Source organism: Hanstruepera ponticola (assembly GCF_002940745.1).
GTDB classification, from domain to species: Bacteria; Bacteroidota; Bacteroidia; order Flavobacteriales; family Flavobacteriaceae; genus Hanstruepera; species Hanstruepera ponticola.
Window position 1 is genome coordinate 2,076,172 of sequence record NZ_POTB01000001.1, and the last position, 230,686, is coordinate 2,306,857.

General features: G+C 33.5%; 216 protein-coding genes and 3 tRNA genes (2 of these 219 running past the window's edge). 132 read left to right on the forward strand and 87 right to left on the reverse strand.

Annotated elements, in window-relative coordinates; genetic code table 11:
* The 3 genes in view from C1S72_RS09355 to C1S72_RS09365 are tightly spaced (at most 20 nt apart) and all read left to right on the forward strand, a layout consistent with a single transcriptional unit that may run on beyond the window.
* A protein-coding gene (locus C1S72_RS09355) for a T9SS type B sorting domain-containing protein (RefSeq protein ID WP_104735340.1) crosses the window boundary here: on the forward strand, nucleotides 1–2,345 show its final stretch. The gene continues 3,817 nt to the left of window position 1, outside the view; only the last 2,345 of its 6,162 coding nucleotides appear in the window; its start codon lies beyond the left edge, outside the window; the stop codon is at nucleotides 2,343–2,345.
* A gap of 20 nt (nucleotides 2,346–2,365) precedes the next feature.
* Nucleotides 2,366–3,283, forward strand: a complete 918-nt coding sequence (locus C1S72_RS09360; protein WP_317045760.1) for a PorP/SprF family type IX secretion system membrane protein — start codon at nucleotides 2,366–2,368, stop codon at nucleotides 3,281–3,283.
* Nucleotides 3,284–3,301: 18 nt separating this feature from the next.
* Nucleotides 3,302–5,200, forward strand: a complete 1,899-nt coding sequence (locus C1S72_RS09365) for an OmpA family protein (RefSeq protein WP_104735342.1) — start codon at nucleotides 3,302–3,304, stop codon at nucleotides 5,198–5,200.
* A gap of 51 nt (nucleotides 5,201–5,251) precedes the next feature.
* Here C1S72_RS09365 and C1S72_RS09370 read toward each other — a convergent pair whose 3' ends face one another.
* Nucleotides 5,252–6,796, reverse strand: a complete 1,545-nt coding sequence (locus C1S72_RS09370) for an Rne/Rng family ribonuclease (RefSeq protein ID WP_104735343.1) — start codon at nucleotides 6,794–6,796, stop codon at nucleotides 5,252–5,254.
* A gap of 306 nt (nucleotides 6,797–7,102) precedes the next feature.
* Nucleotides 7,103–7,393, reverse strand: coding sequence for an HU family DNA-binding protein (locus C1S72_RS09375; RefSeq protein ID WP_044626974.1), 291 nt, complete (start codon nucleotides 7,391–7,393; stop codon nucleotides 7,103–7,105).
* Nucleotides 7,394–7,527: 134 nt separating this feature from the next.
* Between C1S72_RS09375 and mutY the strand changes: the two genes are divergently transcribed.
* The 4 genes from mutY (at nucleotide 7,528) to gldD (ending at nucleotide 11,006) form a co-directional block, all read left to right on the forward strand.
* The gene (gene mutY, locus C1S72_RS09380; RefSeq protein ID WP_104735344.1) at nucleotides 7,528–8,550 is read left to right on the forward strand and encodes an A/G-specific adenine glycosylase; all 1,023 of its coding nucleotides are present in this window, start codon (nucleotides 7,528–7,530) and stop codon (nucleotides 8,548–8,550) included.
* A gap of 89 nt (nucleotides 8,551–8,639) precedes the next feature.
* Nucleotides 8,640–9,092: a single-stranded DNA-binding protein gene (locus C1S72_RS09385; RefSeq protein ID WP_104735345.1), complete on the forward strand. Its 453-nt coding sequence runs from the start codon at nucleotides 8,640–8,642 to the stop codon at nucleotides 9,090–9,092.
* Nucleotides 9,093–9,116: 24 nt separating this feature from the next.
* On the forward strand, nucleotides 9,117–10,421 hold the full coding sequence (locus C1S72_RS09390) for a gliding motility-associated protein GldE (protein WP_104735346.1): 1,305 nt from the start codon (nucleotides 9,117–9,119) through the stop codon (nucleotides 10,419–10,421).
* Nucleotides 10,422–10,424: 3 nt separating this feature from the next.
* On the forward strand, nucleotides 10,425–11,006 hold the full coding sequence (gene gldD, locus C1S72_RS09395) for a gliding motility lipoprotein GldD (protein ID WP_104735347.1): 582 nt from the start codon (nucleotides 10,425–10,427) through the stop codon (nucleotides 11,004–11,006).
* Nucleotides 11,007–11,056: 50 nt separating this feature from the next.
* Here gldD and C1S72_RS09400 read toward each other — a convergent pair whose 3' ends face one another.
* Complete coding sequence (locus tag C1S72_RS09400; RefSeq protein ID WP_104735348.1) at nucleotides 11,057–11,575, reverse strand: heavy-metal-associated domain-containing protein; 519 nt, start codon at nucleotides 11,573–11,575, stop codon at nucleotides 11,057–11,059.
* A gap of 88 nt (nucleotides 11,576–11,663) precedes the next feature.
* Here C1S72_RS09400 and C1S72_RS09405 point away from each other — a divergent pair, with 88 nt between their 5' ends.
* Nucleotides 11,664–12,542, forward strand: a complete 879-nt coding sequence (locus C1S72_RS09405) for a DMT family transporter (RefSeq protein ID WP_104735349.1) — start codon at nucleotides 11,664–11,666, stop codon at nucleotides 12,540–12,542.
* 51 nt (nucleotides 12,543–12,593) lie between these two features.
* On the opposite strand, the gene C1S72_RS09410 is transcribed toward C1S72_RS09405, so the two are convergent.
* On the reverse strand, nucleotides 12,594–14,645 hold the full coding sequence (locus tag C1S72_RS09410; RefSeq protein ID WP_104735851.1) for a M16 family metallopeptidase: 2,052 nt from the start codon (nucleotides 14,643–14,645) through the stop codon (nucleotides 12,594–12,596).
* Nucleotides 14,646–14,662: 17 nt separating this feature from the next.
* Nucleotides 14,663–15,982 carry a M16 family metallopeptidase gene (locus tag C1S72_RS09415; RefSeq protein WP_104735350.1) on the reverse strand — a complete coding sequence of 440 codons (1,320 nt, stop codon included), beginning with the start codon at nucleotides 15,980–15,982 and terminating at the stop codon, nucleotides 14,663–14,665.
* Nucleotides 15,983–16,156: 174 nt separating this feature from the next.
* Between C1S72_RS09415 and C1S72_RS09420 the strand changes: the two genes are divergently transcribed.
* The 3 genes from C1S72_RS09420 to rpmA all read left to right on the forward strand — a co-directional run bounded on the left by C1S72_RS09420 (nucleotide 16,157) and on the right by rpmA (nucleotide 17,533).
* On the forward strand, nucleotides 16,157–16,600 hold the full coding sequence (locus C1S72_RS09420) for a DUF4199 domain-containing protein (RefSeq protein ID WP_104735351.1): 444 nt from the start codon (nucleotides 16,157–16,159) through the stop codon (nucleotides 16,598–16,600).
* A gap of 86 nt (nucleotides 16,601–16,686) precedes the next feature.
* Complete coding sequence (gene rplU / locus C1S72_RS09425; protein ID WP_104735352.1) at nucleotides 16,687–17,247, forward strand: 50S ribosomal protein L21; 561 nt, start codon at nucleotides 16,687–16,689, stop codon at nucleotides 17,245–17,247.
* A gap of 25 nt (nucleotides 17,248–17,272) precedes the next feature.
* Nucleotides 17,273–17,533 (forward strand): 50S ribosomal protein L27, encoded by a 261-nt coding sequence (rpmA, locus tag C1S72_RS09430; RefSeq protein ID WP_007646798.1) that lies wholly within the window; start codon nucleotides 17,273–17,275, stop codon nucleotides 17,531–17,533.
* A 53-nt stretch (nucleotides 17,534–17,586) separates the two neighbouring features.
* Here rpmA and C1S72_RS09435 read toward each other — a convergent pair whose 3' ends face one another.
* Entirely contained in the window at nucleotides 17,587–18,057 is a 471-nt protein-coding gene (locus C1S72_RS09435; RefSeq protein WP_104735353.1) for a DUF1569 domain-containing protein, read from the reverse strand.
* Between the two features lie 117 nt (nucleotides 18,058–18,174).
* Nucleotides 18,175–19,491, reverse strand: a complete 1,317-nt coding sequence (ahcY, locus tag C1S72_RS09440; protein WP_104735852.1) for an adenosylhomocysteinase — start codon at nucleotides 19,489–19,491, stop codon at nucleotides 18,175–18,177.
* A gap of 68 nt (nucleotides 19,492–19,559) precedes the next feature.
* Between ahcY and C1S72_RS09445 the strand changes: the two genes are divergently transcribed.
* The 8 genes from C1S72_RS09445 to C1S72_RS09480 all read left to right on the forward strand — a co-directional run bounded on the left by C1S72_RS09445 (nucleotide 19,560) and on the right by C1S72_RS09480 (nucleotide 26,717).
* Nucleotides 19,560–20,189, forward strand: coding sequence for a 4'-phosphopantetheinyl transferase family protein (locus C1S72_RS09445; protein WP_104735354.1), 630 nt, complete (start codon nucleotides 19,560–19,562; stop codon nucleotides 20,187–20,189).
* Entirely contained in the window at nucleotides 20,190–20,921 is a 732-nt protein-coding gene (locus tag C1S72_RS09450) for a geranylgeranylglyceryl/heptaprenylglyceryl phosphate synthase (protein WP_104735355.1), read from the forward strand.
* Nucleotides 20,918–21,178 carry a thiamine-binding protein gene (locus C1S72_RS09455; RefSeq protein ID WP_104735356.1) on the forward strand — a complete coding sequence of 87 codons (261 nt, stop codon included), beginning with the start codon at nucleotides 20,918–20,920 and terminating at the stop codon, nucleotides 21,176–21,178. The genes C1S72_RS09450 and C1S72_RS09455 overlap by 4 nt, the downstream gene beginning before the upstream one ends.
* Entirely contained in the window at nucleotides 21,162–21,794 is a 633-nt protein-coding gene (pnuC, locus tag C1S72_RS09460) for a nicotinamide riboside transporter PnuC (RefSeq protein WP_104735357.1), read from the forward strand. The genes C1S72_RS09455 and pnuC overlap by 17 nt, the downstream gene beginning before the upstream one ends.
* A complete protein-coding gene (locus tag C1S72_RS09465) occupies nucleotides 21,755–22,324 on the forward strand; it encodes an AAA family ATPase (RefSeq protein ID WP_104735358.1) in 570 nt (189 codons plus the stop codon). The genes pnuC and C1S72_RS09465 overlap by 40 nt, the downstream gene beginning before the upstream one ends.
* Nucleotides 22,325–23,875, forward strand: coding sequence for a DUF4301 family protein (locus tag C1S72_RS09470; RefSeq protein WP_104735359.1), 1,551 nt, complete (start codon nucleotides 22,325–22,327; stop codon nucleotides 23,873–23,875).
* Nucleotide 23,876: 1 nt separating this feature from the next.
* A complete protein-coding gene (gene arfB / locus C1S72_RS09475; RefSeq protein WP_104735360.1) occupies nucleotides 23,877–24,284 on the forward strand; it encodes an alternative ribosome rescue aminoacyl-tRNA hydrolase ArfB in 408 nt (135 codons plus the stop codon).
* Between the two features lie 219 nt (nucleotides 24,285–24,503).
* Nucleotides 24,504–26,717, forward strand: a complete 2,214-nt coding sequence (locus C1S72_RS09480) for a TonB-dependent receptor (protein WP_104735361.1) — start codon at nucleotides 24,504–24,506, stop codon at nucleotides 26,715–26,717.
* 30 nt (nucleotides 26,718–26,747) lie between these two features.
* Here C1S72_RS09480 and C1S72_RS09485 read toward each other — a convergent pair whose 3' ends face one another.
* Nucleotides 26,748–27,200, reverse strand: coding sequence for a hypothetical protein (locus C1S72_RS09485; protein ID WP_162919950.1), 453 nt, complete (start codon nucleotides 27,198–27,200; stop codon nucleotides 26,748–26,750).
* A gap of 145 nt (nucleotides 27,201–27,345) precedes the next feature.
* Here C1S72_RS09485 and greA point away from each other — a divergent pair, with 145 nt between their 5' ends.
* Both greA and C1S72_RS09495 read left to right on the forward strand, forming a co-directional pair.
* A complete protein-coding gene (greA, locus tag C1S72_RS09490; protein ID WP_104735362.1) occupies nucleotides 27,346–27,819 on the forward strand; it encodes a transcription elongation factor GreA in 474 nt (157 codons plus the stop codon).
* A 72-nt stretch (nucleotides 27,820–27,891) separates the two neighbouring features.
* Nucleotides 27,892–28,281 (forward strand): HIT family protein, encoded by a 390-nt coding sequence (locus C1S72_RS09495; protein WP_104735363.1) that lies wholly within the window; start codon nucleotides 27,892–27,894, stop codon nucleotides 28,279–28,281.
* On the opposite strand, the gene C1S72_RS09500 is transcribed toward C1S72_RS09495, so the two are convergent.
* Both C1S72_RS09500 and C1S72_RS09505 read right to left on the reverse strand, forming a co-directional pair.
* Nucleotides 28,276–28,629 (reverse strand): hypothetical protein, encoded by a 354-nt coding sequence (locus C1S72_RS09500; protein ID WP_104735364.1) that lies wholly within the window; start codon nucleotides 28,627–28,629, stop codon nucleotides 28,276–28,278. The genes C1S72_RS09495 and C1S72_RS09500 overlap by 6 nt on opposite strands.
* A 1-nt stretch (nucleotide 28,630) precedes the next feature.
* Nucleotides 28,631–29,845 (reverse strand): sensor histidine kinase, encoded by a 1,215-nt coding sequence (locus C1S72_RS09505; protein ID WP_104735365.1) that lies wholly within the window; start codon nucleotides 29,843–29,845, stop codon nucleotides 28,631–28,633.
* Between the two features lie 120 nt (nucleotides 29,846–29,965).
* Between C1S72_RS09505 and C1S72_RS09510 the strand changes: the two genes are divergently transcribed.
* From C1S72_RS09510 to aat, 3 genes are all read left to right on the forward strand, one after another.
* Nucleotides 29,966–30,835: a flavin reductase family protein gene (locus tag C1S72_RS09510; RefSeq protein ID WP_104735366.1), complete on the forward strand. Its 870-nt coding sequence runs from the start codon at nucleotides 29,966–29,968 to the stop codon at nucleotides 30,833–30,835.
* Nucleotides 30,836–30,856: 21 nt separating this feature from the next.
* Complete coding sequence (locus C1S72_RS09515) at nucleotides 30,857–31,234, forward strand: DUF3127 domain-containing protein (RefSeq protein ID WP_104735367.1); 378 nt, start codon at nucleotides 30,857–30,859, stop codon at nucleotides 31,232–31,234.
* Nucleotides 31,235–31,549: 315 nt separating this feature from the next.
* Nucleotides 31,550–32,173, forward strand: coding sequence for a leucyl/phenylalanyl-tRNA--protein transferase (gene aat / locus C1S72_RS09520; protein ID WP_104735854.1), 624 nt, complete (start codon nucleotides 31,550–31,552; stop codon nucleotides 32,171–32,173).
* On the opposite strand, the gene C1S72_RS09525 is transcribed toward aat, so the two are convergent.
* A complete protein-coding gene (locus C1S72_RS09525; RefSeq protein ID WP_104735368.1) occupies nucleotides 32,174–32,737 on the reverse strand; it encodes a DNA-3-methyladenine glycosylase I in 564 nt (187 codons plus the stop codon).
* 153 nt (nucleotides 32,738–32,890) lie between these two features.
* On the opposite strand from C1S72_RS09525, the gene C1S72_RS09530 reads away from it, so the two are divergent.
* The gene (locus C1S72_RS09530) at nucleotides 32,891–33,508 is read left to right on the forward strand and encodes a thioredoxin family protein (RefSeq protein ID WP_104735369.1); all 618 of its coding nucleotides are present in this window, start codon (nucleotides 32,891–32,893) and stop codon (nucleotides 33,506–33,508) included.
* Here C1S72_RS09530 and C1S72_RS09535 read toward each other — a convergent pair.
* The 7 genes from C1S72_RS09535 to C1S72_RS09565 form a co-directional block, all read right to left on the reverse strand.
* Entirely contained in the window at nucleotides 33,505–34,221 is a 717-nt protein-coding gene (locus C1S72_RS09535) for a hypothetical protein (RefSeq protein WP_230401610.1), read from the reverse strand. The two genes, C1S72_RS09530 and C1S72_RS09535, sit on opposite strands and share 4 nt — an antisense overlap.
* A 63-nt stretch (nucleotides 34,222–34,284) precedes the next feature.
* Entirely contained in the window at nucleotides 34,285–34,980 is a 696-nt protein-coding gene (truB, locus tag C1S72_RS09540) for a tRNA pseudouridine(55) synthase TruB (protein WP_104735371.1), read from the reverse strand.
* 1 nt (nucleotide 34,981) lies between these two features.
* Nucleotides 34,982–35,776: an undecaprenyl-diphosphate phosphatase gene (locus C1S72_RS09545; RefSeq protein ID WP_104735372.1), complete on the reverse strand. Its 795-nt coding sequence runs from the start codon at nucleotides 35,774–35,776 to the stop codon at nucleotides 34,982–34,984.
* A gap of 56 nt (nucleotides 35,777–35,832) precedes the next feature.
* Nucleotides 35,833–36,087, reverse strand: coding sequence for a DUF3098 domain-containing protein (locus tag C1S72_RS09550; protein ID WP_104735373.1), 255 nt, complete (start codon nucleotides 36,085–36,087; stop codon nucleotides 35,833–35,835).
* Nucleotides 36,088–36,089: 2 nt separating this feature from the next.
* Nucleotides 36,090–36,443, reverse strand: coding sequence for a hypothetical protein (locus C1S72_RS09555; protein ID WP_104735374.1), 354 nt, complete (start codon nucleotides 36,441–36,443; stop codon nucleotides 36,090–36,092).
* Nucleotides 36,444–36,497: 54 nt separating this feature from the next.
* Nucleotides 36,498–37,010 carry a hypothetical protein gene (locus C1S72_RS09560; protein ID WP_104735375.1) on the reverse strand — a complete coding sequence of 171 codons (513 nt, stop codon included), beginning with the start codon at nucleotides 37,008–37,010 and terminating at the stop codon, nucleotides 36,498–36,500.
* Between the two features lie 10 nt (nucleotides 37,011–37,020).
* Nucleotides 37,021–37,899: a cell division protein FtsX gene (locus C1S72_RS09565; protein WP_104735376.1), complete on the reverse strand. Its 879-nt coding sequence runs from the start codon at nucleotides 37,897–37,899 to the stop codon at nucleotides 37,021–37,023.
* A 186-nt stretch (nucleotides 37,900–38,085) separates the two neighbouring features.
* Between C1S72_RS09565 and C1S72_RS09570 the strand changes: the two genes are divergently transcribed.
* From C1S72_RS09570 to C1S72_RS09590, 5 genes are all read left to right on the forward strand, one after another.
* Complete coding sequence (locus C1S72_RS09570; protein WP_162919951.1) at nucleotides 38,086–38,955, forward strand: UbiA family prenyltransferase; 870 nt, start codon at nucleotides 38,086–38,088, stop codon at nucleotides 38,953–38,955.
* Between the two features lie 68 nt (nucleotides 38,956–39,023).
* On the forward strand, nucleotides 39,024–42,104 hold the full coding sequence (locus C1S72_RS09575; RefSeq protein ID WP_104735378.1) for a leucine--tRNA ligase: 3,081 nt from the start codon (nucleotides 39,024–39,026) through the stop codon (nucleotides 42,102–42,104).
* Between the two features lie 238 nt (nucleotides 42,105–42,342).
* Nucleotides 42,343–42,870, forward strand: coding sequence for a hypothetical protein (locus C1S72_RS09580; RefSeq protein ID WP_104735379.1), 528 nt, complete (start codon nucleotides 42,343–42,345; stop codon nucleotides 42,868–42,870).
* 138 nt (nucleotides 42,871–43,008) lie between these two features.
* Nucleotides 43,009–43,704, forward strand: coding sequence for a zinc metallopeptidase (locus C1S72_RS09585; protein ID WP_104735380.1), 696 nt, complete (start codon nucleotides 43,009–43,011; stop codon nucleotides 43,702–43,704).
* 93 nt (nucleotides 43,705–43,797) lie between these two features.
* A complete protein-coding gene (locus tag C1S72_RS09590; protein WP_104735381.1) occupies nucleotides 43,798–44,502 on the forward strand; it encodes a Bax inhibitor-1/YccA family protein in 705 nt (234 codons plus the stop codon).
* A gap of 52 nt (nucleotides 44,503–44,554) precedes the next feature.
* Here the strand turns inward: C1S72_RS09590 and C1S72_RS09595 are convergent, their stop codons facing one another.
* Complete coding sequence (locus tag C1S72_RS09595; protein ID WP_104735382.1) at nucleotides 44,555–45,025, reverse strand: Lrp/AsnC ligand binding domain-containing protein; 471 nt, start codon at nucleotides 45,023–45,025, stop codon at nucleotides 44,555–44,557.
* A complete protein-coding gene (locus tag C1S72_RS09600) occupies nucleotides 45,026–46,390 on the reverse strand; it encodes a saccharopine dehydrogenase family protein (protein ID WP_104735383.1) in 1,365 nt (454 codons plus the stop codon). It abuts the gene before it with no gap.
* 79 nt (nucleotides 46,391–46,469) lie between these two features.
* Here C1S72_RS09600 and C1S72_RS09605 point away from each other — a divergent pair, with 79 nt between their 5' ends.
* The 3 genes from C1S72_RS09605 (at nucleotide 46,470) to C1S72_RS09615 (ending at nucleotide 49,592) form a co-directional block, all read left to right on the forward strand.
* Nucleotides 46,470–46,865 carry a DUF423 domain-containing protein gene (locus tag C1S72_RS09605; protein WP_104735384.1) on the forward strand — a complete coding sequence of 132 codons (396 nt, stop codon included), beginning with the start codon at nucleotides 46,470–46,472 and terminating at the stop codon, nucleotides 46,863–46,865.
* A gap of 59 nt (nucleotides 46,866–46,924) precedes the next feature.
* A complete protein-coding gene (pckA, locus tag C1S72_RS09610) occupies nucleotides 46,925–48,538 on the forward strand; it encodes a phosphoenolpyruvate carboxykinase (ATP) (protein ID WP_104735385.1) in 1,614 nt (537 codons plus the stop codon).
* Between the two features lie 103 nt (nucleotides 48,539–48,641).
* Nucleotides 48,642–49,592 (forward strand): T9SS type A sorting domain-containing protein, encoded by a 951-nt coding sequence (locus C1S72_RS09615; protein ID WP_104735386.1) that lies wholly within the window; start codon nucleotides 48,642–48,644, stop codon nucleotides 49,590–49,592.
* A 76-nt stretch (nucleotides 49,593–49,668) separates the two neighbouring features.
* On the opposite strand, the gene C1S72_RS09620 is transcribed toward C1S72_RS09615, so the two are convergent.
* Both C1S72_RS09620 and C1S72_RS09625 read right to left on the reverse strand, forming a co-directional pair.
* Entirely contained in the window at nucleotides 49,669–50,418 is a 750-nt protein-coding gene (locus tag C1S72_RS09620; RefSeq protein WP_104735387.1) for a uroporphyrinogen-III synthase, read from the reverse strand.
* Nucleotides 50,419–50,441: 23 nt separating this feature from the next.
* The gene (locus C1S72_RS09625; RefSeq protein WP_104735388.1) at nucleotides 50,442–51,089 is read right to left on the reverse strand and encodes a DUF4271 domain-containing protein; all 648 of its coding nucleotides are present in this window, start codon (nucleotides 51,087–51,089) and stop codon (nucleotides 50,442–50,444) included.
* A 107-nt stretch (nucleotides 51,090–51,196) separates the two neighbouring features.
* Here C1S72_RS09625 and C1S72_RS09630 point away from each other — a divergent pair, with 107 nt between their 5' ends.
* From C1S72_RS09630 to C1S72_RS09640, 3 genes are read left to right on the forward strand one after another with little or no spacing between them, the layout of a single operon-like run.
* Nucleotides 51,197–51,922, forward strand: coding sequence for a polyprenol monophosphomannose synthase (locus C1S72_RS09630; RefSeq protein WP_104735389.1), 726 nt, complete (start codon nucleotides 51,197–51,199; stop codon nucleotides 51,920–51,922).
* Nucleotides 51,923–51,926: 4 nt separating this feature from the next.
* Nucleotides 51,927–53,267, forward strand: coding sequence for a dihydroorotase (locus C1S72_RS09635; RefSeq protein WP_104735390.1), 1,341 nt, complete (start codon nucleotides 51,927–51,929; stop codon nucleotides 53,265–53,267).
* Nucleotides 53,264–53,734, forward strand: coding sequence for a DUF4296 domain-containing protein (locus tag C1S72_RS09640; protein ID WP_104735391.1), 471 nt, complete (start codon nucleotides 53,264–53,266; stop codon nucleotides 53,732–53,734). Before C1S72_RS09635 ends, C1S72_RS09640 begins: the two co-directional genes overlap by 4 nt.
* Here the strand turns inward: C1S72_RS09640 and C1S72_RS09645 are convergent.
* Entirely contained in the window at nucleotides 53,731–54,819 is a 1,089-nt protein-coding gene (locus C1S72_RS09645; protein ID WP_317045761.1) for an NAD-dependent epimerase/dehydratase family protein, read from the reverse strand. The two genes, C1S72_RS09640 and C1S72_RS09645, sit on opposite strands and share 4 nt — an antisense overlap.
* A gap of 9 nt (nucleotides 54,820–54,828) precedes the next feature.
* Between C1S72_RS09645 and tyrS the strand changes: the two genes are divergently transcribed.
* Nucleotides 54,829–56,139, forward strand: coding sequence for a tyrosine--tRNA ligase (tyrS, locus tag C1S72_RS09650; protein ID WP_104735392.1), 1,311 nt, complete (start codon nucleotides 54,829–54,831; stop codon nucleotides 56,137–56,139).
* Between the two features lie 100 nt (nucleotides 56,140–56,239).
* On the opposite strand, the gene C1S72_RS09655 is transcribed toward tyrS, so the two are convergent.
* The 3 genes from C1S72_RS09655 to C1S72_RS09665 form a co-directional block, all read right to left on the reverse strand.
* Nucleotides 56,240–57,220 (reverse strand): long-chain-fatty-acid--protein ligase, encoded by a 981-nt coding sequence (locus tag C1S72_RS09655; protein ID WP_104735393.1) that lies wholly within the window; start codon nucleotides 57,218–57,220, stop codon nucleotides 56,240–56,242.
* Nucleotides 57,221–57,291: 71 nt separating this feature from the next.
* Nucleotides 57,292–59,019, reverse strand: coding sequence for a T9SS type A sorting domain-containing protein (locus C1S72_RS09660; protein ID WP_104735394.1), 1,728 nt, complete (start codon nucleotides 59,017–59,019; stop codon nucleotides 57,292–57,294).
* Nucleotides 59,020–59,117: 98 nt separating this feature from the next.
* Nucleotides 59,118–59,456 carry a T9SS type A sorting domain-containing protein gene (locus C1S72_RS09665; RefSeq protein ID WP_104735395.1) on the reverse strand — a complete coding sequence of 113 codons (339 nt, stop codon included), beginning with the start codon at nucleotides 59,454–59,456 and terminating at the stop codon, nucleotides 59,118–59,120.
* 190 nt (nucleotides 59,457–59,646) lie between these two features.
* Between C1S72_RS09665 and C1S72_RS09670 the strand changes: the two genes are divergently transcribed.
* On the forward strand, nucleotides 59,647–60,330 hold the full coding sequence (locus tag C1S72_RS09670) for a response regulator transcription factor (protein ID WP_104735396.1): 684 nt from the start codon (nucleotides 59,647–59,649) through the stop codon (nucleotides 60,328–60,330).
* Nucleotides 60,330–61,367, forward strand: a complete 1,038-nt coding sequence (locus C1S72_RS09675) for a sensor histidine kinase (RefSeq protein WP_104735397.1) — start codon at nucleotides 60,330–60,332, stop codon at nucleotides 61,365–61,367. Before C1S72_RS09670 ends, C1S72_RS09675 begins: the two co-directional genes overlap by 1 nt.
* Here the strand turns inward: C1S72_RS09675 and C1S72_RS09680 are convergent.
* The gene (locus C1S72_RS09680) at nucleotides 61,341–62,402 is read right to left on the reverse strand and encodes a glycosyltransferase family protein (RefSeq protein WP_104735398.1); all 1,062 of its coding nucleotides are present in this window, start codon (nucleotides 62,400–62,402) and stop codon (nucleotides 61,341–61,343) included. The two genes, C1S72_RS09675 and C1S72_RS09680, sit on opposite strands and share 27 nt — an antisense overlap.
* Before the next feature lie 81 nt (nucleotides 62,403–62,483).
* On the opposite strand from C1S72_RS09680, the gene trmB reads away from it, so the two are divergent.
* The 3 genes from trmB to C1S72_RS09695 are packed head-to-tail and all read left to right on the forward strand — an operon-like array spanning nucleotide 62,484 to nucleotide 64,122.
* Complete coding sequence (gene trmB, locus C1S72_RS09685) at nucleotides 62,484–63,164, forward strand: tRNA (guanosine(46)-N7)-methyltransferase TrmB (protein ID WP_104735399.1); 681 nt, start codon at nucleotides 62,484–62,486, stop codon at nucleotides 63,162–63,164.
* Nucleotides 63,161–63,790, forward strand: a complete 630-nt coding sequence (locus C1S72_RS09690) for a LysE family transporter (protein WP_104735400.1) — start codon at nucleotides 63,161–63,163, stop codon at nucleotides 63,788–63,790. Before trmB ends, C1S72_RS09690 begins: the two co-directional genes overlap by 4 nt.
* Nucleotides 63,790–64,122, forward strand: a complete 333-nt coding sequence (locus tag C1S72_RS09695) for an MGMT family protein (RefSeq protein ID WP_104735401.1) — start codon at nucleotides 63,790–63,792, stop codon at nucleotides 64,120–64,122. The genes C1S72_RS09690 and C1S72_RS09695 overlap by 1 nt, the downstream gene beginning before the upstream one ends.
* Here C1S72_RS09695 and C1S72_RS09700 read toward each other — a convergent pair.
* A complete protein-coding gene (locus C1S72_RS09700; RefSeq protein WP_104735402.1) occupies nucleotides 64,119–66,500 on the reverse strand; it encodes a T9SS type A sorting domain-containing protein in 2,382 nt (793 codons plus the stop codon). The two genes, C1S72_RS09695 and C1S72_RS09700, sit on opposite strands and share 4 nt — an antisense overlap.
* A 12-nt stretch (nucleotides 66,501–66,512) precedes the next feature.
* The gene (locus C1S72_RS09705; RefSeq protein ID WP_162919952.1) at nucleotides 66,513–69,350 is read right to left on the reverse strand and encodes a T9SS type A sorting domain-containing protein; all 2,838 of its coding nucleotides are present in this window, start codon (nucleotides 69,348–69,350) and stop codon (nucleotides 66,513–66,515) included.
* 232 nt (nucleotides 69,351–69,582) lie between these two features.
* Between C1S72_RS09705 and C1S72_RS09710 the strand changes: the two genes are divergently transcribed.
* The 4 genes from C1S72_RS09710 (at nucleotide 69,583) to C1S72_RS09725 (ending at nucleotide 72,435) form a co-directional block, all read left to right on the forward strand.
* On the forward strand, nucleotides 69,583–70,719 hold the full coding sequence (locus tag C1S72_RS09710; protein WP_104735404.1) for an Mrp/NBP35 family ATP-binding protein: 1,137 nt from the start codon (nucleotides 69,583–69,585) through the stop codon (nucleotides 70,717–70,719).
* Between the two features lie 3 nt (nucleotides 70,720–70,722).
* On the forward strand, nucleotides 70,723–70,965 hold the full coding sequence (locus C1S72_RS09715; protein WP_104735405.1) for a NifU family protein: 243 nt from the start codon (nucleotides 70,723–70,725) through the stop codon (nucleotides 70,963–70,965).
* Between the two features lie 76 nt (nucleotides 70,966–71,041).
* Complete coding sequence (locus tag C1S72_RS09720; protein WP_104735406.1) at nucleotides 71,042–72,103, forward strand: NAD(P)/FAD-dependent oxidoreductase; 1,062 nt, start codon at nucleotides 71,042–71,044, stop codon at nucleotides 72,101–72,103.
* Nucleotides 72,103–72,435, forward strand: coding sequence for a 2Fe-2S iron-sulfur cluster-binding family protein (locus C1S72_RS09725; protein WP_104735407.1), 333 nt, complete (start codon nucleotides 72,103–72,105; stop codon nucleotides 72,433–72,435). The genes C1S72_RS09720 and C1S72_RS09725 overlap by 1 nt, the downstream gene beginning before the upstream one ends.
* On the opposite strand, the gene C1S72_RS09730 is transcribed toward C1S72_RS09725, so the two are convergent.
* Together C1S72_RS09730 and C1S72_RS09735 are read right to left on the reverse strand one after the other, a co-directional pair.
* Complete coding sequence (locus C1S72_RS09730; protein ID WP_104735408.1) at nucleotides 72,432–73,331, reverse strand: metallophosphoesterase family protein; 900 nt, start codon at nucleotides 73,329–73,331, stop codon at nucleotides 72,432–72,434. The genes C1S72_RS09725 and C1S72_RS09730 overlap by 4 nt on opposite strands.
* A 77-nt stretch (nucleotides 73,332–73,408) precedes the next feature.
* The gene (locus C1S72_RS09735) at nucleotides 73,409–74,587 is read right to left on the reverse strand and encodes an acyl-CoA dehydrogenase family protein (protein WP_104735409.1); all 1,179 of its coding nucleotides are present in this window, start codon (nucleotides 74,585–74,587) and stop codon (nucleotides 73,409–73,411) included.
* Nucleotides 74,588–74,727: 140 nt separating this feature from the next.
* Here C1S72_RS09735 and C1S72_RS09740 point away from each other — a divergent pair, with 140 nt between their 5' ends.
* Nucleotides 74,728–76,035 carry an amino acid permease gene (locus C1S72_RS09740; RefSeq protein WP_104735410.1) on the forward strand — a complete coding sequence of 436 codons (1,308 nt, stop codon included), beginning with the start codon at nucleotides 74,728–74,730 and terminating at the stop codon, nucleotides 76,033–76,035.
* 1 nt (nucleotide 76,036) lies between these two features.
* Here the strand turns inward: C1S72_RS09740 and C1S72_RS09745 are convergent, their stop codons facing one another.
* The 3 genes from C1S72_RS09745 to C1S72_RS09755 are packed head-to-tail and all read right to left on the reverse strand — an operon-like array spanning nucleotide 76,037 to nucleotide 77,862.
* A complete protein-coding gene (locus tag C1S72_RS09745; protein ID WP_394338528.1) occupies nucleotides 76,037–76,750 on the reverse strand; it encodes a tRNA1(Val) (adenine(37)-N6)-methyltransferase in 714 nt (237 codons plus the stop codon).
* A gap of 2 nt (nucleotides 76,751–76,752) precedes the next feature.
* Nucleotides 76,753–77,277, reverse strand: a complete 525-nt coding sequence (gene rimM / locus C1S72_RS09750) for a ribosome maturation factor RimM (RefSeq protein WP_104735412.1) — start codon at nucleotides 77,275–77,277, stop codon at nucleotides 76,753–76,755.
* Nucleotides 77,278–77,337: 60 nt separating this feature from the next.
* Nucleotides 77,338–77,862 carry a 30S ribosomal protein S16 gene (locus C1S72_RS09755; protein ID WP_104735413.1) on the reverse strand — a complete coding sequence of 175 codons (525 nt, stop codon included), beginning with the start codon at nucleotides 77,860–77,862 and terminating at the stop codon, nucleotides 77,338–77,340.
* Nucleotides 77,863–78,005: 143 nt separating this feature from the next.
* Here C1S72_RS09755 and C1S72_RS09760 point away from each other — a divergent pair, with 143 nt between their 5' ends.
* The 9 genes from C1S72_RS09760 (at nucleotide 78,006) to C1S72_RS09800 (ending at nucleotide 89,059) form a co-directional block, all read left to right on the forward strand.
* Nucleotides 78,006–78,683 (forward strand): DUF6252 family protein, encoded by a 678-nt coding sequence (locus tag C1S72_RS09760; protein WP_104735414.1) that lies wholly within the window; start codon nucleotides 78,006–78,008, stop codon nucleotides 78,681–78,683.
* A gap of 190 nt (nucleotides 78,684–78,873) precedes the next feature.
* Entirely contained in the window at nucleotides 78,874–79,323 is a 450-nt protein-coding gene (locus C1S72_RS09765) for a ferritin-like domain-containing protein (RefSeq protein WP_104735415.1), read from the forward strand.
* Between the two features lie 156 nt (nucleotides 79,324–79,479).
* Entirely contained in the window at nucleotides 79,480–83,865 is a 4,386-nt protein-coding gene (gene dnaE, locus C1S72_RS09770) for a DNA polymerase III subunit alpha (RefSeq protein WP_104735416.1), read from the forward strand.
* 139 nt (nucleotides 83,866–84,004) lie between these two features.
* Nucleotides 84,005–84,322: a thioredoxin gene (gene trxA / locus C1S72_RS09775; RefSeq protein ID WP_103050957.1), complete on the forward strand. Its 318-nt coding sequence runs from the start codon at nucleotides 84,005–84,007 to the stop codon at nucleotides 84,320–84,322.
* Nucleotides 84,323–84,388: 66 nt separating this feature from the next.
* Nucleotides 84,389–85,318: a DUF58 domain-containing protein gene (locus C1S72_RS09780; RefSeq protein ID WP_104735417.1), complete on the forward strand. Its 930-nt coding sequence runs from the start codon at nucleotides 84,389–84,391 to the stop codon at nucleotides 85,316–85,318.
* 77 nt (nucleotides 85,319–85,395) lie between these two features.
* Nucleotides 85,396–85,469: transfer RNA gene (locus tag C1S72_RS09785), tRNA-Asp, on the forward strand.
* 532 nt (nucleotides 85,470–86,001) lie between these two features.
* Nucleotides 86,002–86,193: a hypothetical protein gene (locus C1S72_RS09790; RefSeq protein WP_104735418.1), complete on the forward strand. Its 192-nt coding sequence runs from the start codon at nucleotides 86,002–86,004 to the stop codon at nucleotides 86,191–86,193.
* 130 nt (nucleotides 86,194–86,323) lie between these two features.
* Nucleotides 86,324–88,363, forward strand: a complete 2,040-nt coding sequence (locus C1S72_RS09795; protein WP_104735419.1) for a tetratricopeptide repeat-containing sensor histidine kinase — start codon at nucleotides 86,324–86,326, stop codon at nucleotides 88,361–88,363.
* Nucleotides 88,364–88,384: 21 nt separating this feature from the next.
* Entirely contained in the window at nucleotides 88,385–89,059 is a 675-nt protein-coding gene (locus C1S72_RS09800) for a response regulator (RefSeq protein ID WP_104735420.1), read from the forward strand.
* A gap of 251 nt (nucleotides 89,060–89,310) precedes the next feature.
* Here C1S72_RS09800 and C1S72_RS09805 read toward each other — a convergent pair whose 3' ends face one another.
* Nucleotides 89,311–89,820, reverse strand: a complete 510-nt coding sequence (locus C1S72_RS09805) for a DUF456 domain-containing protein (RefSeq protein ID WP_104735421.1) — start codon at nucleotides 89,818–89,820, stop codon at nucleotides 89,311–89,313.
* Between the two features lie 143 nt (nucleotides 89,821–89,963).
* On the opposite strand from C1S72_RS09805, the gene C1S72_RS09810 reads away from it, so the two are divergent.
* From C1S72_RS09810 to C1S72_RS09820, 3 genes are all read left to right on the forward strand, one after another.
* Nucleotides 89,964–90,329 (forward strand): BlaI/MecI/CopY family transcriptional regulator, encoded by a 366-nt coding sequence (locus tag C1S72_RS09810; RefSeq protein ID WP_104735422.1) that lies wholly within the window; start codon nucleotides 89,964–89,966, stop codon nucleotides 90,327–90,329.
* Nucleotides 90,326–91,777 (forward strand): M56 family metallopeptidase, encoded by a 1,452-nt coding sequence (locus C1S72_RS09815; RefSeq protein ID WP_104735423.1) that lies wholly within the window; start codon nucleotides 90,326–90,328, stop codon nucleotides 91,775–91,777. The genes C1S72_RS09810 and C1S72_RS09815 overlap by 4 nt, the downstream gene beginning before the upstream one ends.
* Nucleotides 91,778–91,893: 116 nt before the next feature.
* Nucleotides 91,894–92,370 carry a hypothetical protein gene (locus C1S72_RS09820; RefSeq protein ID WP_104735424.1) on the forward strand — a complete coding sequence of 159 codons (477 nt, stop codon included), beginning with the start codon at nucleotides 91,894–91,896 and terminating at the stop codon, nucleotides 92,368–92,370.
* Here C1S72_RS09820 and C1S72_RS09825 read toward each other — a convergent pair.
* The 4 genes from C1S72_RS09825 to C1S72_RS09840 form a co-directional block, all read right to left on the reverse strand.
* Entirely contained in the window at nucleotides 92,367–93,098 is a 732-nt protein-coding gene (locus C1S72_RS09825; protein ID WP_230401611.1) for a Bax inhibitor-1/YccA family protein, read from the reverse strand. The genes C1S72_RS09820 and C1S72_RS09825 overlap by 4 nt on opposite strands.
* A complete protein-coding gene (locus C1S72_RS09830) occupies nucleotides 93,098–93,973 on the reverse strand; it encodes a hypothetical protein (protein ID WP_104735426.1) in 876 nt (291 codons plus the stop codon). The genes C1S72_RS09825 and C1S72_RS09830 overlap by 1 nt, the downstream gene beginning before the upstream one ends.
* 67 nt (nucleotides 93,974–94,040) lie before the next feature.
* Nucleotides 94,041–95,165, reverse strand: coding sequence for a glycosyltransferase family 2 protein (locus C1S72_RS09835; protein WP_104735427.1), 1,125 nt, complete (start codon nucleotides 95,163–95,165; stop codon nucleotides 94,041–94,043).
* Nucleotides 95,156–96,076, reverse strand: a complete 921-nt coding sequence (locus tag C1S72_RS09840; protein WP_230401612.1) for a lysylphosphatidylglycerol synthase domain-containing protein — start codon at nucleotides 96,074–96,076, stop codon at nucleotides 95,156–95,158. The genes C1S72_RS09835 and C1S72_RS09840 overlap by 10 nt, the downstream gene beginning before the upstream one ends.
* 104 nt (nucleotides 96,077–96,180) lie before the next feature.
* Here C1S72_RS09840 and C1S72_RS09845 point away from each other — a divergent pair, with 104 nt between their 5' ends.
* From C1S72_RS09845 to C1S72_RS09880, 8 genes are read left to right on the forward strand one after another with little or no spacing between them, the layout of a single operon-like run.
* Nucleotides 96,181–96,819 carry a cell envelope biogenesis protein OmpA gene (locus C1S72_RS09845; protein WP_104735429.1) on the forward strand — a complete coding sequence of 213 codons (639 nt, stop codon included), beginning with the start codon at nucleotides 96,181–96,183 and terminating at the stop codon, nucleotides 96,817–96,819.
* Nucleotides 96,819–97,373, forward strand: coding sequence for a crossover junction endodeoxyribonuclease RuvC (ruvC, locus tag C1S72_RS09850; protein WP_104735430.1), 555 nt, complete (start codon nucleotides 96,819–96,821; stop codon nucleotides 97,371–97,373). Before C1S72_RS09845 ends, ruvC begins: the two co-directional genes overlap by 1 nt.
* Before the next feature lie 3 nt (nucleotides 97,374–97,376).
* Nucleotides 97,377–98,117: a DUF3667 domain-containing protein gene (locus C1S72_RS09855; protein ID WP_104735431.1), complete on the forward strand. Its 741-nt coding sequence runs from the start codon at nucleotides 97,377–97,379 to the stop codon at nucleotides 98,115–98,117.
* Nucleotides 98,117–99,247, forward strand: a complete 1,131-nt coding sequence (hemW, locus tag C1S72_RS09860) for a radical SAM family heme chaperone HemW (protein WP_104735432.1) — start codon at nucleotides 98,117–98,119, stop codon at nucleotides 99,245–99,247. The genes C1S72_RS09855 and hemW overlap by 1 nt, the downstream gene beginning before the upstream one ends.
* Entirely contained in the window at nucleotides 99,247–99,996 is a 750-nt protein-coding gene (locus C1S72_RS09865) for a cyclase family protein (RefSeq protein WP_104735433.1), read from the forward strand. The genes hemW and C1S72_RS09865 overlap by 1 nt, the downstream gene beginning before the upstream one ends.
* 1 nt (nucleotide 99,997) lies before the next feature.
* A complete protein-coding gene (locus C1S72_RS09870; RefSeq protein ID WP_104735434.1) occupies nucleotides 99,998–100,354 on the forward strand; it encodes a DUF4260 domain-containing protein in 357 nt (118 codons plus the stop codon).
* Between the two features lie 24 nt (nucleotides 100,355–100,378).
* Nucleotides 100,379–100,741 (forward strand): MmcQ/YjbR family DNA-binding protein, encoded by a 363-nt coding sequence (locus tag C1S72_RS09875; RefSeq protein WP_104735435.1) that lies wholly within the window; start codon nucleotides 100,379–100,381, stop codon nucleotides 100,739–100,741.
* A 30-nt stretch (nucleotides 100,742–100,771) separates the two neighbouring features.
* Entirely contained in the window at nucleotides 100,772–101,353 is a 582-nt protein-coding gene (locus tag C1S72_RS09880; RefSeq protein WP_104735436.1) for a PhnA domain-containing protein, read from the forward strand.
* Between the two features lie 2 nt (nucleotides 101,354–101,355).
* Here C1S72_RS09880 and C1S72_RS14450 read toward each other — a convergent pair whose 3' ends face one another.
* Both C1S72_RS14450 and C1S72_RS09885 read right to left on the reverse strand, forming a co-directional pair.
* A complete protein-coding gene (locus C1S72_RS14450; RefSeq protein WP_162919953.1) occupies nucleotides 101,356–101,505 on the reverse strand; it encodes a hypothetical protein in 150 nt (49 codons plus the stop codon).
* Nucleotides 101,505–102,347 carry an AraC family transcriptional regulator gene (locus tag C1S72_RS09885; RefSeq protein WP_104735437.1) on the reverse strand — a complete coding sequence of 281 codons (843 nt, stop codon included), beginning with the start codon at nucleotides 102,345–102,347 and terminating at the stop codon, nucleotides 101,505–101,507. The genes C1S72_RS14450 and C1S72_RS09885 overlap by 1 nt, the downstream gene beginning before the upstream one ends.
* A gap of 131 nt (nucleotides 102,348–102,478) precedes the next feature.
* Here C1S72_RS09885 and C1S72_RS09890 point away from each other — a divergent pair, with 131 nt between their 5' ends.
* The 6 genes from C1S72_RS09890 to C1S72_RS09915 all read left to right on the forward strand — a co-directional run bounded on the left by C1S72_RS09890 (nucleotide 102,479) and on the right by C1S72_RS09915 (nucleotide 108,006).
* Nucleotides 102,479–103,393, forward strand: coding sequence for a dihydrodipicolinate synthase family protein (locus C1S72_RS09890; protein ID WP_104735438.1), 915 nt, complete (start codon nucleotides 102,479–102,481; stop codon nucleotides 103,391–103,393).
* A gap of 46 nt (nucleotides 103,394–103,439) precedes the next feature.
* On the forward strand, nucleotides 103,440–103,706 hold the full coding sequence (locus tag C1S72_RS09895; RefSeq protein ID WP_104735439.1) for a DUF1272 domain-containing protein: 267 nt from the start codon (nucleotides 103,440–103,442) through the stop codon (nucleotides 103,704–103,706).
* A complete protein-coding gene (locus C1S72_RS09900; RefSeq protein WP_104735440.1) occupies nucleotides 103,703–105,286 on the forward strand; it encodes an aldehyde dehydrogenase (NADP(+)) in 1,584 nt (527 codons plus the stop codon). The genes C1S72_RS09895 and C1S72_RS09900 overlap by 4 nt, the downstream gene beginning before the upstream one ends.
* A gap of 3 nt (nucleotides 105,287–105,289) precedes the next feature.
* On the forward strand, nucleotides 105,290–106,300 hold the full coding sequence (locus C1S72_RS09905; RefSeq protein WP_104735441.1) for a 4-hydroxyproline epimerase: 1,011 nt from the start codon (nucleotides 105,290–105,292) through the stop codon (nucleotides 106,298–106,300).
* A gap of 2 nt (nucleotides 106,301–106,302) precedes the next feature.
* Nucleotides 106,303–107,550: an NAD(P)/FAD-dependent oxidoreductase gene (locus tag C1S72_RS09910; protein ID WP_104735442.1), complete on the forward strand. Its 1,248-nt coding sequence runs from the start codon at nucleotides 106,303–106,305 to the stop codon at nucleotides 107,548–107,550.
* A 177-nt stretch (nucleotides 107,551–107,727) separates the two neighbouring features.
* Nucleotides 107,728–108,006: an STAS domain-containing protein gene (locus C1S72_RS09915; protein WP_104735443.1), complete on the forward strand. Its 279-nt coding sequence runs from the start codon at nucleotides 107,728–107,730 to the stop codon at nucleotides 108,004–108,006.
* On the opposite strand, the gene C1S72_RS09920 is transcribed toward C1S72_RS09915, so the two are convergent.
* The 6 genes from C1S72_RS09920 to C1S72_RS09945 form a co-directional block, all read right to left on the reverse strand.
* Nucleotides 108,007–108,429, reverse strand: coding sequence for a YybH family protein (locus C1S72_RS09920; RefSeq protein WP_104735444.1), 423 nt, complete (start codon nucleotides 108,427–108,429; stop codon nucleotides 108,007–108,009).
* 44 nt (nucleotides 108,430–108,473) lie between these two features.
* Nucleotides 108,474–109,574 (reverse strand): DUF4407 domain-containing protein, encoded by a 1,101-nt coding sequence (locus tag C1S72_RS09925; protein ID WP_104735445.1) that lies wholly within the window; start codon nucleotides 109,572–109,574, stop codon nucleotides 108,474–108,476.
* A gap of 134 nt (nucleotides 109,575–109,708) precedes the next feature.
* Nucleotides 109,709–112,162 (reverse strand): M56 family metallopeptidase, encoded by a 2,454-nt coding sequence (locus C1S72_RS09930; protein WP_104735446.1) that lies wholly within the window; start codon nucleotides 112,160–112,162, stop codon nucleotides 109,709–109,711.
* A 2-nt stretch (nucleotides 112,163–112,164) separates the two neighbouring features.
* Nucleotides 112,165–112,530, reverse strand: a complete 366-nt coding sequence (locus C1S72_RS09935; protein WP_104735447.1) for a BlaI/MecI/CopY family transcriptional regulator — start codon at nucleotides 112,528–112,530, stop codon at nucleotides 112,165–112,167.
* Between the two features lie 73 nt (nucleotides 112,531–112,603).
* Nucleotides 112,604–113,854 carry a DoxX family protein gene (locus tag C1S72_RS09940; protein WP_104735448.1) on the reverse strand — a complete coding sequence of 417 codons (1,251 nt, stop codon included), beginning with the start codon at nucleotides 113,852–113,854 and terminating at the stop codon, nucleotides 112,604–112,606.
* Nucleotides 113,855–113,901: 47 nt separating this feature from the next.
* A complete protein-coding gene (locus C1S72_RS09945) occupies nucleotides 113,902–115,290 on the reverse strand; it encodes a dipeptidase (RefSeq protein ID WP_104735449.1) in 1,389 nt (462 codons plus the stop codon).
* A gap of 102 nt (nucleotides 115,291–115,392) precedes the next feature.
* On the opposite strand from C1S72_RS09945, the gene C1S72_RS09950 reads away from it, so the two are divergent.
* Nucleotides 115,393–115,474, forward strand: a tRNA-Leu gene (locus C1S72_RS09950).
* Between the two features lie 312 nt (nucleotides 115,475–115,786).
* On the opposite strand, the gene C1S72_RS09960 is transcribed toward C1S72_RS09950, so the two are convergent.
* From C1S72_RS09960 to C1S72_RS09985, 6 genes are read right to left on the reverse strand one after another with little or no spacing between them, the layout of a single operon-like run.
* A complete protein-coding gene (locus tag C1S72_RS09960) occupies nucleotides 115,787–116,716 on the reverse strand; it encodes a T9SS type A sorting domain-containing protein (RefSeq protein WP_104735451.1) in 930 nt (309 codons plus the stop codon).
* A gap of 12 nt (nucleotides 116,717–116,728) precedes the next feature.
* On the reverse strand, nucleotides 116,729–119,593 hold the full coding sequence (locus C1S72_RS09965; RefSeq protein WP_104735452.1) for an alpha-amylase family glycosyl hydrolase: 2,865 nt from the start codon (nucleotides 119,591–119,593) through the stop codon (nucleotides 116,729–116,731).
* Between the two features lie 53 nt (nucleotides 119,594–119,646).
* Nucleotides 119,647–121,476 carry a SusE domain-containing protein gene (locus tag C1S72_RS09970; RefSeq protein WP_104735453.1) on the reverse strand — a complete coding sequence of 610 codons (1,830 nt, stop codon included), beginning with the start codon at nucleotides 121,474–121,476 and terminating at the stop codon, nucleotides 119,647–119,649.
* 7 nt (nucleotides 121,477–121,483) lie between these two features.
* Nucleotides 121,484–122,551 carry a SusE domain-containing protein gene (locus C1S72_RS09975; RefSeq protein WP_104735454.1) on the reverse strand — a complete coding sequence of 356 codons (1,068 nt, stop codon included), beginning with the start codon at nucleotides 122,549–122,551 and terminating at the stop codon, nucleotides 121,484–121,486.
* A 17-nt stretch (nucleotides 122,552–122,568) separates the two neighbouring features.
* On the reverse strand, nucleotides 122,569–124,110 hold the full coding sequence (locus C1S72_RS09980) for a RagB/SusD family nutrient uptake outer membrane protein (RefSeq protein WP_104735455.1): 1,542 nt from the start codon (nucleotides 124,108–124,110) through the stop codon (nucleotides 122,569–122,571).
* A 10-nt stretch (nucleotides 124,111–124,120) separates the two neighbouring features.
* Complete coding sequence (locus C1S72_RS09985) at nucleotides 124,121–127,225, reverse strand: SusC/RagA family TonB-linked outer membrane protein (protein ID WP_104735456.1); 3,105 nt, start codon at nucleotides 127,223–127,225, stop codon at nucleotides 124,121–124,123.
* 213 nt (nucleotides 127,226–127,438) lie between these two features.
* Here C1S72_RS09985 and C1S72_RS09990 point away from each other — a divergent pair, with 213 nt between their 5' ends.
* The 8 genes from C1S72_RS09990 to C1S72_RS10025 all read left to right on the forward strand — a co-directional run bounded on the left by C1S72_RS09990 (nucleotide 127,439) and on the right by C1S72_RS10025 (nucleotide 142,349).
* Nucleotides 127,439–128,479 (forward strand): LacI family DNA-binding transcriptional regulator, encoded by a 1,041-nt coding sequence (locus tag C1S72_RS09990; RefSeq protein ID WP_104735457.1) that lies wholly within the window; start codon nucleotides 127,439–127,441, stop codon nucleotides 128,477–128,479.
* A 129-nt stretch (nucleotides 128,480–128,608) separates the two neighbouring features.
* Complete coding sequence (locus C1S72_RS09995) at nucleotides 128,609–129,982, forward strand: MFS transporter (protein ID WP_104735458.1); 1,374 nt, start codon at nucleotides 128,609–128,611, stop codon at nucleotides 129,980–129,982.
* Nucleotides 129,983–129,984: 2 nt separating this feature from the next.
* Nucleotides 129,985–130,644: a beta-phosphoglucomutase gene (gene pgmB, locus C1S72_RS10000; RefSeq protein WP_104735459.1), complete on the forward strand. Its 660-nt coding sequence runs from the start codon at nucleotides 129,985–129,987 to the stop codon at nucleotides 130,642–130,644.
* Between the two features lie 56 nt (nucleotides 130,645–130,700).
* A complete protein-coding gene (locus C1S72_RS10005) occupies nucleotides 130,701–133,007 on the forward strand; it encodes a glycoside hydrolase family 65 protein (protein WP_104735460.1) in 2,307 nt (768 codons plus the stop codon).
* A 10-nt stretch (nucleotides 133,008–133,017) separates the two neighbouring features.
* Nucleotides 133,018–134,964 (forward strand): glycoside hydrolase family 13 protein, encoded by a 1,947-nt coding sequence (locus C1S72_RS10010; protein WP_104735461.1) that lies wholly within the window; start codon nucleotides 133,018–133,020, stop codon nucleotides 134,962–134,964.
* On the forward strand, nucleotides 134,961–138,440 hold the full coding sequence (locus tag C1S72_RS10015) for a TIM-barrel domain-containing protein (RefSeq protein ID WP_104735462.1): 3,480 nt from the start codon (nucleotides 134,961–134,963) through the stop codon (nucleotides 138,438–138,440). The genes C1S72_RS10010 and C1S72_RS10015 overlap by 4 nt, the downstream gene beginning before the upstream one ends.
* A 5-nt stretch (nucleotides 138,441–138,445) precedes the next feature.
* Nucleotides 138,446–139,885 carry an alpha-amylase family glycosyl hydrolase gene (locus C1S72_RS10020; RefSeq protein ID WP_104735463.1) on the forward strand — a complete coding sequence of 480 codons (1,440 nt, stop codon included), beginning with the start codon at nucleotides 138,446–138,448 and terminating at the stop codon, nucleotides 139,883–139,885.
* A gap of 91 nt (nucleotides 139,886–139,976) precedes the next feature.
* Nucleotides 139,977–142,349, forward strand: a complete 2,373-nt coding sequence (locus C1S72_RS10025; protein ID WP_104735464.1) for a GAF domain-containing protein — start codon at nucleotides 139,977–139,979, stop codon at nucleotides 142,347–142,349.
* An 18-nt stretch (nucleotides 142,350–142,367) separates the two neighbouring features.
* Here the strand turns inward: C1S72_RS10025 and C1S72_RS10030 are convergent, their stop codons facing one another.
* Nucleotides 142,368–143,648, reverse strand: coding sequence for a Pycsar system effector family protein (locus C1S72_RS10030; RefSeq protein WP_104735465.1), 1,281 nt, complete (start codon nucleotides 143,646–143,648; stop codon nucleotides 142,368–142,370).
* A gap of 154 nt (nucleotides 143,649–143,802) precedes the next feature.
* On the opposite strand from C1S72_RS10030, the gene msrB reads away from it, so the two are divergent.
* From msrB to C1S72_RS10065, 7 genes are all read left to right on the forward strand, one after another.
* On the forward strand, nucleotides 143,803–144,264 hold the full coding sequence (gene msrB, locus C1S72_RS10035) for a peptide-methionine (R)-S-oxide reductase MsrB (protein WP_104735466.1): 462 nt from the start codon (nucleotides 143,803–143,805) through the stop codon (nucleotides 144,262–144,264).
* Entirely contained in the window at nucleotides 144,254–144,796 is a 543-nt protein-coding gene (msrA, locus tag C1S72_RS10040) for a peptide-methionine (S)-S-oxide reductase MsrA (protein WP_104735467.1), read from the forward strand. The genes msrB and msrA overlap by 11 nt, the downstream gene beginning before the upstream one ends.
* Nucleotides 144,793–145,041 (forward strand): glutaredoxin family protein, encoded by a 249-nt coding sequence (locus C1S72_RS10045; protein ID WP_104735468.1) that lies wholly within the window; start codon nucleotides 144,793–144,795, stop codon nucleotides 145,039–145,041. The genes msrA and C1S72_RS10045 overlap by 4 nt, the downstream gene beginning before the upstream one ends.
* Nucleotides 145,031–146,593, forward strand: coding sequence for a protein adenylyltransferase SelO (locus C1S72_RS10050; protein ID WP_104735469.1), 1,563 nt, complete (start codon nucleotides 145,031–145,033; stop codon nucleotides 146,591–146,593). Before C1S72_RS10045 ends, C1S72_RS10050 begins: the two co-directional genes overlap by 11 nt.
* Before the next feature lie 24 nt (nucleotides 146,594–146,617).
* Nucleotides 146,618–147,487, forward strand: a complete 870-nt coding sequence (locus tag C1S72_RS10055; protein ID WP_104735470.1) for an acyl-CoA thioesterase — start codon at nucleotides 146,618–146,620, stop codon at nucleotides 147,485–147,487.
* On the forward strand, nucleotides 147,484–148,173 hold the full coding sequence (locus C1S72_RS10060; protein WP_104735471.1) for a glycerophosphodiester phosphodiesterase: 690 nt from the start codon (nucleotides 147,484–147,486) through the stop codon (nucleotides 148,171–148,173). The genes C1S72_RS10055 and C1S72_RS10060 overlap by 4 nt, the downstream gene beginning before the upstream one ends.
* Nucleotides 148,174–148,284: 111 nt before the next feature.
* On the forward strand, nucleotides 148,285–151,983 hold the full coding sequence (locus tag C1S72_RS10065; RefSeq protein ID WP_104735472.1) for a metallophosphoesterase: 3,699 nt from the start codon (nucleotides 148,285–148,287) through the stop codon (nucleotides 151,981–151,983).
* Here the strand turns inward: C1S72_RS10065 and C1S72_RS10070 are convergent.
* Nucleotides 151,980–152,786 (reverse strand): hypothetical protein, encoded by an 807-nt coding sequence (locus C1S72_RS10070; protein WP_104735856.1) that lies wholly within the window; start codon nucleotides 152,784–152,786, stop codon nucleotides 151,980–151,982. The two genes, C1S72_RS10065 and C1S72_RS10070, sit on opposite strands and share 4 nt — an antisense overlap.
* A gap of 132 nt (nucleotides 152,787–152,918) precedes the next feature.
* Between C1S72_RS10070 and C1S72_RS10075 the strand changes: the two genes are divergently transcribed.
* The 8 genes from C1S72_RS10075 to C1S72_RS10110 all read left to right on the forward strand — a co-directional run bounded on the left by C1S72_RS10075 (nucleotide 152,919) and on the right by C1S72_RS10110 (nucleotide 162,732).
* Nucleotides 152,919–156,626, forward strand: coding sequence for a metallophosphoesterase (locus C1S72_RS10075; RefSeq protein WP_162919954.1), 3,708 nt, complete (start codon nucleotides 152,919–152,921; stop codon nucleotides 156,624–156,626).
* 112 nt (nucleotides 156,627–156,738) lie between these two features.
* Nucleotides 156,739–157,890, forward strand: coding sequence for a BaiN/RdsA family NAD(P)/FAD-dependent oxidoreductase (locus C1S72_RS10080; RefSeq protein WP_230401637.1), 1,152 nt, complete (start codon nucleotides 156,739–156,741; stop codon nucleotides 157,888–157,890).
* The gene (locus C1S72_RS10085) at nucleotides 157,887–158,420 is read left to right on the forward strand and encodes a DUF1697 domain-containing protein (RefSeq protein ID WP_104735474.1); all 534 of its coding nucleotides are present in this window, start codon (nucleotides 157,887–157,889) and stop codon (nucleotides 158,418–158,420) included. Before C1S72_RS10080 ends, C1S72_RS10085 begins: the two co-directional genes overlap by 4 nt.
* 7 nt (nucleotides 158,421–158,427) lie before the next feature.
* The gene (gene mvaD / locus C1S72_RS10090; protein ID WP_104735475.1) at nucleotides 158,428–159,513 is read left to right on the forward strand and encodes a diphosphomevalonate decarboxylase; all 1,086 of its coding nucleotides are present in this window, start codon (nucleotides 158,428–158,430) and stop codon (nucleotides 159,511–159,513) included.
* A gap of 62 nt (nucleotides 159,514–159,575) precedes the next feature.
* Nucleotides 159,576–159,923: a four helix bundle protein gene (locus tag C1S72_RS10095; RefSeq protein ID WP_104735476.1), complete on the forward strand. Its 348-nt coding sequence runs from the start codon at nucleotides 159,576–159,578 to the stop codon at nucleotides 159,921–159,923.
* A 36-nt stretch (nucleotides 159,924–159,959) separates the two neighbouring features.
* Nucleotides 159,960–160,889: a mevalonate kinase family protein gene (locus C1S72_RS10100; protein WP_104735477.1), complete on the forward strand. Its 930-nt coding sequence runs from the start codon at nucleotides 159,960–159,962 to the stop codon at nucleotides 160,887–160,889.
* Nucleotides 160,890–160,900: 11 nt separating this feature from the next.
* Nucleotides 160,901–161,815, forward strand: coding sequence for a geranylgeranylglycerol-phosphate geranylgeranyltransferase (locus C1S72_RS10105; protein WP_104735478.1), 915 nt, complete (start codon nucleotides 160,901–160,903; stop codon nucleotides 161,813–161,815).
* 41 nt (nucleotides 161,816–161,856) lie between these two features.
* Nucleotides 161,857–162,732 (forward strand): pseudouridine synthase, encoded by an 876-nt coding sequence (locus tag C1S72_RS10110; RefSeq protein ID WP_104735479.1) that lies wholly within the window; start codon nucleotides 161,857–161,859, stop codon nucleotides 162,730–162,732.
* 112 nt (nucleotides 162,733–162,844) lie between these two features.
* On the opposite strand, the gene C1S72_RS10115 is transcribed toward C1S72_RS10110, so the two are convergent.
* Together C1S72_RS10115 and C1S72_RS10120 are read right to left on the reverse strand one after the other, a co-directional pair.
* Complete coding sequence (locus C1S72_RS10115; protein ID WP_104735480.1) at nucleotides 162,845–163,855, reverse strand: transglutaminase domain-containing protein; 1,011 nt, start codon at nucleotides 163,853–163,855, stop codon at nucleotides 162,845–162,847.
* A 20-nt stretch (nucleotides 163,856–163,875) separates the two neighbouring features.
* A complete protein-coding gene (locus C1S72_RS10120) occupies nucleotides 163,876–164,349 on the reverse strand; it encodes a carboxypeptidase-like regulatory domain-containing protein (protein WP_162919955.1) in 474 nt (157 codons plus the stop codon).
* Nucleotides 164,350–164,842: 493 nt separating this feature from the next.
* Between C1S72_RS10120 and C1S72_RS10125 the strand changes: the two genes are divergently transcribed.
* The 7 genes from C1S72_RS10125 to C1S72_RS10155 are packed head-to-tail and all read left to right on the forward strand — an operon-like array spanning nucleotide 164,843 to nucleotide 169,929.
* Complete coding sequence (locus tag C1S72_RS10125) at nucleotides 164,843–166,240, forward strand: arginine decarboxylase (protein WP_104735482.1); 1,398 nt, start codon at nucleotides 164,843–164,845, stop codon at nucleotides 166,238–166,240.
* Nucleotides 166,233–167,174: an agmatinase gene (gene speB, locus C1S72_RS10130; RefSeq protein ID WP_104735483.1), complete on the forward strand. Its 942-nt coding sequence runs from the start codon at nucleotides 166,233–166,235 to the stop codon at nucleotides 167,172–167,174. The genes C1S72_RS10125 and speB overlap by 8 nt, the downstream gene beginning before the upstream one ends.
* Nucleotides 167,164–168,138: a deoxyhypusine synthase family protein gene (locus C1S72_RS10135; RefSeq protein WP_104735484.1), complete on the forward strand. Its 975-nt coding sequence runs from the start codon at nucleotides 167,164–167,166 to the stop codon at nucleotides 168,136–168,138. The genes speB and C1S72_RS10135 overlap by 11 nt, the downstream gene beginning before the upstream one ends.
* 2 nt (nucleotides 168,139–168,140) lie before the next feature.
* A complete protein-coding gene (locus C1S72_RS10140; RefSeq protein WP_104735485.1) occupies nucleotides 168,141–168,473 on the forward strand; it encodes a hypothetical protein in 333 nt (110 codons plus the stop codon).
* A gap of 14 nt (nucleotides 168,474–168,487) precedes the next feature.
* Nucleotides 168,488–168,718: a hypothetical protein gene (locus C1S72_RS10145; RefSeq protein WP_104735486.1), complete on the forward strand. Its 231-nt coding sequence runs from the start codon at nucleotides 168,488–168,490 to the stop codon at nucleotides 168,716–168,718.
* An 11-nt stretch (nucleotides 168,719–168,729) separates the two neighbouring features.
* Nucleotides 168,730–169,146: a VOC family protein gene (locus C1S72_RS10150; protein WP_104735487.1), complete on the forward strand. Its 417-nt coding sequence runs from the start codon at nucleotides 168,730–168,732 to the stop codon at nucleotides 169,144–169,146.
* Between the two features lie 3 nt (nucleotides 169,147–169,149).
* Entirely contained in the window at nucleotides 169,150–169,929 is a 780-nt protein-coding gene (locus C1S72_RS10155) for an RMD1 family protein (protein ID WP_104735488.1), read from the forward strand.
* On the opposite strand, the gene C1S72_RS10160 is transcribed toward C1S72_RS10155, so the two are convergent.
* The 7 genes from C1S72_RS10160 to C1S72_RS10190 form a co-directional block, all read right to left on the reverse strand.
* On the reverse strand, nucleotides 169,930–170,754 hold the full coding sequence (locus tag C1S72_RS10160) for an alpha/beta hydrolase (protein WP_104735489.1): 825 nt from the start codon (nucleotides 170,752–170,754) through the stop codon (nucleotides 169,930–169,932).
* Nucleotides 170,744–172,207 carry a mannosyltransferase gene (locus C1S72_RS10165; protein ID WP_104735490.1) on the reverse strand — a complete coding sequence of 488 codons (1,464 nt, stop codon included), beginning with the start codon at nucleotides 172,205–172,207 and terminating at the stop codon, nucleotides 170,744–170,746. Before C1S72_RS10165 ends, C1S72_RS10160 begins: the two co-directional genes overlap by 11 nt.
* A gap of 34 nt (nucleotides 172,208–172,241) precedes the next feature.
* The gene (locus tag C1S72_RS10170; protein WP_104735491.1) at nucleotides 172,242–173,726 is read right to left on the reverse strand and encodes a cellulose synthase family protein; all 1,485 of its coding nucleotides are present in this window, start codon (nucleotides 173,724–173,726) and stop codon (nucleotides 172,242–172,244) included.
* Entirely contained in the window at nucleotides 173,723–174,415 is a 693-nt protein-coding gene (locus C1S72_RS10175; RefSeq protein ID WP_104735492.1) for a glycosyltransferase family 2 protein, read from the reverse strand. Before C1S72_RS10175 ends, C1S72_RS10170 begins: the two co-directional genes overlap by 4 nt.
* Nucleotides 174,416–174,544: 129 nt before the next feature.
* Nucleotides 174,545–174,880, reverse strand: coding sequence for a GIY-YIG nuclease family protein (locus tag C1S72_RS10180; protein ID WP_104735493.1), 336 nt, complete (start codon nucleotides 174,878–174,880; stop codon nucleotides 174,545–174,547).
* A 114-nt stretch (nucleotides 174,881–174,994) separates the two neighbouring features.
* A complete protein-coding gene (locus C1S72_RS10185) occupies nucleotides 174,995–176,587 on the reverse strand; it encodes a 4Fe-4S binding protein (RefSeq protein WP_104735494.1) in 1,593 nt (530 codons plus the stop codon).
* A 2-nt stretch (nucleotides 176,588–176,589) separates the two neighbouring features.
* Nucleotides 176,590–177,894, reverse strand: coding sequence for an NAD(P)/FAD-dependent oxidoreductase (locus C1S72_RS10190; protein WP_104735495.1), 1,305 nt, complete (start codon nucleotides 177,892–177,894; stop codon nucleotides 176,590–176,592).
* Nucleotides 177,895–177,990: 96 nt separating this feature from the next.
* Between C1S72_RS10190 and C1S72_RS10195 the strand changes: the two genes are divergently transcribed.
* The gene (locus C1S72_RS10195) at nucleotides 177,991–178,998 is read left to right on the forward strand and encodes a glycoside hydrolase family 113 (RefSeq protein ID WP_162919956.1); all 1,008 of its coding nucleotides are present in this window, start codon (nucleotides 177,991–177,993) and stop codon (nucleotides 178,996–178,998) included.
* Here C1S72_RS10195 and C1S72_RS10200 read toward each other — a convergent pair.
* The 9 genes from C1S72_RS10200 to C1S72_RS10240 all read right to left on the reverse strand — a co-directional run bounded on the left by C1S72_RS10200 (nucleotide 178,995) and on the right by C1S72_RS10240 (nucleotide 186,354).
* Nucleotides 178,995–180,521, reverse strand: coding sequence for a carboxypeptidase-like regulatory domain-containing protein (locus tag C1S72_RS10200; protein WP_104735858.1), 1,527 nt, complete (start codon nucleotides 180,519–180,521; stop codon nucleotides 178,995–178,997). The genes C1S72_RS10195 and C1S72_RS10200 overlap by 4 nt on opposite strands.
* Nucleotides 180,522–180,635: 114 nt before the next feature.
* Nucleotides 180,636–181,361, reverse strand: coding sequence for a TIGR04283 family arsenosugar biosynthesis glycosyltransferase (locus C1S72_RS10205; protein ID WP_104735497.1), 726 nt, complete (start codon nucleotides 181,359–181,361; stop codon nucleotides 180,636–180,638).
* Nucleotides 181,354–182,058, reverse strand: coding sequence for a DUF547 domain-containing protein (locus tag C1S72_RS10210; RefSeq protein ID WP_230401613.1), 705 nt, complete (start codon nucleotides 182,056–182,058; stop codon nucleotides 181,354–181,356). The genes C1S72_RS10205 and C1S72_RS10210 overlap by 8 nt, the downstream gene beginning before the upstream one ends.
* Before the next feature lie 37 nt (nucleotides 182,059–182,095).
* On the reverse strand, nucleotides 182,096–183,067 hold the full coding sequence (gene arsM / locus C1S72_RS10215) for an arsenosugar biosynthesis arsenite methyltransferase ArsM (protein ID WP_104735499.1): 972 nt from the start codon (nucleotides 183,065–183,067) through the stop codon (nucleotides 182,096–182,098).
* Between the two features lie 4 nt (nucleotides 183,068–183,071).
* Nucleotides 183,072–183,884, reverse strand: coding sequence for a purine-nucleoside phosphorylase (locus C1S72_RS10220; protein ID WP_104735500.1), 813 nt, complete (start codon nucleotides 183,882–183,884; stop codon nucleotides 183,072–183,074).
* Nucleotides 183,865–184,479, reverse strand: coding sequence for a TIGR04282 family arsenosugar biosynthesis glycosyltransferase (locus C1S72_RS10225; RefSeq protein WP_104735501.1), 615 nt, complete (start codon nucleotides 184,477–184,479; stop codon nucleotides 183,865–183,867). Before C1S72_RS10225 ends, C1S72_RS10220 begins: the two co-directional genes overlap by 20 nt.
* Nucleotides 184,472–184,966 carry a rhodanese-like domain-containing protein gene (locus tag C1S72_RS10230; RefSeq protein ID WP_104735502.1) on the reverse strand — a complete coding sequence of 165 codons (495 nt, stop codon included), beginning with the start codon at nucleotides 184,964–184,966 and terminating at the stop codon, nucleotides 184,472–184,474. The genes C1S72_RS10225 and C1S72_RS10230 overlap by 8 nt, the downstream gene beginning before the upstream one ends.
* Complete coding sequence (arsS, locus tag C1S72_RS10235) at nucleotides 184,966–186,018, reverse strand: arsenosugar biosynthesis radical SAM (seleno)protein ArsS (RefSeq protein ID WP_104735503.1); 1,053 nt, start codon at nucleotides 186,016–186,018, stop codon at nucleotides 184,966–184,968. The genes C1S72_RS10230 and arsS overlap by 1 nt, the downstream gene beginning before the upstream one ends.
* Complete coding sequence (locus C1S72_RS10240; RefSeq protein WP_104735504.1) at nucleotides 186,019–186,354, reverse strand: arsenosugar biosynthesis-associated peroxidase-like protein; 336 nt, start codon at nucleotides 186,352–186,354, stop codon at nucleotides 186,019–186,021.
* Nucleotides 186,355–186,506: 152 nt separating this feature from the next.
* Between C1S72_RS10240 and C1S72_RS10245 the strand changes: the two genes are divergently transcribed.
* From C1S72_RS10245 to C1S72_RS10280, 8 genes are all read left to right on the forward strand, one after another.
* Nucleotides 186,507–187,763, forward strand: a complete 1,257-nt coding sequence (locus tag C1S72_RS10245) for a cation:proton antiporter (protein WP_104735505.1) — start codon at nucleotides 186,507–186,509, stop codon at nucleotides 187,761–187,763.
* Entirely contained in the window at nucleotides 187,760–188,386 is a 627-nt protein-coding gene (locus C1S72_RS10250) for a Crp/Fnr family transcriptional regulator (protein WP_104735506.1), read from the forward strand. Before C1S72_RS10245 ends, C1S72_RS10250 begins: the two co-directional genes overlap by 4 nt.
* Nucleotides 188,387–188,462: 76 nt before the next feature.
* Nucleotides 188,463–189,266 carry a sulfite exporter TauE/SafE family protein gene (locus C1S72_RS10255; protein ID WP_104735507.1) on the forward strand — a complete coding sequence of 268 codons (804 nt, stop codon included), beginning with the start codon at nucleotides 188,463–188,465 and terminating at the stop codon, nucleotides 189,264–189,266.
* Nucleotides 189,267–189,336: 70 nt separating this feature from the next.
* The gene (locus tag C1S72_RS10260) at nucleotides 189,337–190,749 is read left to right on the forward strand and encodes an MBL fold metallo-hydrolase (RefSeq protein WP_104735508.1); all 1,413 of its coding nucleotides are present in this window, start codon (nucleotides 189,337–189,339) and stop codon (nucleotides 190,747–190,749) included.
* A 115-nt stretch (nucleotides 190,750–190,864) separates the two neighbouring features.
* The gene (locus tag C1S72_RS10265; protein ID WP_104735859.1) at nucleotides 190,865–191,143 is read left to right on the forward strand and encodes a heavy-metal-associated domain-containing protein; all 279 of its coding nucleotides are present in this window, start codon (nucleotides 190,865–190,867) and stop codon (nucleotides 191,141–191,143) included.
* Nucleotides 191,133–192,140 carry a Tll0287-like domain-containing protein gene (locus C1S72_RS10270; RefSeq protein WP_104735509.1) on the forward strand — a complete coding sequence of 336 codons (1,008 nt, stop codon included), beginning with the start codon at nucleotides 191,133–191,135 and terminating at the stop codon, nucleotides 192,138–192,140. The genes C1S72_RS10265 and C1S72_RS10270 overlap by 11 nt, the downstream gene beginning before the upstream one ends.
* 2 nt (nucleotides 192,141–192,142) lie before the next feature.
* The gene (gene trxA / locus C1S72_RS10275; protein ID WP_104735510.1) at nucleotides 192,143–192,439 is read left to right on the forward strand and encodes a thioredoxin; all 297 of its coding nucleotides are present in this window, start codon (nucleotides 192,143–192,145) and stop codon (nucleotides 192,437–192,439) included.
* Nucleotides 192,432–193,025, forward strand: coding sequence for a methyltransferase domain-containing protein (locus tag C1S72_RS10280; protein WP_230401614.1), 594 nt, complete (start codon nucleotides 192,432–192,434; stop codon nucleotides 193,023–193,025). Before trxA (C1S72_RS10275) ends, C1S72_RS10280 begins: the two co-directional genes overlap by 8 nt.
* A gap of 3 nt (nucleotides 193,026–193,028) precedes the next feature.
* Here C1S72_RS10280 and C1S72_RS10285 read toward each other — a convergent pair whose 3' ends face one another.
* A complete protein-coding gene (locus C1S72_RS10285; protein WP_104735511.1) occupies nucleotides 193,029–193,907 on the reverse strand; it encodes a sterol desaturase family protein in 879 nt (292 codons plus the stop codon).
* A 139-nt stretch (nucleotides 193,908–194,046) separates the two neighbouring features.
* Between C1S72_RS10285 and C1S72_RS10290 the strand changes: the two genes are divergently transcribed.
* The 3 genes from C1S72_RS10290 to C1S72_RS10300 are packed head-to-tail and all read left to right on the forward strand — an operon-like array spanning nucleotide 194,047 to nucleotide 195,670.
* Nucleotides 194,047–194,604 carry a YeeE/YedE family protein gene (locus tag C1S72_RS10290; RefSeq protein ID WP_104735512.1) on the forward strand — a complete coding sequence of 186 codons (558 nt, stop codon included), beginning with the start codon at nucleotides 194,047–194,049 and terminating at the stop codon, nucleotides 194,602–194,604.
* A 3-nt stretch (nucleotides 194,605–194,607) separates the two neighbouring features.
* Nucleotides 194,608–195,021 carry a DUF6691 family protein gene (locus tag C1S72_RS10295; RefSeq protein WP_104735513.1) on the forward strand — a complete coding sequence of 138 codons (414 nt, stop codon included), beginning with the start codon at nucleotides 194,608–194,610 and terminating at the stop codon, nucleotides 195,019–195,021.
* A gap of 49 nt (nucleotides 195,022–195,070) precedes the next feature.
* Nucleotides 195,071–195,670 carry a peroxiredoxin-like family protein gene (locus C1S72_RS10300; RefSeq protein ID WP_104735514.1) on the forward strand — a complete coding sequence of 200 codons (600 nt, stop codon included), beginning with the start codon at nucleotides 195,071–195,073 and terminating at the stop codon, nucleotides 195,668–195,670.
* Here the strand turns inward: C1S72_RS10300 and C1S72_RS10305 are convergent.
* The 4 genes from C1S72_RS10305 to C1S72_RS10320 all read right to left on the reverse strand — a co-directional run bounded on the left by C1S72_RS10305 (nucleotide 195,667) and on the right by C1S72_RS10320 (nucleotide 199,616).
* Nucleotides 195,667–196,398, reverse strand: a complete 732-nt coding sequence (locus tag C1S72_RS10305) for a porin family protein (protein ID WP_104735515.1) — start codon at nucleotides 196,396–196,398, stop codon at nucleotides 195,667–195,669. The genes C1S72_RS10300 and C1S72_RS10305 overlap by 4 nt on opposite strands.
* A gap of 33 nt (nucleotides 196,399–196,431) precedes the next feature.
* Nucleotides 196,432–197,532: a hypothetical protein gene (locus C1S72_RS10310; protein WP_205527088.1), complete on the reverse strand. Its 1,101-nt coding sequence runs from the start codon at nucleotides 197,530–197,532 to the stop codon at nucleotides 196,432–196,434.
* Nucleotides 197,533–197,766: 234 nt separating this feature from the next.
* Nucleotides 197,767–198,849, reverse strand: a complete 1,083-nt coding sequence (locus C1S72_RS10315) for a sensor histidine kinase (RefSeq protein WP_104735516.1) — start codon at nucleotides 198,847–198,849, stop codon at nucleotides 197,767–197,769.
* Nucleotides 198,846–199,616: a LytR/AlgR family response regulator transcription factor gene (locus tag C1S72_RS10320; RefSeq protein WP_223115305.1), complete on the reverse strand. Its 771-nt coding sequence runs from the start codon at nucleotides 199,614–199,616 to the stop codon at nucleotides 198,846–198,848. The genes C1S72_RS10315 and C1S72_RS10320 overlap by 4 nt, the downstream gene beginning before the upstream one ends.
* A gap of 392 nt (nucleotides 199,617–200,008) precedes the next feature.
* Between C1S72_RS10320 and C1S72_RS10325 the strand changes: the two genes are divergently transcribed.
* The 4 genes from C1S72_RS10325 to C1S72_RS10340 are packed head-to-tail and all read left to right on the forward strand — an operon-like array spanning nucleotide 200,009 to nucleotide 206,393.
* Nucleotides 200,009–203,104 (forward strand): SusC/RagA family TonB-linked outer membrane protein, encoded by a 3,096-nt coding sequence (locus C1S72_RS10325; RefSeq protein WP_104735517.1) that lies wholly within the window; start codon nucleotides 200,009–200,011, stop codon nucleotides 203,102–203,104.
* A 10-nt stretch (nucleotides 203,105–203,114) separates the two neighbouring features.
* Complete coding sequence (locus tag C1S72_RS10330; protein ID WP_162919957.1) at nucleotides 203,115–204,608, forward strand: SusD/RagB family nutrient-binding outer membrane lipoprotein; 1,494 nt, start codon at nucleotides 203,115–203,117, stop codon at nucleotides 204,606–204,608.
* A 23-nt stretch (nucleotides 204,609–204,631) separates the two neighbouring features.
* Nucleotides 204,632–205,480, forward strand: a complete 849-nt coding sequence (locus C1S72_RS10335) for a hypothetical protein (protein WP_162919958.1) — start codon at nucleotides 204,632–204,634, stop codon at nucleotides 205,478–205,480.
* 10 nt (nucleotides 205,481–205,490) lie between these two features.
* Nucleotides 205,491–206,393 (forward strand): hypothetical protein, encoded by a 903-nt coding sequence (locus C1S72_RS10340; protein WP_162919959.1) that lies wholly within the window; start codon nucleotides 205,491–205,493, stop codon nucleotides 206,391–206,393.
* A gap of 357 nt (nucleotides 206,394–206,750) precedes the next feature.
* Here the strand turns inward: C1S72_RS10340 and C1S72_RS10345 are convergent.
* A tRNA-Phe gene (locus tag C1S72_RS10345) sits at nucleotides 206,751–206,826 on the reverse strand.
* 101 nt (nucleotides 206,827–206,927) lie between these two features.
* Between C1S72_RS10345 and C1S72_RS10350 the strand changes: the two genes are divergently transcribed.
* The 6 genes from C1S72_RS10350 to C1S72_RS10380 all read left to right on the forward strand — a co-directional run bounded on the left by C1S72_RS10350 (nucleotide 206,928) and on the right by C1S72_RS10380 (nucleotide 214,706).
* The gene (locus tag C1S72_RS10350; RefSeq protein ID WP_104735521.1) at nucleotides 206,928–207,659 is read left to right on the forward strand and encodes a type III pantothenate kinase; all 732 of its coding nucleotides are present in this window, start codon (nucleotides 206,928–206,930) and stop codon (nucleotides 207,657–207,659) included.
* Nucleotides 207,656–208,972 (forward strand): hypothetical protein, encoded by a 1,317-nt coding sequence (locus C1S72_RS10355; RefSeq protein ID WP_104735522.1) that lies wholly within the window; start codon nucleotides 207,656–207,658, stop codon nucleotides 208,970–208,972. Before C1S72_RS10350 ends, C1S72_RS10355 begins: the two co-directional genes overlap by 4 nt.
* Nucleotides 208,973–208,991: 19 nt before the next feature.
* A complete protein-coding gene (locus tag C1S72_RS10360) occupies nucleotides 208,992–210,377 on the forward strand; it encodes a hypothetical protein (RefSeq protein ID WP_104735863.1) in 1,386 nt (461 codons plus the stop codon).
* Nucleotides 210,377–210,931, forward strand: coding sequence for an LPS export ABC transporter periplasmic protein LptC (gene lptC / locus C1S72_RS10365; protein WP_162919960.1), 555 nt, complete (start codon nucleotides 210,377–210,379; stop codon nucleotides 210,929–210,931). Before C1S72_RS10360 ends, lptC begins: the two co-directional genes overlap by 1 nt.
* 262 nt (nucleotides 210,932–211,193) lie before the next feature.
* Nucleotides 211,194–212,483: a hemolysin family protein gene (locus tag C1S72_RS10375; RefSeq protein WP_104735523.1), complete on the forward strand. Its 1,290-nt coding sequence runs from the start codon at nucleotides 211,194–211,196 to the stop codon at nucleotides 212,481–212,483.
* Nucleotides 212,484–212,582: 99 nt separating this feature from the next.
* Nucleotides 212,583–214,706: a peptidylprolyl isomerase gene (locus C1S72_RS10380; RefSeq protein ID WP_104735524.1), complete on the forward strand. Its 2,124-nt coding sequence runs from the start codon at nucleotides 212,583–212,585 to the stop codon at nucleotides 214,704–214,706.
* Nucleotides 214,707–214,758: 52 nt separating this feature from the next.
* Here C1S72_RS10380 and C1S72_RS10385 read toward each other — a convergent pair whose 3' ends face one another.
* Together C1S72_RS10385 and C1S72_RS10390 are read right to left on the reverse strand one after the other, a co-directional pair.
* Nucleotides 214,759–215,661 (reverse strand): GYDIA family GHMP kinase, encoded by a 903-nt coding sequence (locus tag C1S72_RS10385; RefSeq protein WP_104735525.1) that lies wholly within the window; start codon nucleotides 215,659–215,661, stop codon nucleotides 214,759–214,761.
* Nucleotides 215,648–216,973, reverse strand: coding sequence for a hydroxymethylglutaryl-CoA reductase, degradative (locus C1S72_RS10390; RefSeq protein WP_104735526.1), 1,326 nt, complete (start codon nucleotides 216,971–216,973; stop codon nucleotides 215,648–215,650). The genes C1S72_RS10385 and C1S72_RS10390 overlap by 14 nt, the downstream gene beginning before the upstream one ends.
* Before the next feature lie 215 nt (nucleotides 216,974–217,188).
* Here C1S72_RS10390 and C1S72_RS10395 point away from each other — a divergent pair, with 215 nt between their 5' ends.
* The 3 genes from C1S72_RS10395 to C1S72_RS10405 all read left to right on the forward strand — a co-directional run bounded on the left by C1S72_RS10395 (nucleotide 217,189) and on the right by C1S72_RS10405 (nucleotide 221,177).
* Nucleotides 217,189–218,706, forward strand: a complete 1,518-nt coding sequence (locus C1S72_RS10395; protein WP_104735527.1) for a peptide MFS transporter — start codon at nucleotides 217,189–217,191, stop codon at nucleotides 218,704–218,706.
* 26 nt (nucleotides 218,707–218,732) lie between these two features.
* Nucleotides 218,733–220,514 carry a peptide MFS transporter gene (locus C1S72_RS10400; protein WP_104735528.1) on the forward strand — a complete coding sequence of 594 codons (1,782 nt, stop codon included), beginning with the start codon at nucleotides 218,733–218,735 and terminating at the stop codon, nucleotides 220,512–220,514.
* A gap of 117 nt (nucleotides 220,515–220,631) precedes the next feature.
* Nucleotides 220,632–221,177 carry a thioredoxin family protein gene (locus tag C1S72_RS10405; RefSeq protein WP_104735529.1) on the forward strand — a complete coding sequence of 182 codons (546 nt, stop codon included), beginning with the start codon at nucleotides 220,632–220,634 and terminating at the stop codon, nucleotides 221,175–221,177.
* Between the two features lies 1 nt (nucleotide 221,178).
* Here the strand turns inward: C1S72_RS10405 and C1S72_RS10410 are convergent, their stop codons facing one another.
* Nucleotides 221,179–223,224 (reverse strand): ComEC/Rec2 family competence protein, encoded by a 2,046-nt coding sequence (locus C1S72_RS10410; RefSeq protein ID WP_104735530.1) that lies wholly within the window; start codon nucleotides 223,222–223,224, stop codon nucleotides 221,179–221,181.
* 21 nt (nucleotides 223,225–223,245) lie between these two features.
* Nucleotides 223,246–223,770, reverse strand: a complete 525-nt coding sequence (locus C1S72_RS10415) for a C40 family peptidase (protein WP_104735866.1) — start codon at nucleotides 223,768–223,770, stop codon at nucleotides 223,246–223,248.
* Nucleotides 223,771–223,876: 106 nt separating this feature from the next.
* Here C1S72_RS10415 and C1S72_RS10420 point away from each other — a divergent pair, with 106 nt between their 5' ends.
* Nucleotides 223,877–225,043 (forward strand): DNA cytosine methyltransferase, encoded by a 1,167-nt coding sequence (locus C1S72_RS10420; RefSeq protein WP_104735531.1) that lies wholly within the window; start codon nucleotides 223,877–223,879, stop codon nucleotides 225,041–225,043.
* On the opposite strand, the gene lpxB is transcribed toward C1S72_RS10420, so the two are convergent.
* From lpxB to surE, 3 genes are read right to left on the reverse strand one after another with little or no spacing between them, the layout of a single operon-like run.
* Nucleotides 225,036–226,151: a lipid-A-disaccharide synthase gene (gene lpxB, locus C1S72_RS10425; RefSeq protein ID WP_104735532.1), complete on the reverse strand. Its 1,116-nt coding sequence runs from the start codon at nucleotides 226,149–226,151 to the stop codon at nucleotides 225,036–225,038. The genes C1S72_RS10420 and lpxB overlap by 8 nt on opposite strands.
* 2 nt (nucleotides 226,152–226,153) lie before the next feature.
* Nucleotides 226,154–226,438 carry a hypothetical protein gene (locus C1S72_RS10430; RefSeq protein WP_104735533.1) on the reverse strand — a complete coding sequence of 95 codons (285 nt, stop codon included), beginning with the start codon at nucleotides 226,436–226,438 and terminating at the stop codon, nucleotides 226,154–226,156.
* Nucleotides 226,431–227,207: a 5'/3'-nucleotidase SurE gene (gene surE, locus C1S72_RS10435; RefSeq protein WP_104735534.1), complete on the reverse strand. Its 777-nt coding sequence runs from the start codon at nucleotides 227,205–227,207 to the stop codon at nucleotides 226,431–226,433. Before surE ends, C1S72_RS10430 begins: the two co-directional genes overlap by 8 nt.
* A gap of 153 nt (nucleotides 227,208–227,360) precedes the next feature.
* On the opposite strand from surE, the gene C1S72_RS10440 reads away from it, so the two are divergent.
* The gene (locus C1S72_RS10440) at nucleotides 227,361–229,490 is read left to right on the forward strand and encodes a carboxy terminal-processing peptidase (protein WP_104735535.1); all 2,130 of its coding nucleotides are present in this window, start codon (nucleotides 227,361–227,363) and stop codon (nucleotides 229,488–229,490) included.
* Between the two features lie 5 nt (nucleotides 229,491–229,495).
* Nucleotides 229,496–230,587, forward strand: coding sequence for an ABC transporter permease (locus C1S72_RS10445; protein WP_104735536.1), 1,092 nt, complete (start codon nucleotides 229,496–229,498; stop codon nucleotides 230,585–230,587).
* Here C1S72_RS10445 and C1S72_RS10450 read toward each other — a convergent pair.
* Nucleotides 230,584–230,686, reverse strand: the end of a protein-coding gene (locus tag C1S72_RS10450; RefSeq protein WP_104735537.1) for a hypothetical protein. 569 nt of this gene lie beyond the right edge of the window; 103 of the gene's 672 nt are visible here — the last part of the coding sequence; the start codon falls outside the window, past its right edge; it ends in the stop codon at nucleotides 230,584–230,586. The genes C1S72_RS10445 and C1S72_RS10450 overlap by 4 nt on opposite strands.

Here is a 230,686-nt window from a genome sequence, read left to right on the forward strand (position 1 = left end):
ATGGAACTACCTCATTGGGGAATACTGAAACAGTTACAGTTTCCCCTACAGTTACAACTACCTATACTGCATCAGTAACATATGAATTGTGTACAGGAGGAACTGCTACTATAACTGATGATGTAACTGTAGAGGTTATCACTGATAGTAATGATGATCCATCATTTACGATGGAAGCAACCTGTGATGGAGCTATTGCTACAATTACGGGTACTGAAGGAGGTATGTTTCAGTTTAGCCCTGAACCAGGAGATGGTGCTGTTATTGATCCAGATACTGGTGAAGTAACTAATGGGGTTTCAGGCGAAACATATACTATTCAATATATAGTCTTAACAGCAGGAACAGGTAACTGTCCAGCATCAAGTACACAAGATGTAACCATATTATCAGCTGATGATGCCTCATTTATAGTCTCACCTGCTTGTGATGGTGGAACAGCTACGGTTACTGGCGTTGTTGGCGGAACATTCGCTTTTAATCCTCAACCAGGAGATGGAGCCATGATTGACCCTGATACTGGAACGGTTACGGGAGGTATGCCTGAAACTGATTATACAATAGAATACACAACAAATGGTGATTGCCCTAGTTCTTCTACTCAAGTATTGACAACGTTGACTTTAGGTGGTGGGTTCATGGAAGATTTTGGCACAAGCCCTGATAGAGAGTCTACTCCATATACCAATTATACATTTAATGAATTTACTCAAGTTGAAGATGGAGAATATGCTTTGAATAATAACGCAACCGACCTTAATACTGGTTGGCATGATATGGAAGATCATACATCAGGAGATACTGATGGATTGATGTTTGTTGTTAATGCTTCCAATGCTGCAGGAGAGTTTTATAGACGATCTATTTTTGTAAGTTCTAACACCGAGTACAATTTTAGTGCGTGGATTACAACAGTTTATGATACTGACACAGGAATTTGTCCTGGAACAGGCGTTCCTTCTAATGTAACTTTTAGAATCGAAGACCAATCAGGAAACTTAATTACTGAAGTGAATACAGGTGATATTCAAAATGAATCCAACCCTAATTGGCAAGAATATCAACTAAACTTTAATACTTTGAGTAATTCACAAATTCAATTAGTATTATTGAATCAAGGAGTTGGAGGATGTGGAAATGATTTGGCGATTGATGATATAAGTTTAACTGCTGTTCAACCTGTTCTTTCATTTACTCCTGATTGTGAAGGAGGAACCGTCACAGTAACGGGTACTTCGGGTGGCACATTTGTATTTAACCCTGAACCAACAGATGGTGCTGTAATTGATGAAATGACAGGAGTTATTTCTGGAGGAACTCCAGGAGCAACGTATTCAGTAGAATATATCGTACCTGGAGGATGTGCTTCAAATATCATAAACACAACGTTACTGCCAGGAGAAGATGCTTCATTTACAGTATTACCAACATGTGATGGTGGGTTAATTACTATAACTGGAGATGTGGGAGGTTCATTTGCTTTTAATCCTGTGCCTACAGATGGTGCTGCCATTGACCCAATTACTGGTAATGTTACGAATGGTGTGGCAGGAACAGCATATACAGTTGAATACACAACTACAGGTACTTGTCCAGCGATAAATTCTCAAACATTTACGGTTTTACCTGAAGACGATGCTTCATTTACTATGTCAGCAACCTGTGATGGTGGAACAGCTACCGTAACAGGTTTATCAGGAGGGACGTTTGTTTTAAATCCTGATCCTCAAGATGGAACAACAATAGATCCTGCAACAGGAACTGTTTCTGGAGGGGTAATTGGAGAAACTTATATGATTGAGTATATAACCAATGGGCAATGTCCATCATCGAGTTTTGAAGCTGTTACTCCTTTATCAGCTGAAGATGCTACGTTTGCCGTTACAGCAGTGTGTGGAGGTGCTGAAGTTGAAATAATTGGTGACACGGGCGGAACATTTGCTTTTAATCCTGATCCTGGAGATGGTGCTACAATTAACGTGGATACTGGATTGGTTGAAGGTGCTACGGGAGATACTGAATATTCTATTGAATATACTACATCTGGTCCTTGTCCTACAAGTACAATAGAATCTTTTATTGCATTGCAATGTATTATTCCACAGGTTATTACGCCAAATGATGATGGTTTTAATGACTCTTTTGATTTAAGTGGTTATAATGTTAGTAGTCTAGAAGTTTTTAACCGAAATGGGGTGAAAGTTTATAGTAAAACTAATGGTTATACAAACGAATTTAATGGTGTTGCTGATAATGGAGATGAGTTACCAGTTGGAACCTATTTCTATGTAATGAAATACCAAGGAGGTAAAGAACGAACTTCATGGGTATATATCAATAAATAATAGAACACAACGAAAATTTAATGATGAAAAAACTATATATAATTTTAGTATTTGTATTGTCTGTTTCTTTTACACAGGCTCAACAGGATCCTCAATATACACAGTATATGTATAACATGAATGTTGTTAACCCAGCTTACGCTGGTTCTTATGATGGCATTGCAGTTGGAGCGCTTTACAGAAGTCAATGGGTTGGTTTAGATGGGGCTCCAAATACCGGAACGCTCGCTGTACATGCTCCAGTTGGCAGAAGGGTAGGATTAGGTTTCTCTTTTATTAACGATGAAATAGGCCCAGTTAGAGAAAATAATGCTTATGCAGATTTTTCATATACTCTTCCTATAGGCAATGACAATAAATTGGCTTTTGGTGTAAAGGCAGGTGCTACGTTTCATAAAATAGGATTAATTGGGTTGGATGTAATTGATGCTAACGATCCTTTTTTACAAGAAAATGTCGATGCTGTCACACCCAACGTTGGTGCTGGTGTTTATTTTTATAAACCTAATGAGTATTATATTTCTGTTTCTATGCCAAACATGCTGAATTCAGTTCATTTGGACGCTACAAACGGAACTAAAGTGGGTTCTGAAACACAGCACTTGTTTGCAGCAGCTGGTTATGTTTTCAATCTGTCAGATAACTTTGCTTTAAAGCCACATGGATTATTAAAAGTGGCTTTTGATGCTCCTGTAAGTTTTGACTTAAACGCAAACCTATTTATGTACAATATTGTAGAAGTAGGTGTAGGATATAGGCTAGAAGATTCTTTTAGTGGTATGATTAACTTTATGGTAGCTCCAAATTTAAGAATTGGTTATGCTTATGACAGCATTCGTTCTGATTTGAATATAGCAACCACATCATCACATGAGATATTTATAAACTTTGATTTCAGTTTTACAAAGAAAGTTTCACGTTCTCCACGTTATTTCTAACCACTTAAGCTAAACATTATGAAAAAAATTAAAATACTTATAACGCTAGTAATATTGAGTGGTTTAACAGTGACTGCTCAAAATAAAGATACTCAAACTGCTGATAAATTATTTAATAGACTTGAATTTGTTGATGCTATTGAAGCGTACAATAAATTAGTTGAGAATGGGAAAGCAAATGAATACGTTTACAAACAATTAGGAGATGCCAATTATAAAATATTTGCTACTGAAGAAGCAGAAAAATGGTATGCAAAAGCTTTAGAAACGTCGCAAGATTCTGAAACAATCTATAATTATTCTCAAATGCTTAAAGCAAATGGGAAATATGATGAGTCCAGTAAATGGATGCAGAAATTTGCTGATATGAATCCCAAAGATGATCGAGCAAAGGCTTTTAAAAATAACCCGGATTTTATTCCTGGAATATTGGAAGGCGAGAAGAAATATGAATTAAAAACTTTAGGATTTAATTCCGAAGGATCTGATTTTGGAGGTACAGTCAATAATGAAATTCTATATTTTGCATCGGCTAGAAATAATGCAAGACGTAATTATGGATGGAATGAGGAGCCTTATTTAGATGTATATCAAGTGTCATTAACATTAAATGATGAAGACCAAGAAGCTGATTTAGTAGAAGGAAACATTAATACAAAACACCACGAAGGAACAGTAGCATTTAGCCCTGATGGAAATACCATGTATTTTTCTCGCGAGAGCTATTTTGAAGGAGATTACGAAAAAGATAAAGATTCAAAATCAAAATTCAGTGTCTTATATTTATACAAGGCAACTAAAGATGGTGATAAGTGGAGTAATGTTGAACCACTTCATATAAATAATAATAATTATAATATAAGCGCTCCAACTATGAGTGCTGATGGTAAAACACTATATTTTCATTCCAATATGCCAGGAGGTTTTGGATTAGAGGATATATACAAGGTTTCAGTTAATAGTGATGGAACGGTTGGTGAACCAGAAAATTTAGGAGATAAAATCAATACTGAAGGATCTGAAAAATATGCATTTATCAGTTCAGAAAATACCTTATATTTTTCTTCCAATGGCCATTTAGGATTAGGAGGTTTAGATGTGTTTTTTGTATCTGAATCAGGAACTATAGAAAACGTGGGTGTACCCATTAATAGCAATTCTGATGATTTTGCCTTTACCATTAATGAAGAAACCAAAGAAGGCTTTGTATCATCCAATAGACCTGGAGGAAAAGGTGGTGATGACATCTATGGTGTAAAGCGTTTGGAACCTTGTAACGTGATGTTAACAACTTCTGTAATTGATAGTGAAACAGGAGAGCCACTTTCTGGAGCTACAGTAGTTATAAAAGATTCTAATGACCATATTGTATTATCCGAAACTTCGGATGATAAAGGGCAAGTTTCTTACGAGGTTACATGTGAAAAGTCATTGGAAATTTCAGGTACACTGCCAGATTATGAAGGTAATACGTTGAGTTTTGCTGGTAGTCAAGATGAAGAGGTTAACTTACAATTAGAGTTAAAACCAATTGATAAAATAATAGTTGAAGATCGAGTGGTATTAAACCCAATTTTGTTTGATTTTGATAAGTCTAACATTACATCACAAGGCGCTTTTGAATTAGATAAATTAGTTGCAGTGATGAATAAATATCCTGACATGGTGATTTTGGCCGAATCTCATACAGATAGCAGAGGTTCAGCTAATTACAATGAAAAACTATCTGATAGAAGAGCGAAATCTACTGTTCAATATGTGATTTCAAAGGGCATTGATGCCAACAGAATATCGGGTATTGGTAAGGGAGAAAATGAACTAAAGGTTGATTGTGGATCTAAATGTACTGAAGAAGAACATCAAATGAATAGACGTTCAGAATTTATTATTGTTAGTGGCGGTCCTAACCAAAATTAATTAAACTATACTCATAAAAAAAGCCTTACTCAATTGAGTAAGGCTTTTGTATTATTTAATTTGATTACCATCTTTATCAAAAAAGTGGTATTCTAAATATGTGTAAGCATCTCTTGGTAAAATTTTCACCCATTTTTTATGTTCAAAAAACCATTTTGAACGAATTGATGGAAAACCTTTAGTTAAAAAGGCTGCTATAAAAGGATGTGTGTTTAAAGTCAGCTTTTTATAGTCTTTTTTAATAAGTTGTTCAAGATCATGTGTGATTTTTGGCACTATACTAATAGGAGCCTCTATCTCTTTGCCATTAATGGCATTTGGATTTTCTTCACGCGTTTTAATGTTCATTTCAGGACGAACACGTTGTCTTGTAATCTGTACCAAGCCAAATTTACTTGGCGGTAAAATTTTATGTTTCGCTCTATCATCCTTCATTTCATCACGAAGGAAATTATAAAGCTTTTTTCTGTTTTCAGCTTTTGTCATATCAATAAAGTCAATAACTATGATGCCACCCATATCACGAAGACGTAATTGTCTTGCGATTTCAGCAGCAGCAATCATATTTACTTCCAATGCCGTATCTTCTTGAGTTTTAGCTTTGTTTGAACGGTTTCCACTGTTTACATCTACTACATGTAATGCTTCAGTGTGCTCAATAACCAAATAGGCACCTTTTGCCATAGAAACGGTTTTTCCGAAAGAAGTTTTTATTTGTCTTTCTATCCCGAATTTTTCAAAAATAGGAACATTGGATTGATACAACTTAACTATTGATTCTTTGTTTGGTGCAATTTCATGCACGTAATCTTTAATTTGAATGTAGAGCTCTTCATCATCAACATGAATGCTAGTAAAGGAATCATTAAAAATGTCTCGTAAAATTGACGAGGCTTTATTGAGTTCTCCTAATACTTTACTTGGATGATGGGCTCTGTCTAGTTTTTTACACATTGCGGTCCAACGACCTAACAAGTTTTGTAAATCTCTGTCTAGTTCTGCTACTTTTTTGCCTTCTGCTACGGTACGAACAATAACGCCAAAACCTTGAGGTGTAATACTTCTTACAAGGCGTTTTAAGCGATCTTTTTCTTCACGATCCTCTATCTTCTGTGAAATAGAAATTCTATCAGAAAAAGGCACTAAAACAATATATCTACCTGCTATTGAAAGCTCGGAACTAATTCTAGGTCCCTTGGTGGATATAGGTTCTTTTACTATTTGTACTAAAGTAGATTGATTTGATTTTAAGACGTCATTAATTTTACCGTCTTTATCAATATCTTTTTCAAATGGGAAATTTTTTAAAGAATAATCTTTTAGTTTACCTGTGCTTACACGTTTTGTGAATTTTAAAAGTGAAGGTAGTTTAGGTCCTAAATCATGATAATGTAAAAAGGCATCTTTTTCATAGCCCACATTTACAAAAGCAGCATTTAAGCCTGGAACAGCTTTTCTTATTTTGGCTATAAACACATCACCAACAGAAAAGTTATTACCACCTTTGTCTTTTTGAAATTCAACTAGTCTTCCATCTTTTAATAAGGCAAAATCAACATTTTCTGAACCAGAACGAATAATCAATTCTTTATCCATTTAGTTAATTTTTATCCATCACACATAATGTGCGACAGATGGATTAATACTATATTCTTCACAGGATTTTAATCCGTGGAGTAACTCATTACGCAAGGTAACACGATAGAGTAACTCAATATCAAAGAACGTTTTGATTTTAAAACCAAAAAAGTAGTTGAACAACTACTTTTTCAGTTTATTTTTTCTTTTTGTGACGATTTGCGCGTCTTCTTTTTTTACGCTTATGCGTCGCTACCTTGTGTCTTTTTCTTTTTTTACCACTTGGCATAAATTTCTTCTTTTAAGGTTATTAATTTAATATTGTTATTTAACGTCTACATTTGTTTTTACACCTTCAACAAATACTTTTGCAGGCTTAAATGCAGGTATATTGTGAGCTGGTATTTTGATAGTTGTATTTTTTGAAATATTTCTACCAGTTTTTTCTGCTCTTGTTTTAATTATAAAACTACCAAAACCTCTTAAATAAACGTTATCACCGCTTTCTAATGAAGTTTTTACTTCGTCCATGAATGTTTCTACAGTTGCCTGTACATCGCCTTTTTCAATTCCTAATTTTTCAGAAATTTTTGCTACTAAATCAGCCTTCGTCATTTTAAATATTTTTTTGTTACTATTAATCTTTTAAAGGGTTGCAAATATAGGAATTTAATATTCAATATTTCAAACCTAATTCATTAAAATTTAAGAATATAAACGATTATTTTTGCAATTAGTATATACGTCAAATGCATATTACGAAAATTTTAACATCTTGGTATTCAGACAACAAGCGTGAATTACCATGGCGAAGAACCAAAAACCCATATTATATATGGTTATCTGAAATTATTTTACAGCAAACTCAAGTTAAGCAAGGATTACCTTATTATGAAGCCTTTGTAAGTGAATATCCAAATGTGTTCGATTTGGCAAAAGCAGATGAAGAGCATGTTTTGAAATTATGGCAAGGTCTAGGTTATTATTCACGAGCTAGGAACTTACATGCGTCAGCGAAGTTTATAGCCTCTGAATTAGATGGTGAATTCCCGAATAATTATAAGGGTCTTTTAAAACTAAAAGGAGTTGGTGATTACACGGCTAGTGCTATAGCATCTATTTGTTTTGGTGAAGTAGCAGCTGTAGTTGATGGCAATGTTTACAGAGTTTTGTCACGTTATTATGGGATTCATACACCAATAAATAGCACGCAAGGGAAAAAAGAATTTAAGGCTCTCGCACAAGAAATTATAGATAGAAAAAATCCAGCAGATTTTAATCAGGCCATCATGGAGTTTGGTGCCATGCAATGCAAACCGAATAATCCAGACTGTTTGATTTGTCCGTTGAACAAATCTTGTCAAGCTTTTTTGGAACAGAAAGTATCATTGCTTCCAATAAAAATTAAAGCCTCTAAACCAACTAAAAAGCATTTTAATTATTTAGTTTACATTAATAATGACCATGAGACTATTTTAGAGAAAAGAGAGGATAAAGGTATTTGGCAAAACTTATATCAGTTTCCGTTAATTGAATCTAATAAATCATTGACCTACGAAGAACTAAAGACTATGATTGAATTTAAAGTAAATGATATTAGTTTATTCAATGAAGAAAGTATAGTTCATAAGTTATCCCATCAACATTTACATACTAAATTTTGGATTATCACTACGGATAGATTGCCTGATAAAGGCATTTCAGTGAAAGATATACATGATTATCCTACGCCAATTTTAATTAAAAATTTTATAGACACCTTTAAATTTTAATTTGAAATTAAGGGCAATCATATTTTTTTCTTAATTTTAAGTTTATGAATGGCAATTGATTAATTTTGCCAGATAAATACATACATACTATGTCAGGAACATTAAACAAGGTTATGCTTATTGGGCATTTAGGAGATGAAGTAAAAATGCATTATTTTGAAGGAGGTGGTTGTATTGGTCGTTTTCCTTTAGCAACTAATGAAACATATACCAACAAGCAAACTAACGAACGCGTAACTAATACAGAATGGCATAATGTTGTTGTGAGAAACAAAGCTGCTGAAATTTTTGAAAAATACGTAAGCAAGGGCGATAAGGTGTATATTGAAGGCAGAATAAAAACCAGAAAATGGCAAGATGAAAGTGGTAATGATCGCTATTCTACCGAAATACAATGTACAGAATTCACATTTTTAACTACCAAAAACGAAAGTGTTAATACAGCTTCTAATCAGCAAAGTAATTCTAGTTCACAGCCAAAGCAAGATCCAATTACTCCAAAACCAGAAGTTGATTTACCAGAAGACGATCTACCGTTCTAAACTTTTTAATTAAAACCCAAACGATTGGACCCAGAACCCACGCGATTTTTAGCACTTTTAATCTCTATTGAATATTCAGTAATATTTGGTTTTATACTACTTTTTGTTTTATTGCTTTGTTCCGCTTTAATTTCTGGGGCTGAAGTTGCTTTATTTTCTCTAACTCAATCTGATATTGAAGAAAATTTAGATGAAAAGCATGCTGCTATTTCTATAATTTCTAAATTATTAGAGCGTCCAAAAAAATTACTTGCCACCATATTGGTTGCCAATAATTTTATAAATATTGGTATCGTCATATTATTTGCTTATCTGGGAAATTTTATTTTTCAGAATATAGAAAATTACATTCTAAAGTTTCTTTTAGAGGTTGTTGTCATTACGTTTTTAATATTATTGTTTGGTGAAATTTTACCTAAAATTTATGCTAGTAGAAACAAAGTAAAGTTTTCTGTTTTTATGGCCTATCCTCTACGTGTTTTGGATGTGTTGTTTTCTCCTTTAAGCCTTCCTATGCGAGGTATTACAATTGCTATTCACAGTAAATTAGGAAAACAAAAATCAAATTTGAGCGTTGATCAATTATCTCAAGCATTAGAACTTACAAGTGAGGAGGATACAACTAAAGAGGAACAGAAAATTTTACAAGGCATTGTGTCATTTGGTAATACAGATACTAAACAGGTTATGAGGCCAAGAATTGATATTTTTGCTCTGAATATCACCCAAAAATATCTAGATATTATACCAGAAATAGTTGCCAATGGCTATTCAAGAATTCCGGTATATGAAGATAATATTGATACCATAAAAGGTATTTTATACGTAAAAGATTTATTGCCATATATAGATAGAAAACAATTTGATTGGACCACCTTATTACGCGATCCTTTTTTTGTTCCAGAAAACAAAAAACTGGATGATTTGATGGCAGAATTTCAAGAGAAAAAGGTTCATTTAGCTGTTGTAGTCGACGAATATGGTGGTACATCTGGCTTAATTTCTTTAGAAGATATCATTGAAGAAATTGTAGGTGATATTAGCGATGAATTTGATGATGAAGACTTGGTTTATTCAAAATTAGATAATCATAATTATGTTTTTGAGGGTAAAACGGCATTGAAGGATTTTTATAAAATAATAAAGCTAGAAGACGAAAGTGTTTTTGAGAATAACAAAGGTGAAGCCGAAACATTAGCAGGCTTTATTTTAGAGATTTCCAAAAGTTTTCCAAAACAAGGAAGTAAAATAAATTTCGAAAATTACGTTTTCACTATAGAAGCATTAGATAACAAACGGATTAAACGCCTAAAAATAACATTACCTTAAAGCATGAGGAATATTGGACTAGTAAGTATTATACTATTGATTTGTTTTTCTTGTGGGAATGACACATTACCTAAACCAAATGCTTATTTAAGATTAGATTACCCTGAAGCAGATTACAAAACTTTCAACCCTGGATTTCCTTTTACGTTTGAAAAAAATGAATTGGCATCTGACGTGCGAGCGAGGATATTAACAGCAGATTCGGCAAGTTTAGGTGTTGATTTAATTTACCCTTCATTGAAAGGAACAATCTATTTAACCTATAAAAAAATTAATAACAGCCCTGAACAGTTACGGAATTTATTGCGTGATGCGCAAGGTTTTACGCAAGAGCATACTCAAAAAGCTGATGAAATTGCCGAGCAACTTTATGAAAGCAAGGAGCATGATGTTTATGGTATGTTTTATGAAGTTGGTGGTAACGCTGCATCGCAATCACAGTTTTATGTAACAGACAGTATTAATCACTTTTTGACAGGTTCGTTGTATTTTTATGCCAAACCTAATTATGACTCAATTCTGCCTGCTGCAAATTATCTGCAGAAAGACATTCAGCATATTATGGAAACATTGCGATGGAAATAAAAAAACCACTCATTATGAGTGGTTTTTTTATTTAATTTATTGAGCTTGTTTTAAGCTTTAGCTTTATCTGCGCAACAAGCCATTTTACAGTCTTTGGCACAAGCCATTTTTTCTGCTTCTGTTTTATTAGCACAACAGGCTTTTTGACAATCTTTGTCACAAGCTTTTTTTTCAGCACTAAAACTATCAACAGTTTTCATGTCTTTTACTGAATAAACATCACCAGCTTTTTTAACAACCTCTTCAAGTGTAGTAGGCGTCACTTTAGCTTCATCATATTCAACCATAGCTATTCTTGAATCAAAATCTACTTTTGCAGATTTTACACCTTCTAATTTTGCCATTTTCTTTTCAATAGTTTTGGCACAACCCATGGCGCAAGTCATTCCTTCAATGGTGAATTCTGCTTTTGCATAATTGGCATTAGGGTCTAATTCTTTTATCTGATCAGTTGTCATTTCAGTAGATTCATTTTCAACCGTTACAACTTCAGGAGCCGTTTCATTCTTACAAGCAGAAAAAACAACTGCCAACAATAAAACAACTATAATGTTTTTAAATATATTCATTTGTATTACGTATTAAGTTCATCACAAAATTACTAAATAATGCTGTTTATTGCATTAAAATTAACAATTTTGTCATTTCATTTGCCTTATGAAACAAATTAACGTTAAATGGTTGTATTTAATTGTGCTCTCTTTAATTTGGGGAACCTCTTTTATACTGATTAAAAAGGCATTATTAGGTTTAAACGCTTACGAGCTAGGTGCTTTAAGAACCATTATTACAGGTGTTTTTTTGTTACTTGCAGGCTATTCTTCATTAAAAACGATTGAAAAGAGCCAATGGAAATGGATTGCACTTTCGGGGTTTTTAGGTTCTTTTTTTCCAGCTTTTTTCTTTGCGATTGCCGAAACAGAAATAGATAGTGCCGTGGCATCTATTTTGAATTCGCTCGTGCCATTAAATACTATATTATTGGGCTTCGCTGTGTTTAAAATAGCATCGACTAAGCGACAGGTAGTTGGCGTTATAATTGGGTTTATCGGTACAGCTATTTTAATATTAAAGGGAGCAGAACTAAATCCAGAACAGAATTATTTGTATGCAGGTTTTGTTATCGCATCAACTATTATGTATGCAGCTAATGTAAATATTATAAAACGTTATTTACAGAACGTTAAACCACTTGCTATAGCTGCTGGGAATTATGCAGTAATCATCATTCCAGCTGTGATTGTTTTATTGATGAGTGGCTTTTTTAAGGAAGGACATTTAAGTAATCCCAATTTAAAACTATCTATTTGGTACGTAGTTATTCTATCGTTTTTTGGGACCGCCTTGGCAAAAGTTTTATTTAATAAACTAGTCCAAATTTCCTCACCGGTATTTGCATCTTCAGTTACTTACGTTATGCCAATTGTAGCACTTACTTGGGGTGTTTTGGATGGGGAAGGGTTCAGTCTTTTGCAAGGTTTTGCAACATTCATCATTTTAGTAGGTGTATACTTATCACATAGGCCAAAAAAATAAAAACTCGCTGTTTTCAGCGAGTTTTTATTTTATGTTTTTAAAGGATTGTTATTAATCAAAATCAGCATCTTCTACACCTTCATTAACTTTAATTTCTTTAACAATAAAGTCAAACTTACGTGGACCTGCTGTTTGAGAAATTTTGAATGGGAACATTATTCCAGCTACTTCTTTGTAGTCTGTATAAAATATAGATGAGGTTCCCATTTCAGAGTTTCTGTCTTCTTTTACTTTTAAACCAGTAGAAACGCTGTAATAAGCAGTAAGCTCATCTGAAACTTTAACTTTATAAGCTTTTTCACCATCAACATCTTCAATTTTATCCAATGTCACGCCCTGATTTAAATAATTTATTTCAGGAAATGGTGACGATTGTTTTTGAGCTTTTACAATTTCATCTTCCGTCATATCAGAACGCTGCCCTTGAACAACTTTATAACCAGCATTACCATCTAATACTTGTTTTTGAACAGAAGTTCCCATAGCTGTAATTTCCTGCATCAGCTGATTTTTTGATGTTTTTTTCATTTCTAGATTCATCATCATACCCGGTTGCAATTCAGCTTCAGCTTGTATAACAACAGCATTGACATTATCAAGTTTCTCCCGACCACCAATAGCGTCAATATAAGCTTGCAGCACTTTATTTGGTGTGATATCTGAAGGCATTTCAATATCGTAGTTTGGCTTTTCGGTTGCATTGGCATATTTGTCAAAATACTTTATTGGAATTTTTGTTTTTTCAAGATTTTCAATGACATCACTACCGTTTCCAATAATAACTATTCTGGCATTGTCAGGTTTCATATACTTTTGAGCAACACGATTTACATCTTCAACAGTCACATCATTAATTTTTTGAAGATAGTTAGTATAGAAATCTTCTGGTAAATCATTGAGCTTTATATTTAAAGCATAGTTAGCAATAGTTTGAGGTCGCTCAAGTGCCATTACAAAGTTTCCAGTGTATTTGGCTTTTACATCACGTAATGTTTCAGGAGAAACGGGTTCATTATTAATACGCTTTATTTCCTTTAATGCCTCAACCACAGCGCTATCTGTAACTGCATTTCTTACTTTTGCACTTGCAGTAAATCTGGAAATTCCAAATCTGTTGGCTCCTAAATCAGAATAAGCACCGTAGGTATAACCATGTTCTTCACGAAGGTTTCTGAATAAATAACCTTCTCCACCACCACCAAGTATTTCGTTGGCAATTAAAGCTGCATGATAATCCTCATCATTCATTTTCAAATCTACATTGTTAGTAATAGAAATATTAGATTGTGTTGCACCAGGAACATCAACAAAGTTAATTTGTGTGTATGAAACATTTGGATTTGGAGGTGTTATAGGCGCATCAACAGTAACATCACGCGTCCAATCGCTAAAGTGCTTTTTAACTTGTTTTTCAATAGCTTTAAAATCTACATCACCTACTACTACTAAATATGCATTTGATGGGTTGATGTACATTGAGCGATAAGTTTTAATGTCGCTAAATTTTATGTTGTTAATGGTTTCTTCAGTAGTAAATTCCCCATATGCATTTTGCTTGCCATAAGATAATGCACTTCCTACACGGCCAGCAATGACATCTGGGTTTTTTTCGTTGTTTTTAATGTTTTCAATGAGTTTTACTTTTTCTTTTTCAAACTCTTCTTCAGTTAACAACGGATTAATAACAGCATCTGCCATTAATTCTAAAATGCGTTCAGAATATTTTGACAAACAGCTAGCAAAACCACCGTTAAAACCTAAATTAAAATTAGCACCTAAATAATCTATTTCTTCGTTAAATTCATCTTTAGGAATGCTAGTTGTTCCATTACCTAACATGGCGCCAAGTACACTTGTGACACCTGCTATATTTCCTTCAACAATGGGTTTGTTATCTATTCTTAAAGAATAAGATACTCTGGGAAGTTTATGATTCTCTACAACCAACACTTTGAGTCCGTTTTTCAATTCAAACTCGCCTGGTTCTTCAAGTGTAATTTCAGGTGCTGGACCAGATTTAGGCGGTTTAGATCGATCTATTTGGGCATTTACACCCACAGACAATAAAAATATTAGAATCAAAGAAGCTATTTTAGTTTTCATTTTATAAGTGTTCATAATTATTGGTCATCTGTTTTTGGTAAATATTCTATTTCAACACGTTGATTTGTGTTTAAGTATTTTTTTGCAACGGCTTGAATTTCCTCTCTAGTGATAGAACGGTAAATATCAATCTCCGTATTGATTAAGTTTACATCATCATAAAGCAGGTAATAGGTAGCCAAAGAACTCGCAATACCAGCGATACTTGAATTGGAATTGACAAACTGATTCTCAAACTGGTTAAGCAGTTTTGTGTGATCACGTTCTGAAATAAGTTCAGTTTGCATCTTCACTATTTCTTCATCCATTTCAGATAATAAAGTATCTAATGGCGTTTCGCCCAGAGGAATTGCAAACAAGGCAAAAATATTATAATCTACTTGTCCTAAATTTACTGCCTGTACAGTTAGTGCTTGCTTTTGTTCATCTACCAATTTTTTATAAAGCACAGAACTTTTTCCGCCACTTAAATAAGTTGAAATCATATCCAGAACACGTGCGTCTCTAGTAGCAAACCCTGGCATTCTGTAAGCTGCAATTATGGCTGGAGTTTGAATGTTTTTATCGTAAGCTTTTACTTTTTTTGTTTCAGTAATAGGTCTTTCTTCAGGAAAATTTCTAACTACTTCAGGTCCTTTTTTTACAGCACTAAAGTAATCTTTAACTAGCTTTTTGGTCTTGTCTATGTCAATATCACCTGCAACTACTAAAACTGCGTTATTAGGCACATAATATTTTTCGAAGTAAGCCATAAATTCTTCAAGCGTTGCAGCATCCAAATGTTCCATCTCACCAATATTGGTGTCTTTATATGGGTGAACCTCAAATAAATTTTCGCCAAGCACTTTCAATATCTGACCATAAGGTCTGTTGTCATAACTTTGACGCTTTTCTTCCTTTACAACTTCATTTTGTGTGTCAACACCAACTTGGTCAATAACTGGATGCAGCATGCGCTCTGACTCTAACCATAGTCCAAGTTCTAATTTGTTGGAAGGAAAAATCTCATAATAGTAAGTTCTATCTTGAGAGGTGTTTGCATTAAACGTACCACCATTGGCAGGTATGATTTTCATGAATTCCCCACGTTTTATATTTTCAGAACCTTCAAATAGTAAATGTTCAAAAAAGTGAGCAAATCCTGTACGATTTCTATCACCATCTTTTCCGCCAACATCATACATAACAGAAGTGGCTACAACAGGAGCTGTATTATCTTGATGTAGAATAACGTGTAGACCGTTTTCAAGGTCAAATTCTTCAAAATTGACTTCTTGCGCATTTGTAGCTGTTAAAGCCAAAACAAATACAGCAAAAGTGAATAAGTATTTTTTCATTGTGGGTTTAATTTATGTGGTTAAATATTGAACTGTAAGTAGTTTAAAGAGTAAAAATGTTACAGAATTTCAAAAATAATAAATCATCTCGGTTTTATATGGTATTTAAAGAAATTTCATAGGAAATTATTATTTCTAACAATTTTTCACGAAATTTAGTAAAAACAAAAAATCATGAAAAAAGTTAGTCTTCCTATACGATTTGGATTGATAATGAGTGTTATTCTTATTGCTTATTTTCTAATTCTGTCATTGTTCAATATTCATACAAATCCGGTGTATAGTTTTTTAAATGCCTTTATTACAGTTTTCGGAATTTATGAAACGGTTAGATATTATAAATTGGAGCAAGGAGATGATTTTAGCTATTCAAAAGGAATAATTGCAGGTTTGATTTCTGGTTTTATAGCAACTGTAGTTTTTTCGATTTTTTTCTTGTTTTATATTACAGAAATTAATTCAGACTTTATACCTGGATTACTGGAAACTACCAATTATGGCTCTGATGTAAGTGTTGGGGTTGTCACCTTTACGGTTATTGTAATGGGCTTTGCAACCACAGTTATTTCTGCACTAACTGTTATGCAATATTTCAAAAAAAGCTGGAATGCCGCTTAAATTAAATAAATCGTTTGTAGTTTAATTATTTAGCAGTATATTTGCACTCATTTTTGAATAAATTAATTTAATAAAAACGTTACGCTATGTACGCAATTGTAGAGATAGCAGGGCATCAATTTAAAGTTGAAAAAGACCAAAAAGTTTTTGTTAACCGTTTAGCAACAGAAGAAGGTAAGAAAGTTTCTTTCGATAATGTTCTTTTAATTGGTGATGGTGACAATGTAACTGTAGGCGCCCCAGCTATAGGCGGAGCTCAAGTAGGAGCAAAAGTCTTAAAGCACCTTAAAGGTGATAAAGTGATAGTTTTCAAAAAGAAAAGACGTAAAGGTTACCGTGTAAAAAATGGTCACAGACAAGCCTTAACTGAAATTCAAATTGAAAGTATTGTAGCTTCGGGAGCCAAAAAGGCTGCCAAAGTTGAAAACGAAGGAGCAAAGCCAGCTAAAGCTGAAAAAGCTGCTCCAAAAACAGCTGAACCAAAAGCTGCTGCTCCAAAAGCAGAAGCAAAACCAGCTAAAAAAGAAGAATCAACTCAAGATTTAAGCAAATTAACTGTTGCTGAATTAAGGGAGATGGCTAAAGCAAAAGAAATTACAGGATACTCTTCTATGAAGAAAGCCGAATTAATTGCTGCTTTAAGTTAATTTAACAATATAAAATCGAAATAAAATGGCACATAAAAAAGGAGTCGGAAGTTCGAAAAACGGTAGAGAATCAGAATCGAAACGATTAGGTGTTAAGATTTTTGGTGGTCAAGCTGCCGTTGCAGGAAACATCATTGTAAGACAAAGAGGTACTGCACATAATCCAGGTGAAAATGTTTACGCTGGAAAAGATCATACATTACATGCTAAAGTTGATGGTATTGTAAAGTTTACAAAGAAAAAAGATAACAAGTCATACGTTTCTATTGAGCCTTTTGAAGCTTAAGAAACTATTTTGTTAAGATAATGAAACCCTTTCTGGAAACAGAAAGGGTTTTTTTATTTCAAAATATCTCGAATTATTTTTAAATGATGATTGGTATGTAATTGTAAAAACTGAATGGTTTTAGTTTTATTAAGCTGCCCAAAAACAAAGTGAGTGAAATAGGCATTTTCATTTAATGGTTTTAAGTTCTCTACATTTTTATAAGCCAGACTAACTTGTTTATTTAAATCATCGGTTAATATAACTTCTGGTGGTCTAACAATTTTAGGAGCTTTGGCTTTTCCTCTTGGGATGTAATTAAGAGTGAATAAGAGCAGTCTCCATTTATTAAAACACCATTTATATTGATCTGGATTTGAGCTAGCTAAAGCTTCTGTAACAAGATTAATAACTTTTAAAGAGTGATCTATTTGCCAAGCAACATCAGAGTTTGATATTGTATTATTCCTTTCATCCTTAAACTGGATGTAACTCTCTAATTTTTTAAGAAGCGGAATTAGACTTTCAGGGTTTAGTTTTTGCATGTTCTAAACTACTAAAAAACCCTCACATATTTTCTCAATTTGATTGAGGTTCATGTAAGGGTTTCTCTATTATCTAAAATCGAAGCGATCAAGAATCTAGATGCGCTTGCTGTCTTTTTAGTATCTGTAGTATTCTGGCTTATAAGGGCCTTCCACTTTTACACCAATATACTTGGCTTGGTCTTCTTTTAACTCGGTTAACTCAACACCAATTTTTTCAAGGTGCAATTTTGCTACTTTTTCATCTAAATGTTTTGGTAACATATATACTTTGTTCTCGTAAGCATCCTTGTTATTCCAAAGTTCAATTTGAGCTAATGTTTGGTTTGTAAACGAGTTACTCATTACAAAACTTGGGTGACCAGTTGCACAACCTAAATTCACTAAACGTCCTTGGGCTAAAATAATAACATCTTTTCCGTTTATGGTGTATTTATCAACTTGAGGCTTAATAACATTCTTTGTGTTTCCATAGTTATTGTTTAACCAAGCCATATCAATTTCGTTATCAAAGTGACCAATGTTACACACTATGGTTTTATCTTTCATAGCTTCAAAATGCTCACCACGAACAATATCTTTATTCCCAGTAGTTGTAATAACGATATCAGCGTTACCAACAACAGTTTCTAATTTCTTCACTTCAAAACCGTCCATTGCTGCTTGTAAAGCACAAATTGGATCAATTTCTGTTACTGTTACAATACTTCCAGCACCTTTAAAAGAAGCAGCTGTACCTTTACCAACGTCGCCATAACCACAAACCACCACACGTTTTCCAGCTAACATCACATCAGTGGCACGACGAATAGCATCAACAGCACTTTCACGACAACCATATTTGTTATCAAACTTTGATTTAGTAACTGAATCATTCACATTAATCGCTGGCATTGGCAATGTGCCATTTTCCATACGCTCATACAAACGGTGAACACCAGTTGTAGTTTCTTCAGATAATCCATTAATTCCAGAAACCAATTCAGGATATTTATCCAATACCATATTGGTTAAATCGCCTCCATCATCAAGAATCATATTTAATGGTTTTCTATCTTCTCCAAAAAACAAGGTTTGCTCTATACACCAGTCAAACTCTTCTTCTGTCATATCTTTCCAAGCATATACAGCAGTTCCTTCCGCAGCAATAGCAGCAGCGGCCTGATCTTGAGTGGAAAATATATTACAAGAACTCCAAGTTACTTCAGCACCTAAAGCCTGTAGTGTTTCAATTAGAACAGCTGTTTGAATAGTCATGTGTAAGCATCCTGCTATACGTGCACCTTTTAAAGGTTGAGAATCTTTATACTCTTCACGTAAACTCATTAATCCTGGCATTTCAGCTTCAGCCAATTCAATCTCTTTTCTTCCCCAAGCCGCTAGCGACATATCTTTTACCTTATTAGGTACGTAGGCAACTGTTTTTGTGTTCATATTGTTATATTTGTGTTTCAATAATTATTTGCGACTGCAAAGATAACTAATAACTTTCAGAATATTAAATGCCTCTATATAAAACCCTTACTCCAAATTCGGATACAACTGTTAAAATTTGGAAGATAACTGAAACCTATGATGATTTGATGAAGCCTATCACCTTAAAGCCAGGGAATATGGAGCGTGTTTTAGGCATGAAAAGTGAACTGCATCAACGTGGGTTTTTAAGTGTTAGACATTTATTGGCCGAATTTGGTTATACAGATTCAGATTTATTTTATGATGAAAACGGAAAACCACATTTAAAAGATGGTAAGCATATTTCTATAACGCATTCTTTTACGTTTTCGGGTGTTGTAGTTAGTGATACAGAAGTTGGAATAGATATTGAAAAACAGCGTGAAAAAATTGGACGTATTGCTCATAAATTCATGGATTATGAATCACAGTATTTAGATTCAAATGACCATGAATACGTAAGAAAACTAACTGTTATCTGGTGTGTAAAAGAATCTCTTTATAAATTGTTTGCTACGCCAGGATTAAGTTTTCTGCAACACACATTAGTTATTCCGTTTATGATACAAGATGAAGAAACAGTAGCTTGGATTGATTATGAAAGTAAGAAGTATCGTTATAATACCACGTTTCTCGAATTCGAGGGATTCACTTGTGCCTTTGCATTGCCATCGTAAATGAAAAATATCTATAATAATATATTACAGTCGATTTCCAATGATGAAAAATTATTGGCTGTACTTATTGATCCTGATAAATTCTCAATTAGTACAGCAGAAGGTTTTCTAAATAGAGTTAATAAGTCTGTTGCTACACATATTTTTGTTGGTGGAAGTGAGGTTGAAGGACAACAAACAGGAATTTTAGTAAAAGCTTTAAGGCGTTTTACGCAATTACCAATTATATTATTTCCAGGAGATGTAACACAAGTAACTAATGAAGCCGATGGCATTTTATTTTTGTCATTAATTTCTGGAAGAAATTCGGAATATTTAATCGGGAAACATGTCAAGTCAGTTTCAAGATTGAGTGAAACAGAACTTGAAATCATTCCAACGGGTTATATGTTAATTGAAAATGGTAAGGAAACCGCGGTTGAACGTGTAACAGGTACAAAACCATTGTCCAGAGTAAATATACAGCTAATAGAAGACACTGCTAAAGCGGGTGAATTTTTAGGAATGAAGCTTATGTATTTAGAAGCGGGAAGTGGTGCAACGCATCCTGTAACTGCAGAAATTATCTCAAAAGTGAAAAAGAATATCCAAATCCCATTGATAGTTGGAGGGGGCATACGAACAAAGCAACAATTGGATGAGGCCTACAATTTTGGAGCAGATTTAGTGGTGATTGGGACTGCATTTGAGGAAAATGAATCGTTTTTTGATAGCCTAAAAAAGAAAATATGAAAATATCAGTAGAACTAACGTTAACACCTTTGCAGAATGATTTTGAACCTGCAATTATACACTTCATCAAAAAGCTACGTGCTTCAAATCTAAAGGTTCTTGAAAATCCTTTAAGCACGCAAGTTTATGGTGATTATGATGAGGTGATGTCTTTATTACAAAGTGAGATTAAAGAAGTTTTTGAACTCATTGAAAATGGTTTACTTTACATGAAAATTGTAAAAACTGACAGGCACGATTATGAACCACATTTTTGATTTTTTCTTTTCACAGTATCAAGATTATGAAACGCTTGATATTGTATTGGAAATTGTTGCGGTTATTTTTGGATTTTTATCCGTCTGGTTTTCTAAACAGAATAAAATTTGGGTGTTTCCTACAGGTATGATAAGTACTGTCATATTTGTTTATTTATTGTATAAATGGGAATTGTTAGGCGATATGATGATTAATGCTTATTATTTTATAATGAGTGTTTATGGCTGGTATGTCTGGACTCGAAAAGTAGATGCAACACATGTAACGCCCATTTCTACAACTACAAAAAAAGAAAATATCATAAGTGCTGGCATATTTTTGGCAACATTGTTATTTGTTTTTGTAGTTTATCAAATCTTTGATAAATGGACTGGTTGGGTAGCTTATGTTGATACATTTACAACAGCTATTTTCTTTGTAGGCATGTGGTTAATGGCACGACGTAAAATTGAAAACTGGATTTTCTGGATAATAGGAGATATCATATCTGTTCCACTTTATTTTTATAAAGGATTTACATTCACTAGTCTGCAATATTTAGGATTTACCATTATTGCAATATTTGGATATTTAGCATGGAAGAAGAGCTTAAACAAAAGAATAACAACTGTATAAAAGTAGTTTTGTTTGGTCCTGAATCAACAGGAAAAACAACCTTGTCCAAACAATTGGCGAGGCATTATAATTCTGTTTGGGTACCTGAATATGCTAGAGAGTATTTACAAAACAAATGGAATAACGAGAGAAAGACCTGTGAACCTAATGACTTACTACCAATTGCTGTAGGTCAAATGAAACTTGAAAACGAGCTAGCTCAAAAAACAAATACAGTGCTTGTATGTGACACTGATTTGTTGGAAACCAAGGTCTATTCTGAAACCTATTATTCTGGAACTTGCGATCCTATTCTCGAAAAATACGCATTACGTAATACTTACGATTTGTATTTTTTGACCTATATTGATACGCCATGGGAAGCTGATGATTTAAGGGATAAACCAACTGAACGTCTGGAGATGTTTAAAGCGTTTGAGCAAGCCTTAATTAAATACAACAAACCTTTTGTGTTATTAAAAGGCAATAAGGAAGAGCGCTTAAAATTAGCAGTTTCTTATATTGACAAACTATTAAATGAAAAACGTTAAATGCTTTTAGAAAAGGATAACATACAAATAGAAAATAAAGGTCTTACCGTTGGTAAGGTAAAAGACCAGATCCAGCTGTTTGAAGACGGTTTGCCGTTTGTAAATTTAGAATCTGCAGCAACCAGTGATAATGGCATTTTAAAACTATCAAATGATGAAAAACAACATTTAATCGAATTGTTTGATGTAAGAAGAAACGAAAATTCAATTCTAAAATTTGTTCCAGCTTCAGGTGCAGCAACTCGTATGTTCAAGTCGCTTTTCAAATTCATTGAAACGTTTAATCCTGAAAAGGAAACTTTAAATGCCTACATCAATAGAGAAAAAGAATCTAATCTGTCATTGTTTTTTGTGGGTTTAGAAAAGTTTCCATTCTATGGTATTGTAAAACAAGAAATGAAAAGGTATTATGCAGATTCTGAATCGTTTTCAACAGATGAACAACGTTTATATTTCGTAAAAACCATGTTGGATTCAGATAAGCTTAATTATGGTTTTTTTCCAAAAGGATTGTTGCCATTTCATACGTATAAAGGGCATATTGCAACAGCATTTGAAGAGCATTTATTTGAAGCAGCATTATATGCCTCTAGTAATAATAAAGCACATTTACATTTTACAATTTCGGAACGCTATAAAAACATCTTTGATGATGAATTTAAGCGTATTCAAGATATCGTAGAGCGTAAAACAAACACAAAATTCTACATATCTTTTTCGTATCAAAAGGAATCGACCGATACTATAGCTGTGACACCAGAAAACAAACCTTTCCGTTTAGAAGACGGCAGTTTATTGTTCAGGCCTTCTGGTCATGGTGCCTTATTACAGAATTTAAATGAGCAGGATGCTGACATCATTTTCATAAAAAATATTGATAATGTCGTCGTGTTTAAATACGAGCGAGAAGTTGCCAATTACAAAAAGGCACTTGCAGGCTTATTGGTTTCACTTCAAAAAAAGGCATTTGATTATTTAAGGCAGTTAGAAAACGAATCAATTACTGAAAACAGTTTAATTATAATTGCTGAATTTTTGAGTAATAAGCTTAACACAAAAATATCAAGCGAATTTGAGAAGTACTCTAAAAAATATCAAGTAGAATATTTAAGAACAAAATTAAACAGACCTATTCGTGTATGTGGTATGGTTAAGAATGAAGGAGAGCCGGGAGGTGGTCCTTTTTGGGTAAAGGATGAAAGCGGCCAGGTTTCATTGCAAATTGTCGAGTCTGCTCAAATAAACAAAAAAGATAAGAGGCAGAAAGACATCCTTAAAAATGCAACACATTTTAATCCTGTAGATTTAGTTTGCGGTATCAAGGATTATAGAGGAAATAGATTTGATCTTGAACAATTTGTAGATCCTAAAACGGCTTTTATAACCATGAAAACCAAGACAGGAAAAGAACTAAAAGCACTAGAGTTACCTGGACTTTGGAATGGTAGTATGGCTAATTGGAATACCATTTTTGTTGAGGTTCCACTAATTACCTTTAATCCTGTAAAAACGGTTACTGATTTGTTAAAACCAACTCATCAAATCAAATAACATGTTTGATGAAGAACTTTTAATATCTGAATTACAATTTAAAGCTGTAAGAAGTTCTGGAGCAGGAGGACAACATGTAAATAAGGTGTCTTCAAAAGTCGTTTTAAATTTCGATTTAAATAATTCTCAAGTATTTTCAGAAGAACAAAAAGTCTTGCTATTTAAAAATTTGGCAACCCGATTAACTTCTGAAGGTGTGTTAATTCTTCAAAGTGATGAAAGTCGCAGTCAGCATAAAAACAAAGAATTTGTCATTAAACGATTTTTAGAATTGATAAAACAAGGATTAATCGTTCCAAAAAAGCGTAAGCCAACAAAAACTCCCAAGTCGGTTAAACTTAAAAGGCTTACAAATAAAAAGCAACAGTCTGAAAAAAAAGCAAATAGAAAGCCTCCAAAGTTAGAGTAAATATTAATCATTCTTCATTGTTAATTCTTCATTGTTAATTATCTTTGCAGCGTTCTCAAAAAAGGGGTGCCTATTATCGGCTGAGATCATACCCATTGAACCTAGAACAGGTAATGCTGTTTAGGAATTTTTAATTGTTATGCTGAGCTTGTCGAAGCATCTAATATTTTATTAACCAAAGAATAATGACCTCTTTTTATTCGATTTTAATTAATCGTAATGAAAAATTTATTCACAACCATTGGTTTTTTTGTTTTTACCATGAGTCTTTTTGCTCAAGAAAAACCTAATGAACAACAAAACGACTCTACGAATCTTGAAGTTTTAAATGAAGTTATGGTGAGTGCTGTACGTGTTAAAGCGACATCACCAATAACGCATTCAAATATATCCAAAGAAGAGATTCAAGAACGTAATTTAGGACAGGACATTCCAATTTTGTTAAACTACTTGCCTTCAGTTGTTACAACTTCAGATGCTGGAGCAGGCGTTGGTTATACAGGTATACGTGTTCGTGGTATAAATGCACAATCAACCAATGTAACTATTAATGGTATTCCATATAACGATGCAGAATCGTTAGGAACATTTTGGGTGAATTTAGGCGATTTTGCCTCTTCTGTTGAAAGTTTACAATTACAACGTGGTGTTGGAACATCAACAAATGGATCTGGAGCTTTTGGAGCGAGCATTAATGTATTGACCGATGCCATTTCTGAAAATGCTTTTGCAGAATTTGCTAATTCTTTTGGAAGTTTCAATACGCATAAGCATACTTTAAAGTTTAGTACAGGTTTACTAAACGATCATTTTGAAGTTGCGGGTCGTTTATCAACTATTCAGTCTGATGGTTACATTGATCGCGCGACTTCTGATTTAAAATCCTATTTCCTACAAGGTTCTTATGTAGATGATAATCGCTTAATAAAGCTGATAACATTTGCTGGTAAAGAACGAACCTATCAATCGTGGAATGGACTTGAAGATTTAGAAAAGCTTGAAAACGATAGAACCTATAATACGGCTGGCGAATATACCGACGAAAACGGGAATATTCAGTTTTATGAAAACGAAGTTGACAATTACCAACAGGATCATTATCAAATACACTGGAACGAACGCTACAATAACTATTGGTCAACAAATTTAGCCTTAAACTACACGTATGGTCGTGGCTATTTTGAACAATATAAAGAAGATGAACCTTTCGCTGATTACGGATTAAATGATGTTGTAATAGGTAGTGAAACAGTAACTGAAACTGATTTAGTAAGAAGACGCTGGTTAGATAATGATTTCTACGTTGTAAATGCCAATGCAAATTATAAAAAAGATGGTTTAGATGCCATTTTTGGAGGCTCTTATAGTTATTACGATGGGGACCATTTTGGAGAAATTATTTGGGCGCAATTTGCAAGTAATAGTATGAATACTGACAGATATTACGAAGGAAATGGAACAAAAACAGACTTAAGTTTCTTTGGTAAAGCAAATTACAGATTAAATGACAAGATTAGCTTGTTTGCAGATTTACAGTTGCGTTTAGTGGATTATAAAACAACTGGGTTAACATCAGATAGAGTGCCTTTACTAGTTGATGAAAATTATAGTTTTTTTAATCCAAAAGCAGGTATCACCTATACCATAAATGGTGCTAATAGCTTGTATTTTTCGTATGCAAGAGCAAACAGAGAACCAAATAGAGATGATTTTGAAAATAACGATACCGTTAAGCCAGAACAGCTAAATGATTTTGAGTTAGGTTGGCGTTACAATACAGATAAGTTTAGAATATATGCTAATGCTTATTATATGCTATACAATGAACAACTGGTCTTAACAGGACAACTTGATAATGTAGGAAATCCAGTTCGTACCAATAGTGGTGAAAGTTATCGTTTAGGTTTAGAAATAGAAGCAGCTATTCAATTAGGAAAAAAGTTTGCTATTCAGCCAAACCTAACCTTAAGCTCCAATAAAAACAAAGAGACTATTACATCTTTTAACGGTGAATTGGTGAATTTAGGAAAAACAGATATTTCATATGCTCCAAATATAATTGTTGGTAATGCATTCGTTTTTCAACCTATCTCAAATTTGCAAATGTCGTTATTAAGTAAATATGTTGGAGACCAATTTATGAGCAATACCGAAGCCGAAGCCTCAAAATTAGATAGCTACTTTGTAAACGATTTTAATATTAATTATGAGTTATCGTTTAAAAGAGACGAGGAGACTCAACCGTTTCTAAAATCCATTGTTTTTACAGGATTGGTAAATAACCTCTTTAATGTGAAGTACGAATCTAACGGTTATTATTATACCTATGATGATACGTGGTCAAACCCACCACAAGTCACAACTATTGAAGGAACTGGTTTTTACCCACAAGCAACCATAAATTTTTTATTAGGAGCTACTTTGAAGTTTTAACATAATAGTGCGACCATCAGGTCGCGCTATTTAATTATTCCAAACTCTTATAATATCACCAGTTTTTTCAACAAAATAGCGTTTTAAGCCATAAGAGCCAGTTGTGCCTTCTTGAGGTTGTCCTGTTAGAATATCATAGGTTTTTGAATCGTCACAATCACAAGTAGCTAATACGCCTTCAACGGTCAAAGTAGAGCATGTGCGCAAGGCATGATTAGGATCACTCAATTCAAAAGCATTATAGTTATTACCTCCTGCATAATAAACAACTACTCCATTAATACCATAATTGGAGTTTAATATCACGTAATTATTTGGGAATAGCAAATCAGTATACGGTATCAAAGTAGTGTTTATTAGATCACCTGTATTAAACGAATAATTTGGCAGGTACTGGTTATTGTTGTTATTATTGTCATCATCATTATTCTTACATGACCATATTAAACAACAACATATTAAAAGGATTAGGACGTTTTTCATAACACGCAATTTTGGTTGCAATTTACAACAAAAAGTAAAGAGAGTTGAATTTTTTGTATATTTGCATAGTAATCTCGTGAAAGCGGGATTTTTTCGTTAGTCCCGAACATGATTCGGGTCTTTTTAATATATAAACGATGAAGTTATGAGTAAAGTATCCTATTACACAGCAGAAGGGTTAAAAAAATTAAGAGACGAGTTAAGACAATTAAAAGATATTGAACGCCCTCGTGCTTCCCAAGCTATTGCAGAGGCAAGAGATAAAGGTGATTTAAGTGAAAATGCTGAATACGATGCTGCTAAAGAAGCACAAGGTATGTTAGAAATGAAAATTTCTAAATTAGAAGAAACCTTGGCTGGTGCACGTTTAATTGATGAATCGCAATTAGATAATTCTAAAGTATTAGTGCTATCAAAGGTGAAGATTAAAAACCAAACTAATGGTATGGAAATGACCTACACGTTGGTGGCTGATGGTGAAGCTGATTTGGCTTCTGGTAAAATATCTGTTAATTCACCTATAGGGAAAGGTTTATTAGGAAAATCAGTTGGTGAAGTTGCGGATATTCAGGTACCTAATGGTGTTATGAAATTTGATATTTTGGAGATTTCTAGATAATATTAAACTAAATAATAATTAAAAGATTCCTGTCCTGCAGGAATCTTTTTATATTTACATAAACCTGAAATTATGGCATCAATCTTCACAAAAATCATTAATGGTGAAATACCTTGTTATAAAATTGCTGAAACCGACAAGTTTTTTGCTTTTTTGGATATAAATCCTAATGCTAAAGGGCATACTTTATGTATTCCAAAACAAGAAGTTGATAAATTATTCGATTTAGATGATGACATCTACTTGGAACTCATGGCTTTTTCAAAATCAGTCGCGCATGCTATAAAAAAAGCGGTTCCGTGTAAACGTATAGGTATGACGGTTATAGGATTGGAAGTACCACATGCTCACGTACATCTAATTCCATTAAACACGATGGAAGATGCACGTTTTTTAAGCAAAGAAAAACTCACTGATGAACAGTTCAAAGAAATTGCTTCTGCTATAAAAGCACATTTATAAACTGTCTTTTAGAAAAAACAAAGTCACTCCTGCTATTAGAAGCGCTACAGTGATTCCAATAAGTAACCAAGCTTTCTTTTTTAATTTGAAAGTATCTTTTTTTGGAACAAACGCACGTTGGTGATAGTTTACTACACGTTCAATATCTTCTGTCCAGCTTACAGGATATATTGTTGTATTACAAGTTTTACAATTTAAAATATGCTTGGTTTCTTGGGTAATGGACTTATAAAAATTTGATTCTTTAAACTTTTGTTTAAAAGTTAAATGTAAACCATCATTACTATAACATTCAGGGCAGTTGTTTTTTAGAGCAACTTCTTTTATGGTAATAAATTTTTCAGCCATATTATAATGATTTTAATTCAATTTGCATGGTTGTTCCCTTGCTGGGTTCAGAGTGTAGAACCTTTATTTTTCCTCCATGGAATTCTTCAATAATCCGTTTTGCTAATGATAATCCCAATCCCCAACCGCGTTTTTTAGTAGTATAACCAGGTTCAAAAATAGTTCTAAATTGTTTCTTTGAAAGTCCTTTTCCGGTGTCACTAATTTGGATTTTTACATTTTGTTCCAATTGGACAATTTCAATAATCAATTGCCCTTTGCCTTTCATGGCATCAATGGCGTTTTTAACCAAATTTTCAATCGTCCAGCTATAAAGTTGTCTGTTTAGTTGCACATAAATAGCTTCATCTGGAGCTTTTAATTCAAACTCAATTAAATCAGATGAGCGTGCTTTTAAATAATCATAAGAATCAATAGTTTCTTTAACTATATCAGATTTTTCTAATGTGGGTAAAGATCCAATTTTACTGAAACGTTCAGTTATGGTTTGTAAACGACTAATGTCTTTTTCAATTTCAACAATGTATTCTGGGTTTACATGTTCAGTTTTTAGTATTTCAGTCCACCCAATTAGCGATGATAAGGGTGTCCCAATTTGATGTGCCGTCTCTTTTGCCATACCAGACCATAATTTATTTTGTGTGGCGATTTTTGAACTACGGTAAAAGAAATATACCACAGCTGCAAATAAAATAATAATCAATAATAGTGCTAATGGATAGTATTTAAGTTTGTTTAGTAGCGGTGAGTTCCCATAGTACAGTACATAGTTTTGATTCTCAATCTCAATAGGATCGTTTTCGCTTTCAAACTGTCTTATTAAGGGTCTCACATTGTTGTAAACATAAGTTGAATCCTCAACTTGACTAATATAAATGGAGTCTTTATATTTATTTTGACCAATGTTGCTGTATGTTAGAATGTTGTATTCATCATCAACAATTATCATAGGAGTTGTAGTATTACTACCAAGTATTTTCCACATCAAGTCTAAATTCACATCAATATTGGAATTGATGTTTTCATTTATGGGCGCATCATAAATAATTTTCAAATATTCAGTTTGTGCCGCAGACCAAATTTCCATTTTGGTTCGTTCTTCAGCTTTAAACTTTTGAAAAAACACATAAGTATTCCATAGAATTAGTGAAATAATTCCGAAGGAAGCAATAACAATTATCCAACGAGTAAGGTTGCGATGTTTAGAAAAAATCATAGCGTAATTTACAATCTGTAATATAATGTAAATCTGTTAATAATATTGTGCGATAAGTCAATCAAATCATTTTTAGTTCATTATCATATTAATTACATTTGTGCAAATTAATAAAGATTCATGACATCTTACGATCCTAAAGCATTATCAACAGGTAAACTGCATAGTTATTTATTAAGTGCTGTGGCACCAAGGCCTATTGCCTTTGCCAGTACTATGGATAAAAACGGTAAGCCTAATTTGTCACCATTTAGCTTTTTTAATGTCTTTAGTGCTAATCCACCTATCTTAATTTTTTCACCTGCAAGACGCGTGAGAAACAATACAACAAAACATACGTTAGAAAATGTATTGGAAACTAAAGAAGTGGTAATTAATGTTGTTAATTACGACTTGGTACACCAAGCTTCTTTGAGTAGTACTGAATATGCTGAAGGAATCAATGAATTTGAAAAAGCAGGTTTGCATATGTTGGAGTCTGATTTAGTAAAGCCCTTTCGTGTTGCTGAATCACCTATTCAGTTTGAATGTAAAGTAAATGATGTTATTTCTTTGGGAGAAGAAGGAGGTGCTGGAAATCTGGTCATATGTGAAGTCGTTAAGTTACACATTGATGATGAGGTTCTGGATGCTAATGGGCATATTGACCAAGTAAAGTTAGATTTAGTAGCTAGGGCTGGAGGTAGTTTTTACAGCCGTGCTAAAAGTGGTTTTTTTGAAATCCCTAAACCACTATCAACTTTAGGTATAGGTGTTGATGGTCTTCCTGAACATGTAAGAAATAGCATGATTTTAACAGGTAATGATTTGGGTATGTTAGGTAATGTTGAAGAATTGCCTAGCGAAGAATCGGTTAAGGAGTTTGTAGCATCAATTAGTGAGCGTTACCCAAATATTTCGGCTGCATCACATAGAGAAAAACATAAATTGGCACACAACTATTTAAGCTTTGGCGATATAGTAAGTGCCTTAAAAATATTATTATCATAACACAGAAAATTAGAACTTAAAATGGAAGTACAAGGTAGAATTAAGGTTATTGGAGAAACGCAAACCTTCGGATCAAACGGATTTAGAAAAAGAGAGGTGGTGGTTACAACTGAAGAACAATACCCACAGCATATTATGGTAGAATTTGTTCAGGATAAAACCGATTTATTGAACAATTACCAAGTGGGGCAACAGGTTAAAATAAACATTAATTTACGTGGTAGAGAATGGGTGAATCCACAAGGAGAGACCAAATATTTTAACTCCATTCAAGGATGGCGTATTGAAGCTTTACAAGCAGATAGTTCAAACCCAGAAATGCCACCTGTGCCACCAGCAGAGGCTTTTGAGCCTGCTAGCAACATAAATGAAGACGATCACGACGATTTACCTTTTTAAATCGTGTTCCTTTATTTCGAGTGTGCCATCTGTTGTTGGTATACATTGAGAAGTATTGTAATGAGTCTTTAATTTAAACTCAAAACCCAGCTCAAAAGGTTGGGTTTTTCTATGAAAAAAGCCTTGTGAAAACAAGGCTTTAGTTTTGTGGTTTTAGATTTGACCTTTATAAACAAACTCAAAAAAAGCAATGATGAACAAAATTTATTGCACAAAGGTCTCCGTAAAGATGCTAAAAAAAGTTGTATTTTCAAAGTCAAATATTGGTTTCACTGTCATGTTTTGGCAGCTAAACAACATGTTTTCAATAGGTTTATGTATTATATAGGGCGTGATATAAAATTTTCTAATCCAAGAGAGGCAAGTAAAGATGGCCTGATTGGTGTTGGAGGTGATTTATCGGTTGAGCGTTTGCTTTTAGCTTATAGAAAAGGTATTTTTCCTTGGTTTGAAAAAGAGCAGCCTATTTTATGGTGGTCTCCAGATCCTAGGTTTGTATTGTTTCCAGAAAAACTAAAAGTGTCTAAGAGTATGAAGCAAGTTCTACGTAATTCAGATTTTGAAGTAACCGTAAATAAAGATTTTAATAAAGTAATTAAGGAATGCTCACAAGCCAATAGAAATGGCCAATCAGGGACTTGGATAACTCATGACATGATTGAGGCTTATATTCAATTTCACAAATTAGGTTATGCCAAATCTGTTGAGGTTTGGTTAAATTCTGAATTGGTCGGAGGGCTTTATGGCGTTGACTTGGGTAATGGTATTTTTTGTGGTGAAAGCATGTTTACAAAGGTGAGTAATGCTAGTAAAGTAGGCTTTATAACCTTTTTTAAAAACTCTGATTACAAGCTGATAGATTGCCAAGTTTATACCAATCATTTGGCGAGTTTAGGTGCTGAAGATATTTCTAGAAATGAGTTTTTAAAACAGTTATAGTCACACTTCGTTATATCTAAAACAATTTATCTCGTGGTCATTAACCATGCCAGTTGCTTGCATATGGGCATAGATAACGGTACTACCCACAAACTTAAAACCACGTTTTTTTAAATCTTTACTTAAAGCATCCGAAATTGCAGTTGTGGCAGGAGCATCTTTATAATTTTTGATTTTATTCTTAATGGGTTTATGGTCAACAAAAGCCCAAATGTATTTGGAGAAAGAGCCAAATTCATCCTGAATTTTTATAAAGGCTTGGGCGTTGGAAACAGTTGCATGTATTTTGAGTTTATTTCTGATAATACCAGCATCTTGTAACAAGCTATCAATTTTAGGCTGCTTGTAATTGGCAATTTTTTTATAGTTGAAATTATCAAATGCTTTTTTGAAATTTTCGCGTTTTCTTAAAACTGTAATCCAACTTAATCCAGCCTGAAAAGTTTCTAAAATTAAAAATTCAAAGATAGTTGCGTCATCATAAATGGGAACACCCCATTCTTGATCATGATAGGCTTCATAAAGCGCATCACCAATACACCAACCACATCTATGTTTTGTCATATTTTGTAAGATTTTGATATAAAGTTAGACATACATATGATATAAATCATATTTGCAGCCTAAAATTCAGATTACTTTTGCTGTCTAAATGTAACAAGAGTTACTAAAATAGTGAGTTATTGGCGGTAATTTTGTAAAAGAAAAATTAAATATATGGAAGTCATTCAAACAACATCAATGGATATTATTGTTTCAGCTTTATCGAATAGTATAACCTACCAAGACTATAGAGAAAAGGTTAAGACGCTAGTCGAAAATAATTCTACAACTGGTGATGACAAATCTGAAGCTATGGTAAATTATACCATGCTAAATGATAGACGTATGAAGCGTTGGGACAAAACAGTAAAGGTGTCAGATGAGGTTAAGAACCGATTATCAAATTTTTCAGGAGATGTTACCTGGTTGGTTATTACAGAGAGTTGGTGTGGCGATGCGGCTCACGTAATTCCGGTAATAAATAAAATAGCCGAGTTGCACGATGGTATTGATTTAAAATTAGTTTTAAGAGACGAAAACGATGCTTTAATGAATCAGTTTTTAACTAATGGCGGAAAAGCTATTCCCAAATTGATTATGATTGATAATGCTACTGGACAAGTGATAGATACTTTTGGACCACGACCCAGCGAAGCAACCAAAATGGTAAATGATTATAAAGCAACTTTTGGCAAATTAACACCAGAATTTAAAGAAGATTTACAACGTTGGTACAATCAAGATAAAGGGCAAACTGCTATAGAAGATTTACTGCAATTGCTCTGTCTTTAGTGCTTTCCTTCAAAATAAAAAGTAATAGACCCTAATTGTGATTTTTTAGAAGCATCTGAACTAAAACGGGCATTATTGGCATATTCAATGGCATGATCTTTTAGGCATTGATTATCAATTGAAGCAACTTCGTTTATTGAACTATTGGTGACTTTTCCAAGAGAGTTCACGGTAATATTGACAACTATTTTACCACCTGATTCACAAAGGTAAACAGGAGTAGGTAAATACCTATGTGTTCTGTTAACCAAAGAATAATGCATAGAACTTTCCTTATTCACTGACTGCTGACTTATATTACTCTGCTGTTTTTTTAATAAGGAGTTTACATCATTAAAGGATGACAAAACATCATCATCAATTTCAGGTTGTGATGTGCTAGTTTCATTTAGGCCATCATTATTTACTTCTTGATTTTCAGAAGGTGTATATTTATAGTCTTTTGGAGGTGCAATAGGCTGATAAGCTTCAGCAAAACGCTTATAGTTTTCAGTCTCATTAAAGGCTTTATTAGTTTCAGCCGTGGCTTGTTCTTCAGCCTGAGCTTTTTCTAGTTCTTCTTGTATTAGCTCTTCTTCTGTTTTGGGTTCTACTAGATAATAACTTTCGGTTAAATAAGGGTTTTGTTGTTTTAAATGAAAGCTAAATAAACCCATAACCAAAGATCCAGCAAGCAGTCCGGTTAAGAGTAAAGATTTATGTTTATCAGTCAAATTCAAAAACTAAAATATTGGGCTAAACACCAGGTGTTGTAATGTAATATACGGAAAAAAGTATTATTTGGTTGTTAAGCCTTTTATAAAGGATTCTGGAGTTAGCGCATTTTTAACAGAGAAATCACCAATTTTGGTACGCCTTAAAACCGATAAATGCGCTCCTGAATTTAGTGCTTTTCCAAAATCATGGGCCAAAGAACGAATGTAGGTTCCTTTACTGCAAACCACTCTAAAATCAATAGTATTAACATCAATATTGGTGATTTCAAATTCTGAAATAGTAACGGTTCTTGGTTTTATCTCAACTTCTTCGCCAGCTCTTGCAAACTCGTATAAGCGTTTACCATCTTTTTTTATTGCTGAAAATACAGGAGGATATTGTTCGATATCACCAATAAATTGTTGCGTGGTATCGTGAATCAATTTTTCAGATATGTGATTAGTTGGGAAAGTTTTATCAATTTCAGTTTCTAAATCATACGAAGGCGTGGTGCTACCTAAAACGAAAGTGCCTGTATATTCCTTTTCCTGACCTTGAAAGATGTTGATTTGCTTGGTCATTTTACCCGTACAAATAACCAGTAAACCAGTTGCCAATGGGTCTAAAGTTCCGGCATGACCAACTTTTATTTTCTTGATGTTAAGGGCATGACGAATTTCCCATCGCAATTTATTGACCACTTGAAAGGACGTCCAATTCAAAGGCTTGTCAATCAATAAAACTTGACCAGATAGAAAGTCGTCGGCTGTTTTCATACTAATTAACTAAAGTATAGATAATGGCTCCCAAACCAACAATTAGACAGTAAATAGCAAAATAAGATAATTTACTTTTTTTAACCAACGATATCATCCAAGTGCAAGCAAACAAACCAGCAATAAAAGCTGCTATAAACCCAACGCTTAATGATGTAAAGTTTGATGCTTCATAGGTTAAATCACCACTAAAAATATCTTTAGCAATTTTCCCAAAAATTAAGGGTACTACCATTAAAAATGAGAAGCGTGCTGCTCGTGTTTTATCATTTCCCAATAAAACGGATGTTGAAATGGTTGCTCCAGATCTTGAAATACCAGGAAGCATGGCTATTGCTTGCGAAATACCAATAACAAAAGCATTTGCAAATGTAACTTTTTTGTAAGTGTCTTTTGCTTTGTCAGCAAGTAAAAGCAAAATAGCAGTAACCAATAACATAAAGCCTACCAACATAATATTGCCGCTAAATAACTGTTCTAATTCGTCCTCAAAAAACAAACCAATAATAACAGCAGGAATCATGGATAAGGCAATTTTTGAAACAAATTGCAAATCTTCATTCCACTCCAATTTCATAACACCTTTGAGTATCAACCAAATGTCTTTTCTAAATACAACCATAGTACTTAAAGCTGTTGCAAAATGAAGAACAACAGTAAATAATAAACTTTCTTTAGGAATGGAATGGTCGCCAAGAATGGCTTTACCAATTTCTAAATGTCCACTAGACGATACTGGTAGGAATTCAGTAAGGCCTTGAATGATGCCTAAAATTATCGAATCAATGATATCCATGAGGCAAAAATATCAAAATACACTTACCAAAGGATAAAGTTGAAAGAAAATAAGTGTTATTTCTTATTCGGATTTAAAAGAATAGCATAAACCTCAATACCAAAACCTAATAAAACCAATCCTGGAGCCAATCGGATACGTCTCCAGTTAAAAATTTCTGGGTTAAAAACGTTTGGATCGTCACTGCCACCGCCAGACATCAAAATAAAGCCCAGTGCAATAACTCCTAAACCAATAAGCATGAATTTATAATTCTTTTTCCCGAATATAAATTCAGTCTTTGCAGCTTCTTTACGTTTTTGTTCTCCCATAATTAATCGAATTCAGTATAAATAATGTCATCACCTACAGCGAGTTGGGCAATATGCTCTGAAGTACCCAACCACAATTTAGCTAAATGCAAAGTAACAGTTTTATTTAAAACTTTTGCGTTAAGAGAATCTAAATTTAATCCGCGTTCCAATCCACGATTTATATAATAATTGTCACCACCACTGTCTTTAAACACAATATCATTTGAAGCAATTCCTGAAATACCGACAATTGTTTTGGTTTCAACGACACATTTTTCAGGTTTTGGGTCTTTAATCAGTGAAGTTATAGCGACAAGCCCAAAAAAACCGACACAAAAGGCAAGAATCATGTAAATAATAGTGCTTTTTTTCATGATAAAGAATGTTGATTAGTCAATACTTGAACGATAAATATCCCTAATTATTTTTCAACTAAAGTCAGGACAATATATTTCATTGGTCAAATTTAAGTTTTCAATTAAAAAATCGATTACTTTTTCTGCATTTTCCTTTTTTTTGAATCCAATCACTTCAGTTTTTTCAGTATGAGATTGATTGAGTAGGTATATATAAAACTTATAGAAACTATGAACACCTTGAGGGGAGGCTAATCCAAATGCTGGCATTCCATGAGCTCTTTTTAGTCTTAAGATAGAAACTATAGGTTGGTTGTTAATATTAACCTTTTGTTTATATATCAACAAACCCAATAGAAAGTATCCTTTATAGATAGTATTATCAATAATAAGAAGGCCTGATTTTAAAAATATGATTGATAATATTAAGATGGAAATTATTGGTGTAAGAAAGTAAAGGAGATACTTATATGAAAAATCTTTATTTATTAATAAAAGAGAAACCCCAAGTATAACCAATAAAATAAACGATAAATGTAATTTTTGAATGAGATCTAATTTATACTCAACGATTCTTTTTTGCATATTCTAATCACTAATAATACAACTGATCTGTTTTCAAATTTAAGAAACGTTGTGTAGCAATAAAGGTACTTATCCAGGTAATAATAATACCCAGCATAAATACACCTACAAACAATACAACCAATAAAACCGTATTGTTCATTAAATTTAATTCTGGAAATGTTTGGTTTACATAATATAAAACCACAGCCATTCCAATAAGTGCTAAAATGGCCCCAATCATACCTAAACGAACACTTTTCCATACAAAAGGACGTCTAATAAATTGTTTAGTAGCGCCAACCATCTGCATGGTTTTTATTGTGAAACGTTTCGAGTAAACAGACAAACGTATGGAACTATTTATTAATAGAACAGCGATTACTGTAAACAACCCACTGATTACTAAAATCCAAAAACTTATTTTCTTGACGTTGTTGTTCATTAAGGTAACCAAATCATTATCATAGCGTACTTCATCCACAAAGCTTTTCGTTAAGGCTTCTTCCGAAATGACTTGTAAGCGTTCTTCAGTCACAAAATCGGCCTTAACATGTACATCTATAGAATTTTGCAACGGATTATAACCTAGGAACTCCATAAAATCTTCACCATTTTCAGCTTTAATAGATTCTGCCGCTTGCTCTTTGGAGACAAACTCCGTAGATTTTACATATTCCGAAAGTGCTAAACTTTTTTCTAGCTGCTTAATTTCGACATCTTTAGCCGAATCTTTCAAATAAATGGTCAACACCACTTGTTCTTTGAAATGGTCAGATACTTTTTTAGCATTTATTACCAACATACCTAATAAACCTAATAAAAATAATACCAAGCCAATACTCAATACAACTGAAAAATATGATGAAATTAGTCTGCGTTTTTGATACTTATCAAAAGATGAACTCATATAAACGTTTGTTAATGATGTAAAAATATAAAACAATTTGAAACAAAACTTCAAAAGACAAAAGTCTTTTGATATCAGTAAAATTGTCATTCTCACGAAAGTGAGAACCATTTGTTAATCTTTAAACGTTTAAACTTTCAACATTGTTATAATAAGCTTAAATTTGAGTTATAAAAGATCCCCAATTTGAAATTTTCACTTCAAGATTTAAAAATTTCTAGACCAGGTTTATGGTTTCCAACAATTTGGATTTATTTAGTTCCTTTCAATCTTCAAGATGAGTTTTGGATGTCCTTAAACTTTTGGATTGGATTATTATTTGTTACGTTTCCACTAAACTATTTAGTCTACGGGTTTAACGATTATAATGACACCTATGCCGATAAGGTCAATAACAGAAAAGGCAACTTTTTGTTTGGTGCTAAATCTACTAAAACGCAATTAAAAGGGGTTCCTCTTAAAATAGCCTATATCATTGTACCATTTATAGCTTACTTTTCCATAATTAGTGGTTGGGAAATGTTCGGGTTATTGGTTTTTATGATTTTAATTAATTGGGTGTATAATTTCAAACCATTTAGAATAAAAGAGCGGCCACCTTTTGAAATAATAATACAAATAGGCTATGTGTTTACAGCATTTTTTAGTGTATTATTAAATGAGTTAGAGATGCTGCCTTGGCAAACTATTTTATACTTAACATTGTTTGCATTTCAAGCGCATATTGCAGGAGAAATAATGGATATTGAACCGGATTTAAAATCAGGAAAACGAACGACTGCCACAATAATAGGTAGAAAAAACACCAAGCTTATAATGCTGTCAATACTATTGATTGAAGTTTTTATTTTATCTGTTTGGTTTCAAGATTTTGTGCTTGCTGGATTCTTGGCCGTTTTTTCATTATGGCTGATACTAGATACATTCATTTTTTTTAAATCGAAACCCTATACGGTTAAACAAATGAAACTCTTTGGAATAGCTATGAATGTCTCTGCTATATTATCTATGATTTGGATTTTATATTCTGGGAAACTTATGCATCCTGTTTTTTGATTACACTTCCTTTTACAGTCTTATAATAAAGCGTAAATTTGCCGTTTTACAAGCGGAAAAACAGTACGATGAAATACCATTTCAACGAGATAGAAGCCAAATGGCAAAAATATTGGGCAGAGCACCAAACCTTTAAAGCTGAAAACCATTCAGATAAACCAAAATATTACGTATTGGATATGTTTCCGTATCCAAGTGGCGCAGGTTTACATGTTGGGCATCCGTTAGGGTATATCGCTTCAGATATTTATGCGCGTTATAAGCGTCATAAAGGATTTAATGTGTTGCATCCACAAGGTTATGATAGCTTTGGATTGCCAGCCGAACAATATGCTATTCAAACGGGTCAGCATCCTGCAGTAACGACCGAAGCCAATATTAAAACCTATCGTCGTCAGTTAGATCAGATTGGCTTTTCCTTCGATTGGTCGCGAGAAGTACGCACAAGTGATCCCAATTATTACAAATGGACACAGTGGATTTTTATTCAACTGTTCAACTCGTGGTACAACAAGGAAAATGATAAAGCTGAGAATATTAGTGAGTTAATAAAGGTATTTGAAACCGAAGGTAATGCTCACGTTAATGCAGCATGCGATGAGGATGTTGTTTATTTTACGGCAGAAGAATGGAAAGCGTTTTCGTCTGAACAACAACAAGATATTTTATTACAATACCGACTAACCTATTTAGCAGAAACCGAAGTCAATTGGTGTCCAGAATTAGGGACTGTTTTAGCCAATGATGAAATAGTAAATGGTGTTTCTGAACGCGGCGGACATCCTGTAGTTAGAAAAAAAATGACTCAATGGTCTATGCGTATTTCAGCTTATGCCGAACGTTTATTGCAAGGTTTAGAAACTATAGATTGGACAGATTCATTAAAGGAAAGTCAACGCAATTGGATTGGAAAATCGGTTGGTGCATCAGTCACGTTTAATGTAAAGGAACATGATGCCACTATTGAAGTCTTCACAACCCGACCCGATACTATTTTTGGAGTCAGTTTTATGACATTAGCGCCAGAACACGACTTGGTTTCTCAAATCACAACAGATGAACAGCGTGCTGAAGTTGAAGCTTATGTTGAAGCGACGGCAAAACGTAGTGAACGTGATAGAATGGCTGATGTAAAAACCATTTCAGGAGTGTTTACAGGTGCTTATGCAGAACATCCATTTACCAAAGAACCGATTCCAATTTGGATTGGCGATTATGTATTGGCGAGCTATGGAACAGGAGCCGTAATGGCTGTGCCTTGTGGCGACCAGCGTGATTATGATTTCGCCAAGCATTTTAATATACCGATTCCTAATATATTTGAAGGCGTAGATATTTCAGAAGAAGCCTTTGCTGATAAAGAAAATACCAAAATTTCGAATAGTGATTTCCTTAATGGCATGAACTATAAAAAAGCAACCAAACGTGCTATTTTCGAATTAGAACAAATAGGTCAAGGTGAAGGCAAAACCAATTACCGTTTGCGTGATGCCGTGTTTTCTCGCCAACGTTATTGGGGCGAACCTTTTCCTGTGTATTATGTGAATGGTATGCCGCAAATGATAGATGCGCAACATTTACCAATTACCTTACCAGAAGTTGAAAAATATTTACCAACCGAAACAGGTGAACCGCCGTTAGGCAATGCGACGGTTTGGGCTTGGGATACTACAAAAAATGAAGTGGTTTCTAACGACCTTTGTCATGCTGAGCCTGTCGAAGCATCTCTCAACGGCGTATATCCACTAGAACTCAACACCATGCCAGGTTGGGCAGGCAGTAGCCAGTATTTTAATCGTTATATGGATCCACATAATGAGGATGAAATTTTCTCACAAGAGGCGGTTAATTACTGGCAGCAAGTGGATCTATATATTGGAGGAAGCGAGCATGCTACAGGTCACTTGTTATATGCACGTTTCTGGCAAAAATTTATGTACGATTTAGGTTTGGTACCAGTTGATGAGTTTGCTAAAAAACTGATTAACCAAGGGATGATTTTGGGCACGAGTGCTTTTGTTAAAAGAATTGGTTTTAAAGTTTCAGATTTGAACGGACAAATATTAAATGGAAGTCCGGAGGATAAAGGCAACTTTAAGAAGTTACAAGATGAATTAGAGATTGTAGATAATATTTATATATCAGAAGATTTAATCAAATTTTTAAAAATTGCCTACAATTCTAGTAATGAGAAATTTGGCGAGGATGAAAAAAGACATAATCAAAAGAGGAATGAAATTTTAAGTCATTTTGATAAATGTATTCTTGAAAAAGTCCAAAAGTATAATTTAGAAGGTAAAGTAGGTGTCTTTTTAGGTGAATTTTATAAAACACATGTGAAAGTTCAATATGTTAATTCATCTGATGAATTAGATATTAATGGCTTAAAAAGCGATAGTGAGTTTGGTGAAGACTATAATGAAGCTATTTTTATAGGAGAACCTTTTACAGTTTCTCGAGACGTCGAAAAAATGTCCAAATCCAAATACAATGTGGTTAATCCTGATAGTATTTGTGAAGACTACGGTGCCGACAGTTTACGCTTATACGAAATGTTTTTAGGGCCTCTTGAGCAATACAAGCCCTGGAATACAGCAGGTATTACAGGAGTGCATGGTTTTCTTAAAAAACTGTGGAAGTTGTATGTAGATGATAATGGCTTTAAAGTTACAGATGCAGAACCAACAAAGGAGAGTTTAAAAACCTTACATAAAACCATTAAAAAAGTAGAAGAGGATATTGAGAGTTTTTCGTTTAATACCTCTGTATCTACCTTTATGATTGCGGTAAATGAGTTAACCGCTCAAAAATGCACCAGTCGTGACATTTTAGAACCATTAATTGTGTTGATTTCACCTTATGCACCGCATATTGCGGAAGAATTATGGAGTCAGTTAGGTCATGAAGAATCCATATCAACGGCACCTTTTCCAAAGTATGAAGAAAAGCATTTAGTAGAAAGCAGTAAGAATTACCCTATTTCCTTTAATGGTAAAATGCGTTTTACGTTAGAGCTGCCATTAGATATGAGCAAAGAAGATATAGAAAAAACAGTTTTAGCTCACGAAAAAACCCAAGACCAATTACAAGGCAGAACACCTAAAAAAGTGATTGTGGTGCCTGGTAAAATTGTAAACATAGTCGGCTAAATTCCTGTAAAAACAGGAATCGTTTTTTGTCATCCTGAACTTGATTCAGGATCTCATACGATTTGTGTTTAATTTTTACTACAAAACTTCTCGATACAATTTGTTCGTAACTCACAAATCACTCGAAGTGACGATAAATCATTCTCTCGTCAGTTCGAGTGTTTATTTTTGAAGTGGCAACGAAAAAAATAAATGTATCGAGAACTTGATTATCTTTATAATTTCAATTAAAATAATCATGAAACAAATTCTTACCACAATATTGGTTTTAGTTTCTCTTTTCACATTTTCCCAATCCGACTCCTTGCAATTCCCACAAGACTTCTACGGTATCTACAAAGGCGATTTACACATCACCAATGCCAGAGGAAAGCAAACCATACAAATGGAATTTCATTTAAACTCAACTGATACTGTTGGAAAATATCAATATATGTTGGTATATATTATGGATGGAAACAGACAGGAACGCCACTACAATTTATTAGAAAAAAATGTTGAAAATGGCGAGTATATGGTAGATGAAAATAATGGCATTGTATTAGATGCCAAATTAATTGATAATACCATATTTTCCATGTTTGAAGTGCAAGGGAGTATCTTAACAACTACCGAAAGGTTTTATAAAGATAGCATGGATTTCGAGATTACTTTTGCCAATAAATCACAACAAACAAAATCTGGAACAGAAGGCGAAGATGCCACGGAAGTGATTTCCTACCCTATTTCAGTGCTTCAAAAAGCACACTTAATCAAGCAAGAATAATCTACGTCAGTTCGAGTGAAATGTTTGTAAAACATTTTGTATCGAGAACTTAAAACCTGACAAAATTTCTTAACTAATATTTGGCTTATTTTTTGATAAATAACTACTAAATTTATATTTCAATATAAGAATAAAACGATGATTGAATATTATATATTAATCGGAGCGATTGCGCTAGTTAGTTGGTTAGTGAGTAATCAATTAAAACAAAAATTTAAAAAGTACTCAAAAGTCCATTTACGAAATGGCATGAGTGGAAAGGAGATAGCAGAGAAAATGTTATCTGACAATGGTATTTATGATGTTGAGGTTATTTCAACACCAGGACAGCTTACAGATCACTACAACCCTAAAAACAAAACGGTTAATTTAAGTGAGTCTGTTTACAGTCAGCGTAATGCTGCTGCTGCAGCTGTTGCTGCCCACGAATGTGGTCATGCTGTGCAACATGCACAGGCTTATAGCGCATTACAAATGCGATCGGCATTGGTGCCAGTAGTTTCAGTCACTTCAGGCATGTCGCAATGGTTGGTTTTTGGTGGATTGGTTTTAGGTGCTGCTGCTGGTGTGGGTATGGGCTTTTGGATTGCGGTTCTAGGATTAATTTTTATGGGAGCCGCAACCTTGTTTAGTTTTATCACCTTGCCAGTAGAATATGACGCTAGTAATCGTGCTTTGGCATGGTTAAAAAATAAAAACATGTTATCACAACAAGAATATGCAGGCGCTGAAGATGCCTTAAAATGGGCTGCTAGAACCTATTTGGTAGCCGCAATAGGTGCATTAGCCTCTTTATTATATTGGGCTTTGCAGATTTTTGGTGGTCGTGATTAATAAATCAAAGAATATAAATTATAAAGTCAGATACGCGTATCTGACTTTTTTTTTCTTAAATTTCAGCTATTAATTATAACTAACCAATCATTTATGGAAAATCAAATTCAAGAACCTTTATTGTTAAGTCAAGTTTCAGATGCAGAACGTATTGCATTTTACAAAAAGACCTATGCACATGTGGCAGGAGGTGTTTTAATTTTTATTCTATTTGAATATCTATTGTTGCAAAGTGAAACCATTGTCAATTTTATGTTGTCAATGACAGAGGGTTACAGGTGGTTAATTATGTTAGGTGGTTTTATGTTCGTTACCAATTATGCTGAACGTATGACTATGAAAACGACAAATACAAACACGCAATATTTAGCTTATTGTCTGTATATTTTCGCTCAAGCTTTAATTTTTGTGCCACTAATTTATATCGCCATAGTTTATACAAATTCTGGAATGGAATTACTAAATCAGGCAGCCATTGTTACTTTGGCATTATTTACAGGATTGTCAGCTGTTGTTTTTGTAACTAAAAAAGATTTCTCGTTTATTAAAACAGGTTTAACTATTGGATTCTTTATTGCTATTGGTTTAATAATAGCAGGTACGTTATTTGGTTTTAATTTGGGATTATGGTTTTCAGTTGGGATGTGTTTATTAGCTGGAGGATCAATATTATATCAAACATCTAATTTGGTTAATAAATACTCAACAGAAGATTATATTCCAGCTTCATTAGGCTTATTTGCGTCCCTAATGTTATTATTCTGGTATGTTTTATCTATCTTTTTATCTAGAGATTAATTTATAAGTAAAATAATTCAATAAAAAAGCTCCTGAAATTTAGGAGCTTTTTTTATAATTCTATTTGTCTATCTATCTGTTGTGCCAGCGATATAAAAGTTTCAGTTCTTGAAACGCCTGGTATAGATTGAATGTCTTTATTTAGCAAGTGCATTAAATGTTCATTATCCCTGCATAATATTTTAATAAAGATGCTCCAGTTTCCTGTCGTGTAATGGCATTCTAAAACTTCAGGAATTTTCTCGAGTTGTTTTACGGCTTTCGGATTGCTCATGGCTTTATCGAGATATATACCAATAAAGGCCATAGTTGTATAACCTAAAACTTTGGGGTTAATTACAAATTTAGAACCAGATATAATGCCAGAGGCTTCCAATTTTCGCAAACGCTGATGAATAGCAGCGCCAGAAACACCTACTTCTTTAGCGATAGCTAAAATAGGTGTTCTGGCATCTCGCATCAATGCACGCAAAATAGTTTTGTCTATACCATCAATCTCAATATTTTGATTAACCACTTTCATTTATAAGTTCAATTGGTTGTAACCCAAATAAGGCACTTCTGCTTCCTTAAATGTGATGTCATATTCTTCCAATTCCTTTAAAATAGGCTCGTAAACTTCTTTTGTAATTGGCATTTGAACACCTGGTGTTGTGATTTTTTCGTTTAGTATAGCTAATGTAGCGATAGCAACAGGTAAACCTACTGTTTTTGCCATAGCTGTATAAGTTTGATCTTCACCCAATGTAACCATAGTAGAATCTATCTGGTGCTTTTCACCATTAAGTTCATATCCAAATTTATGGTACATCACAATCATATCTTTATCATCCTCGGCTAGAGTCCAGCTATCCATCAATATTTTTTGTAGTATTTGCGCTGGAGTCGCTTTTTTAAGCTCTACCATCTTTTTATTACTGAATATATCCAATTCCATAAGTTTGTCCCAAACAATGTCGTCTTGGTCTATTTTTAGTGCATGTCTGAATTTTAATTCTACAGAATCTGTTGGGCTATATGGTAAAAAGGCATTTACAAAATCACGATACGACATGTTTTCGCTGTCATCTATCGTATATTCATCATCCGTCATTCCCAACTGCACAAACATGTTCCAGGCACGACTAAAACCTACACGACGCATGGTGCCTCGATATAAGGTTTTAGCATAATCTAGGCCGTATGCCGATTGGTATTTTAAAGAATCACGATTAGCATAAGCTTCAAATCGCCCATAACCTTCAACATCTAAAAATTCAGTACGCCTAAATAATCTGTTGTATGGAATATACTTATAGGTGCCTTCTTGTAAGAATTTTGCAGCACCTCCTTGACCAGCTACTACTACATTTCTCGGATTCCAGGTAAATTTATAATGCCATAAATTATTATCACTTTCAGGAGCTACCAAGCCACCAGTGAATGATTCAAATAAAATAATATTTCCGCCTTTTTCACGAATACGATCAATAACCTGCATTGCACTCATATGGTCAATACCAGGATCAACACCAATTTCATTCATAAAAATAAGTCCTTTTTCTGTAGCCGCTTTATCAAGCTTTTGCATCTCTTCACTTATATATGAAGCAGTAACCATATTCTTATTAAATGCAATACAGTCGCGAGCTACTTCTATATGGAACCTTGCAGGTAACATGGAAATAACAATATCACAATTTTGTATAGCCGACTGTCTGGAAGACTTGTCAAACACATCAAGCATTATGGCTTGAGCGTTTTCATGATTATTTATAAGTTTTTTAGCATGTGAAAAATTAACATCGCCAACTATAATTAAAAGGTCTTCTTTTTCAGATTTATCAAGTAAGTATTTTATAAGATATGATGCCGATTTGCCTGCACCTATCACTAATATCTTTCGCATAATGGAATTTGTTGAGTATTTTTGTGTACACGAAAGTAGTAAATACAAATTGTTATAAAAACTCAATTCATAATTTAATATGAACAAAAAACTATTAGTATTAGGGGCAATTCTTGGAGGGCTAGCTGTGGTATTAGGCGCATTTGGTGCTCATGGATTAAAGGATTTGATTTCTACTGAATCAATTGATGTATATGAAACAGGTGTACGTTACCAAATGTATCATGCTTTCTTTTTATTGTTTGTTGGATTGGCACATTTTCTTGATACCAAAACCAAGAAAATATTGTTCTATTTAATACTATTTGGAGTGTTGCTATTTTCTGGCTCTATATACGGATTGGCGACCAATTCATTGTCGTCATTCGATTTTAAAACCATTGGATTTATAACGCCTATTGGTGGTTTATTGTTAATTGTTGCTTGGCTTTTATTGTTAATAAAGTTTTTGAAAAACCAAGTTGATATTTCATAAAATTAGATGGCTACTTTAAAATAATGTTTAATTTTGCATCATAAACAACACAAAATATTATGGTCGATCATACCCAAGCTTCGAAAACGATTTCGTTAGAAAACTACGGAATAAAGAATGCTAAAGTTCAGTATCAATTATCTTCAGAACAATTACACAATATCACAATAGAAAAAGGTCAAGGCGTTGAGGCATCCTCTGGTGCTTTAGCAGTTAATACAGGTGAGTTTACAGGACGTTCGCCAAAAGACCGTTTTATTGTTAAGGATGACATTACAAAAGATCGCGTTTGGTGGGGAAACATCAACATTCCTTTTGATTCTGATGACTTTGCTAAGCTGTATGATAAAGTGACAAATTATTTATCTGAAAAAGAGGTTTTTGTCAGAGATTGTTATGCTTGTGCTGATGATAATTACAGATTAAATATTCGTGTTATTAATGAATATCCTTGGAGCAATATGTTTGCCTACAACATGTTCTTAAGGCCTGAGGCTTCAGAATTTGATGATTTTACACCAGAATGGACAATTGTTAATGCGCCAGGTTTTATGGCTAATCCAGAAGTTGATGGAACACGTCAACATAATTTTGCCATTTTGGATTTCACAAGAAAAATAGCCTTAATTGGTGGGACAGGTTATACAGGAGAAATTAAGAAAGGAATTTTTTCTGCATTGAATTTTATATTACCAGTGTTCAAGAATACCTTACCTATGCACTGTAGTGCTAATGTTGGTGAAGATGGTGATACAGCTATCTTTTTTGGTTTATCCGGAACAGGTAAGACTACATTGTCTGCAGATCCTAAAAGAAAACTAATTGGTGATGATGAACACGGATGGACAAATGAAAACACGGTTTTTAACTTTGAAGGTGGTTGTTATGCTAAAGCCATTAACTTAACAGAAGATAATGAGCCAGATATATATAGAGCTATAAAGAAAGGTGCGATTTTAGAAAATGTTGTCATGAACGACAATGGTGATGTAGATTTTACGGATACTTCCATAACTCAAAACACACGTGTGAGTTACCCAATACATCACATTGATAATATTCAAGTGCCATCAATTGGAAAGAACCCTAAAAACATTTTCTTTTTAACAGCAGATGCCTTTGGAGTGTTGCCTCCTATTTCAAAATTAACACCTGGACAAGCTGCATATCATTTTATTTCTGGTTATACGGCTAAAGTAGCAGGTACAGAAGCAGGTATCGATGAGCCATTACCAAGTTTTTCTGCATGTTTTGGAGCGCCTTTTATGCCGCTGCATCCCACAAAATATGCTGAAATGTTAAGTGCCAAAATGAAAGAAGCAGGTGTTAATGTTTGGTTGATTAATACGGGTTGGACAGGTGGTCCCTACGGTGTTGGAAGTAGAATAAAATTAAAATATACACGAGCCATGATAACGGCTGCGCTTAATGGTGATCTCGATGAGGTGAACTATGAAACGTACCACACGCATTCCGTTTTTGGTTTATTGCAACCAAGACATTGTCCCGGAGTTCCTTCAGAAGTGTTGAGCTCTCGAAGAACATGGGATAATGACGAAGGATATTACAAAGCTGCTTACAAATTATCGGAATCTTTTAGAGAGAATTTTAAGAAGTTTGAATCGTACGCTAACGACGAAATTCTTGCTGGAGCGCCCAATTTAAAGCCTTAAATAGGGTGTTTCGGTAATATTTTAGACGTAATGCACGTTTTTAGCTTGTTTGTGTACTGCAAAAGTGGTAATTTTATAGGTTGAATATATAATTATATAACCCATGAAAAAAACTACTTATTTACTTGCAATACTTATTGCATTTCAAACTTTAACCTTTGCGCAATATACTGCTATTCCTGATAGCAATTTTGAGCAAGCCCTGATTACTTTTGGCTATGATTCCGAAGGTACATTAGATGGCCAAATACTAACTGCTGATGCTGTAGGAGCAACAGGATCATTAGCCTTTGCTGGTCAAAATATTTCAGACATTACAGGTATTGAGGCTTTTACTAATATTGATGGCCTTAATATGTCTTACAACCCGATCAATGTAGCGGTTGATTTAACATCAAATTCGTTGCTAACATCTGTTAACTTTGAAGAGTGTAATAGCTTACCGGGTTTAACAATTACAAATTTGACAGATCTACAAGTGCTTAATGTATTTGGAACAGCCATGACTACTCTTGATGTTTCAACTAATACAGCTCTTACTGATTTTACAGCGAGAAATGGGAGTTTAACAAGTTTAGATTTGTCAGCTAATACGAGTATTGTTTCTGTTAATGTAAGAAACTGTGCCTTGACAAGTCTAGATATGCGTAATGGAAATAACGCAAACGTAACAAGTTTTAATGCTGATTTCAATGGTAATTTAACATGTATTTTTGTTGATGATACTACAGAACCGAATTTAACTACATGGTCCGTTGACGCAGGAAGTACATTTGTTGAAAATGAGGCTGAATGCGCTACGTTAAGTGTTAAATCTGTCAAAGCTTTAGTTTTTGATTTATATCCTAATCCTGCAACTGATAGAATTAATATTGCCTCTAAAACACAGTCTGCTTCTGTTGAAATTTATAATATCACCGGAAAAAGGGTTTTCTCTAGAGACTTAAATTTAGGAGATAATGTTATTAATATCGGGTCATTAAAATCAGGTGTATATCTTGCACGATTGATTTCTGATTCTAATGTTGAAACTAAAAAACTAATAATTAATTAGAGCATTTTTAAATATTATAAACACAAAAAAAGCACAACTTCAAGTTGTGCTTTTTTTGTGTTCTATATAGATAGAATTATTTTTTCTTATTATTTTCCTTAATATATTTTTCCAAAGCCATAGTCATAGATGGTGTTTCAGGCGTTGGTGCAGCTATATCTACGCGTAATCCATGTGCTTCAACTGCTTTGATAGTTGTGTTTCCAAAAACAGCAATGCGCGTTTCATTTTGCTTAAAATCAGGAAAGTTATGGAATAAAGATTCAATTCCTGATGGGCTAAAAAAGACTAATATATCATAATACACATTAGCTAAATCAGACAAATCACTAATGACTGTTTTATAAAACACAGCCTCTTTCCAATTTACATTTAAGGCATTCAAAGTTTCTGGAACTTCAGGTTTTAATTTATCAGTTGTAGGCAGTAAGAATGTTTCGCCTTTATATTTTTTTATTAGCGGTGATAAGTCGGCAAAATTACGTTTACCAACATAAATTTTACGCTTTCTGTAAACAACATACTTTTGTAGATAGTAGGCTACTGCTTCAGACTGACAGAAGTACTTCATAGTATCGGGTACTTTGAAACGCATCTCTTCTGCTACTCTAAAAAAGTGGTCAACGGCATTTCTGCTAGTTAGAATAATGGCAGTGTATTTATTTAAATCAACTTTTTGTTGTCTAATTTCTTTTACATCTACTCCTTCAACATGTATAAACGGCCTAAAGTCGATTTTTACTTTTTGCTTTTCCTGAAGATCAAAATAAGGCGAATTTTCTATTTTAGGTTCTGGTTGAGATACTAAAATTGTTTTCACTTTCATAAATAAATGTCATTTTTCTAACCTTAAAAATCAATTATAATACTGAATATAATGACGTAAGGTGCGATTTCAAGTGCGCAAAGATACAAAATAAAATAGAATAAATTTTGTTTAATTAGATTTTGATAAACCTTTAATGTAGTCAATAAACCGATAAAAAAAACAAGTAAAATTATGGCCACTATACAATAGATAATTATTGGGCTACCTTGGAAACTGTAAATAAGCAATGCGTTTAGAGGTAATAGTAAAATACCAACGAAATTTTTATAGCTAATTTTTTGAAACAGGTAATTATCAATCAGGAAATCAATATCAAAAACACTACCAATTAACCGTTCAACCAATATTTTCATGATTATAAAAATGGCAACAGCTAAAAATAATTTAAGCATTAATATCAAAGATATTTCAACTGAACTATAGAGTTCAGTAAAAGAGAGAATACCAAAAATAGTAATTGAGAATACAAAATTTCCAAAAAGCATCGCATCAAAAAAATCAAAAAACTTCTGATCCTTTGAATAAATTTTAAGGTATTTAGAATTACCTAAAACAAAAACAAAATCGTTAAAACGCTTGGCGAATAATACTTTTGTGATTGCTATTAGAATTAAACCAATAACAAAACAAATTGTAAATAAATCATTTGATATTACAGGGCGTAGCATATTGTAAAATTATTATAAATTATTCTATCAGGCAGTAATATTTTAAGGAATATTTAAAAAAAAGTATCTCTCAAAAGTTTACATTTGTTAAAAATTAAGAGCTTTTAATGCAGGATGCTATTGTTATAATCCCAACTTACAATGAGATTGAGAATATTGAAGCCATTGTCCGAGCCGTTTTTTCTCAAGAAAAACAGTTTCATATTTTAGTGGTTGATGACAACTCTCCTGATCTTACAGCATTAAAAGTAAAAGAATTACAAAAAGACTTTCCGCAAAGATTACATCTTTTGCAAAGAGAGGAAAAAACAGGTCTTGGTACAGCTTATATTGCTGGTTTTAAATGGTGTCTAGAGCGAAAATATGATTATGTTTTTGAAATGGATGCTGATTTTTCTCATAATCCAAATGATTTGATAAAACTTTACAATGCTTGTCAAATTGAGAACGCTGATATGTCCGTTGGATCACGCTATGTAAAAGGTATAAACGTGGTTAATTGGCCAATGAGCAGAATTCTTTTGTCTTATTTTGCATCGAAATACGTAAGGCTTATAACACAAATGAAAATTCACGATACAACAGCAGGATTTGTATGTTATAAAAGAAAAGTACTTGAGACAATTGATTTGGACGCTATAAAATTTGTTGGCTATGCTTTTCAAATTGAAATGAAATTTAAGACCTATTTAGAAGATTTTAAAATTGTTGAAGTTCCTGTGATTTTTACTGATCGTGTTAGAGGAAAGTCTAAAATGAGTGGCAGTATCATTTCGGAAGCTATATTTGGTGTAATAAGTATGAAATTAAATAGTTTGTTTAATAAAGGTTAATAGTATGAATAACTTGCTTATAAAAAATGCAAAAATTGTTAATGAAGGTATTATCAAAGAATGTGATATCTACATTGAGGGTGAAACGATTAAACAAATTGGAAATTCGATAAATGTTAATTTAGAAAAGACAAAAGTTATTGATGCATTAGGTAACTATGTGATTCCAGGAGTCATTGATGATCAAGTGCATTTTAGGGAGCCTGGATTAACACATAAAGCCGATATTGAAAGTGAGTCAAGAGCTGCTATTGCAGGTGGTATTACATCATATATTGAAATGCCAAATACAAATCCGCAAACAACGACAATTGAAAAATTGAAAGAAAAGTTTGAGATAGCCTCTAAAAAATCATTTGCAAACTATTCGTTTATGTTTGGAGGCACCAATGATAATCTTGAAGAAATATTAAAAGTAAACACCAAAGAGGTAGCAGGTTTAAAACTGTTTTTAGGGTCTTCGACAGGAAATATGTTGGTTGATAATCCCGAAATTTTAGAAAAGATTTTTTCAAGTACAGATATGATTATTTCTGTTCATTGTGAAGATGAGGAAACCATAAGAAAGAATACCGAAATTTATGTAGATAAATATGGTGATGATATTCCTATTAAATATCACCCGATTATTAGAAGTGAAGAGGCTTGTTATTTGTCATCTTCAAAAGCTATTGAATTGGCTAAAAAAACGGGTGCAAGATTACATGTTTTTCATTTGTCAACAGGAAAGGAAACCCATTTATTTTCAAATGATATACCGCTGAAGGACAAAAAGATTACTGCTGAAGTATGCATACATCATTTGTGGTTTTCAGATGCTGATTATGAAGAAAAAGGCACTAGAATAAAATGGAATCCTGCTGTAAAAACGGCAAGTGACAGAGACGAATTATGGAAAGCGTTATTGGATGATAGAATTGATGTTATTGCCACAGATCATGCGCCACATACTGTTGATGAGAAAAATAACCCTTATGCCAAAGCACCTTCTGGTGGACCATTGGTTCAACATGCATTAGTTGCAATGTTTGAGGCCTATCATCAAGGAAAAATTTCAATTGAAAAATTGGTTGAAAAAATGTGTCATAATCCAGCTATTTTGTTTCAAGTAGAAAAGCGAGGGTTTATTAAGGAAGGTTATTTTGCAGATATGGTTATTGTAGATATAAATAATCCATGGACTGTGCAGCCAGATAATATACTATATAAATGTGGTTGGTCACCATTTGAAGGCGCAACTTTCAAATCCAAAATAACACAAACTGTACTTAATGGTAAAGTCGTTTATAATAACAATAAAGTAAGTGACATAAAATCGGCAAAAAGATTAACTTTTAATAGATGAACAGAGTAGTAACAATATTACTTATTAGTATAATTACTTTTTGTAGTTGTAAGAATGACAATTTGCCTGAAAAACCAGAAAACTTGATCTCTGAAGACAAGATGGTTCACATCCTTATTGATTTATCAATACTGTCCTCGGCAAAAGGACTCAATAAAAAAATATTAGAGAATAATGGTATTACACCTGATGAATATGTGTATCAAAAGCATAATATTGACAGCGTGCAATTTTCAGAAAGTAATACCTTCTATTCTTACTTTATGGATGACTATTCTAATATTTACTCACGTGTCAAGGATAGTTTGGAAAAGTTAAAGCTTAAATACTCAAAATTGGAACAAGCTGAAAGCGAAAAGAAGAAGGCTGATAAAGCAAATAAACAAAGAGATTTAACAAAAGACTCAGTTCGTATCCCAAAAAAGGATAAATTATTAACACCCCCTCCAATAGAAGACGAGTATTAATTATAGGTCTTTAAAAACTGGTTTGCTACAGTTTGAATACTTTTCTCAATTGGCATGAAATTATAATCTAAAGTTTGTTTGATTTTTGTATTATCATAATCTACTTGATTAAATAACGAAGCCACCATTTGTTTCACTAGCAAACGACGTTTACCTGTTAGTTTGTGTTTTAACCAATCTAAACGCCAGGCAATTGCAAGTAGCCAAGGTTTAGCTTCTTTTATTGGAGGCTCTACCTCTAAATGTTTGGCAATAGTATTTATAAAATATTGATAAGAAATATTATCAGCTACAAGTATGAATCTCTCATTAGCAATGTCACTTTTTAAGAGGTTGGTCATAATGTTTACAACATCAGTAACTGCAATAGCTCCAACACGTCCGTTAGTGTAAAAAGGCAACTTATTGTAAACCTTTTTTATAATGTTACCACTTCCATGAGACCAAATCCCACCGCCAATAATGATTCCGGGATTCACAATTACAGCAGGCAAACCTTCTTGTGTTCCACGCCATACTTCCAGTTCGGCACCATATTTAGTAATGGCATAAACACTGTTGTCTGCTTCTGCGTTCCATGCTGTTTCTTCATTTATAACATTGCTTTTAGATGATTCTCCTAATGCCGCAATAGAACTTACATAGCATAACTTTTTGACGTTATTAGAAATAGATAAATTGACAATATTTGCAGTGCCTTCAATATTAGTCCTTCGCAATAAATGGTATTTATCAGGTTCAAATGAAACAAAGGCAGCACAGTGATAGACATATGTCACACCAATAAAGGCGTCGGATAACTTGGGAATATCCAATAAGTCACTTTCAACCCAATCAATTTTATTATATAGATCTATGGGATTGTCAGTATAATATGAAAAGACTTTTTTGACAATTTCTAGCTTTTTAGGCCTTCTGTAAATAGCCCTAACCGTCTCATTTTTACTAACCAAGTGGTAAAGTAAATGAGAGCCAACAAGACCTGTTCCTCCAGTAACCAATATCATACAACCAAAATAAAGAATTATTAATAAAGACACAGTAATTATGCATTGATTTTTATCTTTGCCAAGATTTAATTTCATTTTTGGATTATGACAAATGCATTTGTAGAAGAACTACGTTGGAGAGGTATGGTACATGATATTATGCCAGGAACTGAAGAGCAACTCAATAAAGAAATGACAACGGCATATATTGGGTTTGATCCAACCTCTGATTCGTTGCACATTGGTAGTTTGGTACCTATTATTTTATTAGTGCATTTAGAGAAAGCAGGACATAAACCCATTGCTTTGGTTGGAGGTGCAACAGGAATGATTGGTGATCCTTCAGGGAAAAGCGATGAACGTAATTTACTGGATGAAAGCACATTAAATCAGAATGTTGCCGGAATAAAAAATGTGTTATCTAGATTCTTGAATTTTGATTCAGAAGCGAAGAACGCGCCAGTTTTAGTGAATAACTATGATTGGATGAAAGATTTCACGTTTATAGATTTTGCTCGTGATGTAGGAAAGCGAATTACTGTAAATTATATGATGGCAAAGGATTCTGTAAAGAAGCGTTTGTCTGGGGAAGATGGCAGTGTTGGTATGTCATTTACAGAGTTCACATATCAGCTTATTCAAGGGTACGATTTTTACCATTTACATAAAACACATAATTGTATGTTGCAAATGGGAGGAAGTGATCAATGGGGAAATATTACAACAGGGACTGAATTGGTAAGGCGTATGAATGTTGGTGAAGAGGCTAAAGCTTACGCAATGACCTGTCCTTTAATCACCAAGGCCGACGGCTCTAAATTTGGTAAAAGTGAAGGTGGTAATATTTGGTTAGATGCTGATAAGACTTCAGTATACAAATTTTACCAATTCTGGTTAAATACGTCTGACGAGGATGCAGAAAAGTACATCAAGATTTTTACATTTTTAGATAAAGCAACGATTAACAGTCTAATTTCAGAACATCAAGAGCAACCTCATTTGCGTTTACTTCAAAAAAGACTAGCAGAAGAGATAACTACTTTCGTTCACTCTAAAGAAGAATGTGATAATGCCGAAAAAGCATCAAACATATTATTTAGCAAATCCTTTAATGAAGATATTAGAACCTTGAACGAAAAAACCTTTTTGGATGTTTTTGAAGGTGTTCCTCAAGCTGAAATTTCACGATCAGATTTTGATGAAGGTTTAGATATGATTGGAGCACTTTCAGCTAAAACAAATTTTCTAGCTTCAAACGGTGAAGCACGAAGAGCTCTGAAAGAGAATTCGGTTTCAATCAACAAAGATAAAGTAAACGAAAGCTATATCATTAGCAAGACTGATTTGATAAATGACACCTATGTTATTATCAATAAAGGAAAGAAAAACACCTATATTATAAAAGTTGTTGAATAAGAAAACGCCTGATAATCCAGGCGTTTTCTATTAACCAACCAGCTAAAAAAATAAGTTTTCTTTTTCTAGCAAGTCTTTTGTCGTTAATTAGGCTTTTAACTTACAAAGCCATTAGATTACATCCTCTGATATCAGAATTATCAAATCTACCAATAATTTCAAAAGAGCCATCAGTATGAACACGACCAAGATCTTGGGTCGCGATAAACGAACAAGAATTAATATTGGCTAAATCAATTATATTGATTCCTCCCGTTTTGTTGTTTTTTTGAATTGATAAAGCGTCTTCTGGGTCTCGTGTTAAAACTTTCATCCAATTTGGACACTTAAAAGTTCCATTTCCATTAGAATATGCTTGGCTTAATAATTCTGTCATACCGTATTCACTATGAATGGTATTAACTCCAAAGCCATTTTTTAGAATAGTATGCAGCTCATCTCTAATGATTTCTTTGCGCCTACCCTTCATACCACCAGTTTCCATAACAATCGTGTTTTTTAATTTAAACTGATGTTTTTCTACCAAGTCTAGAAGAGCAAAGGAGACACCTATCAACATAACTTTCTTTGAACTTTCATCAAGCTTCTCTAGCTTTGTTATTAATTTGTCAAGATTGTTTAAATAAAAACCACTATCGGGATTCGTGGATTTTTTTAAAAGCTTATCTACCATATAAACTAATGAAGATCCATCACGTTCTAAATAGGATGGAAGCAATGCTAAAAAGGTATAGTCTTTAATACTTCCATAAAAGTGATAGAACCCATTTAAAAAACTATTTTCATACAAATTTAAATCGGTTATAAAATGTTTACTGGCTATTGAACCTGTTGTTCCAGAACTTGTAAATGTTTTAATGACAGGGCTTTGAGAACTTAATACAGGTTTTGATTTGAAGAACTCAATAGGTAAAAAAGGAATATCATATATTGATTGTACTTCACTTGGATGCTTGTAAAGTAAATCACAAAATGAACGATAAACAATATTATTTTCAAATTGAAACCGAAAAATAGTTAAAGCTAATTCTTCAAAACTAGCATCAGATTTAATGTTGAAAATAGCTTTACTGTCTATCATACTGTAAAAATATGCAAAAATAAAAAGCGCTGCCAAATAGGCAGCGCTTATATATCATAAAAGCAGTTAGTTTATTTAACCACTAATTTTTTAGTAATTGATTTTCCGTTTTGAGATATCTGTAAAATATAAATACCTGTATTTAAACTAGAAACATTAACTCGATTGTTAATGACATTTGTATTTACAACACGTTTACCTAAAACATCATAAATAGCTACAGACATATCATTGCTATTTGAAGATGTAATGTTAACATAACCACTAGTAACAGGATTAGGGTAAACATTAAATTCACTGGTTTCAAAATTATCAACTGTTAAAGTAAGCTCGTTTAAAGAACGTGCTGTTACTTGAGGAGTAGCGCCAAATTCAGAAACAATAACAATCATGTTGTTATTTCCTGCAGGTATGGTTTCGCCAATATAATCCACTTCAGTAGCGTCAAAAGCTGTTCTGAATGTCATTGAAGAGCCACCTTGCAAAGAAGACGTATCATTAATCAAATAATCTTGATCTTCAACAAATGTGCTTCCTGCATCTGTAAAAAAAGCATCGTTAATTTGAACGATTTGTGATTCATAAGGCTCCCAATCATTCAACAGCGTAGCAATAGTGACAACTTGTGGTGTAATTGTTGATCCAGCAACAACCGCTGGGTTAACTGTAGGTACAAATTGAAGTACTCCTCCAAAAGAAGAAGATTGCCCTACAAGACCACTCATGCCATCACCAATAGAAAATGAGTTAGTGATTGTACCAGCACTATCATCAATTAATATGGCTGCACTATCATCTTGAATGTATTTTTGATTTCTATTGCTGGCATCTCTTACAAATGTTACTGTTGGTGTATTCTGTAATTCGTAATAACCACCTGTTCCATTAGTTTCAATCTCTGTTCTTAGAGCAGCAATATTTGCTACAGGAGTTGGTGCTAATACATCGAAAATAACAGTGGTTGATACACCAATAGGTTGATGACTGTTGTCAACCAAATTCATGGTAATAAAATAAGAACCACCATTTGTTACAGCTATTATTTCATCATCTGTATCATACTTCATTGGTTGTGCCACATCACCAGAACCACTATCTATAGTCCAGTGAATATGACCATCACCAGTACCACCATTTCCAGGTAACTCATCAACAACAAAATTTTGAACGTTAATTGATAATGTTACCATTGTTGTTCCCGGAGGAAAGAATGCACCATCTGTTGGAGACGTAATTGAAATACTTGGTGTATTGGCTGCCGTAAAAGTTTGACCAGTGTTAACAGCTCCATATGTGTTGGCTTGAGCTGGTGCCCAAGTAAACTCTTCATAGGTATCACCTGTGCCAGTTAATTGAAGCGAGTGACCTATTGGAGTTGAACTTGTTTCAGCAACACCAATATCAGTAGAAGTCATACCATTTGCAGTTCCATCGGTTGCAGTAAGTTCACCTTCATAGCTTAAAAATTGAATAACTGTTCCGCCATCATCAACAAGAGCGATTGCATCTGGAGAACCATTCTGTAAACTAGCAGTTAAGAAATTCAAGGTGCCATAACCGGCTTGTTGGTCAGCAATAGTACCACTTAAATTAAAGGTATCATAAAGTGCTCCATTACTACCGTTATAAGCTTCAATAGTCCATCCAGTTAAATCGGTTCCTGCTGGACCTGCTATTTCAACAGCTTCGTCAACATCACCACCAGCATTATCATAATGTAGTTCATTGATAAATACAGTAGTTTGACTAAACGCTGCGAATGAGATTAAAGTAAAAAGTAAAAAGTAAAGTTTTTTCATAATTAAAAAATATAAAATTAGGTAAACAAATATATGTAGAATTTAGGGTTTTTTCTAATTAAAAAAACCTCAATATGCTTTTTTACAATATGATAACACTACTTAACAATTAGTTTACGCGTTGCACTAAAACCATTTTCAGTAACTTTAATAACATAAACACCAGGCTTCAACTTGGAAATATTAAGTTCTTTACCATAAAGTGTAACAGATAATATTTCTTTTCCTAATACATTGAAAATAGCAACTTGTTTTGTGAAGTCATTTTTTGAAACAATGAATAATTTGCCGTTGCTTGTAGGGTTTGGGTATATTGATAAATCTTCAATAGATGACACGGTCTTATTGTTTTTATCTAAAGTGGATTGCGCATTACTAGTATGCAGAAAAGCACTGGCAACAAATAATAATATAAAAAAAGTAATTTTTTTAACCATATAGATAAGATTAATACTTACAAGTTAGGAATTATGTTCAATTTGTATGCCAAATTAAATGTTAAAATAGAATTTCATACGTTTAAATTTACAAAATTGTAATCTTAAAGTTACTTAAACGTTATTTGTGTTATTTTATAGTTTTAATCTTTGTTATTAATTTTATCTTTACTGTTCAGATTAATACAATATGAAGAAAAAAGACATTACAATATTATTGGTAGATGATGAACCAGATATTTTAGAAATAGTTGGTTACAATTTATCTGCTGAAGGTTATCAAATAATTACGGCTTCAAACGGAATAGAAGCTGTTAAAAAAGCCAAAAAAGAAAAGCCTCAACTTATTGTAATGGATGTTATGATGCCAGAAATGGATGGTATAGAAGCTTGCGAGCAAATAAGAAAGGTACCAGAGTTAAGTGATACTATCATTACATTCTTGACAGCGCGAGGAGAAGATTATTCTCAAGTTGCTGGTTTTGATGCAGGTGCTGATGACTATATAACCAAACCTATTAAGCCTAAAGTTTTAGTCAGTAAAGTGAAAGCATTATTAAGAAGACTAAAAGATGAAGAAGCTTCTGATTCTATCCTGAAATTGGGCCCTTTAGTTATTAATCGTGATGAATATAAAATCACTTTAAAGGGTGAAGAGATTATTTTGCCTAGAAAAGAATTTGAATTATTATCTTTATTGGCATCAAAACCAGGCAAAGTATTTAAACGAGAAGATATTCTAGATAAGGTTTGGGGTAATGAAGTTGTTGTTGGTGGTCGGACCATTGATGTTCATATTAGGAAACTCAGGGAAAAGATAGGAGACAAATCGTTTAAAACTGTGAAAGGCGTTGGTTATAAGTTTGTTGACTAATGCAAAAAATCAAAAAAACGTATAAGTTTGCGATTAAGACATCGCTCTATTTATCTATAATCTTAACACTCCTATTGAGTGTTTTTTTATATTTCACCAATACCTTAAGTTGGATAGTTATACCACTGTTACTGGTGTTTTGGTTACTTTCATTTATTACAATTCAGTATCGAGTTGAACGCTTTATCTACAGAAGAGTAAAAAAAATCTATGACGATTTAACACTTCTTGAAGCCACAACATTGAGGAATCAACCCATCACGACTGATATGGCAACGCTTACAAGAGAAATTGATAAGTATGCTAAAGATAAAAAGCTAGAGATAGAAACTTTAAAGGTTAGAGAAGAGTACCGAAAGGAATTTTTAGGAAATGTATCGCACGAATTAAAAACACCATTATTTACTGTGCAAGGTTACTTACTTACTTTAATAGATGGTGCTATTGAAGACAAAAAAATCCGAACTAAATATTTAAATAGAGCCAATAAAGGTGTTGAACGACTCATTTATATTGTAAAGGACTTGGATATGATTACCAAGTTGGAAGTTGGTGATTTAAGTTTGAATAAAGAATCATTTGACATTGTTGAGCTTATTCAAAGTGTTTTTGATTTACTGGAAATGAAAGCTGCCAAAAAGAAGATTTCCTTAACCTTTGACATGGATTATTCCAAACCTATTATGGTTTTTGCTGATAAAGAACGTATGCAGCAAGTATTGACCAATCTAATAGTTAATTCCATTAAATATGGCCGAGAAAAAGGTACCACAGAAGTAAGTATTGAAAATCTCATCAAAAATAAAGTTATAGTAAGAGTGACTGATAATGGTGAAGGTATAGCCAATGAACACTTAAAAAGAATTTTTGAACGCTTTTATCGTGTTGATAAAAGTGGGTCAAGAAAAGAAGGAGGCTCTGGTCTTGGGCTTTCAATTGTAAAGCACATTATTGAAGCACACAACGAACGTATTTATATTGAAAGTGAAGTTGACGTAGGCAGTGAATTTTCATTCAGTTTGGAAAAGGCTGAATAATTCCTTGTAATTTATTTCATAATCAAAAGTTTTAAGATCATTAAATTCAGTTATATCATCAAGCTTTTGAATTGAAAACTCGTCTTGATTACAACTAGGTACAAGTTTGTTTTTACTTAAGAGTTCTGCTAAATATTCTTGTTCAAATTGTCCAGGTGTAGGAATAAAAAAGGCTTTCTTCCCCAACTTTGCAAAATCCATAATAGTGGTATAACCAGATCGTGAGATTACCAGTTCACATCTGTTCAAAGAATCTTCAAGTAAATTACTGGTCATGTAATTGTAGAAAGTAATATTGCCTTTACGCTCTTTTTTAATCTCTCTTTCAACTAGCCCTTTTACAAATAATATTGCTCCTGAATATTGTTGTAATTCAATTGTGAGTTTTTGCTCTAAAATACTGCGTTGTGGTTCTGGACCGGATAACAAAACCATAATATCATATGTAATTGGTAAAGCAGCTTTTTTAAACCGACTTACAGGTCCAATGTATTTTAACTTCATGTCTGATGCGTTAATATGACCTAATTTACCACTTAAGCTGGGTTCTTCTCTATAATCAGGAACCCAGCATTCATCAAATTTCCGAATAATTTTTTCATGCATTTTAGTGCTCAACCATGTGGTACTACCACTCAATACTTGCAATTGATGGGTAATAAATACTGATGGTACTTTTTTAGAGTAAACACCAAATCTATTGTCAGATATAATTCCTGAAATGTTATAGTTTTCAACAATTTGTGAAGTAGCTTTTTTTTCAGCCTGTATGTTTTTTAGAATTCTAGGCGAGTCTTTTAATAGTTTGTATTTAAATAGCTTGCCTTTTTTGGAATAGGTGATATTGTATGACGGTAGAGATAAGCATATTAAATTAGGATATTCTTTTTTTAATAATTCCAAGGCTGCTCCATCGCTAGCTATAATGGGGTCAAAGTCATGATTAATAAGCGCATTAATAATAGGAATACATCTTGTTGCATGCCCTAATCCCCAATTTAGAGGTGCTATTAAAATACGTTTTTTGTGAGCCATTAAAAACAAAGGTAAGCATATATCTGCTTCAACATATTTCCGTAATTTTACCCAAACTTTTATAAATTATTAAATAATTCAGTGGGAAGTAAAAATAAACTCAAACGCTTTAAGGAAAACGAGACTTTTGATAATGTGGTACAGCCAACAAGAGATCAATTAGTTAATAGTGGATTCGATTTAAAAGGTAACTGGAATAGCGATTTTTTTAAAAATGAAAATCCAATTGTATTGGAACTTGGTTGTGGTAAAGGTGAGTATTCTGTTTCGTTGGCAAAAAAATATCCTAACAAAAATTTTATTGGTATTGATATAAAAGGGGCTCGTTTTTGGCGAGGAGCAAAAACAGCTGTTGAAGAAAAGATAGAAAATGTTGGGTTTTTGAGAACTCAAATTGAACTGATAGACTATGCTTTTGCAGCCAACGAAGTAGATGAAATTTGGATTACCTTTCCAGACCCGCAAATAAAGTACAAGCGCACAAAACATCGCATGACCAATTCAGAGTTTTTAAAACGTTACAAAACCATATTAAAACCGGATGGCATAGTAAACCTTAAAACGGATAGTGAGTTCATGCATGGTTATACTTTAGGGTTATTGCATGGCGAAGGCCATGAAGTTTTGTACGCCAACCATAATGTATATAAACAGGAAGGTAGTCCAGAAGAAGTGACCAGTATTCAAACCTTTTACGAGAGTCAATATTTAGAACAAAACAAACCAATTACGTATATTAGGTTTAAAATCAAAGGCTCTTGAATATAACAGTTGTATTTTTATCAGGATTTGTTGCAACATTTTTGGCCACATTGCCACCAGGTTTATTAAATATGACAGCTGCCAAAATTAGCTTAAAGGATGGGCATGCTCGTGGTATCACTTTTTCATTGGGAGCTTGTTTTGTTATTATTTTTCAAGCATTAATAGCCACGGTTTTTGCTAGATATTTAAATAAACACCCTGATGTTATTGATGTCCTGCAACGAGTTGCTTTTGTTATTTTTGTTCTTATTTGCATTTATTTTTTATTCATTGCAAAAAAGACAGATAAAAATGACGAAAGTGTTGATGTAAAAAGTAAATCCAGTCGTTTTTTTCAAGGAGTATTTTTGTCAAGCATCAACGTATTTCCCATTCCTTTTCAAGCTTATATAGCTATTACCATAGCTTCATTTGGCTGGTTAGATTTTGATAATACCGGAATTACCGCCTACGTGGCTGGCGCTAGTTCAGGAGCTTTTGTAGCCTTATATATTTATATGTTCTTTTTTGAGAAAATAAAAGGCACTAAAATGACTTCTCAAAAGAGCATGAATCTTTTAATAGGAATCATTACTGCAGCCATAGCTATTATTACTTTGATTAATATTATTAAAGAACTCTAATGAAACCCGAAACATTAAATTTCTTTGAAAAAGTATATGAAGTAGCTCGTCAAATTCCTTATGGTCGTGTAACGAGTTATGGTGCTATTGCAAAATTTCTTGGAGCTGCCAAAAGTGCTAGAATGGTGGGCTATGCCATGAATGGGTCTGGAGGTAAAGATGTGCCTGCTCATCGAGTTGTAAACAGGCATGGTTTGCTGACTGGCAAGCACCATTTTGATGGTACCAATCTTATGCAACAATTGTTAGAAAGTGAAGATGTTTTGGTTATAGATAATCAAATACAAGATTTTGAAACCCTGTTTTGGGACCCTCAAAAGGAACTGCGTTAATCTTTCATAACTTTTCTAACTGTTTCACCATTTCCTGTTTTAATCTTCACAAAATAGGTTCCAGTTGTGAGGTTTTCAGTTGATATGGTCATTTGGTGTTTTGTGCCTAAAACAGCAATTTCCTGAATCACTCTTCCAGAAATGTCAAAAATGGTGACATGTTCGATAGGCTGTTTAGATTCCAGATTCAGAATGTTGGTCGTCGGATTCGGATATAATACCATACCATTATCAGCGAATCCAAACTCATCAATACTTAAGGCAGCTACAGTTGTTGTAGCCTCGTTGGTTATGATGGGGAAGTTGTAATCAAAGTAAATTTCGGCATTGTTATCAAAAGAGTCTCCCAAAACAAGTGTATCGAGCGTTTTGATTTTAAAAGCGACATAGCCATCGTTGTTAGCATCGTCAAAAGGAAGATTGATATCCTCAAAGATAAACTCAATGTAATGGTCATTGCCTTGATCTTTTATACGAGCAAAGAAGTCATGACTAGAATGCAAAGGCACCAGTGTAGATAGGTCATATTTAGTAATATCAATATCATCTTTCACCACAATATTGATGGCACTAGCCGTTCCTGTATTTTCAAACCGAATCAGATAGTTCACATACTTACCAACTTCTTCAGGTGTAATATAATCACCTTCCAGGCAGGTTTTGTCATTGGGGTCAAAAGAGTTAACAACGGTTTGATTAAAGACTGCTGTATTGTCATCAGGAGTCTCATCAGTTTCAGAATGGTTAACCGATGCTTCATAAACCAAAATATCATCGCCATTAACGGGAGGTGTATCGGTTGGCGCATTAAGACCCATTGTGAATGTAATTTCACGAACTTCAAAAGGTGCTAAATCTGTAAAATTCCAACTTAACATACCACCAGTTTGCGCATCTTGAGAAGGAGTAGCAGAAACAAAGTCCATAATATCATCCTGAAAGGTTAAATCTACACCACCAGAAAGTGTGGTTGTACCCTTGTTTTTATATACTATTTTATAGTCTGTATCAAAACCAGGACGCGCACCTTCCAAAGGCAACACAGCAACTTCCAAGTCGTTATAAGTACCATTGGCTGTCACACAAAAATCCTGAACAAAAGGACTGGTGTCAGAAGGAAAATTGACGGTAAGACTACTTGGAGAAGCCGAATAATATTCTGGGTTTTCAAAATTGGGTGCAATGGTATGAGAACCGGAATCTATATACAATGTAAACGTTCCATCGGTGTTTGATATAAAATTATCATTTATGGAGTTACTGGTAATATTGTAATTAACATTTTGCATGGCAATATCACTAACATCACAGCCATCATTGTTAGAATCAAAAGTAGTTTCGCCTTGTACAATGAAGAATTCACCATTTGGCTCAAAAGAGCAATAAGAAGAAATAGCAACATCTGTGTAACCAAATTCAGTTAATTTGTTCTGTACCTCATCGAAATTATCTTCGATGGTGCAAATCACCGAAAGATTAGGATTGCCATCAAAAAAAACATCACCACCCCAAGCTAGACTTTCCGCATTCCCCAAATTTAAGGAGATAAATTCATTATTACTGGCGTATAAGTTTAATAGCAAATTGTTATTACTGATGTCTAATGAGGTGAGTAAATTATTTGCACAAAAAATACCCTCAAGATTAGGACTATTGCTGATATCTATTTCAGTTAGATAATTATTGTTAACACTTAAAGTTTCCCATGTTATGGGACAAAGGTTAATTGAAGTCAGTTCATTATTATCAACAAATAAATCATCAATGGCTTGTAAATTTGATACGTCTAACGTAGTTAGGTTATTATTACTCAAATCTATTAGCCAGAAACCGTGTTGATCTGTAAAACTTGTAAAGTCTATAGACGTTAATAAATTATTACTACAATTTAAGTATTCAAGCGATGCCTGTAAGGTTAAATCTATTTCAGTTAAAAGATTGTTATTACATTCTAACCATACCAAATCTGCCGAAGAAATGTCTAAATTTGATAGAAGATTATTGCTGCAGATTAAATCGTTCAATTGGGTCACGACTCCAAAATTTATAGAAGTCAATTGATTATTGCTGCAGTTTAAGGATCCAAGCAAAGTTAATGCACTTAAATCAATTTCTGTGAGGAGATTATCACTACAATTCAAATAAACAATATTGATAAAATATTCGATACCACTTAAAGACGATATAGAATAACCGGAAACATTTAAACTACCATTTTGAGCTTCAGCTTCACTAATCTGTATTTCACCATCATTGTTGGTGTCAACACCAAGTTCAATAAGAGCAGCTTTGAAATTAGCATCAGGTATATCAATTATTTGCGCTTGTAGGGAAAAAGAAAATAATAGGGCTGCGGTAAAAATGTAAAGTTTTTTCATTGAGTATGGAGTTTATTCCTTAATTACTTTTTTGATGGTTTCACCATCAGCGGTCTGTAACTTCACAAAATAAGTTCCCGTTGTAAGGTTTTCAGTGGATAGGGTCATTTGGTGTTTTGTGCCTAAAACAGCAATTTCCTGAATCACTCTTCCAGAAATGTCAAAAATGGTGACATGTTCGATAGGCTGTTTAGATTCCAGATTCAGAATGTTGGTCGTCGGATTCGGATATAATACCATACCATTATCAGCGAATCCAAACTCATCAATACTTAAGGCAGCTACAGTTGTTGTAGCCTCGTTGGTTATGATGGGGAAGTTGTAATCAAAGTAAATTTCGGCATTGTTATCAAAAGAGTCTCCCAAAACAAGTGTATCGAGCGTTTTGATTTTAAAAGCGACATAGCCATCGTTATTAGCATCGTCAAAAGGAAGATTGATATCCTCAAAGATAAACTCAATGTAATGGTCATTGCCTTGATCTTTTATTCGAGCAAAGAAGTCATGACTAGCATGCAAAGGCACCAGTGTAGATAAGTCATATTTAGTAATATCAATATCATCTTTCACCACAATATTGATGGCACTAGCCGTTCCTGTATTTTCAAACCGAATCAGGTAGTTCACATACTTACCAACTTCTTCAGGTGAAATATAATCACCTTCCAGGCAGGTTTTGTCATTGGGGTCAAAAGAGTTAACAACGGTTTGATTAAAGACTGCTGTATTGTCATCAGGTGTCTCATCAGTTTCAGAATGGTTAACCGATGCTTCATAAACCAAAATATCATCGCCATTAACGGGAGGTGTATCGGTTGGCGCATTAAGACCCATTGTGAATGTAATTTCACAAATTTCAAAAGGTGCTAAATCTGTAAAATTCCAACTTAACATACCACCAGTTTGCGCATCTTGAGAAGGAGTAGCAGAAACAAAGTCCATAATATCATCCTGAAAGGTTAAATCTACACTGCCAGAAAGGTTGGTTGTACCCTTGTTTTTATAAACCAGTTTATAATCAGTATCAAAACCGGGTCTGGCAGCTTCAGTTGGTAATACGGCAATTTCCAAATCGTTGAAGGTGCCATTAGCCGTTACACAAAAATCCTGGACATAAGGACTGGTGTCAGACGGAAAATTGACGGTAAGACTACTTGGCGAAACTGAAAAATATTCTGGGTTTTCAAAGTTTGGTGAAATGGTATGAGAACCAGAATCAATATACAATGTAAACGCTCCATTGGTGTTAGCTATAAAACTATCATTTATGGAATTGCTGGTAATGTTATAAACAACATTTTGCATGCCAATATCACTAACATCACAGCCATTATTATTAGAATCAAAAGTAGTTTCGCCTTGGACAATATAGTATTCTCCATTTGGCTCAAAGGAACAATAAGAAGAAATAGCAACATCCGTATACCCAAACTCAGTTAATTTGTTTTGTACCTGATCAAAATTTTCTTCTATGGTGCACACTATCGAAAGATTTGGATTTCCATCAAAAAAAACATCATATTCCCAAGCTAGACTTTCTGCATTACCAAAATTTAAGGAGGTGAATTCATTATCACTGGCGTATAAGTTTATTAGTGAACTGTTATTACTGATGTCCAAAGAGGTGAGTAAATTATTTTCACAAAAAATACCCTCAAGATTTGGACTATTGCTGATATCTATTTCAGTTAGAAAATTATTTCTAACACTTAAAGTTTCCCATGTTATGGGACAAAGGTTAATTGAAGTCAGTTCATTATTATCAACAATTAAATCTTCAATGGATTGCAAATTTGATACGTCTAACGTGGTTAGGTTATTATTGCTGCAATCTAATGTCCCAAATGAAGATTGATTTGAAAAATCTAAAGAAGTCAATAAATTATTACCACAATATAAGTAATGAAGATTAGGCGCATTGTTAATGTTTAACACAGTTAATTGATTGTTACTACAACTCAAATTATAAAGTGTTGTAGAATTTACAGTTAATTCAGTTAACAGATTGTTTCCACACACTATCTGGTTAATATTTAAATTTCCTAAAATTAAAGAAGATAACAGATTGTTATAACAGATTAAGCTATTTAAAGTTGTCATTGTAGAAACATCTAAAGAAGTTAATTGATTATCATTGCAGGTTAAGCTATTTAAACTTTCCATAGAGGAAAGATTTAAAGATGTTAATAAGTTGTTGCTGCAATCCAAACTAGAAAAATCCGGAGCATTTATTTGTAAGGATGTTAGTTGATTATTATTACAATTAACGTTCAAAAGTTCAATTGAATTAGGAATAGTTAAATTTTCCAGTAAATTATCTTGGCAGTATAAACGTTTTAAATTAGTAAAATCAGCAATATTTAAAACCGATAGTTGATTATTACGACAATTCAATTCTTCGATATTGACCAATCCACCTAATTCTAAACTTGTTAATTGATTATCACGGCAATTCAAATTTATCATATTTTCCAAACCGCTTAAATCCAAAGAATTCAGGACATTATTTTCGCAATACAAATAACTTAAGTTTATTAAATTACTTAAGTCTAAACTAGTTATTTGGTTATCGTTACAACGTAAGCTTTCTAAATTCGTAAATGACTCAATGCCCAATAATGATGTTATAGATTCATTATCAACATTCATAGAAACAATTTGTAAGGCTTCACTTGTTTGAATTTCCCCGTCATTATTAAAATCTGCATCAGTCCATGCGCCAACACCAGTATTACAACAAATTGTACTGGTCAAAGCATTCTTAAAATTAGCGTCAGGTATATTAATTATCTGCGCTTGTAGGCAAAAAGAAAATAACAGGGCAGCGGTAAAAAGGTATTGTTTTTTCATGTGGTTGATTAATAAGTAATTAAATATACAAATTAAAATAGCAACACTATAAATGACTTGAATTGTTGTATAAATCATTTCAATAAAAGCGTTTCAAAATCTAAACAATTCACTGTATATTTGCACTTTAGAATGATTCTTAATTAAAACAGAAATAAGAATAGAGAAAAAGGAATTTACGCTATAAACACATGTCTTTGCTCTTTTGTCTTTGTTCTTTTGTCTCAAGAAAATGAAATTAAACAAACAAGATATATTTAAGGCGCTTGAAACTATAACGGCTCCTGGTGAAGGACGAAGCATGGTAGAAAGTGGTGCCGTTAAAAATGTGGTGACATTTGGTGATGAAGTCATTGTAGATATTACCATCGCCAACCCTAGTTTGCAAGCCAAAAAGAAAACAGAGGTAGATATCATGAAAACCATTCATGATAAGGTGTATGAGAAAGCAAAAATAACGGTTAATGTGAAGGTAGATGCGCCTGCAAAGCAAACAAATAATGTCATTAAAGGGAAAGAAATTCCTGGTATTCAAAATATTATAGCTGTAGCTTCAGGAAAAGGTGGAGTTGGTAAATCTACGGTAACGGCTAATTTGGCTGTCACCTTGGCTAAAATGGGCTTTAAAGTCGGTATTTTGGATGCTGACATTTACGGACCTTCAGTACCAATTATGTTTGATGTTGAAAATGAAAGACCTTTAGCAGTCAATGTTGACGGAAAGTCTAAAATGAAACCTATTGAAAATTATGGTGTAAAGGTTTTATCTATAGGGTTCTTTACGCAACCAAACCAAGCTGTTGTTTGGAGAGGACCTATGGCTGCCAAAGCTTTAAACCAAATGATTTTTGATGCTCATTGGGGAGAGTTAGACTTTATGCTTATTGATTTACCTCCTGGAACGGGTGATATTCACTTAAGTATCATGCAATCATTACCAATAACTGGCGCTGTTGTTGTTAGTACGCCTCAAAATGTTGCTTTGGCTGACGCAAAAAAGGGCGTTGCCATGTTTCAGCAGGAAAGTATTAATGTGCCTGTTTTAGGCATCATTGAAAATATGGCTTACTTTACACCTGAAGAGTTACCAGATAATAAATATTATATCTTTGGAAAAGAAGGTGCCAAAAATTTAGCTGAAGATTTACAAGTGCCATTTTTAGGGCAATTACCTTTGGTGCAGAGTATTCGTGAGGCAGGTGATATAGGACGACCAGCAGCTTTACAGACAGCTACTGTTTTAGAACAAGCGTTTGAGACTTTAACGCAGAATGTTGTTCAAGAGCTGGTTAGAAGAAATGATAACTTGCCACCAACTGAAGCAATAAAAATTACGACCATGGCTGGATGTTCAGCTGTTAAAAAATAAAACATGAATACAGAAGAACTAAAATTAAATATAGAAAAAGCATTGGATGAGATTCGTCCGTTTCTACAGAGTGATGGTGGTGATATTTCATTGCTTTCTATTGAAAATGATAAATTGGTCAAAGTCCAACTTCAAGGTGCATGTGTGGGTTGTAGTGTTAATCAAATGACACTAAAATCTGGTGTAGAAATGACCATAAAAAAGTATGCGCCACAAATAGAACAAGTTATTAATGTTGAAGCTTAATTTTTTTACGAATGTGACTTATGTCACATTTAATAATTAAAGTAAATAATAACTTTGTTTTCGAAACTTACAATTCATGATTAAAACAGATATACTTATAATTGGAGCTGGTCCAACAGGTTTATTTACTGTATTTGAGGCAGGGCTTTTAAAACTTAAATGTCATCTTATTGATGCATTACCACAACCAGGAGGACAATGTTCAGAAATATATCCTAAAAAGCCCATTTATGATATTCCAGCTTATCCAGAAATTTTAGCAGGTGATTTAACAGATAAATTGTTGGAACAATGCAAACAATTTGAACCAGGATTTACACTTGGAGAGCGCGCAGAAACAATAGATAAACAAAAAGATGGTACCTTTATAGTAACAACCAATAAAGGAACAAAACATCATGCACCTGTAGTTGCTATTGCTGGTGGTTTGGGGAGTTTTGAGCCGCGTAAACCTTTAATTCATAACATAACTGATTTTGAAGATAAAGGTGTTGAATATATGATAAAAGAGCCTGAAATGTATCGCAATAAAAAGGTGGTAATAGCAGGTGGTGGCGATTCGGCATTAGACTGGAGTATTTTTTTGAGTGATGTGGCAAGCGAGGTAACGCTCATTCACAGACGAAACGAATTTAGAGGACATTTAGATTCTGTTGAAAAAGTTCAGGAATTAAAAAATTTAGGGAAGATAAATTTAATAACACCTGCTGAAGTTACAGGCATTGTAGGGCATCACCACGTGAAAGCAGTTGTTGTTTCTCAAGCAGAGCATATTGAAAAAGAATTTGAGATTGAGTGTGATCATTTTATTCCACTGTTTGGTTTATCTCCTAAATTGGGACCTATTGCAAATTGGGGTCTAGAGATTGAAAAAAATGCTATAAAAGTAAATAACGCATTAGATTATCAAACCAATATACCTGGGATTTTTGCCATAGGTGATGTGAACACGTATCCAGGAAAGCTTAAGTTGATTCTTTGTGGGTTTCACGAGGCTACTTTAATGTGTCAAGCTGCTTATCAAATTATTAATCCTGGAAAACGGTATGTTTTAAAATACACAACAGTTAGTGGTGTTGACGGTTTTGATGGGACTAGAAAAGAAGCACCAAAGGCTGTTGTAAAAGCTATAGAGTAATGGAACAAGACATTAACATAAAAATAATTGATAGAGATGGTGTAAAACATGAGGTTATGGCACCAACAGATATGGCTATGAATTTGATGGAAGTTGTTAGGTCTTATGAATTAGCTCCTGAAGGCACCATTGGTATTTGTGGCGGAATGGCTATGTGCTCATCGTGCCAATGCTATGTGTTGTCTGATCATGAATTACCTGAAATGCAAGATGATGAAGAAGCTATGTTGTCAGAAGCATTTAATGTAAAGGATAATAGTAGGTTAGGTTGCCAATTGCAAATTAATCCTGATATGGAAGGTCTGGAGGTTGAGCTCGCTCCAGAAATTTAATCCGTTTTATAGTCTATTAATTTTTGAGGTCCTTCCAAAAGAACTCTTACTATTTTGAGTGTGCCATCATCGGTTGTGGCAATTTGCCATTTAATTAAGGATATTTCACCATTTTCAATTTCTATTCCAGTTATACTTCTAGGATGAACACAGCTACCATCATTAAAAAAGGCGATGTCACCTGGTTCAGGGAAACGTGGTCTGTGAGTGTGCCCAACAATTGTAATGAGATTACTGTTATTAATAATCCATTTTTTAATGCGTCGTTCAACTTTAATAAGCTCCTTATAATTTTTAGCAGGACTCGTTGGATCAGCAATGCCCATGACATTCAATGGTTTCCAGAGTACTCGAACCATAAATCGGCTCCATTTCCAAAATGTATAATTCCACCAGTCAGCTTGATGACCATGGGTTAAAAAAAGCCGTTGTTGTGTTTTTTTGTGTTTTAAAACTAACCCTTCATGATATGTTAGGTTTTTAAAAAGTTCTTCATCTTTTCCTGTTATTGGTTCAAAATAAGTAGATAAATGTTTCTCAACATATTTTTGATCCTTGTAAACCATATCATGATTCCCATATAGTAAATGCAAACGTTTATTTTGATGGAAAGCCTTTAATAGTAAAAAAACATTTTTATGAGCTTCGAATATAGATTTAAAGGTTAGATTCTCCCAAAGCTCGTCGCCATCGCCCAATTCACAGTATGTAAAACCTTCAGCATAATAATGCTTTAAAGCATGAAAGTAAATATTACGGTTGTTGGCAAAATCATCAGCAAAGCTATTGTCACCCCTATGACAGTCACTAAAGAGAACAAACTTGCTCGAATCATCAAATTCAACAATAGGAGATTCTTTGTAGGCTTTATTTAATCGTTTTTTACTGGAAAACATATAGTAAATGTAAACAAAAGTCCATAAAAAAAGCGAACCACAATGATTCGCTTTATAATGTTTTTAGAATTTACTATTTATTTAAAAGCATTCAAACCAGTAATATCCAAACCAGTAATTAATAGGTGGATATCGTGGGTACCTTCATAAGTAATCACACTTTCCAAGTTCATGGAGTGGCGCATAATACTGTATTCACCGGTAATACCCATACCACCTAACATTTGTCTGGCTTCACGAGCAATGTTTATAGCCATATCCACATTATTGCGTTTCGCCATGGATATTTGAGCTGATGTAGCTTTACCTTCATTACGTAACACACCAAGCCTCCATGTTAATAATTGAGCTTTGGTAATTTCGGTAATCATTTCTGCTAATTTCTTTTGTTGTAATTGGAACTGACCTATTGGCTTGCCAAACTGCATACGTTCTTTACTATATCGTAAAGCGGTATCATAGCAATCCATTGCTGCTCCAATGGCTCCCCAAGCAATACCATAGCGTGCAGAATCTAAACACCCTAGTGGAGCACCGAGTCCTGATTTGTTAGGTAATAAGTTTTCTTTTGGTACTTTGACGTTATCAAAAATAAGCTCTCCAGTTGCCGAAGCTCTTAAAGACCATTTATTATGGGTTTCGGGCGTTGTAAAACCTTCCATGCCGCGTTCAACAATTAGTCCATGAATTCGGCCGCTTTCATCTTTTGCCCAAACAACAGCTACTTGTGCAAAAGGTGCGTTACTAATCCACATTTTGGCACCATTCAATAAGTAATGATCGCCCATATCCTTGAAATTGGTAACCATACCTCCAGGGTTAGATCCATGATCAGGCTCTGTTAACCCGAAACAACCCATCCACTCACCGCTGGCTAATTTTGGTAAATATTTTTGACGTTGTTCTTCATCGCCATATTTCCAAATTGGGTACATCACCAACGATGATTGCACCGAAGCCGTACTGCGAACACCTGAATCACCACGTTCAATTTCCTGCATAATTAATCCATAAGAAATTTGATCTAGTCCTGCACCACCATATTCTACTGGAATATATGGTCCAAAGGCACCTATTTCGGCAAGACCTCCAATAATTTGTTCTGGGAATTCTGCTTTTTGTGCGTATTCTTCAATAATAGGAGATACATCACGTTTTACCCATTCTCTGGCTGCATCACGAACCAACTTATGTTCATCAGTTAACAGTTCGTCTAAATTATAATAATCAGGTGCTTCAAATAAGTCTGGCTTCATTTTTAATCGAATTTTTAAGTCTGGCCAAATTTAACCAAATACATATAAAAAGGTGAAAGATTTCATTAGAAATATTTTAATTGTACATTTAACCTGCCTCATTTTTATTAATTAGTCAGAAATCGTTATTCAGATAAAAAATGAGCAAAATTCCCCCTAAAATAGGTTTGGTTACCGCAACCTGCATTGTCATTGGAAATATGATAGGTGTAGGGATTTTTATCTTGCCAGCTGCCTTGTCTAAATACGGCAGTATAAGTTTGCTAGGTTGGGTTTTTACAACAATTGGCGCTTTGATTCTGGCGAAAATCTTCAGTAATTTTAGTAAGATCATCAAAAAAGGAGGAGGTCCTTATGCTTATCCCAAAGCTGCTTTTGGTGATTTTATGGGGTTTTTAATTGCTTGGGGCTATTGGCTGTCTTGTTGGATTGGTAATGCGGCTTTGACTGTTGCCATCATCGGGGCATTGAGTTTCTTTTTTCCTGTTTTGGAAACCAATACGCTTTATAAAGTTGTTATTGGATTGGGATTGATTTGGACTTTTACTTGGATAAATACACGAGGAATCAAGGAGTCGGGAAGGGTGCAGGTTGTTACAACCGTACTCAAACTGTTACCATTGGTTTTTGTAATTGTTGTTGGCGCTTTCTTTTTTAGTATTGATAACTTCCCGGAATTTAATTTAACGTCCGAAAGTGATTTTGCCACATTCCCAATGGTTGCAGCACTAACACTATATGCTTTTCTCGGTCTTGAATGTGCTACCATCCCTTCGCAAAGTATTAGGAATCCAGAAAAGACTATTCCAAAAGCGACTATGATGGGAACTATAATAACTGCAAGTGTTTATATTTTAGGAACTGTGGTGCTTTTTGGTATTTTACCAATTGATAGGTTGCAAACATCAGCAGCGCCTTTTGCCGAAGCAGCCCGAATAATTGCGGGTGATTTTGGCGGTTATTTTGTGGCCATAGGTGTCATAATATCTGGATTGGGCGTTTTAAATGGTTGGATTATGGTTACTGGACAAGTTCCTTTGGCAACTGCAAAGGATGGATTGTTTCCCAAGGTATTCAGGAAGGAAAATGAAAAAGGAGCGCCAGCTATGGGTTTGATAATAGGTAGTTTATTGACAACAGGTGTACTGCTTATGAATTTATCAGAAGGCCTTGTTGATCAATTTAAGTTTATTGTAGATATCGTCGTGTTTGTGGCTTTGGTGCCTTATCTCTTTACTGCGGCAGCTTACGTTCTGATCCTGATTGAGAAAAAAGTTCATCTGCAAAGTTGGGTAAAAACTTTTGTCTTAGGTGGTTTAGGCTTTTCGTATTCACTATGGGCAATTTTTGGTTCTGGACAGGAAACGGTTTTCTACGGATTTATTCTATTGGTATTAGGCATACCTTTTTATGTATTGATGAAGTGGAACAAACGCCACCAAAATTGATTTACATATTTAAATAAAAGTCGTTGGTCAGGTTTATATATTCTTGGGTGTATCGGTGACGACTAGTTTCTATGATAAGTGTTTCTGTGACTAATGGTTTTTTTGTGAATGAAAATTCCATTAAACTCCTTTTAATATCGGAATTGGTATTTCCTTTAACATGAAGTGTTCTATTCTGGAAAAGTTTGTGCTTCAATGCTAAATCAACAAAACCTGCTTCTTCTTTAAAAGGGATAATTACAGAAAACACACCTTTTTCTGATAATAATTTTGAAACGCATGCAACTAAATGTTCAAAAGGCATAGCATCTTGAAAACGTGCTAAATCACGTTGCTTGTTATCGGACTTATAATCTTCCGAATAAAAAGGGGGATTGCAGATTATAAGATCATACGTATCTTCAATTTCGTCAGCAAATTCCAATAAAGAGGCGTGATAGCAGAACAACCTATCGGACCAAGGAGCTTGTTCAAAATTGTCGACGCATTGTTCGTAGGCATTATCATCAATTTCAATGGCATCAATCATTCCAGCCTGACTGCGTTGGGCCATCATAAGAGATAAAACACCCGTTCCAGCACCAATGTCCAAAATTGAAAATGGATGGTGGTCTAGCCTTGTCCAACTACCCAATAAAATGCCATCGGTGCCAATTTTCATGGCACAGTTATCTTGATTTATGGTAAATTTTTTGAATTTGAATTCGGACATGATTATTATAGGTAAAGGTCTATCAATCCTTCGGGTGTGTTTACCAAAATTTCCTTTTTGTTTTTGTCAACATTAGTGATAAACTCATCATTCATTGGAATTAAAATTTCAATACCATCTTTATCTATTTCAAATAATGCTTGTGCTGTTGAATCGTTAACCGATTTTATTGTCCCAATATTACCATGGATTTTATCAATAACCTGAAAACCGATTATCTCATGAAAATAAAATTTATCATCATCGAGCTTTGGTAAAAATTTCAAAGGCAAATAAATGTCACTTTTTATTAAAGCATCAGCATCAGATTCGGTGTCTACATCTTCAAATTTTACACGTAATAAATCAGATTTATGAAGTTGGGAGGACTCAATAAAAAAAGGCACTAAATTATTTCTTAAATCAATAAACAACGCGTCTAGGCTTTCATATAAATCAGGTTCGTCAGTGTCTAGTTTAATTAGTAATTCCCCTTTAAAGCTGTATTTTTTTACAATTTTACCTAAGTAAAAACAATCTTCTTTTTTCATATTTTAAAATAAAAAACCCAGACTAAAAAGTCTGGGTTCAAAGGTATGAAATAAAATATTTTACTCCTCTTCGTTTGAAGCTTCAGCTTCAACTTCTGGTGTATCTTCACTTGCTTCTTCAGCAACTTCCTCAACAACAGGAGTGTTGGCTGCAATACGCGCTTCGTTAGCTGCTTTTTCTGCTTCAAAAGCTTTGGCTTTAGCTTCCGCTTCAGCTTTTGCTAAATCTTCAGTTTTTGCTTCAACTTTTCCAGTTTTCTCTTCTTGCCAAGCTTTGAATTTTTCTTCAGCTTGTTCTTCTGTTAAAGCACCTTTACTAACGCCACCTGCTAAATGATTTTTAAGCAAAGCACCTTTATAAGATAAAATTGCTCTAGCCGTATCGGTTGGCTGTGCGCCATCCTGTAACCATTTTACAGCACCATCGACATCTAATTCAATAGTTGCCGGGTTTGTGTTTGGATTGTAAGCACCAATTTTCTCAAGGTATTTACCATCTCTTTTTGCTCTTGCATCTGCTGCAACAATCCAGTAATAAGGTTTTCCTTTTTTACCGTGTCTTTGTAATCTAATTTTAACTGACATAAAAATTAATTAGTGAGGTTCTCGACCTCGATTATTAATAAGTGCGCAAAGATACTATATTTTTTTTGATTTTTAAATAGTTAAGTAAAATTCTAACTTATTACGTTTTTTATATTATTTTTGAGTTCCTAAATATATGTACTATGAAGAGAATAAGTGTTTTAATGCTGGTTTTGGTGACAATTTTAAGTTGTAGTGATGAAATAAAATTTAACACGCCAGCTGTACAGGGGAAAAAGGATGGTAATTTATGGCGAGCAACTTCTTATGAGGTTCGTTATAATAATGCTGGCAGAATTGTTATTGTTGGTAAAAACGGCAATGATGGGTTATATTTTACTGTCCCTAATCTAGAATTAGGAGCTAAATATCTCGGAAGAGGAAGTTCTAGTAAAGCAGAATATTTAATTTTTGATCAAATTAGTTATTCAACGAATTTTGTGCCCGACCCAGAATTTTCATTATATCCACCAGATGGAGAAATTGAAATCACTCAAGTAACAGCTACTTCAGTTTCAGGCCGTTTTTGGTTTAATGCGTTCTCACAAGACGGATTGAAAACGGTTAATTTTAGTCAAGGTGTATTTTTTGATGTTCCACTATATAATTTGGGAGGTGGTTTAGATTCTTGTGACGATGTTGTTGCTGAAGCTCAAGCTGCAGAAGAACTTTACAATAATACAGACCCCAGTAGTCCACAATATACTGAAGTATGTTTGGCTTATAAAGCAGCCTTACAGCAGCAAATTGTTACTTGCGGTGGTGGTGGTGTCAATAGTCCTATTCAGATTATCATTAATGGTCTTGGAGACTGTCAGTAATAATTTAAATCTTAAAATATTTAACAAACGCGACCAATTGGTCGCGTTTGTTGTTAAATACTATTAAAGTTTATCAATAAAGTGATATAATACTTGACTTGAGGACGTATTTCTGTTATACTGTTATAGAAGATGTGAAACAATACGCATCTATAAAGAATTTATTGAAATTTAAATGAAAAGTAAGATTATGAAGTATTCAGAAGAAATTTCAAACAAGTTAAACGAATTATTAATTAAAAATTATGATGCTGAAAAAGGCTATTTAAATGCTATGGAGAATGTAGATTCTCCAGAATTAAAAATGTTCTTCAAGCGTCGCGCAACTGAACGAAGCCAATTTGCTAAAGAATTGCGAACTGAAATTCTGCGTTATGGAGAAATACCTGAAGATTCAGGAAGTTTCAAAGGTACGATGCATAGAAATTGGATGAGCCTAAAATCATTATTTACATCAAATGATGAAGAAGCTATTTTAGAAGAAGCTATACGTGGAGAGGAAGCTAGTCTCGAAGAATATAAAGAAATTCTTAACGACAGAACGTTGCCGCCAAGTATTGATTCGTTGTTGACTAAGCAAAAAAATGCTATTCAAGCAGCTATTAATACTGAAAAAGTTCATGAAGAATTAGTGTCATAATTATATTTTAAAGTAGAAAGTTAAACGCAACCTTATGGTTGCGTTTTTTTGTTTACAACTGTTTATAACTTCACTTTAATAAAGCAGTATTTCTATGTATTTTTATAAGCTCGTTTATAATCTTTTGTGATACCTTTTAATTGATAGATTTTTAGCATGTATTTAATTTTTGATACCGAAACTACGGGATTGCCAAAACGTTGGGATGCACCAATAACTGATACTGATAACTGGCCAAGATGTATTCAGATAGCATGGCAATTACATGATGACATGGGTAATTGTATTGATCATCAGGATTATTTGATTAAACCCGAAGGATTCAATATTCCTTTTGATGCTGAAAAAATACATGGTATTTCTACAGAATTAGCACAAGAACATGGTGTGCCATTGACAGAGGTTCTAGATAAGTTCAACAAAGCTTTAAATCAAACAAAATTTGTTGTAGGACAAAATGTTGGGTTCGATCTCAATATTATGGGAGCTGAATTTGTGCGAGAAGATGTGGCCAACCATTTACAAGAACTTCCCGTATTAGATACGTGTACAGAGCATACAGCTCAATTATGTAAAATCCCAGGAGGTAGAGGTGGTAAGTTTAAGCTGCCAACGCTTACAGAATTACATGAGTTTTTATTCAATGAGCCCTTTGCCGAAGCGCATAATGCTACTGCCGATGTAGAAGCAACAACACGTTGCTTTTTGGAGTTGGTTAGACGTGAAGAATATACCAAAGAACAACTTGATGTTCAACCGGATTATTTTATACGTTTTTCTGAAGCTAACCCTAAAGAAATTCAGTTAATAGGCTTAAAGCATATTAATTTAAAAAAAGCTAGCGCAAAAATACACGAACGATTACAACAAGCTCAAACCAATGATATTTCTGACCAAGAAATTAAAGAAAATATCTCCGAGCTTAAAGAGGTTGACTTTGTTCATTTGCATAATCATTCGCAATTTTCTATTCTACAATCAACCATCAGCATTCCAAATTTAGTTGCAGCAGCAGCTAAACATGGTATGCCTGCTGTAGCATTAACTGATCATGCTAATATGATGGGTGCATTTCATTTTGTGAAGCAGATAAATAATCACAACAAATCTGTAGAAGAAAAAAATAAAGCGACTAAAGATAAAGGCGAAACACAAATAGCTAAAACTATAAAGCCCATAATTGGCTGCGAGTTTTTTGTTTGCGAAAATCACCAAGACAAATCCAGAAAAGATAACGGTTATCAAGTAGTCTTAATAGCGAAAACAAAAAAAGGCTATCACAATTTAGCGAAATTATCGTCTATAGCCTATACCGAAGGTTTTTACTACGTGCCTAGAATAGATAAGGAGCTCATAAAACAATACAAAGAAGATTTATTAGTACTTACTGGAAACTTGTATGGTGAAGTGCCAAGTAAGGTTTTAAATGTTGGTGAAAATCAGGCTGAAGAAGCTTTGCTCTGGTGGAAACAGGAGTTTAGTGACGATTTATACATCGAGATTATGCGTCATAATCAAGAGGATGAAAATCGCGTGAATCAAGTTTTAATCGAATTTTCTAAAAAGCATAATATTAAATTAGTAGCTACCAACAACACATATTATGTAGATAAAGAAGATGCTAATGCGCATGATATTCTACTTTGTGTTAAGGATGGTGAAAAGCAGGCAACACCAATTGGCCGTGGTCGAGGCTATCGTTATGGATTGCCTAACCAAGAATATTATTTCAAGTCTTCTGAAGGCATGAAGGAACTCTTTAAAGATATTCCTGAAGCTATTAGCAATATTCAAGACGTTGTAGATAAAATAGAGCCATACCAACTAGCAAGAGAGGTCTTGCTTCCAAAGTTTGATATTCCAGATGAGTTTAAGGATTCAAATGATGAAAAAGATGGCGGTAAGCGTGGTGAGAATGCCTTTTTAAGACATTTAACATATGAAGGTGCTAAAAAACGCTATGGAGAACTAACCGATGAGATTAAAGAGCGTTTAGATTTTGAGCTTGATGTTATAGAAAAAACAGGATATCCAGGCTACTTTTTGATAGTTGAAGATTTTATTCGTGAAGCTAGAAATATGGACGTGTCTGTTGGTCCAGGTCGTGGTTCAGCTGCTGGTTCAGTTGTGGCTTATTGCCTTTGGATTACTAATATTGATCCTATTAAATACGATTTACTTTTTGAGCGGTTTTTAAATCCAGATCGTGTAAGTATGCCAGATATCGATATCGATTTTGATGATGAAGGTCGTGGTCGCGTTATGGATTATGTTATTAATAAATATGGAAGTAATCAAGTAGCTCAAATTATCACTTACGGAACCATGGCTGCCAAATCTTCCATACGTGACACCGCTCGTGTTTTAGATTTGCCATTGTTTGATGCTGATAGAATTGCCAAGTTAATCCCAACCATGTCTAAACTTGGGAAGATTTTTGGCATGGAAGAAAAGGAATTAAGTAAAAAATTCCGTGCAGAAGATTTAGAAAAAGTTAATCAGTTACTTAATATTTCAGATGGTGAAGATTTAGAAGCAGAAACTGTAAACCAAGCACGAATTTTGGAAGGTTCGGTTAGAAATACTGGTATTCACGCTTGTGGTGTTATTATCACTCCAGATGATATTACCAATTTTGTTCCTGTTGCAACTGCCAAAGATTCCGACCTATATGTTACTCAATTTGATAACTCGGTAGTGGAAGATGCTGGATTGTTAAAAATGGATTTTTTAGGGTTAAAAACTTTGACTTTAATTAAAGATACCGTTAAGATTGTTAAAGCGAAACATGGTATTACACTAGATCCTGACAACTTCCCCTTGGATGATGAAGTAACTTATGAGCTCTTCCAAAGAGGTGAAACTGTAGGTATTTTTCAATACGAATCTCCTGGCATGCAAAAACATATGAAGGACTTGAAGCCTACTGTGTTTGATGATTTAATTGCTATGAATGCGCTGTACCGTCCTGGACCAATGGAATACATTCCTAGTTTTATCGCTCGTAAACATGGTCGTGAGGATATCGTTTACGATTTGCCGGCGATGGAGGAGTATTTAAAAGAAACCTATGGTATTACGGTATATCAAGAGCAGGTGATGTTATTGTCACAAAAGTTAGCCAGTTTCACTAAAGGTGAAGCCGATGTACTGCGAAAGGCCATGGGTAAAAAGATATTCGCCTTACTTGAAAAATTAAAACCGAAATTTTTAAATGGTGGTGAATCCAATGGACATCCAAGGGATGTTTTAGAAAAAATTTGGAAAGATTGGGAGGCTTTTGCGAGTTATGCCTTTAATAAATCGCACTCAACCTGTTACGCTTGGATTGCTTATCAAACGGCTTATTTAAAAGCACATTATCCAGCAGAATATATGGCGGCTGTGCTTTCTAATAACATGAATGACATTAAGCAGGTTACTTTCTTTATGGAAGAGTGTAAGCGCATGCGATTGGATGTTTTGGGCCCAGATATTAATGAGAGTTACTATAAATTTTCTGTTAACCAAGACAATGCTGTTCGGTTTGGAATGGGAGCTATCAAGGGTGTGGGTCATGGTGCTGTAATGACCATTGTTGAAAACCGTAAAAAAGATGGTCATTATAATTCAATTTTCGATTTTGCAAAGCGTATTGATTTACGTGCAGCCAATAAAAAAGCATTTGAAAATTTAGCATTAGCTGGAGGCTTTGATTGCTTTGAGAATACGCATCGTGCACAGTATTTTCATGATGATGGTGATGGTATTACCTTTTTGGAAAAAGCTATTAAATATGGAGCAAAACATCAAGAGAATGAAAATTCTGCACAAGTAAGTTTATTTGGAGAAGCAAGTGATGTACAAATTGCAGAACCAGAGGTGCCGCCTTGCGAAGAATGGGGAACTATGGAAAAATTAGCACGAGAAAAAGAAGTCGTGGGAATTTATATTTCTGGTCACCCATTAGATGATTTTAGAATTGAAATGAAAACTTTTTGTAATGCCAATATTGCGTTGTTTAATAATTTGGAGCAATATGTAAATCGTGAAATGACCTTTGGTGGCGTTGTTACTGATGTTCAGCATCGTGTGAGTAAACAAGGCAAAGGTTGGGCTCTGTTCACGATAGAAGATTATACAGATAGTTTTGAATTTAGAATTTTTGGTGAAGAATATTTAAAGTTTAGACATTTTCTTCTAAAAAATTCGTTTGTATATGTTAAGGTTTTTATTCGGGAAGGCTGGGTGAATCGGGATACAGGGAAGAAAAGTGATCCAAGGTTACAGTTTAATAGTTTTCAGTTGTTGCATGATGTTATGGATACCTATGCAAAGAAACTTTCGGTACAGCTAAATATTGCGGATCTTCAGGAAAAACGTATTCAAAGTCTTAAAGAGTTGTTTAATCTTCATCAAGGTGATAATTCACTTAATTTTGTGATTTATGATAATGAAGAGCAGATAAAATTAAACATGCCGAGCAGAAGGCAGAAAATAAAAATATCTCAAGAATTATTAGATGAATTAGAAAAACAGGATGTGTTTTATAAATTAAATTAATGCATTATTACTCGTTAAGAATAAATAACCTGAAACAATACATGCATAAGGAAAACAAATTGTCAGGTTGTAAGCTTTGGCATTTTTTTTGACTAATATTGCATAACAAATAGAAGTAGAACATATTAAATTATAGATTATGGCATTAGAAATAACAGATGCAACATTTGAAGAAACAGTATTAAAAAGTGATAAACCTGTAATGGTTGATTTTTGGGCAGCTTGGTGTGGACCTTGCCGTATGGTAGGACCAATCATTGATGAAATTAGTAATGAATATGAAGGGAAAGCTGTAGTTGGTAAGGTAGATGTAGATGCTAATCAAGAATTTGCTGCAAAATATGGTGTAAGAAACATACCAACAGTATTAGTATTCCAAAACGGAGAAGTTGTAGGACGCCAAGTAGGTGTTGCGCAAAAAAGTGCTTACACTGAAGCGATTGATTCGCTTTTATAAAATACTTTCTAAAAGAAATGATAAAAGGTTTGTCCATGCGACAAACCTTTTTTAGTTTAGTCTCGTATGGATTTGCAATTAGAACTTAATAAAGCAGGTGGATTTAAAAATCTGGAACTTTTGGCCAAACAAGTGGTTGAGGGTTTTATTGCTGGTATGCATAAAAGTCCATTTCATGGGTTTTCATCAGAATTTGCAGAGCATAAAATTTATAATCAAGGTGAAAGTACCAAACATATAGATTGGAAGTTGTTTGCAAAAACCGACCGGTTATATACAAAACGGTATGATGAAGAAACCAATTTACGTTGTCACCTAATTGTTGATAATAGTAGTTCAATGCATTATCCTCAACTAGCTGACTTCGGCATTGATAGTTTAAACAAAATAGCATTTTCTGCATTAGCCTCGGCAGCATTAATGCAGATTTTAAAAAAGCAACGTGATGCTGTTGGTTTGAGTATTTATAGTGATAAGTATGATTACTATTCGCCAGAAAAAGGTAGTGAACGACATCATCAAATGTTATTGCATCAGTTGCGCGAAATGGCTATTTCAAAGCCTAAAAATAAGACAACAGATACATATACATACTTACATCAAATTGCTGAAAAGATAAAACGACGTTCGTTGATTTTCTTTTTTACTGACATGTTTCAAACAACTTCAGATGATGAAAAATTATTTGAAGCTTTACGCCATTTAAAATATAATAAGCACGAGGTAGTTTTGTTTCATGTTTTTGACAAGCAGCATGAACTGGAATTTAATTTTAGTAACACACCAAAGCGATTTGTTGATGTTGAAACAGGTGATCACATTAATCTATATGCTGAAAATATAAAAGAGAATTATGAAAAAGCTGTTGCTGATTATTTTTCAGAAATAAAACTTAAATGTATTCAGTATAGAATTAAATATGTAGAAGCAGATATTAATAAAGACTTTAATAATATCTTAATGACCTATATGATAGAGCGTCAAAAGTTTTTGTAAATAAAGATTAAAATATTTTAAAAAAAGGTTTGACTTATAAAAAAAGCCGTGTATATTTGCATCCGCAATAGAGCAACGGTCTGGTAGTTCAGTTGGTTAGAATGTCGCCCTGTCACGGCGAAGGTCGCGGGTTCGAGTCCCGTCCAGACCGCTAAATTGCTAAAGCTCCTAAATTTGGAGCTTTTTTTAGCAATAAAATTTAGTTGTGTTGTTTTATCTCAATAGAAATGTTGAGGTAAATGTAGGAGATATCCAATTGTGTTGGGTATTCCAATGGAAAGCTTTCCTTTTTTCTTTTTAAGAAGATTGGGATGCTTTTTTGTTTTGTAATAGATTACAATTACATATACTTGTAAGAAAATTCTAATTATTAAGCATTTAATCGATATAAAATGCATTTAATCGACTATTTAGTGTAATCATAGCCCTTGAATCTATATTTACAGTCCTTCAAATAAGTCCCTAAATCGAATTATTCAGCTTATTTAAGGTTTATTAATCCATTTAAGACAAATTTTTGTCTATTCCCTCATGTTATAAAATAATTATTTGAAGCCTTTTTGGCATCTAAATATTTAAGGTTAATTATCCATTCTTCCCTCAACAGCGATTTTTAGTTTAAAAATCAATTTTTATAGTAAATAATTAATAGCAAACTGTTGTTTAACCCTAAATGAACTAACATGAAAACCTTAAAAATTACCTTATTAGCTGCCGTTTTTTGTACAACCCTAACTGGATTAAGTATTAAGAGCGATGTGACTACTACAGAGCCGAAGCAAGAAAAAGTAACAAATCAAGAAGATTTTACGTATGCTTTTGCTGTTAAAAGACATATTAAAAAGAAAGAAGGAACGGTTCCTTCAAACGGATAATATTTCCTGCCATTTTATTTAGCTTTTGGACCTCTAATATTTAGAGGTTCATTTGTTGTTTATTTAATTTTATATTCAGTATCATATTTGCTACAAAATTTGATACATTTGAGGGACATAGAAATCCATTATGTTCCTTAAGAAAGCTGTTTTTTATTTACTCTTCTTTATATTCTTTACTCTTAATGCGCAAGAGTCCAATAAAACTTCCGTATTTGATAGTCTGGAATTTTATCAATCTTTGGCTGAAGATCAATCTTTAGATTTAGACTATCGTATTAAAAATATTAAAAAGGCTATCTATTTTGCTAATATTTCCAAGCAGGATACTACGATTTTAAAAACAAAGCGTTTGTTGGCTACGCTTTATTTAAATAAGATTGCTAGAAATGAAATGTCTTCAGATTCCATTTATGATTTAAACCATCAAAACTTAAAACTTGCTAAAAAGATTAAAGATACTTTAGCACTTGCATACATAAATAATGTTTTAGGATGGTACCATAATTCAAATTATAGATCGGATAGTGCTTATTACTATTATTATAATACACTTAAGTATTTTTCCACTTTAAAAATGGTGAAAGATGAAGCCAGAACCCTAAATGAAATGGCTACTATTCAGTTTGAAGAGCGTGATTATGTCGGTTGTGAAAATACTGCTGCAAGGGCTATTAAGCTTTACGAAAACATGCCTGAAACGGAATTCACATTAGATAATTTATGGGCTTTATATAATTTGATTGCCATATCTGCTGATGAATTAAAATTATATGACCAAGCTGTTGAATACCATAATAAAGCGCTTTTCTATAGCAATAAATTAAAGGACAACAACCTCTATACACTGTATTCAAATAGTAATATTGCATTGATTTATAAAGAATTGGGGCAATATGATAAAGCTTTAAAGATTTATCAAGACTTATTTGATAATAAGTCGATTTTAAAGGAAGAGCTATATAATTATGCGTTGATATTAGGCGATTATGCACATTTAAAATATTTAATTGGAAACTATCCCGATTCTGAAATAAAAAATATGCTATATGAGGCGTACAAAATTAGTGATAGTATTCAAGAAGAGGCTAGCATGATGTCAGTAGCTCTTAATGCATCCGAATATTATTTGGGTGAGAAAGAACTAGATTCAGCCTCGTTTTTTTCAAACATAGCTTATAATTTAGGTAAGAAATCTTCAACCAATGATGTAATATTAAGTGCATTGATGCTAAAATCTAAAATTGATACAACAGATAGGTCAGAAGTTTATTTGAATGAATACATCAAGCTAAATGATAGTTTAGTCAATAAAGAACGAGCTATTAGGAATAAGTTTGCACGCATTGAACTGGAAACTGATCAGCTTGAGTTGAAAAATCAGCAGATAACCCGTGAGCGTATGTGGTTACTAATATTATCAGGAGGCTTACTAGTAACTTTAATTTTACTTTATATCATCATATCGCAAAGAGCCAAAAACAAAGAATTGAAACTTGTACAACAACAACAAGAGGCTAATGAAGAAATTTATAATCTAATGCTATCACAACAGGATAAAATTGATGAAGCGAGATCTATTGAGAAAAAACGCATTTCAGAAGAACTTCATGATGGTATTTTAGGTCGTTTGTTTGGTACACGCTTGAGTTTGGATAGTTTGAATTTAAGCACAACTGACGAAGCCATAAAAACTAGAGAAGGTTATATTGTTGAGTTAAAGAATATTGAACAGGAAATCAGGAAAGTGTCCCATGAATTAAATACTGATTTTGTTTCAGGCTCTGGTTATGAAGACATTATTAGTACATTAGTTGAAACGCAGTCCAAAGCTTACGGCTTTAATAATGATATTAGTATTGAAGGAGATATTGTCTGGGAGGATATTCCAAACAAAACAAAGATACATATCTACAGAATTATTCAAGAATCCCTTCAAAACATTTACAAACATGCCAATGCTACTCACGTTGAGATTAGCTTTAAATTAAAAAATAATGTAATTTGCTTGTTCATTACCGACAACGGATCTGGCTTTGATGTTAATAAAGCCAAAAAAGGAATAGGTATTAAAAACATGCATTCAAGAGTAAAGGAAATACATGGTGAACTTGAAATGACTTCTGAAAAAGATGTCGGTACCAGTATTTTAATTAAAATCCCAATCTAACCTATTAATTTTTAAAACCTAATGGAAAAAATAATTCGTATTCTAATGACAGATGATCACCCAATAATCATTGAGGGTTATCAAAATACGTTACTGGCAACTAAAAAAGACAATCAAAAATTACTGATAGATATTGCCAACAATTGTGACGAATCTGTAAAGTTTATGAACCGTGCAGTAGAAACTGAAAAACCTTATGATGTCTTGTTTATGGATATTAGTTTGCCACCTTCAACCGATGGTAAATTCAATTCAGGAGAAGATTTAGCAAAATATGCCAGAAAAGTCATGCCAGAGGCCAAAATTGTTATGCTTACCATGTTTAATGAGAATTATCGAGTACATAATTTAATTAAAAATATTGATCCTGAAGGCTTTTTAATAAAAAGCGATTTAACTTCTAGTGAATTAGCGAGTGCTTTTCAAGCTGTTCTTAACAATCCGCCTTTTTATAGTGGAACCGTCAATTCCATAGTAAGAAAGTCAATAACCAACGACATTGATTTAGATGACATTGATCGAAAAATTTTATATCTACTCTCTCAAGGTATTCGTACTAAAAACCTGGTTGATCACATAGATATTTCTTTAAGTGCTATTGAAAAGCGCAAAAAGCAATTAAAGTTATTGTTTGATGTTCAAGATGGTAACGATGAAACACTTTTAGATGAAGCGAGAGTTAAGGGCTTTATATAAAAATTCTTTCAAAAACTGTTAAAATTCAACATTTTATCATTTTTGAAAAGTTCTTGAAACGCGCTGTATGATAGAATAGTACGGTTTTACCACAACAAGTTTACGGTTTTACCGCAGCAAAAAGTTTATTTAAATACATACATTTGAAATATCAACGACAGATTTGATGAATCCCTCAAAAAATTTGTTGATAATAGCATTTACACAAACCCTGTGGTTTTCATACTAACCGAAAATCATAGGGTTTCTTCTTAAAAAGAAAAAAGACTACTCTTGTGTTCCCATACAGTCGATATAAAGAAACCAAGGTAGATTACAGCAACCAAAAATTTTATAAAAGTTCCTGTTAAAAATCCTAGAAGTGAACCAAAAGCAGCTCTCATAGCTGTTTTAGAATCTGATTTATTTAGTAATTCACCAACTAATGCACCTATAAAAGGCCATATAATTATACCTAAAGGTCCCAAAATAGGAAAAATAATTGCAACCAATAGTCCTGTGGTTGTGCCAATCATACCATATTTACTACCTCCAAATTTTTTTGTACCCATGGCAGGTATGATATAGTCTAGTGCGAATACAAGTAAAGCAATTAGTAAAGTAATACCTAGAAACACCCAATTGGTATCAACGGTATTTGTTAAGTGAAGCAATAACAGGCCAACCCAACTTAATGGTGGGCCAGGTAAAACAGGTAAAAAACTACCTATGATGCCTACTAGCATAAAAACAAATCCAATGAGCGTCAGTAAAATATCCATATAAATTTTATTGGTATGACGAAGATAAACAAAGAATGTTACAAAGTTTAAACTAAAAAATTAGTTTGAACTAATTTTTTAGTTATATTTGTATTCAACTAATTGTTTAGTTGACAAGTTTTATTGAACCATAAAGTTAGATGATGAAACAACTTACTAAAGCAGAAGAGGAGATCATGCACATACTTTGGCAGCTAGAGAAAGCCAATGTCAAACAAATAATTGAAGAACTCCCTAAACCCAAACCAGCATACAATACTGTATCTACCATTGTAAGGATACTGGAATCCAAAGGCTTTGTTGATTATGAAAAACAAGGCAAAGGTCATGTTTATTTTCCGGTTGTAAAGAAACCCGATTATAGTAACCAATCCATCAATACGTTGGTGGAAAATTATTTTCAAGGTTCTTTTAAAAGTATGGTATCATTTTTTATGAAGAAGAATGACATCAGTTTAAATGAATTGGAATCGGTTTTAAAAGAAATTAATAAAGACAATAAATCATGATACACTACGTCATACAAATTGTTGCATTTCAGTTACTATTCTTAATAGTTTACGATGTGTTTTTAAAAAGGGAAACCTTTTTTAACTGGAACAGGGCATATTTGTTAGGAACAGCAGTTTTGTCCATCTTACTTCCGCTTATCAAGATTGAAAGTTTTAGAAATGTTGTACCTCAAGTATATACATTTTCTTTTCCAAAATTTGCTTTTGAAACTCAAAACCCAATTGTTCTAAATGAAGTGGTACTAAAAGGAACAAGTACATCAAATAGTATCTTATCACATGTCCCTAACATTTTGTTACTTGGTTGTATTTTAGCATTGTTATACTTTTTATTCAGAATTTTTCAGATTTTAAAACTTGCTTATACCAATCCTAAAGTTAAAGAAAAGGATTTTTCAATAATACAAGTTTCCAACAGTACATTGGCTTTTTCATTTTTTCATTATGTTTTTATTGGAGAAAAAATTAAAACCCAAGAACGTGAGTCCATATTGAAACATGAGTTAGTTCATATTGAACAAAAACATACATGGGATTTGCTTTTTTTTGAAATACTTCGCGTAGTATTTTGGTTTAATCCATTGGTATATATGTACCAGAATAGAATATCAGATTTGCACGAGTTTATTGCAGATTCAAAAGCAATCAAGCAAAATAAAAAGCAATATTATGAAAACCTGCTGTCACAGGTTTTTGATATCAAATCAGTATCGTTTATCAACCCATTTTTTAAACAATCATTAATCAAAAAACGAATTATTATGTTACAAAAATCGAAATCAAGAAAAATTCAATTACTTAAGTATACATTGTTAATCCCTGTAGTTTTTGGAATGCTTTTATATTCTTCTTGCTCACAAGACAGACCTACAAAAGATGTAGCTAAACAAGAGTATAGAGTTAGCAATGAATCTCAAGAGAAAGCTTCTAGTGAAGTTTTGCAAAGCATTGCTGATTTAAAAGAATCTATTGCCGCAAAAGGGAGTATGACTGATGAAGAAAAAAATGCTTTAAAAACATTAATGATGTTAGTTTCTCCTGACGGTCTTAAAGAACCATACTTTAAAGATGTAGTAAAATATGCTGAAATTCCTTATGGTGTCATTGAACAAGTACCTGCGTTTCCTGGTTGTGAAAAAGTTGAAACTAGAGAAGAAAGTATAAACTGTATGAGTAAAGAACTCAATTCTTTTATACTTAAAAACTTTAACACTAATTTATCTAATGATTTAGGACTTACCGGCGAGCAGAAAATTTCAGTTTTTTTCAAAATTGATGCTAATGGCCAAATAATTGACATTAAGGCTAGAGCCAATCATCCTGATTTAGAGAATGAAGCTATTAGAGTAGTCAGCATATTACCAACCATGATTCCTGGCGAACAAGACGGTGTAAAAGTAACCGTGCCTTATTATTTGCCAATCAAATTTCAAATTAAGGAATAAACTAAATTGTCAAACTGTTAAAAACCGAAAACAACGTTTTCGGTTTTTTTATCTATAATTATCAATTTACTTAAAATTAATACAAAAAATTGTACTTTTCGGTATCATAACAAATTATGAAACAAGGGTATTTTATTTTAGCTTTTTTGGTTTTAACCTCCTGCAATTACTTTGACGTAAAAAAAACATCATCTGAAGCTATATTGAATGAAGAGCTAAAAACATTTACGTGGAATGAGGTTGATGAATATCCTTCATTTACAATATGTGATAATGAAATTTCAAAAGAAGGAAAAAAAAGATGCTTTCAGAATACGCTTATAGAGGCAATTTCAAAAAATATACAAGCAGATACTATTGTTGTATCTCAAAACATCAAAGACACCCTATTAATCAAATTTCAAATTTCTGAAAAGGGTAAGCTAACGGTTATGGAATTTGATGTTGACTCATTAACATTGCACGAAATCCCGAATATCAAAAACCTTATAAATAATAGTTTGGATTCACTGCCAGAAATTTATCCTGCTGTAAAACGTGGTCAGCAAGTAAAAACAGCATTTACATTGCCTATTATTATTCAAGCTTATTAAAAACGAATGGCAAGTTTGCGCATGAGTCTTAATATTTCGGCGTACAACCAAACCAATGTAACCAGTAAACCCCAAGTAGCCAACCATTCTTTTTCTTTAGGGGCTTTACCTTTAAAACGTTCTATATAGTCAAAGTCCAATAATAATGATAATGAAGCAAAGATAGCTGCAACTACATTAAAAGCAATTGCCCACCAAGATGTACCCCAAATAAAAACCTTAATTCCAAAGAAACCTAAAATCCATGAAATAATATAGGTTACAAAAATACTGGCACAAGTAGTAATTATAATACTTCTCAACTTTTTTGTAACAACAATTATTCGTGTTTGATATAATATCAACATCACAAAAAATGTAATGATGGTAACTCCAATTGCTTGATAAGGCATGTTAGGGAATTTAGCCTGAATAAAACTGCTTATTCCACCTAAAAAACAGCCTTTGGCAATAGCATATAATGGTACTAGAAATTTTGCCCAATGCTTTCGTACCGAAATAATAATACTGATAATGATAGCGGCAAGCATCCCTCCAGTGGTAAACCACTTAACGTTGTAACCGTTATCATATAACTTCCATATTCCAGCCGTTATCAATGCAATAATCAGTATAGAAACGAGAGATTTTATTATAATTCCAGAAACCGACATGGTTTGAGAATGGTGATTGTCATCATTCCAAAAATAATCTGAAAAAGCAGGGTTTGATGTTTTGTCTAAACGCACTATAAATTAATCTTATAGCCTAAAGCAAAATCTATTGGGAAATTATCACTGTTATCAATAAAAATTGCATAAATATCATGATAGGCTAATGTGATGAAGCTATTTTTTGTAATCCTTATGTCTGCACCTAAACCAAGTGTAAAAGGTACTTGAATGCCAGAAGCTGATTCTTCGTAAATCCCAATTTCCGGATTACTAGACACATAAGTAGCATTTGAAGCCGTATAAGTAACCATTTTTAAATTTCCATAGAAATTAAAGGCCTCTTTGTTTATTATTCGATATCTGTAACCAATGGATAGTTGTGTAGAAGAATATTCAAAATCGTCAGCTTCTAGAGCATGTCTAAAATGAAAAAACAAAGCATGTCTAGGTAATCTGCTTTCTTCGAAAATTTCAAATTCTAATCCAAAAAACGGCACCGATTTATTATTTGGATTGGCGACAAATGGTTGATTGGTTAAACCACCAAAAGCCCCAAGTCTAGATTGTACTTTAGCGCGCTCTTTATAATTGTAACCAACATCAGATGTCGCATTGTATTTATTGATGTATTCTTTTAAACTGAAAAGTGTCAGATTTACTTTTTCAGCTGTTAGCCCGTAGTCTTTTGTTAGATTATTTAAAACTGTCTTATATTCTTCTTGATATTTACGTGTTCCTTCATTTTTAGTATTTACCAATTCTTGGATGTTACCATTATTACTTCTTACAAAATAGCGGTATTTACCATCAAAAATATTCCATAACAAGTCCAAATTACCTTCTACTTCAGTTTTTAATTCCAGTGTTTCATTATTGACGTTATAGGTTTCTTGGGTAAATCCAGAAAAGCCAAAAGCAATGAAACAGAATAAAAATAGTAGCTTTTTCATTTTACAAATGTTTAGGTTACTTGTAAAACTATAAAAATTAAACGACATCATGATATACTTTTACGGGTTATTTATTAAACGTACGTCCTTTCCAATCGTAATTTTTAAAAGTTGATATGGTCACTATGTATGTAGTAAAAAACGGATATAAAATACTGGAAATCAAAAATCTTATAAATGGAATTTGATGACCTAAAAAGCCACTAGTTTTATTGATAAGAATAAAATCTAAAAATGATTTGAATACAAAAAGGGATAGAAACGTAAAAAAATTGGTCAGGCCAGTTATTGATGAAAGCAATAAGATGACGCATAGGATATTCATGAAAAACACTGTAAATGCTGTAAATATTGAAAAAGCACTTTTATAATAGATTGATTTGGATGCCCACCGAACGCGTTGATAAACCAACTGTTGCCATGTTGGTTGTGGGTTAGTTAAAACGATGGCTCCTTCTGCTTTCAAATAGCCCACTTGTTCTGAATTATACCTTACTGCTTTTTGAAGTAGAAAAACATCATCGCCACTTGCTATGTTTGAATCATCTTCAAATCCGTTTAATTGATGAAACAGAGCTTTCTTGTAGGCCAAATTCGCACCATTAGCCATAAAAGGTTTTTTTAGCCCAAAACTGCCAATGGTTGAGCCCATCAAACTTATAAAATCTAAATTTTGAAAATGATCAAGAAATGATTTAGGCTTTTTATATGCTACAGGACCAGCTATTAATGAATATGCACTGTTTTGAACAACAGTGTCATAAATATTAAGCCATTCTTCTGGCAATATGCAATCAGCATCCGTGGTAATAATCCAATCATATTTGGATTCTGATATACCGATTTTCAAGGCATCTTTCTTTGGGGAACTTGTATTAGGGTTATTCTTTAAAATCGTCCAATCATAAAGGGTGTCTTTTAAGTGTGATTTTATAATTAAAACTGAATCATCTGTAGAAGCATCATCTATCAATAGTATTTCATAAAGTTCTTTGGGATATTCCAATTGCAAGATAGAATCCAACAAGCGTGGTAAATTGTCTGATTCATTTCTAAAGGGAATAACAATTGAAAATTTTGTTTTTGGTACTAGTAGTTTTTCTTTAAAATTATTGACATTATCAAAACCAATAATAAATCCGCCAATCAAAAGCAGGTACAGAAATGATATGGCCAAAATTATTATAAGCATACTGTTTTTTGAGGTAATTTAAATTTCAGCACAAATACGGCTCCTGTTAAGCTAGGCAAAGCCACATTAAAAAACCACATAAGCAATATGGTGCTCAAAATAATTATGTTGCCTACACCAGTTATAGAAAACAAAAAGATGGCAACACTACCTTTTAAAACCACATCAAAAATTGAAATAACTGGAATTATGGATGCTAGAAAATACATACTTGTTATGATAACCATGGAATCAAAATAACTCAATTTCACACCAAATAATGTGAGTAAAAAATAAAATTGAAATGAAAAAACCATGTAACGAATAAGTGAGAATAAAAATCCCTTTACATATAACGCTTTTGGGATTTTGGAATAAAATGCTCTGGCAGTTTGAAAGGAAATTCCTTTTATAGAAAATTTGGTTTTTGCCAAACCTATTATTGGAAATAAGATGATAATTAATAAAACAACACCAAATTTAAACACCTTGTAATAAGATATGTCAAGCGGATATCTCAATACAAAAAGACTCAATCCAGCAACGCCCAAGAGTGTTGTAACTGCCATCTGCAAGCTATTGTTCAATAAATTCATCGCAACTATCTTCTTGCTTTCTGATAATTTAAAATACATGGCTTTTACACCGTACTCACCCACACGGTTAGGGGTAAATAATGATGCTGTTAAAGAACCAAGACTTTGTTCTAAAGAATTACTAAATGATATTTTATGAATATAGGATACTAAATGCTGCCATTTTATAATTTCAAAAAACCAGTTTAAAATGCTTAAAAGCATCAAAAAAATCACATTCTTTATTGAAAACGCATTGTTTTTTGATAAAAAATCCCAGAAAACTTTAAAATCCATTTCTTGGTTAGAAGTGAGTTTATTATAAATAAAATAAAAAGCACCAACTACTATACTCATTTTAATAAGTACAAAAAAGAATTGTTTAGTTTTGTAAGGAACGGCTCCAAACATACAATTGAGTCGTAGATTATATTTTGTACAAAATAAAACAATAAAGTCATATGAGGATAGCTTTTGTAAATTATAGATTCAGTAGCTTGTTTTTACTATTGTTTTTTACAACAATCATTGTTTGTGGGCAAAGCGAGGCTAGTAAATGGAAGGCTCAAGTTGCATTTGGTCTTAATAGTCCTAGTTCAAGTGGATTTGTGCCAGGGTTTGAAGCGAAACCTGTAAATTTTCCAACTATTCATTTAGGAGTTCAGCGCATGTTTAAACCGCAATATGGTGTCAAATTAGATTATGGTTTTAATCGTATAGCCAATAACAGCGACTCACCTTATTTTAAAATAAATTATTCAAGAGTTAATGCTCAATTTGTTTATGATGCCACGACACTAATGACTTTCTTGCCAACGCATATAGGTATAGTGGGACACGCTGGACCAGGAATATCTTTCGTTAAGCCTTTAAGTGGTTATGCCGATAACAACCTTACCTATTTCAATGCCATGGCTGGCATCGAGTTCCAATATTCAGTTTCAAGAACCTTTTCGGTGTTTTTAGACACATCCTATATTTTTGGTTTTGCAAAAGAATTTGATCCTATATTTGATGGCTTTGGGTCATTCAATGGAAACCTCCTAACGGTAACAGTTGGTGTTTCGGTGTCTTTAAGTGGCTGTTATTTTTGTGATTAATGAGTAAAGAAAAAATTATTTTAGGGATTGATCCTGGTACAACCATAATGGGTTTTGGACTCATTAAGGTTGTGGGAAAAACAATGTCATTCATGCAACTCAATGAATTAGACTTGAAAAAGTATGATGATCACTATCTAAAACTCAAACTCATTTTTGAACGTACAATTGAACTCATTGAAACCCATCATCCTGATGAGATAGCCATAGAAGCACCTTTTTTTGGAAAAAATGTGCAAAGTATGTTGAAATTAGGTCGTGCTCAAGGTGTAGCTATGGCTGCAGGTTTATCCAGAGAAATACCTATAACGGAATACTCTCCTAAAAAAATAAAAATGGCTATAACCGGCAATGGTAATGCTAGTAAAGAGCAAGTAGCGAAAATGTTGCAAAGTACTTTAGGCTTAAAAACCTTACCAAAAAATCTAGATGCAACGGATGGTTTAGCAGCTGCAGTATGTCACTTTTACAATCAGGGTCGTGTTACTGTTGGTAAAAGTTATTCTGGTTGGGCTAGTTTTGTTAAGCAAAATGAAGGTAGAGTTAAGAAGTAGATTATGACTGAAACTACTATTTGCAAAAATTGTAATATTGAAACAGCTAGTGAATATTGCCCTAACTGCGGACAACGCACATCAATCCATAAAGTCACGTTTTCTGAAACATTTCAAGATGTCATAAATGGTATGTTTTCTTTAGATGCACCATTATGGATGACACTAAAAACGTTGGTCGTAAATCCAGGAAAGCTTTTCAGAGATTTTTTATCTGGTAAACGAAAAACGTACTATAAACCCGTTTCATTTTTTATTTTAACAACTATTGTTTTTGTGCTAACTAAATCGCTATTGAATTATGACCCTATGCAAAATATTGCACAAGTACAACATGATTCAGTTAATGCGAAATTATTAAATAGTGCAGGTGTTTATATGGCTAAAAACATTAACAATATTATCTTTTCATTTGTATTTGCTTTTGCACTCATGCTAAAAGTATTCTTTTATAAGTCCTATTCATTAGCCGAATATTTAGCTGTTTCATTTTATGTGGTTGGATTTTACACTTTAATTACTACCATATATATGATTGGTTTAAAATTTGCAAATCCAGAATACAAATCCCTACCTTTTTTATTAATGTTCGTATATGTAGTTTACGCCTTAATTTCATTTTTTCAGAAGCGAAACTTAACTGCCATTTTAAAAATGATATTGGTTTATATATTCGCAATGGTATTATATATCATAATCGGTTACGGAATTTCATTTCTAATAGTATGGCTTAAATCTGTATAATGGCAGGCATCTACATCCATATTCCATTTTGTAAGCAAGCCTGTCATTACTGTGATTTTCATTTTTCAACTTCCTTAAAAAAGAAGGGAGACATGGTTTTTGCGTTGCAAAACGAACTCTTATTAAGGAAAGGGGAACTAAAAAATCAAGTTGTAGAAACTATTTATTTTGGAGGAGGCACGCCAAGCTTGTTGACCAATGACGAAATTCAAGAAATTATCAACTCGGTATACAGTAACTACAAAGTTGTTGAGAATCCTGAAATTACATTAGAGGCCAATCCGGACGATTTAACTAATAAATGCATTAATGAATTGATTGATTCTCCAATAAACCGTTTGAGTATTGGTATTCAGTCCTTTTTCGAAGACGATTTAAAACTAATGAATCGCGCGCACAATGCTAATGAAGCCAAGAGCTGTTTGGAGGAAGTTACCAAACATTTTGATAATATTTCAATAGATTTAATTTACGGTATTCCCAACGCAACCAACGCGCAATGGCTCGAGAATATTGAAACAGCCTTGTCATATGGCGTTCCACATATTTCATGTTATGCTTTAACTGTTGAACCCAAAACAGCTTTACATAGTTTTATTAAAAAAGGGATTATAGAAGATGTCGATGATGAAGCCGCTCTAGAACAATTTCATATATTGTTAGATATCCTAGAATCGAATAATTTTGTTCATTATGAATTGTCAAACTTTGGTAAAACAGGATATTTCAGTAAAAACAACACAGCCTATTGGCAAGGAAAACCATATTTGGGCATTGGGCCATCATCACATTCTTTTAATGGTAAACAACGGGGTTGGAATGTTAGGAATAACAACAAGTATATCAAATCTTTACAAGACAATCAACTTCCTATAGAATGGGAAGTCTTAACTAAAACAGACCGCTACAATGAATATATTATGACTGGTTTACGAACCATTTGGGGTGTGTCTTTATCAAAAATTGAAGCAGAATTTGGAATTTCATATAAAAAGTATTTATTACAACAAGCCGATAAATTCATCAATCAACATTTGTTGTATATTGACAACAACCAACTTTTAGCAACTAAAAAAGGAAAATTTTTAAGCGATGGCATCGCTTCAGATTTATTTAAACTAAATTTATAATGCTAGCAACTATAGAAACCAATTCAAGAAAATATAAAATAGATTTATCTAAACCTTTAGATATTTCAATACCATTAAAAGCGTCAAAATCTAACGTCAACGCCTGGTATATTGATGAGCCCAAAATAGAACCTGTTCAAGATGGTGAGTGGATTGCAAGTGTTGAAAAAGGAGCCAGTGTTAATTTTAACAATATACAGTTTAATCCGCATGCGCATGGTACACATACCGAATGCGTTGGTCATATTACTAATGAATTTCATTCAGTGAACAAAAACTTAAAACAGTTTTTCTTCCTTGCTGAACTAGTAACTGTAGCACCTGAATTAATTGACGAGGATTTTGTTATTTCAAAAAAGCAATTACAATTTGCATTTGGTAATAAAAAGCGAGATGCCATTATTATTAGGACAATCCCTAACACCAAGGAAAAAAAATCAAGGCAGTATTCAAATACCAATTGGGTATATTTTCAAGATGAAGCGATAAAATTTCTGGTAAAAATGGGAATTAAACACCTACTGATTGATTTACCAAGCGTTGATAAAGAGAAAGATAATGGTGAGCTAAAAGGGCATAAGGCTTTTTGGAATTTTGATGGTAAATTACGAAAAGACTGTACAATCACAGAATTTATTTATGTCTCTAATAAAATAGAAGATGGTACGTATTTTCTGAACTTACAAATAGCACCTTTTGAGAATGATGCTTCACCAAGTAAACCTATCCTATATCAACTTTTAGAATAACATGAAAAATTTACTGAAATTAGAAGAACTCGCTATGTTTGGTTTGGGGATTCTCGCTTTTAATCAATTACATTATGCTTGGTGGTGGTTTATTGTGCTGTTGCTAACGCCAGATATTGGAATGCTAGGTTATCTAGTCAATTCAAAATTTGGAGCAGTGACGTACAATTTATTTCACCATAAAGGATTAGCTGTTGTGATTTACATTATAGGAATTGTATGTAACGATACCGTGTTACAATTAATAGGAATAATAGTATTTTCACATGCTTGCATGGATAGAATTTTTGGTTATGGTTTAAAATATAAGTCTTCTTTTAAAGACACACATCTAGGGAAAATAGGTGTTAAAGAATAAAATTTTAAAACTAAATAATGACATATGAATATCGACGACATTAGAGATTATTGTTTAGCAAAACAGCAAGTAACCGAACATTTTCCTTTTGATGACAATGTTTTAGTATTTAAAGTTGCGAATAAAATGTTTCTACTTACCGGTTTAGATACATGGGAAAAGGGTGAAGCTGCAATAAATTTGAAATGCGATCCTGAGTATGCATTAGAATTACGTGAGCAATATGAAAGTGTCGAGCCAGGTTACCACATGAGTAAAAAACACTGGAATACTATTAGATTATTCAAAGGCGAATTAGATTGGAACTTTACCAAGCAACTAATTGACCAATCATACGATTTAATTGTAAAGTCTTTGCCCAAAAAAGTGCGTGATACGTTTCAGTAAAGTAGTATGTTTGCAGAATAAATTGAATTTATGAGCGTCTTAAAAATACTTCAAGAAAGAAGCAAGAATACGTGCGAATTATGTTCTTCAACCGAAGGCCTACGGCAATACACTATTCCACCATCATTAAATGAAAATGTGGCTAACGACATTTTGGTTTGTGAAACGTGTTGTAATCAAATTGAAGGTAACGTAGAAGTAGACCCTAATCATTGGCGTTGCTTAAATGATAGTATGTGGAGCGAACATGTAGCAGTACAAATTATGGCTTGGCGCATGTTACAACGACTTCGTAATGAAGGCTGGCCGAAAGATTTATTGGACATGATGTATTTAGATGAAGAAGCATTAGCATTAGCACGTGCAACAGGAGAGCATGAAGATGAATCTGCTAAAATTATTCATCGCGATATAAATGGCGTAATTCTTGAGAATGGCGACTCAGTTGTGTTAGTTAAAGACTTAAAAGTAAAAGGCTCCAGTATGGTTGCTAAACAGGGTACAGCTGTAAGAAATATTCGTTTAGATCATGAAAATGCAGAATACATTGAAGGTAAAGTCGATGGACAACAAATTGTAATAATAACAAAATACGTTAAAAAGACTTCTTAAAATTATTCTTCGGGTATATCATTTTTCTTTCTTAAAAATGAAAACCCAAACGGAATCATAAAAAGTAAAAATAAAAACTTGCCAGTTATCAAACCATATATTGTGATAATTGCTGCTAGTATCATTAATGTATATTGAGTTTTTGTAGACATTAGTTTTGAAGTTTTTTGACTTTTGAAGGGCTCATGTTTTTTATAGATTTAAACTGTCGGTTAAAATTTGATATATTATTGAAACCAGAAAGTTCAGCAATTTCGGCAATGGACAAATCACTGTTGGTCTGTAGTAACTTAGTAGCCTGTTCAATTCTAATGTCGTTTAAAAACTGAATGTAGGTTTTGTTGGTTCGTTTTTTAAAATATTTACAAAAGGCATTTTTGGTCATATTGGCCACTTCAGAAATAGTATTTAAATCAATAGAAGTTTTATAATACTTTAAGGTGTACTCAATAACATTTCGCATGCGTTCACCTTCGTTGTCTGAATAGTCTCTGTTATATACAAACGAAGACAAACTGGAATACTTACAACTTGAGGCCAATTTTAAAATTTCCATCAAGCCTATAAACTGATTGAGTTTAGATTCATGCTCTATATTTAAAAATACTTTTCTAATGGCTTTCTGTTTACTTGTCACCTTGAAACCATGTTTACAACGCTTAAAAAATGATTTTAAATCATGCATTTCGGGTAGATGAAAAAATGATGACCCAAAGGCATCTTTTGTAAAAAAAAGGGATAGCATATGTGATTCTTTTTCATGATAGTCACTTTTAAATACATGAGGTAAGTTGCCGTCAATAATCATTATGTCTCCACTTTGATAGTGGTTTATGGTGTCACCAATTATTAAAGACCCTTCACCAGAAACAATATAGCTAATTTGAATCTCTACATGTTGGTGTAGTTTATCGTAAAAGGCCATTTCCTTATCAACTTGATAAACAAAAGCTTCGTTTTGAGGTTTAGTTATTTTAAAAGGAAGCACCTTCATATTGATAAAATAATATTCAAAAAAATAAAGATATGTAAATACATGGATAATATAGTATCTAAATCGGATAAATGCCTATTAATTGCATTTGGGAATCTAAAGTAATTTTACAGATGTAAATAAATTAGATTATGAGTATTCAATGGAAAGGCGTTATGCCAGCAGTAACTACTAAATTCACAGATAATGATGAATTGGATTTTGATATGTTTGAAGTCAATATTAAAGCGCAATTAAGGGCTGGTGTACACGGTATTGTTCTAGGTGGTACACTTGGTGAAGCCAGTACTTTATTAGATGAAGAAAAGCGCGAACTCACCAAATTTACTGTAGATTTGGTAAAAGAAACCGTGCCTGTTTTAATAAATATTGCAGAGCAATCTACAAAAGCTGCAATTGCTGCAGCTCAAAAAGCGGAAGATGATGGGGCCAAAGGTTTAATGATGTTGCCACCAATGCGCTACAAATCTGGCAATCGTGAAACGGTAGAGTATTTTAAAACAGTTGCAAACAGTACATCACTTCCAATTATGGTTTATAATAATCCCGTTGATTATAAAGTTGAAGTGACATTAAAAATGTTCGATGAATTGTTGAAGTGTGATAACATTGAAGCGGTAAAAGAATCAACACGAGATATTTCCAATGTTACTCGAATTATAAACCGATTTGGTGACCGACTCAAAATTATGACAGGTGTGGATACCTTGGCACTAGAAAGTTTGCTAATGGGTGCAGATGGCTGGATAGCCGGTCTCGTTTGTGCATTCCCAAAGGAAACGGTTGCCATTTATGAACTTCAAAAAGCAGGTAGAATTCAAGAAGCATTGGAAATTTATCGCTGGTTTTTGCCGTTGTTGGAGTTAGATATAAACCCTAAATTAGTACAGAATATAAAATTGGCTGAAGTGGCAACAGGAATAGGTTCAGAAAACGTAAGAGCGCCTCGATTAATTTTACATGGTGAGGAGCGTAAACATGTTTTAGCTGTAATTGCCAAGAGCATGCGTACAAGGCCAACCTTGCCAGATTATAAAAATTTATAGAGTTATGTCATGCTGAACTTGTTTCAGTATCTCATCAGAAAAACAGATGTTAGAAATTAGACCAACATGTGAACATTGTAATAAGTCATTGCCTTTTGATTCTCAAGAAGCCATGATTTGTACGTTTGAATGCACTTTTTGTAAAAATTGTGTCGAGACTATTTTGCAACGGGTTTGTCCAAATTGTGGAGGCGGTTTTGAAAAACGACCCATCAGACCGGTTGAATTATTGGATAAATATCCAGTATCAACAAAAATCATTCATAAGCCAGTAGATTTAAAACAGCATCAGGAAAGAATTAATAGGAAATGATAACAGGAAAAAATTATATAGGAAATAAGCTATCAGCAAAGGGATCTAAAACGTATAATACGTTTAACCCCTTGTTGAATTTTGAAAACGAATATGTTTATACTGAAGCAACTTCGGAAGAAATTGATGAAGCGGTAGAAATAGCATCAAAGGCATTTAAAACGTTTAGAACAATAAATGGAAAACGCAAAGCAGCATTTTTAAATGCTATTGCAGATGAAATTTTAGCTTTAGACGATATTCTTATTCAAACCTATTGTTCGGAAACAGGATTGCCAGAAGGTAGAGCAAAAGGTGAACGAGGACGAACCGTAGGTCAACTGCGCATGTTTGCCGATTTAGTTGCGGAGGGTTCATGGGTAGATGCAACAATTGATACAGCTCAACCTAGTCGTGAGCCCTTACCAAAATCAGATATTCGTAAAATGCTTATTCCTTTGGGGCCAGTTGTGGTTTTTGGAGCGAGTAATTTCCCGTTAGCTTATTCAACGGCTGGAGGAGATACTGCCGCAGCATTAGCATCTGGGTGTCCAGTAATTGTAAAATCGCATCCAATGCATGCCGGGACAGGTGAATTGGTGTCCTCGGCAATAATTAAAGCGGCTGAAAGAACAAATATGCCAAACGGCGTATTTTCAAATTTAAACAGTTCGGGAATTGAAGTGGGCACTCAACTTGTAAACCATCCAAAAGTAAAAGCAGTTGGCTTTACAGGGAGTATTAAAGGTGGTAGAGCGTTATACAATTTAGCGGTACAGCGTGATGAACCTATTCCTGTTTTTGCTGAAATGGGTAGTATTAATCCGGTTATAATTTTACCAGAAGCCCTAAAAAACAGAAACGAAAGTATAGCAAAAACGTATGCAAACTCCATTACATTAGGGACAGGACAATTTTGTACAAATCCTGGACTCATTCTTGGAATTAAAGGAGAGCACCTAACTAAATTCATGGTTAAATTATCTGAAGAAATTATAAAAATTGATCCGTCTTGTATGCTGCATCCTAATATAGCTCAAGCATTCCATAACGGAAGAAGTCAGGCCATAGAACAAGATGATTTACAGGTTGTTGCAGAATATCGAAATGAGATAAAAAATAACTTTGCTCGACAGACACTAACCAATGTTTCTGGTGATACTTTTTTAAAGAATTCAACTTTACATCAAGAGGTTTTTGGACCATATTCCTTAATTGTTGAATGTGATAATACAGAACAGTTAGAAGAAATTGTTTCAAAATTAGAAGGACAGTTAACAGGTACTGTAATTGCTGATAATGGTGAGGTATCTCATTATTCTCAAGTAATTTCAGCTTTACAAAATCGCGTCGGGCGTGTTATTTATAATGGTGTACCAACTGGTGTTGAGGTATGTCCTTCAATGACTCATGGTGGTCCATATCCTGCGTCTACCGATAGTCGTTTTACTGCAGTAGGTATTCATTCTATAAAACGTTGGGTGCGTCCATTTAGCTATCAAGATTGGCCAGATACATTATTGCCCGATGAATTAAAAAACGAAAACCCCTTAGGTATTTCTAGGTTAGTTGACGGCAAACAAACACTTGAAAAGCTCTAATTTATGCCAAAGTCAACTTTCCTTTGCATTGATGCGCATACTTGTGGTAATCCAGTGCGGGTTATAAAAGAAGGTGGACCAAATCTTGTTGGTAAAACGATGAGTGAAAAACGTCAACATTTTTTAAAAGAATACGATTGGATTAGAAAAGGCCTCATGTTTGAACCTCGAGGTCATGATATGATGAGTGGCAGTATTTTGTTCCCACCTCACCATCCAGAAAATGATTTTGCTATTTTATTTATTGAAACTTCAGGATGTTTGCCTATGTGTGGTCATGGTACTATTGGAACCATAACTATTGCAATAGAAGAGGGTTTAGTTACCCCAAAAATTCCAGGAAAAATTAGAATGGAAGCTCCAGCTGGATTGGTGGAAATTGAATATCAACAAACAAACAATAAGGTAGATTGGGTAAAGCTTATCAATGTTAAAAGTTATTTGGCTGCTGAAAACCTTCAGATTGATTGCCCTGAATTGGGAAAAATTACGTTTGACGTAGCATATGGCGGAAATTATTACGCCATTGTAGATCCTCAAATGAATTTTTCGGGAGTTCAAGATTTTACAGCTTCAAAAATCATTCAGTACTCACAAGTTTTAAGACAACGAATCAACGAAAAGTATCCGAATGTATTCATTCACCCAGAAAATGAAACTATAAAGGATGTCACACACATGCTCTGGACAGGAACTCCAATTGATTCGACATCATCTGGAAGAAATGCTGTTTTTTACGGTGATAAAGCTATTGACAGAAGTCCATGTGGCACCGGAACTTCTGCACGAATGGCTCAATTATATGCCAAAGGAAAATTACATATTGGAGAAGAATTTGTTCATGAGAGTTTCATTGGGAGTAAGTTTGTTGGAAAAGTTGAATCAGAAACTCAAATTGATGGTAAAAAAGCCATTATTCCGAGTATAAAAGGTTGGGCAAAAATTTATGGACAAAACACGATAACAATAGATACAGAAGATGATCCCTATGCATTGGGATTTCAAGTTATTTAATAATGAGTAAAAAAGTAATTATAATTGGTGGAGGTATAATAGGTTTATGTTCAGCTTATTATTTGAATAAAGCAGGATTTGAGGTTACTGTAGTTGATCAATCTAATATGGATTCGGGGGCTTCTTATGTTAATGCAGGATACTTGTCTCCCAGTCATTTTATTCCCTTGGCCTCTCCGGGTGTCATGAAAAAAGGCTTGAAATGGATGTTTGATGCATCTAGTCCTTTTTATATGAAACCTAGATTAAATTCAGATTTCTTGAAATGGGTATTGGCATTCAATAAATCGTGCAATATCAAGAATGTTGAAAAATCGATACCTGCCATAAAACAGATCACGTTATTATCTCAATCTCTATATGACGAAATTAAGCAAGATGAGCATTTTACATTTCATTTGGAAAAAAAAGGTTTGATAATGCTTTGTCAAACCGAAAAAATGCTTCAAGAAGAAGTCAAAATAGCCGAGGTTGCCCAATTGGAAGGTTTAGATGCCCGAGAGATTAACTTATCTGAATTAAAGGAGTTAGAGCCTCATATTAATATAAATGCTCTAGGTGCTACCTATTACGGCTGTGACTCCCATTCCACACCTCACGAGTTTATGTCTGAAATGAAATCTTGGCTAATAAGTCATGGTGTGACAATTTCACAAAATGAACGCGTTGAAGATTTGGAAATAATAAATACTAAAATTCAATCTGTAAAAACGAATAGACGCGAACTAAAAGCAGACGAAATAGTTTTAGCAGCTGGTTCATGGAGTCATATATTGAGTAAAAAATTGGGGATTAATTTGTTGTTACAAGCAGGTAAAGGATATCGAATAAACTCATTTAAGAGTACACATGTATCTCGACCAGCAATTTTAGCAGAAGCTAAAGTGGCCGTAACCCCTATGAATGGATTTACACGTTTTGCAGGAACTATGGAGATAGCAGGTATAAATGGTAAAATAAATGCGGTTCGAGTTGAAGCAATAGCCAATGCCGTGACAAAATATTACCCAGATATTCAAATTTCAAATGAAGAAAAATGTGAAGCGACCTCGGGATTACGACCTGTTTCTCCAGATGGACTACCTTATATTGGTAAATCTTCAAAATGTAAAAACTTAACTATTGCAACAGGTCATGCTATGATGGGTTGGAGTATGGGAACAGCAACAGGCAAACTGGTATCAGAAATAATATTGGATAAAAAAGCATCAATTTCAATTGAAGCATTTCACCCGGACAGAAAATTTTAGTAAATATTTATCTTCTTGTATTTCATCGATTTTTTAGACATGAATTTTTCAATTAACTAGAACTTTTACTGAATATCGATTAGATAGTAACAATTTCATTTTCAGTAGTATATTTATACCATTCCCTCACTGATTATTAGCACATTTTTTATTGATTAACTATTAAACCATGTGTTCATGAATTTGAAGATTACACACTACAACAATTTTTTTAATGTGAAAGGAATATTGGATAAGCATTCTGTTCAAAGATTTCAAGAAGAAATTAATGATGCATTTGAAAATTTACAGTCCATAACAATTAGTTTGGAAGGCCTTGAAAGTATTGATAAATACGGTGTTATGGCTTTGGCAAAACTACATAATGAATCATTGTCAAAGCACAAGCAATTGTCAATTATTGGATCTGGATGTCAAAATCTATTCGATCATTTTAAAACAAATGATGCTGCTTAATTAGGTAGACATATCTGCTATAATTTTCCATTCACCATCTATCTTCTTAAAGATGATGATAAACTCGCCATTTGCGTCGCCAACAGTACGTTTCAAGAGATATTGTCCCATTATATAATAAGAACCATTTTCTATGGGTGCTATGGAATTTAATTTGAAAGTTAATTGCCCTGTTTGTGCTTTAGAGGTATAATTTTTCTTGTAATTGTCCAATGTTTGTTGCCAACCTTTGGTAATGTAACCGCGACTATAGAATTGCAAAGAATCTGATTTCCAGTAACCTTGCATAAAACCTTCAATATCATAGTTGTTCCAAGCATCTTGCTGCTCTTGCATCACTTTTCTAATCGCCATTTCATCAGCAGATTGAGAAAAGACACTTATTGAAAAGAAAAGAAGTACAATACAATAGAAAGATTTCATTTGGAAACAGGTTAATTGGTTTCCATAAAAATACTAACTAATTCTTAAAGGGCGTTCTTTTGATGTTTAAAAAAAGCGTCGGCTTGTAATTGCATGAGTTCTCTAGCTTTTTTACGTTTATACGCATATAATTCATCTTCTTCGGCAAGGTCATTATATATTTTATTGTTAACGTTCAAATCGGTTTTTAATAAAATCTCACGTTCATTGACCTTTTGTTCAACCCAAGTTTTGACAGCCGTTTCAGCGTCTTCAAGTTTATAATCATACTCACCTTTTGGAGATAATAATTTAGCAAAAATAGGAGACGTTTCAATAGCTAGAAACAAAAGGAAAATAAAAAAAGATGGTAACCAAGGTAATTTACCTAATGCATTTACTCGAGCCATTAAACCATCAAAACCATCAATTACAGGTTGCGTAGTTGTAACTTGCGTATTATAATCTGTTTTTAATTGATCAATTTGGGTTTCAGCATTTTGTATTTTTTGTTTATTGTCTGCTTTTAATTGATTGAGTTCAGCTAGAGCAGCATCATGCTTCTCGCGTTTTTCTTTGTAAACAGGTCCTTTGCCAAGAAGTTTAGTTCCTGCAGTGCCTTCAGCTTCAGAAATGTAAGTATCATAAAGGGCGTTAACTTCAGCTTCTTTAGTGTCAATTTGTTGTTGTAAGGATTGAATATCATTTTCTAAAGCAGCAACACCAGGATCGAATTGTTTGGCTAATTCGGTTTTGTTATCTAAAGTCATTTGGTTTTTTTCGGTTAGTAGCACCTGATTGATTTCCTTTTCAAAAATCTTTAATTCCAAAGGTTTTGAAATTACTACTGCAATGATAATGGCTAAAATAATTCGAGGTGAAGCCTGAATAATTTCGTCTAAAACATGATTGCGTTTTTTAATAGTTGATACAATAAACCGATCAAGATTAAAGATTAATAAACCCCAGATAAACCCGAATGCAATAGCTGTAATATAATTGTCAAAAACGGTATAAAGTGCATAACTGGCTGCAATAAATGCCATAACTGCCGTAAAGAAAACGGTAGCACCTATGCCGGCATATTTGTTTTGCTCGCCTATGGAGCAGTTATCTAAAATATCGGTGTCAGAGCCCGAACAAATGATGAAGAATTGTTTTAACATGATTGATGATTTTGTAGACCCTAAGACTGATCTCTGGGCAAATTGATTGACTATTAGAACGTAAAAAGTGGTGAAATGTTACAAAAAAGCCCCGATAATTCGAGGCTTTAACATTTAAATTGCGTTTATAAAAGTTATTTGTTCTTAATAGTAATCGGCTCTTTGGATAAATACACCTTTGGATTTTTAGAATTTGAGTTTTTGGTTGAAATATTCATGCTTTTATCGGTTTTTAATATTTCGATGGCTTTATCTGAACTTATTTGTTTGCCTTCATAATAAAACGTAGCACCTTTCTTCGCCATGTCGATAACATGATCCAATGGTGATTTTGGTGGTGGAGGTGGAGGAACACGCTCACTAACTTTTCCATTTTCTACCTTATAGTTTTTGTAATATTCTTCACTAATTTTTTGATACTTTTCTTTTTGCTCTGGTGTGGCATCAGCTGGTACTGGAGGCGGTGGAGGTGGAGGAGCTAATGGAGAATTAGGGTTGTTTTCTTTTGTATTAAGACCTGGAAACGGAAATTTAACAGATTCATTTTTCTGTTTCATAGACATTCTATTATATATATCAGAGTATTTTATTAATTTTTGCTCGTCAACAATTGGTAGTAATGTTGCTTTGTTAGAAATCGTAGTACTTTTACTATGGATTTTTTTAGCCCAAGTATTATAGGCATCTACTTCTTTTTTAGTTGGAGGATTTTTTTCGTTTTCTTCAGAAACCTTAACTTTTATAACTTTTCCACTTTTGTCTTTGTATTTATAAGAATACGCTTTGCCAGCTTTTGCTTTTTTAGCCATGCTTTCATATTCAGCTCTTTCTTTTTTACTAACACTTTCTGGAGCTGGAGCAGGTGGTGGAGGCGGTGGGAAATTTGGAAAGGGTTCTGCAGATTTACGCTGCTCTTCTGTCATTAATTCGTATAAATACTTTAAACGTTTCATATCAGACAGTTTAATAGTATAATCTGAACCTTTTTGTGAATTATAGTATTTAGCCAATTTGTTATATTCTGCAATTTGTTCTTTGGAAGCGCCTTTTTGTAGAGACTTAAATGAGATTGAACCGTTATCATTTTTTATTAATTCGGTTTTACTTGAATCATGAACAACTCCATCCGATAAAATAGCTTTAACGAGATTAATTTCAATTTCTTTTGTTATTTTTTCTAGTGTTTCAATTTTAATATTCACACCCTTTGAATCAATAAATAAATCTGATTTTTGACCGTTGGTAACTTTACTGAAGTCATCTTTTAAGGTGTTTAATGAAGTTTCCTTGCCATTAAGAATTAGTTTTAGAGGATTTTGTTCTAATTCCAGTTTGGGGATTTCGGTTTGTTTTTCATCTGTCTTTGATGATGGATAAGAATTGTTTTTTGTTTTCAAAGTAACCATACCATTTTTATCAATTACTTGTTTTCCATCTGATGAGAGTGTAAAACTTAAATCTGTCCAGGCTGTTCCTTTTAAGCTTTTTAAGTTAACGCCATTGTTTTTAGATTCAACAATGAATGCAAAATCACTATTGTCATCGCTTTTTTCTGAACTTACACCATAGAAATCTATAATATTTGAATTGTTTTGAGTGTCTTTGAATGTGAGCTCTTTCCATGCGCAACCTTCTAAACACGATAGTTTTAGTTCATTATTATCTTTTTCAATCGTAATAGTGAAAGTGTTTGAATTGGCAACACTATTGGATGAATTTTCGATTACTTCTTTTTTAGTACTAAAACTATAAATTAATATTGCGAGTAAGGGTAAAAGCACGATGCTTTTAAGCCATGTTTTGGTTTTTGATGTGTGTGTTTTCATAACTGTAAATCGTTTTTTGATGGATGAATAATTTATGGCATTTGCCAATTGTGGTTCTTGGGCATTTGATGAGAATGCCAATAGGGTATTTTGATAACTTTTAATTTCAAAGCCATGATTTATAACAGCTTGGTCAGCTAAAAATTCATGATTGAGTTTGATGTCTTTTTTAATGAAATACAATAACGGATTGAACCAATAAATAATTTGTAAAACTTCAATAAAAAGTATATCTAATGCATGCTTTTCTATCGCATGGGTTTCCTCGTGAAGAATGACTTCTTTCGGGATTTCATGAGCTTCATATTTTGATTTATTAAAAAATATATAGTTTAAAAAGGTATGTGGTTGTACCGAATCGTTTAATAACACATGAAAAATGGACTGGTTTTTAAATTTTGGGTTGTGTTTAATGCGTTTAAAAATGTTTCTTAAGTTCATGCCGAAGCGTATAGCGAAAATCAAAACACCTATACCGTAAATACTCCACAAAATCTTTGACCAATAGTTAACAGGTTCTTCTAGCATAAGTTCAGGAACATAAGGAGGTGTTCCTATTTCAGAATTGTAAACGGGAATTTCCAATGGAGCCACGTCAACATAAGTCGTAAATGTTATGAGCGGAATAATAGCTGCTAATAACAGTGTTCCCAATAAATAAAACCGTTTGAACTTGTGGAAGCTTTCCTTTTCTAAAAACAGCTTGTAGAATAGCATAAAAACAGCTAAACAAGCACTGAATTTTAAAATGTATTCTATCATGGTTATCTGCTTTTAATTTCGTTATCAATCAGTTTTTTTAAGTCTTCCAATTCCGCTTTAGTTAAATTGGTTTCTTTAGTAAAGAATGATGCAAACTGCGATGCACTATCATTAAAAAAGTCTTTAATGAGTCCGTTTACGTGTTTAGAGAAATAGGCTTTCTTTTTTACCAACGGGTAGTATTCGCGAGATTTCCCGAAGGTATTGTATGCTACAAACCCTTTATCAGTCATGCGCTTAATAAGTGTTGCAATAGTTGTTGGTGCTGGTTTAGGGTCCGGGTAGGCATCGAGTAAATCTTTCATAAATGCTTTTTCCAGTTTCCACAGGTGGTTCATTAATTCTTCTTCTGATTTTGATAATTGCATTTCTCTACAAGTTTAGAATATGTTCTACAAACATAGAATAAAAAATTTAATTCTACAAGTGTAGAGTAAAAAATTATCTATTAAATGGTCTTTCATTTATCCAATTAAATCCACGACTGTTGAGTTGAAAGGCTTCATGATTAATTCTATTAAAAATAATGTGAAGCGTGTCATTATTAATAATACCCTCTAATTCCAAGAAGTATTTGTTTTGATTTTTATAAATGAAATTGTTTTTTAGAGAATCTGATTCTCTCTTAAAGACGCTTATTTTTTTTTGAGTAGAATCAATTATAAAATTATAAGCTTGCATCTCATCTGTCATGGTTTTTATAGTAGCTCGATCTTTATAATCAATAATTAGATAACGCCATCTTTCAGTATCTGTTAAAAGCGGAGGCATAGTATCTTTGTTTTTAATAAAATAAGTGGTTTCCCAAATGCCATATAGGAAAGGTTTTTCTCTTTTGTCTCCCCATTTATAGGTGCTAGATATTCCTCTAGGCACAATCATTAATAATACCAACACTAACAGGACTGTTTTAATCCAAAACGTTATTTTGTTATATAGTGGCTCTTTGTTAGGCCTAAAATATTGGATTGATTCTGAAGGCTTATTAAATAAAAACACATTTAAAAATCGTTTACTGTCTAAACTGAAAATAAACAATGCCATTAGGACCAAATGAACTGAAAATATCTTTACAGGAATATCAAACATGAAATTCATAGCTGTGACATGCATCATAACGCCAGCTACCATTAACGCACCTAACGTTTGTGTTCGTTTGGGTATAAGTAATAAGCCTGCTATAACTTCTAGAGAACCAGTAAAAATGTTAAATCCGTTTGAGTATCCCATATAGGTCCAAGCTAATCCCATTGGTGAAAACTCATTAAGAGGTTGTAGCATTCTGCTTAATGAAGGATAAGGGAATTGAGATTTAAATACTTTAACAAACCCATATACAAGCATGAAATATATTAAGTAAATGCGTAAAAGGACAACAAACCAATATAAGAGCGCATTATAGGTTGGTCGTTTTCTATCTACTATGCTCCATAGTGTTGTTAATAGAATAGATAGTAAAAAGCCTGAAAATAATTTAACATATGAAAACGTATTGTCGCCACTACCATAACCACTAATGTCATAATCGTAATCTATTCCTAAAATAGCGCTGCCAACCCATTTTATAACTGTTTGAAAAAGCCCACCGCTAAATGTAAAAAGTATATATAAAACGAAATAGTTGAAAACAAAACGGAAAACGATTTTAGAAAGTGTGTTCCAGTTTGCTCGATACTCACGAGATAAAATCATATTTTGAATGCGTTAGTCAGTCAGGAGAATAACGCATTCGAAAAAAATTAATTGCTTAATTCAGTAAAATATTTGTAGAACAGTGGAATAGTTTCAATGCCTTTAAAATAGTTCCAAACCCCAAAATGCTCGTTTGGTGAATGAATGGCATCACTATCTAAACCAAAGCCCATCAAAATGGTTTTGCTTTTTAATTCTTGTTCAAAAAGTGCTACGATTGGAATACTACCACCACTTCGTTGAGGTATAGGTTTTTTTCCAAAAGATTCCTCATAGGCTTTACTAGCTGCTTGATAACCAATACTATCAATTGGCGTAACATAGCCTTGTCCACCATGGTGTGGTTTCACTTTTACTTTTACGCCATCGGGTGCTATACTCTCAAAATGAGATTTAAACAGTTCAGTAATTTCTTTCCAATCTTGATGTGGTACTAAACGCATAGATATTTTAGCATATGCTTTACTAGCTATAACGGTTTTAGCACCTTCACCAATATAACCGCCCCAAATACCATTGACATCTAAAGTAGGTCTTATTGAATTACGCTCGTTAGTTGTATAGCCTTTTTCACCATATACTGAATCGATGTCAAGTGCTTTTTGATAGTCTACAAGAGAAAAAGGTGCTTTGGCCATTTCGGCACGTTCCTCTTGAGATAATTCTTCTACTTTATCATAAAAACCTGGAATGGTAATATGATTGTTTTCATCATGAAGCGAAGCAATCATTTTTGTTAACACATTAATCGGATTTGCCACAGCTCCACCGTATAATCCAGAATGCAAATCCCGATTAGGACCTGTAACTTCAACTTCCACATAACTCAAGCCACGCAATCCTGTTGTAATACTAGGCACATCTTTGGCAATCATACCTGTATCTGAAATAAGAATCACATCATTTTTTAATTTGTCATGATTGTTCTTCACAAAAGTAGATAGGTTGACACTACCAACTTCCTCTTCGCCTTCAATCATAAACTTCACATTACATGGCAGCTGATTGGTTGAAGTCATAAACTCCAAAGCTTTCACATGCATGTACATTTGACCTTTGTCATCACAAGCACCACGAGCAAAAATAGCACCTTCTGGGTGCAATTCTGTTTTTTTAATTACTGGCTCATAAGGAGGCGAATCCCATAATTCAATAGGGTCTGCAGGTTGCACATCATAGTGACCATAAACTAATACGGTCGGTAAGTTACTGTTTATTAATTTTTCACCATAAACTATTGGATAACCATCGGTTTCGCAAATTTCAACAGTATCACATCCTGCTTTTTCAAGGCTTTTTTTAACGGCATCAGCTGTTTTTAAAACATCATTTTTAAAGGCAGAATCTGCGCTAACAGAAGGTATCTTTAATAATTCAATCAATTCATTTAAAAAGCGATCTTTATTTGCTTCAACGTATTTTTGTATGTTATCCATAGTTTGATTTCAATTTTTTCAAAAGTACAAAACAGTAAGAACTTTTTCTTATTAGATGCATTTGAATATTCAAACTATTGTTTATATTTGCAGTCTTTAATTGCGGGCGTGGTGGAATTGGTAGACACGCTAGACTTAGGATCTAGTGCCGCGAGGTGTGAGAGTTCGAGTCTCTCCGCCCGCACAATATAAGATAAAGCTTTGGTATATGCCGAGGCTTTTTTATTGGAAAATATTTAAGAGTTATATAGAGGAGAGACGAGAAGTTTATGCAGAGCTTGTCGAAGTAAGTCTCTCCGCCCGCACGATAAACAAAAGCTTTGGTTTAACCAAGACTTTTTTTGTTAACGCAGTTTTGGCACAAAAGGAGAGACGAGAAGTTTATACAGAGCTTATCGAAGTAAGTCTCTCCGCCCACATAATTAAAAGAAAAAGCTTCTTGTTTTCAAGAAGCTTTTTTTGTTATTGAATAACTGCTATTAATCAATAATTAGACTCAGATTTTCACAAGTTTAGTGGTTAAATGTCCTCCTGAGTTATTTTGAGCTTTTATGATATAAATTCCACTTTTCAATGATGAAATATCAAAAACTTGATTTTTTGGAAAAGTACCTTTATAGGATTCTACCGATTTTCCAGTTATATCAAGTATTTCAACAGATGTAGTATTTCTATTAAATTGAAAATTATTACTTGTTGGATTAGGATATAATGCCATAACTTCTGTTTCAGGACCTTGATGGTCATCTACTCCTAATGTCATAGCATAGGTGTATTCAGTTGAAGGTTTCCAATAAATATTGGCATTACTTGACCCATTCCAATCATCGGCAAAATATATGGCGTACCCAGTAATATTTATATTGTTTAAAGTGATATTAAATACTTCAGCTCCATCATTGATAGAAACAGACATGGTAGTTTCAGTATTAAGTATAAACTCAAATTTGAAATCACTATAATTGGTAGATCCATTTATTGACGAGGTGTTTACTGTTCCGGCATTAGAGACTACTTCCCAAGGGTCATAGGCTCCTCCGTTTCCATTTAAATTCACTTGAACAGCATAATTATTTTGTCTATCATCCCAACCACTAGTTGAAGTAGGGCTGGATAAAAGCGCTACGCCAATTTGACCAAAAGCCTGCGTTGCAGCTACAGTTATAGTGAAACTGTCTCCAACAGCCATAGTACTTGGTGTTCCATCAGTCAATCCATTTTCGGTAAAATTTCTCCAGGCAACAGATTGTTTTGCACCACCACCATTAGCCCACATTCCAAGTTCGTCTGCACCATTATCAAAATGACCACCACTATCAAAAAATATAGCATCATAATTAGCTAGTCTTTGTGGGTACTGAATAGTAGTTTGCGCTAATGCACTTAAGGAAATTAGGGTAAAAGCTAAAACGTAAAGATTTTTCATAATTACGTGTTTTTAATTAATAATTAATTGTTTGGTTACTGAATTATAATTCGAATCTAATTTTACCAAGTATAATCCTTCAGATATTCTTGAAACATCAAATTCATGGTTCTTATCAAAACCACCTTGAAATTGAGAGATTAATTTACCAGTTGTATCATAAATAGTGACAACATCTACAGGCTGATTCACTTTAAATGAATTGTATGTCGGATTTGGATATATACTGATATCATTAACAGCTTGAAAATCGTCAACGCTTAATGTAGGCAGAACATTTCCATATATTCTGAATTCGCCAGGTGGAATATTAAAAGGAGCTGTGGTATTGGTTACATTAATAGAAGTGCTACCTGTATCATCCATTAAATCATACCAAGTCCCAGTGTAAGGGAAATCAGGTACAATATTTTGAGCAGTCACATCAAAATTTGCCATAATAACAACATTTTTCAATTGAGTGCTTGGAAGTGCATCATCCCAAATAAATATTCGGGGTGTTGTGTCTCCTGAATCTATAGAATAATTACCTTCAAAAACAGCTTCATTGATTTTAAGGGCATTTAATCTTGCCCAATCGTTATAGATTTGATTTCTATTGGCGTCACCAAGCCAATTATTAACCCATTGCGGTTGTGGCTTTGTGTCTAGTTTACAGTCGCCATCTGTTCCTCCAGGTTCATTTACTGTTCCATTATTGCATGTAAAAATGGAATTTTCCATCCCTAACTCTCCAAAATGCCAAATCATTTTAGGCCCTGGAATTGTTAGTGTCACGGCACCTAAAGCGGACATTCGCCCTAAAGCAGTATTTAGATCTCTAACATCGTAACCACCAGAATTATTGCCAAATTGAAGGTTTTTATACATTAATCGTTCTTCATCATGACTTTCAGCATAACCAACCAATCTTGGTGCTGCAAATCCTCTAGATTCATGACCCATTCTATTTATGTTAGAAGGATAGCCCATTGTAAGCTCATTATAATCATGGTTCATTATTCCCCACATCATGATGCCTTTGCCTTCTCCAATTCTGTAGTTAGCCCATTGCTGTTCTTCATTATCCTGACCTAAATGCTCAAAAATAACGTAATGATCAGGATCTAGATTCCATGAATAATCAGCGTAAGCCTTTAAAACATCAACACGATCTTGCTGATATGAGTTAGTACAACCCTCATCACTTCCCGAACAGTTTTGGGTAAATCCTTTTGTTAAGTCCCAACGAAATCCATCAATATTAAATTCTTCTACCCAATGCTGAACAACACGTTGTACATAATATTGCGTCATAGGCTGTTGATGGTTGAAGTCGTTACCAACATTATAACTATGCCTAGGAGATTGGTTAAAATATGGGTTTTCGCTACTTGGTCCACCCCAACCATCACCATCTGGATCATCCATCCACATACGTACCATTGGGTTTCTCCCAAATGCATGATTTAAAGCGATATCCAGAATAACTGCAATACCATTTTGATGGCATATATCAACAAACTCTTTGAATTTTGCTTCAGTGCCGTAAAATTTGTCAAGAGCCATATGAAAGGCTGTATTATAACCCCAACTTTCGTTGCCTTCGTACTCCATTATTGGCATTAATTGAATGGCATTTACATTTAAGTTTTTGAAATAGTCAATTTTGTCAATTAAATCTTGAAAGTTTCTATCTTCATCAAAATCTCTAATTAGAACCTCATAAATAATAAGATCTTCCTTTTTTGGTTTTTGAAAATCAGTGACTTGCCAATCATATTCTGTTTGTCCTGTTTGAAGTACAGTAACCTCACGTGATTGACCAGTAGGATATTCTGGTAAGTTTGGGTATGTTGTGGCAGGAATCCACGGATCATCAAAAGGCGATAAGACCAATGTAGAAAAAGGATCGGCAGTTTTGACTTCATTTGGAGAGTTACTAACTGGGTCATTGTCATAAATCCAGTACTGATACGTATATATTTCACCTGAATTAAGCCCAGTTAATTCTAACCAAAATTTTGAACTAGAATTATCCTTTTTCATTAAATGAGCACTGTAAGGATTCCAGCTATTAAAGCTTCCAGCCAAAAAGACAAAATCCTTGTTTGGAGCATCTATTACCAACGTAGCTTTAGAAGGGTCGTTGTTATCGTAATTTATACCATCAACAAGACCTGAAGGCAATTCTTCAGTAATTAAATTAACAATTACAATTTCAAAAGTAGCTTCGCCCGACTCAGTAAATCCAAAAGGTGTACCAACCACTCTTACTGTTCCAGATTCAGTAATATTGTTAAGCGTTGTTCCAAAATTTGGAAATCCTTGACCAGTAGCAACAGATACATTATTAAAAAACACTTCAAAATTACCTGCTTCTAAATCACCAGCAGATTCCATGTAAGCATTAATTGCTACATTATCACCAGATTCTAAAATAACAGTATTTGAAGTTGGATTATTAAAAAACACATTTACTGTTCCAACAAAATATGTTTCATCTTGAGACTGTAACTCGCCATCATCAGTTTTAACCAGCATGCCTATTTCAGTAATACCAGTGTCTCCATAGAAGGTTGTTGGAGTAAGTGAGAAAGTATAAGTTCCATCGCCATTATTTGTTAGCAATTGTGATTCATCTGAATTAGTCCATTGTCCATTAGTAGGAGAGTCTGATTGAACTCCATTAGAATCTTTATACCATGCCCACAGATATAAATTGGCTCCATTAGTACTTCCCCAAACTCCAGCATCTAAACCTGACACTGTAATGGTAATTTCTTGATCTTCATCAAAAGCACTAGGGTTTAACTCAAATAGCACATCATCTTGATCTGCTTGAGCTAGAATTAATGTGGGAAATAAAATAAAGAAAAATCGTAATAAATATTTCATATTTAATGTAATTAAAAAGGCTATGTTACAACATAGCCTTTTTTAAATTTTATTTATTGAATAGTTATAGTTTTGCTTACTGTATCTAAAGTTAAAGTATAAACTCCAGGTGTTCCAACAAATTCAAAATTGCTATCACCATCCATGGCGTTTACAAAATTACTATCAATGGTATAGCCTTCACCTTCATAATACGGGTAGTTAAAACTTGTTGGGCCCCAATCCTGCTGCGCAAAGAATCTAAAAGCACCGTTGGCAAAATTAACTTGTGCTGAATAAATACCAGCGCCTGTACATGGGAATTCTACTGGTGTATCCCAGCTCCAACCTGCATCTGCTATTCCAGCACCAACTAACCATAATTGGTCAAATTCGCATGCCGTTTGAGGTGGGCCTAACGTTATAGTTTTCGCAACAGTATCAACAGTCAAGAAATATTCTCCTGTTGTACCAATGAATGCAAAATTACTGTCCCCATCCATAGCGTTTGCGAAATTGCTGTCTATTGTATATCCATCATCAGCATAATATGGGTAATTGTAACTTGTTGGTCCCCAATCTTGTTGCGCAAAAAATCTAAAATTATTATCTGCACCACCATTATTCTGTAGGGTTACATTTCCTGAATATACACCGCTTCCAGAGCAAGGTAATTGAACTGGACTGTCCCAGCTCCAACCTGCATCAGGAACACCTGCACCAACCAACCAAAGTTGATCTAGTTCGCAGTTAGGACCTACTATAGGAGGCCCTAAAGTAATCGTTTTATTTTCAGTATCAATCTCTAAAAAATACTCTCCAGCAGTACCAACGAATTGGAAATTGCTATCGCCATCCATGGCATTTACTAAATCTTCATCAATGGTGTATCCTCTGCTTTCGTACCATGGGTAGTTAAAGCTTACAGGTCCCCAATCCATCTGGGCAAAAAATCTAAAATTACCACCATTGTCAGGAGATAAATTCACATTGCCAGAATAAACGGCTCCTTGTAAAACAAATTCTTCTGGAGAATCCCATCCCCAACCAGCATCAGGCATGCCTGCACCAACACCATAAATAATTGGCGGTAAAGCTGTTTCATAAGGAGTTACAGTTATCGTAATAAAATCAGAAATTCGTTCTAAATCACCACTAGCAGTTTCAATTACTGAACGCACTCTAATATCCATAGTTCCAGGCGTATCAGCTGCTAGTCCTAAATTAAGAGCAGCATCATTTAATTCGCCATGAGTAGTATCATCTGTTCTTTCAGAGGTAATATTTCCAATGTTTTCCACCACAGCAAAATCAGTGCCTGCAGCAGCAGCTTCTAGAAAGTAATTAATTGGCACTTGTGTATCATCTGAAAAATCAGGATCATCCCAAGTAACCGTTAAGGCATTTTCATCTTCAGTAACATCAGATAAAACAACAGCAAATGTATTATCAGGACTAGTAATCACTGGATTTGATTCTGGATAAGAACTTATTGCCAATGATATAGGTTCAGTGTATTGACCATTTGCATTAACCCTGAAGTATAACGATGTTTCTTCAAGTGCTGAAATCTCATAATCTAATAATATAGCATTTAAGTCTTCAACTGTTAAAGAAAAGGTGTTGCTTGAAGAAGCACCTAGAGGTACTGACTCTGTAAATTCTTCATTTGAAGACATTTCTACTGAATAACTATTGGAATTGGTTACATTATCCTCCCAAATAATTGTAAGTGCTATATTTTGCTCATTTTGACTATCTAAAAAGAGTGTGGCACCACTGTTTGGCGATACAATTGTAAATTTATCGTCTGGCGTAACAAATCCAAAGTCATTTTCGTCATTGCAATTAACAGCTACAAAGCATAGTGTTAATATTGATAATATTTTTAATAAATTTTTCATTGTTTAATTAGTTTAATATTAGAGAATAGCTGTACTCTCTTGGATTAGATAAGTCTAAAACAATTGTATAATTTCCAGATGTTGGAACGCCAATGTTATCACCACTAAACTCCATAGTTCCGTCTCCACCAGTGTCACCTAAATTAATTGTCCAATCATCGTTGACTCTGAATTTTAAACCATTATCAGGTGCTTCTTGAGCTACTAAATCTAAAGTTAGTCTTAATGTTCTAGTGGCAGGATCGTATATCATATCAGTATCACTGTCCCATCCTGTTGGTGTTGCGTTTCCAATTACTCCCCAACTATGTGCTTCGGCTGAATAGGTTAACAAATCTGTGTCAGCTTTAACTAAATAATAACCTGTGGTGGCGGTACAATTAACTTCATCATCTACTACTAAAAAGCCATTAAAATTACCGTTATCTCCCCAATCTGTATTACCCCATTCAAAGTCACCGGTTTGATTAGGTGCTACAAATTTATATTCACCGTCTAACCAAACATAGCCTTCATAATCAGTTTCACCAAAAGCTGATGAAGCTAATTGTGGCGCAGTTGGAGGATCCCATCCTTGATGATTTCCTGGAACAGCTATTCTAGGTAAATCTGTTGTGAATGGTGTGACCGAAATCGTTACAGTATCTGAATATTGTGGTAATTGACTTGGGTCACCTACTGTAGATTTAATTCTTATATCTACAGTATTTGATACAAATGGAGGTAAACCAAGTGAACTTACAACGGCATTGAAATCTGCAATATTCATTGTAAAATAGGTATTGCTTAATGTTGCAAGTGTTCTAGCTTCACTAAAATCCGTTCCGCTAGCAGCTATTTCAACAGAATAATCTATTCCGGTTGGCGTGCCGTAACTAGAGTGGTCCCAGCTAAAAGTAATAGCTATATTCGTTTGCTCTTCTAATGGATTCAGAATAAATTCTTGACCATTAGTTGGTGTGTTTATAACACTAGCTTCTTCTGAAGCAAGTGTTAATTTGTCATCATCATCTGAACAAGAGCCCAGAATTAAAGCTAAAGTAAAGAGATATGTTATTTTAAATATATTTTTCATTTTCTTCATTTTTTAGATTAATAACCTGGATTTTGTTGAAGATTAGGGTTCGCACTTAAAGCTTGTTCAGGAATAGGGAACAGGTTATAATGCACTGGAATTGATGCTCCATTTTGTACATTGCCTTTCCATGGCCATAAATAACTACTTCCAGTAAATTTTGCAAAACGTATTAAATCGGTTCTTCTATGACCTTCAAGATTTAATTCACGACCTCTTTCATCAATAATAAGATCTAAAGTTAATTCATTCATACTAATTGCTGCAGCAGAAGATCTAGTTCTAACAGCGTTTACAAGGGCTAATGCTTTCGACATATCAGCACCAGCAGCACCCCTTAAAGCACATTCAGCATACATAAGATTAGCATCTGCTAATCTATATAATGGAAAATCAGTACTTGAAAAAGAGGTGGTAGTATTAGAATTTGAATTAAATTCAGTGTTTCTAAATTTTATAGAAGGGTAACCATCTGTCCATTCTTTGTAATCAGTCATAACATAATTATGTCCATTTGTCCAAAACAATTCGGCACGTGCATCATTAGAAGTACCTAGGTCACCAAATAGACCATACCATGCTTCAGTAGCACGATGGCCTTGCCACCCTTCAGCCGCACCATAATCAGATAATGTCATGGTGTCAGAACTCAAATTACCGTTTACAATGTAAGTGGTATTACCAAAGCTTTGACTGTTTACAGCATCGGCTATTAGTGGGAAAATTATTTCAGGAGAACTGTCATTGTCCGCTGAAAAATTTTCTAAAAAATTATCGGCTAATTGATAGCCACCTTCATCTATTACAACATTTAAATAGGTTAAGGCTTGATCATATTTGTTTTCACCAATATATACTTCAGCATTAATATAAAGTTTTGCTAAAAGCATAGCTGCTACATATTTATTAGCACGACCATAACCATTGTCTGGCGACATGATTGGTTGTATTTCCAATAGTTCACCTTCCACAAATTCAAAAAGTTGTCTTCTAGTAGCTTCAGGAAGTGGATCGGTTTGATTTAGGTTTTCTTCAGTTACTAACACACCTTTACCAAAAGCATCTATTAAATAAAAGTAAGCTAATGATCTTAAGAATCGTGCCTCTGATAAAGCTTCCTCTGCGTCCGGAATATCTGTAGATGTATTCAAAATGCTAATAAGGTTATTACATTGTGGAATTGTGTAATAAGCTCTATTGTAGAGGTATCTAAAAAACTTATTGTTGGCATCCCAATTGGAAGCAGTGGTTAATTGATCTAAACCATCATCTCCCCATCTGTTTTTCATGCCATCCGCAGTAAAGTCCTGTAAATTAATAATCCCTCTTAAAAAAGGTGATTCTCCTGGGTCATCACTTATATCAGAACTTCCAGGGCCATTTGGACCTGAAAGCGCAAATGATGCATAAAGTCTTGATACAATACCTTCAATAGCATTTGGGTCTTCGGCTAAAATTTCCTCTAATGACAATTCTACTTTAGGTTCCGTATCTAAATCAGCAGTACATGACACCAGTGTCAGTAATAAAATTCCTGTTAATAATAATATTTTTTTCATAGTCTATTTTTTAAAAGTCAAAATTAACACCTAATGTAAAGGTGGTAGGTCTTGGATAGAAATCACGATCGATGCCTCCAAAATTTTGAGGATCCATACCATCATAGTCAGTGATGGTAAATGGGTTTGTTACAGCGCCATACATTCTGACATTACCATTCTTTATCATATCATTAAAAGTGTAACCCAATACAAGGTTATTGCATCTCAAGAATGTGGCATCCTCTAAATAATAATCTGAAAATTGGATATTTCCATTCACATTCTCGAATGCTGGGTCTGCTGCTCCGTTGTAAAAATTCAATGCATTAGTAATACTATTGTTATTTGCTGGAACGACAGATTCAGTAAACCCAAAATTCATTTTATTAAAGTTGTAGAGATTTCCACCAACTTGCCCTATAAACCCAGAGGAGAAATCCCAATTTTTATAAGCAAAATTTAAACCAAATCCATATGTCCAGTTAGGCGCTATTTGTACATGGTACCTATCATCATCATTAATGACATTATCACCGTTTAAATCAGCAAAAGCACCAGGAATAGGATTACCATTGCTATCATACATTTGCTTAAATACAGATGCGCTTTGAGCTTGTTGACCAACAACATCACTTAATAAAAAGGCACCTGTGCCTCTTAAACTACCGCCTCTGTTAATATCTGCTTGACCACCGATATCAGTAATTTCATTATATACATAACTCAAGTTACCATTTAAAGATACGGAAAAATCATCAGTTTGAACAGCATTCAGTATTAGGTTTAATTCAAAACCTTTACCTTCTATTTCACCAACATTTTTTATAAAAGTATCTGAAAACCCTTGACCAGGTGGAACATTTACTTGTGCTAACAAATCTTCAGTAAATCGTTTGTATATATCAAATGAACCCGCAATAAGATTGTTTTTAAAGAAACTAAAATCAACTCCTAAATTGTAGGTGGTCGTTTTTTCCCAAGTTAGATCTGGATTGAAAGGCAATGCAGAATAGAGACCTGCTCCTGGTAGGTACTGGCTATTATTCCCACCTGCAGTAAACAACGGAGTTGTTGGATAGTATCCAACTGCATATGAAATATCTTGTTGACCTGTTCTACCCCAGCCAACTCTAATTTTTAAATCGTTAACAAAATTCAGATTTTCCATAAAATCTTCACTAGTCACTTTCCAAGCAAAGGCAGCTGCTGGGAAAAAGCCCCAAGCATCTGCATCCCAAACATCATCGGCTACAAAAAGAGATGAAGCGTCTGCCCTTAATGAAAATGTAAACAGATACCTATCTAAAAGATCCACATTGGCTCTTCCAAAGAACGATTGTAAATTCATGACATTGTAATAACGATTGTTTGGGTTACTTTGATTAAATGTTTCGAAACGCAAACCAGTATCATTGTCATAATCATATAGATCTTTATTGCCGTCATTTTTGAAGTTTTGATAGGAATACCCAGCTTGAACATCAAATTTACTTACAAACTTGTCGTCATATGATTTTGTGTATTGAACAAAAGCATCTAAAGTTGTATTGGTAAGATGTTGATGTTCTTGATAGTGAATACCAGGATTAAATACATAATTTGTATTAATATCAGAATCTGAACTATCAAATCTGTAAGTTGCAGCAGCATTATCAAAATAACGCTCCTTAATAGTTGATTGAGACGCGTCTAATCCTAAATTAACAACTGCTCGTAATCCAGGTAGAAAATCAAAAGAATAATCTAGTTCTAAATTCCCAAGAAAACGTGTTGTACGTTCAGGACGTTCACGCTGTTCTAAAAGGGCCAATGGGTTCCATTGACCATCAAGGATTAAACGGTTTCCATCAACGTTAGTATTAAAGTAATAACCGCCAAAACGATTATCAGATGCATTATTGTAAACCGGTTTTGTAGGGTCAAATGTCAAAGAACCACCTAAAGCACCACCAGCATCTACCGAATTTTTATCGGCATAAGTAGCTTTGGCATTTAAAGTCACTTTTAAATTATCATCTAAAAATCTTGGTGATAAATTAATCGCAGCGGTTACACGCTCATAATCATCGGTCTTTACTACGCCTTCTGCGTTTGTATATCCAATAGAACCTCTAAAAGGTAATTTCCCAAATAAATTGGCTCTCGCATTAAAGTTTGTATTTGATGTAAATGCTGTCCTTAAAACATTATCTCTCCAATCAGTATCATAAATGGCACGAGGTCCGCCTGGCGTGTTAATTATTTGTGATATGGATTCACTAGTTTGGACGGAACCAATTGGGACACCTAATTTATCAACTAAATCTGGGTGGTATTCTTGAATAAATCTTACATAAGTATCGCTATCCATCATATCCAAACCTTCACCAGCACTATTAACAGAAACATCAGTCGAGAAATTAAATTGCGGTTCGCCAGAAGTTCCTTTCTTTGTAGTAATGATTATCACACCATTGGAGGCTCTAGAACCATAAATAGCTGTGGCTGATGCATCCTTTAAAATAGAGAAACTCTCTACATCGTTAGGGTTAACTAAAGATAAAGGGTTGCTCACACCAGCTGGATTAATATTTGATAACGGCACACCATCTATAACGATAAGCGGATCGTTATTTCCACTTAATGATGACCCTCCTCTAATTCGGATATTTGGAGCAGCATCTGGTTGCCCTCCAGCATTCGTGATTCTAACTCCTGCCACTTTACCATTGATTAACTGGTCAGTTGATACAATGTTACCTTTGTTAAAATCGTCGTCGGTTACTAATGATACGGAACCTGTTGCATCTTCCTTTTTGATACTACCGTAACCAATAACAACCACCTCGTCCAGTTGAGCGGCATCTTCGTCTAGTGCAATGTCAAGATTTGCTTCACCATTATAGGTGATTTCTTTGGTAATATATCCTATATAGGAAAATACTAATACATCTCCGTTACTTGCTTGTATTTGATAGTTGCCGTCAAAATCTGTTGCAGTACCAGTTGTAGTACCCTTTATTATGACATTTACTCCAGGTAAAGGCAATGAAGAAGATTGTTCGGTTACTGTTCCTGTTACCAAATTTTGACCAAACATAAAAGTTGGTAAAATAAATAGCAAAAACAGCACGCTATTAATTGTTGTTTTCATATAAAGCTTTTGAATTAGTCTTAATTATATTCGTTATATTTCCACTTCTCGATGTTAAATCTATGTAAATATTATGTAAAAAAAAGCTGTGAGATTGCGATATTCGCAGCGAAAACGTTTTCGTGTTAACAACTTTTTAAGAAATTCATTATTTGAAGCAGAAAAGTACTGCAAAACGCTAATTTGACTTATATTTATTGAATAAATTGAACTATGAAAAGAAAGATTACCCTCAAACAAATTGCTCGTGAATTAGATGTGTCTATTTCCACTGTTTCTAAAGCCTTGAGAAATAGTAAAGAAATTAGTGAAGATACAAGGGAGAAGGTTCAGGCTTTTGCTAAACTTTACAATTACCGACCTAACAATATAGCATTAAGCTTAAAGAATAGAAAAACAAAAACCATTGGGATAATCATACCTGAAATTGTACATCATTTCTTTTCTAAAGTGATTAGCGGTATAGAATTGGTAGCCAATAAGCGTGGTTATAATGTTATTGTTGGATTGTCTAATGAGTCTTTTGATAAAGAGGTCATTAACATGGAAATGCTTGCCAATGGCAGTATTGATGGGTTTATACTCTCTATTGCTAAACAAACATTACAGCAACAAGATTATCATCATTTTAGCGAAACCATCAGCCAAGGTATGCCTATTGTTATGTTTGATCGCGTTATAAACGACATACAATGTGATAAAGTTATTGTGGATGACGTTCAAGGAGCTAAAAAAGCAGTAAATAAGCTTGTAGAAAATGGTTGTAAAACCATAGCTATTATAACTACAAAAGACTATGTAAGTGTTGGTAAATTGAGAACCCAAGGTTATTTAGAGGCATTGGATGAAAATAAAATTCATCCAGAAGCTAGCTTAATTTTAAAAGTAGATGATAAATTGGTTTCTGAAGATTATTTGGATATTTTAGAACGAGAAATAGAGCAACTTTTTCAAACTAATAAAAAAATGGATGGTATTTTTGCTGTCAATGAGTTGTATGCTATTACTGCTATGAAAGTTGCCAGAAAGCAAAATAAGAAGATACCTGATGATATTCAAGTTATTGGTTTTACGGATGGTGTGTTGTCTAAACATGCTACACCAAGTTTGACAACTGTAAGTCAACACGGACAAGAAATTGGTGAAAAGGCAGCAGAATTATTGATTCACAAGCTTGAACATGAAGAAGAGGAAGAGCATTATCAAACAGTTGTAATTGAAACCGAATTGATTGAGCGAGAATCAACAAAATAAAATTTAACGCGGCATATTTAAAATCTTTTATATATTTACAGCCGAATCAAAACTTATATTTTCACTTCTCACAATAAGTTTTGATAAGTAAATGGCTTGTCAAAATAGTATTAATTTAATTATACTATTATGAAAAAGCGTACCCTCGGTTTTTGGGAAATTTGGAACATGAGTTTCGGTTTTCTAGGAATTCAGTTCGGTTTTGCATTGCAAGGAGGCTTTATGTCTCGAATTTTTCAAACACTAGGCGCAGAGAAAGATGCAATTCCATTATTATGGATCGCAGCTCCACTTACAGGTCTATTAGTGCAACCAGTCATTGGTTATTTGAGTGATAGAACTTGGCACCCTAAACTAGGAAGGCGACGACCTTATTTTTTAATTGGAGCCATTTTAAGTTCCCTAGCCTTATTTTTTGTTCCGCACTCCCCAGCCTTATGGGTAGCTGCAGGTTTTTTGTGGATTTTAGATGCGTCTATAAATATTTCAATGGAGCCTTTTAGGGCCTTGGTGGCCGATAAGCTGCCACAATCACAACGTTCTTATGGTTTTGTTGTTCAAACTTTAATAATCGGAATAGGTACTTGGGTTGCCAGTAACTTACCATGGATGGTGTCACAACTGGGTGTAAGTAATTCGGCCGATTCTGGGGTTGTGCCCATGTCTGTTAAGGTTGCATTTGCCATAGGTGCTTTTGTGTTTTTAGCTAGTATTTTATACACTATTTTCACCACTACTGAATATCCGCCAGAGGATATGGAAGAATTTGAGAAGGAAAAGGCTAAAAAAAATCAATTCATTCCAGATATATTAAATAATATTGGAAATATGCCTTTGACTATGAAGAAATTGGGAGTTATTCAGTTTTTTTCATGGTTTGCATTTTTTACTATGTGGAGTTTGGCAAATCCTGCGCTTACTGAACATGTGTTTAAAACACCGGCTCCTATTGAGTCTTCATATGATATGACAATTTCCGCACAAGCAGATGCTTTCAATATTGCGAATACCGCTTTTCAAGAATCCTCAAATGCTGTAGGTTCCGCTATGGGCGTTTATGGATTATCTTCAATGGCTTTTGCTTTGTTACTTACGTTTTATACATCAAAAAGACGTATTAACCGAAAACTCGTTCACATGTTTTCTTTAATGCTCGGTGGTTTAGGGTTCTTACTTATGTACTACACCTCACCTGAACATTTAAAATATTGCTTTGTATTAATAGGTTTTGCGTGGGGAAGTATTCTCTCTATGCCATACGCCATGCTTTCCAGTTCTGTTGACCCAAAAAAAATGGGAGTTATCATGGGAATATTCAACATGTTTATTGTTATTCCTCAAATTATAGCAGCATTGGGTGGTATTAATTATGTGTCTGGTTTATTAGGTGAAGAGTCCATTAATGCCATGACAGTCGCGGGAATAAGTTTAATTATTGCAGGATTATGCAATCTGTTAATTACAAATAAAAATGCCATTACCTATCAGGCAGAAGATATATAAAAATGAATAAAAAAGGATTCATATTTGATTTAGATGGTGTTATAGTTGATACCGCAAAATATCATTTTTTAGCATGGCAAAAATTGGCTAAAAGCATTGATGTTGATTTTACTGAAGCCGAAAATGAACAATTAAAAGGTGTTAGCCGAGTAAAATCACTTGAAAAAATCCTAGAATGGGGAAATAAGTCCATTTCAGAAGACGAATTTATGAAGCTGATGGCTTTAAAAAATAACGATTATTTAAGCTACATTAATGAAATGGATGAAAATGAAATTCTTCCAGATGTTTCACGTGTGTTAAACTTTTTAATTGATGCCAACCAAGGTATTTCATTAGGATCAGCTAGTAAAAATGCGCGAACAATTCTTAAAAAAGTAAATTTATATAACAGTTTTGAGGCTATCGTCGATGGTAATGATGTTATAAAAGGAAAGCCTAACCCAGAAGTGTTTTTAAAAGCTGCAAAAGCATTAAATATTAGTCCGGTTGACTGTATCGTTTTTGAAGATTCTGTAGCTGGAATTCAAGCGGCTAATGCGGCCAATATGATAAGTATTGGAGTTGGCGAAAAAGATGTTTTAAACCAAGCCGATTATGTTTTCAAAGATTTTACAGAGTTAGAAAACAGTTTTTTAAATAAGCTGATAAAAAATAAATAATAAAGAAGTAATTGTTTTCAATTGAATATGAAAACATTTTTAGAATATTAAATAGAATGAATTTAGAGTATATAAAACCAGATGAGTGGTCTATTATTGAAGAAGGTTTCAATCCAGACCATGTAAAAGCTTCAGAAAGCATCTTTAGCATTGGTAATGGTGCTATGGGTCAGCGTGCTAATTTTGAAGAGCATTATTCTGGAGCAACATTTCAAGGAAGTTATATTGCAGGGGTATATTATCCAGATAAAACTCGAGTGGGATGGTGGAAAAATGGTTATCCAGAATATTTTGCGAAAGTACTTAATGCACCTAGTTGGATAGGAATAAACGTTAAGATTAATGGTGAAAACCTCGATTTGTTTTCCTGTGAAAATGTTCAAGATTTTAAGCGTGAGCTCAATATGAAGGAAGGTTGGCTATCTAGAAGTTTTACAACTACCCTAAAAAATGGCCTTATTGTAAAGGTTGAAAGTAAACGTTTCTTGAGTTTAGAATTGGATGAGATTGGAGCCATTAATTATCAAGTGACATTAGTTAATGGCGATGCCAAAATAACATACCAACCTTATATAGATTCTGATATTCATAATGAAGACACGAATTGGGAAGATAAATTCTGGGATACCCAAAATGTAAGCCATCAAAATCATCAAGCTTTTATTAATGCCAAAACCATGAAAACACATTTTAATACATGTACTTTCATGGAATCGAAATTGTTTATCAATAATAAGCCTATTATTATTGAACCTTTTATTAAAGCAGACGCCAATAGCGCGTTGTTTAGTTATGAGCACGACGTTAAACAAGGGGAGACTTACAGCATCCATAAGTTTGGTGGCTATACAGTGGATAGAAATCATGATAAAGATCAACTTATTTACGCTGCAAAGTCTGTATTGGCAAAGGCAACAAATTTAGGGTTTGATGAAATGCTTGAAAATCAAAAACAAGCATGGCAGAACATCTGGAATTTAGCAGATATTTCAATTGAAGGCGATATAAAAGCACAACAAGCAATCCGATTTAATATTTTTCAACTCAATCAAACCTATCTCGGAAAGGATTCTCGGTTAAATATCGGTCCAAAAGGTTTTACTGGTGAGAAATATGGTGGAAGCACCTACTGGGATACTGAAGCGTATTGTATTCCATTTTATATGGCTACAAAAGATCAGAAAGTTGCAAGAGCCTTATTGGAATACCGATATAATCATCTAGAAAAAGCCATTGAAAATGCTCAGAAACTTGGTTTTAAAAATGGTGCGGCATTATATCCTATGGTTACTATGAATGGAGAGGAATGTCATAATGAATGGGAAATTACATTTGAAGAAATCCATAGAAATGGTGCAATTGCTTTTGCTATATATAATTATTACCGCTACACAAATGACTACAGTTATATCCCGGAAAAAGGATTAGAAGTATTAATTGGAATTGCAAGGTTTTGGTATCAACGTGCAAATTTTTCAAAGGATAAGAATCAATATGTTATTTTGGGTGTGACCGGACCCAATGAATATGAAAACAACGTTAATAACAACTGGTACACCAATTATATAGCGAAGTGGTGCATTGAATATACCTTGGAGAATATTCAGAAAATAGAATCTGAATTTGCCAATGATTACACGCGTATAATGAACAAGACTCAGTTATCAAAAGCCGAAATTAAGGAATGGAAAAACGTGTCTAATAACATGTACTTTCCATATTCTGAACAATACAAGGTTTATCTGCAACAAGATGGATTTTTAGATAAAGAATTAATTACGGTTTCAGATTTAGATCCTTCTCAAAGACCAATTAATCAGAAATGGTCATGGGACCGTATATTACGTTCACCATACATTAAACAAGCCGATGTACTTCAGGGGTTTTATTTTTTTGAAGACCATTTTAGTGTCGAAGAATTAGAAAAACATTTCGACTTTTACGAACCGTTTACAGTTCATGAAAGTTCGTTGTCTCCTTGTGTACATAGCATACAAGCTGCTAAATTAGATCGCATGGATCAGGCTTATACATTTTATTTACGAACCTCACGATTGGATTTAGACGATTATAATCATGAAGTAGAAGAAGGTTTACACATTACCTCAATGGCAGGAACATGGATGAGCATTGTTGAAGGTTTTGGCGGCATGCGAGTAAAGGATAACACCTTGTCATTTGAGCCAAAAATCCCCAAACAATGGAAAGCCTATTCGTTTAAAATAAACTTTAGAAATCAAATAGTAAAAGTGAATGTCTGTCAAAATGAAACATATTTTGAAATTGAGGGGAATTCGGATTTAAATATTTTAGTCCATGATAAGCTAATAACTATTTCACCAAACAATTTGGTTAAGGTATAAATTTAATAGTATGAATCACGCTTATAAACTGCTTTGGGTACTTTGTTTTTGTATTTTACTATCGTGCAATAATAATGGCAAAGATGATTCAACAAATAAAGAAACATCAAATCCTATTGAAGTTTCTGGTAAATCTTTAAACCGTGTTGAACCACCAAATTGGTGGATTGGTATGAAAGATCAGGCGCTTCAATTGTTAGTCCATCATGATAACATTGGAAAAACTACACCTGAAATTTCATATCAAGGAATTACAATAGAAAAAGTACACAAGGCTAAAAGTCCGAACTACCTATTTATAGATTTAAGTATTTCAGAATCTACTAAATCAGGGAATTTTGATATAGTTTTTAAGTTAGACAATGGTGATGAAAAGAAGCATACTTACCAGTTAAAAAGTAGGGAGAAAAAACCTGAAGATTATATAGGTTTTAACAGTTCGGATGCTATTTATTTAATTACTCCAGATCGTTTTGCCAATGCCAATCCCGAAAATGATGCGTTTGATAATTTAAATGAAAAAGTTATTGACAGATCTGATGATTATGCCAGACATGGTGGCGATATACAAGGTATCACTAATAATCTCGATTATATTTCAGAGTTAGGTTTTACGGCTATTTGGCCATGTCCGTTACTTACTAATGATATGTATGAAGCTTCCTATCATGGATATGCTATGACTAATTTCTACGAAATTGATCCACGTTTTGGTACCATGGAAGATTACCTAACCCTTTCAAAAAAAGCAAATGAAAATGGCATAAAACTCATCATGGATCAAGTTGCAAATCATTGTGGTTTGGAACATTGGTGGATGAAAGATTTACCATTTGAAGATTGGGTAAATAATCAAAAAAACTACGAAGAAAATATAGATAATTGGAATTGGGAAACCAATATAGGTTCTAACCACAGACGTACAACAAATCAAGATAGTTATGCTTCCGAATATGATAGGAGAGGGAATAATGAAGGCTGGTTTGTAGCTGCCATGCCAGATTTAAACCAACGAAATCCGTTTATGGCAAAATACCTTATTCAAAATAGTATTTGGTGGATTGAAACGGCAGATTTAGGAGGTATTCGTCAAGATACGTATCCGTACCCTGATAAAGATTTTATGAGCGATTGGGCTGGAGCTATAATGAATGAGTACCCAAATTTTAATATTGTTGGTGAAGAGTGGAGTTACAACCCTTTGCTCATTGGTTACTGGCAAGAAGGTGCTCATAATAAAGACGGATATGATTCTAATTTAAAATCTACAATGGATTTTGCCATGCAAAAAAATATAGTAGATGCCTTGAATGATAATGAATCTTGGGATAAAGGATTAGTGAAAATTTATGAAGGCTTGGCAAACGATTTTGCTTATGCTTCTCCAAAAGATATCATGCTCTTTCCAGACAATCACGATATGAGTCGCGTTTTCACACAACTAAATGGCGATGTAAAAAACACCAAAATGGCTTTGGCGACTATTCTTACCTTACCAAGAACTCCACAAATTTATTACGGGACAGAAATTTTGATGGATGATTTCGATAAACCTGGTGATCATGGCTTAATTAGAACAGATTTTCCTGGAGGTTGGCAAGGAGATGCCATAAATGCATTTACTGGAGAAGGTTTGTCAGAAGAACAAAAAGATATGCAAGCTTTCTTAAAAACTGTGCTTAATTACAGAAAAAACAGCAAAGCTATTCATGATGGTAAAACAGTGCACTTTGCACCATTTTTGGGGACATACTTTTTATTCAGAATAATTGAAGGAGAAACCGTTGTTTTAATTTTAAATAAAAACGAAGAACCTATAACTATCGATTTAAAACGTTATACGGAAATAGGTCTTGATGGTAAAACAATGAAGAATATTGTAACAGGTGAAAATTTTATTTGGAACGACGCCATCACATTTAATAAAAAAGGAGTAATACTATTATCTACTAAATGAGAAACAAACTTGTAATCATACTTTTTCTATTAGCCTATTGTGTAAATGCACAAGTCACTTTTGTGATTAATGAGCTTCCTGAAGCGCATGATTTTAATAAAGACATTTACATTTCTGGAAGTTTTGAAGGTTGGACAGGTGGAAGTGATGATTATAAACTCTCAAAATCAGACAATCAATATTCTATAACGTTACCAAAAGAAAAAGCATGTAATGTCCTATTTAAATTTACATTGGGTTCTTGGGAAACAGAAGAATTAGATGTAAATGGAGACAAAATTGATAATAGAAACTATACGTGTCAAGAGAAACCTGAAACAGTCTATATAACCATATTGAATTGGGGACCAAGGGACTCTGTTGTTTCTTCAACTGCTCAAGAAAATGTTAAGATATTATCCGAAGACTTTAAAATTCCTCAATTAGATAGAGAACGCAAAATTTGGGTGTATTTACCACCCAATTATAAAACCTCTAACAAGTCTTTTCCTGTAATTTATATGCACGATGGACAAAATTTATTTGATAGTAGTACTGCTTATTCAGATGAATGGGAAGTAGATGAAACGCTAAACAGATTATTTAAAGAAAAGCAGGTAGAACTAATTGTTGTCGGAATTGATAATGGTGGTAATAAACGATTGGACGAATATTCACCTTGGAAGAATTCGAAGTATGGTGGTGGAGAAGGAGATCATTATATGGAATTTATTGTCAATACATTAAAACCTTACATAGACAGTAATTTTAGAACACGTTCAGACAAAGAAAACACAGCCATCATTGGAAGTTCTATGGGTGGACTTATATCATACTACGCAGCATTGGAGTATCCAGATGTGTTTGGTAAGGCAGGTATCTACTCACCATCTTTTTGGTTTTCACAAGAGTCTATAAGTTTTGCAAAAACTAAAGAAAAGCTTCAAGATTCAAAACTATACTTTTTGGCAGGTGGCAAAGAAGGTGGTAACACAGATTTCAATGAAATAAACCAGACCGTCAGAGATATGAATTCGGTTGTTGAGGTTTTAAAAAGTCAAGGTGTTCCATCAAAAAACATGTATTCAACAGTAATTCCTGAAGGTGAGCATAATGAAAAATTATGGAGAGAAAGCTTTGAAGAAACTATACTTTGGTTATTCCCAGAAGCTGTTCAGGAAAGGAAGTTTATTAAAGCAGAAATAAACAATAATCAGTTGGAAATTAAAGTTTCTAATGGAAAATATCTCTCTAAATTTTATTCACCTGAAATTATTGAAACCTCATTTATACCTGAAGGCGAAAAATACAATTCTAATTCACATGCCGTTGTTTTAGATAAAACATTTTCGAATGTAGATTTCACCGAAAGTGAATCACAAGTGGTTTTTAAAATGGATGATTTGACTTTAGTAGTTCAGAAAAATCCACTCAATATTTCCTATTGGTATAAAGGCAAAAAACTCACCGAAGAAAAAAATGGCTACTATAGAACAGATACTCACGAAAATATTGATTTTGCCTTAACCGAAGATGAAATTCTATTTGGTGGCGGAGCCAGAGCTTTGGGAATGAATAGACGCGGACATAGATTACAACTCTACAACAAAGCGCACTACGGTTACGAAACCGAAAGTGAGTTGATGAATTACACCATGCCAATTGTGATATCTTCTAACCAATACATGCTACATTTTGATAATGCACCAATTGGCTATTTAGATTTAGACAGTAAGAAAGACAACACGCTAACTTACGAAACTATTTCAGGGAGAAAGACCTATCAGGTAATTGCTGGAGACTCTTGGTTGGATTTAATAGATAATTACACCAATTTAACAGGAAAACAGCCTTTACCACCGCGTTGGGCTTTTGGTAATTTTTCAAGCCGTTTTGGTTACCATTCGCAACAAGAAGTTGAAGAAACTATTGACAAATTTAAAGAAGAAGACATTCCAGTAGACGCGGTAATTATGGACATTTACTGGTTTGGCAAAGACATTCAAGGTCACATGGGAAATTTAGAGTTCTATAGAGATTCATTCCCTTACCCAAAGCAAATGATAAAAGGATTAAGTGATAAAGGCGTGAAAACAGTTTTGGTAACAGAACCTTTTATTTTAACTACTTCCAAACGATGGGACGATGCGGTAGCAAAAAATGTTTTAGCAAAGGATTCCATTGGAAGTCCAGCTCGATATGACTTTTATTTTGGGAATACAGGAATTGTTGATGTTTATAATCCGAAAGGTAGAACTTGGTTTTGGAACATCTATAAAAGTCTCGCTGAAATGGGAGTAAAAGGTATTTGGGGAGATTTAGGAGAGCCCGAAGTACATCCTACTTGGGTTCAACATGCAACTGGAAGTGCCGATGAGGTTCATAACACGTATGGTCACGATTGGGCAAGATTGGTTTATGAAGGCTACAAAAAAGATTTTCCTAATCAAAGACCTTTTATTTTAATGCGTTCAGGCTCTTCTGGCTCACAACGCTTTGGACTCATTCCATGGTCTGGAGATGTTAACAGAACTTGGGGCGGATTGCAAAGTCAAACCGAAATTGCTTTACAAATGAGCATGCAAGGTTTGGCTTATATGCATAGTGATCTTGGGGGCTTTGCCGGTGCAAATTTAGACGACGAATTATATACTCGTTGGTTACAATATGGTGTGTTCCAGCCTATTTACCGTCCACATGCTCAAGAAGAAGTCCCAGCAGAACCAGTTTTTAGAGAGGAAAAAACCAAGCAACTTGCTAAACAAGCTATTGAGTTACGCTATAGGCTATTACCTTATAATTATACATTGGCTTTTGAAAATAACCAAACAGGAAAACCGTTAATGCGTCCATTGTTTTTTGAAGAACCAAATAATAATGAACAGTTAGTGAATGCTTCAACCTATTTATGGGGAAATGATTTTTTAGTGACACCAATTGTAAATCCTGAAATCACAGAAAAAGAAGTGTATTTTCCAAAAGATAATATGTGGTTTGATTTTTATACAGATGAAAACGTTTCAGGTGGACAAAGTAAAATGGTTTCAACATCCATTTCTACAATACCTACATTTGTCAGAGCTGGCGCCTTTATTCCATTGGCTGAATTGGTTCAAAGCACAGATAATTACAATTTAGACAGTTTTGATTTACATTACTACTATCATAATTCAATAGATAAAAGTGAAAGAACCTTCTACAATGATGACGGTTTAACCAAAAATGCCTTCCAAAAAGGTATGTATGAATTATTAGATTTCGAATCTGAAATTGAAGGTAAATGGTTAGAGGTAGATTTTGAAGCCGAAACAGGTAATAACTATCAAACAAATACAAAAAACATAAACGTAATTGTTCATAATATTGATTGGAAGCCAACAACTGTCAAAGTGAACGGAAAAAAGGTTTCTGTTAATTGGCAATCAAATAATACGCTTTCTATTCCAGTAACTTGGAATACTTCAAAAGAAATAGAAATAAAAATTAAACTAAAATAATAGCAATGAAAAAAACAGCAATTTTATTACTAACCTTATCAATATTAGCTTCATGTAAACAAGAGAAAAAAGTCGAAGCTATTGAAGAAATTATAACTGAAGAATCTTCAGAAATTCAACCTATAAATGATGATGTCTTAGAGTCAGCAGTTATTTATGAGGCCAATATTCGTCAATATTCCGAAGAAGGAACTTTCGATGCTTTTACAAAAGATATTCCACAGCTAAAGGATTTGGGCGTGAAAATTATCTGGCTCATGCCAATTAATCCAATATCAGAAACCAAACGTAAAGCAACAGGTGGTGATTTTGCGGATTTAATTGAAGATGAAACAGAACGTGCTAAAATGTTAGGAAGCTATTATGCAGTATCTGATTATAAAGCAGTTAATCCAGAATTTGGCAATATTGAAGATTTTAGAGAATTAGTTAAAACAGCTCATGATAACGGTATATATGTGATTTTAGATTGGGTACCAAACCACACAGGTTGGGATCATGTTTGGATAAAAGAGCATCCAGAATATTATGTAAAAAACGATAAAGGCGAAATTACAGACCCATTAAATCCGGACGGAACCTCTAAAGGCTGGGGCGATGTTGCTCAATTGGATTATACCAATATGGATATGCAAAATGAAATGATTCAAGACATGATGTACTGGGTTAAAGAAGAAAAAGTAGATGGTTTTAGATGTGACCATATTGAACCAACTCCGGTAGATTTCTGGAAGCGAGCAATAGCTGAATTAAGAGCCGAAAGAGCGGTTTTTATGTTAGGTGAAAACGATGACCCTAAATTCATGCAAGGTTCAGATTTGTTCGAGATGGAATATGGCTGGAAGTTTCATCATTTGATGAAGGATATTGTTAAAGGTGAAAAGCCAGTAAATGAGTTTTATAATTTAATGGATTATATTAATACTGCTTATGAAAATGATGACATAATCATGAATTTTGTGACCAATCATGATGAAAATTCTTGGAACGGTATAGTAACAGATCGTTATAAAGAGGCATCGGAATCTGTACTAGCATTAAGTTATGCAATTCCAGGTATGCCATTAATTTATTCAGGTCAAGAGTATGATTTAGCTCACCAACTCAAATTCTTTGAAAAGGATCAAATTCCAAAAGAAAAAGGAAAAGTATGGCCAGTTCTTGAAAAATTAGGAGAACTTAAAAATACAAATCCTGCTTTACATGGTGGAAAACAGAAAGCAGATTACGAGCCATTAGATTTGAAAAATGAACATGTTTTAAGTTTTAAAAGACACAAAGGAAACGACGAAGTAATTTACCTTGGCAATTTTTCTAACAAAGAACAAACGATATCAATATCTGAAAAAGGATCCTATAATGAATATATGACAGGTAAAAAATTAGAATTGAGCAATGAACCTGTAACTTTAAAACCTTGGGAATACATGATATTGGTGAATTAGTTTTTTTACATTCACATACCTGTTATTTTTGATGAAGTTTCTCGTCTAAACCATATAGTTGAAAATTTCGTATATTACTTAAATGAACAGGATGAATATTAACGATCAGATTGAGGCACCTTTCAAATTGCTTATTAGCTTTAATAGTGTTATTGAGCAATATGAAAATTTGCTAGATAGTCAAGATGAATCTTTAGCTATACGAGTTAAGCAGATTATGGCTATCGCAGAAGAAAACCCAATTTTAAGAGAAGGGTTTTCAGATCCTGAATTGATAAATACCTACGATAAGGAAATCAGTTTACTGTTAAAAGATGCCTTTAGTCCTATATTAACTAAAAATGAAATCAAAACAGCATCCATTCCATTTCAAGATTTTATTTTCAATTCATCTGAAAGATTTAAAAGTATTATAGAAACTGCTGGCGAAAACTTCGAGTTAAAAATGCAGAATATTCCAGAGCATGATTTTTATATAACCGCATGTACAGCAATTTTAAATTTTCGTTACGGATATAATCTAAATTTTAAGCGACCATTATACTATAAAATACCTGACGGAAAAGGCGTTTTAAGAACCTATAAAATATTATATAATGCTGATTTTACTGAGATTATTAAATCTGAAAACGCTCCCGAAATAACTGAAGCAGATTATTATGAACTATTAGATAATTTTGAAAACATTGAGCTTTGGAAACAAAAGTTTCCGCCGGAAAGTTATGTGTTCAAGGGATTCGTGATTTCTAATATTTTTGATGTGACTGATGATCAATCAATATCCAATATAAAAGCCACATTAATAAGACAAGATAAACGTAAGGACGAGAGTTTTATGAATGACTTTCATGAAATATTTCGATCCTTATTGAATGTAAAAGATTTAGAAGTTGGCTTTTCAATTTATAATAAAGAAGAAGATACTTTTGAACGTGTTTATGGTGCTGGAATGAACAGTTATTTGCTGGATGATTTGGATGTTAAGGAATGCGCAGATGCTTTATGTGAATGGTCATATGATAAATTGTTGAAGCAAAATCAATACATTTCAATATCTGATGTTGAAGCGAGTACAAAACAAAACAAATCTTGTGCGCCACATGTCAAAATACTATATAAACAAGGTATAAAGAGTGCTATTTTTGCTCCAATCGCTAATGATGACGAACTTATGGGTATTCTAGAATTAGTATCACATAAACCCAGAGTTTTAAATAGTATTGTTGCTAATAAGTTGGTAGATGTTTTGCCGTTTATTGTTTCAGCTGTTGAACGTTCAAAAGATGAGGAGCAAAATCTAGTAAAGGCAATAATTCAAAAAGAGTGTACAGCAATACATGACAGCGTTTTATGGCGATTTGAATCTGAAGCTAGACGATTCATTAAAAACGAAATGAATGGGAAGGAGGCTGTTTTTAATAAAATTAGTTTTAATAATGTCTATCCGCTCTACGGACAAATTGATATTCAAGGTTCCTCTGATGCTCGAAATGAAGCTACAAAACTAGATTTATTACAACAATTGGATTTAGCTAAAGGTATTTTGGAATTGGCTCTAGAAAAAGAACCCTTGCCAATCTATGAGCAATTTTTATTTCAAATTGAAGACTATTCAAAACACTTGAAAACAAATTTTCAAGTTGATAGCGAACAAAAGATAATTAATTTCTTTAATCAGGATATTAATCCATTACTTGATCATTTTAAAAATGATGAATTGATAGCTTCAGCTGTTGATAATTATTATCTTCATATCAATCGCTCAATGAATGAGGTGTATGAACATCGTAAAGATTTTGATGATACCATTTCTAGTATCAATAAAAAAATGGCTGCTTTGCTAGATGAAAAGCAAATTCAAGCACAAGCCATGTATCCGCATTTTTTTGAACGCTATAAAACGGATGGTGTTGAACACAACATGTATATTGGTGAAGCAATTACTAGAGAGGATAGCTTTAACGACATATATCTTTATAATTTAAGACTTTGGCAATTGCAAGTTATGTGTGAAATGGAAAATGCCTACTATCTGATGCGTCATAAACTACCAGTTGCTTTAGATGTAGCATCTATGATTTTAGTATTTAACAGACCGCTATCAATCAGTTTCAGAATGGACGAAAAGCAGTTTGATGTGGATGGTACATATAATGCACGATACGAAATAGTGAAAAAACGTGTTGATAAAGCAAAAATAAAAGGAACAAATGAGCGTATTACTCAAAAAGGGAAGTTAACCATTGTTTACTCGCACAAACAAGATGAACAGGAATATTTGAGATATATTGGTTTTTTACAAAACAAACAAATGCTTGACACAGATGTAGAGATTGTAGAGTTAGAAGACTTACAAGCAGTAACAGGTTTGAAAGCCATTCGTGTAAGTATTTTATACAGTAAAGATAAAAAGGATGAAGAGTTTTACACTTACGAAGATTTGATGACCGAAATTAGCTCTTAATCAATAACTCCTTTTGTTCTATATTACAAAGTCATTATTTTTTAAATGGCTATTATCATTGTAAGATGACGAATTCATAGTATCTTCAGGCAAAATCTCCTTAAATTCAGCTTCTGCTTCAGGGCTTGATTTTACAGCAAAACCAAAAGCAATTACTGATACAATTATGCCAGTCATAAATATGGTATAGGTAACTCTTAAAATACGATACTTGCGTTCTAAAACCTTACCTAAAAAATATAAATCCTTTGTCAATGATTTATAAACATAGTCCTTGTCCTTTAACAACTCTTCAATAGCCCATTCAAATTCTTTTAATTTCATTTTATGGAAATTTCCAAAAAAGGTGAGATTTACTTTTTGGTTCTCAACATCTTCTTTTGTGAACTCACCACTTGTTACATTGGGTCTTGTAGCCAAAATTGATAATATCATTGAAATAACACTTGATACTGTAAAAATAGCTGTTGGGTAAACTAGATATTCATTAGAATCTAATTTTGAAATTAAATTAGAAAGTACAAGCGATATAATAATGGCATTAACTGACAATAAGATGTTAGCTTTGGTATCCGCTATATCACTTAATTTAATATGATTTCTTAAGGCTACTCTGTAAAAAGTCTGTATGCCACGTTCTGGGCTCTCATTTTTATATTTAGCTTTATATTTAGCTTTAATCTCTTCTTTTTTTATTTTTTTCAATCGCTTTTTTTTGTCTTTTATCAATTTAGATAAATTTTTATCTTTTTGCGACTGCCAATTTTTTAAAGCATACTCCGTGTAAAATTGATGTTTTTCAGAAAGTACTCTGATGTTTTCATCAAGCCATTCAGTTGGAGAATATTCAGCAATATCTTGGATTTCTAATTCTTTTCTCAAAAACTCACTGGCTTCACTAAAGTATTTTTTTCCAAAATGTGAAGCATCAGCGTCTCTAATTATCTTGCCTAATTTAGAATGAGGAACGTCCTTGAATTTAGTGTCCATTATACAGGCGTTTACAGCTTCAATTGTTTTTTCATCCACATTATGGTCTTTCAAGAAAGTAGTAGCAATTTTCACACTTTGTTCCTCATGTCCTTCTCTAGTTTTGATATAGCCTGTATCATGAAATAATGCGGCCAATTCCAGTATTTCGGCGTCAGATTTATTAACTTCAGTATGTTCTATTATTTCTTTAATACTTCGTAAAACACGTTCAGTATGCTTGTAGTTATGATATAAAAAGGACTGGTCTAACTCATCCTTAAATAAGTTAAAAACATAATCTTGGGCATTCTCTACCAATTTAGACATATAGACTCTAGATTTTTGAAATGACAAATTACTAAAAAAATAAAAATAATGTAACGTAATAGCAAATACTATTAACTGTAAGGAAATTCAAAATGATTCGTCTATATTTATCCTTAAGCATATTATTAATTTAGAACAGAAAGGAAACTTTATTATGCTAACATGGAAAGATGTTATCAAATTTGCAGTTAATGGAAACCCAACTCCAGACAATCGTGTAGAAAAAACTGAAAATGAATGGCGAAAACTATTAACACCTGAACAATTTCGAATAACTAGGTTAAAAGGAACAGAGCGACCTCATAGTGGTGATTTATGTAGCACTTATGATGAAGGAAAGTACAATTGCGTTTGCTGTAACACACCCTTGTTCGATTCAACCATAAAGTTTAGTTCAGGTACTGGTTGGCCAAGTTTTACGCAACCAATTGCTGAAAACGCCATTAAATACGAAAAGGACGATTCATTTGGAATGGTTCGCGTTGAAGTTATGTGTAATACCTGTGATGCGCATTTAGGTCATGTGTTTCCTGACGGACCAGAACCCAGCGGACTTCGATATTGCATTAATTCTGAATCCATGATTTTAGATAAGGAGGCTCTAAATGACAACTAAAAAGTTACAACAGGCAACACTGGGAGGTGGTTGCTTTTGGTGTACTGAAGCCGTTTTTCAAGAAGTTGAAGGCGTAGAAAAAGTTATTTCAGGTTATTCCGGTGGAAATGTGCCAGGATATCCAATATATCGTGAGATATGCTCCGGATTAACTGGTCATGCTGAAGTCATTCAAATTACTTTTGATGCCAATACAATTTCTTTTGCAGATATTTTGGTGGTTTTTATGACAACTCATGATCCAACAACGTTAAATCGTCAAGGAGCAGATAGAGGTACGCAATACCGTTCGGTTGTTTTTTATCATGATGATGAACAAAAAGAAATTGCTGAAAAAGTCATAAAGCAACTAAACCCATATTACGAAAATTCTATAGTAACAGAGCTTTCGCCTTTAGATACTTTTTATAAAGCTGAAAAAGAGCATCAAGATTACTATAAAAATAATAAGGAACAAGGATATTGCTGTTTTGTGATTACTCCAAAGTTAGCTAAACTTCGAGCATTACATGCTGATAAATTGAAATCATGATATTAAAATTATATGGTTCTAAAGAGTGCCATAAATCAAACTATTATAAAACATTTTTAGAAACACGTAATTTAAGTTACGTGTTTCTTGATGTTATAGATAGTGAATCTAATGCTGAAGAATTACGTAACTTGTATGACAATAGAAAACTCAATTTTCCTACTATATTACTTGGTAAAAAGAAGTTGCGAAACCCTTCAGATTATGAACTCAATAAATGGATTAATAAATTAAATGAGTCTTAAGCTAAAAAACAAATTTACGGCTGAATTACCAGCAGATGAGAATTTAGAAAATTCAAGACGGCAAGTTTTGAATGCATGTTATTCTGAAGTAAAACCAAGAAAAACCTCAAACCCTGAATTAATTCACGTATCACCAGAACTTGCTGAAACACTTGGTTTTGAAAAAGATTTTATTCACTCCAAAGAGTTTTTAAACATTTTTTCGGGTAATAAAGTTGTTGAGGGTTCAACCTCTTACGCCATGTGTTATGGTGGCCATCAATTCGGGTCTTGGGCAGGACAATTGGGTGATGGTCGCGCTATAAATTTAGGGGAAATTGAGCACAAAAATAAATCATGGGTTTTACAGTTAAAAGGTGCTGGAGAAACGCCTTATTCTAGATCTGCCGATGGCTTAGCAGTTTTGCGCTCGTCAATTCGTGAGTATTTATGTAGTGAAGCTATGTACCATTTAGGTGTGCCAACAACTCGAGCCTTGTCTTTGGTATTAACAGGTGATCAAGTGTTACGCGATATTATGTATAATGGTAATCCAGATTACGAAAAAGGCGCAATTGTTTGTCGCGTTTCCCCATCTTTTTTAAGATTTGGGAATTATGAAATTTTCACCGCAAGACAAGATTTAGATACATTAAAAACCCTATTAAATTTTACAATTAAACATCATTTTCAGCATTTAGGAAAGCCATCAAAAGAAACATACATTCAGTTTTTTAGAGAAGTGATGGAACGTACCCTTTCCATGATTATACATTGGCAACGCGTTGGATTTGTTCATGGTGTTATGAATACTGATAATATGTCCATTTTAGGTCTAACAATAGATTACGGGCCGTATGGTTGGTTAGAAGGATTTGATTTTGGCTGGACACCAAATACAACGGATAGCCAGCATAAAAGATATCGTTATGGAAATCAACCAAATATTGGTTTGTGGAATCTTTATCAATTAGCTAATGCTTTATATCCATTAATTGAAGACCCAAAACCATTAGAAGAAATACTAAATGATTATAAATCAGTTTTTGAAGTGAAATCATTAGAGATGATGCGTTCTAAATTGGGATTAGAATTACAACAGGAAGATGATTTAAAATTAGTTCATGAATTAGAAACTGTATTGCAACTTTCAGAAACCGATATGACTATTTTTTTCAGAAATTTAGCAAACCTAAGAAAGGATGATTCTGAATCTGGAATACAGGTTATTGAAGATGCTTTTTATATACCAACTGACATTTCAGATAAAATTAGACAATCTTGGAAATCTTGGTTAAATAAATACAAAGAAAGACTTCAAGAAGAAACGTTAAGTGATAATGACAGAAAGACAAAGATGAATTTGGTTAACCCCAAATATGTATTACGAAACTATATGGCTCAATTAGCTATTGATGAGGCTGATAAAGGTGATTATAGGTTAATAAATGAATTATATACATTACTGAAGAAACCCTATGACGAACAATCAGAATATGCAAAATGGTTTGCTAAACGCCCAGAATGGGCTAGACATAAAGTTGGATGTTCTATGCTATCATGCAGCTCTTAATTATATTTGTACAAAAAGAATTTTATGACATCAGTAACTGATTTATTAAACATACTTCATCTAGATCAACAAGACGATAATACCTTTTTAGGAATAAGTAAAACGGTTGGTAGCCCTAATGTATTTGGAGGTCAAGTTTTGGCACAGGCTTTGAATGCTGCCTACCGTACCATTAAAAACGGACGTGTTTTACATTCTATGCATTCCTATTTTTTGGAGGCTGGAGATTTAGAATTACCTATCAACTACCAAGTAGGTATAATGCGAGATGGCGGAAGTTTTTCAGTAAGGCGTGTTACAGCAAGTCAAAATGGTAAAACCATATTTATTTTATCAGCTTCATTTCATAAAAATGAAAAGGGACATGAGCATCAAATTGAAATAAATCAAAACGTAAAAAGCCCAGAAGAATTAATGAGTTGGTCAGATTTATTAAAAACTTATGGTGAATTATTACCAAAGAGAACCAAAACGTTTCTGGAAATTCCAAGACCAGTTGATTTTAAACCAACAGTAATTAATAATCCACTTGAAAAAAAAGATTTACCACCTGTTCTAGACGTATGGTTTAAGTTAAAAGGTGATGTTAATGATTTAGACTTGGCGTTGAGTCAACAAATTTTGACCTACATTTCTGATTATAATATTTTGGCGGTTGCCATACAACCTCATGCTAGTAAAGCACATTGGGGAAATTTACAAACAGCTAGTTTAGATCACTCAATGTGGTATTATAGAGATTTTGATTTTTCTGATTGGTTACTATTCTCGTTAGAGTCACCTAACACCTCTAATGCTAGAGGCTTTGCAAAAGGCAATATTTTTACTAGAGAAGGTAAATTGGTCGCCTCGGTAGCTCAAGAAGGACTTATGCGACCTATGGTCAAAAAATGAAATCACAAATATTAAATATTGGTCATCGTGGCGCTAAAGGGCATCTAGCAGAAAACACACTTGAGTCTATTAAAAAAGCTTTAGAAATTGGTGTTGACGGTATAGAAATAGATGTCCATAAGTGTGCTTCAGGTGAGTTGGTGGTATTTCATGATTTTACATTGGATAGAATGACAAATGGTTCTGGTGAAGTTTCAAAGCAATCACTTTTACAATTAAAACAATTAAAGGTGTTGGGTAAGTATGAAATTCCAACATTAATTGAAGTTCTAGATTTGATTGCTGGTAAATATCTCATAAACATTGAGCTTAAAGGTAAAAACACAGCTTTAGGAACATTTGAAACCGTCATGGATTATGTGCAAAATAAAAGCTGGAAATATAATCAATTCATGGTATCTAGTTTTCAGCAGAATGAATTACAAAACCTATATAATCTTAATAAGAATATACCGCTTGCTGTTCTAACTAAAGCTAGTGTTTCTGATGCTATTCAATTTGCACTAACTGTTCAAGCTCATGCTATTCATCCTAATTTTGCTTTGGTAACCATGGACAATGTTAAGGCTGCTCATGATAAAGGCTTAAAAGTAAATACCTGGACAGTTAATGAAAAAGAAACCATTGAAAGAATGAAAAGTTATGGTGTTGATGGTATTATCAGTGATTTTCCCAATCGTTTTTAGAATCAAATTGTTTTAAAGGTCAATTTTATATTGATAGCATTAATACAAATTTGTTTTAGTGCTATCTTTGATTTTTTAGGATATTAAAAAAGGAAGCAATAAATTTTTTAAATGAAGAATTACAAGATTTTACTAACATTTTTAATTATAATAATTTGTAATTCATGTGCTACATTTAAAGCACAGTATAAGGACAACGATTACCAAGTAACTGCTTTTCCAGACAAGGAAATAGACAGAAGATTTTATTTAATAGGAGATGTTGGTGCAGTAAATGACCAAACGGAAATATTAAATGTTTTTAAAAAGCATTTAAAAGAAAATGCCACGTCAAGGGACTTTGCTCTTTTTTTAGGTGATAATAGTTATCCTAATGGTTTTCAACCAAAAGAATCAAATAAAAGACAATCCGCTGAAGATGCCATTAATAAACAAGTTGATGCACTTAAAGATTTTAAAGGGAAAGCCTTATTTATTCCTGGTCATTTAGATTGGAAAAAGGAAGGTGTAAAAGGTTTAAAGAGACAGGAAAAGTACATTGAGGATATTTTAGGTAAAAACCGTTTTCAGCCGGAAAATGGATGTCCTTTAGAAAGTATAGATGTAAGTAAATCAATACAATTGATTGTCATTGATACGCAATGGTATTTGGAGGATTGGGATAAAAACCCCACAATAAATGATGAATGTGAGATAAAAACCCGTGAACGCTTTTTTGTTGAGTTAGAAGGTGAAATTAAAAAGGCAGGAAACAGAACAATAGTTCTTGCCATGCATCACCCAATGTTTACTAATGGTATTCGTGGCGGATTCTATCCTACGAAAAAGCATATTTTTCCTTTTAACAATTATATACCATTACCTGTAATTGGCTCCTTAATAACACAAATAAAAACACAAGGTGGTGTTTCTACTCAAGACCGTTACAATGAACGTTATAATGATTTAATGCGTCGTCTTGAAACGTTGGTCTATGAGGAAGAAAAGCTTGTTTTGGTATCTGGTCACGAACACACCTTGCAATACATAGAAAATGAAACCATAAAACAAATTGTTTCTGGTTCAGGATCAAATGAGTCAACAGCTGTTCTGGCAAATAACGGTCTGTTTAGTTATGGAAAAAATGGTTTTGCAGAATTAACTGTTTTTAAAGATGGAAGTAGTTGGGTAAGGTTTTATGGTGTTAATGACAATAAATTAAATTTGTTATACCAAAAAGAAGTAATTTCACGTGTTGAGCACTATAATGTGTCCCAATTACCAGATACATTTCCAAACTATGCTGAAGTTTCAATTTATAGTAACGAAGAAACCGATAAGTCAGGTTTTTATAAATATGTTTTTGGAGATCATTACCGAAGCTTATACAGTACAAAAATTAAAGCCAAAGTAGCTACTTTGGATACCCTTTATGGAGGCCTTGAGATTGTAAGAAAAGGAGGCGGACATCAAACACGTTCTTTACGATTAAAAACCAAAGATGGTAGGGAGTTAAACATGCGTGCATTAAAAAAAAGTGCGACACAGTTTTTACAAACGGTTCTGTTTAAAGACACTTATATAATTGATCAATTTGAGGAAACTGCTGTCGAGGATTTCATTATGGATTTTTATACTGCTGCGCATCCTTATGCCTTTTTAGCAGTTCCAGATTTGTCTGATGCGGCGAAGATATATCATACCAATCCCAAGTTGTATTTTATTCCCAAGCATAAATATCTAGGGGATTATAACGCTGAATATGGCGGAGAGCTTTATATGATTGAAGAGCGACCTGAAGAAAATTATGCTAATGAAAGAAATTTTGGCTATGCTGATGATATTGAAAGTTCTCATGATATTATTGAGAAAATAAGAGAAGATGAAAAACATAAAATTGACGAATTAACCTTTATAAGAGCGCGACTGTTCGATATGCTTTTAGGTGATTGGGATAGACACCAAGATCAATGGCGTTGGGCGCAGTTTGATTTGGAAAATGGAGATAACCTATTCAAGCCTATTCCAAGAGACCGAGACCAAGTTTTTTCTAATTTTGATGGTGCACTGTTAGATGTTGCCAAAGTAGCAGCTGGAGCAGCAAAACAACTCCAGACTTTTGAAGAAGAATTAAAAGATGTTAAATGGATTAACAATGTTGGAATTCGATTGGATCGTGTGTTAATTCAGCAATCAGGTAAAAATATCTGGTTGGAACAAGCCGAACTTTTACAGGAATATATAACGGATGACGTTATTGATCAGGCACTTTCAAAAATGCCAATTGAGGTTCAAGACGAAACATTTCAGGAAATAAAAACAAACCTAAAAGCAAGACGTAATAGCCTTAAGGATATTGCAGAGCGCTATTATAATTACATGGCTGAATTGGTTGTTTTAACCGGAACAGATAAAGACGATTACATCGAAATTATTAGAGAAGAAAACAATAAAACGCGTGTAATAATATCCCGAATTATCGATGGCAAGAAAGAAGAGGTGATTGTTGATAGAGTTTTTGATAAAGCTATTACCAAAGAACTATGGGTTTATGGTTTAGATGACAAAGATATATTCGAAGTAACTGGAAATTCTAAAGGGCTTATTTTTACACGTTTAATTGGAGGACAGAACAATGATACTTACATAATCAAAAATGGACGTCGTATAAAAGTGTATGACCACAAAACAAAGAAAAATACTGTAGAAGAAAAAAATGGCGCGTCGTTCAAGTTTACCAACATGTATGATCTCAACCATTTTGACTTTAAAAAAAATATACTGCGCTCAAGAGTTATGACACCTAACATAGGGTTTAATCCCGATGATGGCGTTCTGATAGGTTTGTCTTATGCAAGTACCATTAAAGGTTTTAAACGAAATCCATTTTCGCAACAGCACAAAATTAAAGGAGGTTATTATTTTGCAACAGGAGGCTTGACATTAGATTACAACGGCGAATTTGCAAATGTGTTTGGTGATTGGAATTTAAGCATTGGAGGTTATTTGGCAACTGAAAATTTCACATATAACTTTTTTGGCTTTGGAAATGAAACTCAAAATTGGGATGATGATTTAGGTATGGATTATAACCGAGTGAGAACAGGCATTTATGGCGTGGATTTTGGTGTTTTAAAAAGAGGGCATTTTGGTAGTCAATATGGTTTTAAAACCATATTTCAAGGAATTGAAGTTGAAGACACCAATGATAGATTTATTACTGATGTTGTCCCAGCAACTAATTCTGAATTCTATGAAAGAATGTTTTTTGGTGCCATTGAAGGAAACTATAATTACAGCAGTTTTGATAGAAAAATAAATCCTACACGAGCCATGGCCTTTGATATTCATTTGGGAACAAGATCGAATTTAGAAGACATTGAAGATAATTATGGTTACTTAAATACTAGTTTGGGATTTTATAATGCTATTTCTAAAAACAGAAAACTTGTATTGAAAACAGATGCCAAAGCACAATTTAGATTTGGTGATAATTATACTTTTTATCAAGCTGCAAATATAGGTGGAAATAATGGGTTGCGTGGTTACCGAAATCAACGCTTTACTGGTCAACATGCTTTTATTGGTAGTGCCGATTTAAGATACAGTTTTAATTCGTTTAAAACAGGTATTTTGCCATTGCAAATAGGTGTTTTTGGTGGTTTCGATGTAGGTCGAGTTTGGTTAGATGATGAAGCATCAAAAAAATGGCATAATGATTATGGGCTTGGAATTTGGGTCGCTACTGCTGATAGTCTAGCAGGAACCGTAAATCTTTTTAATGGTAGTGATGGTTTGAGATTTTCCTTCGGTTTTGCTTTAGATTTTTAGTCTAAATTATAGGAATAGATATTCCCGCCATGACTTCCTTGTAGTTCGTCAGTAATTAACAATTGGTTTTTACCAAAGAAGCAAATGCCTTCTTTTTGTGAACTATGCTTAAAATCTAACATTTTTTTATTCCCTTTAAAAAAATCATCACCCTTAAAATTTGAAAAGTGCCAAGCTTTATCATGATTTAACAATACTATTGATTGACCATCTTCACTAATATCAGCCGATGTGATTTTAGAACGCTTACCAGTAATTTCAAATTCGGTCACCAGTTCTGCAGTATGCAAGCCTTCAATATTTGGAACTTTTATAACGAGACCTTTTTTATGCTCCTTACTGAAAATATAAAATTGGTTCCTAAAAAGAAAAAAAGCTTCAAAATCTTTGGACTTCATTTTTTTGGGTAGTTCAAAATCAATTTTTGTTGCAACTGCTTTATCTGAAATAGTATTAATGTTAGCTATTTTATAAATGGTAAAAACATCACGTTTTTTATTGTTGTTACCAAAATCACCAATATATATGGTATTTTTATTATCAGTAGTTAAATCCTCCCAATCTTTATTCTTTGCATTTGTTATGGTAATTTCACGTTCTACTTTTCCGTTAAAGTTTATGCCATATAAAACATTGTCGTTTCCTGCGTCTTCTATCAACCATAGTAAATCTGAATTAGGAAATTTTTCAACAGCACTTATTTCTGGAAGATCAGAAGGCAGGTCTGCAATCACATCAAGGTTACCAGTACTGCAGGAAATGAAACTCAAAATACCTACTAAAAGAAATTTTTTAATATGCAAATTCAATTTTTTTAGGGTAAATTTACAAATTATGAAAGGTTAAACAATATTATTACAGACCATCTTTGAATGAATTGGAGTAATGTTACGTGCCATAATGTGTATCTTTAGGTTTATAATAAAATGTAAAAAATGCCTATCCGATTTGTTTTTGCTTTACTGTTATTGATAACGTTTTCATGTGCTACTTATAAGCCACAATATACTTCAGAAGAATTCATAGCCACTGATTTACCTGCTAAAAAAGTTGAAACCAAACTATACCTTATTGGTGATGCTGGATATTCACCACCAAATAGCATGTCTTATGCCTTAACAGCTTTTCATAACTATGTTTCAGATAAAGATACAAAGGGGCATTATGCCATATTTTTGGGAGATAATATTTATCCAGAGGGTCTGCCAGAAAAAGGTCATAAGTATAGGGCATCTGCTGAAAATGCGCTCAATGGTCAGTTAAAATCTATAGAGAACTTTAATGGTATACCCATTTTTATTCCTGGAAATCACGACTGGTATTCAAATGGGTTGGAAGGTCTTAAAAGACAAGAAAAATTTATAGAGGATGCTTTGGGTAAGAACACGTTTTTACCAGAAGATGGTTGTCCTATTGAAAGTATTGATGTTAGTGATTCAATTCAGCTTATTATAGTAGATTCAGAATGGTATATTGAAAACTGGAATAAAAACCCAACCATTAATGATGATTGCGAGATAAAAACAAGAGAACGTTTTCTAGAAGAATTGGAAGGTGAAATTAAAAAGTCAGAAAAAAAGACTACCATTATCGCTATGCATCATCCAATGTACACTAATGGGATTCATGGTGGTTATTATCCAGCATATAGGCATTTGTATCCTTCTGCAAGTAAAATTCCATTGCCTATTCTAGCATCACTAGTCACACAAATAAGAACACAAGGAGGCGTTTCTATTCAAGATAGATTTAATGAAAGCTATAATGAATTAATGAACCGTATGGAAAGATTGGTTCTAGATTCCAAAAACGTAGTTATTGTTTCAGGACATGAACATTCGTTGCAATACATAGAAAAAGAAGGAGTTAAGCAGATTGTTTCAGGGTCAGGTGCAAAGGAATCTGTTGCGGCATTGGGAGAGAACGGTCTATTTAGTTATGGGAAACAAGGATTCGCTGAATTAATAATTTACGAGGATGGAAGTAGTTGGGTTCAGTTTTTTGGGGTTGAAAACAACAAACCTAAATTATTGTTTCAAAAGGAGATTATTCAACCTAAATCTGTTTTTAATGTCGAAGAATTACGTGAATCTTTTCCAGATTCCGTCGAAGTTTCAATTTACAGTAAGGGGGAGACTGATAAATCTGCATTTTTTGAGAGCATTTGGGGCGATCATTATAGGGATGTTTACAGTCAGAAAATTAAAGTTCCAGTAGCCACGTTAGACACGTTGCATGGTGGATTGGAAGTAGTTAGAAAGGGAGGTGGTCATCAAACACGTTCATTACGATTAAAAACAAAAGACGGAAGAGAACTTAACATGCGTGCATTACGAAAAAGTGCTACTCAATTTTTGCAAACTTCTATGTTTGAAACAACATACATTGGTGATGATTACGAACAAACTGCTGTGCAAAGTTTAATTCTAGATTTTTACACAGCAGCCCATCCATATGCTTTTATGGTCGTGCCAACTTTAGCCCATGCTGCGCAGGTTTATCACACTAATCCTAAAATATACTTTATACCCAAACATAAACATTTAGGAGATTTTAATAAGGAGTATGGTGGCGAATTATATATGGTTGAAGAGCGACCAGAAGAGAATTATTCAAAAGAAAGAAACTTTGGGTATGCTGATGATATTGAAAGCACTTATGATATAATAGAGAAAATTAGAGAGGATGAAAAGCATAAAATTGATGAAAATGCTTTTATCAGAGCGCGTTTATTTGATATGTTAATTGGTGATTGGGATAGGCACCAAGACCAATGGCGTTGGGCGCAGTTTGATTTGGACAATGGAGACAATATTTATAAGCCTATACCTAGGGATCGAGATCAAGTTTTTGCAAATTTTGATGGTGCTATATTAGATGTTGCGCGCTTTATTTCAGCATCTACTAATCAGTTGCAGGTTTATGATGATCAATTGAGCAATGAAGATTTAAAGTGGATAAACAGTGCAGGGATTAAATTAGATAGAGTTTTACTTCAGCAAGCAGATGAATCTAACTGGATAAAGCAAGCCGAATTTCTCAAAGACCACATTACAGATGACATCATAACGGAAGCTTTTGCCCATGTCCCAAAAGCTGTTCAAGATTCAACATTAACAGAAATAGTTGGTCACTTAAAAGCTAGAAGAGAGAATATGGTAGATATAGCAAAGCGTTATTACCAATATTTGAACAGTCTGGTTGTTTTGACAGGAACTGATAAAGATGATTACATTGAGGTTGCCAGAGCTGGAAATAAAGAAACACGAGTTAAAATTTCAAGAATAATCGATGGCAAAAAAGGTGAGGTTATTGTTGATAGAACCTACCATAGGGACACAACCAAAGAAATTTGGATTTATGGGCTTGATGATGATGATGTTTTTGAGGTTTCAGGAAAAGCCAATAATCTAATTTATACAAGAATAGTGGGTGGTTATGGTAATGATTCATACAATGTTAAAAGTGGTCGACGCGTTAAAGTTTATGATCATAAGTCAAAGGAAAATACTATTGTAAACAAAAAAAGATCGGTCATTAGATTTACAGATGTCTATAATCTTAATTTATTTGATTACAAAAAGCATATTACCAAAACCAATGTACTTTCTCCTGCCATTAGTTACAATCCTGACGATGGGTTTTTGTTGGGAGCTACAGTCACCATGACCAAAAATGGCTTTCAACGAAATCCATTTTCGCTTCAACATCGGTTTAATGTAGCTTATTTTACTGCCACAAGTGGATTTATAGTCAACTATAATGGTGAAATCGCAAATGTTTATGAAGACTGGAATATGATTATAGGCGGTAAGCTTACGACTAAAAATTACACGCAAAACTTTTTTGGCTATGGTAATGAGACCGTTAATAATGAATCAGAATTAGGTATGGATTTTAATCGGATTGGAACAGAATCCTATGCTGCACGATTTGGAATGGTTAGAAGAGGACCGTTTGGCAGTGATTATGGTTTTAGAACAGTTCTAGAGGGTTTTAAAATTGTAAATGACGCGAATAGGATTTTAAAATCTCTTGATACCGATTCAGATTTTTACGATATGAAATTTTATTCATCTCTTGAGCTAGATTACGATTATGAGAGTTATGATAATAAAGCAAATCCTACAAGAGGCATGAATTTTGGTTTGCATCTTGGAGGTACAACAGAACTTGAAGATGTTAAGAAGGTTTTTGGATATATTAATACAAACATGGGCTTTTATAACTCACTTACTAAAAATCGAAAATTGGTCCTAAAAACGAGTGTGAATGCCCAATTTAGAATTGGGAACGACTTCGAGTTTTATCAGGCATCAAGTCTGGGAGGCGATAATGGCTTAAGAGGTTATAGAAATGAAAGATTCGTTGGACAAAATGCTTTTGTGACAAGTGCAGATTTACGTTACACATTTAAATCAATTAAAACCAGTACGTTGCCGCTGCAATTTGGTGTTTACAGTGGTTTTGATTTAGGAAGGGTTTGGTATAAAGGCGAAGGCTCAAAAAAATGGCATAATGATTATGGTGGCGGTTTTTGGATTACTGCTGCCGAAAGTATTTCAGGTTCATTTAATTTATTCCATGGTGCTGAAGGTTTTAGGTTCACATTTGGATTGGGCGTTGACCTAAATTTAGATTGATTTTTAGTACATTTCAAAATTCAAACAGAAACAAGAAATTCACTTGAATAAAACATGCTTTGACGTTATTATAATTGGTGGAGGTGCTGCTGGCTTTTTTGCAGCCATTAATATGGCTGAACAAAACCCTAGCTTGAAAATTGCGATATTGGAAAAAGCTAAAGAAGGCCTTCAGAAAGTGAAAATATCAGGAGGAGGTCGTTGTAATGTTACACACGCCGAATTTATACCCCAAGAGCTAGTAACGAATTACCCCAGAGGTGAAAAAGAATTGTTAGGACCTTTTCATCAATTTATGACTGGTGATACCATTGAATGGTTTGAAAAACGAGGTGTGGAACTTAAAATAGAAGATGATGGACGTATGTTTCCCATTACAGATAGCTCTAAAACAATTGTCGATTGTTTTTTAAATGAAGCTAAAAAACACCATGTAGAAGTTTTTTATAGTAAAAATGTATCCAAAATAATTCCAACTGATAATTTAGGTTTTGAATTAGAGGCAAAAGATGAAAAATTCTCTTGTAAAAAACTCTTAATAGCAACAGGAAGTAGTGTAAAGTTTTGGAAGCTACTTGAAAATTTAGGCCACACTATTGTTAATCCTGTTCCGTCACTTTTCACTTTTAATATTAAAGATAATCGTATAAAGGATATTCCTGGTGTGGTTGCCCAACAGGTGAGCGTGAAAGTTCTTGGAACTGACTTGTTCAGTGAAGGCCCTTTGCTTATAACACATGTTGGTATGAGTGCTCCGGCTATTCTAAAATTATCAGCTTTTGGTGCTGTTGAATTAGCAAAACGAAACTATTTATTTGATATTGAAATTAATTTCATTAATGATACTTATGAAAATTGTTTAAATAAAATAAAGCTTTTTAAGCATGATTTGGCAAAAAAATTAGTTTTGAAATCAGCTCAATTTTATTTGCCAAAACGGCTATGGAAACAATTGGTTTTAGCTGCAGATATTGAAACAGAAGCGCGTTGGGCAGATTTGAATAAAAGTCAATTAGAGGGATTAGCCGCTCAATTAACACAAGCTGTTTTTCATGTTAGCGGGAAAAGTACATTTAAAGACGAGTTTGTAACTGCTGGTGGTGTGGATTTAAAGGAGGTGAATTTTAAAACCTTTGAAAGTAAGCTTTTTCCAAACTTGTATTTTGCAGGTGAAGTACTGAATATTGATGCTGTAACAGGTGGATTTAATTTTCAAAATGCTTGGACAGGTGCTTATATTTCAGCAAAAGCAATAGCCAAATGAAAACATATATTGCATTATTAAAAGGTATTAATGTAGGTGGTCATAAAAAAGTACCTATGATAGATTTGAGAAATTTGCTAGAAAAAGAAGGTTTTCAAAATGTACAAACCTATATTCAAAGCGGAAATGTGATTTTGCAAACCAGTGAAAGTAATAAGCTAGAAATTGAAGAGTACATTTCAAAAGCCATACAATCTCATTTTGGTTTTGAAGTATCTGTTTTGGTAAAAACTAGAACCGAACTGCTGAACATTTTCGAAAAATCTCCTTTTAATGAAGAAAAAAAGAAAGCCAGTTATTTTATGATGCTGCATGATGAGCCAAAAGCTGAAGTGGTTCGTGAAGCTTCACAAAAAGTGTATGAAGGTGAAGAATATCACATTATCAATGATTGTATTTATTATTTTCATGATAAAGGTTTGGGTAAGGCAAAATTTAATGTCAATTTTTTTGAACGAAAATTTCAAACATTCGCAACTGCTAGAAACTACAACACAATGCTAAAGTTATTATCTTTGTCCGAAGATTAACTGAACCATGACCGAACACGATTTTATTCTAAAGCCATATACTATTGCAAAGCAAACTGGGAAAGTTTCTTGGGAATCACCAAGTAATATAGCACTTGTAAAATATTGGGGAAAAAAGAAAGATCAGATTCCGGAGAATCCATCTATTAGTTTTACTCTCAATAATTGTAAGACAATAACAACTTTATCCTATACTCCAAAAGAAAATGTAGATGATTTTTCATTTGAGGTGTATTTAGACGGGATTAAAAAAGACGATTTCAAGCCTAAAATTGAGGTCTTTTTTCAACGTGTAGAAAAATATCTTCCTTTTTTAAAAGATTATCATTTTAAAATTGAAACCCAAAATAGCTTTCCACATAGTTCCGGAATTGCATCTTCTGCATCTGGAATGAGTGCTTTGGCCTTGTGTTTGATGAGTATTGAAAAGTCTATTCAACCACAAATGACTGTCGAGTTTTTTAACCAAAAAGCATCCTTTTTAGCACGTTTAGGTTCTGGTTCGGCTTGTAGAAGTATAGAAGGAGACTTAATTGTTTGGGGAAAAACCGAAAGCATAGTTGGAAGTACGGATTTATATGGCGTGAAATACCCATACCTAGTTCACGACAATTTTAAACAGTATCAAGACACCATTTTGTTGGTTGATAAAGGAGAAAAGCAGGTAAGTAGTACAGTTGGTCATAATTTAATGCATGATCATCCTTTTGCAAAAAACAGATTCCAACAGGCTCATACTAATTTAGAAAGTTTGAAATCAATTTTAAAATCAGGTGATTTAGATTCTTTTATTGAACTTATAGAAAGTGAAGCCTTGACATTACATGCCATGATGATGACGAGTATACCATATTTTATTTTGATGAAGCCAAACACTTTAGAGATAATCAATAAAATTTGGAAATTCAGAAAAGCAACGGGTTTACATATGGGCTTTACTTTAGATGCTGGAGCCAACGTTCATGTGCTTTATCCTAAGAAAGAGTCTGAAAAAATATTGGAATTTATTCAGAACGAGTTAGTTGCATATTGTAAAAATGAAGAATATATTTGCGACGAAATTGGTTTTGGTGCAGAAAAAATTAATGATTAAAAGTTAAAAATGAATAATTTTTATACCTTAACTTTTGGGTGTAGAACTAAAATTATTCATTTATGAAACCTAATGTTATTAAAGATAAAAGCTTTGATTTTGCAGTTGATATTGTTGATTTATACAAAGAATTGGCAAACAATAGAAAAGAATTTGTGATGTCTAGACAACTTTTAAAATCAGGAACATCAATTGGAGCAAATGTACGAGAAGCTGAATTTGCACAAAGCAAACCTGATTTCACAAACAAGATGTCAATTAGCTTAAAGGAAGCCAATGAAACAGATTATTGGTTAGATTTGTTATACGCAACGGATTTTATCAATAAAGAAGAATTTGAAAAATTTAAGCCTAAATCACAGGAAATGTTACGATTATTGGTTAGTATTGTAAAAACATCTAAAGTTTAATTATTAACTTTGCATTATTAATTTTTCATTAATCAGATGAAAGGACCACTTTTTTATTCAAAAATTCTACTCTTTGGAGAATATGGTATCATCAAAGATTCTAAAGGACTATCAATTCCTTATAACTTTTACAATGGAGCCCTAAAGGTTTCAGATACTGATACGGAAGTCACAAAAAAATCAAATAATAATTTAAAGCGGTTTGCTGATTATTTAGAAACAATAGACTCGCAATTGGTGAGATTTGATGTTGAAGCCCTTCGTAGTGATTTGGCTGAAGGTATGTATTTTGATTCGTCAATTCCTCAAGGTTATGGTGTGGGAAGTAGTGGTGCCTTGGTTGCTGCTATTTATGATAAATATGCTTTCAATAAAATTACGGTTTTAGAGAATTTAACAAGAGAAAAACTCTTAAAATTAAAAGCCATATTTTCTGAAATGGAATCCTTTTTCCATGGTAAGTCATCTGGTTTAGATCCTTTGAATAGTTATTTAAGCATTCCTATTCTCATTAATTCAAAAGACAACATTGAAGCAACGGGTATTCCATCACAAAAAGTAGATGGTAAAGGAGCAGTCTTTTTATTAGATAGTGGTGTTGTTGGTGAAACGGCACCTATGGTTAGTATTTTTATGGAAAATATGAAACAAGAAGGTTTCCGTAGTATGCTTAAAGACCAGTTTATTAAACATACAGATGCCTGTGTGGATGATTTTCTTAAAGGTGATGTGAAATCATTGTTTAAAAACACAAAACAATTGTCTAAAGTCGTTTTAAATCATTTCAAGCCAATGATTCCTAAACAGTTTCATGATTTATGGAAAAAAGGTCTTGAAACCAATGATTACTATCTTAAACTATGTGGTTCTGGAGGTGGAGGCTATATTCTTGGTTTTACTGAAAACATTGAAAAAGCCAAAGAATCCCTCAAAGATTATAAATTAGAGGTTGTATACAACTTCTAAAATCTCCCGACATGTTATCCCGTAGGCAAAAACATATTTTACTAAAGTTTTTTAGTATGTTTTCTGTCATAAGAGGTTACAATATTCTTATTATTATCATAGCGCAATATCTTGCCGCCATTTATATTTTGGCACACAATAAGACCTTACGTTCAGTATTGCTAGACCTCAATCTTTTTATGTTGGTTTTAGCATCCTCGGCAACCATTGCTGCAGGCTATATCATCAACAATTTTTATGACTCTGAAAAAGATTTAATCAATCGTCCGCAGAAATCTATGTTAGATAGGTTGGTCAGTCAAAACACCAAACTTTCATTCTATTTCGTGCTTAATTTTATTGCAGTCATTTTAGCTAGCTATGTTTCGTTCAAAGCAGTTATTTTCTTTTCAGTTTATATTTTTGCTATTTGGTTTTATTCGCATAAACTCAAAAAAATGCCCTTTGTAGGTAATTTGACATCAGCTATTCTAACCATTACTCCTTTTTTTGTCATCTTCATATATTACAAAAACTTTGAATCGGTTATTTTTGTTCATGCCATGTTTTTGTTTCTCGTTATATCAATGAGAGAACTCACAAAAGATTTAGAGAATATTACTGGTGATTTGGCTCAAAACTACCATACGATTCCTGTGGTTTATGGGGAAAAAGCTTCAAAAGCCATGCTTACCATACTGGGTGCACTAACACTCATTCCAGCCTTTTTACTCATTTATAAATTTCAGGTTGGTAGAATGGCTTATTTCTTTTATTTGAGTGTAATTTTACTGGTTGTTTTTCAGCTACTATTATGGAAATCAACCAGTAAGCCACAGTATTTGGTGCTTCACAATATATTGAAATTTATAATTATTGCTGGAGTTGTTAGTATTCCATTGATTGATGTGTCAGTGATATTGAATAAAATTCCTATTATTAGTTAAGCTATTAATTATCATCTATCTTTGCCAAAAATTTGGTAATCATGAGCAGAAAGCAAGGAACAGGCGGAAAGAAGCGACCTTCAGGAAGAGGACAAAGACATAATAACGCAAACACAACGGGAAGAGGTGGTAATAATTCAGGCGATAAGAGCCTGGCACGCGGTAATTCACCTATGAAAAAGAAAGCAACAACCAATACATCTGGTGATTCTGATAGCATCAGGCTTAATAAATATATTGCCAATTCAGGTATTTGCTCACGTCGTGAAGCTGATGAGCATATTGCTATTGGTTTAGTTACTGTAAATGGAAAGGTTGTTACAGAAATGGGTTATAAGGTTAAGCTGGAAGATGACGTACGTTATGATGGCAGACGTATTAACCCAGAAAAGAATGCTTATGTATTGCTCAATAAGCCAAAAGGCTTTGCTACAACTACTAGTGAAGGAAAAGGCAGAACGGTTATGGATTTGGTGGCCAATGCAACCAATGCTAAAATAAAACCAATAGGCCGTTTGGGTCGAAACTCTACAGGATTACTGTTATTTACCAATGATGATAGTGTCGTAAAAAAGTTTACAAATTCTAAAAATGGTGTGCCGCGTTTGTTTCAGGTGGAATTGGATAAAAACCTTAAATACGAAGATTTAAAAAGTATTCAAGACGGTTTTAAAATTGATGGTAAGTTAATAGCTGTTGAAGAAATAAGCTATATAAAAGGCGAAAGTAAAAATCTAATAGGCTTAAAAATAAAGAATACAGGAAACACCATTATCCGAACCATTTTTGATCATTTTAATTATGACATGATTAAAATTGATTGTGTCGCCATTGGGCATTTAACCAAAAAAGACATTCCTCGTGGTCATTGGAAACACCTGACCGAACAAGAGGTGAATACCTTGAAGATGCTTTAGATTTTAAATTTTGAAGTTTCGTTTACGTTCTGATATGAATTGTTTAAATTGTTTATATCAGCCTTAAACGAAGTTAGTTGAATTTTTTAACAAAGTCAATTATTGTTGTTTTTCAACCTTTCACCTCAAACGTATACGTAGAAATATACTCCTCACCAATCATGAGATGTACATCATAAAACCCAACAGCATTAAACTGGTATTCCAGAGTTAAGTTTTGATTTATAATTTTTGTTGTTGGTGAAACATGCCTATCGCTTGTGCCATTATCTATTATAAGGCTAATGGTATTATCAGAAACAGGTTTTTGTAATTGATACGTAAATGAGACGGTTTCGTGCTTTTTAACCGTATTATGAAATCTTTTAGGAGCATGATGGGTTTCTAGCGTTTTATAAGCGCTGCCATACAATAGAGGTGCTTCCAAAAAGTCCCTAAAAGCTGGTGTTGTGCCTTCAAACAATAACCATTTAGTATCTATAGGGTAATGATTCAGAATAAAGAGTTCTGGATTGGTTAAAAAATAACCGTCATTATAGTCAAAAGTAAATGTCAAGGTTTCGGCATTCTGGATACCACTGGCCCAAGTTGGGTCGCACAAGTACCATTTGTCGTTGAGTTTTACAGCATTCCAGGTATGGTTTGGCATATCCGATTCATGTAACAAATTGGTGCTCGTTTTTCCATAACCATGAACAATTTCACATGGGATGTTGGCCAATGACGCCAGTTGTTGAACCATAAAAGCATAACCTGTACAAATGGTCTTTTTATCTTTAATTAACTTTCTAAAAACATCTTTTTTTAATCGATTGTTCCAGTTTTGAGTTTTTAGACTGTCTGCCTTAAAGCGTTGCCGTTTGCGTTTATTTTTTAAATACAGATTATAATCATTCTTTATGTTGGTGCAAACCCACATGTAAATGGCTCTAAAGCGTTCTACATCGGTTGTCAATCCAGTGGTTAGGTAATTAGTCAATTCCTGTAAATCATATAAATCAGCGCTTTTAAAAGCCAATGCCAAGCTATCGGCTTTCCGAAAGTCAATATGTTTGAAATCGGACTGCTGCGCTTGGATTTGACATGCTATTAAAAAGATACAGCTATACAGTAATTGTTTCATAAATTTAGAAAGGAAGCACCTTACTTCTTGCGTTTACTTTTATAAGGTTTGTCACTTTGCAAAGCGCCAAGTATTTGAACAGTTTCGGAAGCCAATTCAACTTCTATAAATGGTGCATTTTTGTCTATTTTTATTTCTCGAGCGTGATACCCTAAATGACTAAAAACCAAAACATCCTTTTCTTTTAGTGTTTGTGGAAAGGTAAACATACCCTTCTTGTCTGTAATGGTTCGGGTGTCTGTACCTTTCAAGGTAATGGTTACTTGATCTACTGGGCCATTTTCATCGCTAACAATGCCTTTTACTTCCGTTCCAGTGTTGTTTTGAGCTAGTAGATTACTGGAGAAGAAAAGAGTCATCATAATAATGCTTAAAAAAGAAATTGTTTTTTTGGCTGATTGCGTGTCTAGGTCAAACGGCCAATAATCATTTTTGTTTATTAGCGATTTTTTTTCAATTTGAGACTTTTTTAAGTCATTTTTTTTCTGTGACATTAGTGCTGTTGTTTTCATAATTATTAAGATTTATACTCAAATCTATAGCTGTTCTTTTTACAATAATAGTGCTATTTAGCCATTGCAATCATTTTACAAGGGAACGTACCTTTTCAATTAGTAAAAGACTAATTTAATGATTAAAAGATACTGAATTTCAAGGCATAAAAATAATTTCAAAAAAAATATGAAAATGTTTTGCATGTCAAAAAAAAAATTACATTTGCAGCGCATTTAGCTGAACAAATTGAAACCTGTTTTTATGTTCGGGCTTTTGAAAATTAGGAAGTCATATTCAAAAGCTGCTTATCGTTTAAGTAACCGAATTTTAGAGCTAACTTCCGCTTACTACATCGTCATGAGCCAACATTTGTTTGGATTCATTCCTACAACACATCCACAAATTCAAGTTTGATTATTTGATATTTAATGATATCTTAATGCTGAAAGTTAATTTCAGTTTGTACCTTTAAATTTCAATTAAAAACTATTAATGAATACAAAATATATTGACTTGGTTAATCAAACATTTGATTTCCCACAAGAAGAATTTAAACTTGAAAATAAAACACTAGAATTCCACGATATTGATTTAATGCAGTTGGTTGAAGATTATGGTGCACCTTTAAAATTCACGTATTTACCTCAAATTTCTAATAATATCAATCGAGCTAAAACGTGGTTTGGTAATGCCATAAAAAAACATAAGTACAAGGGCAAGTACAACTATTGTTACTGTACAAAAAGCTCACATTTTAAACATGTTTTAGATGAAGCATTAAAAAATAATATTCATATTGAAACATCTTCAGCTTTTGATATTGACATTGTTGAAAGCCTCAAGGCTGAAGGAAAAATTACTGATGAAACGTTTGTGATTTCAAACGGATTTAAGCGTGCTCAATATGTTACTAATATTGCACGATTGATTAACAATGGTCATAAAAATGCCATTCCGATTATTGATAACTATGAAGAAATTGATTTACTTTCTGAAGAAATAAAAGGTAAATTCAACATAGGTATTCGTATTGCTTCTGAAGAAGAGCCTAAATTTGAGTTCTACACATCTCGTTTAGGTATAGGATACAAAAACATTGTGCCATTCTATAAAACTCAAATTCAGAATAATAAAAAGGTGAAACTAAAAATGTTGCACTTTTTTATCAATACAGGAATTAGAGATAATGCTTATTATTGGAATGAGTTGTCTAAATGCCTGAAGGTTTACACGAGTTTGAAGAAGATATGCCCATCATTAGATAGCTTGAATATTGGTGGCGGCTTTCCAATTAAAAACTCGTTGGCTTTTGATTTTGATTATGAATATATGGTTGATGAAATCATTAACCAAATAAAAACGGTTTGTGAAGATGAGGAAGTAGCAGTACCACACATTTTTACTGAATTTGGAAGTTTTACCGTTGGCGAAAGTGGCGGAGCAATCTATGAAGTGCTATACCAAAAACAGCAGAACGATCGTGAAAAGTGGAACATGATTAACTCATCATTTATCACAACTTTACCAGATACTTGGGCTATTAACAAACGCTTTATTATGCTGCCTATTAACCGTTGGTATGATAGCTATGAACGTGTGTTATTGGGTGGATTAACCTGCGACAGTGACGATTATTATAACAGCGAGCAGCATATGAACGCTATCTATTTACCAAAATACAATAAGGAAAAACCTTTATACATTGGCTTCTTTAATACGGGAGCGTATCAAGAAACTATTGGCGGATTTGGAGGTTTACAACACTGCTTAATTCCGTCGCCAAAGCATATTTTAATCAATAAGGATGATAACGGAAATATCACCACAAAACTATTTAGTGAACAACAAAAAAGTGAAGACTTACTTAAAATTTTAGGTTACAATGAGTAATAAAACATACGCAGGAATAGAAGACCAATATTCCAAATTAGACAATTCAAAAATTGTATTAATTCCTGTGCCATATGATGGTACAAGTACTTGGCAAAAAGGAGCTGATAAAGGTCCAGAAGCATTTTTACATGCATCAGAAAATATGGAACTTTATGATATAGAAACTCAAACTGAAGTATATAAACAGGGTGTGTATCTGGCTAATCCTGTTACCGAAAACACCTCACCAGAAAGTATGGTTGATGCTGTTCATGACGTTACTAAAAAGTATATCAAAAAGAATAAGTTTGTTACTATTTTTGGGGGTGAACACTCTATTTCTATAGGAACTATTCGTGCTTTTAATGAGTGTTATGATAATCTTACGGTTTTACAGTTAGATGCGCATGCCGATTTACGTCAAGAGTATCATGGTAGCAAATGCAATCATGCTTGTGCTGTTTATGAAGCAAGCCAAACAACTAACTTGATTCAAGTAGGTATTAGAAGCATGGACGTTATTGAAACCACTGTTATGGATACTGACAAAACATTTTTTGCGCATGATATGGCAGTGGATGATACTTGGATGGATTCGGCAATAGATTTAATGACTGATAACGTATTTATAACTATTGATTTAGATGCTTTTGACCCTTCTATTATGCCTAGTACTGGAACACCAGAACCAGGTGGTTTACTTTGGTATGAAACATTAGAGTTTTTAAAGCAGGTTTTTGAAGAAAAAAATGTGGTTGGTTTTGATATTGTTGAACTATGTCCAAACCCTAATGAAGGGTCTTCAGACTTCTTGGCAGCTAAATTATATTACAAAATGCTATCATATAAATTTATGCATGATGAAGCTGACGATAATTTCGATAATAATTTTAACGAATCTCAAGTAGGTATTAATAAATTTTCTAAATTTAATGACGAAGATGACAACTAAAGGACATATATCACAATTCATAGAAAAGTACTATTTACACTTTAATGCAGCTGCCTTGGTAGATGCCGCAAAAGGGTATGAAGATCAATTGAATTCAGGTGCTAAAATGTTGGTCTCTTTAGCTGGCGCTATGAGTACTGCCGAACTTGGTAAAATATTTGCCGAAATGATTCGTCAAGATAAAGTGCATATCATTTCTTGTACAGGTGCCAATTTAGAGGAGGATATTATGAATTTAGTCGCTCATTCACATTATAAACGCGTACCTAATTATCGCGATTTAACACCTCAAGACGAATGGGATTTACTTGAAAAAGGCTTGAACCGTGTAACGGATACGTGTATTCCCGAAGAAGAAGCGTTTCGTAGAATTCAAGAACATATTGTTAAAATATGGAAAGATGCTGAAGCTAAAGGTGAGCGCTATTTGCCTCACGAATATATGTACAAGTTATTATTGTCTGGAGTTTTAGAAGAATACTATGAAATAGATATTAAAAATTCATGGATGTACGCAGCGGCTGAAAAGAATCTACCAATTGTTTGTCCAGGATGGGAGGACAGTACCATGGGTAATATTTTTGCGAGTTATGTTCTTAAAGGCGAATTGCAAGCCAGTACCATGAAATCTGGAATTGAATATATGACCTTCTTGGCCGATTGGTACACAGATAATTCTGAAAAAGGAATTGGATTCTTCCAGATTGGAGGCGGAATTGCAGGTGATTTTCCTATTTGTGTTGTACCTATGTTGTATCAGGATATGGAACGTACTGATACACCGTTTTGGAGTTATTTTTGTCAAATTTCAGATTCAACAACTAGTTACGGTTCTTATTCCGGAGCCGTACCAAATGAAAAGATAACCTGGGGTAAATTAGATATTAACACACCAAAATTTATAATAGAAAGTGATGCTACTATTGTAGCGCCATTAATTTTCGCCTACTTATTAGATATGTAATTATGAATAAAAAAGACAATTTGAAACGCGTAATTGTAGATTTTAAAAAACTAACACCAGAAATTTTGGCTTTGTTGGTTGAAAAGTATCCAGATGGTTATGATGAAGATCAAATCATCACCTTCCGAAATGCTAAAAATGAAATTATTGATGCTGTTGAAGTGACTACTGAAGATACCAAATATTTGGTAAAAGTGAGCACCAAATTGGCTGTAACCATGGAAAATTATGATGAGGATGATTATGAGGATTTTGATGATGATGATCCAGAAGCAGTGCAAGATCCGGAATTAGAAGTTTCAGAGGATGACACCACCGATAACGAAGAAGATTAAATTAATTTAGAATCATGAGAACTGCTGTTTTTAAGTCTTACAAGAACGGTTATTTTACGTTTTGGTTTGAAAATGGAGAAGAATTGGCTTTTGAGGAAGTACACCCGCGTGTCCTTAAACAATTCGACTTAAAAAATGATAAAAGCTTAAGAGACCAAGAGTTTCGCATTACGTTTGTGGAAGTATATGAAGATGATGATGAAGACTTGGTTATATATAGAGTTGAAAGTTTAAAACCCATCTAATTCTTTTTTCTATGGATACATCATTTCACATGTCTTTACCATGCTCGAGCATTAAAGACACAAAGAACTTTTATGTTAACAGTATTGGTGCCACTTTAGGTAGGCATACGCAAAATTGGATTGATGTGAACCTTTATGGACATCAAATGACGTTTATTAAAGCAGGAAAGTTTGATTTTAATAATCCCAACTATGTATTTGAAGGACGTATTCTGCCTTCCTTTCATTTTGGTGTTATAGTTGACAGTATTGCTTGGAAAGAAATCTATAACAGATTTAAGGATACCGATTTAGAATTGGTAACCAAAACAACGTTTTTAGAAGGAAAACTGGGTCAGCATACGTCTTTTTTTATTAAAGATCCAAATGGTTATATGTTAGAGTTTAAATGCTTTAAAAAACCTAACGAAACCTTCAAACATTCATGAGACATGTATAATGTTGTTGCTTATCAAGTAGCAGACACTATCAATATCAAACAAGTTAAAGAGCAACTGTCAATGCAGTTGCTCTTTCAAGATAGTGATGAGATTTATTTTAAAAAATCCGATGATAAATTCTTGTATATCTTTCACTATGGCATGGTGAGTTTTTTCAACATGGATAGTGCTGAAATAGATAGGATTTTAAAACACATTAAACTGTTTTCTAAAAACTATACTTTTGATAGTAATTCTGAAGATATTGAAGTCGATATTATTCCAAATAAAATGGCGGTAACCTTTGAAAAAGTTATTTTGCCTGAAATGAATGATGAAATGATTCGCTTGGTAATGCTTAATGCTTCCCAATCTGTGGCCTTAACTCGTTATTCTCAAATAACTGAAGATTTATTGATTGAAACCAATGAGCATACCTTGTATTTAGAAAATAAAGGCAAATTGGATATTTCTGGAAATAAACTCAAACGGTTTATTGGTAAAATCTTAAACATTAAGAACAAAATATCAGAGAACCTCTATATTTTTGACTCACCAGATAGTACTTGGGAAGATGAGCAATTAAATAAATTGAACTCTGAACTCAAGCAAACCTTTGATCTTAAAGATCGTTATCACTTAATTCATGATAGAATTGATATTATAAAAGAGAATTTAGAACTCTTTAAAGATATCATGGATCATAAGGAAAGTAGCAAGCTGGAGTGGATTATCATCATTCTTATTTTAGTAGAGGTAGTCGATATGTTTATAGCTAAGCTCTTTTTTTAACTACAGAATTTTCTTGAGCTCGTCGTAATATTGTTTAGTGATGTGTAAGCCGTTATGACCTCCTTCACGAATGGGATGTAAACTAATATTTTCGGGTTGAATAAGTTGTAACTTTTTAGCGTTCGTGTCTGGATGAATTAAAAAATCACGAGTCCCATAATAAATGTTTATTGGACAAGTAACTGATTTAATATACTCATACGTGGGAATATCATACTTAATTAAAAACTCTGGAATGGGTGGTGCTATTTCTTCAGTAATGAGTGTTTTCCACGAGTAGTATGGCGCATTTAATATTAGCATTTTAGGATTGTTTTTTGAAGCTACATAAGTAGCCAATCCAGAACCCAAGGAATAACCTAATATTACAATTTGGTCTTCTGAATACCGTTTTTTCACGAAGTCGTAGACTGTTTCAGAATCATGTAATAATTCTTCTGTATTGCAATATTCACCATCACTTTTACCATAGTTTCTGTAATCAAAAAACAGAATGTCGTAGCCGTTATCTAAATACAATGGTGCACGTGTTCCCCATTCATGTATGGCACCAGCATTGCCGTGATAATATATAATAACACCTTTTTCAGGTTGTTGTGTTTTAAATAATAAGGCGTTTAAGCTTACGCCTTCAGCAACGGGAATGTCATATTCTTCAAACTCCTGTTCAAAAGTGTAAACATAATCCTTATCTAAATGCTTGGGATTAAAAAAGAAGCGTTCCTGTTTAAAGTACATAAATACTAAGGACAGGACATACAACACTACCAAAGTGGCAATGATTCTTAAGAGTCTTCTAAAGAGCTTTGGAAAATTAATTTTCAAGTGGCTTGGTTTTTTTCAAGTCCCACAAAAATACTATAAAAACCACCACATATTCAAATGCAATAATCCAGAGATTTTCGGAGTAGTCTGTATAACTGTATGCTAGATAGCTTAACACAATCATAAAGCTCCATACTAAAGGAAATTTGTAATGCGTGAAAACAGACAGTAATAACAAAGTAACCAGATACCAAGGATGAACCGTTGTAGATAAAAATAAGTACACTGTTAAAGCCAATAGCATACTTAAAACGACATTTTTTGTATTTGTGTTATTTCTTATTAGACCCAACATAATAACACTGCTACAGACTGTAAAAGCCAGTAATTTACCAATAATAGCAATTTGGTTATAACCGGAAATCCAAAAGCCTATTTCACGAAATAGATAATATAGACTAGCATTAAATTCAAAGTTTTGAAACCATAATCCCACGGTTTCTGTGTAGTTGTTTAGGAATTGTGGATTGTAGAAGGGTAGGAATGATAAGATTGTGACCAAACCTATTATCCCATAAAATAAAAAGAGCTTTGTCATTCCTGCGGAGGCAGGAATCCACTTGTTTATCGATTCTTTGCCAAGAGATTGCTTCGCTTTACTCGCAATGACGGACTTATTGCTATGAGATTTCTCGACTGCGCTCGAAATGACAGGCTTTGGTTTAGAGGTGAACCATTTGAAGAACAGTGGTAGGAATAACAAAGGGATTAATTTAACCGATACCGAACAGGCAAATACCACTGCTGCCCATTGCCATTTGTGTTTGTGCAACAGGTAGAGACTCCAAACTAGGAAAAAGACCATGACACCTTCAAAATGAAGGTTGCCTGTGAGTTCAATAATAATAAACGGATTGAGGATATACCAATACAAATTATAGGTTGGTAGGTTTAGTGCTTGTAAGAGTTTTTTGCCAAACATTAGTGTACCAAAGTCTGCCGCAATAATAATGAGACGCAATACTAGAACAGAACCCCAAATACTTTTGCCAGCAAATAGCCCAGCTAATATAAAACATAATTGATTTAGAGGCGGATAGTTAGTAAAGTGCCCAGCGCTTAAGCTACCCATGCCATTGAACAATTCTTGAGCTTGAGTTATGGGAAACAGGTTTTGATTAATAAAACTTTGCGGTGTATACAGGTAGGGATTAAAGCCCTCCAAAACCATGCGGCCATCCCAGATAAACCGGTAAAAATCTTGTGATAGGTTTGGAATTGCCAAAATGAACAGTGCCCGAAAGCCAAATGCCAAGCCTACTACTAGTTTTGGGTGGTGTTTTAACAGCGATACCAGCTTACAGAAGGCCCAAAACAGTCCAGCGTATAACAGGACTAATTTAAGGCTTTGGGTACGCTCCAAGGTATAGGCAAACAATAGATATAATACTATGGACACTAGTACATAAAACCCGAGCCACGTGTTTCGTTTGGTAACCTCATTGTTTTGCATAGGTTAAATATAGCTTATAATTGTATGAAATGATTTAAGCCTTTATAAACACCGACTTAACAAACACATATCCAAAGCCTAAAAAGAGCATGAGGTGGAAGGGGAAGAGCCCAAAATCGCCGTTGCCTACCACAAATGCCGAGTACATGCCAAAGGCAAAGTAGCCCATGAGCAGGCCTTCCAAAATGACTTTAAATGAAAATGTACTTTTAAGGTATTTGTTGTCTTTATAAGGATCCTGCGTGGTGTTAATATTGAATTTTGGCGTACGAATAAAGTCGCTGCGTTTACCCAAATGACCTTCTATTACAGCCAAGGTATTGTGTAATGAAAAGCCCATAGCAACTGAAAAGAATGTGAAAAACATAGCTATATATTTTACGAAATCCTTGAGGCTAGAACCATAAATACGCCTATACATGACCCAATAACAGCTAAAGAAAATCAGCGTGCTTAACACAAAGAAACTCATTATGATAAAGTAAGGTTTTAGGCTCGTGTGCTGGTTTTTAATATACAGCATAGGAATACTCAATACGGCTACTATTAAGATGTTTAAAAACATGGTACTATTGAGCAAGTGTAATATACCATGTGCTTTGGTTTTTGTACTTATTTGTTTGTTTCTTAAAATTTTAAACAGCAATTTTTGGAAGTTTTCGGCACCACCTTTGTTCCACCTGAATTGTTGTGATTTTGCCGCACTGATTACTACAGGCAATTCGGCAGGTGTTTCAACATGTTCCAAATATTTGAATTTCCAGTTTTTAAGTTGCGCACGATAGCTTAAATCTAAATCTTCGGTAAGGGTGTCGCCTTCCCAGTTTCCAGCATCGATTATACAGGTTTTTCGCCAAACACCAGCTGTTCCATTAAAGTTAATAAAATGGCCTTTACTACTACGCCCTGTTTGTTCTAAAGTGAAATGTGCATCTAGTGCGAATGCCTGAACTTTGGTTAACAACGAATAATCACGATTGATATGTCCCCAACGGGTTTGTACAACACCAATGGCTTCATCTTTAAAATAAGGAATGGTTTGTTTAAGCCAGTTGGGTTTTGGTAGGAAGTCGGCATCAAAAATAGCGATGAATTCGCCTTGAGCCGCTTTCAATCCTTCTTTAAGAGCACCAGCTTTAAATCCTTCTCGATTTTTTCTATGAAGATGTTTTATATCTAAACCTGTTCGTTGTAGTTTTTGAACTTGTAGTTTTGTTGTTTTTAAGGACTCATCGGTTGAGTCGTCTAGAACTTGAATTTCCAATTTATGTTTGGGGTAGTCTATTTTTGCGATGTTATTGAGTAGGCGTTCTATTACATACAATTCATTATAAACGGGTAACTGAATAGTTACATAAGGCACTTGTTCTGGATTTGATAAATCAAACAGTGGAGATTGGTGGTTTGTTTTGGAGGCTCTTAAATAATTGGTTAACAGATTTAGCTGGGCCAAAGCATACACAAAAATCATGAGTATGGCTAGGGTATATATGCTTATGACAATGGTTTCTATTATCATTTTTTAAGTCCGTATTTAAAAATCCAACCCAAAATCTTTATGCCAGCCATAACAGCTCCTTTAAATGTTCCAGACACTTTAGAGACACCAATGCGGTTGCGATACCTGACAGGGATTTCGGTATAAGTCATATTTTGTTTGAGTGCTTTTAACTGCATTTCTACAGTCCAACCATAGGTTTTGTCCTCCATATTTAAAGCTAAAAGTTTATCATACTTAATAGCGCGAAATGGGCCTAAATCGGTAAACTTAGCATGAAACAATAATGCCATAAGCTTAGTGGCTAGCCAATTGCCAAATATCTGAGGTCCTGTCATAGAACCTTTCTCTCGTAGTCGTTTCACACGTGCACCAATTACAAAATCGATATTGTTTTTGGTCATGGGTTGAATAAGTTTGGTTAATTCTTCCGGATAGTCACTATAGTCGCCATCTAAAAATACCACGATATCTGGTTTGATATTTTGTTCTGAAATATAAGTTATACCTTTTAAACACGCATAACCATAGCCTTTGCGGTTTTCGGTTAAAACCGTTGCACCAGCTTGTTTGGCGTTGACTTCAGTATCATCATTCGAGTTATTACTTACCACAATTATCTCGTTAACAACATCTGGGATCTCATTAATAACATGAGCAATGGAGTCTGCTTCGTTGTAAGCCGGAATGATGACTTTTATAATGGACATTAGCTGTTTGTTTCGATTGGCAAAAGTACAAATGTTTTAGGGTTTATATGGCTTCGACCTTTCGACAAGCTCAAGGTAAACTTGCTCAGCGTGACAAGGGGCTTATTATTTATAATATTTATAACGATGTCAGTCCGAGCTGGTCGAGGACTCATTTCTTTTATCAGGATGATCATACTCTGAATAATTTTTAGAGAACTCAATTAAATGATTCCAGTTTTCATTTATCAATGCTTCCTTTTTTCTATGTGACCATCCTTTGATTTGTTTTTCTATTTTAATAGCTTCAGTTGGATTAGTACATTGTAAATGCCATACCAATTTCATAGGTCTTCGGGAATATGTGTAGGTGTCTTTTCTGTGCCCTGCTTTATGCTGTAAAATACGCTTTTCTAAATCGTTCGTCATACCTGTGTAGTAGGTGTTGTCTGAACAGAGAAGTATGTAGACGTAATAAAATTTCATATTTGATTGTTTTGATTGCGCTTCGACAAGCTCAGCGTGACAAGGGGCTCTATGTTTTTGTTATTTAGGTTTTTATGCGCTTCGACAGGCTCAGCGTGACAAAGGGCTGTTCATTTATTTCTGATTTACTAAATCCATTAAATCCACATCATTTCCTAAAAGAATCTCCGTTGGGTTTATACGTCCTTTCATGCTATCGTTTTCTAGTTTTAAAACACCACGTGGGCAAACAGCAGAACAGATGCCGCAACCTACACAACTAGATCGCACAATGTTTTCACCTTTTTGGGCATAGGCTCTAACATCAATACCCATTTCACAATATGTTGAACAATTTCCACAGGAAATGCATTGTCCGCCATTTGTGGTGATTCTAAATTTTGAAAATAGACGTTGCTGAAATCCTAAAATAGCAGCCATAGGACACCCAAAACGGCACCAAACGCGACTTCCGAAAATAGGATAAAAGCCAGTGCCAATTACACCTGAAAATATAGAGCCAATAAAAAAACCATATGTTGAACGCAAGGTTTCCGCTTGAAACAGAAAGATATTACTGTTAGAAACGTAATGCATAGCGAATAACACCATAATTATTATAAAATACCCAATAGCACCATAGCGTGCATCTTTGCCTAGCTCATGACGTTTAAAAATCATAGTTAGAACAAAAATTAAAGTGAGAAAAGAAGCTACCAGAATTAAGAACACATCTTTAGTTAACCAATATTTACTGGTGTCAGCTTCTAAATAGGAATGCACAACTGCAGTGGTCATTAAAACAACAAAAACAAGGACGCTATGTATTACCCATCGTTCAATTTTCCAGGCAAATTGACGTTTATCACTTAAATGTCTAAAAGGGTCTCCTGCAGTTTCTGCTAGTCCGCCACAACCACAAACCCAAGAGCAATACCATCGTTTCCCGTATTTGTAAGTTAGAATTGGTGTAATTATAAAAATAGAAGCAATTCCAAAAATTAAGATGGCTAGACCAACATCACCTGCGCTTATCATCGAGTCTACGCGATACTGCTCAAAATTATAATAATTTAATGGCCAAATGTTTTTTAAATCGTAATAAGGTAGACTAAAGGTGTCAGAGTTCAGCCGTGCCATAAACTCTGGAATTAAAAAGGCAAAGGCAAGCTGAAAAAACATTACCGAATAGGTGCGTAATTGTTCGTAACGATTATGTCGATACTTCAATAAGAACTTAAAACCAAATGCTAAAATAGCGATTGTATATAGCGTTCCATAAACAAACCACTGGCTTGCTGGATTTCCACTTAACAGTCTGCTCAACGGATCGAAGAAAGCAATTAATCCGGTATTGGCTCCACCATTTAAATTAAGTCCTAAATATTGCGGATAAAAATACAATACGATGTAAAAAAGTGTTAAAACAACGCCTGTTAACCAGCCATAAAGACCTCTTGAAGAAATAGACTTGAACCAGACACCATTGTTTTTTATCCCTTCTGGTTTGGATACATATAAATCTATAGCATAGCTGCAAATACTTAAACAAATTAAAGATAAAGACGTGTAGAGCGTTAAACCTGAAAATGTATCTAAATTAAAAAGTGTTAAAACTAAAACGAAGAGACCAATCACACCTGTTAAAATAATGGCTTTTTGTCTAGGCGTATTTTTATATCCATCAGGCGTAGCAATTGACAAACTGTAATTTAACTTATTGCTCATGGTTATGCTGTTTGATAGAAATTATTACATGTTTTCAAAATATCAGCTTCGTGATGTGCATAAAACTCGGGATCAAAATTGGCTTCCTTTAGGTGATTTAAAACAAAATCTACTGATCGCTTTTCAGTTAGCCATTTATCAAAAACTTCATGGCGCATTCGAATACCAAACGTGTTTATACCTAAAAACTCATTGTTATCTTTATGATAAGCAATCGTAATGCATTTATTGTCGTCTTGATGTTTCCAATGGTAGTGTTCTTCATACTCTGGTTTACCTTTTTTGCCATGTACCCACCCGTAAGTTTGAAATTCAATATCAAAGAATTTAGCTGAATTAAACCAATGACCTGGTTTATACGGGATGCGATTACCACAAACGCTTTGTGCAACAGTTTCTCCCATCATCCGACCTGTGTACCAAACGGCTTCAATAGGTCTGCGATTTCCAATGGCTTCGCGTTGTTCGGCACAGTCACCAATTGCAAATACATCAGAAATATTGGTTTCTAAAAATCGATTGACTAAAACACCTTTATGGGTTTCAATCGTAGAGTTTTTTAGAAAGTTTATATTAGGAGAAACACCTGCGGTTAAACCTACAAAATCGCAAGCAATTTCTTCTCCAGTTTCTTCTATGATTACCGATTTCACTTTGTCATTTTCATCTGAAACTATTTCTTTTAGATTTGTTGATAAACGTAAGTCAATTCCGTTTCGTTCAATTTCGCGATTAATCATAGCAGAATCGCTTTCAGGTAAAACACCATTCCAAAAACTGCTTTCACGTACTAAAAAGGTTACTGGTATGTTTCGAGAATGGAGCATTTCGGCTAATTCAATGCCGATCAATCCACCCCCAACAATTACGGCACGTTTACAGGTGTTATTGTCTGGAGCATAAACCTCGAGGTTTTCTAAATCTTGTTTACTATATAAGCCTTGAACGCCATTTAAGTCCTGTCCTGGCCATCCAAATTTGTTTGGTTTACTTCCCGCTGCAATTATGAGTTTGTCGTATTTAAGGCTTTCTTTATTTTCAAAATGAAGTGTTTTTGTGTCTGTATCAACGAGATTGACAAAACCTTTTTTAAGATCAATCCTATTTTTTTTCCAAAACCAATCTTCGTAGGGTTTTGTGTTTTCAAATGTCATATGTCCCATGTAAATATACATAAGAGCAGTGCGAGAAAAGAAATAATCAGATTCAGCTGAAACGATAGTTATTTTATGGTCAGACAGTTTTCGGATATGCCTAGCGGCTGTAACACCAGAAATTCCATTGCCAATAATAACGAAATGCTCCATATATAGTTTTAGTTAGTTGTCTTTAGGTCGAAGGAAATGTTAAAACCTTATTCCCTAAACTTGAGTTTGTTTAAATTTAGGGATAAATTAACACTTATGCGATTTCTTTTTGGTTTGGTTTTGCTTTCCATTTTTGGTTGCTCCATGAAGCCAGTGGATAGCCAGAAAATTAATGGTGTAAGTTTTGTTGCTTCAGGTATAGCTATTGATTCGTCTCATACAAAACCAGTGGCCTCCATACATGCGAATTACGCAGCGATAATGCCTTTTGGGTTTATTCAAGATTTAGAACACCCTGAGCTATTTTTTAATTCACAAAGACAATGGTTTGGGGAAACACGAGCAGGAGTTAAACAATATATTGAGTCGCTTCGTAAGCAGAATATAAAGATTATGCTCAAGCCACAAATATGGGTCTCGCATGGTGCTTATACAGGGCATATAGATATGGAGTCTGAGGTGGATTGGCAAGCATTTGAAAATACCTATTCAAGATTTATTTTAGAGTTCGCTGAATTGGCTGAAGAACTTCAAGTTGAATTGTTTTGTATTGGTACAGAATTGGATTACTTCATTAAAAATAGGCCAGAATATTGGCATAATTTAATTGAAACTATAAAAGAGGTTTATAAAGGAAAACTCACTTATGCCGCCAATTGGGATGAATTTAAACGCACGCCGTTTTGGAATGATATAGATTATATAGGTATAGATGCTTACTTTCCGTTAAGCGATTTGCAAACGCCAACCATTGAAGACTGTAAGAACGGTTGGCAAATACATAAACCGATTATTAATAAATATGCCGATTCACTGAACAAACCAGTTCTGTTTACAGAATTTGGTTACCGTAGTGTTGACTATACAGCCAAAGAACCATGGAAATCCGATAGATCAATGACTGAAGTCAATTTAAGTGCTCAAGCAAATGCTACCCAGGCTTTATTTGAAACGTTTTGGGAAGAGCCTTGGTTTTCAGGTGGTTTTGTTTGGAAATGGTTTCATAATCATGATGACATAGGAGGTGAAACAAATAACCAGTTTACGCCTCAAAACAAACCTGTTGAGTCGATTATAAAATCACATTACCAATTACACAATTAATCTTCAGTTTCAATTATTTTAAAATCTTTAATAGCTTGATTTGGTTCAATGATGTTATAACCTTTCCAAAATTCAGGGTCATATTGTGGTAAGTAAGTAGGCGTCACATCGGCTATTTCTTTAAAACTGTCGAAATCGGCATCCGTAATGGGATTAGATTCGAAAACAATAAGTTCACGCTTATCAATGTTTTTCACAATAAAATGAATATCTCCAGCAACTTCATTTTGTTTACGCCTACCTTTTACGTTTTTATTTTTTTCAATAATTTTTATGGGCCTTTTAATGCCAACGCGTTGTCCAAAAGACGCATCGGCATATTTTAGCGTGTATTTTTCGTTAGTATTTTTTTGATAAATGATGGTGCCCTCTTTTAAAAATTCATTAAGTGATATACCTAGTAACCCAAAAGTTCTTAATGGTTTTACGTTTTTATAATCTACACGTACAATTGCAAAGTCATCAGTGTTTACGTACATGGTGCCTTCAAAGTCTGCACCTCGTTTTGGTTTGAAACTTATGGTATAAACAAACGCGTTGTTTAAATAAGCGAAATCTAATAATTCGAATTCGTATTTTCTTGATTTTTCTATGAAGTTTAAATCGGTGTCTTCGGCTAAAAAACCATTGTTTTCAAAATTATGTATCGTGTTTTTTCGCCAATTTAAAAAGTTAGCTTTTCGTTTTTCCTCTTGCTCTTTTTTCTGTTCAATAAATTCAGCAGTCTCTTCATCTACCTGTTTATCTTCAAAGAATGTGGAATCTATTTCTTCTTTAGTGCCAAACCAACCAGATTTTATTTTAAAATAGGAATCACGCTTCACATGTTTTCTGACTATTTGATTGAAACGATCTTCATAGTTTTCAAAAGTCACCTCATTTTTCTTATCGTACAAGCGGGAAGCCTTTAGGATATCCATTTTTTGCGGTTGACCGTTTTCGATCTTGCCATACAGTTCGGCAAGAACTTCTGTATGACTATCTGTGTTTTTTGGAACGGCAGACAAAACACTATCTATAAATGCTTGATTGAATTCGGGAATAGTTGATTTTTTAATGTCGATATCTGTTTTTAGCATAGTCGTGTAATACGATTCTCGGTAGAATAATTTCCGTTTGGTTAATCCAAAATCGTAGTTATTTTCTAGCCCTGCTTTTACTTTATCCATTATTTCATCAATGGTGTAATTTTTATTTGTGATAAAAACTTCACTTAAATCAATGGATTTAGCATTTAAGGTAATAATACTATCTGTAAAATTTTGCACTGCTATATGTTTCTGCTCATAGCCCAAACAACTAATAAAAAGCGAGTCTTGAGACGTTATTTTTTTATTATAGGTAATGTTAAATTCTCCTTTATCGTTACTTATGACACCAGTATAATCATCAATTGAAATGGTGGCATATGGAATTGGTGCTTGATTTGTTGCATCTATAAGTTTTGCAGATATTGTTTGCTGGGCATGTGCAGCAGATACAAACATTCCAAAGCATAAAATGATTAGTTTGGTTAGTCTCATGGTAATTAATTTGTTATCGAAAGTATTGTTTTCTGAATTACAGAACATACATTTTATAGATTCTTTAAGTAAGATTTATCTTATTTTTAACAGACGAGCGTAGCCTAGGTTTTGTTACACTGCTATATGTTTTTTGTAGTATCTGTATAGTTCATCGGCCGAAGCACCAAACCACTTTTTTACATAGATGGCCCAGAAATGATATTGTAATTTCCAGACACCATGTTTTTCGTAAAGTCGCGCAGACGTTTTAATTTTCTCTTGAATAACAACAAATTGCTTTTTAGTATATAATTCGTTAATCAATATATTATCCTCATAAATAATATAGTTTTCGTTGTAGCCTCCTATTTCTTCAAATAGGGATTTGGTAACAAACTGACTTTGATCACCTCCTCTGCAAGCACGCCATGAAAATTGCGTGAGCCAACTTGCTAAACGCAACCACCAATGACTATTATCAAATTGCATTCTAAAACAACCGGCTTCTTTTCCTTTGGTGACTTCATTAATAATAAAGCGGTCAAAGTTTTTTGGAGGAAAGGAATCGGCATGTAGAAAATAGAGTATATTTCCAGTTGTCTTTTTAGCACCTAAATTCATTTGTCTAGCTCTACCTTTCTCGGAACGCAATAACCTAATGTCAGTTCGAGTGAAATTTGCATGTGCAAATTTTGTGTTTAGAATTTTTTCTGGAGTACCATCTGTACTACCTCCATCAACTACAAGAATTTCAGCGATATTTTCAGGGGAAGCATTTTCATTGAGATGATTTAATAATGAAACGATGTTTTCAGCTTCATTTAAAACAGGAATTATTATGGAAAGTTTATTAATCATTCAGCTCCCAACTATAATCCAAGTATTTGATTTTAGCACCTTCTGAAATTTGCACTTCTGAATATTGATTTAGAAAATCAATTAGACTGCCCTTTTGTTTGAAATCTTTAGAAAACCATTTGAAAATTTTAGAAAGCTCTAATTCATTTTTCGTAATTCTATTTTTTGTGTTATCGTCTAAAAACTCCTTGGTTGCATTAGTTAATTGTTCTTCTAATTTATCAGCAACAAAAGCTTTATTCTGGAGTTTAGGGCAGGATTCCGAAGCGCAAACAATAGCGAAATGAATTCTAGGTTCATCCATTTTTCTTAAAATCTCATGTTCAATATCATTTAATGAAATCAGTTCGCCATCAATTGGAATAAATTTTTGATCCCAAGGATCTTTAATGTCTTTTATACTTTGTACAGGATAGTTGTCTATAATCAACTTAACGGTAAAGGCATTATAAGCGTTAATCCAGTAGGCTAGTATTTCATTTTTTTTCCAAGTTTTACTTGGAGATATTTCAACAAATTGGTTGAGATAATTAGTTAATTCTGTGTTATTTGCCTTGATGTTTTTGTAATCGACATGACCATCTTTACTTACATGGTTTTGTAAAAATGTTGACCAAATTGTATGATCAACCTGTTGCGCCATTGATAATTGATGTGTGGATAATATTATAGTGATAATGATTAAAACTTTTTTCATACTCATCTAAATTCAATAACTATTCCAATATTGTTAATTAGCAACAGCCACCACCATCATAATGGTATGTCGACTCGCTAATAAATAAATCATGTCTATTTAAAGTAGCTAGCGCACTCGCCGTTTTATCGCATATAGCTAAAGGTTGATTCTTTAATAAAACATGACCTGCCTGATCATCAAAAAAATCGTCGTCGCCATAATAAATAGCAGCTTTTCCTGTAAAGATACAAGGCCCATCAACAGGCATTGGATCTTTAATTGCTGCTACTTCAATAGATTCAATATAAATTAATTCATCTGTTGGATAATGCAATGGATCTAAAATACGGTATGGTTTTCTAGCACGAATTTCAATCGTTCCAAAACCAGCATCAGTTAACATTTTTACATATTCAGCAATGGGCAAACTACCGCTTAAACACAAAGCTCTTAATCTATCGTCATTTCGCAATTCATCATTTATTTGTTGTTCACATGTTGGATCACTCATAACTAAACGTCCATGGGGTTTTAATACTCGATACATTTCGGCAATAGCCTTTTTTAAATCGTCAGCTTTAAAAATGTTGAACAAACAGTTTTGTGCAGCAACATCAATACTATTATCTGGAACAGGCAAATTCATGGCATCACCCTTTTTTAATTCTATAAACTCACTTTTAAACCATGGATTTAGTTCTTCAGCTTCCTTAAAGTTTTTTCGTGAAGCTTCTAACATTTCATCAACAACATCAATCCCAATGACACCATTTTTTTCACGATTGAAATAGGCAAATTGTAATAATTCCATACCTCCACCAACACCAACATAAAGCATTTTTGGATTATTGGTTAAATCACGTGCATGCACAGTACTACCACAACCATAATTCATTTCTTGCATGATTCTTGGAATTTTTAATCCTGGTAGTTCCCAAATAGGATTTGTCGTACAACATAACCCAACATCTGGTGTTAGCGCTGCTTCTTTGTAAACATCATGTGTAGTGTCTAGGTAATTGCTCATGTATTTAGAGTGATTTAATTAATTCTTTAAAGAGAGTAATCATTTGCGGTTCTGCTTTTCCAGACATTTCAATTATTTCTGAAATATCAACTGGTTTTAGATTATCTGGGTCGCATTCATCCGTTAAAACTGACACTGCCACAGTTTTTAAATTTAAATGATTAGCGACAATAATTTCTGGAACCGTACTCATACCAACCGCATCTGCACCAATTATTTTTAGCATTTTGTATTCAGCTTTTGTTTCTAATTGCGGACCAACAACACTGGCGTAAACACCTTTGTGAAGTTTAATACCTTTGTCATTAGCAATGGATTCGATTTTAGAATTTATTTCAGCGTCATAAGGTTCACTCATATCAGTAAAGCGTTCGCCTAAAAACTCAACACCTTTAAAGGCTAATGGTGAACTGCCTTGAAGATTTATATGGTCATCAATTAGCATGAGCTCCCCTTTTTTAAAATTCAGATTTATTGCTCCTGATGCATTAGAAACCAATAAGGTTTTTATACCTAGTTTTTCCATTATGCGAACAGGGTAGGTGACGTCCTGAAGCGTGTAACCTTCATAAACATGAAAGCGTCCTTGCATAACCACAACTTTTTTGCCTTCAATTAACCCATAAATCAATTTGCCTTTATGAAACTCAACTGTTGCTGTGGGAAAATTAGGAATATGATTATAACTCACTTCGGCAATGATTTCTACTTCATCTAAAAGTTTACCTAAACCGGTTCCTAGTATAATTCCAATTTCGGGGTTGTCAAATCCTTTGCTTTGTAAATATTCTGTTGTTTCAGTTATTAATTTTATCATGTAAATAGGTCTTGTAAATTGTTGATGTTTTTAAGTCTTCAAAAGTATCAATGTCATTTAGCATTTCTAACAATTCAAATGAATTGTTTTCAGATTTCAACTCTTGAATAGTGTCATGCAATAAGCTTGCTGTACTCCAAGCTTTATTATCAAAAACACAGTTATATAGTTGTTTCATACCAACTAAATAGTAGCCACCATCTTCAGCTGGACCAAAAACAGTGTCATTAGTTTTAAGAATTTCAAATGCGTTAGTTAAAATAGATTCAGAAATATCGGGTAAATCCGAACCAATAAGAATGATGTTTTTATAACCTTTATCGAATCCATCTTTAAAAGCATTTTTCATGCGTTCGCCTAAATCAACACCTTTCTGAACAGTTTTAAAATCGTTTGGCCATTTCGTTGAAATGATTTCATCTGAAAAATAGATATGCTTGTCAACTGGCAAGTGTTTCGTGGCTTCTTCGGTTTTATCTACAAGTATTTTGTAAATGGCAAATGCTTCTTGATTTCCAATGGTTTTAGCCAGGCGTGTTTTTACTTTACCAAGTTTGATGTTTTTTACAAAAACGATGAGGAGGTTTTTATTCATAAACACATTCACCTTTAATTAACCACTTGCTCCATTCCTTTGAAAAGCCATGTATTTTAGAGGTTTCTCCATCATTGTTATAAACTTTAAAACCGTTATTCTTCCATTCAAAAATGCCACCATACAAATTGTAAACATTGGTATACCCTGTCTTTTTAAATTGTTCAGCAATGTCTTCAGAACGTATACCTAAAGAACAGTACACAACTACTAATTCATTTTTATCAGTCAGTTTATTTTCTAAAATTTTAATGTCAAAGCTATCATAACCAACATGAATAGCATCTTTTAAATGACTTACTTCATATTCTGGTAATTCTCTTGCATCTAAAATTATAGCTTGTGTTTTAGGCATAGCTAGCTCCTGAACAGATATGTAGGGAACTGAATTGGTATTGTACTGCTTAAGTAAATTCGATAATGTTTCTTGTGAAAAACCGGATAATACAACACAAAAAAAAGCGATATGTAAAAAAATTGTTTTCATTAGGTTACATTTCCTTGGCAGCTACTTCCTGCACCTGCTGTGCAGCCATAGCAATGTTGCGAAATGACAATAGAACGACCTTCTAGTAATTCAGAGTTATATTCTGAAATATGTTTGGCTTTACTTTTTACAGGTAAATTTAGCATTTGATTAAAATCACAATCATACAAATAGCCATCCCAACTCACCGAAATAGTATTCGTACACATAACATTTTTAACAGCTTCTGGATTATAGGCTTCTACTAACGAATACATATAATCTTCGTAATTTTCTGAAGCAATTAAATAATCTAAAAATCGACTGATAGGTAAATTAGTTATGGCGAATAAATTATGAAATTGAATATCAAAATCGTCTAATAAAGCTTTTTTGAAATCCTTCTCCAATGCCATTTGATTCCCAGGTAAAAAAGCTCCAGAAGGATTATAAACTAAATCCAAACGCAAATCACTTCCTGGCAAACCGTAACCAATAGCATTTAAATCTTTTAATGCTTGGATTGATTTATCAAAAACACCATTACCACGTTGCTTATCTGTTTTACCTTTGGTCCAATGTGGCATAGAACTGACAACATGAACATTATGCTTTTTGAAAAATTCTGGTAAATCGTGATATTTTTTATTGGCTCTAATAATGGTCAAGTTAGAGCGTACAATAAAGTCTTTAATTCCAGCTTTTGAGGCTTCTTCAACAAACCATCTAAAGTTTGGATTCATTTCTGGTGCACCTCCTGTTAAATCTAATGTATGTGCTTCAGTTTTTTTAATAACATCAAGACATTGTAACATGGTTTCTTTGGTCATAATTTCTTTGCGATCAGGACCTGCATCTACATGACAATGTGCACAAACTTGATTGCACATATATCCAACATTTATTTGCAATATTTCAAGTTTGTTTGCTTTTAAAGGGAATTGATTGCTTTCTGCTATTTTATCTTTAAATTTTGGCAAGTCACCACTTTGGAAAATACCGTTGGATAATATTTCTACTTGACGTTTACTTTTAGCTAGTTCACTATGACGTTTATGGAGCGATTTCAGCATTTATAAATCTAATTTATTGACTTTATTCATCATCTGCACACCATGTACAAGGGATGCGCCACCTCTAATAGCTCCGGCAACATGAAGTGCTTCCATCATTTCTTCTTTAGTAATACCACGTTGCAGACCATCACCAGTGTAAGCATCTATACAATAAGGGCATTGTATGGTATGAGCTACCGCTAACGCAATAAGTGATTTTTCTCGTTCCGTAAGGCTTCCTTCTTTAAATACCGAATTATAATATTCGAAAAATTTAGAGCCCAATTCTTCATTCCAGTCTGAAATTTTACCGAACTTTCTCAAATCAGCTGGATCGTAATAAGTTTTTTGCATTTTTTCTTTTTAGGCGATTAATATTTCTACGAAAAAAATGAATATACGGTTTTAAGTCGAAGTAATTTATTAATGATTACATAAAATTGTGAGGTTTTTCAACTTTTAAAAAAAGTGAAAATAGTATATTGCATATTCAATAAAATTTATTCATGGATTACTTTCATATCATTACAATACTTGTTGTTTTATCAGCCCTTTTTGGTTATGTAAATGTGCGATTTTTGAAGCTTCCTAACACCATTGGTTTAATGTTTATAACTATTGTATTTACAATGGTCGTTTTTGCATTAAGCTATTTTGATTCAACATTATTGGATGCCGAAAAGTATATCATTACGCAAATTGATTTTAAGGAAGTCTTACTCGATATTATGTTGAGTTTTATGCTATTTGCTGGTGCACTTCATACTAATTTTGAACAGTTGCGCGTGCAACGATGGCCAGTTTTGGTGTTTGCGACATTAGGGGTTTTGGCTTCAACTTTTCTTGTGGGTTATGGGATGTATTTTGTTTTACCATTGTTTGGGTTAGAAGTCAAACTTATTTATTGTCTCTTATTTGGTGCGTTAATTTCCCCAACCGATCCCATTGCGGTTTTGGGAATACTTAAAAATGTTGGTGCGCCTAAACAATTAGAAGCAAAAATTGTTGGTGAATCGTTATTTAATGATGGTGTTGGAGTGGTAATATTTTTAACCATTTTTAAAGTTGCCCAAATAGGACATGGTGAAATTGAAGTTTCTGAGATATTCGAGTTGTTTGCTGTTGAGGTAATTGGTGGAATTACTTTAGGTCTCGCAATAGGCTGGATTACATACCGATTAATGAGGTCAATAGACGATTATGATATTGAGGTAATTATTACTCTCGCCGCTGTTATGGGAGGAACTGTTATTGCACAAGCTTATCATTTATCTGCACCATTAGCAATGGTAACGGCAGGATTGGTTATTGGTAATGATACCGTTAGGAATTCTGCCATGTCTGAAATAACAGAAAGTTATGTCGACAAATTTTGGGAACTTATAGATATATTATTGAACACTATTCTCTTTGTATTAATTGGAATGGAAATCCTAGTTTTAACATTTGAAACCAATTATATTTCTGCAGGATTAATTGCTATTCCTTTGGTATTATTATGTCGTTATTTGTCTTTACTAATTCCAGTTCGATTTTTTGAAAAACGATTAAATTTTGCACCAAAAACCAATTTAATTATGACTTGGGGAGGATTGCGAGGAGGTATTTCAATTGCTTTAGCATTAGGATTAACCGTTGATATGGAACGTGATTTGTTTTTGGTGATAACCTATTTTATAGTTGTGTTTTCGATATTGATTCAGGGTCTATCACTTGGAAAATTGGTGAAACGATATGCTTTAACAGAAACTAAATCAGAATGATTCAAGAACTCACACATAACTACTCACATCTTTTTGAAAAAGAACTTTTAAGTGAGATTAATCAAGTTGGCACATTTAAAGAAGTTCCTGAAGGTGATAAATTGATTGAGATTGGCCAATATGTAAGATCAATGCCTTTATTAGTTTCTGGTGCTGTTAAAATATTGCGTGAGGATAATGATGGTGATGAATTACTCCTATATTTTCTTGAAAAAGGTGATACCTGTGCTATGACATTAACCTGTTGTTTAGGACAAACTAAAAGTGAAATACGTGCCATTGCTGAAACTGATGCTAAATTAATCATGATTCCAATCGAAAAAATGGAAGAATGGTCAGCAAAATATAAAAGCTGGAGAAATTTTGTTTTTGAGAGTTATCATAATCGCTTGAATGAATTACTAGAAACAATCGATAGTATAGCTTTTTTGAAAATGGATGAACGCTTATTGAAGTATTTGAATGAGAAAGCTCGTATTTCAAACGATAATATTATAAATAGTACACATCAAGAAATAGCTTATGAGTTGCATTCTTCACGCGTAGTGATTTCTAGATTACTCAAAAAACTAGAAAATTTAGGAAAAGTCGAGTTACATAGAAATCATATTGTTCTAAAGTAAATATGACATGTAACTATTGTTACTTATTGCCTATTTATCAATCTGTATCTTTGCACACATATTTCATTAACGAATTATGGATTTATTAGAAATTTTCGGATATATAAGTGCTTTAATTATTGGCATATCATTAGGTCTTATTGGAGGTGGAGGTTCTATATTAGCTGTTCCTGTGTTGGCTTATTTGTTTATGGTAAATGAAAAAGTTGCAACAGCATATTCATTGTTTGTGGTTGGCTTAAGTGCGCTAATTGGAGGCATAAAACAACATTTTAAGGGTTATGTTGATTGGCGTACGGCTTTTGTATTTGGCGTGCCAGCCATCATTGGTGTAACTTTGGTGAGGCATTATGTTGTACCAGCACTTCCAGATGTTTTATTTCATATAGGTGAGTTCGAATTTACACGCCGAATGGGCATGTTTGGACTATTCGCTCTTTTAATGATTCCTGCAGCTTTTTCTATGTTAAAAAAACGAGAAGAAAAAGCCGATAATAAAGAAATCAAATATAACTATCCATTAATTCTTCTAGAAGGTTTGGTTGTTGGAGCCATAACAGGTTTTATTGGAGCGGGAGGCGGTTTCTTAATCATTCCAGCCCTGGTAATATTAGCTAATGTGAAAATGAAAGTTGCCGTAGGCACATCATTAATTATTATAGCCTTTAAATCCTTATTGGGTTTTTTTCTGGGAGATGCTCTGACCATGGAAATAGATTGGGTATTTCTTTTAACATTTACTGCTCTGTCATTAATTGGTATCTTTATAGGAAGTTATTTAGGGAATTTTATCGATGGTAATAAATTGAAAAAAGGATTTGGTTACTTTATTTTTGTGATGGCTATATTTATTTTCTATATGGAGTTTTTCGTGAAATAGTTATGTAACTTTAGTTACTGTCAAACTTTAATTAAGGCTTTAAATTTGTAAAAATTAAAAAAACAGAATTATGAAAATTGAACAAATATATACAGGATGTTTAGCGCAAGGCGCTTATTATATTGAAAGTAAAGGCGAAGTGGCCATTATAGATCCATTACGGGAAGTAAAGCCGTATATAGATCGAGCCAAAAAAGATCATGCTAAAATCAAATTCATTTTTGAAACGCATTTTCATGCAGATTTTGTAAGTGGTCATGTAACCCTAGCAAAAGAAACTGGAGCAACCATCATTTATGGGCCAACTGCAAATCCTTCCTTTGAAGCGCATATAGCTAAAGATAACGAAGAATTTAAACTCGGTGATATCACTATCATAGCTTTGCACACGCCGGGGCACACCATGGAGAGTACAACGTATTTGTTACGCGATGAGAATGGTAAAGATCATGCTATATTTAGTGGAGACACCTTGTTTTTAGGTGATGTTGGTCGTCCAGATTTAGCTCAAAAGGCGGCTGATATGACACAAGAAGAATTAGCAGGAATGTTGTTTGATAGTTTGCGTTCTAAAATTATGCCATTAGCCGATGATGTTATCGTTTATCCAGCACATGGCGCAGGTTCGGCGTGTGGCAAAAATATGATGAAGGAAACGGTTGATTCGCTAGGAAACCAAAAGAACATGAATTATGCTTTAAGAGCTAACATGACAAAAGAAGAATTTATTCAGGAAGTGACAGACGGATTACAGGCGCCACCTAAATATTTTCCTTTAAATGTAAAAATGAATAAAGAAGGATATGATGATATTGATGAGGTTTTGAAACGAGGTACTCAAGCCTTGTCACCAGACGCATTTGAAGCTGCAGCCAATGAAACGGAAGCCATTGTTTTAGATGTGCGTCATCAAAACGATTTTGTAAAAGGACATATTCCAAGATCAATTTTTATTGGAATTGATGGTGGTTTTGCACCATGGGTTGGAGCACTAATTGCCGATGTAAAACAACCTATTTTATTGGTTACGCCAAAAGGACGTGAAGAAGAAACTGTAACACGTTTATCACGTGTTGGATTTGATAATACCCTGGGGTATTTAGAAGGTGGTTTTGAAGCTTGGAAAGCGGCTTCTAAAGATTATGATACGATCTCATCGATAACTGCAGAAACATTTAAAGCAGCATTAGAAAAAGACGATATTCCAGTTTTTGATGTAAGAAAAGAAGGTGAGTATACGAGTTCCCATATAAAAGACGCACATCTTACGCCATTAGATTTTTTGAATGATCATTTAAGTGAGTTTCCAGAAAGCGAAACATTTTATGTACACTGCGCAGGAGGCTATCGAAGTGTCATAGCCGCTTCTATCTTAAAGAGTCGTGGCATACATAATTTAGTTGATGTTGCAGGCGGATTTGGAGCCATTAAAAAAGCAGGTATACCAGTAACTGAACATGTTTGCCCATCAACTTTAAAATAATTAGATTTTATATTTTCAATTAAAAAAAGAGCGTCTTCAGACGCTCTTTTTTTGTATCAAATGTTACATTAAAATTTAACCTCTTTTATTAATTTTATACTATAAAATGTTACTTATGAAAAAGACAATAAAAATTCAAAATCTAAAATGTGGTGGCTGTGCACATACTATAAAAACAAAACTTTTTGAATTAAATGATGTCAGTAACGTAGATGTTTTAGTTGATAAAGATGAGGTTGTTTTTAACTACGATTTAGAATCCACAGTTTTGGAGGTAAAACAGAAGCTAAAGGCACTTGGATATCCAGAAATGAATGACGACAATTCGTTAGTTACTAAAGCCAAATCATTCGTGAGTTGTGCAACAGGAAAACTATCAAATCATGAGAAATAAGTTAATATTCATTTTAATTTTAAGTATAGTAGTTATCAGTTGTAATAACAGTTCTGAAAAGAAAAATGACTATACAGCGGCAACTTCATTAACAAATGAAAAAGAACATCCTGGTAAAAAACTATTAGAAATTAATTGTAATGTATGTCATAGTCCAACTGCAGGACATGATGAGCGCATTGCGCCACCGATGATAGCTGTGAAAAAGCATTACTTAACAGCCGGAATTTCGAAAGAAGACTTTATAAAGAGTATTCAGGACTTCATGAAAAATCCTAATGCTCAGGATTCAAAAATGCCTGGTGCAGTTATACGTTTTGGTGCTATGCCTAAAGCTTCCTATCCAGAATCAACCATTACTTTAATAGCAGAATATCTTTATGAATTTGATATTGAACAGCCAGAATGGTTTGAAGATCATTTTCAGCAAGGTCAAGAAAGCGAATATGGAAAAGGAAATGGTATGGGTAAAGGAAAGATGAAAGGTGTACAGCAGGCAACAAGATTAGATTCTAATCTTTCATATAAAGACATTGGGATGAAGTACGCAATGGGAACAAAAGCCGAGCTCGGAAAAAGCTTGATGATGTCTATTCAGAAAAAGGGAATTATAGAAGCTGTCGAATTTTGTAATGAAAAGGCATATTCAATTACTGATAGTATGGCTTTATATTATAATGCCACAATAAAACGCGTATCGGATAAGCCAAGAAATCCGAAAAATGCCGCAAAATCAAAAGAAAAATACTATTTGAAGAAATTTGAAAAGGTTATAAGTAATAATCAAGAGCCACAACCTATTGTTGAACATTTAACAGATAAAGTAAACTTTTATTATCCTATTACTACTAATTCCATGTGTTTACAATGTCATGGTAAAAGTATAGACCATAATGTTTATAGTACTATAAAACGCTTGTATCCAAATGATATGGCCATTGGATATACTGAAAATGAGGTTCGTGGTATGTGGAGTATTTCGTTTGATAAAAAATAATTATGAGCAATTTTTTAAGTATTATTAATAAAGATAAACCTGTTTTAATCGATTTTTTTGCAGAATGGTGCGGACCTTGTAAAATGATGAGCCCAATTCTGAAAGAAGTCAAAGATATAATAGGAGATAAGGCGAGTATTATTAAAATAGATGTTGATAAGAATCAAGAATTAGCAGCTCAGCTTCAAGTTCGTGGTGTACCAACACTTATTTTGTATAAAAATGGAAAACAATTGTGGAGACAATCTGGAGTGGTTCAAAAAATTGACTTAATAAAACTTATAGAATCACATGTCTGAAATTATCGACTTATCTGAAGAGTTTTGGGATAGACGTTATCAAACTAACGACCTAGGTTGGGATATTGGTGCAGTTTCTAGACCTTTAAAAACCTATATTGATCAATTAAGAAATAAGGATCTGAAAATTTTAATTCCAGGTGCTGGAAATGCTTATGAAGCAGAATATTTATGGTTAAATGGTTTTGAAAACGTTTATGTTATAGACTTATCTCAAACAGCTTTAAATAATTTAAAAAAGCGTTTACCTGAAATGCCCAAGAATCAATTAATTAACGGTAATTTTTTTGATCTAGAAGAATCTTTTGATTTGATTTTAGAGCAAACATTTTTCTGTGCACTTCATCCTAATTTGCGCTTCAATTATGCCATTAAAATGCATGGATTATTAAAAACAGATGGAAAATTAGTTGGTCTTCTTTTTGATGATCCTTTAAACACTACTCATCCACCGTTTGGAGGTTCTAAAAACGAGTATATAAAATACTTTGAGCCCTATTTTAAGATTGAAACATTGGAAACCTGTTACAACTCGATTGATAGTAGAAAAGGAAGAGAACTCTTTATAAAGTTACTTAATAAATAGTCATTACTTTTTACTAGAAAAGAAACCATAAGTTAGTTGTCTCCAGAAATTTTTAGGCATTTGGTCATCACCTTTATAACCTAATTCTATAGTGCCACTTTCTTCAGGAATGTAGTTGGTTTTAAACAAGTAGTCCCAAACACTCAAACTAATCCCAAAATTCACACCGTAATTTCTGTCTTTTGGTAAGGCATAAGCATGGTGGTATAAATGCATAACTGGATTGTTGAAAATGTATTTTAGTGGTCCCCAAGTTATTTTAATGTTTGAATGATTGAAATGACCAATAGCTATGGCTGTAAAATGTACAATGTATGCTTGTTCAGGTTCAAAACCACCTAATATCATGACGCCAAAAACTTTCAGAGGTTTATATAGAATATTTTCCATCCAATGATAGCGCAAGTGTGCTGCAAAGCCCATTTCTTTTACGCTATGATGTACTTGATGAAAACGCCATAATACTTCAAACCTATGAAGCATGACATGAGTAAGCCATTGTACAAAATCTAGAACAATAAAAAAGGTTAATAATTGCAACCACATTGGCCAAACAGATATATCTATTAGGGCTAAACTTTTCATTGAAATGCCCAAGTCATTAAAACCTAATTGCATTACAGCATACACGCCACTGATTACAATGGCAAAGATGAAGAAATTAAAAAACATGTAAAATGCGTCTAGCCAGAAGTCTTTTCTAAATATAGCTTGGTTTTTACGCCAAGGAAAAGCTATTTCCAAAAACCAAACAACCAAAGAAATAACAATTAATCCCCAAAAGTAATTCGTGTACCAGGGTACTTCAAAAACAATAGAATTCCAAGTCCAATTTAAAGTGTTTATGAAGGAATCGTAAAATGCTTGTATGTATTTATTCATTTTTCTTTCTCAATGCTTTTGCAAATTTACGGAACATTTCTTTTACACGTTAAAACTACAGTTAATCGAAGATAAATTTCGTAACAAATGTTACATTGCAAATAATTAGTATTTGTTTTATTTGCAAAAAAAAGTTAGTATGGAATATATATTACAACCTTGGCCATGGTATGTTTCTGGACCAATGATAGCTTTAATTATGTTTTTATTAATTATGGTTGATAGGCGATTTGGGATGTCTTCCAATTTAAGAACTATGTGCAGTATCGCTGGAGCAGGAAAGAAGGCCGATTTTTTTAATTTCGACTGGAAGTCGCAACGCTGGAATCTTATAGTTGTTCTTGGAGCTGTTATTGGAGGATTCATAGCTTCAAATTTTTTAACGCCTAATGATGCTGTACTCATAAGTGACAGTACTATTTCAGATTTAAATAGTTTAGGGTTTAAAAGTGCTGGACAAGCGTATTTACCAACTGAACTATTTAGTATTTCGGCTTTAAGTAATATAAAATCGTTAGCTATTTTAATAATTGGTGGTTTTCTGGTAGGTTTTGGAGCACGATACGCTGGAGGTTGTACTTCAGGACATGCGATTTCAGGGTTAAGTAATTTACAATTACCTTCTTTAATAGCTGTAGTTGGTTTTTTTATTGGTGGATTGGTTATGATTCACTTTTTATTCCCTTTAATATTTTAAGATATGAAGACACTTGTTTATTTAGCAATCGGGATTTTGTTTGGAATAACCATGTTTAAATCTGAAGCTGCATCATGGTTCAGAATTTATGAAATGTTTCAATTTCAAGCTTTTCACATGTATGGAATTATTGGTTCGGCATTAATTTTAGGCGTATTGATGACTTATGTTATAAAGCGTTTTAAAGTTAAATCCTTTTATAAAAACCCTATTCATTTTGAAGCGAAGGACAAAAGTTTTTATAGGTATATAATTGGTGGTATTTTATTCGGTCTGGGTTGGGCTCTTGCTGGAGCTTGTCCGGGACCAATGTATACACTGGTTGGATCTGGTTATGTTTCCATGATTATAGTGGTTTTGGCAGCAGTGGCCGGAACTTTTGTTTATGGATTGATAAAGGATAAATTACCGCATTAAATTTTTGTAAGGTAAATATTGAAGTTAAGACTCAATCAAAAACAAAATCATGAAGACACTTACAATTATCCTTACCTTATTTTTATCTTTACCAGTATTAGCACAAGTTCCAGAACAAGCCGAAGATATTAGTCCACTATTAATTGGTGAGACTATTCCAGATGCGATCCTGTTGGATCCAAATGGCAATCAAGTTTCTGTAAATTCCCTGATAAAAAATAAGCCAACGGTGTTGGTGTTTTATCGAGGTGGTTGGTGTCCATATTGTAATAATCAATTATCAGCATTAGGTGAATCTGAACAAGAAATCATGGATTTAGGGTATCAAATTATTGCAGTGAGTCCTGATCACGTAGAATCCTTACAACCAACAATAGAAGGAGAACGTTTGTCCTATAGTGTGTTTGCAGATCCTAAAGCTGAATTTATTCAAGCTGTAGGTATTGGATTTAAAACGCCAGAAAAAGCTAAAGGGTACATTTTTAAGAAAACGCAAAAAGAAGCTTCTGATATTTTACCAGTGCCAACAGTTATGATTGTAGATACCAAGGGTAAAATACTTTATGAATATATTAATCCTGATTATAGTACTAGATTAAGTTCGGAATTATTATTGGCAAATCTAATAGCGTTAAAGAAAACACTTTAATTTTCCTTTAAATTCTTTTCTGCTAACTCATCAGTTATAAATGGTAGAGTTAGGTGTAAGGCTACAAAATTAGAGCTATTATTTTGAGAACTAATTTTATCAGTTAATATATCATTCAGTCCATGATAATATCTTAAATGAATGATGATGCCTTTTCCCTTATGTGCTTTGCCTAAAACATAAGCGAAGTCGGCCATTAATCCGTAGTCTATATCTTCTGTATAACCATCAAAATTTTGAGTAAAATCACCTTCGGGCCTTTTAAAAATAGCTCTTGACTTTTGTAAAAATGATATTTGAGGTCCCATTCCAAAACGATATTTTTTATTATTGGTTTGATAAGATATAAATATAGGAACATCAATGTAATTTAATGTTACCTCTGTTGGGACATTTACAAATTGTGAGTCTAAATTCACATTACCACTAGCTAAAGAGAAATTGTTTAATTGTATGTTTCGTTTCGCTAAAAAATAGATATTTGGACTTAAAAACCAATTTTCCGATAGTTTTAAGTTGCCTCCAATTCCAAAGTTTACGCCAATTTTTGATCTATCGTTATTGTCAAGATTAGAATAAAAAGGTTGATTAAAACCTAACTCTAAACTGACATTAAATTTTTCAGAAGCAACTTTGTCTCCAAATAATAAGGCAAATAAAGCAGCTTGTGCTTGAATGGTAGAAACTGTAAAAAACAATCCCGTCAGTAATAAAATGGTTTTTTTCATAATTGAAATTTATTCGTCATTCTTTTAAAATTTCTATAAGCCAAAGCGATATTGCAATCCTCCAAAAAACTGCTCTCTACCTGATGAATAGCCATATTCAGCACGAATCATCCAATGCTTGTTTAGCTGAAACTGACTACCTACAATGAAATTCCACATGGTTTCTTGTTTTTTATCAAGGGTGTATTGCAAACTTGAGTTTTCAGCTGTACCTAAAGCACTTTCAGCTCCATTTAAAACTCTTGAGGCTGCGTTAAGTTTGAGTTGATTTGCCTCTCGTTTGGCAACATTCACTGGATTGGATTGTTGAATAGGACTTAAGTTATCCCACCAATCATCAAGTTCTATCTGTGCTTCACCAACTTTTACTTGCCCATTTGTAATTTTATCTTCCCATTCTTCAATAGGCAGAACTTCTCCAAAATTTAAACTACCACGTGTGTCTCGACTTACTTTGACCCGAAATCCACCAACCCATAATGAAATATTACGATGAGGTTTCTTAAAGTTAAAAGTTTTACCAATTCTCGGATCGAATACAAAGGCGTAAACAGGGTTTTCTTGTGCATCAACATCAGTCCATGTAAAATTCATGTCAAGAGCAATCCAACCACCAAAAAAACCAGCTGTAGGTGTTAATCCAAAACCAACAGTAGTCGTGTTAAATTCAGGACTGGTTTGGATTCTAAATAATTCTTCAGAACCACTAATTCTCGGAATAACTACACTAACATCAACATTTGTGTTGGTTGTAGCTTGAGCAAATATTCCGTAAACATTTAAAAAAGGGAATATCCATAAATCGGGTCTTATATTTAAGCCATTTGAGGTAGCTGTAGTTTTGTTAAATCGAATAAGGTCATCTACATTATATAACTCACTATTATTAAATCCTACACTTACATTAGAAATAACAATATTTGATTTTTGAGTTAAATAATTTAAACTTAAGCCTGCAGAATAGGGTAAGTCAAACCCTAAAGCATGTGTTTTTTTTCCAAATATGGGGAGGATATATTTATATTCGGTGGTGTCCTTCTTTTTATTGTTTAGCTCTGAATAAACTTGAGAAAAAGATTGAGAGGTGATACTTAATAATATTAAAAACCAAGCGATTTTATTTGTAAGATTCATTCTGGGTAACTTAAATAAGAGCAAGTTAAAAAATATATGATTGTGAATTAAAATAATTGATAATTAAGTTAATTAATCAAATAATGAGTACTTAAAAATAATTCTGATTTTTAAATATTTGCTAAAGAAGACGGAAGAATAGCAATCTTTAATTTAACCCTAAATTAAAATGATGTTTGTTGTTATATTGCCAATATCATTTTATCCTCCTTTAAAAAGAAGAAATCAAACTATTTATGATTTAATTGGAATAATCATTTGAGTAATAACTCCAATTTTGTCTTTTCTGTTTTCAATACTGAAAATAAAATTGTTTTCATATAATGTGATGAGCCTATCGACGGTGTTTTTAAGGCCAGTGCCATATTTTATATTTTCTGTAAGAGGCTCGCCATTGTTTATCACTTCAATATGGAGGTTAGATTCTTTTTGAAAAATGTCTATATCAATTTTTAGGTCAGTTGAATCGTAAGAGTAACCGTGCTTGATACTGTTTTCTAAAATGGGTTGTAAAATAAGACTTGGTATTAAAACGTCACCTAAATTGTCTTCTACGTGAATAGATACTTTTAAATGATCAGAAAAACGTATGGACATTATATCGATATAGCGTTTTAAGATTTTCATTTCTACAGAAAGCGGCATTAAGTTGGTGTCTTTTAAAAAAAGAATATCGCGTAACAGATTACTGAAATCGGCTAAAGTGTTTTGTGCTAATTTGGCATCTGTTTCAATTAAGGTAGAAATACTATTTAATGTATTAAAAAAAAAATGAGGGTGAAGTTGATATTTAAGTACATTAACCTGGACATTGGTTAATTGCTGTTTTAATTGAGCCTTTTGTAATTCAATTTGGGATGATTTATTAATGTAAAAATATGTGTAAATGATAAAGACATTAACAAAATAAAACATGAAATGTCGGTCAGAATAATTAACAATGTTGAACACGGCTTCATTCCAATTAAAATTATCGAAATTTAGTTCAAGTATGGTGAAGCGATATAAGTAATATATGACATAAGCTAGAACCCAAGTTACTGCAGCAAAAAATAAGTGAACACTTAAAATAGCATATCTAGAAAAATCTTTGTGAATCATTTTTTTTGTAAGAAATAAAATGAGTGCCAAAAGCATTGTCATAATCAATATATCTGTAAGATAATATTCTATAAAAAAATTGGTCCAACTTATATCATCTAGAGCGTAGCCTTTAAATTTAAAATAACTTTGTTTAGCTATTTTTATGTTACTGTAAACTAAAGTGAAAATAAAAAGTATGCTAAATAATTTCTTATCGTTTTTATCTTTCATCATAGCCCCATTTTATTGAGAAACTCTTTTTTGAAGCTTCTACTAATTCTAAATAGATTGTTGTCATTCATTTTCACATCAATCTCACCATAGTTCGAGTGTATGAGCTCTTTTATAAAATCTAGATTTATTATTGTAGAACGATGAATTCTAACAAATTTTGAAGCATTCAATTCTTCTGTTAAATTATTTAATGACTCTCGTAACAGATGCTTTTTGTTTTCAGTGTGTATTTCAGCATAATAACCTGAGGCAATTATATATTTTATTTCTGAACTGTCAATAAACACAACCTTATTTCCAAGTTTAATAGGGAATTTAGTTGTTTTGTTTTGTTTTTCATTTCTAGAATAAACAAAATTCAATAAACCTTCTATCTTGTCTTCAAATTTTAAATTATTGCGTTGTTTTACCTGTTCAATTGCTTTTTTTGTTGAAGTAAAGAAACGATCATCTTTAAAGGGTTTTTGAAGATAATCAAACGCAAAAAACTCAAAAGCTTTTAGAGCATACTCATTGTAGGCTGTTATAAATACAACAATAGGCTTTAACGCATTGTCAATTTTTTCGAGCACATTGAAACCTGTCATGTCCTTTAGTTGGATGTCTAAAAAAATTAAATCAGGTTTGTTTGACTCAATAGCCTTTATTGCCTTTTTGCCAGTTGCGCACTCGTCCAATATCTCAATCTCAACAATATCTGTTAGCAAGTTTCTAATGCGTTGTCTTGCAAGAGGTTCGTCGTCAATAATTAAGGTTGTAATTTTCATCGGAAATAATAAAAACTAGTATAAAAAAGGTATTAGCTATATGCAAATTAAACTTTTAATTTTATTTGACTCTTACCTAAAGTTTTTTTAAGAATAATATAACAACTTCTCACTGCAAGATATAAGCTGTTCACTTCAAATAATCAACAGTTTAAATATTTTTAAAGATCAGGTATTATTAGTAAAAAATGGTCTTGAATGGGCTTAATTTAATTTTGAACAACCAAATTTGCTATATATGTGACATTTTTCATGAAAATCATCAAATATTCCTAGTGGTAAAGCTAAAGACTCGTTATTCACATCAAAATAATGACTGTATGCTTCAACAGTAAAATAATGGAGTATGTAACCAATTAGATTAGCATATTATTAACATTAAAATAATATCAATGAATCAAGGTTACAAACTATTTTTCTTATTCGTATTTTTTTCAATTTGTTCATACGCACAAGAAAAATCAATAACAGGAACGGTTTCTGATGAATCAGGATTGCCACTTCCTGGGGTAAATATTATTGTCAAAGGAACAACTAATGGCACCCAAACAGATTTTGACGGAAATTATACTTTAACTGTCAATCAAGGAGATGTGTTACAAATTTCATATCTCGGTTATACATCATTAGAACAAACGGTAGGCAACAACAACGTAATTAATGTTTCACTTGAACCTGATGTAACAGCGATTGACGAGGTTGTAATTACAGCATTAGGAATTAAGCGAAAGCCTAAAGAGCTGGCTTACGCTACTACTGAATTGAAGAAAGAGACCTTGGTTCAAGCGGCTCCAGTTGATGTAGCTTCTGCGCTTTCAGGTAAATCTTCAGGTCTTAATATAAATACAAGTGATAATGGCGTTAATCCTACTTCTCAAGTAGTACTCCGTGGGTTTAGTTCTTTAACAGGTAATAACGGAGCACTTATAGTTGTAGATGGTGTGCCGCAATCTCAAGGAACACTTAATAATTTAAATGCAAATGACATTGAGTCTATAAACATCCTGAAAGGAGCTTCTTCAGTAACACTCTATGGTTCTAAAGGAGCAAATGGCGCTATTATAGTAACTACAAAGAGAGGTGGTAATAATGAAAAAATTAATATCAACTTTAATTCGGTAGTGACTTTTGAAGAAGTTAAGTACTTTCCTGAAACACAAACTAAGTTTGGTAGCGGATCAACACAGAACTTTGAATATGATCCTATTGAAAACGAAAGTTGGGGGCCACGATACGATGGATTACCTAGGCGCGTAGGGCCTATTTTGGCTGATGGAACTTATCAAGTATTACCTTATGCACCAATAAAAGATAATAAAAAAGACTTTTTTGATACAGGTATTACCTTGCAAAATGCAATTTCTTTAAGTGGTGGTAGTGAGAACTCAAGTTATTTCTTTTCAGCACAAAGAGTTGATAGAACAGGTGTAACACCAGGCGATGAATATGTTCGGGATAATTTTAGATTTAATGCTACTAGAAAATCTGGTAAATTAGAAACATCAACTTCAGTATCATTCTTCCAAGATAAAACAGACGTTGCGGGAGCAAGCCCTAATGATGGCAGTTACTATAGAATTTTATTAAATACACCAGGACATATTCCTATTTCAAATTATAGAAACTGGCGTACCGATAAATTCTCAACGCCTGATACTTATTTTAATGCTTACTTTAAAAATCCGTATCAAATAATTGATCAAAATAGAAATACAGCACGATCAAATAGATTACAAGGAATTGCTAGGTTGGATTATGAATTTAATGATTGGATAACTGCGACCTATACGTTAGGAGGCACTTGGTTCAACAGCAGCTTTAAAAACACACAAGAAGCATGGCAATATGATCCAACGCTAACTTATACAAGACCTAGTGATGAGGTAAATGCCGTCCAAGACGGGATGACTGATAACTTTAGGTTGAATTCAGATTTATTAGTCAATTTTGATAGGCAACTGACAGAAGATATTAGTGCTAGGTTAATTTTAGGAAATCATGTTGAAACGTTTAGAAGTAAACAAGTTAATGTAGGTGGAAACAACTTATTTACAAATGTTATTTATAATGTAAATGTAAGAACAGGAGAATTAACAGGAGGAGAAGGAACCACTCAAAAACGATTATATTCTTATTTCGGTGATTTGACTCTAGGGTTTAGAGACTATCTATATTTGACAGGTTCTTACAGGCAAGATATTTCTTCAACGCTGCCAATAGACAATAATTCATATGGGTATTACAGTGCAGGTCTATCTTTTGTGCCTACAGATGCATTTACAAGTTTAAAAGAAGGTGCATTAGATTACTTGAAATTTAACGTCAGTTATGCTCGAGTTGGTAATGATGCAGGAATAGGTCAAACTAATGAGAACTTTATTGTGCCAGGAGGATTTCCGTTTGGTACTACAACTGGATTAAGACCTACAACTATTGCTGTAGACCCTGAATTAAGTCCAGAGTTTTCAACATCCATTGAAGGTGGTTTTAATGTGGAGTTTTTCAAAAGAAGAATTACGTTAGGAGCTAACTATTATTTTGTAAAATCAGAAGACCAAATTAACTTTTCACAAGCATCAGCTGGTTCTGGAGCAAGATCCTATTTGACAAATATAGGTGAAATTCAAAATCAAGGATTTGAATTTGATCTTGGTTTAGTACCGTTAAAATATGAAAACTTCCAATGGGATTTAGGTGTTACAGTAACTACTAATAAATCTGAAGTTATCTCATTGGCAGATGGAGCAGATCGTTTACAAGTAGGAACTGGATTCCAAAACACAGCAACATTATTTGCGCAAGTAGGAGAAGCTTATCCAGCTATTTTTGCACCAGGTTATGTTAGAGACCCAGAAGGACGTGTTGTAATTGATGCAAACACTGGAGATCCACTAGTGACTAACGAGTTTATAAATTTAGGTTCAACTGTCCCAGATTTAATTATAGGAGCAACAACAAGAATACGCTTTAAAGATTTTACGCTTTCTGCTGTAGCTGATTATAAAACAGGTCATGTGTTCTACAATACAGTTGTTGAGGCATTAGAATTTGCAGGTTTGACTGTGCATAGTGCTTCTACAAACAGACAGCCGTTTGTGTTTCCTAATTCATCTTATGAAACATCACCAGGATCTGGAGTTTATGTGGAAAATAATAACATAACCACTTCGGGAGGAAATAGAAATTTCTGGCAAACATCTTATAATAACATAAAGGAGAATTATGTAGTAGATGCTTCAGCTATCAAGATAAGAGAGATTGCATTAGACTATAATTTGCCTTCTAAATTTTTGGAAAAAACACCAATTGAAGCCTTGTCGTTTGGAATAGTTGCTAATAATTTACTTATGTGGCGTGCTAAAGAAAACAAATATACTGATCCGGAATTTTCAATAAATACGGGAGGTAATGGTGTTAGTGGTATTGGTTCAAGTGCGCAGACACCACCGACTGGGACTTACGGATTTAAAATGAATGTTAATTTTTAAAAAAATGAAAATGAAAAATATTAAAACAAACTTATTGCTCTTATTGATGCTTGTTTCTTTAGCATCATGTAGTGATGAATTTTTAGACGTTAACGATAGTTCGACAAACCCACCGTCGTCAACACCTGAACTAACGTTGCCTGCAGCACAAAAGTATAGTGCAGATATGATGTACAATGCTAACAATGCTAATAACTCCTTCAATTTGTTAGGAGGTATTTATGCTGGAGTAATCTCGGATTCTGGTGATAGAGTTTGGTATCAAACCGAACAATCTTATATCATTAACAATGATACCTATCAGTCTTTATGGAACAATACTTATACACTTGCTTTATATAGTTATGATTATGTAGAAACTTTTCCAGAGGCAGGTTATGATTATTATAAAGCTATAGCCAAAATAATGAAAGCTTACCATTTTGCTGCCTTGGTAGATATGTATGGCGATATTATTTATAGTGAAGCATTTCAAAGAGGAGAGAACACTCAACCAGCTTATGACGATGATAGAGCTATTTATGATGCTATCTATGAACAATTAAATGTAGCAATCAATATGATATCCAACGCAGGAGCTAATACAAAGTCAGTGACTACTGATGTTATTCTTGGCGGTGATATGAATGCTTGGCAAAAATTCGCAAACACGTTGAAATTGAGAATGCTTTTACGTCAGATTAATACAGGTGAAGATTTAACAGCACAATATAACGAGTTGATGAATAGTGGAATAGGTTTTATTGATAGCACAGTATCAGTAAATCCGGGTTATTTAGATGAAGCAGGAAAACAAAATCCGTTTTATGCTGTTCATGGATTTGCTCCTGGAGGGACAACTCCTGGGCCAAATGGAGGAGCAACCAGAGGTAGTGATACGTATATTGATTTCATGACAGATAACAATGATCCTCGAGTTGCAAGGCTATTTTTGCCTGTTGGAGGTGAGTATGTAGGTGTTCCTCAAAATGTTTATGATAATGCATATAATTCAAATCTGGTGTCAGATTTAGGACCTGGGATTATTAATTCCAGTTCTCAAGACGCTCAACTAATGTTACTTTCTGAAGCATTATTTCTTCAGGCTGAAGCAGCGCAAAGAAACTTAATTACAGGGAATGCAGGAGATTTGTATAAAGCAGGTATTGCAGCATCATTTGCTGAACTTGGAGTTCCAAATCCAGTTGCTGCCGCTGCTGATTATGAATCAAATAGTATTAACCCGATAATCAATTGGGAATCTGCTGATGGTATAGGGAATGAAATCGAAGCAATAATTACCCAAAAGTGGATAGCAGGAGGCTTCATTTCAGGTTTTGAAGTGTGGATGGATCGTGTTCGTACAGAATTTCCATCTTTTGTTCCTATACCAGTAGGCGCAGCTTCAGCTGTGTTTCCTTCTAATTTACTTTATCCAACTGCAGAATTAGCATCAAACTCAGCTAATGTTCCGGCTCAAGGTGCTAACGCGGCATTTGATAGACACACATTTTGGATGCAATAACCATAAAACAAATAAAAACAGATATGAAAACATTTAGATATATATTAGTATTGTTTGCAATGTCATTTGCAATAACATCTTGCGTTTTAGATGATGATGAGCAAACGTTCAATGAAGGACCCAATGTATTATTATTTCCTTCTTCACAAGTAACAGGATTTTTCTTAAATGATAATGCTGATGATTTTACTTATACTGTTCCTTTAAGTATTACTGGAGGTGACGGAAATCCACTTAATGCACCAACAAATGCAAATTTTGAATTGGATGCTTCTTCAACTGCTACGGAAGGTGTTGAATTCGATTTTGTGGACAATAGCGGCTCTGTGGTTATCCCTGCAGGCAACACATTTACTAATGTGCCTATAATTGTGCATTCAGGAGAATTGGATCCTGCAAACCCAACAACAGTTGTATTAAATATAACTGGAGGTTCGTCTTCAGCATCAAATAATATTGTTGCTTCAGGAAACCGAGGTCAAGTAACTATTGTATTACAGGCAACATGCTCTTCTGATTTAGGTGGTATATATGAATTGTCAGTTGTATCAAGTTCTGGATTAACCAATTTTCACCCAGCAGAATCAATTACAGAAATTAGTGAAGGTGTTTATTTGACAAATACATCTGGTACTTGGGATGTGGGTGTTCTCAATGGAGGAGTTAGAGAAGGCTTTATTTTTACTGAAGTCTGTGGAAGTATTGTCATTGAACAGCAAAATTTAGCTGGTATCTATAGTAACCTCTTGGAAGGTACAGATGTTTTAGGAACTGTTGACCCTGCCACTGGTGATATAACTTTGGAATACACAATAGGATTTAGTGGTAATACAGTGTTTAATACATATACGGCTACTTATGTTAAACTTTAAAAAAATAATTATGAAAATAAATTTAGTAAATAAGTTGCATTACGTCTTTTTATCAGCATTACTAATTGGCTTAAGTGCCTGTGAGAATGATGATGTTGAAGATGTAGTAATTGATGGTAATCAACCAACTTTAACAGTTACGAGTTCTACTGGAAGTTTCAATTTTAATGAGGTAGAAAATGATCAGGTTATCACATTGACAGCAACACTTGATAAGCCTACTAATAAGCAAGTTAGAGTATATATTTTTCAAGAAAGTGGTACTGCTGATGGAAATGATATTTCATTGCCTGCTACAGGATATATAAATATACCGGCATACCAAACATCGGCAACAGGAACAATCACTATTCATAAAGATATAGTTATTGAAGATACAGAAACCGCCGTTATTAACATAGGTGATTCGCGTACAACTGCAGCATTTTATCAGCCATTTCAAATGAACATAACAATTCAAAATTTTTCTAATGAAAATGCTACCATGTTACTTGAATGGGATGATGATAATTTAGATGATCATTTATGTGATATGGATTTTGATGTTTATTTAGATACATTTGAAGCATATGCATTTACTGGTGATTGTCCAGAAAATTTATTTGAGCCGTCAAACCCAAATAATTTGTGGACAGGAGAGTTGACAGAAGGTACACATAATATCATGGTTGACTTATGGGATACTAATGGCTTTATGCCAGATCCTGCAATAACTATTCCTCTAAGATTAACATTTGGAAAGTTAGGATCATTTGCAGCATTTTTAGACTTAAATGGATTATATACATCAGAAAGTGAAGATTCCAACAATGGTGCAGGTGGTGTAATGATGGTAGGCTCTGTTGAAGTTGTGAATGGTCTTTATACTGTTTATGATAGAAATGGAGTTTTAATTGCTCAAGAATCAAACTAACTTATAATTATGATTGGTTGAGATGAATTTAATTCATCTTGCGAGAAAAGCCATTGATTTCAATGGCTTTTTCTTTGAAATTTGATTGTAGGTTTCCTTTTAAATCAAATTTCAAGGCTTTCATATCAAAACAATCTATTCAACAGATAAGATTGATACTTTTGAGTAAGTTATTCCACTAAACTTTGATAATAAAAAAAGGAATAAAATTTGGATTAGTCTCCTATAAAAAGGCTTGAGGTAACTCTAGCCTTTTTTTTGATTAAGATATATCAAAATAAAACCAAGATAAAGCGTTGTCACTATTATAGTTCCATTAAAACCAAAAAACTCGATTCATACGAATCGAGTTTTTTCTGGTGGTGCCTCCAGGAATCGAACCAGGGACACAAGGATTTTCAGTCCTTTGCTCTACCAACTGAGCTAAGGCACCAGTCGCATAATTGCGGATGCAAATATAAAGTTGTTTTTATTATTCACCAAAAGAAAATTTATAAAAAATGGTTTTGTAAATTTACCACCTTAATTTTACCTATGAATTTAATTGTAGATGTTGGAAATACTTTCGTAAAGTTAGCTGTTTTCAAGGATGATAAACTATTAGTAAGTAGAAGTATAGAGGTTATTGGTTTTGAAGCAGAGTTTAAAGTTTTAAATAAAAAATTCCCCAATATTCAAAGCTGTATAATATCTTCAGTAGGAAATTTGCCTGTTGAAAATATAAAATTAGTTAGAGAAAGATTACATGTAATTTACCTTGACTCGTCAACCCCTCTTCCTTTTGAGAATTTATACAAAACACCCACAACACTTGGTGTAGATAGATTGGCTTTGGTTAGTGCATCTGCAATTCAATATCCAGATAAAAATGTGCTGATAATAGATGCTGGTACGTGTATTACTTTTGATTTTATAAACAACAAAAACCAATATTTGGGTGGAGCAATATCACCAGGTGTTCAAATGCGATACAAATCACTAAATAATTTAACTGCAAATCTTCCGTTATTAGAAATTAAAGAGCCAAAAAACTTGATAGGTAATACAACCAGTGAGGCCATTCATTCTGGTGTAATCAATGGCGTTTTACATGAAATTGATGGCGTAATTGAAGCATATAAACTAAAATATGCAGATTTAACAGTTATTTTAACAGGAGGAAATGCTAATTTTTTGTCTAAACAATTAAAAAGTAGCATATTTGCGAACTCTAATTTCCTTTTAGAGGGCTTAAACTATATTTTACAATTTAATTCAAAAGAATGATTAAAAAACTTGTATTAGTTTTCATCGTATTATTTACCATTAAAAGTTTTGCCCAAAATGGTACTGCGTCACCCTATTCATTTTACGGAATAGGTAGCCTTAAATTTAAAGGAACTGTTGAAAACAGAAGTATGGGAGGTTTAAGCATCTATACGGACAGTATCCACATTAACTTAAGAAACCCTGCTTCATATGCTGGTAAGAACTTAGCGTTATATGGTAATGAAGGCAGACCTATCAAGTTTTCTGTTGCAGGATCTCATACCAATTTAAAATTATCAAGTGATTCAGGAGAAGATAAATTATCATCTTCTACATTTGACTATATATCGCTAGCAATTCCTATAGGAAAGTTGGGAGTTGGAGTTGGGTTAATACCTTATACATCAGTTGGATATAAGCTAGAGACATTAGATGACAGCAATCGATTAAATGAGCGTTTCAATGGTGATGGTGGCTTAAATCGTACATACTTATCGCTTGGATATCTTATTAATGACAATTTCAGTGTAGGCGTCGATTTTAGCTATAATTTCGGTAATATTCAAAATAGCACTTTAGTGTTTGACTATAACGAAGATGGTGGCTTAGTACAATATCAATCTCGTGAAAATAATCGATCTGATTTAAGTGGAATAAGCTTAAATATCGGGTTAACATATCGAGCAATGATTACAGAAGATTTAGAATTAAAGTCAGGGTTTACATATACGCCAACAACAAACTTAAGATCCATTAATGAGCGTTCATTTAATACAATTATTATAAATTCTTTTGATAATAGTGAAATTGTTGTGAACACAATTGAAGCTGATTTAAGGTCGCAAGGTTTGTATGAGACAAAGTTTCTGTTGCCATCTAAATTTTCGTTAGGAGCAGGAGTTGGTCAACCAAGAATTTGGTTTGTGGGTGCTGAATATACGTTTCAGAACACATCAAAATTTGTAAACGAACTACATGGATCAAATGGAACTGAATATTCAAATGGTTCTACGTTTGCCCTTGGTGGGTTTTTTATACCTAAATATAATTCTTTCTCAAGTTACTTTAGTAGAATGGTTTACAGGGCTGGAATACGCTTTGAAGACACGGGTCTAAATATTAATAATACCAATATAAATGAGTTTGGCATATCTTTTGGAGTAGGATTACCAATAGGTAGTGCTAGAGACTTTTTCTCGAATGCCAACCTAGGTTTTGAAATTGGTAAACGTGGAACAACCAGAAATAATTTAATACAAGAAAACTTTGTTAATTTTAATTTGAGTTTGTCATTAAATGATAGATGGTTCCAAAAAAGAAAATATGAATAAACACAATAAATTTGATATTATGAAAACGAAGATTACATTATTAACACTAATACTATTGTTTTTAGGTTTTAATGGTGTGCAAGCACAACAAGATGAAGAATGTATGACTAATTTGTCTATATTTTCTGAATATGCTAAAGCAAAAAATTATGATGCTGCTTATGAGCCTTGGATGAAAGTTAGAAATAAGTGCCCAAAATTAAATTTGAATATATACTCTGCAGGTGAAGATATTTTAGAACACAAGATTGAGAAATCAAACGGAGCTGAAAAAGTTGCTTTTATCAATGACTTAAAGAAGCTATGGGATGAGCGTGCTATGCATTATGCGAGTAAAACAAAAAAAGGTGAATATGGTGCCAAGTCTTGTCAGTTAATGTATGATAACCGTGAGTTGTTGAAGATGACGGATGAAGAATTGTATAACTGTTTTGATGCTGCTTACAAAGCAGATCCAGACTCCTTTACTAATCCAAAATCATTATACACATATTTCTCTTTGATGGTTGACTTATATGATGCTGGTAAGAAATCTGCAGCAGAATTATTCAACAAATATGATGATATCACTGAAAAGGTAGAAACTGAAGTAGGTAATTATTCTGAAGATTTAAATAAATTGGTTGCAAAGGAAGATGCTGGAACAGCCCTTACAAGTAAGGAAGGTAGATATAAAAGATTTTACGAAAGTTATTTGAATGCTTATGATCAAATATCTAGTGGAATTGATAAGAAGTTGGGTGATCGTGCTAATTGTGAAAACTTAATCCCTCTTTATACTAAAGACTTTGAAAAGAATAAAGATAATGCATTGTGGTTGCAACGTGCAGCTGGTAAAATGTCGGAAAAAGAATGTACTGATGACCCTTTGTTCTTTAAATTGGTAAATGCTTACCATGCTTTGAGTCCTTCAGCTAATTCTGCTTATTATTTAGGTATTTTAAAGGATAAAGAAGGTAAGTCTAGTGAAGCTGTTAAGTTCTATGAGCAAGCTATTAGTTTAGAAACTGATAATTTTAAGAAAGCCAAGCTTAATGAAAAAATAGGTGACAAATTAAGAAAAAGAGGTAGCTTTGGTAGTGCAAGAAACTATTATTCTAAAGCATTGCAGTTAAATCCTTCTAATGGTCGTCCGCACCTAAAAATAGCAGATATGTATAATCGTAGTGCTAATGATTGTGGTGACACAAACTTTAACAAGCGTGCGGTGTTTTGGTTAGCTGCTGATGAAGCTGAAAAAGCTGGTCGTGTTGACCCAACATTAAAAAGTTCTGCAGCACAATCAGCAGCAAGCTATAGAGCTAAAGCTCCAACTAAGAGTGAAATTTTTAGTGAGGATAAAGCAGGTAAATCTATAAGCATAGGTTGTTGGATTGGTAAAACCATTACAGTTCCAAAAATCTAATGATTACAACAAAATATCAAATATTTTCTAGCATAGTCATGGTAACAGCCATGACTATGTTTTTTTCATGTAAAAGTAATTTAGATGAAGTTAATAAAATTGGTATTTCTGAAAATGAACCTATTGGTGTCGCTGAAAATATTGACTTAAAATACACAGATTCAGGTCGTGTTACAGCTAACCTGTTAAGCCCTAAAATGTTGGATTTTTCCAATAGAGCTTTTGCATATAATGAATTTCCAGATGGAGCCCATTTAGACCTTTTTGGTGAGAATAACGAAAAAAGTACTGTAATAGCTGATTATGCTATTGTGTATGACAAAACAGGGATTATTGATATGCAAGGAAACGTTATATTGGCATCAGCTGAACAAGATACCTTATTTGCAGAGCAATTGTATTATGACCAAAACCGCGAATGGTTATTTACAAATAAACCAGTAACCTTTAGAAGAGGTCAGGACATTATTAATGGTAAGGGTTTTGATTCAGATGCAGAGTTTAATCAGGCCGAGGTTTTAGAGATTGATGGCATCATAACCCTTGATGAATAACGAACCCAAATTACCATTAACATCTTTTTTTAAGTATCTTTACATCAAATTAGTAAAAACTCATTTAATGAAAATATTTAAGTTTTTTCAATATGCTTATTTAGTATTTGCTGCACTCTTCATTTATGTAGCAATTGAGAAGTATATGAAATCGGAAACTGTAGACTATATTTCTATTTTACTAGCTGCTACAGCAGTGTTTATGTTTTTCTTTCGAAGAAAATTCAACAAACGTTTCGAAAATAAAAAGTAACTTTAGCTTATGCCAGCAGAAGTTATCATTATAATTTCGTCACTTATACTTTCAGCTTTTTTTTCTGGAATGGAGATTGCCTATGTGTCTTCAAATAAAATTCATATAGAAATCGAAAAAAAGCAAGACGGTCTTTTAGCAAAAATACTATCAAAACTTACTGAAAGTCCTTCAAAGTTTATTGCCACCATGCTTATTGGAAACAATATTGCTTTAGTAGTTTATGGCTTTTTTATGGGTGACCTGTTGGTAGATTGGTTTCAATCTATGCTGCCTTCAAGTATTGCTATTGTAAATACACTGTTGGTAGAGTTGAGTTTGCTTACTCAAACGATTATTTCGACACTTATTATACTTATTACTGCCGAGTTTTTACCAAAAGTATTTTTTCAAATTTATGCCAATTCATTACTCAAAATATTGGCAGTTCCGGCGTATATTTTTTATGTGATATTTACCTGGATTTCAGATTTTGTTATTTGGATTTCAGATTTTGTACTCAAGAAATTTTTTAAAACAGAAGGAGACCAGGTTCAGTTAGCCTTTACAAAAGTAGAATTAGGAAACTATATTAGTGAGCAAATGGAAAGTGTTGAGGCGCATGATGATTTAGATTCTGAAATTCAGATTTTTCAAAACGCACTGGAGTTTTCTGAAGTGAAGGCAAGAGAAGTTATGGTGCCTAGAACCGAAATAATAGCGGTTGATGTGAGCGAGTCTGTAAAAGCTATCAATGCTTTATTTACAGAAACAGGTATTTCAAAGATTATTGTTTATAAGGATAACATTGATGATATTTTAGGGTATGTTCATTCTTTTGAACTTTTTAAGAAACCAAAAGCCATCAAATCTGTTATCATGCCAGTTGAGTTTGTGCCAGAAACCATGTTGGTAAAAGATATTTTGAACGCATTGATAAAAAAGCGAAAAAGTATTGCGGTTGTGTTGGATGAATATGGCGGAACATCAGGAATTATGACAGTTGAAGATATTGTAGAAGAATTATTTGGAGAAATTGAAGATGAGCACGATACAGTTGTTTTAAAAGAAGAAAAAATTGATCATAAGAATTTTGTCTTTTCTGCTAGGCTAGAGGTTGATTATCTTAATGAAACCTATAAATTAGAACTTCCTGAAAGTGAAAATTTCGAAACCTTGGGTGGTTTAATAGTTGACCGAACAGAAGGTATTCCGCAACAAAACGAAGTTGTCGTTATAGATGATTTTCAATTCACGATTTTAGAAGTGTCAAATACTAAAATTGACCTGGTAAAACTGAAAATTCTGCAAGAAGACTAATTTACTGTACATTATATCAATTAAAGCGATATTCTACTTTTATTATTAAATAGAAAATGGTATTTTCGCGCACTATATCGTAAAAAATTTAAATGACAGATGGCAGTTTTAAATAAAATTAGAAAACAATCAATTGTACTAATAGCTGTAATTGCGTTAGCCTTATTCGCTTTTATAATTGGAGATTTGTTTAGAAATAGTGATGCACTATCGGCTAAATCCCAAAATGTAGTCGCAACTATAAACGGTAAGGATATTACCCGTGAAGATTTTCTTCAAAAAGTTGAGGCAGCACAAAGACAATTAGGACCAAATGGTACAGCGACTCAAGCCATGAATCGTGTTTGGGATCAGGAAGTAAGAAATGCTGTAATGGAAAGTCAATATGAAGCTTTGGGAATTACAGTTGAAAAAGATCAAATGCGCGATTTATTAAAAAGTGCATTAGCCAATAATCCAGACTTTCAAAATGAAGCAGGAATTTTTGATGAAAATAAACTGTCAGAATATATTCAAAATTTAAAATCTAGTTCAGAAGTTGCTTACCAACAATGGGTGGATTATGAAAAAGCACTTGCCAACAATGCGCTTCAGCAAAATTATATGAACATGGTAAAGGCAGGCATGATTGGTACCCTAGCTGAAGGTAAGATGGCTTATCATTTAGAAGGAGATAAAGTAGATTTAAAGTTTATTCAAATCCCGTATTCTTCAATTCCTGATAGTACTATTACAGTTTCAAAAGCAGAAATTACCAAGTACATAAAAGAACACGAAGAACAATACAAGGTTGACGCTTCTAGAGATATTCAATTTGTTGAATTTAAAGAAGTGGCATCGGTTGAAGATGAAGAAGAAATAAAAAAAGAGTTGATTTCTTTTAAAGATGGTAAAGTGGAGTATAATAATGGTAGAACAGATACCATTAAGCCGTTTTCGCAAGTAAAAGACCATGCAAACTATATCAATTTTGTTGCAAGTTCAGATATTAAATTTGATAATCGTTTTTTGAAGAAATCACAATTGCCAACCGCATTTGCTGATAGTATTTATAATTTGAATGTTGGTGAGGTTTTTGGTCCTTATAAGGATAACGGACATTTTAAATTAAGTAAAGTTATTGCTGATACTCAAATGCCAGACTCCGTTAAAGCGCGTCATATTTTAATTCCATTTATTGGGTCACGTTCTGCAACGGACTCCACGACCCAAACTGAAGCACAAGCAAAAACGACAGCTGATAGTTTAATGCGTATTGTAAAAGCGGATACTACAAAATTCAAATCTTTATTAGATTTTTCTGCTGATAAAGTAAGTAATGAAAAGGATGGTGTTCTAGATTGGTACACATACAATGCTATGGTTCCAGAATTCAGGGATTACACCTTTGAAAATGAAACAGGCGATATAGGTGTTGTTAAATCGGCATTTGGATTCCATGTAATTGAAATATTGGGTCAAAAGAATAAGCAACGAGCTGTTAAAGTTGCTACTATTGCTAGAAAAATTGAGCCATCTGAAGCGACTGTCAATAAAGTGTTTAGAGATGCATCTAATTTTGAAATTGCTCTTGAAAAAGGAGATTTCCAGACTTTAGCTGAAGAAAATGATTATGTTGTTCGTCCTGTTAATACTATAAAAGAATTGGAAGAAAACATACCTGGATTGGGCAGTCAACGTCAAATAGTAAGATGGGCTTTTGAGGAAGAAACAGAAGTAGGTGATTATAAGCGTTTCAATGTGCCTGGTGGTTATGCTATTGTGCAATTAGTAGCAAAGAACAAAGAAGGTTTAATGGGAACTGAAGAAGCATCGGTAACCGCATTACCAAAAATAAGAAAAGAAAAAAAGGCAGCGCAAATTAAATCTAGAATCACAGCAACAACTGTTGAGGATTTAGGTAAAGCTGAAAACATTACACCAAGAACATCTTTAGCCTTAACTATGAAGAACCCAACGATTTCAGGTGCTGGAAGAGAACCATTAGTAATAGGTACAGCTTTCGGTATGGAACAAGGTGAAACATCTGGATTAATTGAAGGTGAAACAGGCGTTTTTATGATTCATGTTGTAAAGAAAGAATTGGCTCCTGAAATGGATAACTATCAAGGATTTGCCAATCAAGTGCAAACGGCTAAAGTTAATGGCGTTACAACTAAATTGTACAATGCATTAAAAGAAGCTGCAGAGATTGAAGATAATAGAGCTAAAACGGTTCAATAATCGTTTTGAAATATAATTAAAAAGCCTTTCTTTTTAGAAAGGCTTTTTTGTTTTAGAGTATTAAATCATTATAGGAAATAACTGTTTCAAACCCTTTGGCTTTAAAATAGGCTGAAGGATTTTCGGTAGCTGTTGCTAAAATAAAGTCGCCTCCCCAAGCGCCTAAACTTTTAACGGCGCTTTGAAAATCCGAAAACAAACGTTCTTTAATGGGCTGTTGGTTTAGAATAGAACTCAATATTTGCTCATGTGTATTAATTAGGTTCTCGAAATCAGTAAGTGATTTACAGGTAATTATGTTTTCGGTAATTTTATTTATGGTTTCAATGTCTTTCGCTAAGTCGGTTGTGTTTTGTCTGTAAGACTCAATCGCATCGCGACTGTTTTGCTTTTTGTTTAAATACACAAAATACAAGCAGTCTTTAAAACTTGGATTAAAATTAACCGTTTGAATATCTCGTACTGCTTCAATTAATCTATATGTTATTGCTGTGTTATGTTGCGCACAAGCAATATCGTAACCACTACCACCAAAGGTTTTTTTAAGCAATTCGTATGGATCAACTTGAGCCCAATGGGCTATGTTGTTTATTAGAGTTGATGAGGTGCCTAATCCCCAATCTTTAGGGAAAGTCAATTTTGTTTTAACGGAGCAACCTGTTTCTAAAAAATCAGGATTTAGTTTTTGGGCTGTTTTTAAAATTTGAAGGAGTCTTTTAGTTAAATCATCAGAAGAATCTTTAGAATCTAAATCATTTAGTTCTAAAATTGTCTTAAACCAAACTTCACCATTCTGGTCATAGCTTTTCCAGTTAATGAAATTGGAATCATTAGTTTCAACATTTAAGTATTGACCATATTTTGTAGGAAGCGCGAGTCCTAAAGCACCATCTAAAACCAGATATTCTCCTGTGAGTAATAATTTACCGTTACTGTAGTATTCAGAATTCTCCACTGCGCATTTTATTTATAGCTTCAACTACAGCACTATGAGTAACAACATGTGTTTTAAAATGTTCGATAAGTTTGTTTTTTTCCGCATCAGTAGCTTCAAATTGATTTAAAATATTCATAAGGTGCATTTTCATATGACCTTCTTGAATCCCTGTGGTTGTAAGTGAGCGTAGCGCTGCGAAATTTTGTGCCAACCCAGCAACAGCTACAATTTCCATGAGTTCACTTGCTGATGGATGATGGAGTAGTTCAAGAGATAGCTTAACTAATGGATGTAATCCTGTCAATCCGCCTACAGTTCCTAATGCTAAAGGTAGTTCTATCCAAAAATAAAAAATACCATTTTCAATTTTAGCATGTGTTAAACTACTGTAATTTCCATTTCTAGAAGCGTAAGCATGTACACCAGCTTCAACAGCTCTAAAATCATTTCCTGTAGCTAGCACAACAGCATCAACACCATTCATGATACCTTTGTTATGTGTTACAGCTCTATAAGGTTCTATTTCTGCTATTTTTACAGCTTGTACAAACTTTTTTGCGAAGGCTTCAGGATCAATGTCATCTGAATCACTTAATTTGTCGATAGGGCAAGAAACCTCTGCACGCACTAGACAATTAGGGACATAATTAGATAGAATGCTCATGATGATTTCTATCACTTTTTCTTCATTTGAAAATTCTTCAAAATTCAAAGCTTCGCTTTTAAGGGTTTTGGCAAACTGTTCCAAGCAACTATTTATAAAATTGGCTCCCATGGCATCCTTTGTTTCAAAGGTGGCGTGCAATTGATAGTAGTTCGGCAAAGCGCTGGTCTTGTCCTTTAGTTCAATATCTAAAATGCCACCACCACGTTTTTCCATATTTTTTGTTATGGGTTTGGCATCTTCAATAAGTTTGGGTTTGACCTCGTTAAAAAATCGCTGTAGTTTCTCAATATTACCAGAGAAAATAAAGTGTACATGACCTACTTTAGTAGTAGAAATAACCGTGGCTTTAAATCCACCTCTATCTAACCAGAATTTGGCAGCTTTACTCGCTGCTGCCACAACAGAACTCTCCTCAATAGCCATTGGGATAGTATGTAATTTATCATTAATCAGAAAATTAGGTGCTACGCCTAAAGGTAAATAGTAATTTGTTATAGTGTTTTCAATAAATTCGTCATGTAATTGTTGTAATTTTTCGTTGGAATTCCAATATTGCTTTAGAATATTTTTGGCATCTTCTTTATTTGAAAAGTACGTATTAACAATCCAATCTATCTTGTTGGATTTTGATAATTTTGAAAAGCCAGTAATTTGTTTGCTCATCTACCTAAAATTGAAAATGTAAAGATAGTATTATTGGATGATTTGCGTTTCAATTGCCCATTTAACTGTTAATAAATACGGTTTTTTGCTTTATTTTTAGTAAACTTGGCATTATTTTAAAATTACTTTTTCAACATGAAACATGTCTTCGTTTTAAATTTTAAAGTTAAGCATACTCCACAACCTAATAAAAGAAACTAACTAATATATACTATATGGCAGATCAATTAGACCATTTTAAAGAAGAGCCAGAATTATTTGGACATCCAAAAGGATTATTCTATTTGTTTTTTGCAGAACTGTGGGAACGATTTAGTTTCTATGGTATGCGCGCCTTACTAACACTCTATATGATAGATGTTGTTTTTGAAGCGTTATCAACTAGAGATTATGCAGCAGCAGCAGTATATGCATCATATGGGTCATTGGTTTATGCCTCAACAGTTGTTGGAGGTAAAATTTCAGATAGTATTTTGGGAATGCGCCATTCAATATTTTTGGGTGGTATTCTAATGGCAATAGGTCATTTTGTTTTGGCTGTTGAAAATGATATGGCATTCTTTTTAGCTTTAGCCTTTATTGTTGTTGGAAATGGTTTTTTTAAACCAAATATATCCACATTTGTTGGGTCGTTGTATAAAGATGGTGATGCTAGAAAAGATTCAGGATTTACCATTTTTTATATGGGAATAAACATTGGTGCTTTTGCTTCACCATTACTTTGTGGTTGGTTAGGACGTGAGTACGGTTGGCATTATGGCTTTGCACTTGCCGGATTTGGTATGTTATTGGGATTAGCATTCTTTTGGAGTGGAATCAAGAAAAATGTTTTTGGAAATCAAGGTATGCCTAGTGATGAAAAAGCTTACAATAAACCAGTTCTAGGAATTAAGAACAGCAAATTGGTGACTATTTTATCTTTACTTTCTGTTCCATTAATCGCTTTCCTGCTATCATCTTATCAGCCAGTTTTTGGCGATCAGAATATTGTGAATATTATTTTTAAAGGAATTGGATTTGCGGTATTAGCTTACCTAATTTACATATTGGCTAATGTGTCACCTGAGGAAAGGAAGAAGTTGATTGTAGCCATTTTTATAACCATTTTTATGACTATTTTTTGGGGTTTTCACGAACTTTCAGGAAGTGTAATTACTTTATTTGCTGATAGAAATGTAAACTTATCAGTCATTGATGCTGCTCAAACAAATTCAATTAATGCCATGTATATCATTATCTTGGCTATTCCTGTTTCTCTGTTATGGCAGTTTTTATCAAAGAAAAAAATCAATCCAAGAACGCCCTTTAAGTTTGCTATGGGATTAGCCTTTGCTGCCATTAGTTTTTATGTGTTGGCCATTAGTGGTGAAAGTGCAGATGCCAATGGAAAAGTGCCTTTTGCTTATTTAATGATTATGTACTTTATTTTATCAGTTGGCGAACTATTTATGTCTCCTGTTGGGCTATCTAAAATAACTGATTTGTCACCTAAAAGAATTGTCGCATTTATGATGGGTGTTTGGTTTTTGTCATCAGCATTTGCATTTCAAATAGTAGGATTCATTGGTAAGGAATTATCAATTGAAAGTACAGATAAAAATGTTGGTGGTTTTGACTCATTAGGAGTTTATACTGACGGATTCCATATGATTGCTATGTATGCTGGTGGAGCCGCAATAATAACCTTAATTTTAGCGCCATTCTTAAAACGATTAATGGGTAACGTTCACTAAATGAAAATTAACTAAACTAACTATATATGAATACGGATATTGAAAATCTATTTAAGGACAAAGTCATTGGACATCCAGCTGGGCTGTTTGTGCTATTTTTTACTGAAATGTGGGAGCGTTTTTCGTTCTATGGGATGCGTATTTTGTTGGTGCTGTTTTTAACAGCTCCAATTTTAAGCGATAACCCAGGGTGGGAATGGCCAAGAGAGCACGCTTTAGCATTAATTGGTACGTATGCGTCTTTACTATACTTAACACCAATTATTGGTGGTTGGATAGCCGATAAGATTACAGGATACCGAATAGCTGTTGTAATTGGATGTGTCATCATGACTTTAGGTCATGCTGCAATGGCTCTTGAAACAACAATGTCTTTTTATCTTGGATTAGCCTTATTGGTGATTGGTACAGGTTTTTTTAAACCGAATATTACGTCTATTATTTCAACCATGTATAAGGGTAAAGAGTCCAAAAAAGATGGTGCTTATACCATTTTTTACATGGGTGTAAATGCTGGTGCCTTTTTCGGGATGATGCTTTGCGGTTATTTAGCAGAAAACTTTGGATGGTCATGGGGCTTTGGATTAGCTGGTATTTTTATGTTATTAGGGATGCTTCAATTCTGGTTAGCTGGAAGTTTGTTTGGAAGTATAGGAGCAAAACCGTCTAAAATACACGAAGTTGAATTGCCTCAAAACATTAATGAAGAAGCACCCAAAGAACATGATGCTGAATCTGATGAGAAGCTCAACCCGTTTACTATGTTTGATAAAGTGCTAATGGTGCTTTCGGCAATTGGTGGATTGTTGTATTTGTTTAATGACCCAATGGAAAAGATAGGTGATATCAATATGTTGCCATTTGAAATTGGAGGGTTATCTGGATCTAACGTTGTCGTTTTAACTGCCTTGGCCTTATTCTTAATTTTGTTGATTACACGTATTTCAAGATACATTCCTTTGGTAAGAGATCGTATTATTGCCGTATCTATATTTGGTGTGTTTACGGTTTTCTTTTTTGCGTTCTTCGAACAATCTCTGGGATCTATGACGTTATTCGCTCGTGATTATACCGATAGAATGTTAGTGGGTAACTCTGCAATGGTTTTTAAAGTAGTAGATGCATTATTAACAACAGTTCCGTTGATTATTATCACCTGGGTTTTAATTTTATTAGCCAAAAAAACATTTTCTAGAATTGGTTTGTCTAATATTATTTTAGCCATTGCATTCATTGGATTATGGTTTTTAGTATTGTATAGATTAAATGATAAGTTTTCACAAGAAGGTAACGAGGTTGAAGCAACATGGTTTGGTATTCTAAATTCCTTTTTCATTATTACACTTGCACCTTTGTTTTCACGCTGGTGGGAGAGTAAATACAATCCGAGTGCCGCCATGAAATATGGTATAGGCCTTATATTACTTGGATTAGGTTTTGCATTTTTATCGTATGGAGCTGGTGAGATACCATCAGGAGCAAAAACGGCTTCAGTAAGTATGATTTTCTTAATTATGGCTTATTTATTTCATACTATGGGTGAATTATGCATTTCTCCAGTAGGTTTATCATACTTAAGTAAGTTAGTTCCAGCTCGAATGATTGGTTTTATGTTTGGAATATGGTATTTAGCCATTGCTGTTGGACAAAAGGCTGCAGGAACCATGGGTGGAATGATAGATAAAATATCAGAAGAATACTCAATGAGTACCTTCTTTTTGATATTCACCTTAATACCAATTGGTGTTGGTTTTGTGTCAATATTGCTAAATCCATTATTAAAACGTTTAATGCACGGTGTTCGTTAATCGAAGAAATCGTTAAAATATCCACAAAACACGTCTTACTTGGCGTGTTTTTTTTACTTTAGGAACAGTTTTTGAAATGATTTAAGTTCAAAAACGACTTTATAAAAAACATTAGAAATGAAAAGAATACTATTTATAGCTGCTGTGTTGTTTTTTACAATACAAGTAAATGCACAAGAAATTAATTGGGTGACACTTGAAGAAGCTGTAGAGCTTCAGAAAAAGAAGCCAAAAAAAATAATGATGGATGTTTACACCAATTGGTGTGGCCCATGTAAAATGTTAGACAGAAATACGTTTCACAACAAAGATGTCGTAGATTATGTCAACAAAAATTACTATGCCGTAAAATTTAATGCGGAAGGGAATGAAACGGTAAATTTTAGTGGTAAAACATTTGATAATCCACAATACGACCCTGCTAAAGCGAATAGACGTAATAGTGTGCATGAACTAGCGCGCCATTTTAGTATTAGGTCTTATCCTACAATTGTATTTTTGGGAGAAACTGGTGAGTTTTTAACGCCAGTTATTGGTTACAAAACACCAAGACAATTAGAATTGTATTTAAAGTTATTTAAGAATGATGATCATAAAGACTTTAAATCTCAAGAAGATTTTACAACTTACTACAACGCTTTTAAACCTGAATTTTCAGAATAAATTATTTTAAATTTAAAATATAAACTCCCTTTTCACGAGTTGCGTGGAAAGGGAGTTTTCGTTTGAGAGCAGTTTCTTTCCATCTTTGTACATAACTTTTGTAATTGCTGCCATCAGCTATTATCATATGTGGCTGTAATGAGTCTATAACCCTATTCAGATTGACTTTAGGAGAATTTCGTAATAGAACATAATGAGGTTTAAAACGATTCAGATAATAAACACCTAAACTGTCAATGATTAAAAGTTTGTTGCTTTTAAACTGATAAATATCCTTTAAGCTATCTTCTTCAGTTGAATTAATAAATTCACCAATTCTGTAACTTGTTATTATCTTATCATTAGATTTAGTTAGACTATCTAAATCATGAAATACTTGTAAATCCTTCCCGTTCTTAAACCCAATAATACTGTGTTTGGTTTTGTTGAAAATCACTAATTCATCTTTTGTTTCTACCTGCCATTTGTTATAAAACAGTAGCGATTGAAGTATCAGTATGGAACATAAAACTGAAACGATACCTATATTAGAATGTCTTTTAAAGTAGTTTAAGGATGTCATGATTACAAGATAAATTCCAATAGCCAAATACCAGTTCATAGAAATATCAGTGAAAAGAAATGACTCTTGTTTAGCAATCCATTTAAATAGTAAGTTCATCCAATGGATAATTGATTCATAAAAATCAAAAAGGAAAAATTTTGGTACCTGAAACACAGCTAGAATTATAATGATAAAACCATAACCTAAAATGATTCCTAGAAATGGAATGATTACTACATTGGCAATAAAAAATAACCCAGGAAACTGATGAAAATAATATAAACATAACGGAAAAATACCGACTTGAGCAGCAATAGAAACGGTTATCAATTCCCAAATTTTATCAATTAACCAAACATGACTCCTCATTAGAGCATATAGCATGGGTTGCACACTTACAATACCAATAACTGCTAAATAACTCAACTGAAAACCAACTTCAAAAAGCAAAAAGGGGTTCCAAAGTAAAAGTAAAAATGCTGATATGGCTAATGTATTGTATATGTTATGAGGACGTTTGAGGTTCATGCCTACAGCAAGTGCACTGAACATGGTAGCCGCTCTTAAAATTGAAGGTGATAATCCTGCGATGGTAGCAAAACTCCATAATAGTATAAGAATAATAACTGTTTTTGTGATCAGACCATATTTAAACCTTTTTAAAAATCCCAATATGAAATTTAACATGAGTAGTATGATGCCAATATGTAATCCAGAAATGGCTAGTATATGAACAGCACCAGAGTTGATGTAATCATCATATAAATCTTTTTTAATATCTAACCTGTAGCCAAGCAGTAAAGCTTTTATTACAGACATTTCATCAGGCTTAAAATTGTAAGATTCCAATTGTTGCATTACTTTCTGCCTGATTTTATGGGCATAACCTTTTAGGCTATGAGTATCATTTTTTGCTGAAAATAATGATTGATAATCCGAATAAATCTGTGCGTAAACATTGTGGTTTTCTAAATAGGTTTTGTAGTTAAACTGATGAGGATTTAATGGTGATTTCAGAGTTTGAAAATGTGTGAATACAATTAATTTATCATCAACCTGAAACATTTCATTTAAGGAGTCTTTTGTAATGTTAAGTTGTACTTTGCCACGTACACGATTTGAATCAACTTGAATGACTTCAGCAAAATAACGGTCGTGAAATGGACTTGGTTTTAGAACTTCTCTAATACTTAATACGATTTTTGAATCTGTACGCTCTTGAAAAACGCTAGTATGTGTATAATGGTTTTTGAAGTTTCTTTCATTATGCAATGTCAAAACCAGAATACCAATAGAAAGGGTAGTTAGAATAGCAAATAGCCCAAACCAAATGTTTTTTGTAAATCGTCTTTTAGATGTTAAATAAATAATGAATGTGATAAATAGTAACGAGCAAGAAATACACAAGGCAATTATGACAGAAACTGTAATGTATTGGCCTATGATTATACCAATAACCAAACATAGTACAAGTTTAACAATCGGGAAATCAAGTAACTTCATATAAGAAAGTTACTAAAAAAATTATAAAATGCGCCTAGCTTGAACAAAGGCAAAGTACCAATATTTTTCTGATAATTCAGAAGTTATAACACCTTTGCTTGTTGTGGAATGAATGAATTCCACATAGCCAGGTCTTGTGTTAGTAACAATACCTACATGATTTACAGTTCTGCTATTTTTTCTGGTAGCAAAAAACAGCAAATCTCCTTTTTGAACTTCTTTTAAATCTATCCAGTCTCCAGATACAGCGAGTTGCGATGTGGTTCGTGGTAAAAGAATGTCTTCCTTTTTAAAAGCTGTGGTTACTAAGCCGGAGCAGTCCATGCCTTTTTTTGTAGTACCACCATACTTGTAGCGCACACCGTTAAAGGTTTGAGCGTAATCAATTATAGCATCAGCTTTTTCATTGTAGTTTGAGTTGTTACTGTAGGTGTTTTTTTCGGTTTCGGTTTTATGAGATTTATGTGATGAAGCTGTTGCTGTCTTTTTGGATTTGCAAGACATTAAAACGAACAAACAACAAATAAGTAGGACTATTTTATGCATGCTTCGAAAATACATAATTTTGTTATTAAAAAAATAATAACCTTTCAAAAAGTTGATTTGTTCAAACTTCAAATTCTCTTATTTTTAGCGTTCAATAAGTAGATTTATGAATGTAATTGATTTGTTTTCTGGATGTGGTGGTTTGGCATTGGGCTTTAAATGGGCTGGTTTTAATACACTACTGGCAAGTGATGTGGATGAAAATTGTGAAAAAACCTATAAGTTTAATTTTCCAAGGGTGCCATTCATTAGAGAAGACTTAAGGGATATTTCAACAAATCAAATAAAAAGTCAAGTTACTGAATCGGTTGATGTTGTAATAGGAGGACCGCCTTGTCAGGGCTTTTCTTTGGCAAATAAAAACAGAAATAAAGTAAAGCATGATCCAAGAAACGAATTGTTCTATGAATTCGTTCGTGTGGTAACGGACTTACAACCTAAAGCCTTTGTCATGGAAAATGTCAGAGGTTTACTTTCAATGCAGAAAGGAAAAGTTATTCAGCTTATGAAAGAAGAGTTTGAAAATGCTGGATTCGGTTATGATGTTGATTATAAAGTGCTTTTAGCCTCAGATTATGGAGTGCCACAAAACAGGCAACGGGTTATTATGATTGGTATTAGAAAAGATTTAAATATAAAGCCTGAATTCCCTATCCAAACTCATGATAGACCAATTACAGTTTGGGAAGCTATTTCAGATTTACCTCAAATAAAGGCTTCGGAAGGGGAAGAAAAAATGGCGTATAAATCTCATGCAGAAAACAAATATCAAGCGTTTATGCGCCAGTCTAGCTCGGCAGTTTTCAATCATGTTGCCATGAGGCATACAAAAAGACTTATTGATAGATTTCAAGTTATAAAAGCAGGTCAATCATTAGCACATGTACCACAAGAACATGCTGCTGTAAAACGTGGTAAGCCAAAGGAGAAATCTAAAATTGTGTTTTCGCAAAACAATCAGCGTTTGCATGCAGATAGACCTGCACCAACCATTGCAGCTTCATTTCAAAGTAATTTTATTCACCCTTATTTACACAGGAATTTTACAGCTCGAGAAGGTGCACGCTTGCAATCGTTTCCAGATGATTTTATTTTTCAAGGTATGCGAACTAAAATGAGTTGGGAGAAGGGGTTAAGTCAATATCAACAGATTGGGAATGCTGTTCCGCCGTTATTGGGTTATGCAATCGCTAATAAAATCAATGAAATTTTAAAGGGTGTTAATAAAAATGATGAGACCAAATTATTTGATGTAACCAAGTTGGTTAACTAATCGCTTTGTAAATAAGTTTCGCAGTTTTTTCACTAGCACCTCTACCACCTAACTTTTTTTCAAGCTCATAATAAGCCATAAAGAATTTTGTGCGTTCATATTTGTCCAAAATTCTGTCTAATTCTTTTTTGAGTTTATTCGTATTAAAATCGCTTTGAATAAGTTCGGTTACGACTTCTTTGTCCATAATTAAATTGACTAGTGAAATGAATTTAATATGTTTTACCAAACGCTTACCAATTTGATAGGATAGCCAGCTACCTTTATAACAGACTACTTCTGGTACTTTAAATAAAGCTGTTTCAAGAGTGGCAGTTCCAGATGTAACAAGTGCAGCTGTTGAAACACTTAAAAGATCATAGGTTCTGTTTGAAATAAAATGAACATTTGTATTTTTAATAAATTGCTTGTAAAACGAATATTCTTGACTTGGAGCACCAGCAATTACAAATTGATGGTCAGGATATTGATTAACAATACTCAGCATAACCGAAAGCATTTTAGTTATTTCTTGTTTTCTACTGCCAGGTAGTAGTGCTATTATGGGCTTTTCATTCAACTCATGTTCAGCTCTAAAAGTATATTCGTCAACTTGATTTCTATTGGCAATGGCATCAATTAAAGGGTGTCCAACAAATTCAACCGTATAGTTGTGTTTTTTTTCATAAAAATCCTTTTCAAAGGGCAGAATAACATACATACTGTCAACATCACGTTTTATGGCATTGATCCGGTTTTCCTTCCAAGCCCAAATTTGTGGTGAAATATAATAGTGAGTCTTAAAACCTTTTTGCTTTGCCCATTTGGCAATGCGTAAATTAAACCCTGGATAATCTATAAAAATAATGACATCAGGATTAAAGGATTCAATGTCTTTTTTACAAAATGATAGATTTCTTGTTATGGTTCTTAAGTTCATGATAACTTCTGCAAAACCCATAAAAGCTAAATCTCTGTAATGTTTAATTAAATTATTGCTAACAGCTTCCATCAGGTCACCACCCCAAAACCTGAATGAGGCATTAACATCTTCTTTTAATAAGGCCTTCATTAAGTTGGAACCGTGTAAATCACCTGATGCTTCTCCAGCAATAATGTAATATTTCATGATTACATGAATTTAAAAATAAACGTGAAAATAGCTATTAAAACAGTAGCTAGTAAAATACCTCTAGCTCTATAATCTTGTTTTTTCTTTATAAAAACGAAAAAGGCTATTAAATTTAGTATTGAACCCAAACTTATAAGTTTTCCTAAAAAACCTTCGGCTGAAGCAGATTTGAGTACTGTAATAAACTCATCGCCATTGCCAAGTATGATTGTGGCTAGATAAAGACCAATAATATTTGCTATGAGTCCTACCAATAATCCTTTAAAAACTTCTTTTTTAATCATTAAACTTCCATGTATTTAATTGTTGAATACAATGATGTGCAGTTAAATCAAACTGAACAGGAACAACAGAAACATAACCATTTTCTAATGCCCATTCATCAGTATCTTCACCGTTATCTAAATTAACAAATTTTCCAGTTAACCAATAATAATCTTTGCCTTGAGGGGTTTTTCGCTTGTCAAATTCCTCTTCCCAATTTGCTTTTGCTTGTCTACAAATTTTCACACCTTTAATTTCAGATTGTGAAAGATTAGGAATATTGACATTTAGAACTACATTTTTTGGTATGCCATTATTAAGAACATTTTGAGCAATTTGTTTTACAAAACTTTTTGATGCTTCAAAATTAGCATTGTAGTTATAATCCAAAAGTGAGAAACCTATGGCAGGTATGCCTTCTATACCAGCTTCTAGAGCGGCACTCATAGTCCCAGAATATATCACATTGATTGATGAATTTGAACCGTGATTAATTCCGGACACACATAAATCTGGTCTCCTGTCTAATATTTCATTCACTGCTAGTTTGACACAGTCAGCAGGAGTGCCAGAACAACTATATTCAGGTTGCGTGCCATCATCAATCACCACCTTTTCAAGATGTAATGTAGAATTGATTGTTATAGCATGACCCATTCCACTTTGAGGACTGTCTGGTGCCACGACAACAACATCTCCTAAATCTGACATAACTTCAATGAGAGTTCTTATCCCAGGAGCAGCTATACCATCATCATTAGTAACTAAAATTAAGGGTCTTTCTGACATTTCTGATGTTAATTTACAAGTTGCTAAAATACATAATTTAGAGTGCTTTTGTCGAATATTTGGTGTTTAACAAAAAATTAGTACCATTTGATTATATTGGCATAGTTTTTTCTTTAATTTAGTGAAAAATATATCATGCTTATTATGAGAATTATGAAAAGGAATTATAACATTTTAATATTAATGCTTTTGTTGGCGTTTGCCTCATGCAGCTTTACCACAAAAACATTTAGCGACCCTAATAAAGATAAGCTTTTAATTCAAGCAATTACATATGTTCTAGAGCGAGGTCATTTTGATCCTAAAGAAATTAATGATGAGTTTTCAATTGAAGTATATTCAGATTATTTGGAGCAGATAGACCCTTTAAAACAATATTTTTATGAATCTGACATCAAGGAATTTGAGCATTATAAGACGGAAATTGATGATCAATTAAAGGCTTTAGATATTTCGTTTTTTAATTTGACTCATGAACGACTTATGCAACGTATAGAAGAGGCAAAGGTTATTTATAAAGAAGTATTGGATACTCCTTTTGATTATTCAGTTGATGAGGTCTTTAATTCAGATTATGAAGCTTTAGATTTTGTAAGTTCTAAAAAGGAAATGAAGGAACGTTGGAGACAACGATTAAAGTATACCAATCTAGCGAATTATGATGATTTGATAAATGCGCAGGAATCAGCTGATGAAAATGACGACGTTGAAAAAAAATCATTAGAAGAGATTGAGGTTGCGTCCAGAAAGGAAACACTCAAAACCATAGATATCTATTATAATGATTATATAGATGATATGGAGCGTAAAGATTGGTTTGTAGTTTTTATAAATGCCATAACGCAAGAATTTGACCCACATACAACCTATTTTGCACCTGAAGATAAAGAGGTTTTTAATCAAGGGATGTCTGGTAAATTAGAAGGAATTGGCGCTAGACTTCAAAAACGAATGGATAATATTAAAATTGTCGAGTTGATTTCTGGTGGTCCAGCTTGGAGAGGTAAGGAGTTGGAAGTTGGTGATATCATTCAAAAGGTAAGACAGGAAGACGAAAAAGAAGCTGTGAGTATTATTGGAATGCGCATTGATGATGCTATAAAATTAATTAAAGGACCTAAAGGAACTAATGTTTACTTAACCGTAAAAAAAGTTGATGGAACAATTGAGGTTATAAAAATTACACGAGATATTGTTGAACTTGAAGAAACACATGCAAAAAGTTCCATTGTAACCAAAAATGATAAACGTTTTGGAGTTATTAATCTACCAAAGTTTTACGCTGATTTTGAAGATTATCAGAAGTTAAATGCAGCATCTGACGTTAAAAAAGAAATTGAGCGTTTAAAAGAAGAAGGAATGGAAGGCTTGGTGCTTGATCTTCGTGGCAATGGAGGTGGATCATTACAAACCGTAGTTGAGATGGCTGGTTTGTTTATTGAACAAGGACCAATCGTTCAAGTGCGTTCTACTGATGAACCTAAAGAAGTTTTAAAGGATACAGATAAATCTATTGTTTGGGATGGTCCATTAGTGATTTTAGTGAATGAGTTTTCAGCATCTGCTTCTGAAATTTTGGCAGCAGCCATGCAAGATTATAAGCGTGCTATTGTAATTGGAAGTAAGCAAACTTATGGTAAGGGAACTGTTCAATCATTTTTTGATTTAAACAGGATGGTAAGAAATTATAAAGATGGTGATTTAGGAGCTTTAAAAGTTACCAGACAAAAGTATTACAGAATCAATGGTGGATCGGTTCAACTTGAAGGAGTAAAAAGTGACGTTATTGTTCCGGATCGTTATAGCTTTATGGATATTGGTGAGAAAGATCAGGAAAACCCATTAGGTTGGGATGAAATTGATGCTGCTGAATTTTCTTTTTGGGAAGGTTACTTTGATTATGATACGACCATAAAAAAGAGTATTGAAAGAATGAAGGATAATTCACAATTAAAATTAATTGAAGAAAACGCAAAATGGGTTAAAACACGTATGGATGAAAAACAACATCCATTGAATTATAGTAAGTACAAATCGCAATTAGATTTAAATGAGGAAGAAGCTAAACAGTTTGATGAAATCTCAAATTATCAAACCAATCTAACATTTGAGTCATTGCCGTATGAAAAAAGACTTTTCGAAAAAGATACAGTTTTAAAAGATAAACGCATACGTTGGCATGAGAGTTTAAGTAAAGATGTATATATGGAAGAGGCATTAAATGTGCTTGAAGATTTAAAAATGTCGTACTCTATTAAAAAGGTAGCAACAGTAAAAGACTAATTTAAATGAGTCAAAGCTCAAGCTCATTAAGCAAACTAGCGCTCCAGAAATTTAAAAAAGATTTCTGGGGCGTTTTTAGTTTGTTTTTAATTGTATTTGTAGGCCTCATCTCTGTCTTTGCCTATGTTATTGCTCCTGATAACTCGCAACATGCTAATCAAATGCATTTGTCTATTCACTCTAAAAAGCCAGGTTTTAAAGTTGCCATGTTGGTCATGCCAAATGACAATTTTGGTAAACAAAGTGTTTTTGACAAATTATTTTTTGGTAGAAAAAATACCGAAAATGAAATCCCGATTTCAAGTTATACCCACAAAGAGAGTTTATTAACTTATACTGAATATACAGCTGATGATTTGGAAGGTATAACAAAAACTATTGATTTAAATCAGTTCACAGATGAGCAAAAACCTTACGTTGAAGAAAAAACATTTCTATTTGGTACTGATAAGTATGGAAGGGATTTATTAAGTAGAATCCTTGTGGGAGCTAGAATTTCATTTTTTATTGGTTTCATTGCGGTTTTTATATCCCTTGTAGTAGGAATACTTATGGGTAGTTTGGCAGGTTATTTTGGTGGTAAGGTTGATGCACTTATTATGTGGTTTATCAATGTATCATGGTCAATACCCACATTGTTATTGGTGATTGCTATAACCTTGGCTTTAGGTAAAGGTTTTTGGCAGGTTTTTATTGCTGTTGGCCTTACCATGTGGGTTGAAGTAGCTAGAGTAGTTAGAGGGCAGGTAATGAGTGTAAAGGAAATGCAATACGTAACTGCGGCACGAGCATTAGGTTTCAATGATTTCAGGATTATTACTAGACATATTCTGCCTAATATTATGGCACCTGTAATTGTAATTTCGGCTGCAAACTTTGCGGCAGCCATTTTAATTGAAAGTGGCTTGAGTTTTTTGGGCATTGGAGCTCAACCACCTATGTCTAGTTGGGGAGCTATGATAAAAGATCATTATAATTATATTATACTAGGTAAGCCTTATTTAGCATTGATTCCGGGTTTTTGTATAATGATATTGGTTATGGCATTTATGCTTATGGGTAATGCTTTGCGCGATGCTTTGGATGTAAGGAGTTAATCTTGAGGTTTAAAAAACAAATTCCAATTTTCCGGTTTTAAATGTTTAGCCATCAAGTCTGCTCGATATTCGCCATTTCTAATTACAGTTTCACCGTTA

Excerpts from the sequence above, each read along its gene's own strand:
- C1S72_RS09845 (WP_104735429.1), top strand. The coding sequence starts at position 96,181 with ATGAGGATAGCTTTTGTAAATTATAGATTCAGTAGCTTGTTTTTACTA.
- C1S72_RS10075 (WP_162919954.1), top strand. The coding sequence starts at position 152,919 with ATGCCTATCCGATTTGTTTTTGCTTTACTGTTATTGATAACGTTTTCA.
- C1S72_RS10170 (WP_104735491.1), bottom strand. The coding sequence starts at position 173,726 with ATGATAATAGAAACCATTGTCATAAGCATATATACCCTAGCCATACTC.
- C1S72_RS09640 (WP_104735391.1), top strand. The coding sequence starts at position 53,264 with ATGAACAGAGTAGTAACAATATTACTTATTAGTATAATTACTTTTTGT.
- C1S72_RS09720 (WP_104735406.1), top strand. The coding sequence starts at position 71,042 with ATGATTAAAACAGATATACTTATAATTGGAGCTGGTCCAACAGGTTTA.
- C1S72_RS10080 (WP_230401637.1), top strand. The coding sequence starts at position 156,739 with ATGGCTGAACAAAACCCTAGCTTGAAAATTGCGATATTGGAAAAAGCT.
- C1S72_RS09385 (WP_104735345.1), top strand. The coding sequence starts at position 8,640 with ATGTCAGGAACATTAAACAAGGTTATGCTTATTGGGCATTTAGGAGAT.
- C1S72_RS09800 (WP_104735420.1), top strand. The coding sequence starts at position 88,385 with ATGGAAAAAATAATTCGTATTCTAATGACAGATGATCACCCAATAATC.
- greA (WP_104735362.1), top strand. The coding sequence starts at position 27,346 with ATGAGTAAAGTATCCTATTACACAGCAGAAGGGTTAAAAAAATTAAGA.
- C1S72_RS09705 (WP_162919952.1), bottom strand. The coding sequence starts at position 69,350 with ATGAAAAAACAATACCTTTTTACCGCTGCCCTGTTATTTTCTTTTTGC.
- C1S72_RS10230 (WP_104735502.1), bottom strand. The coding sequence starts at position 184,966 with ATGAAAACAATTTTTTTACATATCGCTTTTTTTTGTGTTGTATTATCC.
- C1S72_RS09740 (WP_104735410.1), top strand. The coding sequence starts at position 74,728 with ATGAGCAAAATTCCCCCTAAAATAGGTTTGGTTACCGCAACCTGCATT.
- C1S72_RS09600 (WP_104735383.1), bottom strand. The coding sequence starts at position 46,390 with ATGCGAAAGATATTAGTGATAGGTGCAGGCAAATCGGCATCATATCTT.
- C1S72_RS09925 (WP_104735445.1), bottom strand. The coding sequence starts at position 109,574 with ATGTTAAAACAATTCTTCATCATTTGTTCGGGCTCTGACACCGATATT.
- C1S72_RS09840 (WP_230401612.1), bottom strand. The coding sequence starts at position 96,076 with ATGAGTATAGTAGTTGGTGCTTTTTATTTTATTTATAATAAACTCACT.
- speB (WP_104735483.1), top strand. The coding sequence starts at position 166,233 with ATGAGTAATAAAACATACGCAGGAATAGAAGACCAATATTCCAAATTA.
- C1S72_RS09580 (WP_104735379.1), top strand. The coding sequence starts at position 42,343 with ATGAAACAAATTCTTACCACAATATTGGTTTTAGTTTCTCTTTTCACA.
- C1S72_RS09965 (WP_104735452.1), bottom strand. The coding sequence starts at position 119,593 with ATGAAATATTTATTACGATTTTTCTTTATTTTATTTCCCACATTAATT.
- arfB (WP_104735360.1), top strand. The coding sequence starts at position 23,877 with ATGTTTGATGAAGAACTTTTAATATCTGAATTACAATTTAAAGCTGTA.
- C1S72_RS10255 (WP_104735507.1), top strand. The coding sequence starts at position 188,463 with ATGGATTTATTAGAAATTTTCGGATATATAAGTGCTTTAATTATTGGC.
- C1S72_RS09855 (WP_104735431.1), top strand. The coding sequence starts at position 97,377 with ATGACTGAAACTACTATTTGCAAAAATTGTAATATTGAAACAGCTAGT.
- C1S72_RS09725 (WP_104735407.1), top strand. The coding sequence starts at position 72,103 with ATGGAACAAGACATTAACATAAAAATAATTGATAGAGATGGTGTAAAA.
- C1S72_RS10030 (WP_104735465.1), bottom strand. The coding sequence starts at position 143,648 with ATGTCTAAATTGGTAGAGAATGCCCAAGATTATGTTTTTAACTTATTT.
- C1S72_RS10245 (WP_104735505.1), top strand. The coding sequence starts at position 186,507 with ATGGATTACTTTCATATCATTACAATACTTGTTGTTTTATCAGCCCTT.
- C1S72_RS10375 (WP_104735523.1), top strand. The coding sequence starts at position 211,194 with ATGCCAGCAGAAGTTATCATTATAATTTCGTCACTTATACTTTCAGCT.
- mvaD (WP_104735475.1), top strand. The coding sequence starts at position 158,428 with ATGACCGAACACGATTTTATTCTAAAGCCATATACTATTGCAAAGCAA.
- C1S72_RS09590 (WP_104735381.1), top strand. The coding sequence starts at position 43,798 with ATGGAAAATCAAATTCAAGAACCTTTATTGTTAAGTCAAGTTTCAGAT.
- C1S72_RS10095 (WP_104735476.1), top strand. The coding sequence starts at position 159,576 with ATGAAACCTAATGTTATTAAAGATAAAAGCTTTGATTTTGCAGTTGAT.
- C1S72_RS09795 (WP_104735419.1), top strand. The coding sequence starts at position 86,324 with ATGTTCCTTAAGAAAGCTGTTTTTTATTTACTCTTCTTTATATTCTTT.
- C1S72_RS09960 (WP_104735451.1), bottom strand. The coding sequence starts at position 116,716 with ATGAAAAATCTTTACGTTTTAGCTTTTACCCTAATTTCCTTAAGTGCA.
- C1S72_RS10410 (WP_104735530.1), bottom strand. The coding sequence starts at position 223,224 with ATGAAGTTACTTGATTTCCCGATTGTTAAACTTGTACTATGTTTGGTT.
- C1S72_RS09935 (WP_104735447.1), bottom strand. The coding sequence starts at position 112,530 with ATGCAATTATCAAAATCAGAAGAAGAATTAATGAACCACCTGTGGAAA.
- C1S72_RS10340 (WP_162919959.1), top strand. The coding sequence starts at position 205,491 with ATGAAAATAAATTTAGTAAATAAGTTGCATTACGTCTTTTTATCAGCA.
- C1S72_RS10415 (WP_104735866.1), bottom strand. The coding sequence starts at position 223,770 with ATGCATAAAATAGTCCTACTTATTTGTTGTTTGTTCGTTTTAATGTCT.
- C1S72_RS09915 (WP_104735443.1), top strand. The coding sequence starts at position 107,728 with ATGAATTTGAAGATTACACACTACAACAATTTTTTTAATGTGAAAGGA.
- gldD (WP_104735347.1), top strand. The coding sequence starts at position 10,425 with ATGAGGAATATTGGACTAGTAAGTATTATACTATTGATTTGTTTTTCT.
- C1S72_RS09375 (WP_044626974.1), bottom strand. The coding sequence starts at position 7,393 with ATGACGAAGGCTGATTTAGTAGCAAAAATTTCTGAAAAATTAGGAATT.
- C1S72_RS09370 (WP_104735343.1), bottom strand. The coding sequence starts at position 6,796 with ATGGATAAAGAATTGATTATTCGTTCTGGTTCAGAAAATGTTGATTTT.
- msrB (WP_104735466.1), top strand. The coding sequence starts at position 143,803 with ATGCTAACATGGAAAGATGTTATCAAATTTGCAGTTAATGGAAACCCA.
- pckA (WP_104735385.1), top strand. The coding sequence starts at position 46,925 with ATGGTCGATCATACCCAAGCTTCGAAAACGATTTCGTTAGAAAACTAC.
- C1S72_RS10200 (WP_104735858.1), bottom strand. The coding sequence starts at position 180,521 with ATGAGACTAACCAAACTAATCATTTTATGCTTTGGAATGTTTGTATCT.
- C1S72_RS10395 (WP_104735527.1), top strand. The coding sequence starts at position 217,189 with ATGGCAGATCAATTAGACCATTTTAAAGAAGAGCCAGAATTATTTGGA.
- C1S72_RS09835 (WP_104735427.1), bottom strand. The coding sequence starts at position 95,165 with ATGCTTATAATAATTTTGGCCATATCATTTCTGTACCTGCTTTTGATT.
- C1S72_RS09625 (WP_104735388.1), bottom strand. The coding sequence starts at position 51,089 with ATGCTACGCCCTGTAATATCAAATGATTTATTTACAATTTGTTTTGTT.
- C1S72_RS10025 (WP_104735464.1), top strand. The coding sequence starts at position 139,977 with ATGAATATTAACGATCAGATTGAGGCACCTTTCAAATTGCTTATTAGC.
- tyrS (WP_104735392.1), top strand. The coding sequence starts at position 54,829 with ATGACAAATGCATTTGTAGAAGAACTACGTTGGAGAGGTATGGTACAT.
- C1S72_RS09735 (WP_104735409.1), bottom strand. The coding sequence starts at position 74,587 with ATGAAGCCAGACTTATTTGAAGCACCTGATTATTATAATTTAGACGAA.
- C1S72_RS09615 (WP_104735386.1), top strand. The coding sequence starts at position 48,642 with ATGAAAAAAACTACTTATTTACTTGCAATACTTATTGCATTTCAAACT.
- C1S72_RS09760 (WP_104735414.1), top strand. The coding sequence starts at position 78,006 with ATGAAGAGAATAAGTGTTTTAATGCTGGTTTTGGTGACAATTTTAAGT.
- C1S72_RS09400 (WP_104735348.1), bottom strand. The coding sequence starts at position 11,575 with ATGAATATATTTAAAAACATTATAGTTGTTTTATTGTTGGCAGTTGTT.
- C1S72_RS10225 (WP_104735501.1), bottom strand. The coding sequence starts at position 184,479 with ATGAATAAAAACCTCCTCATCGTTTTTGTAAAAAACATCAAACTTGGT.
- C1S72_RS10335 (WP_162919958.1), top strand. The coding sequence starts at position 204,632 with ATGAAAACATTTAGATATATATTAGTATTGTTTGCAATGTCATTTGCA.
- C1S72_RS10150 (WP_104735487.1), top strand. The coding sequence starts at position 168,730 with ATGGATACATCATTTCACATGTCTTTACCATGCTCGAGCATTAAAGAC.
- C1S72_RS09790 (WP_104735418.1), top strand. The coding sequence starts at position 86,002 with ATGAAAACCTTAAAAATTACCTTATTAGCTGCCGTTTTTTGTACAACC.
- C1S72_RS09565 (WP_104735376.1), bottom strand. The coding sequence starts at position 37,899 with ATGAGTTCATCTTTTGATAAGTATCAAAAACGCAGACTAATTTCATCA.
- lptC (WP_162919960.1), top strand. The coding sequence starts at position 210,377 with ATGATTACAACAAAATATCAAATATTTTCTAGCATAGTCATGGTAACA.
- C1S72_RS09365 (WP_104735342.1), top strand. The coding sequence starts at position 3,302 with ATGAAAAAAATTAAAATACTTATAACGCTAGTAATATTGAGTGGTTTA.
- C1S72_RS09555 (WP_104735374.1), bottom strand. The coding sequence starts at position 36,443 with ATGAAAAAAAGCACTATTATTTACATGATTCTTGCCTTTTGTGTCGGT.
- C1S72_RS14450 (WP_162919953.1), bottom strand. The coding sequence starts at position 101,505 with ATGTCTACAAAAACTCAATATACATTAATGATACTAGCAGCAATTATC.
- C1S72_RS09990 (WP_104735457.1), top strand. The coding sequence starts at position 127,439 with ATGAAAAGAAAGATTACCCTCAAACAAATTGCTCGTGAATTAGATGTG.
- mutY (WP_104735344.1), top strand. The coding sequence starts at position 7,528 with ATGCATATTACGAAAATTTTAACATCTTGGTATTCAGACAACAAGCGT.
- C1S72_RS10400 (WP_104735528.1), top strand. The coding sequence starts at position 218,733 with ATGAATACGGATATTGAAAATCTATTTAAGGACAAAGTCATTGGACAT.
- C1S72_RS10065 (WP_104735472.1), top strand. The coding sequence starts at position 148,285 with ATGAAGAATTACAAGATTTTACTAACATTTTTAATTATAATAATTTGT.
- C1S72_RS09895 (WP_104735439.1), top strand. The coding sequence starts at position 103,440 with ATGTTAGAAATTAGACCAACATGTGAACATTGTAATAAGTCATTGCCT.
- C1S72_RS09525 (WP_104735368.1), bottom strand. The coding sequence starts at position 32,737 with ATGACAAAACATAGATGTGGTTGGTGTATTGGTGATGCGCTTTATGAA.
- C1S72_RS09445 (WP_104735354.1), top strand. The coding sequence starts at position 19,560 with ATGCCTCTATATAAAACCCTTACTCCAAATTCGGATACAACTGTTAAA.
- C1S72_RS09585 (WP_104735380.1), top strand. The coding sequence starts at position 43,009 with ATGATTGAATATTATATATTAATCGGAGCGATTGCGCTAGTTAGTTGG.
- C1S72_RS10015 (WP_104735462.1), top strand. The coding sequence starts at position 134,961 with ATGAGAAACAAACTTGTAATCATACTTTTTCTATTAGCCTATTGTGTA.
- C1S72_RS09495 (WP_104735363.1), top strand. The coding sequence starts at position 27,892 with ATGGCATCAATCTTCACAAAAATCATTAATGGTGAAATACCTTGTTAT.
- C1S72_RS09980 (WP_104735455.1), bottom strand. The coding sequence starts at position 124,110 with ATGAAAAAAATATTATTATTAACAGGAATTTTATTACTGACACTGGTG.
- C1S72_RS09500 (WP_104735364.1), bottom strand. The coding sequence starts at position 28,629 with ATGGCTGAAAAATTTATTACCATAAAAGAAGTTGCTCTAAAAAACAAC.
- C1S72_RS09900 (WP_104735440.1), top strand. The coding sequence starts at position 103,703 with ATGATAACAGGAAAAAATTATATAGGAAATAAGCTATCAGCAAAGGGA.
- C1S72_RS10125 (WP_104735482.1), top strand. The coding sequence starts at position 164,843 with ATGAATACAAAATATATTGACTTGGTTAATCAAACATTTGATTTCCCA.
- C1S72_RS09970 (WP_104735453.1), bottom strand. The coding sequence starts at position 121,476 with ATGAAAAATTTATTAAAAATATTATCAATATTAACACTATGCTTTGTA.
- C1S72_RS09715 (WP_104735405.1), top strand. The coding sequence starts at position 70,723 with ATGAATACAGAAGAACTAAAATTAAATATAGAAAAAGCATTGGATGAG.
- C1S72_RS10220 (WP_104735500.1), bottom strand. The coding sequence starts at position 183,884 with ATGATAAAATTAATAACTGAAACAACAGAATATTTACAAAGCAAAGGA.
- C1S72_RS09695 (WP_104735401.1), top strand. The coding sequence starts at position 63,790 with ATGAAACCCGAAACATTAAATTTCTTTGAAAAAGTATATGAAGTAGCT.
- aat (WP_104735854.1), top strand. The coding sequence starts at position 31,550 with ATGTATTATATAGGGCGTGATATAAAATTTTCTAATCCAAGAGAGGCA.
- C1S72_RS10165 (WP_104735490.1), bottom strand. The coding sequence starts at position 172,207 with ATGCAAAACAATGAGGTTACCAAACGAAACACGTGGCTCGGGTTTTAT.
- arsM (WP_104735499.1), bottom strand. The coding sequence starts at position 183,067 with ATGAGCAATTACCTAGACACTACACATGATGTTTACAAAGAAGCAGCG.
- C1S72_RS10005 (WP_104735460.1), top strand. The coding sequence starts at position 130,701 with ATGAATTTAGAGTATATAAAACCAGATGAGTGGTCTATTATTGAAGAA.
- C1S72_RS10185 (WP_104735494.1), bottom strand. The coding sequence starts at position 176,587 with ATGAGCAATAAGTTAAATTACAGTTTGTCAATTGCTACGCCTGATGGA.
- C1S72_RS09880 (WP_104735436.1), top strand. The coding sequence starts at position 100,772 with ATGAGCGTCTTAAAAATACTTCAAGAAAGAAGCAAGAATACGTGCGAA.
- C1S72_RS09890 (WP_104735438.1), top strand. The coding sequence starts at position 102,479 with ATGAGTATTCAATGGAAAGGCGTTATGCCAGCAGTAACTACTAAATTC.
- C1S72_RS09620 (WP_104735387.1), bottom strand. The coding sequence starts at position 50,418 with ATGAAAGTGAAAACAATTTTAGTATCTCAACCAGAACCTAAAATAGAA.
- C1S72_RS09875 (WP_104735435.1), top strand. The coding sequence starts at position 100,379 with ATGAATATCGACGACATTAGAGATTATTGTTTAGCAAAACAGCAAGTA.
- C1S72_RS10310 (WP_205527088.1), bottom strand. The coding sequence starts at position 197,532 with ATGAATCTTACAAATAAAATCGCTTGGTTTTTAATATTATTAAGTATC.
- C1S72_RS10280 (WP_230401614.1), top strand. The coding sequence starts at position 192,432 with ATGTCTGAAATTATCGACTTATCTGAAGAGTTTTGGGATAGACGTTAT.
- C1S72_RS10320 (WP_223115305.1), bottom strand. The coding sequence starts at position 199,616 with ATGAAAATTACAACCTTAATTATTGACGACGAACCTCTTGCAAGACAA.
- C1S72_RS09545 (WP_104735372.1), bottom strand. The coding sequence starts at position 35,776 with ATGGATATCATTGATTCGATAATTTTAGGCATCATTCAAGGCCTTACT.
- rpmA (WP_007646798.1), top strand. The coding sequence starts at position 17,273 with ATGGCACATAAAAAAGGAGTCGGAAGTTCGAAAAACGGTAGAGAATCA.
- C1S72_RS10360 (WP_104735863.1), top strand. The coding sequence starts at position 208,992 with ATGAAAACGAAGATTACATTATTAACACTAATACTATTGTTTTTAGGT.
- C1S72_RS09780 (WP_104735417.1), top strand. The coding sequence starts at position 84,389 with ATGGATTTGCAATTAGAACTTAATAAAGCAGGTGGATTTAAAAATCTG.
- C1S72_RS09645 (WP_317045761.1), bottom strand. The coding sequence starts at position 54,819 with ATGAAATTAAATCTTGGCAAAGATAAAAATCAATGCATAATTACTGTG.
- C1S72_RS09605 (WP_104735384.1), top strand. The coding sequence starts at position 46,470 with ATGAACAAAAAACTATTAGTATTAGGGGCAATTCTTGGAGGGCTAGCT.
- C1S72_RS09905 (WP_104735441.1), top strand. The coding sequence starts at position 105,290 with ATGCCAAAGTCAACTTTCCTTTGCATTGATGCGCATACTTGTGGTAAT.
- C1S72_RS10325 (WP_104735517.1), top strand. The coding sequence starts at position 200,009 with ATGAATCAAGGTTACAAACTATTTTTCTTATTCGTATTTTTTTCAATT.
- pnuC (WP_104735357.1), top strand. The coding sequence starts at position 21,162 with ATGAACCACATTTTTGATTTTTTCTTTTCACAGTATCAAGATTATGAA.
- C1S72_RS10145 (WP_104735486.1), top strand. The coding sequence starts at position 168,488 with ATGAGAACTGCTGTTTTTAAGTCTTACAAGAACGGTTATTTTACGTTT.
- C1S72_RS10390 (WP_104735526.1), bottom strand. The coding sequence starts at position 216,973 with ATGAGCAAACAAATTACTGGCTTTTCAAAATTATCAAAATCCAACAAG.
- C1S72_RS09630 (WP_104735389.1), top strand. The coding sequence starts at position 51,197 with ATGCAGGATGCTATTGTTATAATCCCAACTTACAATGAGATTGAGAAT.
- C1S72_RS09505 (WP_104735365.1), bottom strand. The coding sequence starts at position 29,845 with ATGATTTTTTCTAAACATCGCAACCTTACTCGTTGGATAATTGTTATT.
- C1S72_RS09870 (WP_104735434.1), top strand. The coding sequence starts at position 99,998 with ATGAAAAATTTACTGAAATTAGAAGAACTCGCTATGTTTGGTTTGGGG.
- C1S72_RS09455 (WP_104735356.1), top strand. The coding sequence starts at position 20,918 with ATGAAAATATCAGTAGAACTAACGTTAACACCTTTGCAGAATGATTTT.
- C1S72_RS10020 (WP_104735463.1), top strand. The coding sequence starts at position 138,446 with ATGAAAAAAACAGCAATTTTATTACTAACCTTATCAATATTAGCTTCA.
- C1S72_RS10300 (WP_104735514.1), top strand. The coding sequence starts at position 195,071 with ATGAAGACACTTACAATTATCCTTACCTTATTTTTATCTTTACCAGTA.
- msrA (WP_104735467.1), top strand. The coding sequence starts at position 144,254 with ATGACAACTAAAAAGTTACAACAGGCAACACTGGGAGGTGGTTGCTTT.
- ahcY (WP_104735852.1), bottom strand. The coding sequence starts at position 19,491 with ATGAACACAAAAACAGTTGCCTACGTACCTAATAAGGTAAAAGATATG.
- C1S72_RS10250 (WP_104735506.1), top strand. The coding sequence starts at position 187,760 with ATGATTCAAGAACTCACACATAACTACTCACATCTTTTTGAAAAAGAA.
- C1S72_RS09550 (WP_104735373.1), bottom strand. The coding sequence starts at position 36,087 with ATGGGAGAACAAAAACGTAAAGAAGCTGCAAAGACTGAATTTATATTC.
- C1S72_RS09480 (WP_104735361.1), top strand. The coding sequence starts at position 24,504 with ATGAAAAATTTATTCACAACCATTGGTTTTTTTGTTTTTACCATGAGT.
- C1S72_RS10110 (WP_104735479.1), top strand. The coding sequence starts at position 161,857 with ATGAGCAGAAAGCAAGGAACAGGCGGAAAGAAGCGACCTTCAGGAAGA.
- C1S72_RS10420 (WP_104735531.1), top strand. The coding sequence starts at position 223,877 with ATGAATGTAATTGATTTGTTTTCTGGATGTGGTGGTTTGGCATTGGGC.
- C1S72_RS10190 (WP_104735495.1), bottom strand. The coding sequence starts at position 177,894 with ATGGAGCATTTCGTTATTATTGGCAATGGAATTTCTGGTGTTACAGCC.
- C1S72_RS09810 (WP_104735422.1), top strand. The coding sequence starts at position 89,964 with ATGAAACAACTTACTAAAGCAGAAGAGGAGATCATGCACATACTTTGG.
- C1S72_RS10290 (WP_104735512.1), top strand. The coding sequence starts at position 194,047 with ATGGAATATATATTACAACCTTGGCCATGGTATGTTTCTGGACCAATG.
- C1S72_RS09660 (WP_104735394.1), bottom strand. The coding sequence starts at position 59,019 with ATGAAAAAACTTTACTTTTTACTTTTTACTTTAATCTCATTCGCAGCG.
- C1S72_RS09930 (WP_104735446.1), bottom strand. The coding sequence starts at position 112,162 with ATGATAGAATACATTTTAAAATTCAGTGCTTGTTTAGCTGTTTTTATG.
- C1S72_RS09680 (WP_104735398.1), bottom strand. The coding sequence starts at position 62,402 with ATGGCTCACAAAAAACGTATTTTAATAGCACCTCTAAATTGGGGATTA.
- C1S72_RS10085 (WP_104735474.1), top strand. The coding sequence starts at position 157,887 with ATGAAAACATATATTGCATTATTAAAAGGTATTAATGTAGGTGGTCAT.
- C1S72_RS10180 (WP_104735493.1), bottom strand. The coding sequence starts at position 174,880 with ATGAAATTTTATTACGTCTACATACTTCTCTGTTCAGACAACACCTAC.
- C1S72_RS10315 (WP_104735516.1), bottom strand. The coding sequence starts at position 198,849 with ATGATGAAAGATAAAAACGATAAGAAATTATTTAGCATACTTTTTATT.
- C1S72_RS09910 (WP_104735442.1), top strand. The coding sequence starts at position 106,303 with ATGAGTAAAAAAGTAATTATAATTGGTGGAGGTATAATAGGTTTATGT.
- dnaE (WP_104735416.1), top strand. The coding sequence starts at position 79,480 with ATGTATTTAATTTTTGATACCGAAACTACGGGATTGCCAAAACGTTGG.
- C1S72_RS10205 (WP_104735497.1), bottom strand. The coding sequence starts at position 181,361 with ATGATTAATAAACTTTCCATAATAATTCCTGTTTTAAATGAAGCTGAA.
- C1S72_RS09635 (WP_104735390.1), top strand. The coding sequence starts at position 51,927 with ATGAATAACTTGCTTATAAAAAATGCAAAAATTGTTAATGAAGGTATT.
- C1S72_RS10115 (WP_104735480.1), bottom strand. The coding sequence starts at position 163,855 with ATGAAACAATTACTGTATAGCTGTATCTTTTTAATAGCATGTCAAATC.
- C1S72_RS10050 (WP_104735469.1), top strand. The coding sequence starts at position 145,031 with ATGAGTCTTAAGCTAAAAAACAAATTTACGGCTGAATTACCAGCAGAT.
- C1S72_RS10265 (WP_104735859.1), top strand. The coding sequence starts at position 190,865 with ATGAAAAAGACAATAAAAATTCAAAATCTAAAATGTGGTGGCTGTGCA.
- C1S72_RS09885 (WP_104735437.1), bottom strand. The coding sequence starts at position 102,347 with ATGAAGGTGCTTCCTTTTAAAATAACTAAACCTCAAAACGAAGCTTTT.
- C1S72_RS09670 (WP_104735396.1), top strand. The coding sequence starts at position 59,647 with ATGAAGAAAAAAGACATTACAATATTATTGGTAGATGATGAACCAGAT.
- C1S72_RS09470 (WP_104735359.1), top strand. The coding sequence starts at position 22,325 with ATGCTTTTAGAAAAGGATAACATACAAATAGAAAATAAAGGTCTTACC.
- C1S72_RS10440 (WP_104735535.1), top strand. The coding sequence starts at position 227,361 with ATGAAAAGGAATTATAACATTTTAATATTAATGCTTTTGTTGGCGTTT.
- C1S72_RS09945 (WP_104735449.1), bottom strand. The coding sequence starts at position 115,290 with ATGGATAACATACAAAAATACGTTGAAGCAAATAAAGATCGCTTTTTA.
- C1S72_RS10045 (WP_104735468.1), top strand. The coding sequence starts at position 144,793 with ATGATATTAAAATTATATGGTTCTAAAGAGTGCCATAAATCAAACTAT.
- C1S72_RS09985 (WP_104735456.1), bottom strand. The coding sequence starts at position 127,225 with ATGAAAACAACAATTAATAGCGTGCTGTTTTTGCTATTTATTTTACCA.
- C1S72_RS09815 (WP_104735423.1), top strand. The coding sequence starts at position 90,326 with ATGATACACTACGTCATACAAATTGTTGCATTTCAGTTACTATTCTTA.
- C1S72_RS09515 (WP_104735367.1), top strand. The coding sequence starts at position 30,857 with ATGGAAGTACAAGGTAGAATTAAGGTTATTGGAGAAACGCAAACCTTC.
- C1S72_RS10175 (WP_104735492.1), bottom strand. The coding sequence starts at position 174,415 with ATGTCCATTATAAAAGTCATCATTCCGGCTTACAACGAAGCAGACTCC.
- C1S72_RS10445 (WP_104735536.1), top strand. The coding sequence starts at position 229,496 with ATGAGTCAAAGCTCAAGCTCATTAAGCAAACTAGCGCTCCAGAAATTT.
- C1S72_RS10260 (WP_104735508.1), top strand. The coding sequence starts at position 189,337 with ATGAAAATTGAACAAATATATACAGGATGTTTAGCGCAAGGCGCTTAT.
- C1S72_RS09765 (WP_104735415.1), top strand. The coding sequence starts at position 78,874 with ATGAAGTATTCAGAAGAAATTTCAAACAAGTTAAACGAATTATTAATT.
- lpxB (WP_104735532.1), bottom strand. The coding sequence starts at position 226,151 with ATGAAATATTACATTATTGCTGGAGAAGCATCAGGTGATTTACACGGT.
- C1S72_RS09820 (WP_104735424.1), top strand. The coding sequence starts at position 91,894 with ATGAAACAAGGGTATTTTATTTTAGCTTTTTTGGTTTTAACCTCCTGC.
- C1S72_RS10240 (WP_104735504.1), bottom strand. The coding sequence starts at position 186,354 with ATGCAAAAAACTTATTACGATCCAGCTGATTTGAGAAAGTTCGGTAAA.
- C1S72_RS09700 (WP_104735402.1), bottom strand. The coding sequence starts at position 66,500 with ATGAAAAAACTTTACATTTTTACCGCAGCCCTATTATTTTCTTTTTCC.
- C1S72_RS09995 (WP_104735458.1), top strand. The coding sequence starts at position 128,609 with ATGAAAAAGCGTACCCTCGGTTTTTGGGAAATTTGGAACATGAGTTTC.
- C1S72_RS09360 (WP_317045760.1), top strand. The coding sequence starts at position 2,366 with ATGATGAAAAAACTATATATAATTTTAGTATTTGTATTGTCTGTTTCT.
- trxA (WP_104735510.1), top strand. The coding sequence starts at position 192,143 with ATGAGCAATTTTTTAAGTATTATTAATAAAGATAAACCTGTTTTAATC.
- C1S72_RS09530 (WP_104735369.1), top strand. The coding sequence starts at position 32,891 with ATGGAAGTCATTCAAACAACATCAATGGATATTATTGTTTCAGCTTTA.
- C1S72_RS09940 (WP_104735448.1), bottom strand. The coding sequence starts at position 113,854 with ATGATTTTATCTCGTGAGTATCGAGCAAACTGGAACACACTTTCTAAA.
- truB (WP_104735371.1), bottom strand. The coding sequence starts at position 34,980 with ATGAAAACAGCCGACGACTTTCTATCTGGTCAAGTTTTATTGATTGAC.
- rplU (WP_104735352.1), top strand. The coding sequence starts at position 16,687 with ATGTACGCAATTGTAGAGATAGCAGGGCATCAATTTAAAGTTGAAAAA.
- trxA (WP_103050957.1), top strand. The coding sequence starts at position 84,005 with ATGGCATTAGAAATAACAGATGCAACATTTGAAGAAACAGTATTAAAA.
- C1S72_RS09575 (WP_104735378.1), top strand. The coding sequence starts at position 39,024 with ATGAAATACCATTTCAACGAGATAGAAGCCAAATGGCAAAAATATTGG.
- C1S72_RS09410 (WP_104735851.1), bottom strand. The coding sequence starts at position 14,645 with ATGAAAACTAAAATAGCTTCTTTGATTCTAATATTTTTATTGTCTGTG.
- C1S72_RS10305 (WP_104735515.1), bottom strand. The coding sequence starts at position 196,398 with ATGAAAAAAACCATTTTATTACTGACGGGATTGTTTTTTACAGTTTCT.
- C1S72_RS10140 (WP_104735485.1), top strand. The coding sequence starts at position 168,141 with ATGAATAAAAAAGACAATTTGAAACGCGTAATTGTAGATTTTAAAAAA.
- C1S72_RS09420 (WP_104735351.1), top strand. The coding sequence starts at position 16,157 with ATGAAAAAAGTTAGTCTTCCTATACGATTTGGATTGATAATGAGTGTT.
- pgmB (WP_104735459.1), top strand. The coding sequence starts at position 129,985 with ATGAATAAAAAAGGATTCATATTTGATTTAGATGGTGTTATAGTTGAT.
- C1S72_RS10330 (WP_162919957.1), top strand. The coding sequence starts at position 203,115 with ATGAAAAATATTAAAACAAACTTATTGCTCTTATTGATGCTTGTTTCT.
- C1S72_RS09665 (WP_104735395.1), bottom strand. The coding sequence starts at position 59,456 with ATGGTTAAAAAAATTACTTTTTTTATATTATTATTTGTTGCCAGTGCT.
- C1S72_RS10210 (WP_230401613.1), bottom strand. The coding sequence starts at position 182,058 with ATGAAAAAAGTTTTAATCATTATCACTATAATATTATCCACACATCAA.
- C1S72_RS10155 (WP_104735488.1), top strand. The coding sequence starts at position 169,150 with ATGTATAATGTTGTTGCTTATCAAGTAGCAGACACTATCAATATCAAA.
- C1S72_RS09730 (WP_104735408.1), bottom strand. The coding sequence starts at position 73,331 with ATGTTTTCCAGTAAAAAACGATTAAATAAAGCCTACAAAGAATCTCCT.
- C1S72_RS09920 (WP_104735444.1), bottom strand. The coding sequence starts at position 108,429 with ATGAAATCTTTCTATTGTATTGTACTTCTTTTCTTTTCAATAAGTGTC.
- C1S72_RS10195 (WP_162919956.1), top strand. The coding sequence starts at position 177,991 with ATGCGATTTCTTTTTGGTTTGGTTTTGCTTTCCATTTTTGGTTGCTCC.
- C1S72_RS09405 (WP_104735349.1), top strand. The coding sequence starts at position 11,664 with ATGAAACAAATTAACGTTAAATGGTTGTATTTAATTGTGCTCTCTTTA.
- C1S72_RS10120 (WP_162919955.1), bottom strand. The coding sequence starts at position 164,349 with ATGTCACAGAAAAAAAATGACTTAAAAAAGTCTCAAATTGAAAAAAAA.
- C1S72_RS09415 (WP_104735350.1), bottom strand. The coding sequence starts at position 15,982 with ATGAAAAAATACTTATTCACTTTTGCTGTATTTGTTTTGGCTTTAACA.
- C1S72_RS10285 (WP_104735511.1), bottom strand. The coding sequence starts at position 193,907 with ATGAATAAATACATACAAGCATTTTACGATTCCTTCATAAACACTTTA.
- C1S72_RS10105 (WP_104735478.1), top strand. The coding sequence starts at position 160,901 with ATGTTATCCCGTAGGCAAAAACATATTTTACTAAAGTTTTTTAGTATG.
- ruvC (WP_104735430.1), top strand. The coding sequence starts at position 96,819 with ATGAGTAAAGAAAAAATTATTTTAGGGATTGATCCTGGTACAACCATA.
- hemW (WP_104735432.1), top strand. The coding sequence starts at position 98,117 with ATGGCAGGCATCTACATCCATATTCCATTTTGTAAGCAAGCCTGTCAT.
- C1S72_RS09975 (WP_104735454.1), bottom strand. The coding sequence starts at position 122,551 with ATGAAAAATATATTTAAAATAACATATCTCTTTACTTTAGCTTTAATT.
- C1S72_RS09510 (WP_104735366.1), top strand. The coding sequence starts at position 29,966 with ATGACATCTTACGATCCTAAAGCATTATCAACAGGTAAACTGCATAGT.
- C1S72_RS09435 (WP_104735353.1), bottom strand. The coding sequence starts at position 18,057 with ATGCAAAAACTAAACCCTGAAAGTCTAATTCCGCTTCTTAAAAAATTA.
- C1S72_RS10430 (WP_104735533.1), bottom strand. The coding sequence starts at position 226,438 with ATGATTAAAAAAGAAGTTTTTAAAGGATTATTGGTAGGACTCATAGCA.
- C1S72_RS10135 (WP_104735484.1), top strand. The coding sequence starts at position 167,164 with ATGACAACTAAAGGACATATATCACAATTCATAGAAAAGTACTATTTA.
- C1S72_RS09560 (WP_104735375.1), bottom strand. The coding sequence starts at position 37,010 with ATGCAAAAAAGAATCGTTGAGTATAAATTAGATCTCATTCAAAAATTA.
- C1S72_RS09805 (WP_104735421.1), bottom strand. The coding sequence starts at position 89,820 with ATGGATATTTTACTGACGCTCATTGGATTTGTTTTTATGCTAGTAGGC.
- C1S72_RS09755 (WP_104735413.1), bottom strand. The coding sequence starts at position 77,862 with ATGTCAGTTAAAATTAGATTACAAAGACACGGTAAAAAAGGAAAACCT.
- C1S72_RS09450 (WP_104735355.1), top strand. The coding sequence starts at position 20,190 with ATGAAAAATATCTATAATAATATATTACAGTCGATTTCCAATGATGAA.
- arsS (WP_104735503.1), bottom strand. The coding sequence starts at position 186,018 with ATGCTGAAATCGCTCCATAAACGTCATAGTGAACTAGCTAAAAGTAAA.
- C1S72_RS10380 (WP_104735524.1), top strand. The coding sequence starts at position 212,583 with ATGGCAGTTTTAAATAAAATTAGAAAACAATCAATTGTACTAATAGCT.
- C1S72_RS10295 (WP_104735513.1), top strand. The coding sequence starts at position 194,608 with ATGAAGACACTTGTTTATTTAGCAATCGGGATTTTGTTTGGAATAACC.
- rimM (WP_104735412.1), bottom strand. The coding sequence starts at position 77,277 with ATGAAAAAAGAAGATTGTTTTTACTTAGGTAAAATTGTAAAAAAATAC.
- C1S72_RS09865 (WP_104735433.1), top strand. The coding sequence starts at position 99,247 with ATGCTAGCAACTATAGAAACCAATTCAAGAAAATATAAAATAGATTTA.
- C1S72_RS10055 (WP_104735470.1), top strand. The coding sequence starts at position 146,618 with ATGACATCAGTAACTGATTTATTAAACATACTTCATCTAGATCAACAA.
- C1S72_RS09710 (WP_104735404.1), top strand. The coding sequence starts at position 69,583 with ATGAAATTAAACAAACAAGATATATTTAAGGCGCTTGAAACTATAACG.
- C1S72_RS09465 (WP_104735358.1), top strand. The coding sequence starts at position 21,755 with ATGGAAGAAGAGCTTAAACAAAAGAATAACAACTGTATAAAAGTAGTT.
- C1S72_RS09595 (WP_104735382.1), bottom strand. The coding sequence starts at position 45,025 with ATGAAAGTGGTTAATCAAAATATTGAGATTGATGGTATAGACAAAACT.
- C1S72_RS10100 (WP_104735477.1), top strand. The coding sequence starts at position 159,960 with ATGAAAGGACCACTTTTTTATTCAAAAATTCTACTCTTTGGAGAATAT.
- C1S72_RS10060 (WP_104735471.1), top strand. The coding sequence starts at position 147,484 with ATGAAATCACAAATATTAAATATTGGTCATCGTGGCGCTAAAGGGCAT.
- C1S72_RS10010 (WP_104735461.1), top strand. The coding sequence starts at position 133,018 with ATGAATCACGCTTATAAACTGCTTTGGGTACTTTGTTTTTGTATTTTA.
- C1S72_RS09675 (WP_104735397.1), top strand. The coding sequence starts at position 60,330 with ATGCAAAAAATCAAAAAAACGTATAAGTTTGCGATTAAGACATCGCTC.
- surE (WP_104735534.1), bottom strand. The coding sequence starts at position 227,207 with ATGTCAGAAAGACCCTTAATTTTAGTTACTAATGATGATGGTATAGCT.
- C1S72_RS09830 (WP_104735426.1), bottom strand. The coding sequence starts at position 93,973 with ATGAAAAAGCTACTATTTTTATTCTGTTTCATTGCTTTTGGCTTTTCT.
- C1S72_RS10270 (WP_104735509.1), top strand. The coding sequence starts at position 191,133 with ATGAGAAATAAGTTAATATTCATTTTAATTTTAAGTATAGTAGTTATC.
- C1S72_RS10350 (WP_104735521.1), top strand. The coding sequence starts at position 206,928 with ATGAATTTAATTGTAGATGTTGGAAATACTTTCGTAAAGTTAGCTGTT.
- C1S72_RS09485 (WP_162919950.1), bottom strand. The coding sequence starts at position 27,200 with ATGAAAAACGTCCTAATCCTTTTAATATGTTGTTGTTTAATATGGTCA.
- C1S72_RS10405 (WP_104735529.1), top strand. The coding sequence starts at position 220,632 with ATGAAAAGAATACTATTTATAGCTGCTGTGTTGTTTTTTACAATACAA.
- C1S72_RS10355 (WP_104735522.1), top strand. The coding sequence starts at position 207,656 with ATGATTAAAAAACTTGTATTAGTTTTCATCGTATTATTTACCATTAAA.
- C1S72_RS09655 (WP_104735393.1), bottom strand. The coding sequence starts at position 57,220 with ATGATAGACAGTAAAGCTATTTTCAACATTAAATCTGATGCTAGTTTT.